This is a genomic window from Paenibacillus sp. FSL P4-0127, from assembly GCF_038007325.1.
GTDB classification, from domain to species: Bacteria; Bacillota; Bacilli; order Paenibacillales; family Paenibacillaceae; genus Fontibacillus; species Fontibacillus macerans.
Genome location: NZ_JBBOWY010000001.1, coordinates 2,740,343 through 2,971,028 on the forward strand (window position 1 = coordinate 2,740,343; position 230,686 = coordinate 2,971,028).

Below are 230,686 nucleotides of genomic sequence, written 5' to 3' on the forward strand. Positions count from 1 at the left end.
AAACGGAGAAGGATTCGCCCTATTCCCCGGAGGAGATATTGAGCCGCCGCTTTTTCGACCGGCATCCGGAGGTGTTTTTTGACTTCTACAAATCGAAAATGATCCATCCCGAAGCCCGGCCGAACCCGGCCCATCTCTTTCTCGCCGACCTGGAGCGCGCGGGGAAGCTGGATGCGGTCATTACGCAAAACATCGACGGTTTGCATCAGCTGGCGGGCAGCCGCAAGGTGCTGGAGCTGCACGGGTCCATTCACCGCAATATGTGCATGACATGCGGCCGCCGCTACACGCTGGATGAGATCATGAGCGGAAAAGAGACGGTTCCCCGCTGCGAATGCGGCGGCATTATCAAACCGGACGTCGTCTTGTACGGTGAAAGTTTGGACAACGAGGTCATCGAGGCGGCGGTGTCCGCCATCGCTGCGGCCGATCTGCTGCTGATCGGGGGAACGTCTTTGACGGTGCAGCCCGCGGCTCATTTGGTCACTTATTTCCGCGGGGACAAAACGGTGCTCGTCAACGCCTCATCCACCGCTTACGACCAGCGGGCCGATCTGCTGATCACGGAACCGATCGGCGCCGTATTCGGCGAAGTGGGCAGACATCTTGGGCTGCGTTAGCGGCAAGCCCCATCTTTTCACGGATGAGAGGATGGGGCTTTTTTGGGTTCGGCCTGGACCGCCCCCGTCACGGCCTTGCGGTATTCGCTCGGCGATTCGTGATGAAAGCGGCGGAACTGCCGGGAGAAATACAGCGGGTCGGTCAGCCCGACGGAGGCGGCGATCTGCTCGATCGACAGCTCCGTCCGCTCCCGCAGCAGCTGGCGGGATTTATCGATGCGCAGCTTCAGCAGATAGGTGACGGGGGTCAAGCCGGTCGCTTTTTTGAAAATACGCGATAAATACGCCCGGTTATAGCCAAGGGAGGAGCACATCTGCTCGATCGATACCGGGTGCGCATATTGGCTCGACATATAATGAATCATTTGTTTGACGATGCGCTGGACCCCGGATTCGCCGGACGGGTGCGGCGATTCCTTCGCCAGGGCTTCCTGGGCCTCGGCCATCAAGAGATGCAGCAGGCCGAGCGACAGCAGGTGCGAGCTTGGCTTTTTCGCCTGGAAAGCCTGCAGCGCGCTTTGCAGAATCCCGGGGATTTTGCTGCCCGCGCCTTGGCGGAGCACCGGAAGCTCGGGCGTCAGGCCGGCCCGGAGGACCAGTTCCGCGGCTTTGTCTCCGGTAAAGGCGATCCAGCGGTAGCGCCACGGCTCGGACAGATCGGAGCCATAGCTGACAAGCTGCTCGGGGTGAATCAGGAAGCAGTCCCCTTCGTTTAAGTCGAAGGCGGCGAATTCCGTGCGGAAGTTTCCTTTGCCGCTCTCGACGAAGTGCAGCAGAAAATAATCGTATACTTTGGGGCCCAGCCGGTGGTCGGCGCGCGTTTGGCTTTCGCCTGCAAACAAGACGTGCAGGTCGCCGGATTCATAAATCTCGGGATTGGCCGCCGCGCTGTAGGTTTCTTGTTTATTTTGCATCATATCGGCTCTTCTCCTTTAACAAGGAAGTTCAAAAAGTCATCTTTTGAAGATATAAGAAAGAATAGACGTTCAAGTATCAGCTTCCTTATATCGCAATATCGCAAGAAAAACTACCGCTAATCGCGGTCTGGCTTCCTAGAAAATACTTCGATAGAAGTTTTTCTTAGAACACGCATTTTACTGTCCCCATTTTAACCGGAAAAGTCACATTTATCTATATAGAACTCGCAAAGATGCATTATCAAAGCGGAGCGTTTTCATTATACTGAGAACAAGAAGTACAGATTCTTTGACGATGGGGTGTACGTTGATGAAGAAACAGGAAATGGAACAATTGTTTATATCCAAATACGGCGAAAGCGCGGAGCCGCTGCGCATCTTCAACGCGCCGGGACGCGTCAACCTGATCGGCGAGCATATCGACTACAACGGAGGATACGTATTTCCCGCGGCGCTGGAGTTCGGCACCACGCTGGCGCTGCGCAAACGCGCCGACCGCAAAGTGTCATTTGCTTCCATGAATTTGCCTTATGCGGCGGAGCTTGATTTGGATCAGCTCGGCAAGGAGAAATCGGGCGAATGGATCGATTACCCGGTCGGCATTATCCTGGAGCTGGAGAAGCTCGGCGCCCGGCTCAGCGGCGGTTACGACCTGCTGTTCCAAGGCGAAATCCCGAACGGTTCGGGCCTGTCCTCCTCTGCTTCGCTTGAAGTGGTGACGGCCTACGCGCTGCTCAGCATGGAAGGAAAAGAAACCGATACGGTGGAAATCGCCCGCTTGTCCCAACGGGTGGAAAACGGCTATGTCGGCGTCAACAGCGGCATCATGGACCAGTTTGCGGTGGCGAACGGGGCGAAGGATCACGCGATCCTGCTGATGTGCGATACGCTGGAATATAAGCTCGTTCCGTTCCGGACGGGGGCCTACAAGCTTATCATCAGCAATACGAAAAAACGGCGCGGGCTGGTCGATTCGAAATACAACGAACGGCGTTCGCAGTGCGACGCGGCGCTGGAGATTTTGCGGAAGCGCGAGCCCGGGCTGGAGTACCTGGCGCATTTGCAGCCGGAGCAGCTCAACGAGTGGCGGGGGGATTTTCCGGACGAGGTGCTGTTCAACCGGGCCAAACACGTGGTGGAAGAAAACGCGCGCGTGCTGAAATCGGTCGACGCTCTGACCGCCAACGATCTGAAAGCCTTCGGCGAGCTGATGAACGCTTCGCACGATTCGCTGCGAGACCTGTATGAAGTCAGCTGCCTGGAGCTGGACGTGATGGTGGAAGAAGCGCGCAAAATCGAGGGAACGCTGGGCGCGCGGATGACCGGAGCCGGGTTTGGCGGCTGCACCGTGTCCCTCGTGCATGAGGACGCGGTGGACCGGTTCCTGGCCGAGGTCGGCAAAGCTTATCTTGAGCGGACCGGTATCGAAGGCGAGTTCTACGTTTGCGGCGTGGGCGACGGTGTGCATGAAATGAAAGGGGAGAACTAATCATGGCGATTTTGGTTACGGGCGGAGCGGGTTATATCGGCTCGCATACGGTGGCGGCGCTGCTGGAGCAAGGCAAGGAGGTTGTCGTCATCGACAATCTGCAGACCGGACACCGCGGAGCTTTGCTGGGCGGCAAGCTGTACGAAGGGGATTTGCGGGACAAGGAGCTGCTGAAACGGCTGTTCTCCGAAAACGACATCGAGGCGGTCATTCATTTTGCCGCCAACTCCCTGGTCGGGGAAAGCATGAAGGACCCGGTCAAATATTTCGACAACAACGTTTACGGCACGCTGTGCCTGCTCGATGCGATGAATCAGGCGAACGTGCGCAAAATCGTCTTTTCTTCCACGGCGGCGACCTACGGTGAACCGGAAAAAGTGCCGATCGAAGAAAGCGACAAAACCGAGCCGACCAACGTGTACGGTGAAACGAAGCTGACGATGGAGCGGATGATGGCCTGGTTCGACCAGGTGCTCGGAATCAAATACGTATCGCTGCGCTACTTTAACGCCGCAGGCGCCCACGAAAGCGGGAAAATCGGCGAAGACCACCGCCCGGAAAGCCACCTGATTCCGCTCATTATTCAGGCGGTTTTGGGGCAGCGCCCGTCGATCCAAGTGTTCGGCGACGATTACAATACGCCGGACGGCACCTGCGTCCGCGACTACATCCATGTCGGCGATCTGGCGGACGCCCATCTGCGGGCGGTCGACTACCTGCAGCGCGGCGGGGACAGCAACGTGTTTAACCTCGGCAACGGGCAGGGATTTTCGGTCAAAGAAGTAATCGAAACGGTTAAAAGCGTGACCGGCCGCGATTTTCCGGTCGTGATCAGCCCGCGCCGCGCCGGCGACCCGGCGGTGTTGATCGCCTCTTCCGACAAGGCCCGCAGCGTGCTTGGCTGGCAGCCTTCGCGGGGCAAGCTGGAGGACATTATCGAGAGCGCCTGGGCTTGGCACAGCAATCATCCGGACGGCTATAACGACAACTAAGGGGTGAGTTAAGCGATGGGAGTAGACGAGAGAAACCGGCTGGACGTTTTGCACGCGCTCGAACGGCTGGTCCATTACGCGCTGGAGCAAGGCATGATCGATTGGTGGGACGTCGATTACTCGCGCAACCGGCTGCTGGAGCTGTTTTCTTTTGACGAGCCGTTCGCCGGAACGGTGGCGGAGGAGCCCCTGTCCGGGCCGCAGGAGCCGCTGGAAATTTTGATCGACTACGGCTTTGCCATCGGGCTGATCCCGGAAAATACCGCGACGTACCGCGATTTGCTGGACGCCAGGATTATGGGCCTGTTGATGCCGCGCCCTTCCGAGACGATCGCCGCTTTCCGCAAAACGCAAAGCGAACAAGGAATCGCCGCCGCGACGAACGCGTTCTACAAGCTGTCGGTGGACAGCAACTACATCCGGATGGACAGGGTGCGGCAAAATATTTATTGGAACCAGCCTACGCCTTACGGCGAGATGGAGATTACGATCAATCTGTCCAAGCCGGAAAAAAATCCGCAAGAGATCGCCATGGCCAAGCTGCTGCCGCCTCCCGTGTATCCGAAATGCCAGCTCTGCCGCGAAAACGTCGGCTATGCGGGACGGCTCAACCACCCGGCCCGGCAAAACCTGCGCGTCATTCCGCTGGAATTGAACGGGGAACCGTGGTTTTTCCAATATTCGCCTTACGTGTATTATAACGAGCACTGCATCGTGTTCCATCACGACCATGTGCCGATGAAGCTAACCCGGGAGACATTTAAACGGCTGCTCGATTTTACGGCCCTGTTCCCGCATTACTTCATCGGCTCCAACGCGGATTTGCCGATCGTCGGCGGTTCGATTTTGACCCATGATCATTTTCAGGGAGGGCGCCATACGTTCCCGCTGGAAAAAGCGCCGATCGAAGCGGCCTTCGCCCATCCGGATTTTTCCGGCGTAACGGCCGGCATGGTGAAATGGCCGATGTCGGTACTGCGTTTGCAAGGCCGCGATCCCGGCGTGCTTCTCGAAGCGATGGACGATCTGTACGAGAAGTGGAAAGCCTACAGCGACCCTGACGCCGCGATCCGGGCGTTTAGCGAACAGGACGGGCAAAGCGTGCCGCACAATACGGTGACCCCGATCGTACGCCGCAGCGCGGACGGCGGTTTTGAAGCCGATATCGTGCTGCGGAACAACCGGACGGACGAACTGCATCCGGAGGGGATCTTCCATCCGCACCGGGAAATGCACCATATCAAAAAAGAAAACATCGGTTTGATCGAGGTCATGGGGCTGGCGATTTTGCCGGGGCGGCTGAAGGAAGAGCTGGCGCAGATCGCCGGCATCCTATGCGGGGACAAGGCCCTGTATGATCAGACCGTAACCGACCCGAACGCCCGTTTGGCGGTGCACGCCGACTGGGTGAAGGAGCTGGTTGACCGGTTTGGAACCTCGCTGACCCGGGATGCGGCCGCTGCGCTGCTGCGTGACGAGGTCGGGCGCAAGTTCTCGGAAATCCTGGGGCATGCCGGCGTGTTTAAGACGACGGAAGCCGGGCGGGCGGCTTTTGAACGTTTCGTCGCCTCGGCGGGTTACCGGAAACAGTAGCATAGGTTTATTCAGAGATGCGTGAGGGGGCGGCCCGGGCAAGCATGTGGCTTGGGCCGGCCCCCATTTTTATTTATTCGCGCGACTTATGCGGTGCGAAAATCGGCGGTGGAGGTAAGCTCAATCTTGAAATCGGCGAAATTGCGAATCTGTAAAGTCGCGAAATTGCAAAGTCTGCAAAAATGCGAGTCTGCAAGTCTGCTAAGTTTGCTAAGTTTGCTAAGTCTGATAAGTCTGCGAAATGTGCAAAGTCCGGGAATGTGCAAAGTCTGTGAAATCTGCAAAGTCTGCGAAATGTGCGAAATCTGCGTTTGCTAGCCGGTTACTGGAATGATCGACCGCCGGCCGTCGTAATAGCGGCAAATTATGTGCTTATTACTCCAAACCCCAGCAAATTCAACCCATTAGCGGCATTTTCTGTACTTATTTTTCTATAAATGTTCCAGAACGCGGGCATTTCCCTGCGGGTGGGGAAAATAGCGGCACAAATTGCCTCTACTTCTCTCAAATGAACGGATATCACCGGAATAACGACATTTTTTGTCCTTATTATTTTCGCAGTGGGTTTCTCAGGCAGCTTGGGCTTTCCCGAGCAGGCGGTTCCTGTTCCTGTTCCTCAAAGTACCGGCTTCCCGCATTGTCTCTCCGTGGCGCCATTCCTAAAGGCACCTTGCCAACGGCTTCCGCGGCTTTCGTTTTCATTGTTTTCTTTTTGCGGTTGGAAGTATAATAAGGTCGTAATTTCTACATAAAACAGGTTGGAGGGATCTTGGCATGGACAATTTTGTGTTTCGTAATCCGACGAAGCTGATTTTCGGCAAAAACCAGCTGGAAGCTTTAAAAACCGAGGTTCCGGCTTACGGCAAAAAAGTGCTGCTGGTGTACGGCGGCGGAAGCATCAAGCGCAGCGGCCTGTATGATAAAGTGTTGGCGGTTTTGGGGGAAATCGGCGCCGAAGTGACGGAGCTGGCCGGCGTGGAGCCGAATCCCCGCCTGTCCACGGTTCGCCGCGGGGTCGAGCTGTGCAAAACGAAGGGCATCGAGCTGGTGCTCGCCGTCGGCGGAGGCAGCGTGCTGGATTGCTCCAAGGCGATTGCGGTGGGCGCCAAATTTGACGGGGACATATGGGATATCGTGGACCGCAAGGCTGCGGCGACGGCGGCGCTTCCGCTCGGGACGGTGCTGACGATGGCCGCCACCGGCTCCGAAATGAACGGCGGATCGGTGATTACGAACGAAGCGACGCAGGAAAAACAAGGATGGGGCAGCCCGTTCGCTTTCCCCGCCTTTTCGATCCTCGATCCGCAAAATACGTTTTCTGTGCCGAAGGATCAGACGGTTTACGGCATGGTCGATATGATGTCCCACGTGCTGGAGCATTATTTCCATAAAGCGACCAATACACCGCTGCAGGACGGTTTTTGCGAGGCACTGCTGCGCACCGTGATCGAAACGGCGCCCAAGCTGATCGCCGATCTCGAAAGCTACGAGCATCGCGAAACGATATTGCTCTGCGGCACGATGGCGCTGAACGGCGTATTGAATATGGGCTATTCGGGCGACTGGGCGACCCACAACATCGAACACGCGGTGTCGGCCGTGTACGACATTCCGCATGGCGGCGGGCTCGCCATCCTGTTCCCCAACTGGATGAAATACAACCTGAAGCATGACGTGTCCCGCTTTAAACGCCTGGCCGTAAACGTGTTTGACGTGGATCCGGAGGGCAAAAGCGACGAGGCCGTGGCGCTGGAGGGCATCGAGGCGCTGCGTTCGTTCTGGAGCTCGATCGGGGCGCCAAGCCGGCTGGCGGATTACGGCATCGACGACAGCAAGCTTGAAATCATGGCCGACAAGGCGGTCAAATTCGGTCCGTTCGGCCGATTCGCCGTGCTGAATAAGCAGGACGTGGTGGAAATTTACCGGATGTCGCTGTAAGCATAAGTTATTGGGCCGTCCCCTTTTTTGGGGGACCGGCCCTTTTTCTTTATTGATGCGGAAAATCACCGGGAAAACCGCGCTCCAACCGCTGGGAGGCTATTTTTGTTGAAACAAATTCCCTGAAATAACGTATGAAATATATAGATTTACATATTTGTTTATCGAAAGGAGGGACGGCATGGAAACGCTGTTTTGGTCCTGCTTTATCGGCGGAGCGCTGTTTGCGGTCGTCAGCGCGCTGATCGGAGACTTGATCGGCAGCTGGATAGACGGGATTTTCGACGCGGTGTCCGCCGATTTCCTCAAACCGGTCATTACGGCTTCGGCGGTAACCAGCTTTGGCGGGGCCGGGATTTTATTGCATCGCTATACCGGACTCGGGAACGCCGCCGTGATCGCGCTTGCGCTCGTCATCGCTTTGGCGCTGGCCGCCGCAGTTTACTTCGCTTACGTCAAGCCGGCGGAAAACAGCGAAAATTCCACCGGTTATTCGACCGCGGAGCTGCCCGGTAAAGTGGGCGAGGTGACCGTGCCGATTCCTTCGGAAGGTTTCGGCGAAGTGATGGTAACGCTGGTGGCCGGCAACACGATTCATATCGCCTCCAGCTTTGACCATCGGGAAATTCCCGCCGGAACGCGCGTTGTCGTCGTGGATGCGAAGGACGGAACCGTTCGAGTATCCGAGCTGTATGAACACCAATCTTGAAGAGGGAGCTGATGTGATTGTTCGAAAGCATTCCTGACATTATTCTGATTCCCGTTGTTGTGATCGCGGTCATCCTTGTGCTGGGCCTGGCCTTTTGGGCCAGATACAAAACCGTAAGTCCGGACGAAGCGATGATCGTGACCGGTTCTTTTCTCGGCAACCGGAATATTTCCGATGACCAGTCCGGCCGCAAAATTAAAATCGTCCGCGGCGGCGGGGCGTTTATCTGGCCGATTTTTCAGAAAGCGGAGTACTTATCGTTATTGTCCCACAAGCTTGACGTAATGACGCCTGAAGTGTATACCGAACAGGGCGTGCCGGTTTCGGCCGACGGCGTGGCGATCATCAAAGTGGGCAGCTCGATCGAGGACGTGGCTACCGCGGCCGAACAGTTTATGGGCAAGCCGATCGAATCGCTGAAAGGCGAAGCCCAGGAAGTGCTCGAAGGGCATCTTCGTTCCATTTTGGGCTCCATGACCGTCGAGGAAGTGTACCGCAATCGCGATAAATTTGCCCAAGAGGTGCAAGGCGTGGCGGCGCGCGACCTCAAAAAGATGGGGCTGCAGATCGTCTCGTTCACGATTAAGGATGTCCGTGACAAGCACGGCTATTTGGAGGCGTTGGGGAAACCGCGGATCGCGGCGGTCAAACGGGACGCCGATATCGCCGAAGCGGAAGCGCTGCGGGATGCGCGGATTCAAAAGGCGCTGGCCGAAGAGTCCGGGCAAAAGGCGGAACTGCTGCGGGACACGAATATCGCCGAAGCGGAGAAGGAAAAAGAGCTGAAGATCGCTTCCTTCAAAAAAGAGCAGGATACCGCCAAGGCCGATGCCGACCAGGCTTATTTCATCCAGGAGGCCCGGGCCAAGCAGATTGCGGTCGAGGAGCAAATGAAGGTCGAGCTCGTGCGCAAGGAACGGGAAATCGATCTGAAGGATAAAGAAATCAACGTACGTCAGAAACAGTATGATGCTGAAGTGAAGAAAAAAGCCGATGCCGACCGTTACGCGGTCGAACAGGCGGCGGAAGCCGAGAAGGCGCGGAAGATGCGGGAAGCCGACGCGCTGCAATACTCCATCGAAACCCAGGCGAAAGCATCGGCCGAACAGAAGCGGCTGGAAGGTTTGGCGATCGCCGAAGCCGAGCGGGCCAAAGGCTCCGCGGAAGCCGAGATCATCCGCCTGCGCGGGTTGGCGGAAGCAGAGGCCAAGGAGAAGCTGGCCGAGGCGTTTTCGAAGTTCGGAGAAGCGGCGATTTTGGATATCGTTGTCAAAATGCTTCCCGACTTGGCCGGACAAATCGCCAGTCCATTGTCCTCCATCGATAAATTGACGGTGGTCGATACGGGCAAAGGCGAAGGGGCGGCCCGCGTCAGCAATTACGTCACGGAATTAATGGCGACGGCTCCGGATATGCTGAAAAGCGTGTCCGGCATCGAACTCGATCGCTTGATTCAAGGCTTGACGAAAGGCAAAGCGGTGGCGTCCGCGCAGCCGGCGGAGGGGACGCCCGCAGCTTCGGCACGAAGCGGCGAGGCCGGCCGGGAGGCGGTTGTGCTGGAAAGCGCGGCATCGCGGGAAGCTAAAGAGTAAGAGATTGGACTTCAGTGGACCCAAAGAGGCCGTCCTAAGCAGTTAGGACGGCCTCTTGTTTTGCGGCTGAAGCGCTTTTTGCGGCGGTCGTCCTATACATTTATTCGCAAACGGCTGACAAGGGCTCGGCCAATCGTTTATAATGGGCGTACATGTTTTCGGAGAATAGACAAGAAGAGGTGCGACCTGTGAACAGTCTACGCGTGGCCAAAGTGTTGAATAACAACGTCATTATCGCCAACCATCCGGATCATGGCGAAGTCGTTGTGATCGGCAAAGGCATCGGATTTAACCGCAAATCGGGCGAGTCCATTCCTCTTGAGGCGGTAGAGAAACTGTTCATTCTTACGAATCAGCAGGAACAGGAACAATACAAACAGCTAATTCCCCAGGTGGACGAACAACTGATTGAGCTCATTGGCGAAATCATCATGTATATTTCCAGCAAAACGCAAGCGACATTGAATGAGCACATCCATATTGCGCTCACGGACCATTTGGCGTTTGCCATCAAGCGGGCGGAGCAGGATCTCGCCTTTCACAATCCGTTTCTGTTTGAGACGAAGGAGCTGTATCCGCTGGAATTCGAGTTGGCCGAATATGCCATCGATTTGATCCGCCGGAAAATGGGCGTCGATCTCGGCCAGGATGAAACCGGATTCGTGGCGCTCCACATCAACAGCGCCATGACGAACCGCCACATCAGCGAGGTGCGGGGGCATGCCCAACTGATCGCCGATTTGGTCGGCATTATTGAGGATGATCTGCAATTTTCCATCCTGCGGAACTCGCTTGACTACTCGCGGCTGCTGACGCACCTGCGGTTTGCCATCGAACGGGTTCGCCGCGGCGAGCGGGTGGCCGAAGTCGATAAGCTGGAAAGCTTGCTTAAGCGCGAGTATCCGACCTTGTATGCGCTCGCTTGGAAATTGACCAAAGTGATGGAGAAACGCCTGAAAATGCCGGTTTATCAGGCGGAAGTCTCCTATTTGACAATGCACTTGCACCGCATCGTTCCGCCCGAGATCAACTAAGCTCTTGCGTAAGCAAAATAGGTCTGCTATAATTTCAAGTGCATTAACAACAATATCAAATCACAATGTGTAACTGATTCGATCAGGCATGAGTTGATAAAAGGTTTTTGAGTGTATCGTTGGATTACGGGGTATTCTATCCCTAACGAAACGATAACCGAAAGTCTTTTTTGACTCATGCTTTTTTGTTGTTATGATCATTTAATATTTCAGGAGGGTGCATTATGTTCAAGCGTTTCTTTGGTGTTTTGCAGCGGGTCGGGAAAGCGCTTATGCTGCCCGTCGCGCTGCTCCCTGCTGCAGGACTGCTCCTGGGGATCGGCAATATGCTGGTCAGCCCGGACTTTCTTGAACGGGTTCCAGCCTTGGACAACCATACGATTCATGCGGTAGCGACCGTCATGATGAACGCCGGGCAGATCGTATTCACGAATTTGGCCCTGCTCTTCGCCGTCGGCGTTGCCGTTGGTCTGGCCGGAGGCGAGGGCGTCGCCGGCTTGGCCGCGATTATCGGCTATCTCGTGATGAACGTGACGATGGGGACGGTCATCGGCGTTACGCCATCGATGATCGGAACCAACGCGGCCTACGCCAATGTGCTGGGGATTCCGACGCTGGCCACCGGCGTGTTTGGCGGGATTATCGTCGGGATATTGGCCGCCGCCATGTATAACCGCTTCTTTAAAATCGAACTGCCGTCTTATCTCGGATTTTTTGCCGGAAAACGGTTTGTTCCGATCATGACGGCGGCCACCTCGGTGCTGCTCGGTTTGCTGATGGTCGTCATCTGGCCGCCGATTCAATCGGGGCTGAACGCCGCTTCCCACTTCATGCTGGACCAGAACCGGACGTTGTCCGCGTTTGTGTTCGGGATTATCGAACGCGCATTGATTCCGTTCGGTCTGCACCACATTTTCTATTCCCCGTTCTGGTTCGAATTCGGGGAATACACCAATGCGGCGGGCCAACTGGTGCGCGGTGACCAGAACATCTTTATGGCTCAGCTTCGCGACGGCGTGCCGTTTACGGCCGGAACGTTCATGACCGGCAAATTCCCGTTCATGATGTTCGGCTTGCCGGCGGCGGCGCTCGCCATTTATCACGAGGCCAGACCCGAGCACAAGAAATATGTGGCGGGGATTATGGGCTCAGCGGCGTTGACCTCGTTTCTGACGGGGATTACCGAACCGCTCGAATTCTCGTTCTTGTTCGTAGCTCCGGTCCTGTTCGCAGTGCACTGTGTTTTTGCCGGTTTGTCGTTTATGACGATGCATCTTTTGGGCGTAAAAGTTGGGATGACTTTCTCCGGCGGTTTGATTGACTACCTGATTTTCGGGGTTATTCCAAACCGCACGCCTTGGTGGTACGTCATCATCGTCGGCTTGATTTTGGCCGTGATCTATTATTTCGGATTCCGGTTCGTCATCCGCAAGTTCAACCTCAGGACGCCGGGACGGGAAGACCCGGCTGATGATAATGAAGATGCGGAAGCCAGCCGGGGAAAAGTTACGCAGGATGAGCTGCCGCACAACATTTTGTCCGCGCTGGGCGGACAGGAAAACATCGTCCACCTGGACGCTTGCATCACGCGGCTGCGGGTTGAAGTTAAGGATAAAGCCAACGTAAGCAAGGACCGGCTGAAAAATCTGGGGGCTTCCGGCGTCCTGGAGGTCGGCAACAATATCCAGGCGATCTTCGGCACGCGCTCCGATACGATCAAGACGCAAATTGCCGATATTATGAACGGCAAGGCGCCGAGAGCCGCCGAGAAGACGGAGGCGGACAAACCTGCCGAAGTGGAGCGGCAGGCGGCCCAGGACGGCGACGCCATCATCAACGAGGATATCGTGATGCCGGTCAACGGCGAACTGATGGATATTTCCAATGTGCCGGACCCGGTGTTCGCGGAAAAAATGACGGGCGACGGCTTTGCGGTTCTGCCGCATGACGGGGTCATCGCTTCTCCGGTCTACGGCAAGGTGTTTAATGTGTTCCCTAGCAAGCATGCCGTCGGCATCATGTCGGACGGCGGCAAGGAAGTGCTGGTGCACATCGGGGTGAACACCGTGAAGCTGAAAGGGCAAGGCTTCAAGGTGCTCGTGAACGAAGGCGACCTGGTTTCGGCCGGACAGCCGATTATGGAGGTCGACCTGGATTACGTGAAGGAGCACGCGCCTTCGATCATTTCGCCGATTGTGTTCTCCAACCTGCCGGAAGGGGCGGCGGTCAAGCTGAACAAAACCGGCAAGCTGGCGAAAGGCGAGCCCGATATCGTTACAATCAAATAAAAGCTGCCGGCGCCCTAGCGTCACGGGCGCCGGCAGAAAATTTGGAATTGTAATCGCGTTCCCTTAAAATAAAAGGGAGCGTTGATATATATTTATACTACATTCACGAGAAAGCGAGAGGATTTTATTATGGAAAGAACCTTTAGAATTACGGATGAAGACGGTATCCACGCACGCCCTGCTACGGCATTGGTAAATACGGCCAACAAGTTTAAAGGAGCTGAATCCTTTGCCGAAGCGAAGGGTAAAAAAGTGACCCTGAAATCGATTCTCGGGGTGTTGTCCCTGGGGCTGGAGCAAGGGGACACCATTACGTTGTCCGTTGAAGGAGAACAAGCTGCAGAAGCTCTTCAAGCGCTCACCGACGTCATGGTTAACGAGGGGTTAGGGGAAGTAAATGCTTAAGATCGACGGCATCGCCGCTTCGGCCGGCGTGGCCATCGCCGAGGCGTTCAGACTGGAGCATCCCGATTTTACGGTAAAACGCCGGGATGCTTCGGATCCCGCCGCCGAGTTGGCACGGCTGGACGAAGCGCTGGCCAAATCGCAGCAGGAGCTTGAAGCGATCAAAGAGCGCACGCTTCAAGAGCTTGGCGAGAAGAAAGCGGAGATTTTCGAATCCCACCTGCTGATCCTGAACGATCCCGAGCTGCTGGATCCGGTGCGCGACAAAATTTCCAGCGAGAAAGTGAACGCGGAATACGCGCTGGACGAGACGGCAAACCAGTTTATCGCCATGTTCGAGAACATGAAAAGCGCGTACCTGCAGGAACGCGCCGCGGACATGCGGGACGTCACCAAACGGGTGCTGACCCATTTGCTGGGCCTCACCTACGTCAATCCGGCGGAGATCGACCGGGAAGTCATCGTTATCGCCGAGGATTTGACACCGTCCGATACAGCTCAGCTTAACCGCAAATACGTCAAAGGCTTTACGACGAATATCGGCGGCAGAACGTCGCACTCCGCGATTATGGCCCGTTCGCTGGAGATTCCGGCCGTCGTCGGGACCAAAGAGGTGCTCGGCAAAGTAAACAACGGCGATCTGGTGATCGTGGACGGTCTGGACGGCCTGGTGATCATCAATCCGTCCGACGATGTGGTGAAGGAATACACGCAAAAACGCGACGACCACCTCAAGCAAATCGAGGAGTGGAAGAAGCTGCGCGAAGTGGCGACCACGTCGAAGGACGGCGTGCACGTCGAACTGGCGGCCAACATCGGCACGCCGAACGACGTTGCCGGGGTGCTCGACAACGGCGGCGAAGCCGTAGGCTTGTACCGCACCGAGTTCTTGTACATGGGCCGCACCGAGCTGCCGTCGGAGGAAGTTCAATTTAATGCTTACAAGACGGTGCTGGAGAAAATGGAGGGCAAGCCGGTCGTTGTCAGAACGCTCGACATCGGCGGAGACAAGGAGCTGCCTTACCTGAATCTGCCGAAGGAGATGAACCCGTTCCTCGGCTTCCGCGCCATCCGTCTTTGCCTGGAGCAAAAGGACCTGTTCCGCACGCAGCTGCGCGCCCTGCTTCGGGCGAGCGTTTACGGCTCACTGCGGATCATGTTCCCGATGATCGCCACGCTGGACGAGTTCCGCGCGGCCAAAGCGGTGCTCCAGGAAGAGAAGGAGAAGCTGACGGCCGAAGGCGTCAAGGTCGCGGACGATATCCAGCTCGGCATTATGGTGGAGATTCCTTCGACTGCCGTTATGGCCGATCAATTCGCCAAAGAAGTGGATTTCTTCAGCATCGGCACCAACGATCTCATTCAATATACGATGGCCGCCGACCGCATGAACGAACGCGTTTCCTACTTGTATCAACCGTATAACCCGGCGATTTTGCGTCTGGTGAAAATGGTGATCGACGCCGCCCACAAGGAAGGCAAATGGGCCGGCATGTGCGGCGAGATGGCGGGCGATAAAGTGGCGATTCCGCTGCTGCTCGGCCTCGGCCTGGATGAGTTCAGCATGAGCGCGACCTCGATTTTACCGGCACGCTCGCAGATTTCCAAGCTTTCCAAAACGGAGATGGAAGCTTTGGCAGCCAAAGCGCTGCAAATGCGGACCGCGGAGGAAGTCGTGGAACTGGTGCGCGGTATCGGCGAGTAAGACGAAGTAGGCGAAATTGCCGAATTAGCCGTATTAGGAAGTTCTATCTATTCTTTTCCAAACTAGTTTTGCGGGTTTCTCTGTTTAAGCCGGCGCCTTCCGAGGCGCCGGTTTTTTCTAGGTGAATTTAAGTATTAGGCATTGCCATTGGATATATCCAATAGAATTGGAAATTTACTAGTAAATGCAGTAGCATGATTGGATTTGACGGGGACCCGAACTGAGGACTGAGGCGGCTGTCTATATGTAGCATTCGTGTCTGGTGTCCTGGTGTCCTGGTGTCCCTGCATGCTGCTTTGCACGATTATCCCTTTCATTCAGTGGATAGGTGTTAGGGGCTAGGATAAGGATTAATAAGGAAAAAATGAGGCGGTTAAGGTGAGATTTTCGGCTTGATAAGGGAACGCATGTTTGGTATAATGAAATTAACGGAACTTATGTTCGTGTATTCTTGATTCGGGAGGTAAGCGGATATGGAAGCCAATGCGAGAACGGAACTTCAACCATTCAGCAGTCGTTATAACAGCGAGCAGGATTGCATGGAAGCGCTGATCGCGATGAAGTGGCCAAACGGCTTCGTCTGCCCGCGCTGCGCTCACAACCGGTGCAGCCGTGTGACTTCCCGGCATATCCCTTTGTTCGAGTGCGGAAAGTGCAAGCATCAAACATCGCCTTTGGTCGACACGATTTTTGAAGGAACGCATCTGCCACTGGTGAAGTGGTTCCAGTCGCTGGAGTTGTTCCTGCTCCCTGACGGCATCTCGGCGACGCGGCTGCGCCAGGTGATCCGGGTCACCTACAAGACCGCGTGGTCGATGCTGAAAAAAATACGTCATGCCGTCGGAGAGTTTGATGCCCGGGAGCTGCTCTCCGGAGATGTGAAGGTGAACAGCGATCAGTATGGGCGTAACCCGTCCCGGTGTCAGCTTTCGCATCCGTATGCCTCGGCGGTCGTAGCCGGCTGCACGGTCACGGAATCGGGCGAGCCGGAGCACGTCAAAATCCGCCTGGTGCCGCATAAGCGGGGAGGCGAAAAAAGGGCAGACCGTCACGATCTAACCGCGTTTATTGGCGAGCATGTGGATGTCCGTACATCGGCGGTGCAGTCGTTCCCTCTGGCCTTTCGGCTGTATGCGCCCTTGCGGAAAGTGGTGAGAGAGGCGTGGGAATCGCTGAAGGGTACGTATGGAGCCTTGGGGGTGAAGCATCTGCAGGCGTACCTAAACGAATACACCGGACGCCGCCGGCTGCGCCTGTCCGGAGGACTGCCTGAAGCGGAAGAAACGATGCGGCAGCAGTTGCTGCGCATGTGTGTGGCGATTCCGGCAATCCCTTACCGCCGGCTGATCGCGCGCCAACCGAACCAGCCCCTTGCGGCTGCGGCCTGATCGTGGCGCTTGAACGGTGCCGGCATTGATGCAGACGGATTCAGGTTGCAGCAATAACCTGTCTAATGATCTCGAACATGACTGCTTCTTACAAATATATTTTCTTCTCCTGAATTTATCTTCTTCTCTGCTTCCCTGATCAAACGGGATAATGGTGCAAAGCGCCCGGACATCAGATATTGATCTGCCGACCAACCCACAACCCATCGGCATCCCCTCCCCTGCCCTGTACGCTTTTAACGCCCTCAAACAAATCCGTACTTGCGAAAAGCTGAAAATGTTGCCGGATTTAACCTCGGTAAGGTTTATTTTTGGACGAATTTGGGATAAAGTGAGGTAAAACTTACTTTTAAGAACCTCTTAAAGGGATGTCAGGAGCAAACTATGAAAAACAGCCATATGACGATCGGAATCATTGACATCGGATCCAACTCTATCCGTCTGGCTATTTATGAAGCAACGCCGCAAGGGGAGTACCGGTTGATTCAGGAAATTAAAGAGTCCGCCCGGCTCAGCGAAAAGATGAATTCGGGCGGCGCCATGGAGCGGAAGGACGTTCTTTCGATCGTGCCGATTCTGGAGCAGTTCAGGGAAATTTGCGCCGTGTACGGCTGCCGGCAAATCCGCGTCGCCGCGACGGCGGCGATCCGGAACGCGGCCAATGCGGGGGAAATTGCCGAACTGCTCACGCGGCATACCGGACTTGAGATCGAAATTCTTACCGGGGAGCAGGAAGCCTATTTCGGCTTTCTCGGCGTCGCCGGCGCCATGGCGGAGGAGGATGGCTTCATCATCGACATCGGGGGAGGGAGCACGGAAATCACGCTGTTTCGGGACCGTAAACTGCTGCACAGCATCTCGCTCCCTTTAGGGGCGGTGAATGCCCAGGTTAAATTCGGGAACGGAAAAGAACCGTGGACGGCCGAAAATGCGGCCAATCTGGCGGCCGAGATCGAGCGGATGCTGTCGGGCCATCCATGGATGGCCGCCCATCCGGGGCTGCCGTTAATCGGTCTCGGCGGCACGATCCGCACGCTCGGCAAGCTCGACCAGCGCCGGCGGAAATATCCGCTGCGGCTCGCCCACTATTACAGGCTGGCTCCGGAAAGCATCCGCCATTATGCCGAAACGCTGCCGTTCATGCCGCTCGAAAAACGCAAGCGCCTCGACGGTTTGTCCAAAGCGCGGGCCGACATTATCGCTCCGGGGCTGATTATTCTGCAGACCGTGTTTGCGCGCATCGGAGCGGACTGCTGCCTGATCAGCGGAGCGGGGCTGCGGGAAGGGCTGCTGCAGGATGCGCTGGGGCTGCAGGCTCCCGCCGCCTCCGAAGTGTTAGCGCTGCAGGCCCGCGGCTTGCTTGCATTTCATAACCAGTCCCCGCTTGCTCATTTTCAGCAGGTCAGCCTGTACGCGGTCCGGCTGCATGATCTTTTGCTGGGAGCCGCCGCAACCGGCGGGGCGAAAACCCGGCAGATCGCGGCCGCGGCGGCCATGCTGTACAAAATCGGCGGCGCCGTGCGCTACCACCAGTACGACAAGCATACGTTATATTGGCTGACGCAAGCCCCGCTTGGCGCTTTAACTCACCGTGAGGCCGTAATATGCGGGTATGCGGCGGATTATCCGGCCAATCACGGAAAAAAAATGAATTTGGAAAATTACCGGGAGCTGCTTGCGGAGGGAGACGAAATCCTGATCCAGAAGCTTGGCGCCATCGTGGAAGCGGCCGTCGCGCTGGATGCCAGCGAAACGCAAAACGTCGAGCTGCTCAAGGCCGAGGCGTCCTCCGGCGCGCTGCTGCTGACGCTAAAATGCCGCAGTCAAGCTTACCTGGAGATCAGGCAGCTTGAAACCGCGGCAAAAAGCTTCAAAAAAGCGTGGGAGCTCAGGTTGGAGTGGGAGGTTCGCTCTTCTTCCACACGCTGATGTCCAGGGCGTCAAATTGGCTGCGGCAGGCCGGCTGAGTGCCGGTGAACGGCTCGTATTTTCCGCTCGGCACAAGCCGCTTCGCTTTGACGTTGTCGGAGAGCGACAGCATCAAAATCTGCACGAGCGTCTCCCGGGTTTCCGGCTTCGTCACGGGGCACATCAGCTCCAGCCGGCGCGTCAGGTTGCGCGTCATCCAATCCGCGCTGGACAGCCAGACTTCCGGCTTCCCGCCATTTTCGAAATAATAAATGCGCGAATGCTCCAAAAAGCGGTCGACGATGCTGCGCACCGTAATCCGTTCGCTCAGGCCTTCCACGCCGGGGCGCAGGCAGCAGACGCCGCGGACGATCAGGTCGATGTAAACCCCGGCCCGGGAAGCGGCGTACAGCTCGTCGATCATCTCCTGGTTGGACAGCGAGTTCATTTTGGCGATGATTTTGGCCGGCCTGCCGGCTGCAGCGTGTTCGGCTTCCCGGCGAATCAGCGCAAACAGCTTGTCCTTCATCCCCGTCGGCGCCAGCGTAAACGCCTGCCACTCGCCGGCGTCCGAGTACCCGGTGATCAGGTTGAACAATTGCGAGGCGTCCTCGCCGATCGCGGTATCGGTCGTAAACAAGCCGATATCGGTATACAGGCGCGCGGTAATGTCGTTGTAATTTCCCGTCCCCACATGCACGTACCGCCTTAAATCACGGCCTTCCTGCCGGACGACGAGCAAAATTTTGGCGTGGGTTTTAAGGCCCACCAAGCCGTACACGACATGGCATCCCGCTTTCTCCAGCGTGCGGGCCCAGGCGATGTTGCGCTCTTCGTCGAACCGCGCCTTAAGTTCCACGACGACGGTAACCTGTTTGCCCGATTCCGCGGCGCGGGCGAGCGCCCGGATGAGCGGCGAATTGCCGCTGACCCGGTACAACGTCATCTTGATCGCCATCACGGCCGGGTCCTCCGAAGCCTGGCTGATGAAATCCGTCACGGCGTCGAAGCTTTCGTAAGGATGATAGACCAGCACGTCCCGTTGCTTAAGCACCTCGAAAAAATCGTCTTCGGCATCGAATTCCCGGGGATACACCGGATCGATCTGCGGGTAGCGGAGCTTCGGATACCCTTTGACCACGCCCGGCAGCTTGCCGAGGAAGCTTAAATCGAGCGGTCCGTCGATTTCAAATACGGCGTCCGTAATCTCAAATTCCTCCTTCAGCACTTCCAGCGCGTAAGGATGGATACCCTTTTGGATCTCCAGCCGAACGGGCGCTCCCCAGCGGCGTTTCCGCAGCTCTTTTTCAATTTCCTCGAGCAGATCCTCGGCCCCTTCTTCGTCAAACGCCAAATCGGCGTTGCGGGTTACTCTGAACTCGTGCACGGCGAGCGGGACATAACCGCTGAATAGCGTTTGAATATGGTGGCGGATCAACTCTTCGATCAGAATGAAGGATTGCTTTTTGCTGTTGGAATGATGCGGCAGCGGAATGATGCGCGACAGATTGGAAGGAATTTGCACGATCGCGAAATAAGGCTCCTTCTCCTCCTCTTCGTCCGGCTTCTGCGCTTCATTTTCCCGCTTCAGCACGACGGATAAATAAACAAACCCTGTATGGACCAGAGGAAACGGCCTGCTTTGGTCGACGGCCATCGGAGTCAGCACCGGGAAAATAATGTCGTGATAGTACGTTTCCATAGATTTGCGCTGCGTCGAGGTCAGCTCATCGTATTTTAGAAATACGATGTTCTCTTTGGCGAGCTGTCTCGACAGATCCCGGAACGTCCGGTACTGTTCGCCGACCATCGCCGAGATTCTAGCAATCAGGCGTTTGTATAGTCCATCGGCCGTATAGCCGGTGAAATCTTTTTTGGTGTAACCCGCGCGGATCTGATCCTGGATCCCGGCCACGCGCACGCTCATGAACTCGTCCAAATTGCTCGACACGATCGAGAGAAATTTGGTTTTTTCCAGCAAAGGCGTCGCCGGATCCTTCGCTTCCTTCAGCACCCGGCGGTTGAATTCCACCCAGCTTAAATCGCGGTTTAAATATCTTGAACCTTGGTTTTTCGTTTCTGCAAGCGCCATCTCTACCATGACCTCCATTGGCCGAAAAGCTGTCTTAAAATCTTCGTTTTAGTATGGTGTTCCATCTTTTATTTTACAATGCCGATATGCCGGCGAAATACCTACTTTTGTAAAATCTATGTAAAAATTATAATTCCGTGTAAAATCGCGCTTCCTAAAATCATCCGATGCTTGTACACTCCCGGCAAAAATGGAGTAAAATAGAAATGCGACGTCTTTTGACGCCTGCCATTGAAGTTTTTATATTTCAAGGAGGTTGTTCAAGATGAATGCAAATCATCACGCGTATTATTTGAATGCCGCACCCCGAACGGAGTTTAACCGTTCGTCGCTGCGCCGGCTGAGACAAGACGGCCGGGTGCCCGCAGTGATCTACGGGGCCGAAACCGAAAATCTGGCGGTTCATGTGGATGTGAAGGAGCTTTTGAGGGTCGTCCGTACCGGAAGAACGGAGTTTTTCGACTTGAAGGTCGAAGGGGGACAGGTTTTTCCGGCGCTGATTAAGGAAATTCAGCAGCATAACGGGAAAATCGTCCATGTCGATTTTCAGCAGGTGACCAAAAACAAGCCGATCCGCGTAAAAATGCCGGTGCACTTGATCGGTACGGCCAAAGGCACGAAGGTTGGCGGAGTTCTGCAAATCCAGGAAACGGAGCTGGAGGTGGAAGGGCTGCCGGATATTTTGCCGGCCAGCTTGGATGTAGATATTTCATCCCTGGATGCGGGCGATAAATTGCTGGCCGGGGACGTACGGCTTCCGGACGGCGTTGTTTTGCATTCGCAAGCGGACGAGCTGCTGGCTTCGATCGTTCTGCCGCGTTCAGCGGAGGCGGATGCGGCCAGGAACGGTGACGAAGAACCCGCGGGGGCCGAAGGAGCCGGCGAATAAAGGACCGACTAAAAACCGGCAAGATCATGGGCCTGGAGTTCAGGCTGCCGTTAGGCGGGCCGCTCCCTGCGCGATCACGCAGGAAGCGGCTCGTTTTTTGAAAAATACCAGAAATTATAAAATTATCAGCGAAGTAGAAGATAAGGCACAGGTAGAGAGGGGAGGAGAAGAGGAAAGCTTGACGAAACCCGCTTTTGTAACTAGAATGGTTGCAGGATAACCGGGATTACATAAGTTAAACTAACGGCTGTCCTATCCGCGCAATCATTAGTTCAACATATATTGCAAGATTTTATTCAGAAAGAAGGGTTCGCATGCCGCCGAAAACGAAAACCAACGCTTTGGCCCAGCGCAAAGCCGAGCAGCTCAAGCAGCAGCAAAAACAAAAAACGAGAAGATTGATCTGGTTCAGCACGGTGGGAGTATTGCTCGTGCTGATTATCGCCGTCCTGGCGATCCAACCGCAACCGAAATCAGAAACGGCATCGTTTGATTATGTGAACCTCCCTGTGCTTGGAAATGCCGAAGCACCGGTGAAGATCGTAGAATTTGGCGATTTCCAGTGTCCGGCTTGCAAAAACGTAAATCAACTGATCAAACCGGAGCTGGTCAAAGACTATGTAGATCAAGGCAAGGCCGCTTTTTATTTTATGAATCTGCCCATTCTCGGGACGGATTCGCATACGGCGGCTTTGGCGGCGCAGTCGGTATTTCATCAAAACCCCGACGCTTACTGGACTTATTTCGATGCGATTTATGAACGCCAAGGCGATGAGAATAGCGGATGGGCTTCGGCGGAGTTTCTCGTCGCGCTGGCCAAAGAGCTGAAGCTGCCGATCGATTACGACCAGCTGCAGAAGGACATAACGGAAGCGACTTATAAAAATGAAGTCGATGAACAATACGCCAAAGGGGACAAGCTGGGCGTAAACAGCACGCCGACGTTTTTCATTAACGGTATTGAGTATGCGGGCAACGTTGGCGATTACGCTGCTCTGAAAAAATACATCGATCAGGAACTCCAGGGCAAATAACGAACGGGGAGGAACGGGCGTGCGGGCTTTTCTAAGGGATTACGGCATTTACCTTGCTTGGCTGGTCGCGCTGGTCGCTACGGCGGGCAGCTTGTATCTCAGCGAGGTGCTGCACTATGAACCGTGCCGGCTCTGCTGGTTCCAGCGGATATTCATGTATCCGCAGGTCATTTTGCTGGGCATCGCGGCCTACCGGAACGACCGGAGCATCATTCCGTACGTGCTGCCGCTTTGCATCATCGGCGGAACGATCTCGCTTTACCATTACGGTGAGCAAAAAATTCCGGGATTGGCGCGGCTGGTTCCCTGCAAAGTGGGGGTTCCTTGCAACGTGGATTATTTGGGCAGCGGCTGGCTTGGTTTTATTACAATACCGTTTATGGCGCTGACCGCTTTCGTTCTGATCGTCCTGTGCTTGCTGGCGGCGCGCCGCAAGGCCGAGGCGGAGGAACCGGAAGGGCGGATATAACCAGTAATTTCTATAATCTTAATAAAAAACCTATCCCTATCACCTTTAGCAGGTTAATAGGGACAGGTTTTTTGACGTTTTACCCGAGCATACGCTGAAACCAATCATTCACCGGTGTATACAGCCAGATGATGAGATAAAGCGGTGGGCAGCGGAATTATCCTTATCGTATATGGCGTACGCCTGGGCCTGGAGACGGCGGCTTTCGCCATACCTCTGGTGCTCATGATCGTTTATTACGTCAGGAAATGGCGGTCCGGTAAAACGCTGGACGTTTAAACGATCGTGTTGCCGATATTGGTGTCATCTTTATTGAGCAACATTTTGCCATTGATCAGCAGGTTGTTTAGAACCTTGGTTCGTTTCGAGCTTTCGGTTACGATGGCGTTGGGTATAGATTTACCGTTATTGGAATAAATCGTGTTTTGAGCGATGATTGCATCCTCGGCGTTATCAGCTAATGAAATACCGTACGCAGCGTCATCTTTTCTTTTGAAGGTGATGCGGTTGCCGACAATCTCGGCGCGCTGCCCCCCCTTGATTTGAATCGCCGAATTGCCTGTGATGTCTGAAATTTCGTTGTCGGCGATTTTAACGATTTTGCCGGCGCTGCTCTCTCCGTAAATGGCGACGGATCGGGAGCCAAATATATAATTCTCTTTGAGCGTAACATCGCTGTTTTTGTCGAAGCTGATCGCGTAATTATTGGTTTGTTTTCCTGTGTAGCTGGCGCAGTCGATATAATTGCCTTCCGCGAAAACCGATGTCCCCTTTGTCCCCCAGTTTTTGATGGATATGCCGCCATTGCACTGGCCAAACGAATTGCCCCGCAGCACGACATTGGTGGACTTGTCCAGTTCGAGGCCGAAGCGTTCCGAATGGAGGGCCTTGTTGTTCAGGAATTGTACGTCATTGCTGTTGTCGACCTTGTAAGGCAGGCCCGCGCAGCGGTGCACGGCATTGTCCGCGACCAATACGTTTTCCGCGTCCCATACGCCGATGCCCGTGCCGCCCGTGTTGCCCAAATGGGACACCGTATTCCCGGTCACGACCACGTCTTTCCCGCGGGCGTCGATGCCGCTGCTGAAGCCTTTAATGATATTGCCGACTATCGTCACGTTGTTTCCGTCATATCCGTTCGATACCTGCTGCGCTGCGATGGCGACTTTGCTACCGTCCGTCCGGACCATTACGTTGTTGCTGATAACCGTATCCGTACCATTACCGTAAGAGAACGTATTGTCTGCGTGATTCCCTTCGATAATTACTCCATAACCGTTAAAGTTCAGCACGGAAACCTCGGCGTTGCCGCGGAACACGTTGCCCCGGACGACAACTCTGCGCGGTTCCTCGTAGTCGATAGCGCCTTCGCCGTATCCTTCGATATCGATACCGGCCCAAGGTTTGGTGCCCTTGACGGTGCCTGCGTTTGTAATTACATTGTTTTCTACAAAGACGCCATCGGCAGCCGTGATCGAAATGTTGTTCCGGCGTGCTCCGTCCAATGAGCAGTTGCGGATGGCTACTTTTTCCGGTTTGTCATAATCGGGGTCTACGCCCAACAGGCCCACCGAGCCGAGAAAGATGCAGTCGCCGATGCATTTGCGAATCTTCATATTTTCGATCGTAATATTCTTACCGCCGTGGACATAAATCCCAAAGCCCCATTCATACGTCGATTTCGGGAGTTTGCTGAAATCGTGCTGGTCCAGATCCCCAGTGATGATCCCGCCTGAAATCGTGACATTTTGCACTTTGCGCAGATAGATACAAGAGTAACCTCTCTCCGCGTTTGGCTGAACCTTCAGTTCCGCCTCGTGATCCAAAGTAAGCTTCATGTGGGACGGCACCACGATGCCGCCGCCTTTTTCCGGAGTGTTTGGAAAGGTGGTCCCGACGCCTTGAATCAAGTACGTCCCTTTCGGAATAAACGCTTCGTTATACCCGGCGCTTTTTGCATGGGCGATCGCCTTGTTCAAGCCCTCCGTCGTTTTTACCGCCTCGGTGCCGTCGGTTTTGATGCCCCACTGCGCCGGATCGATGACGTAGCAGGTGGCGTTTACGGCGGCAGGCTGTGCGGCCATACCGGTCACTGCCCCCTTAACATTTTCCGTGCTGTTTGCTGCCGGTTGCGTTTTGTTTACATGCTGGTTGTTCATTATGATTCCTCCTTGTCTTTTGCCTCTTGATTTTTGACTTGTTTGCCTTAGGGCCGTTTAAGTATTCCGGTGTAAACTTCATCTCCTTTGCGCAAAGTCTTTAAGTACCCGTACGGTGTTTTCACTCGGGCTCCGAAGGGGCAGTTCCCCAAGGTTCCCGTACTACCAAAGTAACAGAACCCGCGAGCGGCGAAGGGCCATGAAGCGGACAAGGCAAGGACAAAAAACGGACAAAGAGCGGCCAGGTAATGGATGGGATAAGGCGGGAGGGACAAGAGCAGGGGCCAGGGGGCGAAAGTTGCAAAACCGGTAAAACCGGCAAAACTGGCAAAACTAGCAAAATTAGCAAAACCTACAGCTTATGTCGGACGATTTGGGTGTCAGCTCATAAAATAGCGGTACTTTATGTTCTTATTATCCGGATATAAGCATGTTCATCACCGTTAGCGGCATTTTTTGTACTTATTTTCCGGCGAATGACCCGGAACGCGGACATTTTCTTACTAGTCAAGAAAATAGAGACATAAATGGCTCCTATTTCTCTCAAATGGGTGCATAGCGCCGGAATAACGGCGTTTTTTGCCTTTATTTCTGGGGATCTGCTGTCCCGTCGCTCCGTCCCCCGTCGCTCCGCCGCCTCGCCGCCCCGCTATACTCGCGTTATTCTAGGAACCGCCTTGGACTTACGAAGTGTACTGTTTGCGGAACTGCCGCGGCGAGCAGCCGTTTTTGAGCGCAAAGCGGTTGGAGAAATACGGCGTGCTGCCAAACCCGACATAAGCGGCGATGACCGAGATCGGCCATTCGGTTTTCAGCAGCAGCAGCTTGGCCTGTTCGAGGCGGTAATGCAGCAGATAATCGTTCGGCGTCATCCCGTATACCTGCTTCATGCAGCGCGTAATGTAGTTGTAGTGGTAGTGCAGCGCCTCGGACATCTGCCCGCTGCTGATTTCCGCGCGGTAATTGTTCTTGATGAACGCTTCGGCTTTTTCCGCCACGGTGACGACCGGTGAAGCGTACGACTCCAGTTGCCTAAGGTCCATCGTACGCAGCAGTTCCCCGAACAGCTGCTGCCCGGTCCAAAAGGCGCTCGACTGGCGTTCCCCCGAATGATGCAGCAGTTGGCGAAACAGGCGGTAGGCCTGCTCGGGGTAGGGCATCGTCCACATTTTGGGCAACTGGATGGAATAAGGCGAGGCCAGGAACCGCCGATAGTGCTCTTCCGCGCCGGGGTACGGGAAATCCGGTTCCTCCCCGGGAATCTGCTGCCAGGAGCTAACCGTGTGAAAATGCAGCCAATAAAAAGCCGTAGGTTCCTCGCACGGCCCCGCCGCATAATGATACTGGTCAGGGAGCAGCAGCAGCGATTGCCCCGCCGTCAAGCTCCACCGCCGCCCGGCTTCGCCGATATGCAGCGTCCCGCTCTCCATAACGAGCAGGTCGAAAATACCGAGATTCCTGCGGCTCGGATGCTCCTCCCCGGGCTCGTAAACGGTATACCCGCATTCGAGAAAATAAGGCAGGGGCGGAGCGGCGATTTGCACGATTTCCGCTGTTTTCAGCATCGGACGATCCCTCCGGGATAAGTGTGAAATATTATAACTTTTAAGTTGCTGACATCCATATTATGAAGCAAATCTATGAGATAGAATAGGGTTGGTTAGTATGATATTTCAAAAAAGAGGAGGATCTCTGGTATGTTCCAAACCGACAAAACGCAGCGGTCCGAAAGAGTGCCGTTAAACCGGGTGCGCATCCGGGACGATTTTTGGAGCTACTATATTGGGCTTGTGCGCGACGTGGTCGTTCCCTATCAATGGGAGGCCTTGAACGACCGGGTGGAGAGCGCCGAACCAAGCGGCGCCGTCCGCAATTTCCGGATCGCGGCCGGGCTTGAGCAAGGGGATTTCTACGGAATGGTGTTTCAGGACAGTGACCTGGCGAAATGGCTGGAAGCGGTGTCTTACTTATTGGAAGCGGATGCAAATCCGCAGCTGGAAGAAACCGCCGACGGGTTAATCGACATTATTGCCCAGGCCCAGCAGGATGACGGGTATTTGAATACGTATTTTACGGTGAAAGAACCGGACGGACGTTGGACCAATCTGACGGAATGCCACGAGCTCTACTGCGCGGGGCATATGATCGAGGCGGGGGTGGCGTATTACCGGGCTACGGGCAAAAGAAAGCTGCTCGACGTCGTCTGCAAGTTTGCGGATTATATCGGCACCGTGTTCGGAAACGAGCCGGGGCAGCTGCCGGGCTACGACGGGCACCAGGAAATCGAGCTGGCGCTGGTCAAACTGTACGAAGTAACGGGCAATGAGCGGTATTTGCGCCTGAGCAAGTATTTTTTGGATCAGCGCGGACAAAAACCGAACTTTTTTGAAGCGGAGCTGCAAAAACGGGGCGGCAAAACGCATTGGCCGGGAAGCGGCAAGCATGTGGACTTGGCCTACCATCAGGCGCATCTGCCGGTGCGGGAGCAGGAGACCGCGGCCGGGCATGCGGTGCGGCTCTTGTACATGCTTACCGGGATGGCCGATGTGGCGGCGCTGACGGGGGACGAGTCCATGCTCGCGGCGTGCCGCAAGCTGTGGGACAACATCGCCGGCAAGCAGATGTATATCACCGGCGGGGTAGGCTCGATGCCGCAGGGCGAGGCGTTCTCCTTCGACTACGATTTGCCGAACGATACGGTATATGCCGAGACATGCGCTTCAATCGGGCTTGTTTTCTTTGCCCAGCGGATGCTGCGGCTCGCGCCCGAATCGAAATACGCGGACGTCATGGAGCGGGCGCTTTACAATACGGTCGTCGGCGGAATGGCGCGGGACGGCAAGCATTTCTTTTACGTCAATCCGCTTGAGGTGGATCCGAAAGCCTGCCATGGCGCCAACCATAAATACGACCATATCAAAACGGTACGCCAGGAATGGTTCGGCTGCGCTTGCTGCCCGCCCAACGTCGCCCGGCTGCTCGCCTCGCTCGGGGAATACATTTATACGGTGCAAGGGGATACGGTGTACGCCCACCTCTACATCGGCGGGGAAGCCGAGCTGCAGGTTGGCGGAAGCCGGGTGAAGCTGGTGCAGGCGACCGATTATCCGTGGGACGGTCTGGTGCGCTTTACGGTCCACCCGCAGGAGGGCGGGGAGTTCGCGCTGGCGTTGCGCTTGCCGGACTGGTGTCCCGAAGCGAGCCTCACCGTCTGCGGTGAAACGGTGCCGCTGAACGGCAGCACGGTCAGGAACGGCTATGCGCGGGTACAGCGGCGCTGGCAGGAGGGCGACGTTGTGGAGCTGCGGCTTTCCATGCCGGTTACGCGCATGTACAGCCATCCGCTTGTCCGCGCAAACGCCGGAAAGGTCGCGCTGCAGCGGGGACCGCTCGTGTACTGCCTGGAGCAGGCGGACAACGGAGCGAACCTGCACGAACTGGCGCTGCCGAAAATGGCGGAGCTTACCGTCCGGAGGGAGGCGGAGCTGCTCGGCGGCGTAGTCACGATCGAGGCTGCGGCTGAGCGCCAGGACGAAGCGGCGTGGACCGGCGGCTTGTACAGTCCGCAGCCGCCTTCGGCCACGCGGCCGGCGGCGCTGAAATTTATTCCGTATTATGCCTGGGCCAATCGCGGGGAAGGCGAAATGACCGTGTGGGTTCGGGAGCAGTGACGATTCCCGCACCGATAGGCGCTTAGCCGCGGATGTCTACGGATTGCCGGACGCATTGCGCGTTTCATGTTGTGCGTTCGTTGTTCCATGTTCAAGAGGCGGATTCGCAAATATACGAGCAGGACGACCCAATAATTTTTTCTCTTTTTTGCCGGATCTTCGGCAGATACGGGGGAAGTCGTCTGTGACGAGTGCCTAAACGTCCGCATATGATACCAGAAGAGACGATCATCTTTTTGGTAAAGGAGCGAGCGGTCCTTGAGAAAAGGCAAAGGCACAAAATCCGGCAGGGCGAGAAAATCCTCACTCTACTATGTGGATAATCCGGATATGAACGAGTTAATGTTGTTGGAAGAAAGGAGAGCGGCACGGCCGGAGGAGCTAAAGGAAATAAAAATTCATCAGAGCGCCTCTTCGCTATTGTCCGCCCCCGAAGAGGAAGAACTGGAACTCCCTTCACCCGAAAAGGAGGCGGTAGAAGACCTTCCGCCCGGGAAGGAGGCGATCGCGGCCCCTCTGCCCAAGAAGGAGGCGGTAGCAGCTCCTCAGCCCGGGAAGGAAGCGATGACATTTCCTCCGCCTTGGCAGGAAGCGCCGGAATACCCTACCGGCGAGCGTGTGCCGCAGGTACAAGACAAACCGGTAGATAAAAACGTCCTGAAACAGGAACTGGGAATTATTTATACGGATGATATTATGGATGCGGCGGTAACCGGGGAAAAAATCGCGCCCCATACGATCGACGCTTCGCGGATTATGCGCGGCAGCATCGGTACCGCCTGGATCGCCGATTATGCAGTGGACACCATCAAATTGGCCGACGGAGCCGTCACTTCGAGCAAGCTTGCCCCTTTGTCCGTAACCGGCAGCCATCTGGTGGACAGCGCGATCGAGGGCAGAGCGATCAAGGATCGCTCCGTCGGCGGGGAAAAGCTGGCGGACGGCAGCATCACCTCGGATAAATTGGCCGACCGGGTCATCGCCGGGGAGAAGCTGGCGGACGGTTCCATCGAAAGCCGGCATTTAAGCGAATGGATCGTCACGACCAATTTGATTCAGAATCAAGCGGTGACAAGCGAAAAAATCCGCAGCGGGGCGATCGAATCGGTCAACCTGGCGAACGGAGCCGTGGATACCTCCAAACTGGGCGATGAATCGGTTACGACGTCCAAGCTGCGCGACGGCGCTGTGACGAGCGCCAAGCTGCGGGAAGGCGCGGTGGAAAGCCGGCATCTGGCGAAAAACACCATAACCGCCAGCCACCTCGCTCCCGGACTGATCGGCGGCGAGATGCTGGCTCCCGCCAGCGTCGGTACCAAGCAGCTGCGGGAGGGAAGCGTCGGCACCGGCCATATCTGCGACCAGGCGGTCGAATCCCGCCATATTCGCTCGGGAAGCGTCGGCACCGCCCATTTGCAGCCCGGCAGCGTCGGAGCGGAGCAACTGGCGGACGGTTCGGTTAAAGGCCGGCATTTGGCCGACAAATCGATCCTGTCCACGAAATTGTCCGATCAATCCATCGGCACCGCGCAAATCGTCGAACAGGCCGTCACTTCGTCCAAAATCGCCGATCAAAGCATTTTGCCGGGGAAAATCGCCGACGAGGCTGTGCAGACCCGCCATCTGGCCAAATCCGCGGTCCATTCGCCGCAGCTGGCGCCATCTTCCGTCACAGGAATGCATTTGGCGCCTGCCTCGGTCCAAGGGGAGCATGTGTTGCCGGAATCTATCCAGGAATGGCATCTGGCGGATGGGGCCGTCACGGGAGAAAAGCTGGCTGTCGGCGAGATTGCCGGACATCACCTGGCGGAGGGGGCGGTTACGGCGGCCCACCTTCAGCCCGGCAGCGTCACCGCCGACAAGCTCACGGAGGACAGCGTGACCAGCCGCAGCCTGGCTCCGGGCGCGGTGACGGGATACGCGATCGGCCCTCGCCAGGTATCGTCGGAGCATCTGGCCCCGGGGGCGATTCAAAACATTCATCTGGCCAAACAGAGCATTGACGGCAGCCTGCTGCAAAACGGGGCTATCCGGGAGGAGCATTTGGGGGCCGGATCGATCTTTTCTCCGCATTTGCAGGATCATGCGGTCACGTCCCTGAAGCTGTCGCCGGAAAGCGTTACGACCGACAAACTGGGCGATCTGGCGGTAACCACCGCCAAAATGGCCGACGGCAACGTGACGGCCGCAAAAATCGCCCCGCAGGCCATCCAGCCCCGGCATCTGGCTCCGGGCGCCGTGCAGTCGGAGTGTCTGGCCCCGGGTGCGGTTTTGCCCTTGCATCTGGCGGATAACGCTGTCTCTTCGGCGCATCTGCAAACGCATGCCGTTGACGAGAATCATCTTGCTTCCGGAGCCGTTTCGCCGCGGGTGCTGCAGGATGGCGCCGTTTCGGCCGGAAAATTGGCCGCCGAAGCGGTCCAGGCGCGGCATCTGGCGGAGGAAAGCGTCGAGGGCCGGCATATCGGCGAGGCGGTGGTCGCATCGCGCCATCTCGCGCCCGAAACGATCGACTTCTGGCATCTGTCGCCCGAACTGCAGCAAAGCGGACTGTTGCCGGAAGACGGTGTCGACGGGGAGGATATCCAGCCGCTGTCGATCGAGCGGTCGCATCTGCAGTCCGGGGCCGTGGATGCCGATGTGCTGGCCGGGGAAGCGGTCGGTTCGGAGCATCTGCAAAAAGGGGCGGTGCAAAGCGGCCACATCGCCAGTGAGGCCGTTCAGAGCGACCACCTGGCGCAAGAGGCCGTGCAAGCGGAGCATCTGGCGGAGGAGAGCGTAGAAGGCCGGCACATCGGTGAAGGGGCGATCGTATCCCGCCATATTGCGGCCGAAGCAATCGACTTCTGGCATTTGTCGGCCGAATTGCAGCAAAGCGGGCTGCTGCCGGAAGACGGAATCGATGGGAAGGATGTAAAACTCTCATCGATAGGCCGGGCGCATCTGCAGTCCGGAGCCGTGGATGCCGATGTGCTGGCCGGGGAGTCGGTTGGCGGCGAGCATTTACAGCGGGGCGTCGTGCAAAGCGGGCATATCGCCGCCGAGGCCGTGCGAAGCGCGCATCTGGCCCCTGAGGCCATACGTTCGCTGCATTTGGCGGAAGCCAGCGTAGAGGGGCGGCATATCGAAGAAGCGGCGATCGCATCGCGCCACCTCGCGCCCGAAGCGATCGAGAGTGAGCACCTGTCGGCCGAACTGCTGCGAAGCGGGCTGCTGCCGGCAGACGGGATCGATGGAAAGGATATTCATCCGTTATCGATATCCCGGGTGCATCTGCAGTCCGGAGCCGTGGACGGCGACGTGCTGGCGGAAGAGTCCGTCGGCGGCGAGCATCTGCGGCGGGGCGCGGTGCAAAGCGGACATCTCGCCGCCGAGGCCGTACAAAGCGATCATTTGGCCTCCGGGACCGTACGTGCGCAGCATCTGGCGGAGGCCAGCGTAGAGGGGCGGCATATCGGCAAAGCGGCGATCGCATCGGGGCATCTCGCACCCGAAGCGGTCGAAGGCTTTCACCTGTCGGCCGAACTGCTGCGAAGCGGGCTGCTGCCGGCAGACGGGATCGGCGGGGAGGATATTCATCCCTTGTCGATAAGCCGGGCACATCTTCAGTCCAGAGCCGTGGATGCCGACGTGCTGGCCGCGGAGTCGGTCGGTGCCGAGCATCTGCAGCGGAGCGCGGTGCAAAGCAGGAATCTCGCCGCGGAGTCGGTGCAGAGCGCCCATTTGGCTCCCGAGATCGTAAGATCGCTGCATCTGGCGAAGGAGAGCATAGAGGGACGGCACATCGAGGATGCAGCGATCGCATCCCGCCACATTGCCGCGAAATCGGTGCAGGGCGCTCATCTGGCTCCTGAAGCCGTAGGGCCGCAGCATTTGGCGGAGGCTAGCATAGAGGGGCGGCATATTGGGGAAGCGGCGATCGCATCGCGCCACATTGCGCGCGAAGCGATCGGGAGTGCGCACCTGTCGGCCGAACTGCAGCGAAGCGGGCTGCTGCCGGCAGAAGGGATCGACGGTGAGGATATTCACCCGCTGTCGATAGGCCGGGCGCATCTGCAGTCTGAAGCCGTGGACGGCGAGGTGCTGGCCGAGGGAGCGGTTGGCGGCGAGCATCTGCGGCGGGGAGCGGTGCAAAGCGGGCATCTCGCCGCAGAGTCGGTGCAGGGCGCTCATCTGGCCGCTGAAGCCGTAGGGCCGCAGCATCTGGCGAAGGGGAGCGTAGAGGGGCGGCATATTGGGAAAGCGGCGATCGCATCGCGTCACATAGCCGCGGAGTCGGTGCAGGGCGCTCATCTGGCTCCTGAAGCCGTAGGGCCGCAGCATTTGGCGGAGGCTAGCATAGAGGGGCGGCATATTGGGGAAGCGGCGATCGCATCGCGCCACATTGCGCGCGAAGCGATCGGGAGTGCGCACCTGTCGGCCGAACTGCAGCGAAGCGGGCTGCTGCCGGCAGAAGGGATCGACGGTGAGGATATTCACCCGCTGTCAATAGGCCGGGCGCATCTGCAGTCTGAAGCCGTGGACGGCGAGGTGCTGGCCGAGGGAGCGGTTGGCGGCGAGCATCTGCGGCGGGGAGCGGTGCAAAGCGGGCATCTCGCCGCGGAGTCGGTGCAGGGCGCTCATCTGGCCGCTGAAGCCGTAGGGCCGCAGCATCTGGCGAAGGGGAGCGTAGAGGGGCGGCATATTGGCGAAGCGGCGATCACTTCCCGCCACATTGCCGCCGAGTCGATCGATGTCCGGCATTTGTCGGCCGAACTGCAGCGAAACGGTCTGCTGCCGGCAGACGGTATCGGAGAAGAGGATATTCATCCGCTGTCGATAGGCCGGGCGCATCTGCAGTCCGAAGCCGTGGACGGCGAAGTGCTGGCCGAGGGAGCGGTTGGCGGTGAGCATCTGCAGCGGGGAGCGGTGCAAAGCGGGCATCTCGCCGCAGAGTCGGTGCAGAGCGCTCATCTGGCCGCTGAAGCCGTAGGGCCGCAGCATCTGGCACAGGGGAGCATAGAGGGACGGCATATTGGCGAAGCGGCAATCGCATCGCGTCACCTAGCCGCAGAGTCGGTGCAGGGCGCTCATTTGGCCCCTGAGTCCGTGCGGGCGCTGCATCTGGCGAAGGAGAGCGTGGAAGGCCGGCATATCGAGGAAGCGGCGATCGCATCCCGCCACATCGGCCCCGAGTCGATCGATGTCTGGCATCTGTCGGCCGAACTGCAGCGAAACGGGCTGCTTCCGGAAGAAGGGATCGACGGTGAGGATATTCATCCGCTGTCGATAGGCCGGGCGCATCTGCAGGCTGAAGCCGTAGACGGCGAGGTGCTGGCCGAGGAGTCGGTCGGCGGCGAGCATCTGCGGCGGGGAGCGGTGCAAAGCGGGCATCTCGCCGCAGAGTCGGTGCAGAGCGCTCATTTGGCTCCTGAGTCCGTGCGGGCACTGCATCTGGCGAAGGAGAGCGTGGAAGGCCGGCATATCGAGGAAGCGGCAATCGCATCGCGTCACATCGGCCCCGAGTCGATCGATGTCTGGCATCTGTCGGCTGAACTGCAGCGAAACGGGCTGCTGCCGGAAAAAGGGATCGGTGGCGAGGACATTCAGCCATTGTCGATAGATCGGGTACACCTTCAGGCCGGTGTTGTGGATGCCGACATTCTGGCCGAGGAGTCGGTCGGCGGCGAGCATCTGCAGCAGGGAGCGGTGCAAAGCGGGCATATTGCAAACGCGGCGGTCGGCAGCGCACAGCTTGCCGATGAAGCGATTGCCTCGCGCCACCTGAAAACCGGCGCGGTCGGCGCGGAGCACCTTGCCTTTACTCCGGTCCAGACGCTGCTGGACCAGCCGGCCAAACAGCTGTTTGGAATGTCGGCGTTTTTGTTGCAGCGCGATGAGGCCGAAACGCAAGTGAAGGTTGAATTTGAAGAGCCGTTTGCTAATCCTAACTTTGTTATCGTTGCAATGACGAACCATTCGGCTTTTTACGCCACGCTAAGCGAACAAACTCAGGAATCGGCCGTCATTACGATTTCCAGGCTGAAGGAAAGCCATGTCCACTACGGCTTCGTCATGTGGATTGCCATCGGAAACGCGCATTAGAGTGTAGGGCCGATAAGATCGTAGCAGGGCCGCCGAGTTTATTCGGCGGCTTTTTGCCGTGCCAGCCGGGCGGGGATTTATTCCTGTCTGTGCCTTATTCGTAGTGGGACTGACGGCATGGGCTGCGTATGCAGCGATGGGCCGTATCCATTGGAAAAATCCAATAGATTGACGGAAATCAAACACAATTTTGAACTCACATTGGAAGTATCCAATAAACTTCGCTTAAATCGCCCATTTTGCACCTTGCCGAGTCTCATCTATTGGAAAGTATCCAATCAAGCCTCCATATTTACGATTGAATTTCCATTTTAATTGGATATATCCAATGAGGTTTCGCCGGGGCTGTTTGTGGCTTCGCTGATCCGCCCTGAATCCGCCCTGAATCCGTCCTGAATCCGTCCTGAAGCTCCTGAAGCTGTCCCTGAAGTTCCTTAAAACTGCCCGGAACTGCGTCGGATTACCTAAGGCCTGGCCGTGATTCCGGCTGGAAAAACGGCTGCATATTTCGCCGGTCAATCGGGCTTTCTCACGGCTCAGACCGGCCGTTTTTAGTATTTACACAGCCTGCTCAGGCGTGTTAGTATGAAACCAACTAAAAAATAGCAAAGACTAGAAGGGCAAACTTGCCGAAAGACAAGGACGCAAAGCCACGGGCCTAAAGTACCAGCAACAGCTACGGCAGCCGGGTTTCTATAGTTGGATAGGCGTCCTCTCTTTCTTCGGGTTCTCTTTCTTCGCTAGAAGGTTCATGAAGAAGGAGTTTTTTTATGTCTGAAATTTGTCGAAAAAGCATCAATAATGTCGAATTATGTAAAACGGGGAGATAGTTTATGGCAGAACGAGAAAATAGCGATCCGTTATTAGAGGTCTATCTTCACGAAAATTCGCAGCTGCTCGAGCAGTTGGAACAGATCATCCTGGAATGCGAAGAGCTTAACGCTTTTCCGTCCGCCGCCATCCACGACATTTTCCGCATTATGCACACGATCAAAGGCTCCTCCACGATGATGAATTTCGATAACATCGCGGCTTTGTCGCACATCATGGAAGATCTGTTTGCGTTTATCCGCGAACATCAGCCCCGCTTGGCCGATTGCACGGCGTTGTCCGAGCTGGTGCTGCAGGGCGGCGATTTCATTAAGCTTGAGCTGTATAAGATCAGGCAGGGCGATTCTCCTGACGGGGACGCATCTTCGCTGAAAAGCAGCATTACCGGATATTTGGAAGAACTAAAAGCCGCACAGCATCCCGGGCCGGCTGTTTCCCCTCTTCGAGGCCCCGAGACCGGCAAACGTCAGGACGGTGAGGATTCCGCTTCCGGGGCTCATTTAAAAGCCGTTCTTTATTTTGATGACGATTACAACATGGAGAATGTTCGGGCATATCAAGTCGTTCACAGCCTGCAGGAAATGACCGAGCAATTCGCCTACTGGCCCGAGGACATTGCCGAAAATCCCGAAACAGCCTCGCTCATAAGAGAGCAGGGCTTCCAAATTCTGTTCCGGAACGGCGAATCCGCGGACACGGTAGCTGCTTACCTGTCGCAGGCGCCATCCTTAAAGCATTTGGAAATGATCAATTTGCCGGAACAAAGCCGGGCAGAGCCTGAGGCTGAGACGGCCGCCGCGGCAGAGACGCTTCAGCCGATACCCGAAGCGGAAGCGCGAACAGGAGAGTCTACGGCGGCACATTCTGCAGCGCACGCTGCAGCACTTTCTACGGACGCTGCACCAGCCTCCCCTTCCGAGCCGGGCGCCGCCGAACCCTCCCAGGTGCCGGGAGCGGCTGCCCGCACTTCGCAGGCGCCGGAGGCCAAAACGCAGGATATTGCCAGAGCTAATGCCTCGCAGCATTCCAGTTTCATCAGCGTGAATTTGGCCAAGCTCGACGAGTTGATGGACCTGGTCGGCGAGCTCGTCATCGCCGAATCGATGGTCACGCAAAACCCGGAATTGGCCGGACTGGAGCTTGAACAGTTTCAGAAGGCCGCTCGGCATCTGCGGAAGATCACCGGCGAAATCCAAGACAAGGTCATGTCGATCCGCATGGTGCCGCTGGTTAATACGTTCCAAAAAATGAACCGCATCGTACGGGATATGTGCAGAAAACAGGATAAGTCAGTCCGGTTGGAACTGCTTGGCGAGGATACGGAAGTGGACAAAAACATCATCGAGCACATCTCCGATCCGATCATGCACCTTGTACGGAACGCGATCGACCACGGCATCGAAACGCCGGAGGAACGCCTGGCAGCGGGCAAGGAAGAATCCGCGACGTTGACCCTTGAAGCGAAAAACGTCGGCAACGAGGTGTTCATTATCGTGCGCGACGACGGCAGGGGGCTGAACAAAGCGAAAATTTTACAGCGCGCCCGCGAGCGGCAAATGCTGTTCAAGGACGAGTCGGAGATGAGCGACCGCGAGATTTACAACTTGATCTTTCTCCCGGGCTTCTCCACGAAAGAGGTCATTACCGAGTATAGCGGGCGCGGGGTCGGCATGGATGTCGTGATGCGCAATATCGAAAGCGTCGGCGGGAATGTGTCGGTGGACAGCGCGGCAGGCGAAGGAACGACGATTACGATCCGCATTCCGCTGACGCTGGCGATTATCGACGGCATGAACGTGAAGGTGGGGAAGGCGAGATATACGATCCCGACGACGGCGATCAAGGAATCGTTCCGCGCCGCCCCCGGCAGCGTGGTCACCGATCCCGACGGCAACGAAATGGTCATGGTGCGCGGGCAGTGCTACGGAGTACTGCGCCTTTACGAACGCTATAAGGTCAAGACCGAGATTACCGCGATGGAAGACGGGATTTTGATCATGGTGGAGCAGGACGGCACGCCGTTTTGCGTTTTTGCCGACGAATTGCTCGGGCAGCAGCAGGTTGTGGTCAAGAGCTTGCCGGCGTATATCCGTAAAATTCGGAACATCGGGGGCTTGGCTGGCTGCACGATGCTCGGGGACGGAAGCATCAGCCTGATCCTCGATGTCGGGGGACTCGTCAAGGCATCGGCATCATAGGACAACCAAGCAAAGGAGAGGGAGACATGGCGAATCAAGAGGCAAGCCTGCCGCTGGAGCAGGACGACGACACGCAGAAAGGAAAGTTCCTCACGTTTATGATCGGGAGCGATGTTTACGGCATCGAAATCAAATTCGTCACCGAAATCATCGGCATCCAGGCGATTACCGAGGTGCCGGAGTTGCCGGAGCATATCCGCGGCATCATCAATTTGCGCGGCAAAATCATTCCGGTCATGGACGTGAGGCTGCGCTTCAAAAAGCCGTTCCGGGAGTATAACGACCGGACCTGCATCATCGTCGTGGATATGAAGGACATTTCGATCGGGCTGATCGTCGACAGTGTCGCCGAGGTCGTCACGATTGCGGAAGAGGATATCGTTCCTCCGCCGGAGATCAAAAGCGGCAGCCAGCAAGGTTTTATCAAAGGGGTCGGAAAAGTCGGCGGCGAAGTCAAGCTGCTGCTGGACGGCGACAAGCTGCTTCATCATGATGAAGCGGAAAATTTAAGTCAACTGTAAACGAAAACCGCAACGGGGGTTATGGAAAATGATGAAGCTAACGATCAAAGCAAGATTAATCCTGTCCTTTAGTCTTTTGGTTCTCTCCCTGGTCGGCCTCGGAGTGTATTCGATCAATTCGTTAAACCAAGTGAATCAGCAGTCCACGGTCATCAGCGATACATGGCTCCCGGCGATGGATGCGGCCCATGTCATGAACACGGCCACTTCCGATTACCGGACCACCGAATTGCGGATTATTTTGGCGGAGAACGACCCGCAGGGATTGAAAGAGATGAAAGAGCGTTTAAATAATAAAGTCCAGGAATTGCAGCAGCTGATGACCGGTTACGAGGGGCGGACCCAAAACGATGAAGAGGCCGCCCGGCTGTATAACGTGTTTAAACAGGAGTGGGCCGGTTATTTGCAGATCAGCGACCAAATCATCGGATTGGTTGATCAGCATAAAGAGGCCGAAGCGCTGGAGCTCATGAGCGGAACCTCCGAGAAGGAATTCGATCAGGCTTCAAACGCTTTGCTCGATTTGGTGAAATACAATCAAACGAATTCGCAAAAAGCGAGCGATGATGGTGATAAAGCTTACGCCGGCACGGTCGCCATCATGACTACGATCATTATCGTTATGACGCTGATCGCCATCGGCCTGGCTTTCCTGATCGTCCTCGGCATCACGAAGCCGATCCGCAAGCTGTCCGAGGCGGCCGAGGAAATGGCGCTGGGCAATGTAAACATCAACGTGGAGACGAAGAGCAAGGACGAGATCGGTCAATTGATGCAGTCGTTTGCCCGCATGATCGCCAGCATCCGCGAGCAGGCTCAGGCGGTAGAGATGGTGGCGAGCGGGGATCTGACCGTGCAGGTGAGAGTAAGATCGGAAAACGACCTCATGGGCAAAAAAATCCAGGAAATGATCGAACGCAACAACGAGATATTGACCAGCATCAATACGGCCGCGGACCAGGTGGCTTCCGGTTCGAAACAGGTGTCCGATTCCAGCATCGCGCTGTCGCAAGGGGCCACCGAGCAAGCCAGCTCGGTCGAGGAACTGACCGCCTCGCTGGAGGAGATCTCCTCGCAGACGAAGCTGAACGCGCAAAACGCGAACGAAGCGAACAAGCTCGCGGCCGATTCGAAAAACAGCGCGCTCCAGGGCAACGAGCAGATGAAGGACATGCTGGCGGCGATGCGCGAAATCAACGACGCTTCCAGCAACATTTCAAAAATCATCAAAGTCATCGACGAAATTGCTTTCCAGACGAACATTTTGGCGCTCAACGCCGCCGTGGAAGCCGCCCGGGCCGGCCAGCACGGCAAAGGCTTCGCCGTCGTGGCGGAGGAGGTCCGCAACCTTGCGGCCCGCTCGGCGAACGCGGCCAAGGAAACGACGGATATGATCGAAGGCTCGATCGACAAAGTGCAGGAAGGCACGAGAATCGCCGACCAGACGGCCGCAGCGCTGCAGTCGATCGTGGGCGATATCGAAAAGGTGGCCAACCTGGTTGGCGATATCGCGATGGCCTCGACGGAGCAGGCGGCCGCGATCACGCAAATCAACCAAGGCATCTCGCAGGTGTCCCAGGTCATCCAAACCAACTCGGCGACCTCGGAGGAAAGCGCCGCCGCCAGCGAGGAGCTGTCCAGCCAGGCGGCTCTCCTGAAGCAGCAGGTTGCGCAGTTTAAGCTGAAGCGCAGCGGGTACGGAGGTTTTGCGGGATATAACGGCAGCCTTGAGGAATTGAATCCCGAAGTGCTTCGCGTCCTGGAAAACATGGGTCCAAAAGAGCGGAATCACGAGCCTTCCGGCGCTTCCGCGGTGCCCAAGATTCTCCTCAGCGACTCGGAATTCGGTAAATATTGAGGTATGATCCGCATTACGAACCAGGAGTTTCGGCAGCTGTCGGATTACATCCGGCTCCATTACGGGATTCATCTCAAGGAAGAGAAGCAGGCGCTGGTGATGGGCAGGCTGAACAACGTATTGATGAGCAAAAACTTCACCAGCTTTAAGGCCTATTTCGAATATATCGTCTCCGACCGAACCGGAGAGGCGGTCATGACGCTGGTGGACAAAATCACCACGAACCACACGTTTTTTATGCGGGAAAACGATCATTTTCAGTTTTTTCGCGACAAGGTGCTCCCTTACCTGGAAGCCACGGTGAAGGATAAGGACCTCCGCGTTTGGAGCGCGGGGTGCTCCTCGGGGGAGGAACCCTATACGCTGGCGATGCTGATGAATGAATATTTTGCCCGGAACAAGCCGCTGTGGGATTCGCAGGTGCTGGCGACCGATATTTCGCGGCAAATTTTGGACAAAGCGCAGAGAGGCGTTTACGCCAATGAAGATATCGCCGTTCTTCCTCCCGCCTGGCGAATGAAATATTTCACCGGGGTGGATCAAATGCACAGCGTCGTATCCGATAAATTAAAAAAAGAGGTTATTTTCCGCAAATTCAATTTGATGGAGCCGGCGTTTCCTTTTAAGCGGAAGTTTCACGTCATTTTTTGCCGGAACGTCATGATCTATTTCGATGCGCCTACCAAGCAGGCTTTGGTGGACAAGTTTTACAGGCATTTGGAGCCGGGCGGCTATTTGTTCATCGGCCATTCCGAATCGCTGCAGCGGGAAACGACGCCGTTCAAATACGTGATGCCCGCAGTTTATCGTAAAGAATAAGATTTGTGAAAATGAGGAGATCGTATGGGAGTACCCAGGAAATTGCGCGTGCTGATCGTTGATGACTCCATGATGTACCGGGAAGTGCTCTCCCTGGGGCTTTCGTCGGATCCGAATATCGAGATTGTCGGAAAAGCGGTTGATCCGTTCGACGCCCGCGACCAAATCGTCAGCCTTCGCCCGGACGTGATGATCTGCGACGTGGAAATGCCGAAGATGAACGGGATCGAATTTATCCGCCGCCTGCTTCCGCAATACGCTTTGCCCGTCATCGTGGTGAGCACGATCAGCGACGCCGTGTTTGAGGCTATGAACGCCGGGGCCGTCGATTTTGTCGGCAAGCCGGATCCCCGGTCGCCCAGGAGCGTGGAGCTGTTTATCCGGGAATTGATTGAGAAGGTGAAGATCGCCGCCGTCACGAATGTTTCGCGGCCCGGGTTCCGACCCGCCGGAACCGGCAACATCCCGGAGCAGACGTTCAACTCCGACCGCATTATAGCCATCGGCGCATCAACCGGGGGGACGGAGGCCATTTCGTATATTTTGAAACAGCTGCCTTCGACGTTTCCGGGCATGGTGATCGTACAGCATATCCCGCCGTTGTTTTCCAAAATGTTTGCCGACCGCTTGAATCACAGCACGAAATTTACGGTCAAGGAGGCGGAATCGGGGGATATCGTGGAACCGGGAAAAGTGCTGATCGCGCCCGGAGACCGGCATATGCGCCTTCGCAAGCTGGGCGGCCGGTTCAAGGTCGAATGCTTCGAAGGCGATAAGATCAACGGGCATTGTCCGGCGATTGACGTGCTGTTCGAATCGGCGGCCAAGGAATGCGGCTCCCGGGCGGTTGGCGTGATTCTGACCGGCATGGGATACGACGGCGCCAAAGGGCTGCTGTCCATGCGCCGCAAGGGCGCCCGCACGCTTGGGCAGGATGAGCCGTCGTCCGTTGTATACGGCATGCCTAAGGTTGCTTATGAGCTGGGCGCGGTCGATAAGCAGGTTTCGCTGGAGCGGATGGCGCGGGCGTTATGTTCGGCGGTGGTCGAGGCGGCGGACCAATAAAGCGCAAGAGCGCGGCCGGGCGGCGTTTTGCCTGCGCCGGACGCATTAAGGCAGAGAGTTCCTCCCGGGTGACGGGAGGGCTCTTTTTTTTGCTCCATGCCGGTTACCCGATCCCGTAGTATAATGGATGTATCATTTGGGGGAGGAATTTGGAAGTGACTTTAATCAAGCAGCTCAAGAACCAGGATGAATTCGTAGGCTTTTATCTGCTCAAGGAGCTGGAAGTGAAGCAGACGAACGCGAATCCGCCTAAGGATTATTTGGATATCGTATTATGCGACGCAACCGGGGAAATGCCGGCGAAATTTTGGGACGCTTCGCAGACGGACAAAGAGACGTTTTTTCCGATGGGGCTCGTGAAGGTACGCGGGGTTGTCCAGACCTACCGGGAAAAGCTGCAGGTCAAAATCATGCAAATCCGGCCGGCCAAAGCGGAGGATGGCGTAACGCTCACGGATTTCATCCGCTCCGCGCCGATTTCGCCGGACGATCTGATTTATACGATTCAATCGGTTATCGCGGACATCGACGACGACGAAATTCGCGAGATCGTCCGGTATTGCGTCGGCAAGGTGAAGGAGAAGCTGTCCCATTACCCGGCGGCGAAAACGCACCATCACGCCTATTTCGGCGGGCTTGCTTACCATATGGTGCGGATGCTGGAAATCGGCGATTTTCTGTGCCGGCAGCGGCCGTTCCTGAACCGCGATCTGCTGAAGGCGGGCATTATACTGCACGACATCGCCAAGCCGGAGGAGATGGTCGCGCAGCTCGGCATCGTGTCCGAATACAGCGTGCAGGGCAAGCTGGTCGGGCATATCGCGATGGCCTCGAGCTGGATCACCGAGGCGGCGATCCGTCTTGGCATCGATCCCGATTCGCCGAAGGTGCTGGGGCTGCAGCATTTGGTGCTCTCGCACCACAACCTGGGCGAATGGGGCAGCCCGGTGCAGCCGCAAATGGCGGAAGCGGTCGCGCTGCACCATATCGATGCGCTGGACGCCAAGCTGCAAATGGTGGAGGACGCGTTGAATACGACGCCGGAAACCGAGGAGTGGACGCCGTTCATCCGCGGTTTGGAGAACAAGGCGATCTACCGCTTGAAGTGGTGACGCCTAAGACCCTGTTATTCCACATCAAAATCGAAATAGGTCGAGGGATAAGGTTCGTTTTTTAACGTGTAATGCCACCATTCCTTGCTGTAAGGTTTAAAACCTTGCTTGACCATCGCGGTCTTCAGAATGTAGCGGTGTTTGCGCTGTTCCTTGGTCAGCCCTTTGGCTCCGTGCGCGGAAACCGCCCCCAGGAAATCGACGCGGCCGCCCATATCGACTTCTTCCCCGGTCCGTTTGTACACCATGGTCAGATCGACCGTGCTGCCACGGGAATGTCCGGATTTGGAAGAGAGATAGCCGAGTTTGAACAGGTTTTTCTTGTCGACGTCGGGGTAAAATTTCTCTTTCATCAGTGTGTCCTGCGGTTTTTTGGACCAGGCGATGAAATGGTCGACCGCTTTTTGCGGGCGGTAGGCGTCGATGATCTTGAGCCGGTACCCCTGCTTCTCCAAATCGTCGTTGACCTTTTTTAAAGCGCGGGCCGCCCTTAAGGTTGATATGGCAAAAGGGGCGTTATATCCGTCGATCCGCTCGCCGATAAAGTTGTCCCCGGTATAATAGCGGATGTCGTAAACCGCATCCGGGATCACTTCATCGAGATAGACGAATCCTTTTCCTTTGGGCAGTTGATTCCGCTTTTCGATAGATTTGGGCGGGGCCGTTTCCGCTTGCGCGGCTGCGGCTTTGTCCGGGCTTGCCGCGGTTATCCCGGTTCCGGCGGTATTCCAGCTGATCAACAGCAGCAGGGCGGACAGGCCAAGCAGGATAGTCCGCCGCAGGCTTCGCCGGGCAAATCGGTACACACTGGCGCGAGGTTGAGGTTGGTCGGAAGTATAGGGATCGGTAGAATTGCGGTTACGGGAAAACATTGTATGGCTCCTTTCGTGTCTGCTTTCAATGGGAAACATAATGACGTAATTTTCTTCATATCGTTTTTGTGAAAACGCTTTATAAAAGTGGCCGCTCCGGTTGTTTTTAGGTGGAGGGTTTCTCCTCAAACCGCAAAGCTTCCCGGAACAGCCGATTCAAATCAAATGAAAGACAGGGGAGTAGCGGTGAGATGATCGTTCCCTGATCGACGTATATAATTCCGTCACTAAAATCTGATGGGCTATTTTGGGCGAGGACAGGAAATCGTAACGTACGCCTCCGATAATTTCGAATCGCTCTTCGATCCAATAGCTGCCTGGAGTTTCTTTGACGAAAGTGCGCTGCTTGTCCTGCTTCTTTTCGCTCATGGCAGACCTCCTTAGGGCGTATTTACTTCTATTTTAATGCATGCGGATAAGGGCGTACAGCCTACTTGAAGTGAGGCGTGGGATGTGAGACTTTGATCACTACCACGAAAGAAAGTTCTATTATATTCTCGTAGGAGGGATTGTCTTGGCAAAGATCAGGATCGGGAAAATCAGCTTTTGGCATGTGCATGCTTGGGATTATGAAAGAGGCCGGGAACCATGCGCGGGCCGTTCCTCAGATAATCGCTGAGGCGCGGTCCGCTCCCATGTTCGCTTACGTTTTCATGCTCATGGTTGTGGCGGTTGTCTCCCAGAAAAGAAGCCAATTCAAAACTCCTTGAAAATGCCATTAATGCAAAATGCGGTAAATTGAAAGAAGATGAGATGATTGGGATTTTTTTGGAAAGGGGTTATCGCGTGTGAATGGTTCTTCTCTGGGAACGGACAAAGAGGCTGTTTTGGTGGAGATGAAGCGGTTGAAGCAGAAGGCGGACCGGCTGCTCGCGATGTCGATCAGGCTGGGCCAGCCCGGGCTGGTCGTGGAAGCGGAGCAGTTGTACCGGGAAATCGACAAGCTGTCGGAATATTCGGGATAAAGCGGATAATGTTATATGTATGTAATGTTAAATAACATATATAAAAATATGTTATTTTTTTTGACATAAATATATTGACAAGTCCTCGGAATCGCCTATAATTAAACATAAGATTCATCGTTTTAAGGATCACACCCGATTAATATGACATATTATCTTACATGAAATGGGGTGTGGGGATGATTACTTCGGCGGGCGAACTGAAGCAGGAAATTTTGAGGATTTACAACGCGATCAATAAGCGGATTTTTAACGTGGGTGTAAAACAGCAAAAGGTGGATTTCGTCGGCAACAAAATAGTGATCGTCTCCTTAAATGGACGAGTCCCGGTGTTGAAGCTTTTGGACGAGGAGTACCGTTTTTCGACAAGACAGCTTGATTATTTGCTGTTTCAGGTCTTTAAGCGGGAAATCAAGGCGGCGCTTGAGCAGCAATTTCAATTGAATATTGTCGCAGTACTCAAAGATTACGATGCCGAGACCGAATTTTCCGGTACGATCGTGGTCTTGGATCGCGACGTGGAGCATTATCTGAAGGAACCGCCGGAACTCCGGTAGCGGAGAGCCGGTTAATCGTCAGTTTGGACTCGTGGGCGCATCGAAGGATGCGCCTGCGGACCTGGGCTGGCGATTTTTCTGTACCCGAATTTGTTATTAAAAAAAGGGCTCAACCTAATAATCAGATCAACATTCGCTGTCCGGACGCTTTGCACGATTATCCCGTTTGATCCGAAAAGCAGAGAGGAAGATAAATTCAGGAGAGGAAAAAAGGTTTGGGAGCAGCAGACATGTTCGAGATTGTTAGTTCGAGATCGTTAAGTTCGAGATTGTTAGACAGGTTTGTGAGAAGGAGGATTAGGAGAAGGAGATTTAGGAGAAGTGAAGCAGACCTAACGGGAGGAATGGGGCAGGACACCGTGAAAAATGAAAGGGCCGTAATCAGCCCCCCCCCCTCTGCCCCCTGAACAAGAGGGATAATCGTGCAAAGCAGCGTGCAGGGATACCAGGACACGAACGCTATCATAATTTATTTTGTCAAGCACTGATCTCGGTTTTGAGCCCAAAAAAGATTTGCACTTTAAGGAGGATGGGGAGCATGCAGCCGAAAATCGAAATTTCCGGGGTCAGCAAATGGTTTCGCCGAAACGGTCAGGAGATTCCCGCCATGCGGGAAACGAGTCTGACGATCGAGGAGGGCCGGTTCGTCAGCATGATCGGTCCGAGCGGATGCGGAAAGTCGACCTTGTTCAACATTATCGCCGGCCTGATTCCGCCCTCGACCGGGCAGGTGATCGCGGACGGGCGCAATATCGTCGGTAAAACGGGTTATGTCGGCTATATGCTGCAAAAAGACATGCTGCTGCCGTGGCGGACAATTCTGGACAACATCATCCTCGGCATGGAGGTGCGCGGCATTCCGCGCAAGGAGGCCGCAGAGCGGGCCTTGCCTTTGATGGAGAAGTACGGGCTGAAGGGGTTTGACAAGCATTATCCGCAGGAGCTGTCGGGAGGCATGCGGCAGCGGGCGGCGCTGCTCAGGACGCTGCTGTACGATCGCGACATCATTTTGCTGGACGAGCCCTTCGGCGCGCTGGACGCGCAAACCCGGCTGACGATGCAAAACTGGCTGCTGCAAATCTGGACGGATTTCGGCAAAACGGTGCTGTTCGTTACGCACGACATCGACGAGGCGATTTATTTGTCCGACGACATTTACGTATTTTCCCCGCGCCCCGGGCGCGTGAAGTCGAAAATTACGGTCACGATGGAGCGGCCGCGCAAAACGGAAGACATGACCTCGCCGGATTTTATGGAGCTCAAGCATCATCTGCTTGATGAGCTTGCGGCGGGGCACGCGGAAGAGGACATCGCTTTATAACCGAGCTTAACACATCACATTTATCCAGGAGATTTAGGAGGCGATTCTACGATGGAAACGGTACGAAAATCGGCTTTTGTGGTTCAGGCGCTGCCGGCGGAGACGGCGGGGGCTGCGGGAAAGGCGGAAAAAGAGGGAAGGGCGGCCAAAGCGGCGAAAGCGGCCAAGGCGCAGGCCGCGTCCCGTTCCGCTCCGCTGATCCACGATGAGGAAGCGGCCGCCCGGAGGCGGGCCCGCGTGATCGGCTGGGGCAGATTTGCTGTAGCGGTCCTGTTGTTTGTCGTATGGGAGGTGTTTACCCGGCTCGGCTGGCTTGATCCTTATTACTGGAGCAGCCCGAGCGTTATTTTGCAAACGACCTGGGTACAGTTGACGGCAGGCACGCTGCTTTCCGACATCGTCTACACGTCCGGCTCCACCGTGCTTGGCTTCGTGTTCGGGACGCTGCTTGGCGCGCTGCTCGGCCTCTCCTTCTGGTGGTCAAAGAGCTATGCCGGCATCAGCGAACCTTACCTGATCGTCCTGAACGCCATGCCGAAGCTGGCGCTGGCTCCGGTGCTCGTCATTTTGCTCGGGATCGGATTTTTTTCCAAAGTGGCGCTCGCTTTTTCGATGACGGTCGTCGTGGCCGCCCTATCGGCTTACAGCGGGGTCAAAAGCGTTGATCCGGACATGGAAAAGCTGATGTATTCGCTGGGCGCCAAACGGATGCAGGTGTTCACCAAAGTGGTGATTCCGTGGTCGATGCCGTGGATCATCAGCAGCCTGCGCATCAACATTGCGCTCGCGCTGGCGGGAGCGATCGTCGGCGAGTTTATCGCCTCCAGCCAGGGCGTCGGCCGGATGATCATGTACGCCGGCACGATTCTCGACATCAATCTCGTGTGGGTCGGCGTGGTCGTCCTGTCGGTGCTGTCCATGGTCATGTATTGGGGCGTGGTGCTGCTGGAAAAAGGACTGTCAAAGGGACTAGGCGTGAGGTAGTGCATCGCACCGTCATCCATTCAACTTGAGGGGGAAACCGTATGAAGAAAAGAATCGCATTGCCGCTGCTGCTGACTTTGGCGCTGGCCGGCGGACTGCTCGCCGGATGCGGGGGCAAGAAGGACGAGCCGACGGCGGAAGCCGCGCCCGGCGGGGAAAAACTCAAAAAGATCGTCATCGCCGAGCCGGTCCATTCCACAGGGTATTTACCGCTTTACCTGGCTCAGCGGGAAGGCTACTTCCAAAAACGCGGGCTCGATGTGGAGGTGATCCAGGCGTCCGGCGGGGCGCACGTGACCGCCGTCGTCAGCGGCGACGCCTGGGGCGTTATCGGCGGCACGGAGTCCAATGCGCTGGCCAACAACAAAAACTCCGACCCGATCGTGTCGGTCGTGAATGTCGTCAACCGGGCCAACGTGTACCTGGTCGCGAAAAAAGGGCTGGCGCCCAAAAGCGGATCGGAAGCCGATCTGAAGGAATTTTTCCAAGGGAAAAAAATCAACGCGGGGCGCCACGGCGGAACCCCGAACCTGCTGATCCGTTATTTGCTGCTGTATTTGGGGCTTGATCCGGAAAAAGACGTCACCCTGCTGGAACCGGCCGACGCGTCGACCGTGGTGACGATGGTGCAGCAGGGCGCGGCCGATATCGGCAACGGCGCCGAACCGCAAATCAGCGACGGGATCTCCAAAGACGTATGGGGCGAGCCGTTTTACAAGTTCCACGATTTCGGCGATTTCTCCTATTCGGTGCTGAGCGTCAAAAAATCGACGATCGCAAACGATCCGGAAACGGTGCAAAAATTCGTCGATGCGATCAAAGAAGCGCTGAACGCCGTCAACAACGACAAGGAGCTGGCGCAAAAAAATATGAAAGCCGAGTTCCCGACGCTGTCGGACGAGGCGATCCAGGCTTCGCTTGACCGGGCGTATGAGGACAGCTTGTGGAGCCGGGACGGGTTTATTACGGAGGCGGCCGTTAAGCAAGATATGGACGTGCTGATCAAAACCGGCATTTTTAAAGGCGATTATGCTTATGACCAATTGGTGGACATGCAGTTTGTGAACAAATCCAAATAAACGATTGCGGGGTGAGGATTCGTGGACAACAATCTGGAACAAAAGCTTCTGCACAGCCGTACGGCCGTTTTAGTCGTCGATGTGCAGAACGATTACTGTCATCCGGAAGGGGCGCTGGCCAAGGTCGGAAGCGACGTCAGCGGCGTGCGCGGGATGATGCCGAACCTGCATCGCCTGCTGGCGGCGGCCAGACGTTATGAAGTTCCGGTCATATTTATCCAGACGTTCCATGAAGAAGCGACCGATTCCGCGGCCTGGAAAGCCCGCTCGAACGGACGGTCGCTGGAGGTGTGCCGGACGGGCACCTGGGGGGCCGGCTTCTATGAAGTCGCCCCCGAGCCGGGCGAAACGGTGGTGAACAAACACCGCTACAGCGCGTTTGTCAATACGCGGCTCGATTCCGTGCTGCGCAGCCAAAAAATCGAAACCCTGATCATGACCGGGGTCAGCACCAACGTTTGCGTGGAATCGACGGCGAGGGACGGGTTTATGCTCGATTACCACATCGTATTGCTCAGCGACGCCTGCGCTTCTTACTCCAAGGAGGCTCATGAAATGACGATGGAAAACATCAGAGGGTATTTTGGCGATGTAACGGAGTCCGGGAGCGTCATTGCTCTCTGGGAGCGGGAACGGAAAGCGCCGGAAATGCTGCTGAAGGTCGCGAAACAACGGTGACGGAAGCAGCGCTGCAAAAAAGCAAGGCCGCCGCAGGCCGCCCTTTGGGGAACCCCCCGCTGAACAGCAGGCGGCGCCTGCTCGTTCAATACATCATTTGCACCGGGGCTTTCTTGTCCAATCTTTCCGCCGGTCTGTTCAATATCGCGTTGGTGGACATCGCTCATGACTTTGGGGTGAACATGGCTGTCGCGCAATGGGTCGTTACGGCATATCTGCTTGTCATCTCGGTGCTGCTGCCGATCATGGGGCGGCTTGGCGATACGTTCGGCAGGCGGACCGTACACAACCTCGGGTACTTCTGTTTTGCCCTTGGGGCGCTCTGCTGCGCCCTGGCCCCGTCGCTCGGCTGGCTGCTCGCCTTCCGGGCCGTGCAGGGCGTGGGCGCTTCGATGTATCAGGCGACGAACATGGCGCTGATCGTCTCGGTGTTTCCCCCGGAGAAGCGGGGCAAAGCGCTGGGCCTGATCAGCACGTTCGTCGCCGCCGGCTCGATGATCGGTCCCAGCCTCGGCGGCGTGCTGATCCAATGGTTCTCCTGGGAGACCAGCTTCTGGCTGCTTGCCGGAGCCGCGCTCCTGGCTTGGGGGCTGGCCCAGCGGTTTATTCCCAAAGATCCGCCTGTGCATGAAGGGCGGATCGATGCGACCGGAGCGTTTTTGTTCGCAGCCGCCTTAGCGGGGCTGGTGACGGCGATCAATCTCGGCTCCGCGTGGGGCTGGTTTTCTCCGGCGGTACTGGCTCTGCTGCTGCTGTTCGCCGCCGGCGCGGCCGGCTTTGCCGCCTGGTGCCTTTCTTCCCGGTGGGAAGCTAGACGTGTGAACGGGTCGGGCGGCGCGGCCGGAGGGAGAATATTTCGCGGGCGCGCAAGCTCTCCGTTCATCGACCTGCGGCTGCTTGCCGACGGGGCGATGAATACGGGCATCTGGATCACCATCGTCACGTATATGGCAGCCTTTTCGGCCCAGCTTGTCCTGCCGGTGTTTCTGCGCAGCGAGCTGGGCATCCCGCCCGCGTTGGCCGGGCTGATCATGATGGGCTATCCGCTCGCGCTGATCGTCGCTTCCCCGGTGTTCGGCAGCTGGTCGGACAAGCTGGGTCCTTTGCCGTTGCTGGCGGCGGGGCTGCTGACGATGGGCGGCGTGCTGGCGGTCCTCGGATTTTTGACGGCGGCGCATCCGCTGCTGCTGCTGATCGCGCTGATCGTCCTGCTCGGCATTTCCATGGGCATGGTCACCTCGCCGAACAACAGCCTTGTCATGGGCCGGGCAGGCGGCGGCCAACTGGGTTTGATCAGCAGCCTGCTCGCTTTGTCCCGGAACCTCGGCATGATGTTCGGGACAGCCGCGGGCGGCGCGCTGCTCACCGGCGGGGCGGGCAATGCGGGAGATTGGGGAAAGGCGGGGACGAATGCGGCCGGCGGCGCCGGAACGCCCGGAATGGCTCAAACGGCCGGGGCGGCGCAGATGCTGGAGCTGGCCGGCTTCCATACGGTTTTTGCCATTTGCCTGGTGCTGGTGCTGTTTTCCCTGCTGCTTCTGCTCTTCACCGTTCGTCAGGGCAGACATCGCCGTAAGGAGACGGTATCATCGAAAATTTAAAATAAACCACGAGAAACCTCGCCGGCGGCGAGGTTTTTTAAGATTTTTGAAGGAATTTGCTGAGTTATGTAGAAATTTCACATCTAGCATCGTATCAGGAAGCGGGGTGAAATGAATTGGATTTTTTCGATAAACTGAAAGCGGGCGTTGCCGAGGCGGGCAGCAAGGCCAAGACGGTGGTGGAAGTCAACCGGCTAAAGATGCAAAACAACACCCTGCAGGGTCAAATCGATCAGCAATATCAGGAGATGGGCAAACGGGTTTTCGAAGCTGCGCAGGGAGGCAATTGGCCTCTCGGAAAAGAAGCGTTCACGCAAAATATGGAACGGATTCTTAAGCTGAAGGCCGAAATCGATGGGAACCTGGCGCAAATCGCCAGCCTGTCTGAATGAAAATATGATGGGGAGCCTGGTGCAAGGTTGTCCACGAACATCCGATTAGGAGGAATTATTTCAAATGCAGCAATTTTCCGTGGTTCTCCGCGAGCTGCGAACCTGGTTTGAGTCATTTAAATGGTATCCGCGGATTCAGGCCTATTCCCTTCATTTGCTGTTCGGCGGGTTAGGCGTCAAGTTTTTGTATGAATTGTTGGCGGCGGTACTTCCATACGGCGGCTACAGTTTTATCCATACGGTATTCTACACCATTCCGCTGGTATCATTGGCCAATTACGCTTTTCTGCTCGGCGCCTGGTTGACCTTAGTCTCGAAAAACGTAAAATACTTGCCTTACGGACTATGGGCCAATGCGGTATTGATGATTTTTCCGTTTACCGCGATTTCGCTTTCACTTCTGATCCCGGTCGCGGTGTATGCGTTTTTGGGATATGCTTTGTTTAAATACACGGCGTCGGTTTATGCTGAACAGTGACGGTTAGTATATGGCTTTAACGATATATGCCCGAGGTTCCGGCCTCGGGCATCTTTATTTCGTTATCCATTCCGTTATCCAAAGTGTCCAGGGTCAGTTCATTTCGTCTCCTGCACTCTTTCCGCTAGTCCGCTTAAATGGGGCTTCAAATCCGGCAGCGAAAGGGAATGCTTGATCGCTTTGGCCACAAGCCTGGCGATATGGCGGGCCCCAGTGTCGGAAAAATGGGTGTCGTCCCGGATGCCGTCCGGATAGTTGGGATGGGCCCCTTCGGGCAAATGCATAAACAGATGGCGGGACCCTTCCTCACCCAGCGCCCGGTACAACTGCTGCGATGCCGCAAAAATATCGAGCAGCGGCGTTCCGGCCTCCGCGGCGGCCTGCCTCATCGCTTCGGGATACGCCCCGACGGCTTCGGGGTCAGGGCTTCCGTCCGCGAGAAAGCGCCTGCGGCTGACCGAAGTCAACAGCACCGGCGTTCCGCCGCGCTGCCTGGCGCTGGCGATAAACCGCTTCAGGTTGCCCGGGTACGCCTCTTCCGGATCGGCGTAACGGGAGGGGTCCTCCTGTTTGCCGTCATTGTGTCCGAATTGGATGAACAGGTAGTCCCCCGGCCGGAGATCCCGCTCAATGTCGGCGAGCCGGCCTTCGTCCAGAAACGATTTGGTGCTGCGCCCGTTGACGGCGCGGTTGTCGACGCGGACGGACGAATCGAAATAATCCTGCAGGTATTCGCCCCAGCCGGTCATCGGCTTCTCGGCGGCGCCTTTCAGCGCAGCCGTGGAATCCCCGGCGATAAATACGGTGATTTTCATGTTTACCTTCCTCCTGCGGGCCCGTTTACAACGTAACCCCGGTTTTGAAAATCGCCAGCTCGCGCACTTCGTTTTGCTCGTTGCGGGTTTTTTGGCCGCTGGCTACCGCGATCACATAAGCGATAAATTCCTCGAGCACTTCTTCCATCGGCTTTTCCAGCAGCGGGCCGGCGTTAAAATCCATCCAGTGCCCTTTGCGGGCAAACAGCTCGTTGTTCGTCGCCACCTTCACCGTCGGGACAAAGCTGCCGAACGGCGTTCCCCGCCCGGTCGTGAACAAGACGAGCTGGCAGTCCGCGGCCGCGAGTGCCGAGCTTGCGACCAGATCGTTGCCCGGCGCCTGGAGCAGGCTGAGGCCTTTTTTGCGCAGCTTTTCGCCGTACTGCAGCACGTCGACGACCGGAGCGGTTCCCGCCTTTTGCGTGCAGCCGAGCGATTTGTCCTCCAGGGTGCTGATGCCGCCGGCCTTGTTGCCCGGGGAGGGATTTTCGTACACCGGCTCGCCGTGAGACAGAAAATACTGCTTGAAGTCATTGATGAGGGCGACGATTTGCGCAAAAACATCCTTATTCGCGGCGCGGGCCATCAGCATGTGTTCGGCACCGAACATTTCCGGTACTTCGGTCAGCACCGTCGAGCCGCCCTGGGAGATGAGAAAATCGGAGAACGCCCCCAGCAGCGGGTTGGCCGTAATCCCGGAAAAGCCGTCGGACCCGCCGCATTTCAGGCCCACGTTCAGCTCGCTGAGCGGCACCGGTTCGCGCCGGTCATGCTTGGCCGCTTCGTACAGCTCCTCCAGCAGCGCCAAACCGGCTTCCGCTTCGTCCTCCACCTCCTGGGCGACAAGGAATTTGACCCGGCTTTCGTCTATATCGCCAAGCAGGCCGCGGAATTCGGCGACCACGTTGTTTTCGCAGCCGAGGCCGAACACGACCACGCCGCCGGCATTGGGATGGCTCACCGCGTCCAGCAGGATGCTGCGAGTCATCCGGTGGTCGTCGCCGAGCTGCGAGCAGCCGTACGGGTGCTTCAGCACGGTCACATTGTCGAAGGGGCCAAGGTCCGGATGCAGCGCCTTGAATTCGGCGATGATCTGCTCGGCGATGCCGTTGACGCAGCCGACCGTCGGCACGATGTACAAATCGTTGCGGATGCCGACTTTGCCGTTTCGGCGGCGATAGCCGTCGAAGGTCAGGTTGCGTTTGGGATAAGTGACCGGATGGAGGTCGGGTCGGTATTCGTACGTTTCTTCCCCGGCCAAACCGGTTTTTAAATTGTGGGTATGCACCCATTCGCCTTGGGCAATATCCGCCGCCGCGCGGCCGATCGGATAACCGTATTTGATCACGGCGGAGCCGGCCGCCAAATCGGCAAGCGCGATTTTATGGCCTTGCGGGATCGCTTCCCGGGCTCTGACGGACAAAGCGTCAAACGCGATTTCTTCCCCGGCTTCAATCGGGCGCAGCGCCACCGCCACGGTGTCCCGGGGGTTCATTTTCATCAGTCGTTGCATGTGATTTCTCCTCCTAAACGCTGCCGCAGGACGGCGCGGCAACCCATTTGGTCAAGCTGCATTAAATCGTCCTTCAGGGCTTCGGCGAGCTGCGGGATGTCCGACAGGTCCAATCCCCATAAGACTTCGCTCTTCAAGATTGTCCGGATGAACAAGTTCGGATCCGGGGTTTGCCAAGCCTCGTCAAAAACGGCCAGCACTTCCGGGCTGTCCTTCCGCTCCAGGCGGTCTCCCCGATAACCGAGCAGCAGGGCGGCGAAGGAGAGGGTAAGGAGCCTCGGCAGCTTCCGGTTTTCCTGAACATGCCGCAGCAGGACGGGCAGCAGACGGGTTGTGAATTTGGAAATGCTGTTCAAATAAATCGACGCCAGCTCATGCCGGACAAACGGGTTCATAAACCGTTCCCGCACGGCCCGGGCGTAAGCTTGCAATTCCGGTTTGGGCAAATGGAGCACCGGCAGCAGCTCGTCGTCCATCAACCGGCGCACGAACGCGGAAAAATCCGCGTCCTTCATAACCTCTTCCACCGTTTGCAGCCCGGCGAGCAGCCCCAGCGAAGCCATCGCTGTGTGCGGGCCGTTCAGCAGATGGACTTTTTGTTCGCGGTAAGGCTTCAGATCCTTGGTGAAAATAACATCTAATCCCGCTTGGGCGAGCGGCAGACGCGCGGGCAGCCAGGACGGGCCTTCGATCACCCAAAGCAGGTACGGCTCGGACGCCACCATCAGCCGGTCCTGATAGCCCAATTCGCGCTCCAGTTCATTTGCCTGCTCCTGCGGAAAACCGGCGACGATCCGGTCGACCAGGGTGCAGCAAAACGTATTTTCCCGGTTCAGCCAGGTTGCAAATGGTTCGCCGAGCCGCCAATCGGCCGCGTAGCGGAGCACGATTTCCCGCAGTCTTTCGCCGTTGCGGTCGATCAGCTCGCAGGGGAGGATGACGAAGCCTTTTTTTCCGAGCCGGAAACGCCGGTAAAGCAGGGCCGTCAGCTTGCCGGGAAAGCTGCTGGGGGGCCGGTCGTTCAGCGTGTCGACGGGATTGTAAGCGATTCCGGATTCGGTCGTGTTGGACGTGATGAACTCCAGATTATCGTCCTCGGCCAAAGCCAAAAAGCCTTCATAGTCGCTGTAAGGGCTGATTAGGCGGCTGACGCTCGTGATGATTTCGCGTTCCCGCACCGTTTTTTGTCCGGCGATGCCGTCGATCGCGACCGTATAAAGGCAGTCCTGCTTTTCGAAATCCTCGCTCACCGGGCCGTTCCGGGGTTTGACCATCACCACGCTGCCTTGAAACAGCCCTTGCTTGTTCATCCGCTGCAGTTGCCATGCCGCAAAAGCGCGCATAAAGTTGCCTTCCCCGAATTGAATCACGCGCTCGGGATAGATAGGCAAGTCCGGGTACATGGTTCTGGAAAGCAATCGTGCCATCCGTCATCGCTCCTTAGCTGAAATGTATGGTTTAATGCACACGTTAACAATTTTGCGTGAATTCTGAGTTGGTTTCAGAACCTTCCCGTCCATTCGGTAAGTTGGTTCGTAGATCTGGTTGGCGAGCGTTTTGGTGAAACCTGAGAGCCTGGGAGCCTGAAAGCTTTCACCTTTGCACTGCTGCCCCCAACTAGCTCTCCCGGAAATCTATCGGTTGCGGTAGCCGCTATTTTCCGAAAAAAGCCTTTTCTAAATCCTAACGGTTGTGAGCGGCGTTATTTGCCTTTTTTCAGTAAAAATAGCCTGATTTAAGTGAAATAAGCGCGGGTGGCATCCGTTAGAATTTGAAACCAGCGTTTTAGGAACAAATAGCGGTTGTGGCATCCGTTAGAGTAGTTTGTGGCCTAACTTTTGCAGGTTTTCACCGTTAAACTTTCGCCACCGTGCCGCGCACCATTAACGACGTGGGAACAAGCAGCTGCTCCGGCGGGGAGTCCGGTTCCTGCATCAGTTCGATCAGTTTGCGCATGCCGAGCTCGCCGATGTCGGCAACCGGCCTGCGGATCGTCGTGAGCGCCGGGTTGGTGTATTTGGCAAACAGGATGTCGTCGAAGCCGATGAGCGAAACCTGGTCCGGTACGGCCACCCGCTGTTCGAAGCAGGCGTTCATCGCGCCGATCGCCATATCGTCGTTGGAGCAGAACACAAGCGACGGCGGCTTCGGCAGGGAAAGCAGCCGGGCCATCATCCGGTGCCCGCTTTCGATGCTGTAATCGCCAAGGACGATATAATCGGGCGAGATCGCGACGCCATGGGCGAGCAGGCTGTCGAGAAAACCTTGCCTCCGCTCCGCCGACGATTTGAAGCCGGGTTTGCCTTCGATGATCGCCAGCCTGCGGTGGCCTTGCGCCAGGGCGTAGTCGATCGCTTCCCGCACCCCGTCGCGGTCGCCTGCCGCCACATTGGGAATGCTGCGGTCCTCCAGCAGCCGGTTTAATACGACCAGCGGAATGCCCATGCTTTTAACGTGATAAATGAAGGCGTTGTCGGCGTCGCTTTGGCTCATGACGAGAATGCCGTCAAACCGGTGCGGAGAAATGCCGTCCAGGTGGCGGATGCTGTCGATCCCGTGCACCGTCAAACTGTAATTTTCGTCCAACGCGGCGTTGATGCCTTTGATGGCGTCGACGAGAAAGCTGGACGAGGTCCCTTGGTCGATGCTGGAAAAAAACAGTCCGATCGTATACGACTTTTTCATGACCAGGCTTTTGGCGTTGACATTCGGAACATAGTTCATCTCTGCGGCGATCTTTTCGATTTTGTCGCGCGTTTCCTTCTTGATCAGCGTACTTCCGTTCAGCGCCCGGGATACGGTGGTGTGCGATACGCCGGCGACGCGTGCGATGTCTTTGATCGTGACCATACAACCTCTTCTTCGTCAATTAAAATTTTCACGTTTTCATTCTAAATCGCGTTTTATTTTAAAGTCAAGAAAAATATCATTTTGCACACGTGAAAATAAATTGTCAGCAAAATCATGTAAGCGCTATAATAAAAATAATCCCTTGGGAGAAGGAGCGCCCGTCGATGCATAAAGGAAGCTTGTTCTATAAAATATTCATCCCGATTCTCGTGCTCGGCATTGGTCTTGTGGCCAGCTTTGCCGGTTACATTTATTTCAGCACGGTCAACTCCGTTAATGAGCGGATCGCCGGCGGCAAACAAAGCTTTATTTTGCAGACGAAAAATAATTTGGAGCAGCAGATCCGGTCGATCGAATATGCGTTTGACACGTACAGCACGACGACATCGTTTAGCGAAATTGTCAAAAACCCGATCACGGAGCAGGATTTCATCGCGTACCGGAACGTGAACAGCCAACTGAACTACATCGCCACCTTGGGGATGGAGCGAACCGAATACGCGCTGATCAGCCTGGAGCAGAACTGGCGGATTTCGAACGGCAGGCTGACGAAACTGAGCGAAGCAGAAAGAAACGACCTTATCGCAGCTTATATACAAAATAAAAACCAAAGCCTGTTCTGGATCAAAACGGACACGGGGATCCGGTTCGTCAACACCTTGCCGGTGTTCTCCAAGAACAAACAGGCGATCGCCATGTCGGACATCTCGCTGGAGACGCTGGACCAGACGATCCAGACGGGTGACGACAGCGGCGTTTATATTTTGAATAAGCAGGGCGAGCTCATGTATTCCGGCGGCCATCCGCAGGACCCCGGGCTCGCTTCCGGACAATTGAAAGAGGTTGTCTCCCGGATTGACGAGAACCATGAACCAACGGGGGTGCTGTCCCTGCAAAAGGCCGGCGGTCATACGTCCGCGCCGAAAATCATTTACGCCGTATCGGAATATAACCATTGGATCTATCTGACCTTGCTGGATCAAAAAGAAGTCGCCGGCGCCCTGAAGCTGGCCAAGTTCGGGATCATCACGATGGGGGCGGTGCTGACGTTACTGATCGTCATTGTGGCTTATATCCTGGCCGTTTACTTTACAAGGCCGATCCGGCAAATCAAACGCAGCCTGTCGCTCGACGATCTGGCCGCCTCCAAAAATGAAATCGAAACGATTATTCATTCCATCGATACGATCATAACCGAAAAGGAAAGCCTGGAGAACTTGATGGAAGCGGAAAAGCCGCAGCTGGAAACGCAGCTCGTCATGAATCTGTTCCGGGGGCGCGTCTCGGCGGACGAACTGGCCGTAAAGCTGCCCAGGCTGGGATATCGGCCGATGGAGGACCGCCTTTACGTAACGATGCTGATCCAATTGGACAATTTGGGCGAACGCGAGGCGTCGGATAAAGATGTGTTGCTGCTGGCGGTCAATAAACTGGTGGAAGAGCAAATTCCGCCGGAGCGGCGGATGCTGCCGATTATTTTGAACGATAAGACCCAAGCCACGATCCTGATGTTTACGGGCCAAACCGAACAGGAAATCCGCAAACCGCTGTTTGAACAGGCGACGGCCTTGATGAAAAGGGCCCGGGAATATTTAAAGGTGTCCATCAGCATCGGCATCAGCGATCCGTACGACAGTTTGCTCGGCAGCAAGGAAGCCTGTGAAATGGGCAAGCAGGCGCTGCATCACCGGCTTAATTTGGGCAAGGAATCGATCATCTTTTATGAGGATATTTCGCAGGGCGTTTCGGGCCCAGTGCTGCTTTATTATCCGGCGGAGCTGGAATCCCGGCTCTTCGACGCGATTCGTCTCGGCGATGAGGAGCAGGTCAGCCGCAGTTTGTATTTGCTGCTCGCGGAGATGATGAAGAAAAACAAACATTCCATGAATTTCGAGGTAGCCCTGGTCCGGTTCGTGAACAATTTGATTGAGCTGGAGCAGCTGCTCGGCATCGAGGTCCTGCTTAAGCAGGACAATTACGCCCTGTATCATGTGCTGCTGGATACGCGGAATCCCGAAGAAATCGAACGGATGCTGGTGGACGAAATTATTTTTCCAATGGTCAGAAGCATGAAGGATAAGACAAACAAGCAATTCCGCAGCTTATCCGAAGAAATCGCCGTCATCGTCAGGGCCGAATACGATCAGGAACTAACCTTGGAGCAAATCGCCGACCGGCTGCATTATAATCCGAACTATTTAAGCAACATTTTTAAAAAGGAACACGGCACGACATTTACCGAATATCTGTTGAACTACAGGCTGGAAATGGCCAAAAAGTGGCTGGTCGAAACCGACATGACCGTCAGGGAGATCGCGGAGCGGCTTCAGTACCATAAACCGCAAAATTTTATCCGCTCGTTCCGCAAAAAAGAGCACGTCACCCCCGGCGAATACCGCAAAGCAAGGCAAGCGGTTTGAGGATAATATAAAGGAGCTTTTCCATGGCGGAAGAGCTCTTTTTTGACAGGTTAGAAAGTGAAAATTGGGGGAATCGGGGCGTGAAGGCCGGCTGCCTGCGTTGATCGACCGTTGGCAGCGGGATCGTCGGCTGCGGGATCGTCGGCTGCGGGATCGTCGGCTGCGGGATCGTCGGCTGTCGGGGCGACCGGCTGTCGGCTGCTGGCAGCGGGACCGATCATCGGCAGCGGGACCGACCGGCTGTCGGCTGCGGGAGCGACCATCGGCAGCGGGACCAATCGGCTGCTGGCTGCGGGAGCGACCATCGGCAGCGGGACCGACCGGCTGTCGGCAGCGGGAGCGACCATCGGCAGCGGGACCAATCGGCTGCTGGCTGCGGGAGCGACCATCGGCAGCGGGACCAATCGGCTGTCGGCTGTGAGACCGACCATCGGCTGCCGCACCGACCGGCTGAGCGTCTGTTGTCGGACCAACTGAGCATCGGCCTTCAAAATAGCGGCATTTTATGTGCTTATTATTAGGAATCCGGCTTGTTCATCCCCATTAGCGGCATTTTATGCCCTTATTTTTCCAGAATGGTTCCGGAACGCGATCATTTCCTTGCGATGAGGGAAAATAGCGACATAAATTGTCTCTATTTCTCTCAAATAGACGGGTATCCCTGGAATAATGACATTTCTTGCCCTTATTTTTTGGCTCAAAACAGAAATTGGTGCTTGATATACGCTGACATCACTAATATCACTAATCGATATGTTGAGGCGGACTAGCAACGGAGCGAAATAACCTTACTTCGTCCTTCGTCAAAATTAAGCGTTCTAAAAGTGTTAACGGACGCCCTCATTTGGCCTTCCAGGCATATTCCAGGCATATTCCAGGCGTATTTTAAGCATATTTTAGGTGTATTTTGGGCTGGTTTTGGGCCGATCTCGAACTATTTCATGCTGATTTCGTTCTGACTTCATGCTGGCTTCATGCTGATTTCGTGCTGATTTCGGGCAAATAGGGTCAGGTCTTTCCGGTCCCTTAGCAAACCCAGGATAAGTTCCCCGTTCCCTCCAATGTTGGAGCCATGGCTATCAATGAACGACGTCAGGCCGTTTTTATCAGGCCGTTTTTAGTCACTTAGCAGGGGAAGTGTTAGCCCTTGACCGAACCGAGCAGGGCCCCTTTCACGAAGTGGCGCTGCACGAAAGGATAGGCGATCAGCATTGGCAGGGTGGCGACGACGATCACGCCCATCTTGATCGCTTGGGCCGGCGGGACGATATCGACGACGCTGTTGTCGCCCTGCATGCCGCTGGACACGATGACGATCTGGCGCAGCAGCACCTGAATCGGCCATTTCAGGGAGTCGTTGAGATACAAAATCGCATTCATGTACGTATTCCAATACGCAACCCCGTAAAAGAGGGAGATGGTTGCGACTGACGGCAGCGACAGGGGCAGCATGATTTTGAAGAAGACGCCGAAGTCGGTGCAGCCGTCGATTTTGGCCGATTCCTCCAGACTGTCCGGCAGCGCCTGAAAGAAGTTGCGCATAATGATCAGATTAAACGCGTTGATGGCGGTCGGAATAATCATGGACCAGTAGGAATCAATCAAATGTACGCTTTTTACGACGAGAAATGTAGGAATCATCCCGCCGCTGAACAGCATGGAGAAGACGACGATAAAATTGATGGTACCGCGGCCGAGCAGATATTTGCGGGACAATCCGTACGCCATCAAAGCGGTAAGGGCCATGCTTACCAGGGTTCCGACCAAGGCGACTCCGACCGATACGCCCAATCCTCTAAAGATCGTTGGCGTTGAAAAAATGTACTTGTAGGCGTCCAGGGAAAACGTGGTTGGAAACAGGATGAATTTCTTTGCTACAATTTCCTGGGTTGAAGCAAAAGAGCTGGCGATGACATTAATGAAAGGCAAAAGACAAGCCAGAGCAATGAGGGCCAATAAAGCGCCGTTGATCATCGTAAAGATCCGATCGCCGATGGAATGTTTTTTCCGCAAAGTTTGTGCCACTTGAGTTTCCTCCTCTTTATCGTTTGACATTTCCACCTTACCAGCGAAAGGAGAATTACGTATATAATCTCCAATTGAGGTCTTGTTCGGACCGGAAAAAGAGGGCCAATAATCCGCATGCTCCTCAGCTTAGCCCGTAATCAGCAACTAAGGTGAAATCACCGAAAAAGCCGGCTCCCGGCCGGTTTTGCAACCGCTGTCATCTGGTGATTATATACGGAACGTCCCCTATCCATTACGCTTAAAAACGTAAAAAGGGTAGTTCCGAGCCCAAGCTTTCGAAGCGAGTTTTGTTCGAAGTCTACTTAGGAAGCAACGCTCACAAAACTAGGCTTATGCTTCCGAAGCGAGTTTTGCTCGAAGCTCATGCAGGAAGCAGCGCTCACAAAACTTTGAGGAGGTTGCTCTAGTGAAAGCCTTAAACCGCAACAAACTTTTATATCTGATGATTTTCCCCGGGCTTGTGTACTTTATTGTTTTTAAGTACTTGCCGATGGGGGGGCTGGTGATCGCCTTTCAGGATTATCAGCCTTTCCTGGGGATTGCCGGAAGTCCCTGGGTGGGGCCAAAGCATTTCCTCCGTTTGTTTACGGAGCCCACGTTTTTTATGCTGCTGAGGAATACGCTGATCCTGTTTGCCATGAACATCGTATTTTTCTTTCCGCTGCCGATCCTTGTGGCGCTGATGCTGAACGAAGTGCGGAACAAATGGTTTAAAAACGCGGTGCAATCGATCATGTATCTTCCCCATTTCATGTCCTGGGTCATCATCGTGTCCATCACGTATGTGTTCCTGAATGTGGACGGCGGGGTATTCAATGAACTGCTGGCCGCGCTCGGCTTTCACAAGATCAGCTTTTTGACTTCTCCGGAGTGGCTGCGGACCGTGTATATTCTGCAGATCATTTGGAAGGAGCTCGGATGGTCGACGATCATTTATCTGGCCGCCATCACGGTCGTGGATACGCAACTATATGAAGCGGCTGAAATGGACGGCGCCGGGCGCTGGAGAAAAACGTGGCACATCACCTTGCCGGCGATCCGCCCCGTGATCATTACGCTGTTGATTCTGAAAATCGGCAGCACGCTGGATCTCGGCTTTGAGCATATGTATTTGATGCTTAATTCCTTGAACCGCGAGGTGGCGGAAATCTTCGATACCTATATTTATACCGCCGGCTTAAAGAACGGACAGCTGAGCTTTAGTACAACGGTCGGATTGTTCAAGGGCCTGGTCGGTTTGATACTGGTGATGCTCTCCAACAAGCTGGCCAAAAAATTCGGGGAAGATGGAGTGTACTAATAAGTGCAATTTTCTATAGATTCATTAAAAGAGAGGGGTATGAAAATGAAAAAGAAAATGAAGCAAATGGCGGTTTTGTCGTTCGCCCTGATCCTCTTGTTGTCCGCCTGCGGCGGCGTGAAAAGCGTAACCACCGGCGCGGGCGAAGGTGGCGGCAGCCCGGGAGGCGAAGAACCGGCGACCATTACCTGGATGAATATGCTGCATACGCCTACTACGCCGACGGGCGATATCCAGAAGCTGATCGAGGAAAAAACGAATACGAAAATCAAATTTTCCTGGGTTCCCGACGCGAGCAAGGAGGAGCGGATCAATACCGCGCTGGCGTCCACCTCGCTGGCCGACATCGTCTCCCTGACGATTCTTGAAAACGCATCCGTACGCAATGCGCTTAAAGCGGGAATGTTCTGGGAAGTCGGGCCTTATCTGGATGAATTCCCGAATCTGGGGGCGATTTCCGAAGAACAGCGGCGGGCCGCTTCGATCGGCGGCAAGCTGTACGGGGTTCCTTTTCTCAAGGACGTGGCCCGCAATGGCGTGGTGATCCGCAAGGACTGGCTCGACAAGCTGGGCCTCGAAGTGCCTAAAACCACCGGCGAATTGATGGCCGTGGCTAAAGCTTTCACCGAGCAGGATCCGGACGGCAACGGGAAAAAGGACACTTATGGATTTATCGACCGCAGCGATTTGATTTACGGAGCATTTAAGACATTGAGCTCTTATTTTGGCACCCCCAACTACTGGGAAGTCAGCGAAGACGGTAAATTTACGCCGGAGTTTGAAACCGAGGGATACCTCAAAACGATGGATTACATGAAGGAATTATACGTTAACGGCTATATTAACCAGGATTTTGCCGTTACGGCTAAGAAGGACCAGCAGGACGGCTTCTCGCAAGGCAAAGCGGGCATTTATGTCGGCGCCTTGTTTGACGGCAAAAACTTGCTTAATAACGCGATCGGCATTCAGGACGGCATGGAAATAGCGCTTGTCAACGATATTACTTCCACCGGCAACGAAAGCGACCGGGCGATCTGGGCGGGGAACGGAGGAATCGGCGGTTTGCTGGCCTTCCCCAAATCGGAAGTCAAAGACGAGGCGGAATTGAAGCGACTTCTAAAATTCGTAAACGATCTGATGGACGAAGAGATCTTCACCTTGATGACCTATGGTATCGAAGGCGTGCACTACACGGTGGACGCGGATATGGCCGTCACGATCCTGAATCAGAATAAATGGGAGCAGGAAGTCCAGCCGTTTTCCTCTTCCCGTCCCAAGGAGCCCGGTTATAAAATTCACGATGCCGATCCGCTGAAGGTCGAAGCCACTGAACTGATTTTGGAAAATGAGAAATACGCGGTTTACAATCCGGCTTATTCGCTGGAATCGGAAACCTATACGACGATGGGGTCGGAATTGCAAAAGATTATTACGGACGCCACCTATAAATACATTCTCGGCTCCCTCGATTTGAACGGGTTTAAGGCGGAGGTCGAGAAATGGAAGCAATCCGGGGGCGGCAAAATTATCAGCGAGTATGAAGCCGCATATAAATAAGCTTTCGACGGGAGGATGCAATGATCGATGAAGCAGATGAAATGGGCGGAAAAAACCGCGTTATCCGTGCTGGAACGAACGCCGAAATTGTACGAGAAGGGGTATAACGGCAAATGGTCCTACGATTACGGCGTGGTGCTAAGAGGGTTTGCGCTATTGTGGAAGCGGACGGGGGAGCGCAAGTATTTTCAGTATATCCGGGATCATATGGATTATTTTATCGGCGAAGACGGAAGCGTGCGGGGATACCGCCAGGATGAATACAATATCGATCACTTGAATAACGGCAAGCTGCTGTTTTTGCTGCACCGGGAAACCGGCCTGGAGAAGTACCGGCAAGCGGCCGCGCTGCTGAGATCGCAGCTGGCTGCGCATCCACGTACGTCGGAAGGGGCTTTTTGGCACAAAAAGATTTACCCTTATCAAATTTGGCTCGACGGTCTTTACATGGGGGCGCCGTTTTATTTGGAGTATTTGCTGACATTCGAAGACGGAAACGGCCTGGACGATGTGACGAAACAGTTTATTTTGTGCGAAAAGCATACGAAGGACGCTGGTACGGGACTGCTTTATCATGCCTGGGATGAAAAAAAAGTCCAGCCCTGGTGCGATCCCGCCACCGGATTGTCCGCGAATTTCTGGGGCCGCTCCCTGGGGTGGTACGTCATGGCCTTGGCGGATGTGCTGGAGCTGCTGCCGCAGGGGCATCGCGATTATGCCGAGCTGGTCCGGATCTTCAAAGGCGTGCTCACGGCTTTGCGAAATTACCAGGACGAGGCCAGCGGCGTTTGGTATCAGATCGTGAATATGGGCGGACGCAAAGGCAATTATTTGGAAGCGTCGGCTTCCAGTATGATCACTTTTGCCATCGCCAAAGGAATCCGGCTTGGAGTGCTGGATGCGGACGATTGGCGGAACACGTTGGATAAGGCTTTCCGGGGGCTGATTACGGAATTTGTGCTGGAAACGAAACAAGGCTGGGTGAATTTGAACAAAAACTGCCAGGTGGCCGGGCTGGGCGGGGAGGATCGCCGGGACGGCACCTACGCTTATTACATCAGCGAGCCGATCATTACGAACGATCTAAAGGGAGTCGGGGCGTTCCTGCAGGCCTGCGCCGAGGTGGAATGGCTCGCGGACATGAAAGAGACCCCTTGAACAGGAGGAAAAAGGGATGCATGTATACAACATCGCCGATTTCGGCGCGGTTCCGGACGGAAAAACATTGGTGACGGCGGCGATTCAAGCTTCCATCGAAACCGCAAGCGCGGCGGGGGGAGGCACGGTGTTCGTGCCGGCGGGCAAATATTTGACCGGTGCGATCGAGATGAGGAGCAATATCGAACTGCATGTAAGCCCCGGCGCCGTGCTGTCGTTCAGTACGGACCCGGAGCATTACCCGGCGGTCGTCTCCAGATGGGAAGGCGTGCTTCAGCAGGTGCATATGTCGTGTATTTTTGGCCAGGACTTGGAAAATGTCGCGCTCACGGGCTACGGGACGCTCGACGGAAACGGCGGGCCGTGGTGGGACAAGAAGCGGTACGCGCCGGAGGAACTGGAGTTTCCCCGGCCGAAGCTGATCAGCTTTGACGGCTGCCGCCGCGTGACGCTAAGGGACCTGAACCTGGTCAATTCCCCGAGCTGGACGGTCAATCCGATCCGTTGCACCGATGTGACGATCGACAATTTGTCGATTCATAATCCCGCTGATTCGCCGAACACGGACGGCATCAATCCCGAATCGTGCCGCAATGTACGGATCACCGGCTGCCATATCGATGTGGGGGACGACTGCATCGCGATTAAGGCCGGCACCGAGGATACGGCGGAACGCGTCCCATGCGAAAATATTACAATTATGAACTGCACGATGGTGCACGGTCATGGCGGCGTGGTGCTGGGCAGCGAGATGAGCGGCGGCATCCGCAACGTCACGATCACGGGTTGCGTATTCCAGCATACCGACCGCGGCATCCGTCTGAAATCCCGGCGGGGACGCGGGGGGATCGTGGAAGATATCCGTATCGGCAATATCGTGATGGAGGACGTCATCTGCCCGTTTATCATGAATCTTTATTATTTCTGCGGTCCGCGCGGCAAAGACAAATACGTTTGGGACAAAAATCCTTACCCCGTGACGGAGGAGACGCCGTGTTTCCGGCGAATTCATTTTTCAAACATTACTGCGCGCCGGGTCCATGCCGCCGCCGGATTCCTTTACGGCCTGGCCGAACAGTACATTTCCGAAATTACGTTCGATCATATCGATATTTCCATGGCGGAGAACGCGGCGCCGGGCGTTCCGGCAATGATGGCGGACTTAAGCGAAATGAACAATCGCGGATTTTTCCTCGGGAATGTAAGACAAATCCGGTTTCACCATGTCACTATCGAAAATCACGAAGGGCCGGCTTTTTATGTGGAGAACGGGGAGCAGGTGACCGTGGAGCATTGCGAGTCCAGAAACACAAAACGCGAGGAACGGCTGCTGGAGCAGATTACGGTTCCGCCGGCGAATTTGGACGCGGAAGAGGATTCGGGTAAGGATTCAGGCGAGGAGGCGCGAGGATCATGGTAGCGGAAGGAACAAAGACAGCTTTTGTCCAAAACCCGATATTGCCGGGATTTAATCCGGACCCTTGTATATTGCGGGCAGGAGATGTTTATTACATCGCGGTTTCTACTTTTGAGTGGCTCCCCGGGGTTAGAGTTTACGAGTCGGCAAACTTGGCTGATTGGGAGCATTGCACGGATATATTGACCCATCAGGCAGATTTGCAGGGAAATCCGAAAAACTGCAGCATTTGGGCTCCGCAGCTTAGCTGCCATGACGGTTTGTTTTATCTCCTGTATACCGATGTAAAAAGCACGAAGCGCCCTTTTAAAGATTGCCATAATTATTTGATCACGGCGCCTTCGGTCCACGGGCCTTGGTCGGAGCCGGTATATCTCAACAGCAGCGGCTTTGATCCGTCCTTGTTCCATGACGACGACGGCCGCAAGTGGCTGCTTAATTGCTTGTGGGATTACCGCATCAGCGAGGGCAATAAATCGAGCGGCATCGTGATTCAGGAATATGATCACCGCCTGGGCAAACTGGCCGGCGAACCGAAGAAATTGTTCGATGGCACGCCGCTGAATAAGACGGAGGCGCCCCATATCTACAAGCGCGGCGGCTACTACTATCTCATTACCGCCGAGGGGGGAACCGGGACCGGGCATGCCGTTACCGTGGCGCGCTCCCGGGAACTGCTCGGCCCCTATGAAGTCGACCCGCTGAATCCGATGCTGACCTCGCGGAACGATCCCGGTCTGGCGCTGCAATGCGCCGGCCACGGCAGCTTGGTGGAGACGCCCGATGGAGACTGGTATATGGCGCATTTATGTACGCGGCCTGTCGAGGGGAAGTATGCCATCCTGGGGAGAGAAACCGCGCTGCAGCAGGTGTATTGGGACGAGGCGGGCTGGCTTCGCCTGGCCGCGGGCGGGAACACGCCGCAGCTTGCCGTGCCGCTGCCTGGCGGGGTTATGCCGCAAGATCGCGTGACGGATTTTGCCGATGATTTTTCCGGCCCGGGGCTGAAGGAAAATTGGAATACGCTGCGCATTATGGCGGATGAAAGCTGGTGCTCGCTGTCCGCAAGAAAAGGCTGGCTGCGCATTCAAGCGGGCGAATCGCCGCAAAGCTTGTTTCGTCATCATATCGTGGCGATCCGCCAGACGGACAAGTCTTTCCGCGCGGAAACGTTGGTGGAATGCGCCCCGGTTTCTTATTTGCAAATGGCCGGGCTGATGCTCTATTTAAACGAGGATAACTATTGGTATGCCTATGTCAGCCATGAAGAAGGCCGAGGCAAGGTGCTCCGGTTGATGTGCTGCGAACGGGGCGAATTCTCGCTCGACCCCGTCCTGATCGATGTGGACCGGTTCGCGGCCATTCAATTGGCGGCGGACGTATCCGGAGTAAACGGGCGGTTCTTTTACCGCCTGAACGAGGAAGAAGAGTGGCAGCCCTTAGGCGAGGCCCGGAATATCGGCTTCCTCTCGGGCGGGTTTACCGGCAATTTTATCGGCATCGCGGCACACGATATGAACCGATTTGGCGGCAGCTATGCCGATTTTGGATATTTCAGGTATACAGGCAGGGATAAGCGCGGCTAAAAGAAGGGAAGCGAGCAACCGCCAGGAGGAAAAGTAGCGCAAGTATGAAGGAGGATGAAACGCAAGCAAAGCAGACGAAACGCAAACAAAGCTGATGAAACGCAAACAAATCGGATGGACAATTTTTAAGGAGGGCGATTGCAAGTGGATTGGAAGCCGGTCGAGGCGCGGGAAAAATTGCACAGTTTGCTGGGGGATCTCCCGGCGGAAGGGCCGATTTCGGCAAAGCTGTTGAAGTCGGAGGAACGTGACGGCTATTTGCTGGAAACGCTGGTGCTGGATCTGAACGGAAATGACCCGGTCCCAGCTTATGTGGCTAAGCCGAAAGAAGGGGAAGGGCCGTTTCCGCTTGTGATTTTTAACCATTCCCATGGCGGCAATTACGGCAATGGCCGCAACGAGCTGATCCGCAGCAGCGCTTATTTGCAGGAGCCGTCGTTTGCCAAGGAGCTTACCGGGATGGGCTGCGTCGTAGCCTGCATCGATATGTGGGGCTTCAACGAGCGGGGCGGGAAGACCGAAAGCGAACTGGTCAAGGAGATGCTGTGGAACGGCCAGGTCATGTGGGGGATGATGCTGCATGACAATCGCCGCTTGCTCGATTATATGTGCGCCCGGGAAGACGTGGACGCTTCGCGGGTCGCCACGATCGGCATGTCGATGGGCGGGCTGATGGCCTGGTGGCTGGCTGCATTGGATGAACGGGTCAAGGTCACGGTTGATATCTGCGGGCAGGTGGACGCCGGGACGCTGATCGCCAAGCGGGGGTTGGACCATCATGGCTTCTACTCCTATGTCCCCGGGCTGCTGAAGCATTTTACGACGCTGGACGTCCAAAAGCTGATCGTGCCGCGACCGCGGATGAGCCTTACCGGCCGCAACGACCGGCTGTGTCCGGTTGCAGGAGTCGAGTTATTGGCTGCCGGTTTGCGGGAAGCTTACGCGGCTGCGGGGCAGCCGGAGCATTGGCGGACGGTCGTCACCGGGGGCGGCCATATGGAAACGGCGGAAATGCGGGCGGCTTGGCGGGAGTTTTTGTTGTTGCATTTGGCGGCCTGACCATTTATCGCGCCCATTCGTGTTCAGTCTGCCTGTTCCGCCCCGCCGCCGCGATCCGCTGAAGGCAGCCGGTGGAACTCGCGCTTGTACAGCCGCGTGAAATAAACCGGCTCCAGGCCGACGTAGGACGCGGCCTGCCTGACGGTCAGTTCGGGGTGATCCTGCAGCAGCAGGCGCGCGGTTCTGAGCCGGATCTGCTGCAGATATTGCAGCGGCGTCAGGCCGATCGACTGGCGGAACAGGCGGGTCAGCTGCTTTTGCGAATAGCCGACATGCTCCGCCAGCCGGGCGATGGTGATCGGCCGGTTCATATGGTCGTGCAGGAAGCGGACGGCCACATCGACAACCGTTTCCCGGTAGGAAGCGGGCGGCGGGGTGTGGAGCGGCGGCTCGGAGTCCGGGGGAGCGGGCCTGCCGGCGGCGGTATCCTTCACGATCGTCAGCAGCAGGGACAGCAGCAACTCCGTCGTTTGCCACGGGTCATTGCCTGCGCCGGAGCGCTCCCAGATTTCCCGGAGCGGGCCGGTGAACAGGGAGACGTCCGACAGCTGCAGCTTTTTAGGAGCATGATGAAACCCCCACCGGCTTAACAGGTCTCCAAAATTCTCCACCATCGTAACGTACCCGACGAACCAGGGCTGTTCTCCATACGGCATATACTCGTGCGCGCAGCCGGTGGGGATGTATAATAGCTGGCCGGGGCCGAGGATGTCCCATTTGTCCTTATTCACCTGCAGCTGGCGAAACCGCCCCGAGCCGGAGAGGGTCAGAAACAGCTGATGGGCGGAGAAACCTTTCATCCGCGTGATCGGCGGCTGGATTTCCGTACCCGCGGTATAAACCGATAACGGCAAAAGCTCGCGCAGGGAATGTGTCAAATTGCTTCTAAGCGGGAGCAGTTCCATGGGACGACACCTCTTTTGTCCATTTTGTACGGTGTTTTGTCCGATTTGTGGCTTCCGTCCGATTATAGCTCACATCTATAATGAGAGCAAACCTGTTAGGAGTGTGAAGCCATGATCGAGTTGGAAAAATACTGGGAAACCTTGTCTACTCTGCACGTAAACCGCCTGCCGGCGAGAGCTTCCTTTATTCCATACGCGGATGCGGAAGCGGCCAGGACTGGAAAACGCGGGCGTTCGCCTTTTTACCAGACCTTGAACGGCGCCTGGAAGTTCCGTTATCACCGCAGCTTGCGTGAAATCGGCGACCGTTTTTTTGAAAAAGACGCGGATCCCGCCGCTTGGGACGACCTGATCGTGCCCTCCTGCTGGCAGACGAACGGCTACGACCAGCTTCATTACACGAACGTCAACTATCCGATTCCTTATGATCCGCCCTTTGTGCCGGACGACAATCCCGCGGGCGTTTATGTAAGGGATTTCAATTTGGCGTCGGCGTGGACGAAGCGGGAAACTTATATCGTGTTTGAAGGGGTTAACGCCTGCTTCTATTTATGGGTGAACGGCCATTTTGCCGGCTACAGCCAAGGCAGCCGCGTTCCGGCCGAGTTCGACCTTTCTCCGTACGTGCAGGCCGGCCGCAACCGCATCGCGGTTCTGGTCCTGAAATGGTGCGACGGCACTTATCTGGAGGATCAGGATGTTTGGCGCTTCTCCGGCATTTACCGCGATGTGTACCTGCTGTCCCGGGACAAGGCGCATGTGCGCGACGTGTTCAACAAACCGCTGTTGTCGGACGATCTGGCTTCGGGCAAGCTGCGTTCGGAAATTGAAACGACCGGCGGCATCACGGTGAAAGCCGAACTGCGCGACCCGGACGGGAAGGTTGTTGCGTCGCAGGAGGCCGAGATTGATGGCCGAGGCGCCATCGAGCTGGACGTACCCCAGCTGCAGCTGTGGAACGCCGAGGCGCCTCGGTTATATGAGCTTTTGTTGTATGCGGGAGCGGAGGTGCTGCGGTTCCGGGCCGGATTTAAAAAGGTGGAGATCGCGGGCGGCGTCTTCCAAATCAACGGCCGCGCCGTCAAGCTCAAAGGCGTCAACCGCCACGATTCGCATCCGGCGCTCGGGCAAACCGTTCCGCTGAACCACATGATCCGGGACCTGAAGCTGATGAAGCGGCACAACATCAATACGATCCGGACTTCGCATTATCCGAACGATCCGCGGTTCCTCGACCTTTGCGACGAGTACGGGTTTTACGTGATCGACGAGGCGGATTTGGAATGCCATGGGGTGACGCAAACCGGGAAAATCGAGGAGGGTTCTTTTCATAAATTGACGGTGGACCCGGCTTGGAAGGAAGCTTTTGTCGAGCGGGCGGTGCGGATGGTTGAACGTGACAAAAACCATGCCTCGGTCATCATCTGGTCGATGGGCAATGAATCCGGCTACGGTCCGAACCATATCGCCATGGCCGAATGGACGAAAGCGCGCGACGCGTCGAGACCGGTCCATTACGAGGGCGCGGCCGCCCGTTATCATGGCGATCCGCATACGGAATGCCTCGACATGGACAGCCGGATGTATGCGTCGGTGCCGGAGATCGAAGCGTACGCCAAGGACGAAAACAACGCGAAACCGCTGTTCCTGTGCGAATACTGCCATGCGATGGGGAACGGCCCGGGCGATTTGCGGGACTACTGGAACGTCATTTATGCCTATCCGAAGCTGATGGGCGGCTGCGTATGGGAATGGTGCGACCACGGCATCGCGGCCAAAACGCCGGACGGCGAAAGCTATTTTGCTTACGGCGGCGACTTTGGCGATAAGCCGAACGACGGCAACTTCTGCATCGACGGTCTCGTGTCGCCGGACCGTAAACCGCACACCGGGCTGCTGGAATTAAAGCAAGTGATCGCGCCGGTGCTGATCGAAGCGGAGGATGCCAAGCAGGGCCGCTTCCGGGTGCTGAACCGCTACGATTTTATCGACCTGTCGCACTTAGCGGTGAACTGGAAGCTGGAGCGGGAAGGCGAAACGCTGCAGCAGGGCCGGACGGGTCCGCTTGCGGCGTTGCCTGGGGAATCGCAGCCGCTGACGATCCCTTTCGTGCTTCCGCAGGAGCTTCCGGGGCCGTTTGTGCTGACCTGCTCAGTGCGGCAGCAGCAGGAAAACCGCTTTGCGGAAGAGGGCTACGAGATCGCCTTCTATCAATTCGAGTTTTCGGGAGCGAAGGCGGCCGTGCCGGAGGTTCAACCGCGGCAAGGCGAGCATTACGCCGAGTTTATGGACGTCAAGGAGCACGGCGGCCTGCTGACGGTAACCGGCTTCGATTTCGAGCATGTTTTCGATTTGCGGACCGGGGTGGTCAGCCGTATGTCGAAGCATGGTGTTCCGCTGCTGTATCAGCCGGCCCGCTTCAACATCTGGCGGGCGCCGATGGACAACGACATGTATATCCGCAAAGCCTGGGAAGCGGCCGGCCTGAACCGCGCCGGCATGAAGGTGTACGGCAGCCGGTGGCAACAACGTTCGGACGCTGCGGTTGAGGTCTGCACCGATTTTTCGCTGGGCGGATATACGTTTAGTCCGTTCCTGCGCGGGCAAGCGGTATGGACGTTTGCGCCGACCGGTGAAGTGAAACTTGCTGTACACGTTGACGTCCGTGAAGACCTTCCGTACTTGCCGCGGTTTGGTCTGGAACTGACGATGCCGAAAGGAACCGAGGAGATTGAGTATTACGGCTACGGTCCGCATGAAAGCTATGTCGACAAGCGGGCCAGCGTCCGCAAAGGCAAATATCTGCTTACCGTGGACGACATGTTCGAAGCTTACGTCATGCCGCAGGAAAACGGATCCCGCTACGGGACGGAATGGGCGACCGCTTCCAGCGAACTGGGCATGGGGCTGGAATTCCGCTCGCCGCAGCCGTTCTCCTTCCAGGCCTTGCACTACACGCCGGAGGACTTGACCCGGGCCCGGCACATCTACGAGCTTACGAGACGGGACGAAACGATCGTGTCGATCGACTACAAAATGAGCGGGGCAGGCTCGGGCTCATGCGGGCCGCAGCTCGCCGAGGCTTACCAGCTTAAAGAGAAATCGTTTGATTTCGAGCTGACGGTGGCGCCGGTGTTTAAGGAGGAATAAGAGTTAAAATTTCTGAATAGGCAGAGGGGGTACGCTGCCTGCATTTTTTGTGGAGGACGAGGAAATAACGGTAAAAATGGAGCTTATTTTCATCGAAAAGGGAGCACAAATGCAATAGAGGAATTTTTTACTGCTATTTTAGAAAAACGAGGTCAAAAGGAGCTTTTTCCAAGGTTGGTTTCCAAATAGGACCCAAAAGTTCCGCTATTTTACGATGTAAGGTGAAAATCTCAAAAATAACGCCTAAAAATGTCGCTATATTTGGCAATAGAAGCTGAACATCAAAAGACCGTCGGAGCAAATTGAAGTGCACCCCATAGAATAGACATTGGAAAAACCCCTTGGTTAATCCGATGAAATTCTAGGGGGTGCATTTTTTATGGCGATAAAAGGACAGAAGTTTAAACATTACCCAGAGTCAGTAAAACGTGAGGCAATGCGGCTTCATGTGGAAGAACATTGGTCTCGTAAGAAGGTGGCAGCTCATTTAGGGATTGCCGAGGATCGAGTTAAAAAGTGGGCACGAATGCTTCGTAGACAAGGGGAAGAGGTATACATTGACCGCAGAGGTAACCCACACAGAACAGAAACAGAGGAAGCGCGTAAGGTTCATCGACTTGAGATGGAGGTAGACGTGCTAAAAAAGTGGTTAGAAATCTTGAACAAGGAGGTGCGCTGATTAAACATAAAGTCGTGGATGCACTTAGAAACCGCTATTCCATTGAGAGCCTGTGTAAGTACCTCAGGATATCCAGAAGCGGTTATTACAAGTACCTACAGCGCAAAGATTCAGACCGCGACCTAGAGTGCAAAGCTCAAATCCAGTGCATCTACTTAGAACGTAACGGTACCTGGGGGTATCGACAAATCCAAATGGAGTTGTATCGACGTTATCATGTTGTTGTTAATCACAAGCGCGTACTAAGACTCATGCAGCTTATGGGACTGAAAGCTGTTATTCGACGTAAGCGGAGTTATGCTTCTAACTACCAAACAGCTGGGTCGGACGGACGTGTGGCAGAAAACCTTCTTCGTCGAAACTTCAAAGCAGATGCACCGAACCAAAAGTGGGTAACGGATGTAACGCAGTATAAGGTTAAAGAGCAAAAGATTTATCTGTCGGCTATAAAAGATTTGTATAACAACGAGATCGTGGCTTACCACCTGAGTCCTCATAACGACAACGAGCTTGTTCTTGAAACATTCCGTAAGGCGTTTGAAATACGAAAAGACGTGACTGGGCTGATCGTTCACAGCGACCAGGGATCCCAATACACGTCTCATGCTTACCACGACATGCTGCCACAGGTTGCCGTCCAGATCAGCATGTCACGCCGAGGTTATTGTATAGACAACGCCTCGATGGAGAGCTTCTTCTCACATCTAAAAACGGAAGGGCTCTATCCTTATGATATTCGAACTTTAGACGAGGCACAAACCAGAATTATTTGCTATATAAACTTTTATAACGAAGAACGACCGCAAAGAAAGCTAAAAAAACTGACGCCTGTTGAGTACAGACGCCAGTTTTCGGCATAGGTGTTTTTTTCAATGTCTACTTAATTGGGGCTTGACCAAATTTCCCCGGCGGTCTTTTTTACCGCTAGCCTACGGTTGCAAGTAATTTTTTAATTCCTCATTTAAAACAAAATCCCCTTGCTCATCCCTCAAAAACGGCAAGACTTTAATGACGGCGCTCAGGTTTAATTCGCCATAGATATGCGGATAAACTTGCCCATAGTTGCCGTTGTCCTCCCATTTTATCGGCGCTTCGACTTTGGCGGTGTCAATGCACAAGAGGAGCAACGGTCCATGAGTATCCTTGAAATTTGGGGCGACCCGCCAAAAAGTTTCAATCGAGGAACAATGGATAAATCCATCGCGCTCAATAGATTGTTTTCCGTAATATAAACGATCCTTGACCTCCTCCCATGTTGTTTGCTGCAAACAATGCAGTATGACCATTTTACGCTCCCCTTTTTATAATGAAATATATGGAAAAAAAGTTTGAATCAAGGTATTATCTTTATATTCTTCCATCAGCTATGGAAATACCCTTCTGCTGAATATTACAAAAAAGGGGCAATATTAAAATGCTTAAAATGCTTAGGAAAATCTTCACCCTGTTTATGCTGTGTATATTATTTACCGGGTGTACTGCAAAAGAAGAGCAAGAGCAAGCCAATGTCACCTTAAAAGTTCTTGCTTGGAATGAAACCGTCTTTAATCGGCAATACGGTAATTTTTTTCTGGCGACGCATCCGAATTACACCTTGGAGGTCATTTCAATCATTGAAAATATGGAACCGATGACCGATATTACGAAAACCATCGAAGAGCTTCTTGTCAAGGAAAACCCGGACGTCATATCCATCCCCATGGAATCCTATGTAGTGTTAAAGGATGAAGGAAAACTGTCCTCATTGACAAAACCGCTTCAAGGAGCAAACTTTGACCTAACCGGTTTTTCCCCGGCAATCATCGATTTTTTACGGGACGAACAAGGGGAATTGTACGGATTGACGCCGGTCTTTACCGGACAAGCGCTTTATTATAATAAAAGTCTTTTTGATCAATATGGGATTGCATACCCTCATGATTTCATGACTTGGGAAGAGATGTTCAAGTTGGCGGAGCAGTTTCCTGCGGTTAATGAAAATCACGAACCTCAATACGGGCTTTATCATAAAGACTCGTCCAATCCTTTTATGATGGCGTTGAAAGTCGGAGAATCCAGCGGTTTGTCTTTTAATAATAGCGAGCATATTACCTTAAACACGGAATCCTGGAAGCAAATTTTCGAAAATGTCACGGATTACTTTAAAGCCAAGGTTTGTTACGACCCTAACCAGGTCCCGAGCAGCGACTCTATGAAAATGAAGGATATTAAAGATATGGAACCTATATCGTATCCTTTTTTACGCGGAAATATAGCCATGGCTTTGGACGAGTCTACCTTCAATATATTTGCGGTGAAAGTTACGCCAAGTTATTGCCGCAAATCGATATGACCGTCCTGCCGACACGGCCTAATCTGGACGCGATGGATGAACCGTTGAAAACCTTTTACAAACTTGAACAGGTTAATGTTACGCTCACTAATCAATTACGCAAGTTTCCCGCTTCTTTTTTGCTCAAAATAGACGAAATCTCGCAGAAGCATATGGAAAAAATCATGTCGGATCAGAGTGCGGTTCGGGAATCGCTTCAATCGATGGAGGAGGAGCTTGAACAGGCGCTTAGGCAATCGGACAACTGAGCGATCGGCGCTTGGCCGCGGGACAAGTTCGATAGCGTAAAAGAGCGCTAAAAAAATCTAATGGTTGTGAGCGACGCTATTTGGGAAAAAACGAGCGGATACAAAATGTAACGGTCGCCAGCGAGCTTAGTTCCTTTTTTTTGGCGGTAATGGGGCGGTTTCGCCTAAATAAGCGCGGGTGGCAACCGTTAGCGTAGAAAAAGTTCCGTATAGCTTGATCATTCGAGATTAACACGTTAGTCAAGCACCGATTTTTTTGGTTAAGCCCCATCTCGAACTTAAATTTTTTAAGTAAAAGTGTTGCATTACAAACGGCTTTGTTTATTTTTTTAACCACGAATGGTAATTGAATTAAATATTTATTGAAATAGTAGGAATATATTTTCATTTTTTATGAGTGAACTATAATTAACTTAAAAAGTGCTGATGAACCAAATTCATTTACTCTGGAATTATACGTCCAAACCCACAATGGGTGCATACCGAATTTTTTCTGCCGCCCTAAAGTTAAACGAGGTAAACTTATGACAAATTTAAATACAGCTCCATCACGAAAGGCTAAGGAGCAGGGGCCGGCGAGTCAATCTCCTGCTTTCCAATTGCTGCAACTGCCCTTTTCTTATCTTCGTTTTTTAATCGGGATGTTTATTTCACGAGTGGGAGATTCGTTGTTTACTTTTGCAATTCCATGGATCTCCTACAAATTAACTCAATCCAGCATCGTAATGGGCTCTATGTATGCGGTGAGTGTTCTCCCCATTGTTCTGTTTGGCCCGGTTGTAGGCAGTATGGTTGACCGCTGGGAACGAAAAAAGTTGATGATCCTTACCGATATTTTAAGAGCGTTGCTTGTCGCTTTGATTCCGGTCTTACATTTTATGGGTCTACTGCAGATTTGGCATCTGTATGCCATTTCATTTGTACTCACGATACTCTCACTGATGTTTGATGTATCGATTGTAGCAATTATTCCATCTTTGGCTCCAAAGCAGTTGACCCGTGCCAATGCTTCTTACCAGTTCATCAATCAAATTGCGGAGTTGACGGGTCCTTTGCTGGCTGGGGTGCTGATCGTGTCCATTGGCGGGTTTAATGTTCTTTGGCTAGACGCCATTTCATTCTCGGGCACATTTATTGTTCTTATGCTGATGCCAAGCTTTAGTAAGCCCGAGTCATTGACAAGTGTTGCGCAAATTTTTAAAGATATCAAAGACGGGTTTTGGTGGCTGATTCGTTCCAGAATAAATTTATCATTTTCTTTACAAGCGATGATCGGAAATTTTGGGTTCAGTGCAGCATTCGGTGTGCTGATGTTCTATTTGCTCAACACACTTCAGTTGAACACGCAGCAAAGCAGCATGAACTATACGTTGCTAGGATTAGGAGGGGTTATCGGCAGTTTATTGGCCGTGCCGTTGGAGAAACGATTTCGCCGGGGGGCGTTAATCCCGGCTCTTCTGGGCATAGGAACATTGGGCTTTGTTTTTGCTTCTATCAGCCAATTCCGGCTGACGCCCGGTATAGCTTTTTTAGCGGTAACCGTGTGTAATGTCGCCTGGAATACGATCGTCACATCAGTCCGTCAAGAAACGATTCCTTCCGAAATGCTTGGCCGCGTGCTGGGATTTTCCTGGGTGCTGACCCGTCTGGCGATGCCTTTAGGTGCAATGATGGGAGCCGCGCTCGCGGAATGGACGGATCCACAAGTGGTATTCGCTGTTGCAGCTGGAGCAAAAGCTCTGAAAGTCGTTATAGCCCTTGTCACACCGATTCGAAAGCTTTAGTTTAAGGAGTTAGGAGGAGCAGAGAATGGATGAAATCGACCTGCAGATTTTGCAAATTTTAAAAGCTAATAGCCGTACTACCAGTTCCGACATCAGCAAAATGATTCATTTGTCCGTTCCTTCCATTGCGGAAAGAATCCGGAAATTGGAGAAAAACGGAGTCATCGATCAATTTACCGTCAAGCTGAACCGGCGGGCGATGGGGCAGCATTGTATCGTGTATATTTTCGTGCAGTTGGACGGTTCGGCGGAAACCCACAAATTTCGCGAAGCCATCGTTCAATCGGAACATGTGCGGGAATGCCATCACACCTCCGGAGAATACGATTATTTGCTAAAAGTGGCGCTTGCGGAAATTTCCGAACTTGAGGGGTTTATCATGCACACTTTAAAAGCTAACCACAATATCGTCAGATCCAACACCGTCTTTATTCTCTCCACATTGAAAGAAGAGTAGGGGGGAGTAGGTGGTATGGCTTGGGAATGGTTGTTCAAAGGCGTATTATTGGGTCTTGCGATTGCTGCGCCGCTCGGTCCGATCGGCATCTACTGCATTCAAAAAACCTTGTCATCGGGATTTAAAAGCGGACTGTTTAGCGGTCTGGGGGCGGCAACGGCAGATGCCGTTTACGGCAGCATCGCCGGGCTTGGCCTATCCTCCTTCATCAGTTATTTGATGGGGTATAAAGCCCTTTTTCAAGGTTTAGGCGGATTGTTTATTTGTTACCTCGGCATCAAATTTTTTATTAATACTCCACAAGTTCATCTCCAAAAACAACCGGTGCAAAAAAGCACACTAAACTCTTATACTGTAACCTTCCTTCTCACCTTATCCAATCCGATGACGATCGTATCTTTTCTGGGGATTTTCGGTGTTTCCGGCGTTGTTTCTTCATCGGCCAGCGGCAAAGGAATTCTTTTGCTGATCGGCGGTGTTTTCCTGGGATCGGTGCTTTGGTGGCTTTTTCTGGTAAGTGCGGTAAGTTTCTTCCGGGCAAAGATTCTAAATGGCCCCAGACTATCTATTTTCAACAAACTGTCAGGCCTCGTTATGTTAGGATTTGGCGTCAGCGCGCTCATCCAATTCATAAAAGGGGCATAAAAAATCGGCTTGACGTACCGTTTCAACAGCGCTATAGTATGTAAATGCTCTAATATTTAAGTTCTAAATTAATTAGTTATTAAATAGTTTTGAACTACCTCTAGAATGAAGGGAGGAGGAATGCATGGTCAAAAAAGAAGAGTTGTTCGAAGTGACCTCGATGTTCCGCACCCTGCTCAAATCGATCTCACAGGAATGGAACAAGCGCGGCGGGGAATATAACCTAAGTTTCCCGCAGTACAAAATGCTCTATATTCTGGATGTATCGGGAACGCAAAAAGTGTCGCAGCTTGCAGAGTGTCTTGGAATCACGCCGGCCGCCATCACCGGGATTACCGACAAACTGCTTACCGAAGGTTACGTTAAACGCGAACGCGCGGAACATGACCGCAGGGTCGTTAATATTACGATTACGGAACCGGGCAAAGAAATCATGCGGAAAGTGAACGAAAACCAAAAGGAGATGATTGACGGGATGTTCAATCAGCTCCAGGAGGAAGATTTGCAGCATTTACGGCGGATATTCGGCCAATTGCTTGCGAGCTTAGAGCAAACCAAAAATTAATGGAGATGAAACAGACAACAATGGAACACCTTTCTATAAAGCGGAAAATCACGATTATGATCGCCATTATGGCGGCGATGTTCTTCGCCGCGATCAACCAGACGATCGTAAGCACGGCGATGCCGCGGATTATTTCGATTCTTGACGGCATGGACTATTATACCTGGACGATCAACATTTACTTGTTAACCTCGACGATCGCCACCGTTCTGGTCGGCAAGCTGTCCGATATTTACGGGCGGAAGCCTTTTTTGTTGATCGGGATATTATTTTTTATGGCCGGGGCCTTCCTGACCGGGACTTCATCCAATGTGTTTCAGTTTATCGCTTACCGGGGGATTCAGGGGATCGGCGCCGGGATCATTCAATCAACGGCCTTTACGGCGGTCGGCGACTTGTTCCCGCCGCGTGAACGCGGTAAATGGATGGGCCTGATGACCGCGGTGTTCGGCTTCTCCAGCGTACTTGGGCCGACGCTTGGCGGATATTTGGTCGATCATATGGATTGGCATTGGCTGTTCTGGATTTTCCTCCCGCTCGGCATTGTGGCTTTCTTCATGATCCTTACTTTGTTTCCAAAAATGGAACGCGGCAAGTCGCAAGCCATCGACTACCTCGGTTCGCTGTTTATGACGACGACGCTCGTGCCGCTGCTGCTCACATTCTCTTGGGGAGGCACGGAATATGCCTGGAATTCGGCGCCGATTATCGGCTTGATCGCAGCCACGGTGATTTCCGCCATCATTTTCATATTCGTTGAATCCAAGGTGAAAAATCCGATCCTGCCGCTTCGCTTATTCAAAAACAGCATCGTCACCATCTCAAATATTATCGGCTTCCTGATGAACTTCGGGATGATGGGCGCGTTGGTTTATCTGTCCTTTTTCGTGCAAGGCGTGCTTGGCATTTCGCCGACCTATGCCGGTTACGTAACGATGCCGATGTCGATCGTGATGGTCGTATCCAGCGCGATTACCGGGCAGTTGATTGCCAGAAAAGGAAAATACAAATCGTTTGCTTTGATTGGGGTTCCGATCATGATTGCCGGCATGGCCATTATGATCTTTATGAACAACGTGCCGCTGGCCGTCCTGAGCATGATCGTGTTCGGCTTCGGGCTTGGCCTGGGGATGCCGGTGTTCTCGCTCGCTGCGCAAAACGCGGTGCCGCATCAGGAGCTTGGGGTCGTCACCGCTTCGACCCAACTGTTCCGTAACCTCGGGGGAACGATCGGGATCGCGGTCATGGGGATGGTGATGTCCAACAACCTGACGAAAAATTTGCAGGTGGCGCTGCAGTCCTCTTCCGCTCCGGATTTGAGCCAGGTGGATCCGAAAATGTCCGAGCAGATTCTGGCCTTTGCCAATCCGCAGACCTTGATGAACAAACCGCTGCTGGAGCAAACGCAGGCCGGCCTGCCCGCCGATGTGCAGCCGCTGTTCGCGCAGATGATTCAAGGGATCCGCGATGCGCTCGGAACGACGTTGTCCACGGTGTTTTTGACCGGGACGCTCGTACTCGTGGCAGCGTTTATTCTGGTGTTTCTCCTGAAGGAGCTGCCGCTGCGGTCCACGAACCAGACGCCAAGCTCATCGGCCGCCGCGAACGGTGGACCGGAAGGCGCAGTTCAAACCGCCGCCCCCAATCAAGCGTAAATAGGTTTTTGCATACGAAAGAGCCACGTCTTTTTGAGACGCGGCTCTTTTTTTCATAGGTATTTTTTCTTAATTTTATTTTGTTGAGAAATTGTCTAGTTCTATTAAATATATGTATACTTGATGTAATATATATCATATACATACTCGAGGAGAATAAGATGAATGTTGTCCTAATCGATGATGAGAACTTGGCTTTGAATTATTTGGAGCATCATTTGCAAAGCATATTCGGGATTCATGTCGCCGGCAAGTTTATCAACCCGGTCGAGGGCAAGGAATTCATTCTGCAAACGGACATCGATGTCGTGTTTTTGGATATTCATCTGCCCGAAATTAGCGGCATTGAACTGGCAGGACAGCTGCTGCAGTTTAAGCCTAGGCTTAATATCGTCTTCGTTACGGCCTATGACGACTATGCCGTTAAAGCTTTTGAGTTAAATGCGCTTGACTATGTCATGAAACCGCTGCGAAAAGAACGTCTGACGATCACCCTGGAACGAATCCGGGAGCGTCTGGAAGGAGTTCCGGCGGCGCCGCCCGCGGCCAAAGAAGAGCTGCACGTAAGCTTGTTTCAGCAGCTGCAAATGACAGCGAAGGGCCGTGCGTTTGCGCCGATCCGGTGGCGAACGTCCCGGGCTCAGGAGCTGTTCCTTTATATGCTGCAGCATCGCGGCCAGCTTGTGCGAAAATCGGCCTTGATCGAATTGCTCTGGCCGGAATACGAGCCGGGCAAAGCGTATTCCCAATTATATACGGCAATTTACCATATCCGGAGAACCATTGAGCCCTTTGGTCCTTATTTTCATATTTCGAATGCAACGGACGGGTACGTGCTGAGCCTGGAGTGTGTACGGCTGGACGTGGAGGTATGGGAACGTTTCATCCTTTCGGGGTATCCGGTGAACGAAGCAACGATCGGCGAATACGAAGGAGTCATGGACTTGTATCAGGGAGATTATATGCAGAATTATGAGTACTGGTGGGCGGAGAGCGAAAGATTCCGGTTAAAGATGCTATGGCTCCGCGCCTCATTCCAAATGGCCGAGTGGTACGATTCCAGCGGATACCGGGACAAAGCGGTCGAAAAATATCTCGAAATTTGCAACCGGTATCCCTTGGCGGAGGAAGCGCATTTTGCGCTGATGAAGATTTACGGCTCGCTGGATAATCACCTTTCCGTCCATCGTCAGTACCGTTTGTTGACCGCGATTCTGGCGGAGGAATTAAATGAACGGCCAAGTCCATACATAATCGAGTGGTACCGGCAGTGGGCCGGCGAAAACAAAAGGGCTCTCCCTGAACAGCTTTAAGCTGGGGGAGAGTCCTTTGAACTATATCGGAATGCAAAAACGCACGGTCGTTCCTTGACCGGGGGCGCTTGCGATTTCCAAACGGCGGCCGTACAGCTGCGTAAGGCGCCGATCGGTGTTGCGGAGGCCAACTCCCATGCCGCGATGATCCGGCGAAGCGAAGATCTGGCGGATTCGTTCTTCGCTCATGCCGAGGCCGTCATCGCTGACGCACACCTCATATTCGCCGGCCAAACGCTTGATGCGAATCATCACTTGGCCGCCGCGGGAACGCTTAAGAATACCGTGATTCACGGCGTTTTCCACCAGCGTTTGGATGGACAGCGGCGGCAGGAAAAAGTGCAGATCCGGGTCCAATTCCCACTGTACCTGAAGCCGTTCGCCAAATCGTTCCTTCTCGATAAACAGATACGAGCGGACCAGGGAAAGCTCGCGGTAGACTGGAACCTCCAAGTCGAAATTGTGAAAATCGAAGCTCGTCCGTAAATAGTTGCTGAATTCCTCCAGCAGCGCCTGCATTTTGGACAGATCCATGGTTGCCAGCGCGGCGATGGAATTGATTGTGTTGTACAGGAAATGCGGTCTGATTTGGGCTTGCAGCCAAGCCGCTTCCAGGCGCAGCCGCTCTTCGATCGACAGCTTCAATTGCGTTAATGCCTGAACCCGCGACTTTAATTCCCAGGAATCCACCGGCTTGGTGACATAATCGTTGGCGCCCGACTGAAAGCCGGTAAAAATATCCTCCGCACGATTCCGCGCCGTAAGAATCAGGATCGGCAACTCGGAGATTGAAAACCGCTTGCGAATCGCCCGCGTCAATTCGTATCCCGACATGCCGGGCATCATGACGTCCGTAATGATGAGATCGAACCGCGCGTTGTCGACAAGGGGCAGCGCTTCGTCGGCGCTTGCGGCCGTAGTGATGTTATATTGGACCGGCCCGAGAATGTCCGCGAGGATTTTCAGATTCAGCAGGTCGTCGTCTACGATAAGTACCTTCGGTTTGTTGCCCGCCTCAAGCGGATGCTCCGCGTCCCCTCCGGACTCATTGCCCTGCGCGCTTCGGTTCCCGGCTTCATCGGCAAGCGCCGCCGCAGTTTTGGCATAAGAATAAAAAGGGACATGGGCGGGAACTGCTTGCTCCGAAGCCTCGCCGTCTTCTCCGGCAGCCGGAAGCGTAAAGGTGAATTCCGATCCTTGGCCGAGAACGGACCGCACCGTAATCGTCCCGCTGTGAAGCTCCACCAGCTGCTTGCAGATGCTAAGGCCCAGTCCGAACCCCCCGCCGGCTCTTGCAGCGGTTGAATCCCCCTGCTCATAAGGCAAAAAGATCCGCTGCAGGGTTGTCTCATCCATACCGATCCCCGTATCCTGGATGCGAATATAAGCCATACCGTCCACGACTTCCGCATCCAGGGAAATTTTCCCGCGGTCCGTGAACTTGATCGCATTGTGCAGCAAATTGAACAAAATTTGAATGAGCCGGTTTTCGTCCGCTTTTACGGCGGGAAACCGGTCCGAGATATTCACCTCAAGTTCGATCGTTTTACCGTTTAACATGAACCTGAGCATTTCAAAAATACCGCCGATAACGGATTGGAGGCGAACCGGTTTGATTTGCAGCCGGACGGTGTTTTGCTTCAGCCGGCCGATGTCCACCAGGTCGTCCAGCAGCAGCGACATGCGTCTGGCAACGGACAGCTGTATTTCCAGCCTTTGGCGATGCTCTTCGCTCGTCTGGTGAACCGGATCGTCCAGCACGCTTTGCGTAATATTCATAATCCCGTGCAGCGGATTTCGCAGTTCATGCGACGTATTGACGAGAAAATCGTCTTTCTGCCGGTTGGCCAGCTGCAGTTTGTCGGCGAGCCGCTTCGTTTGCGCCGTCGCCTTGAAAAACCGCCTGAACCAAAAGGCCGCAAAGGCCAGCATGGTAAAGATCAGGTCAAATGGATAAAACGTCATTTCAACGGAAAGCTTCGCCGCCGCAACGATCCAAACGATATTGTTTCCAAGAATGGTGCAGGCCAGCAGCAGGAAGAAGACATCCTTCTGCTTTCGGGCGGCGGCTTGCAGTATGTAAACGGCGATCGAGACGGACAACAGCAAAATCGGCGCCAAAAAAATTTTTTCCGACGGAATGACGTACTTTGACGGAGCGATCAGCACAAACAGCGCATAACATGAAGTAAAATAGGCAAACCAGCGAACTATTTTCAACTGGCCGTATTCGGGAAACATGTTTTTGATGAACGGCGGGATGAAGGAAACAACCCCGACATAAGACAACAGGACGATTTTAAGGTCGGCTGCATACGGCATGGACGGCAATAATATGAACAAAATCTTATCGTCAACGCCCAAAACGCTGATCACCGCGCACACGATGACCGCCGAAAAGTACAGCAGTCCCTTATTGGCCGCTCCCAAAAAATACAGCATTACGGCGTACAGGCCATGCACCAGAAAAACAACGCTAAGCAAGCCTTGCAGTGCCATGGAAAGCGTGGTTCGCTGATTGATCGCATCCAGCGTGCCGAACCGGATCGATTTGGTAATTCCTCCTTTTCCGGCATGGTTTGCGGCCTGAATCACGATTTCGTAGGAATCGCCGCCTTTGGGAAGGTTTATGGTGTAAGGACGGTGCCCCGGCTTGTACGACTCGCTTTGAGCCGAAGGGTTTCCTTTGCCGCCGGCGGGTTGTCCATTGACATAAACGGCGGAGGCCCGCGTTATTTCGGCGATTCGCAGCGCGAGCGTTTGGGAAGCCGGTTCGTCCAGGAAAATCCGCAGCCGGTATGTTCCGTAAGTATACCTCCCCTGCTGATCGTCCGGAAAATATTGATCCCAAGCGCCAGGCACCGGAATAAAGACTTTCCCGGAGTTAGCGGATACAGGGCTCGTCGGGGCCGAATCCAATGCCGAATCCAATGCCGAATCCGGTACGGATGTCAGCCTTTGATTCGGATAAAATTCCCACTCCCCGTTCAGTGTGATCGTATGGTTTGGGGGAAGCTTCCATCCCCGCAAATCGAGAATGCCGTTCTCGGCCGCCACCGGTTGCTCGATCGTTTGGTGGAAGCTGTTCCAGGTAACCCGGATTCCGTTGATCGCGGCAATAACAAGCAAAATCATGAATATCTGTTTTTTGTACGTTCTCATAATCTATGAAGATTCGACATTTGCGGCGGAAATCCTTTTGTCCCTGCTTGACGGCGGGCGTAAAACCGGGGCTATATGGGATAGTTTTTGAATTTATTGCGCATTTCCGTTTGTTTATACAAGCAAAAGCGGATGATGTCGGAACGAAAGGTGTCTTTGATTTCGACAAACTTCAGGGCAATGCGGTATTTCTGATCGGTATGTCTTGTGCAGCTGATTATTTTACCGGTAAACGGAATATGCTTCTGGTAGATGTTCGTTCTTAAATATACGGACCCTTGAACTTCTTTGCCCGGTTCCAACGGATCCGGACAAAGAAACGAAAGACCGCCTCCGCTGATGTCGAGGGTGGTCAAAACTAGCGGCTCATCCTTGCCGGCGGCGCGGTCAGCCGGTTTCGGCTGCAGCTTTAATTCGATCTCCAGAGCAACGCGAAAAAAATGGCGGTGCTGGTTTTTTTCGCGTTCGGTTTGAAGATGTCTCAAATATGCGAAATCGGCATCATCGCCTTCGCCGATGTTCATTGCGGCCCCTCCTTTTTCGTCTGTTTCATTTGGAAGCTGCAGACTATACTCTAGTAGACCATACGAAACTCGACAATTTCTAAAAAACGATCCGGCGAGCCGGCGTTGCGTGAATGGGGACGTTTTTTTTGATAAAATTACATGTGTCATTCATGTACATTTAAATTTAAAGGAAGTAATGTTAATGAACCATACGAAAGTGGCGGTTATCGGCAGTCTGAATATGGATATCGTCGTGGAGACCCCGCGTCACCCGCGGGTGGGAGAAACGCTGCTTGGCGACCGGGTCCGGTTTGTTCCCGGAGGAAAAGGAGCCAATCAGGCGGTTGCGGCGGCACGCCTCGGGGCGGAAACCGCGATGATCGGAGCCGTGGGAGACGACGCTTTTGGGCTGGAGCTGCTGAACGCTCTAGGGCGGGACGGTGTTGACGTAACCGGCGTAAAACGCCTGAGCGGGACGGCGACGGGCATCGCTTCGATTTATGTGGGCGAGGGCGATAACAGCATCGTGGTGGTCCCCGGGGCAAACGACCGGGTGGGGCCGGAGGACATCGACCGGAACGAGGCGAAGCTGAAGGAGGCGGACATCGTGCTGCTGCAGCTGGAAATTCCGGTCGAAACGGCGCTATACGCCGCCCGGAAAGCGAAGTCGCTCGGGAAAACGGTCGTGCTGAACCCCGCCCCTGCGCAGCCGTTGCCGGAAGAGCTGTTTCGCTGCGCCGACTTTATGACGCCGAACCGGACCGAGCTGAGCGGCTATACCGGCATTGCCGCCGACGGAACTACGCTTGGTGCGGCCATGCGGCGCTTGAAGGAGCTGGGAGCCGCCAACGTCGTTACGACGCTGGGGGCCGGCGGATCGGCTTATTTGGACGAAAGCGGCGAGGTGCGTTTCGTTATGGGCCATCCGGTGCCGGTGATCGATACGACGGGGGCGGGCGATTGCTTTAACGCCGCGCTGGCCGTTTCGATCGCGCGGGGCCGGAGCCTGCGGGAAGCGGTCGAATACGCCGGGCTGGCTTCCGCGCTGGCCGTTACCAAATTCGGCGCCCAGGCGGGGATGCCTACCCAGGAAGAAGTCCGCATGTTTGCGGCCGAGCGGAATGCTGGCGGGTGACTTCCTCCAGGGCTACTGCTCTCTTAGCAGGGCCCCTTAGTAGGGCCCCTTAGTAGGGTTCCTTAACAGGGGCCCTTAGCAGGCCTTGGAGGTAGCCCGTTCCCATGGCCGTCCGAGAAAAAAATCCAACGGTTGTGAGCGTTGTTATCTGCTCAAATCTGAGCCCAAATTGCCGGGTTCAAGCTAAATAAGCGCTATGGCAACCGTTAGAATTTGAAAACGGCGATATTGGAGCAAATAGCGGCTGTGGCAACCGTTAGCGTAGAGAAATTTAGCGTAGAAAGTTAGCGCAGAATTTAACGTAGAAGGTTAGCTTAGAAGTTTAGTGCAAAAAATATGGAAAGGATGCGAATGTCGGATGGATTCAGCAATGGAAAGCCGGATTGCCGTGAAGCGTATTTACGAAGCGCCTGCTTCGGGGGACGGGTACCGCATTTTGGTGGACAGGCTGTGGCCGCGCGGCTTAAAGAAGGAACAGGCCGCGATCGACGAATGGATGAAAGCCATCGCGCCCAGCCCCGAGCTTCGCAAATGGTTTAATCATCAGCCGGAGCGTTTTGCGGCTTTTAGCGATAGCTATGTCCGGGAATTGGAGACGGACCCGGAGCGGGCCGTACTTGCGGCCCGCATCCGCGAGTTGGCGGAGAAGCAGCATGTGACGCTCGTTTATGCCGCCAAGGATCCGGTCTGCAATCATGCGGTTGTACTGCAGAGCTGGTTAACCGGCTAAGCGGGTTATCAGTGTCTCAAATACATATCGGTTGTATGGACCGTCTTTGTGAAGGACGGTTTCATTGCTCTGGGCGGCACGCCTGCACAAATGCTTTAAAAAGCCGAAAGCTGCTGTCGTCGATGTTATAGTTGAATTCCGGATGCCACTGCACGGCCAGGACAAAGCTTTTGTCCGGCATGACGACCGCTTCGATCAGCCCATCCTCGGCAATCGCCACAGGAAGCAGCTGCTCCGACAATTTTTTGATCCCCTGATGATGGTAGCTGTTGACCTTTAAGGACTCGGTCTGCACGATCTCATACAGGACATTTCCTTTTTCGATGTGAACGTCGTGGACGGGGATGGTGTATGGCGGGGTTTGCTTATGTCCGATCCGCACGGCGCTTGCTCGCTGGGTTGGAAGGTCCTGGTACAGCGTCCCGCCGAGCAAAGCGTTAAACAACTGCAGGCCGCGGCAGATGCCGAAGGCGGGCTTATCCTGCTCGATCGCCCGGTTAAACAGCAGCTTTTCCATAACGTCTCTTTCCTCGCACCTTGCCCCGCACACCGGTTCGACCTTCTCCCCGTAAATTTCAGGGTTAACATCATGCCCGCCCGTAAACAAAAAACCGTCAAACGTTTCGGCTATGGCTGCAATGGTTTCCGGGTCCGTCGTTAACGGAAGCATAAACGGAATCCCCCCGGCTTCCTCGATGCCTTTCATGTAACCGGGCAGCATCCAATAGCTATCCTTCTCCTCGTCGTACAACGGCAAAACTCCGATCAGCGGTTTTTTCATATAAATGCCCTCCCCACCCCTCTAAGGGTTGAATCTATGAATTTAGTGATATTATACATGATTAGGATCGATTACTCCTTGCAATAGGCAGGAAGAACTAGAAGATTTGTCGAAGGTCCATTTATAGATAGCTTCATCATCCATTGGAGAGTGCTGAAATAAGCGGCGGACTTTATCCCGCTAGTGTCAAGCTATATACAAATATCGTTGAAAGGTGAGTTTTTATGGAAGATCAGGCCAAATTGCGCAAAAAAGAATATACCGACTGGTTAAGGCGGAAGAAGAAGGCGGATGGGCAGCCCTACTCGGAAAATACGATCACTTCCTATGTTTCTGCCTTAACCACCGCTCCGGCAAAGCTAAACGGAATCGAGCTTACAACTGCCAATGTATTCGAAATCGCAAGTGCGGATCAATATCGGGAAATGAGAATAGCTATGGAGCAGGCGGAAAATTTTGACGAGATAAATATTAAGGCTGGCAATAAGGCATTTCAGTACAGCCTTGAATATTACGAGGAGTTTCTTAGGGCGGCAGAGAACGGATGGAGTTCCGAAGCAGCGGCAACCATGGAGGCTGATCTTGCTGCTAACGGGGCAGAAGGGGCTGCAATCGCTTCGGAACAGCATCGGCTGCTGGACAAAAATATCATTTTATACGGACCTCCGGGAACCGGCAAAACCTATCACACCGTTCTGTATGCAGTTTCGATGATTGAAAATAAGCCTCTTAACGTCGTTCTCGAAGAAGCCGAGACGGATGGATACGACCAAATCAAGGCTCGCTATGAGGCGTATAAAGCAAAAGGGCAGATTGCGTTTACGACTTTTCATCAATCCTACGGTTACGAGGAGTTTATCGAAGGCATCAAACCGCAAATGGCATCCGGCGGAAAAACGGCAACGGATTCGGGGAACGGGGAGGTCGCTTACGATATTGTGCCCGGCGTGTTTAAAAAATTCTGCGAAGAGGCGCAAAAGCCGATCGTGCAGGCCGGCAACGACTACGGAATTGGTGAAGAACCGACGATATGGAAGGTTTCTTTGGGAGGTTCCAGGGAGAATCCGATTAAGCGGGATTGCTTCAATAACAACCGGATCCGTATCGGTTGGGATTCTTATGGCGAGATTTTAAGCGAAGAAACGGATTACCGGCATGGCGGAGAGGCGATACTTTCCCGCTTTATTGACGAAATGAAAAAAGGAGATATTGTTCTCGTTCTTCATGATGAAGAGACGATTGATGCGATCGGCGTCGTCACAGGGGAGTATGAGTGGCTGGAAGACATGGCGGAATACAAGCGTTCCCGCAAGGTGAACTGGTTAGTCAAGGATATCCGGGAGAACATTCTGGAACTCAACGGAAATAAAGTGATGACGCTAGGCTCCGTCTACCGGTTGAACCGAATTACTTTATCGCACGTGCTTGCCATTCTGGGAAAACAGAAAGATAATCACGTCCATTCGGTCGTCCAAAAAAATAACAACAATTATGTCTTTATCATCGATGAGATCAACCGCGGCAACATCTCCAAAATTTTTGGCGAACTGATCACCCTTATCGAACCTTCGAAACGGATCGGGATGCCGGAAGAAATCAGGCTGGATCTTCCGTACTCGCAAGAGCCTTTTGGCATTCCGAATAATGTTTATCTGCTTGCTACCATGAACACGGCGGACCGTTCCATCGCCCGGTTGGATACGGCGTTGCGGCGGCGGTTTTCATTTGCCGAGATGATGCCGGAGCCTGGCCGTCTTGGCTCTATTGAGGTCGATGGAAATCTGTTGAATCTGGCAACGATGCTGGAAACGATGAACTGGAGAATCGAAGCATTGTACGATCGTGAGCATACCATTGGGCATGCATACTTTTTGAGTTTGTACGAGGAGCCTACGCTTGGGAAACTAGGGCATCTTTTCGAGCATACGATTATTCCTCTGCTTCAGGAATATTTCTATGAGAATTACGAGAAAATCCGCCTTGTGTTGGGGGACAACAACAAGCCGAAGCCGGAACAATTTATCGTCGTAAACAAGGTGGATATGAAAGAGCTGTTCGGCAAACTGGACGAAGTAGATCTAGAGGAGTCTATTACTTACGAAATCAATCGCGATGCATTCCGCCAGTTAGGAGCTTATTTAAAAATATACGACTATAACAACCTGGATTAGGTGCGCTATGAGCATGAATCTATTCAGTAACAGCAGGAAGATTAACAAGGTTACGTTAAAAGAGTATGGAACTTTATGCAAAAATCCCGACGGAACTGCACTTGGATATCAGTGTATAGCCGAGCCGGCTTTTGACCGCCTGGAGCGTTTTGTGCTGGAAAGCAGAGGAACACGCACTATGACGGATGCTCTTGAACTGATGACCGTGGGGAGCAGAAGAGGGATCGGCAAAATCATCAGCGCCAAAAACCATGTGGGCGTGATCGCCATGACCGATGGCACTCAAATCGAAATTCTACCCAAAATATACGCTCGGGATGATGAAAGTTCCATAACACAAACGAAGAGCATCTTTATCGATATGTTGAGGTCCGTTAACGATATACCGAATAAACATTTTAATCCGACCGGCCTTAGCGCGGAGAAAAACCATGTGCTGGACATTTTCATTCGCATGTTCATCGAAGAAGCTATAGCCTTAGTCAAACGCGGCTTGAAATCCGCTTATTCGGTGCATCAGGACAACGAGCGCTTCTACAAGGCAAAGCTTCTCTTTTCCCAGCATATAAAGCATAATGCCATCCACAAAGAACGCTTTTATATCGAATATGACGAGTTCAGTCCTAACCGGCCGGAAAATCGGCTGATCAAGACAACGGTGGAACTGCTGCTTAAGGTTAGCGGCCATCCGAATAACCAAAAGGACCTTTTTTCTTTACTGGGGGCGTTCGACAGCGTGGAGAGATCCGTGCATCCGGAGCGGGATTGGGCCAGCGTATCCACGGACCGGAATATGAAAGAATATCAGACGATTTTGGAGTGGTGCCGCCTATTCTTAGCCGGTCAAAGCTTCACGCCATTTAGAGGAGGCAGTGCCGCCTATGCGCTGCTGTTCCCGATGGAAAAAGTATTTGAACGTTACGTGGCCGGACTTTTAAAAAAAGTGCTCGCAGATCCCCGTATCCATGTGAAGACACAGGATCGGTCTTATCGTCTGTTTGACAACCCGCCAAGGTTTCAGTTGAAACCGGACATTGTCGTACAAGGCCCGTCCGGAGTTGTAGTACTGGACACGAAGTGGAAGCTCCTTTCTTCAGGTTCAGACTTCGGCATTTCGCAAGCGGACATGTACCAGGCATATGCTTACGGCAAAAAGTACGGTGCGGGCAAGGTATATTTAGTTTATCCTTGGACGCCTAAACTATCGGGAACCGAGCAGCCTATCAAATTTGATAGCGGTGATGGCGTGGAGGTACGGATTGCTTTTTTGGATTTGAGTTTGGGGAAAGCATGTGTGGATGGGCTGGTAGATGAATTGCTGAATGAGATTGCCGATATGTAGGAGTATGTCATATTAGGTAGTCCGTAGTATAATTGAACAAGAACCTTCGTAAAAGGAGATAGACATGATAACTGGTGAATTAAGACAGAAAGTAGATCGGATTTGGGAGACCTTTTGGACTGGCGGTATTACCAATCCATTAAGCGTAATCGAACAGTTTACATATTTGTTGTTTATTAAGGACTTGGATGAAGCGGAAACCCGCAAGGAAAATGAATCGATGCTACTATCCGTGCCGTTTGCCCGCATGTTTCCGAGTGACAAGCAGCATTTGCGCTGGAATCAATTCAAGAATTTTGACCCGCAGCGGATGTATGATGTCGTTTCGAACGAAGTATTTCCGTTTATTAAATCGCTTCATGGAGATAAGGATTCGGCTTACGCCAAATACATGGGCGATGCGATCTTTATGATCCCAACCCCTAATATGCTTGTTCGTATTGTCGAAGGAATTGATATGATCGATATGAAGGACAGGGATACAAAAGGGGATTTATACGAGTATCTGTTGTCCAAGGTGGCTACCGCCGGGACAAACGGACAATTTCGTACACCAAGACATATTATCCAAATGATGGTCGCTTTGATGAAACCTAAGCCAGAGGATATCATTTGCGATCCGGCGGCCGGTTCGGCAGGTTTTCTTGTCGCTGCTGGTGAATATTTGCGTGAAAATCATGCCGATCTTTTCCTTGTTCAAGGATTAAAAGAGCATTTTAACAATCATATGTTCCACGGCTTCGATATGGACCGCACGATGCTGCGCATCGGTGCAATGAATATGATGCTGCATGGAGTGGATAATCCGAATATCGAATACCGTGATTCCTTGAACGAAAATAATACGGACAAGGATAAATATACATTAATTTTAGCCAATCCGCCGTTTAAAGGTTCGCTTGATGCGGATTCCGTATCCGCCGATCTGCTTCGGGTGACACGCACGAAAAAGACCGAGCTGTTGTTCCTTGCCCTCTTCCTGCGGATGCTCAAGGTGGGCGGACGCTGTGCTTCCATCGTGCCGGACGGCGTCTTATTCGGCAACAGCACGGCGCATAAAGCGATTCGTAAGGAAATTGTGGACAATCACAAATTGGAAGCCATTATTTCGATGCCGAGTGGTGTGTTTAAACCCTATGCAGGGGTTTCAACGGCAATCATGATCTTCACTAAAACCGGCGCAGGTGGAACGGATCATGTTTGGTTCTATGATATGAAAGCTGACGGTTATTCGCTTGATGACAAACGGAGTCCGATTGAAACCAATGATATACCGGATATTATAGAGCGATTTAGCAATGTGGATGCTGAGAAGGATCGTAAACGCACGGAACAATCTTTTTTGGTTCCGGTAGATGAGATTCGTGACAATGCTTATGATCTTAGCATTAATCGTTATAAGGAAACGGAATATGAGGAAGTTCAGTATGAGGATCCGAAGGTGATTCTGGCTTCGATCAAGCAACTGGAGAAAGAGATTACTGAGGGGCTTGAGGAATTGGAGGCGTTGTTTGGGTGAGAAAACAAAGAATTGGCGAGTTATTTTCTATTTCTAAGGGTAAGAAATATGATGAAAATGAAATAAATGACACTAATGAAATGGTTCGGTATATACAGATTGACGACTTGCGTAACGATGAAAATATAAAAATGGTAAGAAAAGCTGCATCTGGCGTATATGTAACACCGAATGATATATTAATCGCATGGGATGGTGCGAATGCAGGTACGGTTGGGTATAACCTTTCTGGAATAATTGGGAGTACGATAGCGGCATTAAGACCAAAAGATAATAAAGACTGTATTTCATATATTGCAATGTTTCTTCAGTCAAAGAGCTCTTATCTTAGAGAAAACTGTACAGGGGCAACTATACCTCATATTCAGAAGAAAGTTTTAGAAAATATAGAAATTCCTTTGCCGACATTTGAGCAACAAAAATTAATCGCTGATGCTTTAGAAAAAGCTCGATCTTTAATTGAAAAACGCAAACAAGCAATAGCTAAACTTGACGAATTAGTTCACGCTGTTTTTTTGGATATGTTTGGTGATCCAGTTGGAAATACAAAGTCTTGGAAGACCGGCAAACTAAGTGATGTCTGCACTTTGATTACCGATGGAACTCACCATTCGCCAGAGCCCAAAACAAATGGAGTACCATATGTTACAGCTAAACATGTTAAACCAAACAGAGTGGACTTTTTTTCTAACCCAACTTACATTTCTGTAAGTGAACATACCGCAATTTATAAACGATGCCCTGTAAAAAAAGGAGATATTTTATATATAAAAGATGGTGCCACGACTGGTATTGCCGCCATTAATCCATATGACTTCGAATTTAGTATGCTGTCTAGTCTAGCTTTGATTAAAATAAATATTGACCTTATAACTGCGCAATTCTTGGTGAGTTATTTAAATGATCCACGAGTGAAACAGGTAGTTACAAATAACATGTCAGGAGCGGCAATTAAACGTATTACTTTAGCAAAAATTAATGAAATAGAGATGCCAATTCCAGATATAGATGTTCAACAAAAATATTCATTGATATTTGAACAATATCAGTCCCAAAAAGAATTACAAATGAAGTCTCTCCAACAACTAGAATCCAACTTTCAAGCACTTCTGCAAAAAGCCTTCAAAGGCGAATTGACAGTGAAGGATGGTGTAATGGTCTAGATGGGCGATATGCAGCTATCGAATTTTGGATTTCTCAGTGGAAATAAAACCTATGCCAGCTTTGCCGGTGCCTGTATTGAGGCGGAAAAGGCATTGGTTGTCAGTCCGGCGACTTGCGCCATCCTCAGCCGTCGGGCTTTGGAGCTTGCCGTCAAGTGGTTGTTTACCTATGATAGCGACTTAAAGGTACCTTATCAGGATAACTTGTCCAGCTTGATCCATGACGTAACTTTTCTTCGCGTTATCGATCAGGCTATGCTGCCTCAACTGAAATACGTTACCAAGCTGGGCAATCTGGCTGTACATTCAAATGCAACGATCAGCCGCGGCGAGGCTGTCCTATCTCTTCGCAACTTGCATAACTTCATCAGTTGGATCGATTATTGCTATTCGGCCGAGTATACGGCAAGAAGCTTTGATGAGCAACTGTTGATGGAAGAAAACAAGTTGCAAGAGAAAGTAAGACCTCAGGAACTACAGGATTTGTATGATCGTTTGGGTTCGAAAGACCGCAAGCTGGAAGACTTGGTGAAAGAAAATGAAGAACTTCGGAAACTCCTTACGGAACGCCGGGCTCAAAATACGCAGGAATATCATTTTGTGCCGGATGAAATCAGCGAATACGAGACTCGTAAACGTTACATCGATATCGAGCTTAAGCTGGCCGGATGGACGTTCCAAAAAAATGTGCTGGAAGAGTTTGAAGTACAGGGGATGCCGAATGGGCAGGGCATCGGTTATGTGGATTACGTGTTGTTTGGTGAGAACGGGAAACCCCTTGCCGTTGTGGAAGCAAAACGTACAAGTGCAGACCCCAATATAGGAAAGCAACAAGCTAAGCTTTATGCGGATAGCCTGGAGCAGCGATACGGTCAGCGACCTGTCATCTACTATACGAACGGCTTTCGCACGAACTTCTGGGACGATCTGCATTATCCCAGCCGAGTGGTCTCCGGTTTTGCCAGTCAGGATGAATTGCAACTGCTGATCAACCGCCGCTTGATTCAGAAGCCGTTGCAGGAAGTCCAAATCAACGACAATATCGTAAATCGCCCTTACCAGCATGAAGCGGTGCTTTCGGTTTGCGACGCGTTAAACAAAGGGCAGCGAACCGCCTTGCTCGTTATGGCGACAGGCAGCGGCAAGACTCGTACCGCCAGTGCGATTGTCGACGTGTTAAGCCGCTACAACTGGGTGAAAAATGTACTGTTTCTTGCGGATCGCACAACGCTGGTACGCCAAGCCAAAAACAGCTTCAGTCAATATTTGCCCGAAATGACACTGTGTAATCTGCTCGATAGCAAGGATAATCCAGAGACAGCCAGAATCGTATTCTCGACCTATCCGACGATGATGAATGCGATCGATGAGGCTAAACGGAAGGACGGCAAAAAGCTGTTCACGGTGGGGCATTTTGACTTGATCATTATTGACGAGTCGCATAGAAGCATATATAAGAAATATCAGGCGATTTTCGACTATTTTGACGCCATACTGTTGGGCCTGACGGCAACGCCTAAAGATGAAGTCGACAAAAATACATACGATGTGTTCCAACTGGAAAATGGGGTCCCAACGTTTGCTTATGAATTGGAGCAAGCTGTTAAGGAAGGATACTTGGTCGATTATCGTACGGTTGAAACAACGACCAAAATTATGGATGATGGCATCCGCTATGATGATCTGTCCGAGGCTGAAAAAGAACAATACGAGGAAGTACTGTTGGAAGATGAAGAAGAAGAACCGCGGGATATTGACAGCGCGGCGATTAATGAGTGGTTGTTTAACGAGGATACGATCGACCGTGTACTTCAATTTGTCATGGAGCGGGGATTAAAGGTCGAAGGCGGCGACAAATTGGGCAAAACGATCGTTTTCGCCAAAAACCATCGTCATGCGGTTGCGATCGTGGAACGATTCGATGCTTTGTACCCGGACTTGAAAGGGCATTTTGCTCGGGTCATAGATATTAAAACGAATTATTATCAAACTCTGATCGATGATTTTTCCATGTGGAGCAAGCTGCCGCAAATTGCAGTTTCCGTTGATATGCTGGATACTGGCGTGGACATTCCTGAGGTCGTCAATTTGGTTTTCTTCAAGAAAGTTCGCTCGAAATCGAAATTTTGGCAAATGGTGGGTCGAGGAACGCGGTTATGTAAAGATCTGCACGGCATTGGCGAAGATAAGAAAGAATTCCTGATCTTTGACTTCTGCCGTAACTTTGAATTTTTCCGGGCAAACCCAAAAGGGAAAGAAGCGGGGATTGTTCAAACCCTATCCGAGAAATTGTTCAATGTTCGTGTGCAGATTGTTCGTGAACTCCAACAACTTCGGTTTCAGGAACCGGAGTATATCTCCTATCGCACGGATATGGTGGAATTGTTAAAGGAAAGCGTGAATGCGCTTAATGAGGAACTTTTCCGCGTCAGACAGCACATTGAATACGTCCATAAATATAAGAATGATGGCGCATGGCGCTCGTTAACCGATACCGATATGGGCGATTTGAAGGAGCATATTGCACCGCTTGTCGTTTCTTCCAGCAATGACGAACTGGCCAAGCGATTTGATCATTTAATGCTGGTCATTGAACTGGCCAAGCTTCAAGGAACGGGGGCTGTCAGACCGATTCGCAAAGTCATCGAGACTGCGGAAAGTCTCTCCAAGTTGGGCACGATCCCACAGATTGTCGCCCAGCGAAGTATCATAGAGAAGGTTAAGACGGCGGAATTCTGGGAAGAAGCGGACATCTTCGAAATGGAGAAGGTACGGGAAGCATTGCGGGAACTCATTAAGTTTCTGGAACGCGAAACGCAGCAAATTTATTATACTAATTTTAAAGATGAGTGGCTCGGTGTGGAAGAAAGCCGCGGATTTTACAACACGAACGACCTGCAAAATTACCGCAAAAAGGTTACCCATTATTTGCATGCCAACAAGGATCAGCTCGCCATTTATAAACTTCGCAACAACAAACCGATCACGAAACAAGACTTAAAGACGCTCGAACAAATTTTATGGAAAGAGTTAGGGACAAAAGAGGATTATGAGCGTGAATATAAAGACTTACCGGTAACCAAGCTTGTACGAAGTATCGTGGGTCTTGATCAGGAGGCCGCGAACGAAGCTTTCATGGAGTTTCTCCAAGAAAATCGGCTGAATGTCAATCAACTGCGGTTTGTAAAGCTCATTATCGAATATGTCGTTAAAAACGGGATGATCGAAAAATCCGTTCTTCAAGAGGAGCCATTCCGTACGGTTGGCAGCATTGCGGAGCTGTTTAGCAATAATATGGACGACGCACGAGCAATTATCGGCATTATTGATGCTATCAATAAAAATGCAGAAGTCACGGGAGCATAAAACAGGTTTTGAGACCAGGCTGTTCAAGACGACGATATTCGTCGTCTCTTCATCATTTTCTGCGTGCTGTACAGGAATTTGAATCCATATGTAGATGAGTTCGGTCAATATTTCAAATTCGGAATCGATATGGTTGACAAAAGCAAATTAAAACCGGGTGATACCTCTCAGATCAATTATTTGTTTGGCAAAGGCGAAAGAATTTGAAATCGTCATACGAGAAATATGTACGGATTCTGCATTGAGGCAGAAAGTTGAAAATAATCTTCAGGTATTTAAAATCGAAGGAGTTATATAATCATCATAAAGATCATGTGCTTGATTCGATTAGAAAAAAGGTCGTTTACTCAGAATCACAAGTTGATGAATTGTATAGTCGGTATAACGGTCTGCTCTTCTCTAGCCGTGAAGATGTGATCCAAATGATTACATCAAACTACGTTGGGTATGAAAATCTAGATAAAAGGGTGTGAGCCAAAATTACACAGGATATTTGCGAAGAGTTGAAACTATATATTTTGTAGTTTTTAATGTAGGAAAGGTGAATAAATGAAAAGTTACACGGCACTTCAAACCATCTGCATCATAGTGTTTATTTTAGCGGTTTGTATTCTGGTTGCCGGATGCTCCGGCTCGAGGGGGGCAAAGGAAAAACAGGTGAAAAAAGAGCTGGCCCAAATGGCTCAAAATTACGTCATGGAAAAGTACGGGATGGACGATGCGAAAGTGGTGGAAGTGAAGTTGTCCTATGCCGGGCTGAACGGGCCGATTCCCGTTTTCAAGCGTGAAGTCCCCAAAAGCGGAACGGTTACGTTGGAGTTTAACGGTACCTCTTTTCGAGTGTTGGCCGGCCCCACATGGAACCGGTACAGCGATGAGTTAAAAAATGTGCTTTCGGACAATTATCAAGCCGAACGGATCAAAGCCGATATTCAAGAGCAGCTGATTGACAAATTTAAAGTAACGGATGAGTATTACGTCCAAAAGTACAGCATCTCCAGCGAACTTGACCATGGAGGTATCGATTATTTTACGCTGAAGCAAAAATATGACGGGGATTTGAAGACATTTTTGCAGAACAGCCATTTCGGCTTGGAACTGGAGATTTTCTTCAAAGGCGGCAAGGCGAATCAGAATCAATATTACGATAACACCATGGAACTGTTTCACCAATTGGCAAGACATTTCAGCAACGGGGAAAGCGAGATTTCCCTATACGTCAACAAGGAAGACAAATATATGGACGCTAGAATGAAGGAAATTCTGGACATCAGAAATCCCCAAGCGCTCGATCCGATTATTTATGGCCCCGCGTATAATTACTGCAGGATCAGCGGTGAAATTCATAACACCAAGTACATAGAACGTATCAAAAAAGAATTTCCCGAAAGCGACATGAAGCCGCTGGAAATGAAAGAAAACCGTTTTGAATATGTAGATGTCGGAGAGGGGATCAGCCTGGCCTCCATGCTGGAGAATGTAGAATTCCAAACCTCCGAAGACGTCGTTTTTTCCGCTCGTCCGCTGACGGAAGACGATTCCTTTACAAAGGCCGATTATAGTGCCCTGGATCCGGACAAAGAAAATCAGTTTGACTACAAGCTGCTGAGCGATAACGTTTACCGCGTGAGCTATCCCAAGCAAGAATATAATGGCAACGAAGTAGACTGGGATGATCCGATTGCCGTAAAAATAAACCGAAGCCAAGTGCCCCAATCGGCCGATCGACTTTTTCTGGTTCACGGTGGAGTATCCGATGAAAACTCCGGGAATTTAATCATCGATCTGGATGATCCGAACTTTCTTACCAGCGCTGATTCCTGGATCGCCCCTGCGAGGACGGACAGCAATTTTGTGATCGTTTACCGGTCGAAGAAGTGAGCGGGGATCGACTAAATTATTGTGAAAGGGTCAGGTGCGCCAAATGAATAGATCCGGTGGAGTTTCAAGTTGCTTTCAATCGCGCAACCGGGGATGAAATTATTTCGATTGCGGCGGATGAAAAGGGGACGATCATGGTCGTGTACGATTATTTGAACGTTACCCGCGATTACGGGAAAAGTTGGGTATCTTACCGGATTCCTACCGATGAAATGTATCGGATTCACTATGTCAACCCTACACGATTGAAAACGTCCAATACATAAACGGACAATACGTTTTGCTCGCTAAGGCATTTAGTGACCGGAGCAAATTGTTCACCTCTTCTAACGGGATGGATTGGTACGAAAAAGCGGAGATTCCTTTAAACATCTACTTCATAACCTGGAATGGAAAGATATATTCCGCTTTCGGCGGCGGGTATACCTTTTATACGAAGTCAAAAACGCATTCCAAAAATCAATTTATTGTGGATGCCGATAAGAAAAGGTATGCGGAAATGATTGTTTACAGTTCAAAGGACCTTCAAAATTGGATCATGCAATCCGCCAACGTTAAGTCAGACTTGAGATACTCCTTCGCAGTCAATGATGTTCCAAGAAATAATTATAGCTATCAGCTTGAGAAACCGGTCACCGACGGCACCGTTACCTTGTTCGACGACTTCGGCAACCGATTGACCTCAAAAAACGGGACAACCTTTACTGTGCAGAACATTAAAAAAACGTTGGACACCAATTATTCCCGTTCCCCAATGCTCAAAATCGGTAAGAATTACATGATTTTTGCACAATATTGGTTTAGCCCGGGGGGTGTACGTTCCAAAATACTGACCTCAACCGACCAAATCCATTGGAAAACGACCAACCTGGATAAGTCTTTACCGAATGCCATGTCGGTTATTCAAGCAGACTCAAAATTAACCGGTTATGGAGATGAAAGTAATGTTGTCATTTCGAATGACGGCTTCCATTGGACGAAAATTCGCTAAATAAATTATGATAGCGTTCGTGTCTTGGTATCCCTGCATGCTGCTTTGCACGATTATCCCTCTTGTTCAGGGGGTAGAGGGGGGCTAATCACGGCCCTTTCCTTTTCCCGGTGCCTTGCCCCCATTCCTCCCGTCAGGTCTGCTTCACTTCTCCTAAACCTCCTGCTCACAAACCTGTCGAACGATCTCGAACATGTCTGCTTCTCCCAAACCTATTTTCTTCTCCTGAATTTATCTTCCTCTTTGCTTCCAGATCAAACGGGATAATCGTGCAAAGCGTCCGGACAGCGGATATTGATCTGCCGATATTTCTTGCTATTTAATATGATTTTTTCAATACGTTTTTGTAGTAACGGAACAGCGCAGCAAGAAAACATCTTCAATGACGAAGAGCGCTTAATGGATTCGGGAGATAGCTACACTTTTGCCGGCAAATCAGGCGATGTTATCGAAGAAGAGGCATATATAAAATTTTCGGGCTTTGCTGGATATTTTATGGCTTCGCGAGGTCAAAAGCCGTGGCATTCTAGTTGGCACTTTATTTCCAATAACCTGGCTGAGACCAAAGATCTGGTCTTACGTCCGATGTTTATTGGAGCGGTTTTTATGCTCTTGTTTGGTTTAATAAAAGACGGTATTCCAGACATCTCCTTGAAACTTGCTTTAATCCTCTTTTGGCTTGGCTCAATAAATGGGGCCTTGGCGCTATATAAAATTAGCCCCTCAGCTAAGAAAAAAGAAAAAGGATGCCGTCACCGGGCAATTAACCTAGTCAAAATTCCCACCGTACAGGCACGGTTGGGCCTCCGCCCACATACAATGAAATGACCCAAAATGAAGCAGGTTTGTTTTCATTGCCATGTGATTCAGCAGGAGGTGTCATCTATGCCAGGATTGTTTACCGCCATAGCGCTGTTCATCAAACAGTTGACGCTGCTCGTCTCTTATGTGAAAAACAACGCGTTTCCTCAGCCGCTCACGGAGGAGGAGGAGACGAAGCATCTTCAGCGGATGGCTGAAGGGGATGCGGTTTCCCGCAACATTTTGATTGAGCACAATTTACGGCTTGTGGCGCATATCGTGAAGAAGTTCGACAACACCGGCGAGGATCTGGAGGATTTGATCTCGATCGGCACGATCGGGCTGATTAAGGCCATCGAAAGCTTCCGTCTGGGAAAAGGCACAAAATTGGCAACGTTTGCGGCGCGGTGTATCGAAAATGAGATTCTGATGCATTTGAGATCGCTGAAAAAAACGCGCAAGGACGTATCTTTGCATGATCCGATCGGGACGGATAAGGAAGGCAATGAAATCACCCTGATCGATATTTTGGGGACGGAAGCGGATGACGTGGTGGATCGGGTACAGCTCAAAATGGAAAAGAGCAAAATATACCGGAACCTCGATATATTGGACGCGCGGGAGCAGGAAGTGATCAAAGGGCGGTTCGGGCTGGAGCATGGGGGAGAAGAACGGACCCAGCGTGAAATCGCCAAGGAACTGGGGATCAGCCGCAGTTACGTGTCGCGGATCGAAAAAAGAGCGCTCATGAAGCTGTATCATGAGTTTTATAAGCAGAAGAAGTGAGGACCTATAAGAATAAGACCACCTAATCTTAAGCCGGTTCCCAGGTTAATCCCGAGTAACCGGCTTTACATTTTTCTAAATAACCCGTTAAAGATATTCGCACTTGAATTTTGTAAACTCAGCCATAGAGCCTTCCCCACAGGCATATAAACCGATGAGCACGCCCGTAAATCCTCCCGCAACTTCAGAGGAAAGATATCTGGTTTGCGCCGTGCCTAAGAGGATGTCCTCGCCGTTTGCATGAAGGAAGAAGCTATAGCGCTCATGGGCTGCCCGTATCATCACAGTAGCATGATTGCTGCTTCCCAGGTCAACTTCATTTTCAATGGATTTAATATCCCCGATATTCAGGCGCTCGATCACTATATATCCGTGCTCATCTTTACGTACAGCTAAATCATAATGATGATGTTCATCCATATACAGCGTGATGCCGGCTTCTCCGCTTGTCAGCTGTACATCGCAAGAGATTTCCGCGTTGAAGTCCCTTTGGCGAAGGCCGATAAATGTCGGGGATTCCGGCATATCCAGCGTCACTCCGGTCCCTTTCAGCGTTACCTTATCGAATTCCAACCGATAGTTCTCCACATCAGGATGACGGAGATAACACCAGTCCAGATTCCACTCCGTGTTCTCGAAAGTAAAGGTATTTTTCTCCTGCTGGATAACATGACTTGCGATCCGATCTGTTTCAAAACTCGTAAGGGTGGTTCCGTTATGTCCTGCCGTAAACCAGCCATCTTCGCCAAAAGTAACCGGCGTGAGGAAAACTTCGCGGCCAAGGTGATGGTAGGTAAGCCATTGGCCGATTTGCCGGAAGCCCAGATGGAACATCCACCAATTTCCGTCATGATCTTGAATCAGATCGCCATGGCCAACCCCCTGCAGCTCGTAACCGCCCAGATTGCGATTGGTTAGTACGGGATTGTGCGGATAAGCCTCGAACGGACCGGAGACGGATTCCCCTCGCGCATAAGTGACCATATGGCCATATTCGGTTCCGCCTTCAGCCGCCATGAGGTAATACCGGCCGTTGATTATATACATATGCGGGCTTTCCAAATAGCGTCCGCCTGTACCTTGCCAAATCGAACGGCTTGGCGACAGCTTGCCGCCCGTTTCAATGTCAATTTCACACTGAACAATGCCGTGGGTCCCGTTATCGTCTTTCCCGTTGCTCATAAAGAAGACTCTTCCGTTTTCAAAATACAAATCGGGATCGATTCCCCCCTGATCCACATAGATCGGTTCGGACCATTCACCGTAAATATCGTCAGTCCAAACATAAAAATTCTGACGAGTGGTGTCGTTGGTCGTGGTCATGTAGAATCTCCCGTTGTTATGCCGGATCGTGGGAGCGAAAACGCCGCCGGAGCTGCTTACCTTGCCGAGCTGAATCTGGCTCTCTCGGGTTAGGCAATGGCCGATTTGCTTCCAGTTAATCAGGTCTTTGCTCGCAAAAATCGGAACGCTAGGGAAGTATTGAAAGGAACTGCATACCAGATAATAGGTATCTCCTACTTTGCATACACTGGGGTCGGGATAAAATCCTTTGATGACCGGGTTATTGTATTTCATCGAACCACCTCTTTCATAAAATCACATATATATAAATCTAATCTGATTAGCAGCTAAGGAAATTAAACACCATGGTTTAATATCAAGCAATGGATTAGGCTTGATGATTCATGTTAAATCTTTTAAATTAATAAATATGTGAATTTAACTGTTGCGGTCAGGAGATTATGATGATCATTAAAGCGAACGGAGAACCGAAATTCATGCCGCTATACGAAGCATTGGCCAGCGAAGTCCGCTGGAAAATGATGAGTCTCCTTGCCGATTGCGAGATGAATGTGAAGGATATTGCGAACCGGTTGGAGCTCAGCCCCTCGATCGTTACCATGCACATCCGAAAACTCGAACAGGCCGGGCTCGTCGGAAGCCGCAGGGTACGGCTGAACGGGGGGACGCACAAAATCTGTTTCCTCAAGCAAAAAAACGTCGAAATTGAGCTGCCGTCTGCCGGTCACACCGCAAAGATCAGGGAGCAGAGTATCTCCGTCGGTCATTACACCGCTTTTGAAGTCCATCCTACTTGCGGGCTCGGTACACGCGAGAAAGAAATCGGTGTTTGGGACGATCCGCGCTATTTTCTCGATCCCGAACGGGTTCACGCCGCCATTCTGTGGTTTGGGTGGGGTTATGTGGAATACAAAATACCTAACTTTTTGCTGGCCGATCAAACCGCGGACGCTATCGAAGTCTCCATGGAGATCGCTTCGGAAGCTCCTGGTTTAAGAGATTATTGGCCTTCGGATATTGAGTTCATCTTCAACGGCATCTCCCTTGGCACATGGACAAGTCCGGCTGATTTCGGAAGGGCTGCACGGGGGAAATTTACACCCGAATGGTGGCATCGCAATGTGAATCAATACGGTTTATTGAAGACGATCCGCATTGATGCGTCGGGTACATTTATCGATGATGAGCGGATGTCGGAGGTGACCCTCGCGGATATCAAGCTGCGGGAACCGTTCTGGACGCTTCGTTTCGCGGTGGATGAGCGGGCAGTTAACGTAGGGGGATTGACGCTGTACGGTTCCGAATTCGGCAATCACGATCAAGATATAGTAATTCGCGCGTATCTTAACGGCCCCAACAATTGCAAGTATGCAGTTGGCACATCATGGTAAAAGTCAGGGCCGGATCGTAACGCCGATAGACGTTTTTCTTGCGATCAACACTCGTTGTCCGGACGCTTTGCATGATTATCCCGTTTGATCAGGCAGCAGAGAAATATTCTCCGACGGCATGGCGTATCAACCCCTGCCCCTGAATGAGAGGGATAATCGTGCAAAGGCAGCATGCGTGGAACCCTATAGGGGGTTACACGGTAAAAGACCTCGCCAGTGGCGGGATTTTTCTTATTGTTGTATTTTCAAAAAAACCGATAGAGGCGCACTCCGTGCGGCGGCACAGCGGCCCGCAGCACGTCTGCCGTAAGCTCGGCCGGCGCTCCGCTCCACAGCTCGGTGCCTGCGGCAATACCTGTCAGGCCGATCCGCTCCAGAGGGAGGTCCAGCGGCAGCGGGTTTTCGCCTATGTTGAATACGGCAGCATAGCGGAAGCCTTCGGGATGCTCGGCTGTCCAAACGATGAGATCTCCTTGGCGCAACGCTTCCTTGGCTCCGCGGCTCTCCCGGTGCATGCGCAGCACCTCGCGGTTGGTCAGCAGCGACAATGTCCAGTCGTCGCAGTCCCGCAATTCGCCGCCAAAGATAAGCGGCGAGCGGAAGATGCTCCAGAGCGACATCATCGTCAGCTGCTCGTCGCGCGTGAACCGGGTCCAGCGGTCCGAACCCCCGCCATCCACTGAGCGAATGCCGATGTGACCGAGCGGCAGCATGTCGCAGTCCGGCCAGGAACCTGCCCCCGGTACGCCCTGCCAAGCCCGGCAACGGTCGAACATATCCAGCAGGAGCGGCCACTGGTCCCAGAAGTCGTCCGTGATTCGCCACATGTTGGCATGCTCGGCAAAAACGGTCGAGTATTCCACCGGAGCGGGTCCGGGTGATAGGCTCAGCACCATGGGCCGGCCGCAGCGTTCGATCGCCTTGGAGATCAGGGCGATCTCCGGCTGATGGGTGTCGTACAGCTTGGAAGCCGCGATGTCGTCCACCTTCACCAAGTCAACGCCCCACGCTGCGTACAGTTCAAAGAGAGAATCGTAATAGGCCTGTGCCCCTTCCTTCGAGGCATCCACGCCGTACATATCCGTGTTCCATGGACAGATCGAGTTCGTATGCGCAATATCGCGCGCCGTCGCGGTTGTACCCAGAATTGGAGCGGCGGCGTGAACAGCCTGGCGCGGAATGCCGCGCATGATATGAATGCCGAATTGCAGTCCCAGGCTGTGTACATAATCGGCTAACGGCTTAAAGCCTTGGCCCGCCGCCGCTGAGGGGAACCGGTTTTCGGCAGGCATGAGCCGGGAATAATCATCCATCACGAGCGGAACAAACGGCCGGTATTGCGAGGAATTCGCATAAGGCTCGTACCATTGAATATCGACGGTAATGTAGCTCCAGCCAAATGGTTTGAGATGCTTCGCCATGTATTCCGCATTGCCCCGAATCTCGTCTTCCGTTACGGCCGCACCGTAGCAATCCCAACTGTTCCAGCCAAGCGGCGGAGTAGGCGCTGCAAGCTTATGATCCATTGTTAAGCTCCTTTACTGATTAATTATTGCTCTTGTCATGTTCATCATAATAAAGGAGATTAGCGATATCTATAGTAATTTTGAAAGCCCGATAGTACAATATTGCGGTTAATCGAAGAACAGCTTGCGATAAGCCAGGCTTTCGCTCCCGTTGCGGAATTCTCCCGGCGTAAGCCCCGTCAAGCTGCGGAACGCTTTGATAAAATAACTTCCGCTGGAGTAGCCGATCCGCTCGGCTATCGCCTCAATGCTGAGGCCGGTTCCCCGCAGCAGCTCCATGGCTTTCTCGGTGCGGACGCGGGTTAAGTAAGCGCCGGGCGTCAGGCCGGTGCTGGCCGAAAAGCGGCGGATCAAATGGTATTTGGACAGGGAGACATGCTCGGAAAGCTGATCGATGCTGATCATCCGCGAATAGTTGAGCTCGATAAATTCGGCCGCGCGCCTTACGTTCTCCGGCCAGTTCTCCCTGTCCCGCAGCGTTGCGACCTGCATTCTGGCCAGTTCCGTCATGAACTGGTAGACACAGGACGATGCGATCAAGGGATCGGTGATTCTACCCGCCGCCGCATCGACCACAATCATTCGCAACAGCCGGACCGGTGCAGAGTCTGTGGGCAGATGCGGAGCCTCCCCTGCTTCACGCAAGAACTTACGCCAATGGGGTAATATCAGATCGGGCCGGAATAGCAGGAATAGAAAATCCCAAGGCTCTTTAGATTCCGGGGGATAATAATAGCGATGGGGTCCTGGAATTTCGGCGAGAAAAGCCTGTCCGGCGGTGACGCGGTAAGTCCGGTCCCCCGACTCATATACGCCTTCTCCGGAGAGGGTGTATTGGAACAGCAGGAGCGGCCCATCGGTCCGCTCCAGTCCGTCCCAGCGATAAGAAGCAGTGGTGATGGAATCACAGCCCGCCGCAAATAATCTGCATAACTGGAGCTCCTTATCTTCCGCGAACCGAAAGCCGTAGGTGCCTTTGGGGATGTCCATAAATGTCCTCCTTATAGTGAAAGTTCAAAAAGTCGGCTTTTCAGCACCGAGAAGTTTGGATGAAGCTAGGGACTGAGTAGCGGAGCGTAGGCGAACCTACGTGAGCAACGGAAGGCCCGGCTGAATTCAAGATTCGACGTCGAGATCACCTTCTAACCTGCTTCGTGATCAAAAGATGACTTTTTGAACTACCTCTTGTAGTGAAGGTTCCTTAGTGGTGAGACCCGTATGTAACTAATCATACGACTTAACCGGTATTCTTGCTAGGAACCTGATGGATTTAAACATAAGCAAAAGCATAAGATTCACAGAAATCTTTGAAGATCGAGGGCTTCAGGACGGGTAAAGGGACGGAGCTGGCTACGTTTGCGGCCCGCTGTATTGAACGGATAAAGAAGGCAATGAAATCACCCTGATCGATATTAGCTGAGAAATCAATCACATATCTGCAGCTGGCCTATAAGGTAGAATTCATTGCAAGCCGTCTTCATGAAGTCGGTATTGCCCAAAATGATCAGGTCATCGTTTATTTGTTTTAATCAGAAGTTGACAGCAAGGTTATGAAGTGAGGTGGGGAAATGCCGTATAAAAAACTAGCGATTCCGGTTTTAATGATATCCTTACCCTTTATCTTTTTTGATGTTTTGTTGCCGCTGTATACTGAGGAACTCGGATATACTACATTTCAATTTACCCTTTTGGTTTCCGTGTTCTCGCTCGTCCAATTGATTATGCGGCTTGTGCTTGGCAAAGTGTCGGATAAATATAGCCGACGCTCCATCTTTATTGCGTCCTTCTTGTTTTTTGTCGCAGCTTATTTTACATTTGCTATGGCTGATCAATTAACGTTTTTGCTGACCGCAAGAGTGTTGAACGGCATCGCAAACATTCTGCTGACCCTTTCCGTCTTCGGGCTTATCGCCGATGCCAATACGAATTTAGCACAACAACTGGGGCGCTTTAACAGCAACCGCAATCTTGGCGGGTTCATCGGCGTCGGATTAAGCTTCTACATATTAAGCAACTACGAATTGCTGCAGGGATGGAAGGTGTTGTTCGCAGCTTGCGGAGCAGCCGCCTTGTTGGCGTTTCTTTATGCACTTACTTTAAGACAGGAAGAGCCAAAGCGAATGATGAATCCGCAAAGTGTTGTTTTATCAACCGAGAAACGCAAAGTCTGGACGGTGAATGTACTGTTCCGGCTGATCTCCAGCATGATTATCGTTTTGTTGATTCCTTACCTGCAAGATGTGTTTGAAGCAGACATTGAAGAGATCGCCATTACCTTCTTGGTCCCCTTGCTGGTATCTTCATTTTCGGGCGCTTATCTGGGCAAACTTGGCGATCGGATGGGTTACCGCAAGGCAATTGTTATATCAACCGTGATGTCCGGCATATCGGTTGCCGCCCTTCTGTTTTCCTCCAGGCTGAGCATATTCGCCTTGTTTTGGACGGTCTTTATCCTTTCATTTTCCATGCTGGAGTTCTCGCTGGATGCAATGTTTATGAAGAGCATTTCCGAGCATAACATTGGCGATGCCTACGGCAAATATTCCACAGGCTCCAATATCGGCATGATTGTCGGACCCGCGCTGGGGGGCTTTTTATTTGATTCCTTTGGCCATGTTGTCCCTTATATCGCGTTCGTGGCAGGGATGACCGCATTGATTCCGTTGGTGCTCGTTGCGCTTCCCAAAGACCCGAATGCTACCCATCAAGACAACTTAATAAAGCCGGGCCATTCCTGAACGGAAGCAAAATCCCCTGCAGAAATACAGGGGATCAATTTCATTTCAGAGTTCTGTATGACGAAGACTATATTAAATCGTAAATTGTACATTGTTCTATGGTATTAGTAAATTCGTTGAGATAAGAACATACCGAGAGTTTATAGGAGCAGTCAAGACTATACTGCTTAAAAAACACGGTGTCCTCCGCTCCATCAATAAATATTTCCTTATAAGAGTTCATGAAAATACTGAACGAATTAAGGGGGATCGATAGCCCCCTTCCAATTGTTTTAATATAACTTTCTTTTAAAGTCCACAAATCGTAAAAATATGATCGTTTTTCATCTATATCAGTCAAAGTTGTTAAGTCGGCAAATTCCCTGGGTGAAAAACATTTTTTGGCAATTTCGAAGTTGATAGGTTTAATTTCTTCTATATCTATTCCAACGTTTTTTTCTCCGAATGCTGCGACAACCCACTCCCCGGAATGTGTTATGTTAAAGTGTATACCCAAAGAAGGATCAATATAGGGTTTGCCATAGCTGTTCAAATCTATCTTCAATTGATGATTGTGAATACCGGTGAATTGTTTGATTTTATGTCTAATTAAAGCATCGCCCAAGAGGGAACGATAAGAATCTTCGATTCTATAAAAACGGTTAATTCTTTCCTTCTTTTTTTCTTCAACGTTACTAAGAAATAAAGAATATGTATCAGGTTCGATGTATTTCGGTACTTTTATTGCAGTAACTAAGACTATATAGAACACCACCATTAGTTAATTTCATGAAGATTATACCATTATTTAGGATAAACCTAAACAAATAATGAGATATCGGGACGGATAAGGAAGGCAATGAAATTACCCTGTTACATTCTTCCTAACAAATCCCGCTGAGCTTAGTATAATAGACTATGAATAAATTTCGAGATGGGGGCGGCAAAAAATGAGGATCGTTAACTTGAACCCGAATCCCGGCAGCGGGGCCAGACTGGTCGGTTATTTGCACGATATCGAAAAAGAAAGCATGGGCAACCGTTTGGAGCGGCCCTGCGTGGTGATCTGCCCCGGCGGCGGCTTTGAGATGCTTTCGCCGCGGGAAGCGGACCCGCCGGCTACGGCTTTTTTTGCCAAAGGGTATCATGTGTTTACGCTGTATTATTCCATTCGCGAGAATGCGAGCGAGCTGCGGCCGGTCATAGACATCTCTCGAGCGATCGGGAAAATCAGGGAAAACGCCGCGGAGTGGGGCATTATCCCCAACAAGATCGCCGTTTGCGGTTTTTCGGCAGGCGGGTATGTGGCGGCTTCGTCGGGGACCTTATGGGACCATGCCAAGCTGCAGGAAGCCACTGGCGGCAAAGGCGAACAAGGCCGGCCGGATGCGATGGTGCTGTGTTATCCGGTTATTACGGCGGGCGAATTTGCGCACCGGGGTTCCATTGAACGTCTGGGTCCCGGATGGAGTGATGCAGAACGGGAAGCGTCGTTTTCGCTGGAGAAATATGTAACCGCCTCAACGCCTCCCGCCTTCTTGTGGCATACAGTGGAGGACGCTGCCGTGCCGGTGGAAAATTCCATGCTGTTCGCTTCAGCGCTGCGGCGAGCCGGCGTGCCTTTCGAATGCCATCTCTACCAAAACGGCAGACACGGGATGTCGATGTGCAGCACGGAGGTAGGCGATCCCGACGACCATCTGGCCACCTGGTTTCCGTTATGCCTGGAGTGGCTGGGCCGGCAGTTTGCATTTGAATATTAAACGGTTATGTTTCCCGGAGGTTGCCATGTGTAAGAACATGGCAGCCTTTTTTTAGTTCGGGACAAGGTATGATGTGGAATTTCTGCATCCCTCTTAATAGCAAATAATAGAAAATTAGAGCAAGATTGTGATAATGCTATAAATATAAAAAGGAGTGCCTTTCTATGAAAAAAGAAAAAAGACAAAGATTAATTAAGCAATTGGTGAGCGAATATGAAATAGAAACCCAAGAGAAGTTGGTAGAATTGTTGGCAGAACAAGATGTGATGGTAACGCAAGCTACGATTTCACGGGATATCCGTGAGCTGAATTTAATCAAAATAGCTTCTCCGAAAGGACTTATGATATATCATGCTTCTTCAGAAATGGCTTTGCAAACGGATTTGAAGTTAAAGAGGAAGTTGCAAGAAGTGGTTATAAGGATTGATTATGTTGATCAATTAACGATTATTAAAACGTTGCCTGGCAATGCGCATGTTATCGGTGTTTTATTGGATGATCTAAATTGGAAAGAAATGGCGGGTTGCATATGCGGGAATGATACCTGTCTTGTCATTTCCCGGAACCGATCGGAGCGAAAGATTTTAGAAGAAAGATTTAATTTGATTTTTAGATAAAATCAGCTGGTAGATGGTCAATTGAGAATACGAGATTGCTTGAAAAGAGCGTAGGCTGCCTGAAGCGGGCATTCCTTCGCTCTTTTTCTTGTTATTCATCATATATGCGCAGTATAAAATAGGTTTCGCAAAAAAATGGAAAAAATCCTTTATAAAAATACAGATTTTTATGATTTTAAAAATAAAATTGTGCAATATTTCACGACAAATATGCTGGCGTTTTCACGAGGCGGAAAGCATGGACCCTTTATGATGTCCTTGTAAACATCAAAGCATACAAAGGAGGTACAGCAAATGGAGCATCCCATGCATGTTGCTTCGGAAATTGGGGAATTACAAACGGTTTTATTAAAACGCCCTGGACAGGAATTGGAAAACTTAACGCCGGATTATTTGCAGCCGTTATTATTTGACGATATCCCCTATTTGCCGGTGATTCAAAAAGAACATGATTATTTTGCCCAAACATTACGCAATCGGGGAATTGAAGTTCTTTATTTGGAAAAACTCGCGGCTGAGGCGTTGGCGGATAAGAAATTGAGAGAAGAATTTGTTGACCGTGTTTTAGAGGAAGCAAGGGCTGAAGGAGATGTTTCACAGCAAATTTTAAAAGAATATTTACTTTCCTTCGCCAATGAAGATTTAGTTCAAAAAATAATGAGCGGGGTAAGGAAAAACGAAATTGAAACGAGCCAGAAAATGCAACTCTATGAATTTATGGAGGATCATTCCCCGTTTTATTTGGTTCCCATGCCGAATTTGTATTTTACCCGTGATCCCGCAGCGGTTATTGGCGACGGATTAACGATTAATAAAATGAGAGAAACCGCACGCAGACGTGAATCATTGTTTATGGAGTACATTATCAATCATCACCCGAGATTTGCCGGTCATCATGTGCCGGTTTGGCTGGACCGCAACTATCAATTTCCCATTGAAGGCGGCGATGAGCTCATTTTGAATGAAGAAACGATTGCCATTGGCGTGTCTGCCCGCACTTCAGCTAAAGCCATCGAACGATTAGCCCTAAATCTATTTAGCCGCCAAGAAAAGTTCAAGCGAGTGCTGGCCATAGAAATCCCAAAATGCCGGGCATTTATGCATTTGGACACCGTATTTACGATGGTTGATTATGATAAATTTACCATTCATCCGGCGATCCAGGGACCGCAAGGGAATATGAATATTTATGTTTTGGAGCAAGGTCCGGATGAAGAAACGCTTAAAATTACCCGCCACACTTCTTTAATAGAATCGCTAAAAGAGGTATTGGGCTTAAAGGATTTGGTTCTCATTCCTTGCGGAGGAGGAGATGAAATCGCCTCGGCTCGCGAACAATGGAATGACGGATCCAATACACTGGCCATTGCGCCGGGGGTAGTTGTTACGTATGACCGCAACTATGTATCAAACGCTTTATTGCGTGAACACGGCATCGAGGTTATTGAAATATTGAGCTCGGAATTATCCCGTGGCCGTGGGGGTCCGCGTTGCATGAGCATGCCAATCGTTCGCAAAGATATTTAAATTTCGGAGAAAGCAGGGATAGATATGAGAACTATAAATTCAAGCTTAAAAGGCAGAAGTTTTCTGGCGGAGATCGATTTTACGGAACAGGAATTGTTGTATCTCCTGGATTTAGCGGCAGATTTAAAGGAAAAGAAGAAAAACGGTATTCCCCATCGTTATTTGGAAGGAAAAAATATAGCTCTTTTATTTGAAAAAACTTCTACTCGCACCCGGTGTGCCTTTACAGTAGCTTGTACGGATTTAGGCGCGCATCCCGAATATTTGGGGAAAGGCGATATCCAGCTCGGTAAAAAAGAATCCGTAGAAGACACGGCGAAAGTGTTAGGCCGGATGTTTGACGGCATCGAGTTCCGCGGCTTTGCCCATAAAACAGTGGAATCATTAGCTCAGCACTCGGGTGTACCGGTATGGAACGGTTTAACGGATCTGTGGCATCCCACCCAAACGCTCGCGGATTTGTTAACCATCCGGGAACATATAGAGCACTTGTGGAATGTGAAGCTCGTTTATGTTGGCGATGGCCGGAACAATGTGGCCAACAGCTTATTGGTCGGCGGTTCAATCGTTGGCATGGAAGTTCGGATTTGTGCGCCAAAATCATTATGGCCGGCACAAGAAGTCGTTTATTTGGCCAAAAAATTCAGCGACCGGGTCATGGTAACCAGCAGCATTGAAGAGGCCGCTTTCGGCGCGGATGTAATCTACACGGATGTTTGGGTATCTATGGGGGAAGAAGATAAATTTGCCGAGCGTATTGAACTGCTTTCCCCTTATCAAGTAAATAGGCAAATGATTAAAGAAACGGGGAATAGCGATGTGATTTTCTTGCATTGTTTGCCTGCCTTTCATGATCTGGAAACCGCGTATGGCAAAGAAATTTACGAAAAACATGGATTAAGAGAAATGGAAGTCACCGATGAGATATTCCGCAGCAAGCATTCCAAAGTATTCGATCAAGCGGAAAACAGAATGCACACCATTAAAGCGGTTTTAGCGGCTACTTTGGGAAGTGAGCGCAATGGGTGAAGATAACAAATTAGGATTATTTACACTAACGGCTCTAGTTGTCGGTTCGATGATCGGCGGCGGAGCGTTTAACCTGGCAAGCGATATGGCCAAAGAAGCCGGCGCCGGAGCGATGATTATCGGATGGATTATCACAGGAATCGGCATGATTGCGCTTGGATTATCCTTTCAGAATTTAACTAACAAAAGACCGGATTTGGATGGCGGTATTTTTAGCTACGCCAAAGCCGGGTTTGGAAACTTTATGGGATTTAACAGCGCATGGGGGTATTGGGTAGCCGCTTGGCTTGGCAATGTAGCTTACGCGACCTTATTATTTAGTGCGTTGGGGTATTTTTTTTCCATTTTTGATGGGGGGCAAAATATAGCCTCGATTATTGGGGCGAGCATATTGCTCTGGTGTGTTCACCTGCTGATTTTACGAGGCGTACAATCGGCGGCGCTTATCAACTTAGTAACCACAATCGCGAAATTAGTACCTGTGTTTGTGTTTATTATTGTGGGAATCTTTGCTTTTCGAATCGATATATTCATAGACGGATTTTGGGGACAAGGCGGTACTTTGGCTTGGGGGGCGGTAGGCAGCCAAGTTAAAAGCACCATGCTTGTAACTCTCTGGGTATTTACTGGTGTTGAAGGGGCTGTTGTCTTATCCGGCCGCGCCAAAAATAAACGTGATGTCGGGAAAGCGACCGTCATTGGATTGATAGGCACACTTATTATTTACGTATTGATTACATTATTATCTCTCGGGCTGATGCAGCAAGCGGATATTGCCCAGTTAAAAAATCCGGCTATGGCCTATTTATTTGAAAGTGTTGTTGGAAAATGGGGCGCTGCATTCATTAACCTGGGTTTGGTTGTTTCCGCCTCAGGCGCTTGGCTAGGCTGGACTTTACTTGCATCTGAAATTCCCTATCTAGCCGCTAAAGATAGTGTATTTCCAAAGTGGTTTGCGAAAGAGAATAAAAACAAAGCTCCTGTAAATTCATTATGGATTACCAATGGTTTAATTCAACTGTTTTTATTAACTTTCATGATTTCGGATCAAGCGTATAATTTTGCGTTTTCTCTAGCATCCTCAGCCATTTTAATTCCCTATGCGTTTTCGGCGTTCTATCAATTGAAGTATAGCTTGCGATCCAAAGAAAAAGACCGAACCATCAATATAATCATTGGTATAGTCGCAAGTATTTATGGAATTTGGTTGGTTTATGCGGCTGGGCTGGATTACTTGTTATTGGCCATGACCTTATATGCACCAGGCATTTTCATCTATTATAAGCTGCAAAAGAAAAGTAAACCAAAGCGGATCTTTACTCGGGCGGAACTGATCTTATCCGTTGCTATTGCCGCTTTAGCAATATTCACCATCTATGAATTAGTTACGGGGAACATTACGATTTGAAGTTTTTGGAAATGAAAAACTATTGGAGGGTTGAAATATGACACGAAGAAAAATTGTAGTGGCACTAGGCGGAAATGCGATACAATCCGGTAATGCTACGGCAAAGGCACAGCAAGAAGCATTGGAAAAAACGGCGGAACAACTTGTAAAAATTATAGAAAATGATGTGGATGTCGTATTTGTCCATGGGAACGGTCCGCAAGTGGGGAATATTTTATTGCAGCAAAAGGCGGCCGAATCGGAAAAAACGCCCGCCATGCCGTTGGATACTTGCGGTGCGATGAGCCAAGGCATGATCGGCTATTGGATGGGCAATGCGATTGCCAAAGTATTGAGAAAACAAAATATAAATAAAGATGTGGTAACCATCGTAACCCGAGTGGTCGTTGATGAAAAAGACGAAGCCTTTAACAATCCCACAAAACCAATCGGGCCTTTTTATACGGAGGACGAAGCAAGAGCGTTAATGAAGGAAACCAAAGTGGTTTTTAAAGAAGATGCAGGAAGAGGATGGAGACGGGTTGTACCGTCGCCAACGCCTGTAAGCATTCTTGAATATAAAGTGATCGATTCCTTGGTAAAGGGTGGGAATATCGTTATTGCTGTTGGCGGTGGCGGAATTCCGGTCATTCATGGTAAAGAAGGATTAACGGGGACTGAAGCGGTGATTGATAAAGACTTCGCCGCTCAGAAATTAGCAGAATTAGTAGAGGCCGATACGCTGGTCATTTTAACGGCAGTGGATTTTGTATATGTGAATTTCAATAAGCCAAATCAAAAAAGGTTAGAGTCTGTAACCGTAGATGAACTGGAAGGATATGTAAAAGAACAGCATTTTGCGGCGGGAAGTATGCTTCCTAAAATTGAAGCTGCCATCCATTTTGTGAATGCAAATTCAGAACGAAAAGCTATTATTACCTCTCTAGACAAGGTCAATGAAGCGTTGGAAGGAAAAACGGGTACGGTTATTTATAAACAAAAGGGACCTGTGCATGCATAAATAAGATCTAAAAATACTACTTTTATCAAAATGGTCGAATTTGGGCTCCTATTTGCTCCCGAATTCGGCCTGCTTGTTTCATTGATGATTTCCGGTTTATGATAAAATTTAAATTAATTCCATTACACAACAAGAGAGGTGTATTTATGAATAAAAGGAATGTGATAGAAAATTTAAAACAGTTTGACTTGTTTGCTGATTTATCAGAAAAAAAATTACAAAGCTTAACGGAGTTTGTCTATTGGCGAACTTATAAGAAGGGTCAATTTTTATTTTTGGAAGGGGATTCAAGGGAACGCATTTACCTGATGTTAGATGGCTTTGTAAAGTTGGAGCGGGTCAATCAAAGTGGAAATTTACTCTATGAGGACTATGTGAAACGATATTCCATTTTTCCTTACGGCGGTATGTTTACGGATAAAAGATATACTTACTCGGCGGAAGCTTTGACGGATGTAGATGTGTATTATATTCCTGCAGCGATTTTTGAAGATATGTTGAAAGCCAATCAAAAACAATTAATCTTTGTGGTTCAGCAGTTTTCTTTGATCTTAAAACTTCATGAACATCGTGTACAATATATTACAACACCCAATGCACAGGATCGGGTAATTCAGTCACTTAATTATTTAAGACAGGATTTAGGGGAACAAAACGGTGAAGAGATTGTCATTTCGTGTCCACTGACAACCATCGAAATCTCCAAAATATCCGGAACGTCGCGAGAAACGGTTAGCTGCGTGTTAAATCAGTTAAAGAAAGATCATATTATCACCGTATCAGGTAAAAAAATTATAATTCATGACCCCGCTTATTTCGAGAAAATCTCGATATGAAAAAAAAGATGAACGTCTTCAAAAAGAAGTCGTTCATCAACAGGCAAATCGATGGCAAACGGCGGCCGTTGCGATACTAAACTTATGCGGAAAGAGGGACTTAAGAATGTTGAAGAAACTACGCAAATCCAGGTTGTATACGGGAAAAATGGGGCTAGCTTGGCTTTTGCTCGCACTGCTCCCGTTGGCTGGCTGCTCGACGGGTGTACCTTCGGCTGAGAAAGGGGGATTACAACTAGAGACTGGGGCTGAGGCACAGACCGAGACAAGCAAGGGGAGCGGGACGCAGAAAAAAAACGCACTTCAGACCGATCAAAACTTTATGCGGTTGGAGCAAAAATTTAACGCCAGGCTGGGCGTGTATGCCATCGATACCGGCACCAATCGCACGGTTGCTTACCGTGCCGATGAGCGGTTTGCTTATGCATCCACATTTAAAGCGTTGGCCGCAGGCGTATTGTTGCAGCAGAATTCGCTTGAAAAACTCGACGAGATCATTACATACACACAAGACGATCTGGTCAGTCATTCGCCAATCACCGAGCAGCATGTAGATACCGGGATGACCCTGGGAGAAATTTGCAAAGCGGCCATTCAATATAGCGACAACACCGCGGCGAATTTGTTGCTCACAAGTTTGGGCGGCCCCGAGGGTTTCGCAACCGCTTTGCAGCGGATCGGCGACGATCAAACCAAGCCGGCGCGATACGAAACTGAGTTGAACGAAGCCGTCCCGGGAGACATTCGTGACACCAGCACGCCGCGAGCCCTTGCCACAAGCCTTAAATCCTTTACGTTGGACGACACGCTCTCGCCCGAGAAGCGTTCAATCCTTACGGATTGGCTGATTGGAAACACCACCGGAGATCATTTGATCCGCGCGGGTGTACCCGTAGGCTGGAAGGTTGGAGATAAGTCCGGGGGCGGCTATTATGGAACGAGAAACGACATCGCTATCGTTTGGCCTCCGGGCAAAGATCCGCTTATCATCGCCATCCTGTCCAGCCGGGACACGCAGGACGCCGGCTATGACGACGCTTTAATTGCCGAGGCCGCCGAGGTCGTTGTTGGTGCCTTCCATGAATGACTTTTCGTATACTGTTGCGGCTAACGGCCGATAGGAGGTTATATGACCCCGCCGCAGCTTAAGCATAAACGTACTTCCCGCGTCCGTACTGCCGGCAAGCGTAAGGTCGCCGCCTTGGGCGCGGGCGAGCAGCCGGCTGTAGGTCAAGCCGAGGCCCAGCCCGCGCACTTTCCGCTTCTTGGCTTGCCCGCGGTAGAACTGCTCGAAGATGTGCGGCTGCTCCTCCGCCGGGATGCCGCCGCCGTTATCGCGGACGAGGATGTCCATGTATCTGTCGTGCGAAATCAGCCGGATACCGATGCGGAGCGGGCGTTCGTCCGCCGAGGCTTGCAGGGCGTTGTTCAGCAGATTCACCACGATTTGCTGAATCCGCAGGGCGTCCCCGAGAGCGACAAGCTCCTCCCCGCCGGGTTCAATCGCAACGGAGACCTGTTCCTCCTCATGGAGCAGCCCCCATTGATAGACGATTTCCTCTACGAGCAGCTTTACATTAAGCGGGCTGCTCTTCACTTCCAGGCTGCCGGAGGAAAGGGCGTTGTAGTTGAGCAGGTCGGCAACCATCCATTCCAGCCGTTCGGACTCCTTTAGGGCGATATCCAAAAATTCCTCGGCTTCCTCCCGGTTCACCACCCCTTCGCGCACCGCCAAAAGCAAACCTTTAATGGAGGTGACCGGGGTTTTCAACTCATGGGTTACTCCGGCCAGCTGCAGCGCCCGCCACGCTTCCAACTGCTTGAGGCGAAAGGCCATGTCCTTAAAGGAGCCGATCAGCTCCTGGATTTCGCGCTCCGGCGTGGCGATATCCAGGTTGACGTCGTATGAGCCGGCGGCGATCTGCCTGGCGCTTAGGGCGACGCGGCGAATCGGCCGCGACAGCTTGCGGGACAAAGCGTAAAGCGTGATCCACCCGCACAAAACGAGCGTCAGCAGCAGCAGAACGACCAAAACGATTTCGTTCGGGCTATAGGTCAGCGAGCGTTTGGATTGAAGCAAGGCGACCTGTCCCTTTTTTTCGCCGCCGCTCATGATCGGAGTCGTCACCGCCATAAACCGGCTGTCGCGCGATTCGGCCAGATCGTCCGTCAGCTTGTGTTTTAGATCTTCATCGCTGATTTTCGGCTTGGAGAACACGAGTTTCCCCTGATTATCGGTAATAATCAGACAAAGCTCGTCCTTGTCCAGATTGAAATAAACAAACCGGCTTTTCAGCAAATGCTCAAAATCGGGCGGAATGGCGATTTCTCCGCTTGGGGAGGTGACCCGTTCGGAAATTTCCTGACCGAGCAGTCCGGTCGTTTTCAGCCGGCTGTCCCTCGCCGTTTCCCGAATCCAATACACGGCGGCCACAGTGATAATGGCCAGACCCAGGCACAAGATGGCAAAATACCGCAGGGTCCAGTAAGACAGGATCGAGGTCTGCTTAGGCGCAGGTTTTATTCTTTGACCCATAATTGATACCCCATTCCCCGCAGCGTGCGGATTTCTCCGTCTTTCGCCGACCAGTGCGACAGCGCCTGGCGCAGCCGTTTAATCGACAGATCGACCGCCCGGTCGCTCCCGTCATAGTCCATCCCCCATACTTGCTCGATCAACTGTTCACGGGTAAAAGTCCGGTTGGGCCGCTCGGCCAGGAAAAGCAGCAAAGCCAACTCGCGGGGATTTAACGCGACCTCGGCTCCGTTGACCTGAATCTGCTTGGCGGCCAAATCGATATGCAGGTTGCCGTAAATTCTTGTACTGCGGTGGTCGTTCCAATGCGGCGGCCGGCGCAGTACGGCGTTGATCCGGGCGATGACCTCCTCCGGAACGAACGGCTTGACCATGTAATCGTCGGCCCCTCCGTTCAGGCCGTCGAGCCGGTCCGATATTCCGTCCCTCGCCGTCAGCATAATGACAGGGCAGGCGCTTTTTTTCCGGATCGCGGACAGCAGATCCATGCCGTCCGAGTCCGGCAGCATGAGATCCAGCAGAATCAAGTCCGGGGCCTTGCGGTCGAATTGCTCCATCGCCTCCGCACCGGTGGCCGCCCTGACGGGGAGGTGACCCGCTTTTTTCACGTATGCGGCGAGCACGCGCGAAATAGCTTCCTCGTCTTCGATAATCAGTATGGTTTTCACGGAACTCTCCTTTTTCTCGAAATCTCGTTGCTTACATCAATACCATATGCCGAGCCCGGCCGCAAGCATCGCCTAATGGGAATTTTCTCAAAAAATCCAATTTACGGAAAAAGGCGGCGTTCTGACATCATCCCGACACATTCGAATGGTAGGTTATGAGATAAATAGGGATAGGAGGTTTTACAATTTATGAGCAAAAAAACGAGAAACTGGATCATAGCGGGCGGGGCCGCTGCGGTGATATTGATAGGAACGGGCGGTTATATGTTTATGGACAACTACCTGGGCAACCGGGTGGAAATTGAGCAAGCTATTCCGGCCAGCGGCGCTGTGGCCGATGCTTCGGCAGACGGTGAAAAAACGGTCGTAACCGCCGAGCGGTTGAACGGGGAATGGAAGATTACCGACGCTTCCAAGGTTTATTTTTCTGTGACGACTTCGCGCGAGACCGTAAACTTTGAAAATGCCGCGGTTAGCGGAACATGGACGATTCAGCTGGACCAGCCCGAAGATATGAAGGCCGAGGGGGCTTTGGAGATGAGCGATGTGAACTCCGGGAACGGGCAGCGGGACGAGCATATCAAAACCGCCGACTTTTTTGATGTAGCGCAGTATCCCCAGGCAACATTTACCGCCGCCTCCTTTGAAGGACTGCCTGGCGAATGGGAGGAAGGGAAGGTTTACGATTTTAAGATGGCCGGAACGATGAACGTCAAAGGGATCGATAAAGAGGTTACATTCGACGGACAAGCGCTTTACCAGGATAATCAGGTGCGATTGTCCGGCACAACGACCGTGACCTTCGCCGATTTCGGCCTGCAAAATCCGCACAACGTCGTTTTGGATACGGAAAACGATATTTCCGTCCGGCTGGAGCTGGTGCTTGAGAAGTAAATTTTGGAATAAGATGAACATATTTGACAGGCGCTTTGAATAGGATCAATTGATTGTGGAAAATGATGCCGTACATTCGGCAGAGGAGTGATTGATCCTTATGGAGAACCGTTTTCCTGGTGAACCTCGTTCCGGAGGCGTGTCCATTCCCGAGCCCATTCGTCCGGACGGCAGCGGGGCGACGGACCCGGGTCCCCGGGATATTTCGCGGGACTTGGAAAATCCGGATATGCTGGTTCCTCCGGTCACGGACCAGGGGTTGATTCCCAATTTGAAATTTTCGTTTTCCGATACGCACATGCAATTGGATCACGGAGGCTGGTCGCGGGAAATCACGATACGCGAGCTTCCCGTCGCGACGACGCTGGCCGGCGTAAACATGAGACTGACGCCGGGCGGGGTGCGGGAGCTCCACTGGCATCAGCAGGCGGAATGGTCGTTTATGATCGACGGGAGAGCCCGGATCACGGCTGTGGATCAAGACGGGAGAAATTTTATCGCCGACGTTGGCGTGGGCGACCTCTGGTATTTTCCGCCCGGCATCCCCCATTCGATTCAAGGGTTGGAAGAGGGATGCGAATTTCTGCTCGTGTTTGACGACGGACATTTCTCCGACATGAATACGCTGTCGATTTCGGATTGGTTTGCGCATACGCCCAAAGAAGTGCTGGCGGCCAATTTCGGGGTTCCCCGCAAAGCGTTCGACCATATCCCGAAAGAGCAGGTATATATTTATCAAGGCCGGGTTCCCGGTCCGCTTGAAAGCCAAAAGATTACTTCACCTTACGGCGAAGTTCCGCTCAGTTTCACGCACCGCATGTTGGCCCAAAAGCCGCTGAAGACCCCGGGCGGAAGCGTCCGCATCGCCGATTCCTCCAACTTCCCCATATCGAAAACAGTTGCCGCCGCCCTGGTTGAAATCAAGCCCGGAGGCATGCGCGAGCTGCACTGGCACCCGAATAACGATGAGTGGCAATATTATTTGTCGGGCCAAGGCCGGATGACCGTTTTTGCCGGCCACGGAGCGGCCCGCACGTTTAACGTCCGGGCGGGAGATGTAGGTTATGTGCCGTTTGCCTTCGGGCATTACATCCAAAATACGGGCGACAAAAGCATCTGGTTTTTGGAAATGTTCAAAAGCGACCGGTTTGCGGACATCTCCTTAAATCAGTGGATGGCTTTAACTCCCAGAGAGCTGGTGCAGAGCAACCTGCATGCCGGCCCCGTGCTGATGGATGCGCTGCGCAAGGAAAAGTGGCCGGTGGTGAAATATTAGCGGTTTCGCTCGTATTTCAATACTTCTTCGACATCGGCCATCTGGACCACCAGTTGCAGGATGTCCTCGGCATTTTCGTGCCTTTCGGCGATGCTGGAGAGAAGGATGCCGATGATTTTGACCGATGCATGATCGGGGTTGTCCGGCGCTTTCCTCTCCTCCGGCGGCACTTTGGGAAGCACTAAATCCTCCAGCAGGACGGACACGCCGGGAAGGTCGCCAAAATCCTCGGGTTCAAACGGTTCAAACGGGCCGGAAACAGGTATGTATATGGTTTGCGTCCAATCGAGCTCCCCGGGCCGGGCTCGGACCACAAGCTGCAGGGGACGGGGCGCGTCATCGTAAAAATCGCAAAAAGCCGCGATCCGCATCCGTTACATTCCCCCATTTCCTTTAATTTGGCGCTCCAGTTGGGAAAGCACCCTTTGGGTTTCGCTCGACCATCCTGGAGCCGCTTGCTTTTGCCGCCGATTCGCGGCCTGGGCCGCCGCAATTAGACTGCCGTGCAGCACCCGCCGCTGGATTTGATCCAGCCGCTGCTCGGCTAGTGTAAGCGGGACCTGAAATTGCTCGGCAATATAGGGAATCGCTTCGCCGCGATGGTCCGGCACGGGCAGCTTGGCGAACATGTAAAACGGCACGGCGGCATACAGCACGAACTGCTCGGCTTCGCTTTCCTGGGCGTTTTTGAACAACGCGGTCATACGGCGCTGATCCCCGGCATGCCGGAGCACATGGCACAACTCATGAAAAAAGATAACCCGGGCTTCCGCCGCATCCTTGTATTTGTTGAGAAAAATCACTTTCTCCTCGTTATCGGAAAAGGATGGGCAAGATTCATACACCAGCGTCACGCCAAAAGCTTCGGCCACCCGCTCAATGTCGAGATCCGCCGGGCTCGCAATCCCATGGTTCAGGCATTTCGTATTAATCCACTGCTCCAGAAGGGTCTCATGATAATAGGCGAATAACATCCAAAAACCACCTCAAATAAGAATATATGTTCGGTTTGGGGTCCAAAATAAGGGCCCCGCAATCAGGGCCGTAACGTGCATTATGTAAAAACCGGATGTTGATCGGCATTCCTCTTGATTACTTCGGTTCATCTCCGCCCAGCAGCTTCTTTTTCTGCTCACGGTATGCTTTTAAGGCAGCTTCCATCATGGCGATTTCATCGGCCGTATACGCTTCGGGACCGCCAAAAAAAGACATATTGCTCCCTTTCTCCCCGGAAGGGGACGGGTCCTGCGTACGGCCCAGCAAATAGTCGGCGTTCGTATCCAGGGCGTCGACGATCTTCCGCAGCGATTCGGGATCGGGCTTGCGGTCGTTCGTCTCGTATCTGGACAGCTGCGCGACCGACATTTCCGCTTTGGCAGCCAGGTCTTTTTGCGTGAGGTTATTTTGTTCTCTTAAGGATTTGATCCGCTCGCCTAGCGTTTGCATACTTACTCCTCATTTGCCGTTTAGTCCAGTATATCATGAATTGACAAATTGGTAAATAAGAAAAGATAAATTTGGATGGATTGATGGTTGACAAAATGAACAACGTCCTGCGTTTTAACTTAAATGTACTTCATGCCCCTTTTACCCTGTTCGACAGCAATTTAAAAGAAACGATGCAAATGGGCCAAATCAGCTTATTTTGGAAGGTATACCTGTAGAAACTTTTTTTGCTATGTGCTCGTCTAATTAATAAATGGAAAAATTAAGGCGATTGCAAAATTGCCGAAGTGGCAATTTAATGTGTTGACATTACCAATATGGTAATTTATAATCAGGATACAACTTACCAAAATGGTAAAAATGAGGAGGGCAATTGAATGGGAAGGAGGAAATTTGAAGGAGACGGCTTGACAGAACAAGGAGAAGTCCCGTAATTCATGCTTGGCATATGAAACCTGTAATGGACAAGCAATGCTGTCTAGTGTTACCGAAATGGCATCAATTTAGAACCCGTTTTTATAGATCCGAGAACCGCGGCATTCATTTTAGCATAATGGACAGGAGGGCTTCTAATGGGAAGAAGACGGATTCATGTATATACTACTTTTTTTAGTGCGCTGCCGGTCAATGAGGCGGCCACCCGGTTGGCGGTGGAAAAACGGTTGGAGGAAGTGAGGCAGTTCCGCCAAATTGGAATGATCCGGCAGGAGGCGATGATTACCCCTGGATACGAACCCCGGTACCATGGCGTCACCAACCAGGTCAGCAAACCGACCGAGCATCTGGCGATCCGCAATGCCGACAAGGAGGCGGAGCTGATCCGGAAATCGGAACTGCTCGACATGGCGATGGAGAAATTGTCGGCGGATCAGCGGGAAGTGATCGAACGCAGCTATCTCAGCCCGGAAGGGGAGTACGATTTCATCAGCTGCGGGGAAATGGGCATCTCCGACCGGACCTACCGCCGCATCAAAGCCAGCGCCATCCGCATCTTGGCGGCGGCGATGAGGCTTGAGGTGTATGAGGAGCAGGAAGAGACAAAAGCGAAAAAAACGAAACACGAGGTCGGCTGACGCCGGCCTTTTTGCATATTGTGGGGAGGGGGAGGGCTCAACCTGGAATCCGGTGCTTGACAGCCGGCTGCCGGATCGGCCGAGCGTGGGCTGACAGTCGGCTGACCGTGGCTGGCTGTGAGCTGGCCGTTGGCTCAACCGTTGGCCTTCAAAAATAACGGCACTTTATGCACTAGCGTTGCAAGAACACTAACATCAATTTTCAGCAAAACCCACATTTGGATTATTGAAACTATAAATGGATTTTTTTACAGTCATTTTTTAAGCTTAAGACCAAAAAGCCAAGGTTACCTAATGCGTAGGTCGCGATGTCCCATTAAATGTATATAATGGATATTATTCCTTGAACTTGCTTGGCTTAATTATCCCAACCATTGTGCGCACCGATAACGCTTTGGGACCTGACCCCGGACGTCTCCCCGGACTACTTCGACTGGGTTTCCGATCCAGTTCGGTTCGAAAGGATCGCCATGAACGGTACAAATACTCGCGGAGAATCCGGAGCACTTGCCAGTTTGTTTTTGCCGTTTGGGTGCTGTGCCGGATGTGCTCCACGAGCAAGGCAGTAATTAAAGCCAAGAATAACTGGTTCCAAATAGCCTGTGGTTTATGACTGTGCAGCTTCTTCAATCGCAAATGTTGCTTCAGCCATTTAAAATACAACTCGATGAGCCAGCGATTTTTGTAGATCTGCGCGATTTCTTCAGCGGTCTTATCCCATACCGATGTAAAAATACGATAAGTCCGTTCCTGCTCGTCATAAAACTCCACCAAACGAACGGAATGTTCCATGGATCGGAAGGAACTGCCCACGCAAACCTTGGCGTCCCGCGTGATGTTCGAGCCTTCCGGAACAGGATACTCCTCAATGACGGTGGCAAGCGCGCGATCTCGCATACGGATCACAAACTGGATGTTGTCCTGGACCCATTGATCCATCCGGGCATAATCATCATAACCGCGATCCATCACATAAATCGCATCCGAGGGGACGACCAGTTCAACGGCCCCCGCACGATCCCCTACATTGAGCGAACTGGGGATCATGGCATCAGGAAATAGCTTGTCGGGAGCTGTAACAACGAGGCGCAGATGCATCTTGACGCCGCTACTCTTATTTGACATCTTGGCCCAACTTCCAAGTTGAAGCGGCAGTCGAATGCTGGAAGAATCAATGATGTGCAATTTCCCGCTCTGGCCCTGGTGGCAAGCACGTTGCTGTGTTTGTGATGCCAGATGCTGAAACATCCACTCCAACAGCTCCGTTGGGATCTGATCGAGTTTTCGGGATAATTGCGAGCCGCTGATACTCTCCAACTGTAGAAGCTGCTGAAGTTTCGGCTCAGCACGAAGTGCAATTTCCATTTCACCGTAAGATGACCATTGTTTCAACTGAGCATTGATGAAGAGCATGATCGCTTTCATCGTGGTAAGTTTCTTGGTGTAATGGTCGAAGAGTAAACGTTGATGCACATCGATGGGCAGTAAGGAAATCAGTTGACGAATGACCGTTTTAGCTTTAACGTTATCCATGGTTGGTCTCCTTTTGTAGAGAGTTATGGACAACGTACCTACCTCTTTACAATAGGAGATTTTTTATGCTTTTTCCATGAAAAATGATCATAATTACCCATATTTAACTAATATTTGATTATTCGCGTTAGGTTTTATGCAACGCTAGTGCACTTTATGTACTTATATTCCGGAACCTAGCACGTTCATCTCCATTAGCGACATTTTATGTACTTATTTTCCTAAGAATGGTTCAGAAGACGGGTATATTGGCAGCGACGAGGGAAAATAACGACCTAAATTGCCTCTATTTCTTTCAAATGGACGGATATCGGAGGAATAGCGGCATTTTATGTACTTATTTTTTTACACAGGCACTAGCGTTGCATTAAATCTACATTTTCTAGCCACACCAATATTCTAACGGTTGCCACAAGCGTTATTTGTGCCAAAAACGTTGATTTCAAATTGTAACGGTTGCCATAGCCCTTATTTCACTGAAATCCGGCTATTTTGGCTTAGATTCAAGCAAATAACGACGCTTACAACCGTTAGAAATTAGAAAAGGTCTTTTTTCGGAAAATAGCCGCTACTACAACCGTTAAATTTCCGGGTAGCTTTTTTTGGGAAGTCTTTAGCAAAAGTTAATGCAACGCTAGTGTTACACAGGAGTTTTTACGTGGAGTTTCTCAGGCGGCCTGATTTTGTAAAGGGTTTTGCCGACACTATACCTTTCCTGTGAACGCTTTTCATACACTTGTCCGTTAGCTGTCCGGTGAATGTCCTCCGGTTGTCCGCCGCTTGTCCGGCACATGTCCGGCACATGTCCGGCACATGTCCGTTCGCTTGGGTTTATCCGTGGTAAATTGGTAGTGTGGAAATCAGGGACACCTGATCTGATCCTACTATAAACTTTGCGAAAGCCGCTGAGCCATCAGCGGTTTTTGTTTTGGAAGGAAGGATGCGTGTGCGGAAAAAGAGCAATAGCCCGCCGGTAAAGGCTTCGGCGCAAGTCTGGGCTCAGCCGGAACGCTGCCGGGGCTGCATTTGGGGACGTTTTGAAGGAACCAGACAGTTTTGCAGCCTTCCGCGCTGCGTGATCAATGAGTTTCACCTGGAAAGGAGGTGAGTATCATTGCTGGAGATGCGATAGGCGTGATTCGCGGCAAACTGCTGGAAGCCGTGCCGGAGTTGAAGGAAGTGTACGATTCGCCGCCACCGGCCCAGGCGGAAAGCGCATTGCCTTTTGCGGTTGTGCGGCCGGTCGGCGGGGACAGCGCGGACAGTGCGAACAGTACAGACAGTACGGACAGTGCTTGGAAAGGGCTCAGGCTCTTAAATGAGGTCGATCTCTATGTATCCGCAGCTGTCCCGGAGGAAATGGACCGGCTGGGCGAACTTGTCGTTAATGCGCTTGATAAGCAGTTGCTTGAGGCGGAAAGCGGAGAGCTTTGGGCCGGTTTGTATTTGGGAATCTTGGGCTCGGAGGGGGACGACCTTGACGAAGAACGCGGGGCGGCAAAGCGCGGGATGCAGATCGCGCTGATATCGCCGCAGCCTGTCTCGCAGTCGGTGCAGATCACCGGCGATTCGTGGCTTACGGCGTTAGCCGACTGGACGAAACGGACGCTTGGCCCGGAGTGGGCAGCGTTTTGCGGCGCTTGGCCGCCTGGCCATGCAAGGCCCGCGGTGCTGTGGCAAATGATCGACATGGACGTGCGGACGCTCAGTCCGTCATCCTTTGAGATCGAAAAGCGGATGACCGCGTTTTTCCGGGCGGAGAATGCCGATCAGGAGCACGCGGGTATGCTGAAGCTTCTTGAAGCGTTAGGCGCTGCGGTGAAAATCCCGCTGGACCGCGCGGAGCGGACGTTCCTGCGCATCGGCGAGCCAAAGGTGAGCGTGCCGACGGCCGGATTGGGGACTGTGGCGGCGGGTCCGCTGACCGTTTCGCTCATCCGGCGTACCGCCAAACCGGTGGAGGAAGCGCCGCTCATGCAATACGTTCATTATCAATCCAATATGAGGTGAGGCAAGTGGCAGGGAAAAAAGGAACGGCGGCCACGAAGGCAACTCAGACGAGGGCAGTTCAGGAAACTGCCGCTGCGAAGGTCGCGGAAGATCCAGCAGCGAAGGCCGCGGAAGATGCAGCAGCGAAGGCCGCGGAAGATGCAGCAACAGAAAAAGCTTATCCGCTTCATGAGCTGATGGCGGTGTCCGAAACGCTGCTGGGGGTTAAGCCGGAGGTGCTGGCCGGTGCTGTGGCAGGGGCCAGAGCCGGGGTCGGAGATGGGGCCGGCAAAGAGATGATGCAAGTAGAGATGCAAGTGGAGGAAGCCAAGCGGCTGGTCAAACAATTTTTGGGGAAGAGGGTGCTTTAAATATGGCAGGAGGAACATGGAGTTTAACGGATCAACCGGTTTTGCCGGGACTGTATATGAATTTTGTGAGCGCGGCGGGGACCGCGATTGGGTCGGGAGCGCGCGGCGTAGTCGTCGCTCCGGTCAAAGCCCACTGGGGGCCGATGGGACAATTCACGGAGGTGGCGAACGAAGCGGCGATCCGGGAGCTGTTCGGGAATGACGACTCCGATGGCGCAACCGCGCTGACGACGCTGTATCTCGCACTGTTGGGCGGGCCGAAAAAGCTGCTCGCCTACCGGATCGCCGCCAGCACGGCGGCAGAGGCATCGCTGACGCTGAACAATGGGGAAGGCGCCGCTTCGCTTTTGCTCAAGGCCAAGTACCCGGGCAAACGCGGCAACAGCTTCAAGGTTACGGTTCAACCGAGCCTGTCGGTTTCCGGCAGTAAGGAATTGAAGCTGTATGAAGGTTCGACGCTGCTGCGGACGTTCCCGCTGGGCAGCGGATCGGCCGAGCTTGCGGCGGCCGCGATCAACGCGGACAAGGCCAACCTCTGGATTACGGCGGAGGCGGCTGGCGAAGGTACGTTGGCCGATGTGTCCGGCGCGGCTTTGACCGGCGGAGAAAGCGGCATTTCCGGCGTCACGAACGCCGATTACGTGGCGGCTATCGCCGCTTTTGAAACCCAGGACTTCCACGTACTGACGCTCGACGGTGTTTCCGACCCGGCACTGCGCACCAGCATCGTGGCTTGGGTGAAACGCGTCCGCGAAGAGGGCAAAGGTATCATCGCGGTGCTGGGCGGTTCGGCGGCCGACGATACCGGAGCCGACGCGGTGAGCAAAGCGATCGCCCGCAGCGCCGTTATCGATTACGAGGGCATCGTCAACGTCGGCACCGGCGCGGTTCTGAACGGCAAAGAGTACAGCTCCGCACAGATCGCCGCTTGGGTTGCCGGGCTGATCGCCGGCCAGTCGCTGAAGGAATCGACGACGTATGCGGCTTCGCCTTTCGACGATGTTACGCGGCGCTGGACCCGCTCTGAGCAAGAGCAGGCGGTGCAGGGCGGCGTCTTCCTGCTCGTCCACGACGGCCGCAGGGTGAAGGTGCTGCGCGGCGTGAACAGCTTGATTTCACCGCGCCAAGGCCAGAACAAAGGCTGGAAAAAAATCCGCAAAATCCGCGTCATCGACCAGATCAACGCCGATTTGCAGCGCACCGCCGAGGATTATTATATCGGCAAGGTGAACAACACCGAGGAAGGCCGGCTGGCCCTGATCGGCGCCGGGAAGCAGTATTTGCAGACGTTGGCCGCAGAGAGCGTCATTGAGGCGACGGGTTTTGACGTCACGCTTGATCCGCGTTTTTACGGCAGCGCGCCGCAATTTGTCCCTGAGGACGATCAGGTTTTCCTGGCGTGGAAAGCGGACGACACCGACGTGATGGAACAAATTTTCGGCACGTTTTACGTGCAATAATTTTTGAGGGGAGAGCTTATCTATGGCACAATTTCTTGATCCCGGCCGCGTGATTATGGGCACGTACGGGCAAATTTTTATCGAAGGCCAATGGCAGTCGAATTTGAATCATCTGGAGGCCAACGTCGAAGCGGAGAAAAAGGAACTGAATCTCGTTGGCACCGACTATACCGTTTACAAGCTGGGGCGCAAAAAAGGGACCGGCACGATGAGCGGCTACAAAGTAACGTCCGATATGATCGCGCGGGGATTTCAGAAGTTTTCGATCATCCATAAGCTGGACGACCCGGAGGCTTACGGCTTCGAGCGGGTTCAGTTGAACAACTGCATGGTGGACAAAATCCAACTGGCCAACTGGACGGCCGGCGAAGAAGTGACTGAGGAAACGCCGTTTACGTTCGAGTCGTACGAGCTGCTGGACCCGATTGTGGCGTCTTAATTTGGGGCTTATTAGACCAGTAACGAAAAAGAAGGAGGAACCAGTTTGAGTCAGGACGGGCTGTTGAATGAGCAGGAAATTTTGGACGGTCTTTTTGAGACGGCGGCGAATTTGCCGGAGGAGACCGTTTTTATCGGGCGGTTGGGTTTAAGGGTCACGCTGCGCGGTCTCACGTCCAGCAAGGTGGACGCGATCCGGGAGCGGTGCACGATCCGCAAGACGACGAAAGGCCAGGTCACGGAAAAAATCGACAGCGAGCTGTTTAACGCCGCATTGATCAAGGAAGCGACCGCCTCGCTGGAAGTGGTTAAGAAGCGGGAGAACGGCGGGGAAGCGCAAAGTTTGAAGTTGAGCGGCTGGGGCGACGACCGCCTGATCAGCCGGCTGAAGCTGTCCGGCGGGGAAGAGGCGGTGCGCCGTCTGCTGCTGGCCGGGGAACTGGACGCCGTCGGCGATAAAGTGCTGGAGATTTCCGGCTTTGGGGTCGACATCGATGATCTAAAAAACTGATCGGCTCCGGCGGCACGACGACGCTGCTGTTCCATTTGTGGACACGGCATCATCTGCGCCCCGGGGAATACTGGTCGCTCCCCAAAGGAGAGCGTCTGCTGCTTAGAGCGTTTGCGGAGCGGGAGCTGGAGCTGGAGATGATGCAATGAGCGTCTCCCGGCTCCCGGTTTTCCCGCTTCCGGGCGGGCAGGCGTAGTACGGAGAAAGGAGGTGACGAATGGCCGACAAAGAGATCTATGAGCTCGAGATCGAGATCGAAAACCGCGACGTAGACAAAACGCAAAAAAAGCTGCGTTCCCTGGACAAGCTGCTGCAGCAAACCCAGCGCCGCGCCGGGCTTTTGGGCAAAACGCGAATCAAACCCGCCGTCACGCTGGACGACCGCTTTTCTTCCGCCGCCCGTAAAATCGGCGACACGCTGACGCGGCTGCACCGCACCACGGTCAAACCGGTCGTCCAGCTCGACGACCGCGCGTCCAAAGCGGCCGTGAAGCTTTACGCCACGCTTGCGGCGCTCAGCGCCCCCCGTTGGCGCGTATCAGTCGCCGGAGTCGACTGGGAGACCGCGGTTGGGGATTCTTTTACGAAATGGATAAGCTCCGACGGCAAAAGCACGATGCAGCGCATCTCCTCGTCGATCGCTAGCGCGCTTGGCGGTGGATTGAAGGATGTTATGATGCAGGCGCTGGGGTTGGGGGATGCGGTAAAGGCAAGCGGGGCAGGCAATCCTGCTGCTGCTGAAAGTCCCGTAGACAAGCCCAATTTGGCGGCAAACCCGGCAGAAGGAAGCAAGGCATCCACAACATCCGGGGCCGATGATAAAAGCGGGAGGATTTTGAAAGCAGCCGGTGAATTTTCTAACAGTGTTGGCTTGCTTTTGGCTAAGGATTTTGCTAAGGAATGGATACAAAAAGGGTATAAAAAAATCACCGGCAAAAAAGACGACCCTAAAAACGGGAAATGTACCTGCATATGTATTTGTAAATGCGGTAGCGGCGGGAGAAATTCCGGTGGAAGGAACACCGGCGGGGGAAGGGGTGCCAATGCCCAAGGAAGTAGAGGAAGAAGAGTCAGAGGCAATAGTCAAACCGGGACCAGATCAAGAGTGAGCTTTGGGAACAGAACGGGTAGAATCGGCGGTTCTGCCGGAAGAAAAACTTTTGGGAAAGGAGCTGCGGCGGGTCTGGGCCTAAGCATGTTAATGAATACGGGCATCGATCTACTCACCGAAAATGGTCCCAGTTTGCTGGAAGGCGCCAAGAACCTGGCTGGAAAAGGGATCTCTTCCATAAAGAAAGGAGCTTCCCGGCTGGGAGAAAACGGCTCAAAGTTCATTAATACGGGAAAAAATTGGATCGTTGAAAAAGGCCCGAAGCTCATGGATAAGGGGAAAAGCTTGATCGGCGGTAAGGTGCCTAAATTGATGGATGTAGGAAAGAGCTTAATTGGCGGGAATGGACTATCATCGCTCATGAAGGGTGCAGGCTGGCTTGGAAAAGGGGCGAAGTTCATCGGCAAAAACTTGCCCGGTCCTTTAGGGCTTGTGGGAGATGCAGCTGCCATTGCAACTGCGGGTTCGAAGAAGAATCGCTTTAAAGCGACGGGTTCGGCAGTCTTATCGACGGCAGGAGGCGTGGTTGGAGGAATGATCGGTTCCGTTATTCCGGGGGCAGGTACGGTTATCGGCGCAACGCTAGGATCGATCGCCGGCGATTATTTGGGGAATAAAGTCGGAGGATTTTTGCACGATACATTTTTCTCCAAGAAAAATAAAGCTTCGTCAAGTACGAGCAAAGCGATGAACACTCCGGCAGCTTCCTTATCACAAATCGCCTCAAATCAGGCTACGTCTCCACAAACTGCTTCAATTCCTGATACTAACGGGCTTAGAGCCTACAGACGTTTCGGAAATGGGCGGAATGAAGGGGTGCAAAAACAAAGCTCCACGCCGTTTCAAATCAACGTCTCCTTATCCCAAGGCGCCCTCAGCCTCACCGTCAACAAAGACGAGATCAATTACGACGAACTTGCCAAGGCGGCGGGCTGGAAAATCGCCAATGAGGTCAGGTTCGCCATGCAAAATCTGAAGTAAGGGGGCGATGAGGAAGATGGAAATCCATTTGAAAGACGGAGCGGGCAATGACTTTTATTTTCCGGTGAATCCGGACGAAATTAGGATTTCCCGGAACAAGGCGCTGGAGACGGTCAATATTTTGTCGCTGGGGGAATACGATTTTCCGGCTGGAGAGAAGGTGAAGGAGATCGCCTTCTCTTCTTTTTTTCCGGCGGTCTATGATCCGGGATACTGCAATTATGAAAAGCTCCCCGACCCGCAAGAGGCGATGAATCAGTTGACCACGATGATGAATAGCAAGTCGCCAGTGCGGCTGATTATTTCCGGTACGGCGGTGAACGTGCTTGTTACGATTGCGGCACATAACAGCAGCTTTAAAGGCGGGGAGCCGGGTGACGTGTACTTCGACCTGACCGCCCGGACTTGGCGGGAAATGAAGGTTCATACGGCAGCTTCGGCGGGGGCTTCGGCCAAAAAGTCGACCCGTCCAGATACGAAAAAGCCGGCGAAAACCTACGTCGTCAAATCCGGCGACACGCTGTCCAAAATCGCTAAACTGGAGCTCGGCGACAGCTCGAAGTGGCAGCAGATTTACAAAGCGAATCAGAAAACGATCGGCAAGGACCCGAACAAAATCAAGCCCGGTCAAAAGCTGGTGATGCCGCAGTGAGTTACGAAGTGGTGCTGCAGAACAAATATTATTTGCGCGAACTGGTGGAAGGGATTTCGCTGAAGGATTCGCTGGACCAGATTTCTTACCAGGGGACGATACAGCTGAAAATTCCTGCGTCTTTTCCCGGCATTGAACCGGGGCAGGAAATCCGCATCAGCGGAGTGCCGTTTAACGGGGACGGCGGCGTTTCAGGTGCTGGCGGCAAAAGCATGGTGCATCTGCTCCACCCCGGCGTCGTTTGGGAATGCTCAAGCTCGATCAAGCAGACAAAGCATATGACGGTGACGGTGTACGATCGAACGATTTATTTGGCGAAATCGGAGGATGAGTGCCTTTTTCCGGCCGGAGGAACGGCCAGTCAACGCCTGCGAAAATACGCTGCGGACTGGAACATCAAGCTCGATTCGGTCCCCGACACGAAAACGAAACTGAAAAAAGCCGTCTACCGGCCGCAGACGCTTTACAGCATGATCATGTCCGATCTTAAAGAGACGGTTAAGGCTGGAGGCAACATGTACATTCCGCGGATGACGCCTGCCGGACTTACGCTTTTTCAAGTCGGCAGCAACAAAACGGTCTGGGTGCTTGAGCAGTTGGAGGAAGCGACGCAAAACCGCACGCTGGAAGGCTCGGTCACAAGGGTGAAGGTTATCGGGACCGAGGATCAGAAGGAAAATGCGCCATCCAAAGTGCTGGCCGTAGCGGATGGGGAGACCGCCAAATACGGCGTGCTGCAGCGGATTGTTCAGGACGAAAACGTCAAAACCGCCAGCGCTGCCAAAAAATTCGCCGAATCCATGCTGATGGGTCTGGGACAGACCTTTAGCGTTACTTGTGTGGATCTGAATACGGTTCGCGCCGGGGATAAGGTGAATTTTAACGGATTGAATCTGATCGTGACGTCGGTCTCCCATGAGTTAGGCGAACCTGGTCATATGACGCTGGAGCTGGCGACGGAGGCCGACGTGAAAAGGAGGTATTTTCTTGACAACTGATCCATATGCGGCATTGGCTGTTTCGCTGCGGGAAAATGCTGCAAGGAAAGCAGCGGAAGCTTTGGCGGGCGTTTCGGCCGAACTGGGGACCATTACGAGGTCGGGGCTGAAGCTGGACAACTTTAAGCATGAAATCCAGGATTATTTGGTCGCGGAATTTCCGGGGACGTTGAAGCTGCCTGAGTTAGCGCTAACCGGGGAGGCTGGCTGGCTGGATGACGAAAGAGAACGCATCGTGGAAGTACAGCAAGGTGAGTTCTCTTTTGAACCCTCGGAAACCGCGGGAGTGGCGTTGACCTTGCGGTACCAGCCAGGCGACCGGGTGCTGGCGCTGCCGATTAACGGCGGGAATGATGCGATCGTCATTTGCAGGGTGGTGAGCGGGAATGGCTAATCTTTTTCCGGAAGCGGTGGTGGATGCGTGGTCCTCTACCGAGGAAGAAACGCCGGAAACGACGAATGATGAGGTGGCTTTTGGGCGAAGCTGGCGATTTGATTTTGAGGCCGGGGAGTTCGTAATGACGCCCACGCGCAAAATAGCCCGGGCCGACGACACCGCCGCCTGGGTGGTGTGGTGTGAAAAAGCGATCCGCACGCCCCGCTACCGGCATCTGATCTACTCGCGGTCGTACGGGCAGGAATTCGAAGAGCTGATCGGTAAAGGCTACAGCCGCGCCGTCCAGGAAAGCGAGATCGAGCGGATCGCGACGGAGACGCTGATGGTGGATCCCCGCACTTTAAGCGTGGGGGATTTTTCTTTTTCGTGGCAGGACGATGGATGCCGGTTTAGCTGCCGGGTGAGAAATGTCCGGGAGGAAGAGATGATCGCGGAAGGGAGTGTGACATGATGGCGGAGCTGCCGCTTTATTTGCAGGATCAAACGGAAGAACAAATTATGCAGCGGATGCTGGCCCGGGTGCCTTCGGATATCGATAAATCCGAGGGTTCTTTTATTTGGGACGCCGAAGCCCCGGCGGCTTTTATGCTGGCGGAGGCGGCGGCTTGGGCCCGTCAGGTGCTGGAGCGCGGGTTTGCAAGCACGACGTACGGAGAGTACCTCGATTTGCGGGCCGCGGAGCATGGGATAACCCGGCGGCCGGCTGTGGCGGCGACGGGCATGGTCAGGTTTACCGGGACGCCCGGGAGAACGGTTCCGGCGGGAACGATCGTGGCGACGCCGGCCGACGAGGTTACGGCGGAAGCGTCGATCGAATACGAGACGACGGCGGCGGTAACCCTGGATGAAAACGGTGGGGGAAGTGCCACGATTCGGGCTGTTGTGGCCGGGCAAGCGGGCAACGTGCCGGCGGGCGTGATCGAGATTATCGCGACTCCGGTGAGCGGCGTCACGGCGGTGACAAACCCGGAAGAGACCCGGGGCGGCGCCGATACCGAATCGGATGAGCTGCTGCTGGAGCGTTTTTATTCCCAGGTGCGAAACCAGGGAACGAGCGGCAACAAAGCGCAGTATATGAAATGGGCCGGAGAGGTGCCCGGTGTCGGCGGGGTGCAGGTGGAGCCGTTGTGGAAGGGGCCCGGAACGGTAGGGATTTATTTGCTGGACACGGAAAAGCGGGCGGCCAATGAGGAAATTGTGGCGGCAGCGCAGGCCTACATCGATCCGACCCAGGATGGACAGGGAGAAGGCATGGCGCCGGCAGGCCCGATCGTCACGGTAATGGCGGCCGAAGAGGTGCCGATCGACATCCGCGTGAAGCTTACGTTAGCGAGCGGGGCGACGCTGGCCGAGGTGCGGAAGCGGATCGAAGACGGCGTGCGCGCGTATTTGAAGCAGCTGGCTTTTGCCGATCCGTTGGTGCGCTTTACCCGGATTGCGGCGATTCTGCTGGATATTCCGCCGATCATCGACTACGCCGAGTTGACGGTGAACGGGAACGCGGACACCAATTTGGAAATTTACCCGGGACAGGTTGCAGTGCTGGGGATGGTGGAAGTGTATGAGTGAGCTTATGCTGACGAACATGAGGAGCATGGGTGAACCTTTGCTGGCGGATAAGAGTGGAGCTTTACCGAGAAGTGCGGGCGAACCTTGGCCGGCAAGTACAAGTAAACTTTTACTTACGAGTTCGCGGGGGCGCGAAATGTTTTCCTATTTGCCGAGTTATTACGAAAACTCCCGGGTCATGCAGGCGGATATGAATGCCAAAGGCGTTGAGCTGGATCGGCTGTTCGAGGCATTAGACGAAACGCTGGAGCAGTTTTTTGTGCGGACAGCCACTTGGGGTCTCGACCGCTGGGAAAGCGAGCTTGGCATCGCAACCGATCCCGGCAAGCCGCTCGACCAGCGCCGGGCCGTTGTTGAGTCCAAGCTGCGTGGTAGCGGGAAATTCTCGGGGCGGCTGGTGAAGAGTGTGGCGGAGGCGTATTACGGCGGGACGGTGGATGTTTTTTTTCAGCCCAGTGAATGGAGCTTTACGGTGAAGTTTGTGGATAGTGCAGGGATTCCGCCGAACCTGAACGATCTTATAGCCGTTATCGGTGAACTTAAACCGGCGCATTTGGCATTGAAGTTTGAATTTTCTTATTTGCTGATTCGCGACATTCACGAGGTGTTGACTCTTAACCAGATGGAGCAAATCTCATTAAACCAATTTGCAGGAGGTGATCCGGTTGGCCAGTAATACACCTAATCTCAACCTACTCAAAAAAGACCCGGCAACCGATGGAAACGATACGTTTAACATCCAAACGATGCTAAATGACAACTGGGATAAAATTGATGCGGCAGTGGGGGAAGTTCGAGAACAACTGCAGGACATCGATATCCCCGATGCTTCCCTCACAGAGAAGGGCATCACCCAGCTCTCCAGCGCCACGGACAGCACGGCAGAGGATCGGGCGGCAACGCCGAAGGCGGTCAAATCAGCGTACGATGCAGCAACAGCGGCGCAGATAACGGCTAATGCTGCGGGTACTGGTCTATCCGCGCACGCCAGCAATACAACCGTACACATTACGGCGGGAGAAAGAGCAGCATGGAATGCGGCAGAGAGTAATGCTAGAAACGCAAGCGTGCCGAGGGCCACTCGCCTTATTGGCGACCTGAACAGCATTACAGAAGATGGCTTCTACGATGGCTCTAGCATGGCTAATGCTCCAAGTACGGAATGGTATTATGTTGAGCACATGTCGCATTCACAAGACCCCGGGAATTGGCGGCTTCAAAGGGCGACGAATTTCTACAATGGCGTTACGTATTGGAGGCAGTTACGGGCCGGAACATGGACAAATTGGCAGATATGGGGTGGTGGAGTGAAAAGAATAACGAGATATGTGACAAATCTTAGAAGCAATACTACGAACGATTATGGTCAAGTCACGGTAACAATCCCGGCAGTAGATGTTAATAAAACATCGATAAATTTGACGGGGTTTTATACAAAAAATCATACAGCAGACGACACATCACCAGACCGGAAGACTCCGGCAGTCTACCTTTCCGATGCAACAACGATCATCGTGAGAACTTCGTCCAAGATAGTAACTGGTACCTACGGTCGTGAAATTGAAGTCTACTTCGAAGTAATCGAATACAACTGACGGGAGGGTTAATACAATGGCATATATCCAAGTCAATACTAATGGTTTCGTTTATGTAATCAGTGACAGCCAAACTGTACCCGATGGCGACAATATTTTTGAAGTTGATAAGTACGACTTCTCGCTATTAGGCAAGCGTCGCCTTGCAGACGGTACATTTGAGGACGTGTCGCGACCCGACAAGCTGCTACAGAAGGGTGGTATACATGATCAGAATGTGTAAGTCGAAAGGATGTATAGAGGTAGTTGAGTTTGCTGATATGGAACAGCCAACGAATTAGGAAATTGTTCGTTTTACCGAATTGCCGGTCATCGTTGTTTATGATTCAGGTGGCAGCGTCTAGGACGGGCTTATCAAAAACGGAACAGGGGCATCCTAGTTAATTTGGGGCAATTCATTTATAAAGACAGATCCGGGAACATCGTTGTTTGTGACCATGAACATCTCATAGAAAAATACGAAGAAAATTACAAAATCAAGCGAACCAGAAAAATAACCAAAAGGGGGAGCGTCGCAAAGGTGCTTTTTAGATTGTTTTAAAAATTTTCAGCGGAGCTACGCAATTCTATAATCGCAATAAAAACTGCTCCATACGCGTTCTATCTGCTTTGAATGTACTTAATAGATGTTTTTCTTAGCCTTCGGAGCCGATCCGAAGGCCATTTTTTTATCGAGAGAGGGTGAGGGTAATGGATATAACAGCAATCACGGCGATTACATCGGTCCTGGCCGCGCTGAGCGGAATTGCTTTAGGGTGGGCGGGGCGCGCAAAGGCGATGCGGCAGGAGGCTGAAGAGGCGGCGGAGCTTGAGGCGGTACAGCGCGCCGATGTGGAATACATCAAGCGTGGCGTGGACGATATGAAAATCGAACAAAAGCTGCAGGGGCAGCGGTTCGAGGCGTTTTCCGAGCGGCTGACGCGGGTCGAGGAATCGACCAAGCAGGCGCACAAGCGGATCGACCGCTTGGAAGAATAGATTGTATCAAGGAGGTGATAGTTTTGGATGTTACTAAATATAATATAGAGCGCCGATACATTGCCAAGCGATCCAACGTAAGACCCGGCACAAGGCTGAAGACGGGGACGCCGGAATTTTTTGTAGCGCATGATACCGGCAATCCCGGGGCGACGGCGGACAATCACTTTAACTATTTTAACTCGCAGACCGACCGCTCGGCCTCGGCCCACGTTTTTATTGATGATACGAAAATTTTGGAGATCATTCCAACCGGCATCGGTTCCGATCCGGCGGAGAAGGCCTGGCATGTGCGGTATGATGTGACCACCGACAACGACGCTTTCGGCTATGACGCCAATGACGCCGCGCTGGGCATTGAACTGTGTTACGGCGGAAAAATCAACTTTACCGAAGCTTACAATAGATACGTTTGGTATTTGGCTTTATGCTGCGACAAGTGGAACAAAAATCCTTACACCTTTATTCCTACTCACAAACAGCTGGATCCGGCGCGGCGAAGCGATTGTGAGCAGGCCTTGGCCAGCGGCGGCAAAACTTTAAAAAACTTGCTGGATGACGTAGCCGCTGAAATCAAGTCCACCCGATCCGCTGGTTCGAATCCGAACACCAATACGAACGGAAGTTTCACCCCATTGCCGGCCTCGATTGCGCAAGCGCTGATCGACAACTACGTATCCCCGGCATGGTTTGCGTCCCAACGGAAAAACGACGAAGCCGGCAAAACCCATTTTCATAACCTGGCGAACAATCTGCGTTTCGCTGCCGGAATCCCGCTTGCCAACGATGCGGCCGCCAAACCGCTCACCCGGCTTCCCAAAAGCAACGCCCAGGAAATCATTTTTCGCTGGCTCTCCCCCGCTTGGTTTAAAGCGAAAGCCGAAGGAAACGACCCGCGGGCTCAGCATTTTCACAATTTGGCGAATTACCTGCGGCGGGCGGCGGGAATTCCCGAGGAATAAGAAAGGAGGCGATAAGGGATGCAAAATGAAATTTTGACCAATGTGCTGGCTTTTGCTTCGGTCTTATCGGTATTTGTTTTAGCTGTCGTACAGCTCGTGAAAACAACGATAAACCTGCCGAAAAATTGGGTGCCGTTCATCGGCGTGATCATCGGTGTGTTGATTGGTGCGGCGGCGTATCCTTTTACGGACATGGACCTGGTGTTGCGGTTGTGGGCCGGCGGCTTGGCCGGCTTATCGGCAACCGGGTTGTTTGAGCTTGGCAATAACCGGCCGGGAACGACGAAGGATTAATAAACCGCTGTAGCTAACGTTTCCGCCGAAATAGACCGTCACCTTCCTTGGGGCGGTCTATTTTTTTAATAATGTATAATATTACTGCGTTTATCTTTGCACCAAGGATTCATCGAAAACAAGGTCTACGGAGCCAATTTTTTGTTCGGTATCCGTCTCCACATCAAATTCCCCGTTATGATCCTCGTCCAGATAAAAGCTTATGGTGGCGTTAGCGTTGGACGGAGTTTTGACCTCTGCCACCAAATCGAAGCGCCCTTCCCGATCGACGGTCAACTTCCCTTCTCCGATAAAAGAATGCCCGTCTTCGATTTGATAGAAGAAATAAGTTTCCCTGAGATTCGAGACTTTTCCGAAAATTTGAATTTGCCGGGTGTCCAGAACCGTTCCCGGACGGGGGTTATCCAATTGCAGCTTAACTTCATTTCCTCCGCAGGCTGTCAGCATTAAAATGAGGGCGATCAGCGGCAAAACAAGGCCATTTCTCATCATTTTCCTCCTGAGGGTTGTTTTTTTAGCTTCTAAGATCACTTTAATGGATAGATTGGCGCCAATCAATAAACAACGAGGTGAAACGCCGGCGTTACGGTTGTAATGACAAGAAATAGCGATAAGAAAGTAGAAATTAATGATCGGTGGAAAAAGGGCCAAGATGAAAAAGTTGATGCGGTCATCAGCATTCATTGGAACGGCGGGAGCACAACGGCCAGCGGGACCGAAACCTATTACGCCCAGACAAGATCCGGCGATAAGCCGTTCGCTCAAGCGCTTCAAAACGGCGTTGTCAGTTACTTGGGGACGAAAGACAGAGGGGTGCTGGACGATACCAAAGCTGCGGTCGGTTCACTCGGCATTCTGCGATACCCGAGCGGCTCATCCTATAAATATCCGCGGGCGCTGATCGAGGTGGAGTATATCACGAATCCGACCGCGTTGGCTAATCTGGACTACCCTATCTATGAGGCCTCTCTCGATTTTGCGGCGGGGGTTCTCAAAGGGTTAAAGGAATATTTTGGAGGTTGACCGTTAATAGAAGCCCCGGGTCACCGGTAAGGTGATGCCAGGGTTTCTTTTTTTGGCGATAAACACGCAGGAACCGGCCAAGCAGGCGCACAAGCGGGTTCTATGAAGCAGTCATACAATATATCAGGAAAGTGATAGATTTGGATAACGGGAACCGTCAATTTTGAAAATAACGGAGGGGAAATTATGCTGGCGAAGCCGCTGCAAAGAGAATTTCAGAGCTACTGCGCGCGTCATAAACCTATTTTTGAAAACCGGGTCATACAGAGTTTTTTTCGCGATGAGTCAAACATCATTCTTTTGTTGAAATCCCAAGCAGGACAAGCGGACCACCAAATGGCGTTAGAAACCGGATTCCGCAAGCACTATTTTCAAATTCGCTTTACCCGCTACCTCTCCTCTACCATAAAATATGCCGCCCTTGAACGGCTTCGTTTCTACCGGAAAATCGACCGCCGCAATCCGCTTATTTTCGATGTACCTTTGTCCGATGGCCGGGGAGGCCGATCCTTGGGAGAAGCGCTTACCGGTTCCGTAGATTTGTTTCCGTCCGACCCCGCTGTTGCCTCTCCTGAACAATTTCAGGAGACCTTCACCAATCCTTGTTTGTTCAACGCTTTTTCCAAGCTGTCCGCCAAACAACAAATCATCGTCACCATGAGCTATGCGCTTTGCTATAAAGATCATGAAATCGCCGCCCAATTAAACATATCTCCCCAAGCTGTCAATAAAACAAGGAATCTGGCACTGAAGAAGCTGCGGCAAATGCTGACGAAAAGCGATTAAAGCGATGGAAATGGAAAACGATTTATTCGACCTGGTCGCGCGAGCTCAAAATGGCGACAAAGACGCGTTGACCCGGATTATTGTCCGGTTTTTGCCGGCCATTCGAGCCTATCGTTATAAGGCTAAGGCCGATCGCCAAGACGATCTTGAACAGTATATCATCGAGACGCTTATTAAGAGAATTATGAGTTATGATCTTGCAAAATCCCCTGATTTTACGGATTTTTGCCGGAAACTGGTTGAAGATGAGCATAAAGATTGATACGACCGGAAACTGGGTCGTATTTTTTTATTTTTATATGGAAACTTTTAGAAAATAATTTCGTTTATTAATATTGAGGAAAATAAAGGAGGTAGCGCGAACTTGTTTAAGAATACGGAATTTCACAGGTTTCCCATTGTTTTTTTATTGATTTTTGTCATCTTGGCCGGCTGCAGTTCAGCCTCGGACACAACGAGGAACAGATCGGCCGAAGGTGATTTTCCGCCGCCCGTGGCAGCGGCCATCCGAGATTCCTTGGGGGATCCCCAAAGCAATCTGGCCAAGGAAGATCTGGAGAAGGTGGAAGGCATCCAATTGGAAGGGATAACCGAACCGATCGACTTATCTTCCTTAAAAAAACTTGTCAATCTAAAAAGCCTTACATTATCTTATACCAATGCTGAAAATTTAGATTTTTTGGGTGAAATTCCTCATTTGGAGTATTTGCAGTTGGAGGGGGTTGGTTTGGAGCAGTTGCCCGATTTTGGCAAGCTCCGCCTTAAATCGGTAAATATCAATGACAGCGATATCGAATCATTGGATTTTATTAAAAATTGGGATGCGCTTGAATATCTTTCTTTATCCAATGCGAGGTTAAGCAGTCTTGAAGGTATACAGCAAGCTAAGAATCTCGAAGGATTGCTTATCTCCAATAACCCGGTTAATGATATCAGTTTATTGAAAGAGCTTGATGTCCTGGAGCGTTTAGAACTGCGGAGCACCCGGGTAACCGATCTTTCGCCGCTGGCCGCTCTCGAAGATCTTAAGCTTTTGGACATTCGCGATACCGACGTTCGCAGAGTAGCTCCTGTTGCCAATCTGCCGAAGCTCAAAATATTGCTGGTTACGAAGAAAAACATAGACGATTTGCCAAAAGTTCCGGACACCGTCGATGTATCGGAAACCAATGTCCTCGCTTATTAGGGAAAAGGGATGGCGAAATCGCCATCCCTTATTAGCAGTTGCAATTACTCTGTGTAATAGGTAATATAGTCCTCTTTGCCTTTTTGAGTGATTACATCCTGCAAGGTCGTGTTTTTGCTGCTTCCCGGGTCGTTTACTTTGAACATGGAAGCAGTGATTTCCGTGTAATAAGGATATCCGTCAATATCGACGGTAAGGGTGCCCGAAAAGCCTTTAACGACGACCAAATGATTAGGCACATGCACCATCACCGGGATTCGGCTGTTTACAATCAGTTCGAAAAGATCATCGCGAATATTGTCAAAAGAGCCGTTGGTTTTATTGTGCCAGGTGTGGGAATAAGCCTTAGCGGCGGTATCCCAGGCGAACGGACAATCGGCCCCTTTGTAATCCGATTTAAGTTTGTCCGTTAGCGTTCCGGGGTCTACATTATCGCCGAAGCCCTTAAAGATCATGGCGGCCGAAGTCAAAAAGCAGCCTTCTTCACCAATCGTTCCGCCACAGCTCGTTTTTTTGCTGTACCACTTGTTTGTTCCGTCATTAAATTGTTTAAAACTAGGTGTTTTTAAATCGACATTATACGTTTTTTTGGCCATCATAACTCCACCTTCATGTTGAATTCGGAATGAAATAAATTCCGTATACTATTAAAGTGGAGTGAAGCTACTAAAAAACAACCGGAATTAGAGGATTCGGGGTATAGAAAAAATCAGGACCTCATTTTTTTACCCAATCGATAGTCTTGTATAGTATTGTCAATACCTTTTTTACTATGTTAGAATGAAATCAAATGAAACTGCATAAAATAAAGAGTGAAGATGCGCACATCTTCACTCTGGCAACAGCCGCTTTGAAGAGCGGTCGGCTGTAGTCAAGGTCAGAGAAATAGACCATCTCCTACCACGGGCGGTCTATTTCTTTTTGTTTTGGTTTAACGTAGTGACTATCGTAATGACCAAACCGATCAGCGTTATTAAAAACGCTCCGAATTGAATCATTAAAGACAGCACGTCCTTAACCTCCACAGGCATCACCTCCCTTCAAGGGAGACTAGCCGACCACCCATCTCAGCCCTTCTGTTGTTAGGGGTATTATACCACAGACGATACTGCGGATCCTCGGGAACTATCTTTTCAGCCGGACATAAAATGCCGTTGTAAAGCTGTTCTATAAGACTTTTTGGATTTATTATCCCGTTGTCTACAACAACAATCCACGGAGGTATACTCTACAAAATGATATTTTTTATGTTATAGAGTCTTATAAAGAAACCGCTACTTTAAAGCGGTTTTTTCTATTTTAATTTGAGGATCAGTCCGCATGGAATGGTTAAATATAAGAGGATTAACATTTGATTTAATAAAAACGGCACTAAGCCGAGATCAGTGCTTGACGAAATAAATTATGACTCTAGCTCTATTGATTCGAGGATGCCGGACGAGGACTGAGGTGGCTGTCTATATATAGCATTCGTATCTTGGTTTCCCTGCAGGCTGCTTTGCACGATTATCCCTTTCGTTCAGAGGGCAGGGGGTGGGGGCTAGGATGTGAGGGATTAATAAGGAAAAAATATCTGCTTCTTACAAACCTATCTTCTTCTCCTGAATTTATCATCTTCTCTGATTAAACGGGATAATCGTGCAAAGCGTCCGGACAGCGGATGTAGATCTGCCGACCTGCCCACCGGCCTTCCCTGTCCTCAAGCTTTCAACGCCTTTCCAGCTTTTCTTTCCATGACCGGTTGCCGACATCACTGTCAAGCACTGATTATTAGACTGAGTCAAAAAAACATTATTTCCCTGTTGTATAAAGAACGTGTGTTTGCATATACTACAAACAAACGTTCTTATTTGGAGATGGTACTGGTGAAAAAATACATTGGCCGGACCGTTGAGATCATTTACATGGACCGCTTGGGAAAAATCACCCAGCGAAAGATCAAGATTCATGACGTCCGTGAAGGTCTGGTGCGGGCAACTTGCCTTGCTTCCGGCGAACCCCGGGCTTTTCGGCTGGATCGGATTTTGGCCTGTGTTCCGGTTGAACACCGGGGCCATGATGCTTCTTAACCTAGATTAGTAAATTTTTCTTATCAATACGTCCGGGGCGGCTCCAAGCCGTTTCGGACTTTTTGTTCATTTATATAGGTGAAACGGATCAATTGTGGGATATTATCCCAACTAAGGAATTGTGAGGCCAGCGGTGGGTTGATAGAATGTATTGAAGTGTCTTTTCCATAAAATATCTAAATGTCCAGGAGTACGGAATGAATAGGACAAACTATGTGCTGTCGCAAGATGAATGGTTTTACCTGTGCTTGCTTTCCGGTGCCACTACCTTGTTCGGTTTGGAAAATGTGCCAGATGGCCTTGATTTGCAGGATGCTCGCCAACGATGGGAGAAGGTGTCCGGCCGGCTGAAGAGCAAACATATTTTGACGGAGGAAGATGAGGATCAACTATACATAGAGCGTGATTATGCCGCGATTGCGGAAATTTTGTCTTTCCCGGACCAGGTGTTTGCTTGCTTGGTGGAAAAAAACGGGGCAGTCTCCATGGAATTTATCCATTGCCGGGCGGGGATGTTCACGCGCTTAACTGGGGAAGAGACTTGCGAGGTCCAGCTTTGCACCGGGCGGGAAGAAGCGATTGCCATGCTCCGGAAGCAGTTTTTGCTTAGCGATTGTGAGCAGGAGGCATTTTACCCTCTACCCGCGGCGGAGGCCAATTATGCTCTGGCGCTTGCAGGTGCGGGAGAACAAGGAGCGGCAACGGTTCTTTGGCAAAAGCTTGGGATAGATCGTCAGACCTCGGAAGACTTAGCGGAAGCCTCCCTTTGGGCCACAGTCCGATTGCCGGGTCATTGCCGGATACCACTTGGCTTCTGGAGAGGAGGCCGAAGCGCTGTTTACCTGTGCGCGAACAGAAAAAGGAACCTGGATGCTGGGGATGATGCCGGAGCGAAGTCAGGCCCTTTTGTTTCGGCGCAAACCGCTTTCCGCCCTTGAACAACTTTTTGCGTTTCCAAGCATGTTGGGGAAAGGAGGGGAACGCCTTGGAACTGAAGGTCGATCCGGCCCGCATTAACGGACTTGCAGACGAAGTACGCCGGTTGGAGCAACAGTTCGGAGATCAAGTCACAGTTACGCTAAAAAGGGTATCGGAGTTAGCCAGTAGAACAAGTTCGGCTTATTCCGAGCCGGGAGTCCGCTCCGCAATATCTGAAGTGGAGCGGCGGATGGAGCGGATTAGGCAGCTGTCCCGGGAGATCGGCGACGAATTGCGCACGAAAGAGAAAACGCTGCGCTGGGCGGCGAACGAGTATACTCGCCAAGAGCAGGAGTCCTTTTTGAAGGCGAAGCAGTTAAAACTTCCGGTTACCTTAAACCCATTTGACGCGTTCCCCACGACTTCAGGGAATAAAACGAGCGTCTTTCCTTTGCCGTTTTCGGCGTTTTCCTTATTCTCCCGGGCAGCGGTTTATATCCCTATCACTGTGGAGCCGCTTACGAAAGAACTGACTCTGGATCCGGAGCATAAAAGCGATGAAGTGCTAAAACTGCAGGAAAGATTGCAGGAACTGGGGTACGAACTGGAAGCGAACGGGTGTTTTGACTCGGCCACGTTGAAAGCAGTTAATCGGTACAAAGAAAAATACGGCCTGGACAATACCGGAGATCGGCAAGGAATCGTGGATGAAAATGTGTGGCGGACTCTGTTCGGGAAGCTGAGCGGGCTGCTGACGGTGCAAATGCACGGTCAGGCCTATTCCGAGCCGTTGAAAATGGCGCAGCTACGGTTACAAGAGCTGGGGTTTGAGGTCGAGGCGAACGGCTATTTTGATGAAGCTACCGTACGCGCGTTGGAAGGGTTCCGGGAGGTTTACGAGAAGGATCAAGACGGGCTCCAGGGTGTAATCGGGCCGGCAACCTGGCAGGCGCTGTTTAACATGCCGAAAGTGGAACCGGTTGAGGATTCCAAGAGCGAGCCGCAATACTATATCACGTCGGTAGATCCGCGAAGCTATTCGCTGGACGATGTGCTAAACCGCGATGATCCGGAAGTTCAGGAGCGGCTGAAGCAGACCTATTGGGCAGATTTGACCAAGGAAGAACAAGACAGGATCTATAACGAGCTGAAAGAACTTGAGAAAAAAGAAGAAAACGAGATGCGGCAAAAACAAAGCGGCATCGGCAATCCTTTTTTTGCGAACTTGATGGTTGGCGGGTCGAATGCTGTGGTGAACGCAATCAACACGGCCTCGGCAGGATTGCCGGAGCTGCTTGCCGAATGGATTATGGGACCGGAACCGGAAGGTTACGTAAATCCGCTGGATGATCCGTACGGCAAAGGAGTTGGCGAAGCTGCCGGAAATGTAGTCGGGTTCTTTTTGCCCTTTAAATATTTAAAAGCTGTGAAAACCCCGGCGGCTCTCTCCAAGCTATCGCCGACGGTGGTCAGATCCATGACGGCGGGAGCGGTCTTCGGCACGGCTACCGAAGCATCTGACGCGGTAACCGACTTCAAGCATGACGGCGACCAAGACCTCGCAGGCCGCGCCCAAAATATCGCTCTGGATACCGCTATGGCCGGAGCCGGGGACGTGACCTTCACCTATGCGTTTAAGCTCATTTCCAGCGCGCTCAAGAGTACAGCGGGACAAAAGCTGACCGGGTGGCTGAAGCGTTCGGAAGTGGAGGAGGCTCCCACCGTGAAAGAAGTGAAGCCATCAGGCACGAGTGTAGTGGCTGAGGGGACGGGGAATGATGCTTGGTATGCAAAAAAACCTCTTAATCCCTCTGATTTTGTTGGTACATTTGACGAAAGTTTTGCAGGGTTGAGCAATACAAAAAAAGTAGATTTAGCATTTATGGAAATTGAAAAGGCGTTTGGTAAGAAGTATGCTGATGAGATAAGGAAATTATATGAATCCACTAATCGTAGTTTTACTCAAACTGGAGATACTTTAGGACTATTTAAGTTTAATGCAAAAGGCGAACCGGTTTTAGAATTAAATAAGAGTTTCGGTAACGCAAAAATGATGGCTAATACGATCTTGCATGAAATTAAGCATTATAGACAAGCTCTTAAGTTGGGTAGAAAAGAATTTATGGCGTTACCCGATGAACAAGCTGAGAGGTACGCAACATCGACAAATATCTGGCAAGGGAAAAGGATGGGGCTTTCTGACGAAGACCTTCAGTGGTTTCAACAGTATTATGACTTTTTTAGGGGGCTGTAATTATGGATTTAGTAATACATTTACTAGAAGGATTCGAATACAGAGCATTGAACAAATCAATCCCTATAGTATTAAAGATAACATCTGATAAACAAGAAGATATTTCTGACAAAATTGACATGAAAGAAATCATGTTATATAAGAATGGAAAAGAAGCTTTCGGTTCATTTATAGTCTCAACGTTAAGTCTTCCTAAATATACTTTTACAATATCGGAACATACTCCAAAATATATGATTATAGATGTGGCCGACCATGATGAATCGGAGTTACTGTCAGGGGAATATGAAGTTAGAGTTTCTGTTATGGTTTACGTACCGCTTGAGGATGGGAGATACTCTAGAAAAGAGTTAACGGCTGTAAAACAGATAATAATTCAATAACGCTCATAACCCATGTAAACCATTAAGCTCATTTCTTATGAGTCAAGGTGTAAAAGGTTTTGTTGTCACATTAACATCAGTAGCATCATCTTTCTAACGGTTGCGACCGCCGCTATTTCGGCAAAATCAAGGTCAAATAAATCGTAACGGTTGCAGGAGAGCTTATTTTGCATTTTTTAGGCTGCGGGGCTATTTTTATGCGAAATAAGCGCCACTACAACCGTTAGAAATCAAACCGCCCGTTTTTACGCCAAATAAGCGCGTCCGCAACCGTTAGAAATCGCCGCTAGAGCAAACATTTGCCACGGCCCCATTAGTATCCAAACATTCAGGCTTACTCCCCCTTCGGAATAAGCCTTTTACGTTTGCTTCGTCTGACTACCATCCGCCGTCACATAAACCCATCCAAGCCTATCCTCCCAAGTCTTTATACCTAACTCCAAGGATGTATCAAGTAGGAAGGGTATATATTTTTAACATTGGATTTATAGTAAAATTAATCCAAACTACCGCAATTTTATTTCCTGAATTTTCCTAAGGTTAAGGTTGGTGCATAGGATGACTGCGCTTCGCATATCAAGAATCGTGGAAAAAACAAAAGTCGAAGGGCCCGGGCTGCGTTATGCGATCTGGGTGCAGGGTTGTCCGATTCGCTGCGAGGGATGTTTTAATCCGCATACGTGGGAGATGGACGGCGGGAAGATCCGCGAAATCGACGAGATCGTTTCAGATATACAGATTGTCCGAAATGCCTCTCCTGAACTGGAAGGTGTAACTTTCCTGGGGGGCGAGCCGTTTAGCCAGGCGTATGAGCTTAGCGTGTTGGCCAGGAAGGTCAAGGAGATGAACCTGTCGGTCGTCACTTTCTCGGGTTATGACTATGACACCATCCGCAGATCCGGCCATCGTGGTTGGCAGCAATTGCTGAAGGAAACCGACCTGCTGATCGATGGCCCGTATATCCAAAGCCAACATGATTTAAGCCGCCCCTGGATCGGTTCGCGAAACCAGCAGTACCGTTTTCTCACGGATCGGTATAAAGAACTGGAGGCCCGTTTACCGAACATCGCGAATAAAATAGAAATACGGCTGCATGCCGATGGCACCATCACCGCTAATGGCATGGCTCAATTGGAGAATTTGGAGCTTTTGCTGGGGCTGGGTTACGAACGTAAGGAGGTTAAGGAATGAGTTTGGAAATTGTGCTGATCCCCGTTGCCATTGCATTAACCAAGGAAATTGCCGAAGGGATCTCCCGGAAACTGGAGAACCGAGAGAACAACCTTTTGATCCTGGAAACGCGCATGAAGGATGAAGCTTTGCTGAAGCAAGCGCTCGAGGATTGGGATTGTTCGTTCCGTACCGCGGAGGGGGTAGAGGCCGTGAAGTTTGCTTCCACCGTTACGAACGAGGTTATTTTTACGATCAATGAAACGGGCTGCTACACGCTGATTCTGCCCGAAACGGCGGACCAGGGCGCTTATGAAGAGTGGATTGCCAGCGTGGAGCAATCTTATACCCGGCTCCTTCAGCAAAAGGTCTATCAGAATCTGGTGGAGAAGGCGAGAAGCCAGGGATTGATCCTGGAACAGGAGGAGCGGCTTAGAGATCGTTCGATCCAACTGACGTACATATTGAATAGATAAGGAGACAGGCATGTTTAGAACGTATACCGAGCGCGGGAAAGCCTGGGAAATCGCCAACAGCTGGTGGATTCTTCTGACTTTGGTTCCGTTCGCGATGACAAGTTTTATCGCTTTTTTGTACATAGGGCTCCGGGTAAAGCTTTGGCGCTGGAAAATCTGGGGAATTGTTTATTTGGCGGGCACAATCGTCGCTTTTTCTACGACGGCTATTGGGATCGGTGCGGCTATCGCGTTGTCCGTGTGGGTTGCGAGCATTATACATGCTTTTAACGTAAGGCCGGTTTTTCTGATTCAGTTGGATGTGTATAAGGCTAATGAGAAAGTAAGGAGCCAGCAAAAAATCACCCAAATGAGACAAGAGGCGGAAGCGAAGTTCCAAGCGGCGGGGAGTACGACCCAGTTTAAGCCTCCGGCGCCGAAAAAGAAGACGGAAGCGGATCAGCCGGAACGTGCGTGGAACGAGGAGCACAAGGCCGAACATCGCGAAAAGACGGATACGCCCGCAACAGATGCACCCGCAGCAGATACGCCCGCAACAAACCTGAACCAAACCGGCAGCGGACGCCGGATCGATTACTAATGAGATGGGGTTGAAAATGTGACTACCGCGAACCCAACCAATAAAACGAAAAAACATCTGGCCAATTTGTTCCGGGCGCGCTTTCCGTACCTTTACATTCAGACCTGGGAGGAGAACCGGATTTTATCCTTGATTCGCGAGGTCGCCCAGGACGCCGAACTTATCAAAACGCCGCGGGAAGTGATGATGTGGCGGGTAACGACCGGCATCATCGACGGGAAAGGCCAAGCGAAGGGGGATACGAAACCGCCCCTGAAGGCGCTGGAATTCATCGAAAAATACGATAAACCGTGCATTTTTGTGCTGCAGGATTTTCATGTGTTTTTTGGCGGGGAATGGCGGGCGCCGGATTATCAGCTCATCCGCAAGCTCAGGGATATGCTGACCAATATCAAGCAAAGCGAGCATCCGATCAACGTTATTTTTACGTCTCCGTTTTTGATGCTTCCGGACGATTTGCAAAAGGACGTCACGATCGTCGATTTCGAGCTGCCTTCCTTTGAAGAGATCAAGGCCGTGCTTGAGGAAATGATTCAAATCAATGAGCAGAGCGGGCGGATTCAGATCGATCTGGATGATGAAGGCAAGGAGCGTTTAGCCAAGGCGGCGCTTGGCCTGACGCTTTCGGAGGCGGAAAACGCCTTTGCCCGGGCCATGGTTGAGGACGGAAAGCTGAATGTCCACGATGTCGAAGTCGTCCTGCAAGAAAAAGAACAAATCATCAAGAAAACCGAAATCTTGGAGTTTGTACGCAGCGATTTGAAAATGGCGGATGTCGGCGGGCTGGAAAACTTGAAGCGCTGGCTGTCCAAACGCAACAAATCCTGGCTGGATTCGGCCCGCAAATACGGGCTGCCGTCTCCTAAAGGGGTGCTGATTACCGGCGTTCCGGGCTGCGGCAAAAGCTTGATCAGCAAATCGATCAGCTCGATGTGGCAGCTGCCGCTGCTGCGGCTGGACATGGGCAAAATTTTCAGGGGAATCGTCGGAAGCAGCGAGGAGAATATGCGCAAAGCGATCAAAACGGCGGAGGCGATTTCCCCGTCGATTCTGTGGATCGATGAAATCGAAAAAGGCTTTAGCGGATACTCCGGGGGCGCTGACAGCGGCACTTCGGCTCGGGTGTTCGGGCAGTTTCTGACCTGGATGCAGGAGAAAACAAGCCCCGTGTTTGTGATTGCGACGGCGAACAACATTTCCGCGCTGCCCGCCGAATTGATGCGCAAAGGAAGGTTTGACGAAATTTTCTTTGTGGACCTGCCGACCAAGCGGGAAAGAAAGGATATTTTGAAGGTCCATATATCAAAACGGTTGACGGACCCGGAAGTTTCCGGCGAGTTTGAGCTGACGGATGAAATTCTGGAGCATTTGTCCTCCAAATGCGAAGGTTTCGTCGGCGCCGAGATCGAGCAGTTGGTGATCGATGCTTTATTTGAGGCGTATGCGGAAAGTTCGGCGGTTCGCCTGGAGTTTTTTGAACGGGCCATCGCCAACACCGTGCCGCTTTCGGTGACGTTGGCCGAACAAATTCGCGGGATCCGGGATTGGGCGAACGTTCGGGCGGTGGCGGCAACTCCGAGAGAGGACCGGGAAGAGTACGCGAATGAAGGCCTCGCCAACCCCTACGGGGGAATTCTGGCGGGCACGGGCGAGTTTGATGACGTCCGTTTCAAACGCGGCGGGAGAACGGTTGATTTTTAAGGGGGAAACATGATGGATGAAAAAATACAAATCCGGATATGTCCCGATGGCCGGATCGAAGCGGAGACGCTGGGCATCACAGGAGAGAAATGTAAGGATGTGATCGGGCTGCTTGAAGAACTGCTGGATGCCGAAGTGGTGGAGACCACTTTGAAGCCGGAGTTTTACGAAACGGATGGGTTAAAGATACGCGAAACGTTAAGGCGGGAGGAATAAAGCGGTGTATTCAACGAGTGAAATCCGTTCGGCCGCGAGAAGAACGGCCCAAGGAGAAGCGGACTTGAGAAAGACCGAGAAACAGCTGGGCTCCCATGTGCAGGAGACGTCTTCCTGGTGGAAAGGCAAGGCCGGGACTGCGTTCAAGGAGGATTATACAGGAAAAACCAGGAATGAAATCAACCGGTTGTGTGCGGAGATCCGCGATATAGAGTCGGGGCTGGAACGGCTGGCCCGAGAAGTCCAGATCGCCGATGACCGGCGCAGGGCCGAGGCGGCCAAAAAAGCGTTTAAGAGATAATCCGAGATACGGAGTGCGATTGAATGATATTGAATGAACAACATTACCTATGGTTATGTGAATTGACGGGCACCGGGCTGCTGACTTCGCAGCATTCCGGCAGCGTGATGGAAATCGTTCGCGGCCTGCAGCCTTCCCTTGCGGGCCGGGGGCAGGGAGATTTGGCCGAGGCCATGCTGAAGTCCGCCCATTTAGCGGATTGGGAACTGCTTGGACGAGGGGGCGAGCGCGGCTCGGAATGGTTTCTTTTTGCGGATCAAACGCATCGTCAAGGCGCAATCGCCGTCTCGGAACCACGGGCATCGGAGGATTACGATACATATTCGTTCCCGTTGGACGAAGCGATATATAAACTTCGGGAAATGCTGGTACCCGGGGGAAAGCATGTGTTTACCGGCCTTGGGCCAGGGGGCTGGCATGCCGCGCTGCTCGCGGAAGCGCTGGGTGCGGAAGCCGTCGTTTTTGGCGCGCCGACCATGGAAGAGCTTCCGGGGAAGGCCGTCAACTTTGTGGGCGAGGATGATCCGGTAGGGGACCATACCGGGAAGGTCGTTTTTGTGAAACAAGCGGAAGACCTTGGCGAAGCGGACGAAGCCTTTTTGTATAGAAAGCTGGTTTTTGAAGAAAGCGGGAAGGCGGTTGTATCGGCACAAAGCGAATTTTCCCGGTTTGTGAGCTGGTTCTATAATACGGCCGGGACCGTGGAACCCGAGGTATGGAAGATCTTTTTTCCCGGATCAGAAGAAGAGGAAGCGGTGATTCTCGCGGATCTGGGCGTTTACTCCGTTTTCATGAAGGTCGGTGAACTGAATAAAGAGAAGCTTCTTCACGCCATTGACGCAGCAGTGCGATATGCCGCCGGACAATTGGAAACGGGCCGCGATCAGCTGGCAGCCGAACTGGATAAACTGCCTGATGAAAACTATGAAACCTTAGTATCGGAAAAGGCGGAAAAATATGCGATGAAGGCAACGGATTTCGTGATGCGCATCTTTGAAAGCGTCCAGACGGTGCTGATGGGAGTCGCTTTGTTTACGCTGGAGCAGGAAACGTTCGATATGAATACCCCGATTGACAGTTTCCGGACGCAAATCTATGACTTGCTGGATCAGGAATTGGAGCGGGTGAAGGCTTGCCTCGATCAAGCGATCGCCCGCCGGCTGGAAGCCTCCTTCCAGGTTCCCGATTTCGGCTTTGAATGGTAAGGGTAAGACGGATGAGTCAGCGGGCGGTACGCATTTTGCTGGTTGTGCTGGCAGGAATAATCATTACTTTAGAAGTGAGCGGGTGTAAAGGTAAGCAGGAGCCGGGCGCAATCAAGGAAAAAATGTTGGCTTATTTTGAAGAAAAATACGGGGAGGAATTTTTACCCCTTTCTTTTGAATCCAGCGGTTTTGCCTACAGCCATAATACTTTGTGGGCTTACCCCAAAAAGGGACCGAATCCGACAGATTTGAAGTCTGGGGGGCACGTATGGAGGACGGTTCGTACGAGATGAGTGACGGATATTTTGGGATATATATTAAGCCGAAATATGAAGAAATTTTGTCCGGTTTTGTGAGTGAGATATACAAAGATTTCAAGTTGTTCACTGGCTTTAATGAAGGGGTTTGGTCGGACGAACTGAATAAAGACACGAAGATAGAGGATATATATTTGAAGGACAAACTGTTCGGTTCAAATACGGTGATTTTTGTAAAAGAGGATTCTGCCAAGGGGATTGATGATAAACAAGGGATAAGAAAAATCGCTGAAAAAATGAAGGAACATAAAATGGTAGGCAATATTCGTATATATGCTGTTTATAATGAGAAATTCGATTCAGTTGATCTGAATGCTTTGAATGCAACACCGAGCGAAGAGAAAGAGTTATTTTTAAGAGATTACGAAATCATTAAAGTGACTCAAGAGCTTGAAGTGAAAATATATGGGGAGGGGAGCTAAATGGCGGAATTAAGAGAAAGCCAATCAATGCTCCTTTCCGAATTCGGCTTTGAATGGTAAGGGGGAAACGGATGAGTCAATGGGTACGAATTTTGCTGGTTATGTTGGCAGGAATGATCATTACTTTAGGAGTGAGCGGATGTATGAGTAAGAAGCAGGATCCGGACGCGATCAAGGATAAGATGTTGGCTTATCTTGAAGAAAAATACGGGGAAGAATTCTCACCCCTTTCTTTTGAATCCAGCGGTTTTGCCTATAGTTACGATACACTGTGGGCTTACCCTAAAAATGGTACAAAAGAAGATAGGTTTGAAGTATGGGGTTCACGTACAGAAGATGGCTCTTACGGGATGAGTGACGGATATTTTGGAATCTATATCAAGCCAAAATATGAAGAGGTCCTATCCGGTTTCGTGAGTGAAATTTACAAGGATTTTAAGCTGTTCACTGGTTTTGAGGAAGGGGTTATGGCGGATCGTCTGAATAAGAACACGAAAATAGAAGAGATTTATGCTCCCGATGAGTTGTTTTTTTCGGATACCGTCATCTTTGTCAACGAAGATTCAACCAAAGGGATTAGCGATGAAGAAGGAATCAGGAGAATAGCGGAGAAAATGAAAGAACATAAAATGGTTGGATCCGTCCGTTTGTATGTCGTATTTAACGATAAGTTTGATTCCATAGGACTTGACGTATTAGATGCAACATCGGCGGAACGAAAGGAACTTTTTCCTCGGCCCCGTCAAATTATTAAAGTGACGCATGATCTTGAAGTTAAAAAATATGGGGAGGGGAACTAATGGCGGAATTAAGCGAAAGCCAATTAATACTCCTCGATAACCTAATTTATTTAAAAGGTGTTGCAAATAGCAGGGACAAAACAGTAGGCGAAATTGTTGATGATTTGCTGAATAATAACAAATTATCTTTAAGCAAGGATCCAAGGACGGGAAAATATCCCGGCTCGATGTCCAGAGATGAATGGATTGGCATTCTTAAAAATATTGAACGGGATCCACAGCTAAAGGGGTTAACTGTCTTGCATGGGGACCCCGGCTTTGTTTATGACGAAAACGGAAAGATCGTTCAGCATAAGCAGACTCCACTGGAAGTGGGGGCACGCATGGCAACCTTTGTTGATTTGGAGACAGACGAAGCTGTTGTCGTCTTCCGCGGCACCTCAGGAGACGCCGAGTGGCATGACAACGGTACGGGCGGATATTTAACCGATACCGAGATGCAGCAGCGCGCTTTGGCATATATTGAACAATTGCCCTATAACAACATCACGGTAACCGGCCACTCCAAGGGAGGCAATAAGGCCCAGTATGTAGGGATTCTTTCAGATAAGGTGAAACGAGTCGTATCCTTGGATGGCCAAGGGTTTTCCAAAGATTTTATTGAGAAATACAAAGATTTAATAGAAGCAAATAAGCATAAGATTACTTCAATTTCTGCTAGTGATGATCCTGTAAACAGCTTGCTTATTCCGGTTGCCGGGACGATTAAGTACATTCAAACGAGCGATCCCGACAATCCACTCGACATATTTTACTACCATAAGCCAAACATTGTTTTGAATGAAAAAGGCGAGTTAAATGATGAAACGGAACAAGGAGCAGTTTCGAAATTTTTAAATGATTTTACGATTTATGCCAGTACAACTATGCAAGAACCGTTCCGCAGTTATGTGCTCGACGGTTTGCTGGCATTAAAGGAGAGCGGTCAGGAGGGAACGCCCAAGGAAAGTTTAACGCAATCGATTATTAGCGCAGTTATAGCTTTAAGTCACTTGGATGATTTTGCTCTTTCCAAAGTATCGGACAAATACGGAAATTTTGCCGAACTCGTTGCCGCAGCTCTCGGCACAGCTGTTTTTCCATACATTTTTATTGATGACTTGCTGCATTCAGTTTGGAAAAATTTGAATGACTTAAAAGATTATGTGGTTGCAAAGGTCAAGCAATTTGGAGATTGGCTTAATGATACGATGGATGCTGCATCCAAAAAATTCAAGGAGTTTGGGGAGCATATCGGTGCTGCGTTCTTGACTTTTGCCCAGCAAATTAAAAATGGTTGGGGCGCTATGGTCCAAGGTATTAATAACTTTTTCGCGGATCTCAGACAAGCCGGGGAAGCCGTAATGCAGAAGTTAAACCGGTTTATGGACAAATTCTCTCAGGGAGTCCAAAATTTCTGCAACTGGATTGCCGAAGGCACCAGGAAGGCGATCGAAGCCGCCAAAAATGCCTGGAACAGTTCCGTCGATAAGGTAAAAAGCTGGTTCGGGGACGTGAAAGAGAGCATTTCCAATAAAGTGGGCGAACTGAAAGACGGGATAAAGCATGTAGCCGAAATGACCCGGGAAGGCTTCCGTAAATTTATTGACGCGTCGGTAACCAAAGCGAAGGAGATCGGGAATTGGCTCGTTACCAAATTGGATCAGGCCCGGAAGACGGCGATTGAGATCGGCGCCAAAGTCAGCGCCGCCTTTACGGCGATGGCGGATAAACTGAAGGCGGGTTGGGAGAGCGTCAAAACCGGCATGGCAAATTTGGCCGGGAACATCAAAGAAACCGCCGTTCGGGTTGCCGAGGCGATGGCGCGTTTTGCCCAAACGTTGAGCCGGGCGGTTAAAAGCTTCTGCGATAAAATGGTTGCCGCCTATAAACGGATGATGGAAGGCCTGAAACAAGGCTGGGATAACCTCGTCGGCAATATCACTACGCTTTTCAGCAAAGCGACAAATTTGATCCGTCAGGAAGTTGATGAATTTAAAGACAACGTGAATTCGGCGGTAAGCATGGCCAGGGACAAAGTGACGGATTTGGGGAAACAGACCATTAAGAGAATCAAGGGATTTACGGGCAAAGTCGTAAAGGGATTGTCCAAAATTTCCGGCGGGCTTCTCATGGTCAGCGTAAATCGGCTTACCGACCTGCAGACCAAATTTAAAAGAACGGACGACGATGTTGTTTCCACAACCAGCCGAATCGTCAACGATGCGGAACGGATCGCGTCGAACGTCTCGCGCGCTTATAGCGAGTCTAACGTGCAGAGTCAAGTTCGCCAGCTGCAAAGGGCGATCGACGATGTAAGGAACCGCCGCAATCAAGTCGCTGCCGAAATGCAGCGGAAAATCCGTTCCCTCGCCATGGCGCGGGATCAATACGTGAGGATCGAACGAATGTTGAAGAGTAATATGGGGAATCTGACGTAATCTAAAGCAATTTGCAAGAAGGCTTAGCACCCTGGGGAACCAAGGAGGGCTAAGCTTTTTTTGACTATATGAATATTCAAAAATATATAACTAAAATCATTGACAAAATATAGTGCATAAGGCAAATTATAATCGTAGAATTGCCTGCATTTTACATAATAAAAAATAACTTGATAGTTTGCCAGGCGATTATACGATAGTTTGACGGAAAGGGAGGAGATAGCGAATTCATCAAAGATTGCTTTACGTTCGCAAATGAGAAAGGAGGAATACTATGACAAAAAAATGGCTTCAGTGCAGCTCCGTTTTGTTCATCGCTTTTCTTTTATCCTTTACTATGAATACCTCTTCTATGAACGTCTCGGCAGCGGAGGATTTTACTCGGGGTGTTGACGTATCCGGCAACAACGTGACTTTATGGTTCAAGTCAAAGGTCGATACGACGTGGGTGGATGTCCATTATAAGGTGAATTCGGGCGTTCAGCAAAATCTCAGAATGACTTACAACGCCGGAGCCGGAAGATACGAGCAATTCGTCGATTCGGCCGCCGGAGCCGTGATTGAATATTTCTTCACTTATAATAACGGCACTCCGGCTTATGACACAACGACCTTCACCTATCGAGGCGCGGGGCAAACGGACCCAACGAACCCAACGGACCCAACGGACCCAACGGACCCAACAGGCGACTCGATCTACTCGATCCCGGCTTCTTCGATTCCCAATCCTACAGGCGGCGGGGTTAGCCTCAAAGTCATGAACGGCACCGGCGGGGCCTATGCCGACGATCAAATTTATTGGGGAGTTATCGGCAAAAATCCGGCCAACGGCCAATGGAGTTACTTGAATTTGTCCGGACAGCTCGTGCCCATTTCCACCGCTTTAAACGATGCCCCAGGCCACTTAACGAAAAATGGCGCCAATTATGCCAACATCTATCACAAGGTCAGCAGCGCTTCCTGGGTTAATCTTCCCAAGATCACTTCAGGCAGATTGTTCCTTAGCGTAGGTTCTCCTTTGTATATTAGAACCTTTGACGACGGCTTCGCCGGTCCGGATCTCAACAATCCTACCGATCCCAACCTCGATGTCTATTTTGACTTCGCCGAATTTACGGTGGATGATGCCGGATATCACGGGAACACAACAAGGGTCGATCAGTTCGGCTTCCCGATTCAGCACCGCTTGGTCAACAAGGCGGGAAATTACGACCGGACCGTAGGCGAGTTTGAAGCGGAAACCCGTTCCGGCCTGTTTGCAAAATATCGGAATGAAGTGCCTGCCGAGTTCAAATCGCTGGGAACCTTGCAGGCGCCCTACCGGATCGTCAGCCCTATGATCGGGCCGTTTAAGCCCGGTGGAGCCTATGAAAACTATTTTGCCGGCTACTCTAGCATCTCCACCCGCGACATCCTGCTCGGCATCGGCGGCGCCAGCGATCCTCAAGTTTGCGCGGCGCTCAACCGGCATGTATTTACGGCTTCCGATTGGAACGATGTCAGCCAATATTATAAGGCTGCACCGGCCAACTATTATGCAAAATTTTGGCATGATCACAGCATCGACGGGCTGGCCTACGGCTTTGCCTACGATGACGTAAACGGGCAAGCCGCTTACCTGGAAGTCAGCGATCCCAAAGGTGTGATCGTTAGAGTAGGCTGGTAGACGGCGGCCTATTTTAATTTAGTAGATTGATAAGAGGAAGGACTGAACATATGAGGAATCATAAGAAGAAATTCTCTTTTTTAGTCGTGTTGGCATTATTGATTTCACTTTTCACTCCACTAGGGTTTAACGCGCAGGTATCCCAAGCGGCAGCCGATCAAGCTGCGGCCGCGGCCGATAGCGGCCGGGTTTTGCTGGCCAGTGCCTATCCGGCATGGGACAGCGGCAAAGTTTATCTCGCCGGAGACATCGTCTCCTATAACGGTCAGGATTACAAGGCCAAATGGTGGACTCAAGGCGACACCCCCGGTGCATCGGAGGTGTGGGAGCTGATTACCCCATCGGATGGCACCTATCCGGCATGGAACAGCAGTACGGCCTATGTTGGCGGAAATATCGTTTCTTACAACGGTCAACTGTACAAAGCCAAATGGTGGACGCAAGGGGAGACCCCCGGCGCCTCGGACGTTTGGGAACTGATCGGGGGCAATCCCGATCCGACGGACCCCACGGATCCAACCGATCCGACCGATCCTACCAACCCAACCGACCCGACGGATCCGCCTCTTCCAGGCGGCTTTAAAGTTGTGGGGTACTACCCGAGTTGGGAACCCGGCAAGATCAATACGATTCAATACCATAACCTGACGCATATCAATTATGCGTTTGCTATTCCGACCAGTGAAGGCGGGCTTCTGCCGCTGGAGAATGCCGGTGCCGCCAGCCAAATTATTGAGACGGCTCATGCCAACGATGTGAAGGTTTTGCTTGCGATAGGCGGCTGGTCTTACAACGGAACCCCGCTGGAGAACACCTTCATGGCGGCGACCAATACGCCGGAGAAGATTAAAAAGTTCGGCGACGCCATCGTCGCGATGGCCAAGCAATACGGCTTTGACGGCGTGGATATGGACTGGGAGCACCCGCGAACGGACGGTTCAAGCAAGCAGCAGTATGAAGATTTGATGGTGTACTTAAGCAAGGAGCTTAAAAAACAAAATATGCTTCTCACTTCCGCCGTCCTCAGCGGCGTGACTCCGGAAGGCGTAGTATACTGGGATGCGGCGGCTCACACCGACAAGGTTATCAATGCGGTGGACTGGTTTAATGTCATGGCTTATGACGGGGGCGACGGCATCAGACATTCCACCTATGAATTTGCCGTGCTTAGCGGAAAGTATTGGAAGGAAACGAGAAAAATGCCCGCGGAAAAAGTCGTTTTGGGCGTTCCTTTCTACGGCAGACCTTCGTGGGCTTCCTATGCCGCTATTTTGCAAGCCAACCCCAAAGCCTATAATACAGACGTTTCTATGATCAACGGGATGGAAGCTTACTATAATGGAATTCCGACCATTAAGAAGAAGACCCAATTTGCCCTGGAGCAGCTTGGCGGCATTATGGCCTGGGAGCTGACCCAGGACACCACCGATACCAGCAAAAGTTTGCTGCAGGCCATCGGCGATACCGTAAGAGCCTATAATAAATAGTCATTAAAAACGCGAGCAGCAAGGGACTAATCCCTTGCTGCTCGCGTGCTTTTTTTTGTACGGAACCCTTAATTGATCTCCAATTTAAACCCGTTCTGAATGTAATACAGATCAGGATGGGCAATCTTGCGGGTAACCAGGTTGTTGAATGTGGCGGAACCGTTGTTGGTGTAGGCAAAGATCGCCGCTCCCGGATGCGGTCCCGAGAAGCGCGAGGTGGTTACCCCGTCCAAGCCGGTGCCGTCGATCGTAACGTTGTTGAACACGATGTTTTGGAAGCCGCCGGGGTACCCGAGCTGAATGGCGTCACGTTGACTGTTGATAATGTCGATGTTGTTAAACGTGACGTTCCGGATAGCGTCGTTCGAGGCTTCCAGATCGATCGCCCCGCGTTCCCCGTTATATAGGTCTTTGCTAGTCCCGCTGTTGATGATCGTGGTATCCGAGAACTCAATGCCGGTGTTGTTTTGGAAATGATAGCCCGGGAACACGGTGTTCATGCGGATGCCGGAACCGCCGACGGCGTCGATGATCAGGTTATGGGTAGCCTTGTGTCCGCTGCCGCCAAAAATGCCGATGCCCCCGGCGCGCCAGTTGTTTTCGATCGTATTGTGCGAGAACGTATTATTTACACCGGCGGGAGCGCCGTTTACGTTACTAGTCCAGATTGCCAACGCGTCGTCGCCGTTATTGCGCAGGCTGCTGTTGCGTACCGTCGAATGGCTGGTGCCCTGGGCGAAATTGACCCCATCGGCAAGGTTGTTGCGGATGCGGCTGTTTTCGATGACCAGCCCCGTTGCGATCATCGCCGGCGTATGGGCGTAGTCCCCGACCCAAAATCCGCATTCAAAATGCTCCACCCACACGTTGTGGATCTTCGAGTTGGTGCCGAAATTGTCCATGAACCCTTTATAAACGGCTTCTTGGTTGTACCGCGACCGCAAATTCGAGTTCATGTATACATTGCTGAAGTCAAGCTGGCCCGAAATGCGGAGCGAGATGCCGCCGGACGCCCGATCGGGATTGGTGAACTGCAGGTTCGTATGCCAAATCCCCGCGCCCATGACCTTGAGATCATCGATCATCTTGCTTGCCGAGCCGATTTCCCACATGCCGCCGAGGTGGAAGGTGCCCTTCGGAATATACAGGGTTTTGCCTTCCGCCACCGCCGCATTTACGGCTGCTTTAAAAGCGTTGAGATCATCCTTGCCATCATTCGCCACAGCGCCGTAATCGGTGACGGAAACCGCATTGGCCGGACGGGCGATAGGATCGGGAACCTGCTCAACTTCGATGAAGTCTACTCCGTATTCAATGTTGTCGTTGCCTTTCTGAATGCGGATCGTATCGCCCGGCTTAAGCGGCGTATCCAGCTTCCAGTGCACTTCGTCAAAACGGAAAAGCGGGCGTCCCACACCGGGCGTATCGCCCGGCTGATCGCTCGAGAAGTATTGCCAGCTGTAGTAGGAGGTTAACGGTACGGCCTTCACCTTGGCGCCATTGACGTAAACGTCAAGCGAGCCGCTTTGCCCCATGCCGTCGGAGGAATCGGGCATCGTGAAGCGCATCGTCACGCCGTCCCCGCCTTGCCCCGGTTTAACCTTCCATTCCAGATAGGAGCCGCTTGAAGGCAGCGCGACGTATTTTTGACCGGAAGCCTCGGACGCGGTAAGCGCCTGATCGAAGGTCGGAGCGCTCTTCAGTACGGCGCCGCCGCCGCGGACCGCCTCATCGGTGTCGTAGCGGAAATACGGCATGCTTGCCCCGCGCTGAGCGTACACGGCCAGGCTGGCCGAACTGGTGTTGTTTTCCCGTTTCCCCGCGGTTTCATTCTTGTCCGGGGCCACGGTGAGCTGGATCGTGTAGTTTCCGTCCGCTGCCGTCCACGTTCCCGGAATCGCGATATCAGCGTCCGCGCCGGCCGCCAAAATGCCTTGATAAGCTCCATTTAGCGTTTGCAGCGTGGCGCCTGCGGCATTTTTAAGCGTCAGCGTGACTTCATGAGCGCCATCGGCCGTAGCGATAGTGCCTTGATTTTTCAGATTCACGTGAAATGATACCGCATTTCCGGAAGCCGGGGTGCTCGGCGTCCAGGAGACCGTGCCGACCAGGTCGGAGCTGGCGACGGGCGTAATGACGAGCGCCGTTGGATTCGTATACTCGTTGTTCGTCTCATCCAGCTCAATCACCGAATTGCGCGGGTCGGCCTTGGCGCTGACCGAATAAGAAGCGGCGGTTTTCGCGCCGGCAATCAGCGATACCTTCGCCACCGCGCCGGCGTCCAGCGCTTTGACAGGGGAAGTGCCGGCCAGCGTTCCGTTCAGGTAGAAGCCGACATCCGTCGCCGGGGAGGGACCTGTGCCGATATTTTTCACGGTTGCGGTCAAAGTGACGGCATCCGTTTCCCGCGGATTGCTCGGAGTCCAGGACAAATCGGTCACGGTCAAATCCGGATTGGCCGCCGGAACGCCGAAAACCTGAAACTCGGCGACCTGTCCGCCAGGGGCTCCGGAGTTTGCGGTGAAGCGCAGCTGTACGCTGCTCGCCGTTCCGCTGACGGGAATCTTAACAGTGTTTTTCGTAGCCGGGTTAAAGGTGTACTTGGCCTCGGAAACCAGGTTCGTGAAGGTCGGGGAGCCTTGCTCGCGGCCCAGCACCTGGATCGTTTGCGCGCGCGTTCCCCATATGCTCGACGGATTCAGTTTGATCACTACCGAGGAAAGGTTGGCGTTGGCTCCCAAGTCTACGGTTAATGTGCTTGGATGGCCGTTTCCTTCCCAATACGTGTTTATGTTGTCATCATTGGCATTGGCGGCCACATAATTAAAGGTGGCAGAGGAGGCCTCAATCGGTTTGCCGGCCGCCAGATTCGTCCCGTCGCCGGGCTCTTCACCAGGATCGGGATCGCCGCCCCCGTTCTCGCTCCCGTATACCTCCACTTCGGAAAATTGCGCCGCCGGCCAGCCGGTATTGGCCGTCACATGGATTCGGACGTAACGGGTGGTCACGGCTGCGAAATCAATCTCCACCGTATTGGCGGCCGCCGGATCAAACGTATACTTGGCGGAATCGACGATAGACGAGAAGCTTGCGCCGTCATCGCTTCCCTGAACCGATAACGTCTGCGTGCGCGGCTCCCAGCCCGCCGGCAGCTTCAAAACAACCCGGTCGATGCTCGTTTTGCTGCCCAGATCGGTTTGAATCCATTGCGGGAACGCATTGTTCGTACTCTCCCAATAGGTGTTCTGATCATTATCGAAAGCATTTGCAGCAACATAAACGTCGTTATGTCCGCTTGCCGCATTGGCTTTTCCCAGTGCCAGATTCGCCCCTTCGGCGGCCTGAACCGCAGATGAACCGAGGGGGAGCAGAGCGGCCCCTACCAACAATGCCACGATACTTAACCATACCCAATATTTTTTCATCAGCAGCCTCCCATTTTCTTAGAATTCAACAATTTCAGACCGTTAAAATATACGATATATTCACTCCTTTTCTATAATTATAAAATAGTAGCACTTAATGTAAGTTATCATAATCGTTAATTCTACTAAAGGAAAGTAGTTCCTCTACGGAAATGATGTGTAATTTTACGAAAAAACGGTAATTTTTCTAACCGGACGTTCTCGACATTTTTTTCAAAGAACCCTTGACTATCTAGTCTATCGGACTTATTCTAAAACTAGATTGGTAGATTTTATGAAAGTTAAATAGTTTAGCGATTGATAAAGGCAAATCCATCGAAAGGTGGAGACGCAAAACTATAGGGGTTAAGGCGGCATGTTCGCTATACCAGCCAGTTACCGATCAAGAGGCCAGCGTTTTTTAAGCGTTGCACTACAGGACCTTCTTATTTCGGTAAGAAGGTCTTTTTTGTTGGCTTTAGACGACATTTCATATTGATAAAGGCAAATCCATCGAAAGATGGGGACGCAAAGCTATAGGGGCTACCACGGAAATCCGTAACGCCAGCCAGTTGCCGATATGGAAGCCAAACGCAAATACGCGGTATTTCGTTTCTTCCTGATTCGGTTGAATACGCATCGTATTCGGTGCGCTTTTGGGAGGAACACGGGATGAAACGAATCGTTTATTTGGCGTTTGCATTTATTTTTGCTACGAATCTAGCGGCAATTCCGGCTTATGCGGATGATAGCCAAAGTTTGGTGAATGATATCGTCGTGCTCCCCAAGGACGACTTCAACAAAAGCGACGCAGGCAAAATGATAAGCCGGCTCTCCGAAATTCCGGCTTCTCTTCTGGAAGGCTTAAAGGACAACGGCGTCAAAATCAAACTGGTCAACGGCAAAATTACGGATGAACCGGAGCTCGCCCAGTACAAGGGCATTACTCCGAGAGGCTGGGAGAAGACCGGGCTGACCTGGGACGATGTGCCGGGCGTCAGCATGAACGTGGTGATCGTAAGAATCGGGTACAGCAACAAGGGGAAGGGCCATAACGGACAAAACCTGGAGCTTCATGAAACTTTCCATGCGATTGACCGGGTTGTGCTGAATAACATCAGCTCTTCGCTCGAATTTACTGAAATTTGGAAAAAGGAAGCCAACAACGATTACAGCGGTGACGGTTATCTCTCGGCGTATTCGAACGAGTATTTTGCGGAAACGTCAACTTTGTATTTTTACAGCGAGGAAACGAAGAAACATCTGAAAGAGCATATGCCTTTGACTTATGAGTTTTTGGACAAGCTGTACGCAAACTGGAAATAGTAAACATAAAAGGCCCCCTTCCGGTTGGTTCACCGAAAGGGAGCCTGCTTGCTTTAAGGATAGACGCGGCTAGCTTTTATTTCACTCCAAACCTCGACTCCGGATTCGCTTCTGGAGTATTCATGATGATTTGTGGCTTCAAGAATATCGTAGTAGTACCACATGCTGGAGATATTGTCCGGCCACTGTTTCGTATCCTTATGAATTCCGTCCTTATCGACTTTTCTGTTCAGTACGCTGTTGATGAATTTGGCGGCTTCAGCCCGGGTAATGTATTGGTCCGGTTTGAAGGTTCCGTCCGTGTAGCCTTTGATCCAGCCTTTGTTGGCTGCGGAGGCGATATATTTTTCCGCCCAGTGCCCCGTAATGTCCGTGAACGTATCGTTTTGCCGTTCGTCCAGCTTGTCGAAGCGGGAAGCGATCGCCGCAAATTCGGCTCGGGTAATATATTGCCCCGGCTTAAAGATGCCGTCCGGATATCCCGTAATAATTCCGGCATTCTCCATCGTCGAAATATGTTTATTGGACCAGCGCGTATTTCCAACGTCAGAGAAGGAATTTCCGGTTTTCAGGTAGGCGGAGCGGCTTTCATCATCGAGCAATCGGTAGAAAATCGCCGCGACTTCTTCACGGGTAATATTGTTCAACGGCTTAACCGTGCCGTCCGGATACCCGTTAATGTAGTCGTAATGATTTTCCGTTTCCAGTTTTGGCGGAACGGCAGGCAGCGGCGGCAACGGCGGAAGCGGATCTACTTCCGGTGTGCTTGGGCTTGGATTCGGGTTTGAACTTCCCGAATTATCCGATCCGCTGGAGCCGGATGAATCCGACGATTTTTTAGTGTAGTAGAACGCGTACTCTTGGCCTTCCTGATCACTAAACGTGTAGGAAGCGGTCGCTTTCACTGGATTGTACCCGGATACCGATACGGCCGTCAGCGTTTTCGTCTCTCCCGGTTTGCCGGATACTGTGGTCTGACTCGCCAATTGCCGGTTTGTGCCGTTTTCCAAATACTTGACGGTCAATTGCCGATCCGCCGGTGCGTTTTTCGTGTAATAGAAGACATAAGTCTGATTCGGATCGTCGGTCCAAGTATGCGTGTGGTTTGCAACTTCCGGAGTATATCCTTCTACCTGTTTAGCGGAGAACTCTATTCCGGCCCCAATGCGGCCTTTGTAGATCTCCTGTGCGGCCAACTCGTTACCTGTTTCTCGATCTCGATAAGAGACGGTGACCTGTGCCAGTTCATCCGGTTCGCCTTTAACGTAGTAGATGGTATATTCCTGTCCAGCGTCTAGTGTAATTTTAATGTCGTATTTGGTTTGTTCCGGGAAATAAACGACATCGGTCACTGAAATTGGTTCAGGATAAAAGACCAAATTCGTTCCGGCGATACCTTTGGAAGCCGTTGGCTCGATAAGCTCTTCATCGGTCTCTCGGTCCACATGGTGGATCGTTACAATACGCTCCTGACCGGTATTGCCTTGGGCATACTTGAATACGAATTGCTGCACCTGATCTTCTGTGAAGGTGTACGGCACTTCATAAGCGTGCGGTTTGTAAACCGCCCCCGTAACGGTGTCTGTGTAATTTTCGGCCGTCAGGGTAATTTTTTCGCCTACTTTGCCCGAACGCTCAGTTGGATTGAGCAAGTCTTTACCTGTCTGTTGATCCACGTATCTGACGGTCAGAGTCCTGCTGTCATCCGGTTCGGTGGCATTGGCTGTGTAGTAGAAGATATGCGGAGCATTCTCCACGCCAAGCTCATAGTTGAAGCTTGGCTCCACCGGGGTGTAGCCCGGGATGCCGATCGCTTTGAGCTCGAGCGTTTGCCCGGTCACGCCTTCAACCGTAGTTGGGTCAGCGAGTTTCTTGTTGGTGCCTTGCTCGAGGTACTGCACTTCTACGCTTTGCTTATGGGCGACGTAGTAGAAGGTGTACTCGTTACTGCCTTCGGCTTTAACCACGTACTCGGCAGTTTTGTTTTCCGGAGTGTAGCCCGGAATTTCGGCTGCTTCGAGAGTTACGGTTTTGCCGGTGTGTCCCGTCACAGTGCGAGGTTCGATCAGTTCATTCCCCAATTCCTTATCCACGAACTTCACTGTAACGGTTTGTTCGCTCGGTGTGTAGTAGAAGATATGCGGAGCATTCTCCACGCCAAGCTTATAGTTGAAGCTTGGCTCCACCGGGGTGTAGCCCGGGATGCCGATCGCTTTGAGCTCGAGTGTTTGCCCGGTCACGCCTTCAACCGTAGTTGGGTCAGCGAGTTTCTTGTTGGTGCCTTGCTCGAGGTACTGTACTTCTACGCTTTGCTTATTAGCGACGTAGTAGAAGGTGTACTCGTTACTGCCTTCGGCTTTAACCACGTACTCGGCAGTTTTGTTTTCCGGAGTGTAGCCCGGAATTTCGACAGCCGTTAGAGTTACTTTTTGCCCAGCGACACCTTTTACCGTAGTTGATTGAGCGAGTTCCTTTTCTGTTCCCTGCTCCAAATAATGAACGGTAACTGTCCGTTCAACCGCTTCCTCATAACCAAACCAAACTGTCGGTGTCGGATTGGTAGCGGTAAGCCGGATGCTAACAGGATTTTCTCCTACCTTCAACTGATACCCGGCAATGTTTTTGGCCGATACGGAATATTCCGCAGCCCCGATCGGCAAAGCCTCATTCCCGTTTTGATCCTTGTAATACTCGCTATAAAGCAATTCCGCGAATTCCGGTCCTTCCACTTCAACGCCTTCGGCATTGACAGGCTTGCCGCTCGCATTGACTTTATAGCCCTTCATGAGGATGGAACCGTTGCCGATGCTTACTTTCGGCACCTCAAAATCCTTCGAAACTTTCTCGCCCGTAACATTCGTATATTCGATTGTCGTTTTGCCGTTCGTAGGATAGAGGACATTAGAAACGGGGTTTTTGGATTGGTCCAAGACCACTTTGTAAGTTAATGAAGCAGGTTCACCTTCGGCGATATTGCCGACGTCCCAAGTAAATGTCTCGGTTGCAGCGTTCCAAGTTACCGTACCTTGCGATGCGGAATAATCCTGAGGACTGACTTGTGCGCCTTGTTTCTTGAGATTGAACATGTCTCCCATCGGATCAACGACTTTGGCATTTTGAGCCGCATAGGAAATCTTTCCGGCCATTTCGCGGAAAATCGTGTTCAATTCATCGCTGTTGGCAGGGAAGTAGCCTTCGCTTTGAATGTCTTTTAACACATTTATCGCGTTGCTGTTGTTTGAAACTTCCAAGCCTACCGAAAAGATCTTGAGCCCTGCATCTTTGGCGATTTTTGCTTCGGAAATGGTACCGATGCCGTTATCCTTGACTTGATAATTGTTGATGTTGTAGGTGTCGTTTTTACAGTTAAAACCAAAGATATTACAATCATAGTTTTTAAAAGTAAAATCTGCACCTGTCCCAAGGGTTTTTCCGTAATCAAAACTCGTAATCGAAAAGTTGTTGCTGCTGTTAGGCCAGTTGAATCCTTCAGCATGTGTTCCCTTGAAGCTGAATGTTGGTTCACCGTCGCTTAACAACACGATTATTTTGTTTTGCGCGATACTGTTCGCCAACAGGTCGCTAGCTTTCTTCAAGCCCGCCTGGATATTCGTTCCGCCGGTCGGTTCAATACCTTCTATGGCATTTTTCAAAGCGTTCTTATTGCCAGCACCTTTAAAACCTGAGATAAGGGTAGAGGATTTATTAAATGAGACCACAGCGATTTGGGTGGAAGAGTTTGGTAACAGCAAATTATCCACAAATTTCTTTGCGGCATCTTTAGCGTTATCCATCTTCGATGGTGTAAACCATCCACTTCGCTGGTCCATGCTCCCCGACTTATCGATGACCAGCACGATGTCCGAGCTGGTCCGGACGTTTTTTCCTTCAGCCTTGAGCGTAATTTCCCACTCGCCAGGGCTCCCTGTAGGTTGGGCGGTTTTGCTCAATTGAATGGCTCCGGGATTCGGCCAGACGGGGTCCCCCGAACTTGCGCCGAAGACGGACAGGGGACTGGCAAAAAGCGAAAACATGCAAATCCAGGACAATATTATTTTTAACCCGCGTTTCATTGGTTCCTCCTCATTTTTTCATAGAATTCCTCCCTTTCAGGCACTAATTTTCTACCCTCCTTGCTTTGGGTATTTTATATATCTCACGGAAAAATCCGTTGAGAACGAGGGGAAAATAAAAAAGGCTGCATAAACAATAGTATTCATTGTTATGCAGCCGGACGGTCATTAATTCGCTTTTCGAATTGTTAGACTCCAAGGCTTTGCGACCTAATCTTTCGATTAGTGTGCCGAATATTCGATTATAGTTAAAAAGACCTGGATGTAGTAAAATATTACTAATATCCTATCAAACAATTTCAATATATTTCAAAAAAAAGCACTTGTCAACAATGTAATAGATAAAAAAGTCACAGTATAGATGATCCGAGCTTCCATACTATATTTTTTCGGATATTATCGTTTAAAAAGACAAAAGTACTCCTCTTTTCCAATTGTTAAATAATTTCAAACATTAAATAGCAGAAATGACACAGAATTAGTGCAATATTGTTATACAATAAAAGAAGCGCATGAAATTTTGGTTAAAGGAGCTCAAATGTATTGAACAAAAAGGCACTCCAGTTTGTAATAGGTTTCATGATTTGTTCGGTGATTCTATCGGCTTGCGGGAATATAACAAGCGCGCCTGCTTCCACGGAAAAAACAAAAACAGAAGTTACTCAAACGAAAAATGAAACCAGCCCTGCAACTGATAATAGTAAGGGATCTCAAAAAACAATCAGTCTTGATGTCGATGGCGAGATTTATAAGGTGGCAGTAAAAGACGAAAATGCGGAGAAATATACCTTTGCCGTTAAAACACCCAAAGGAATGGTTTGGATTCCTGCGCCAACGCTAGAGCAGCGTCCTGAAACGGAAAGTTATCCAGAGTACTATCCTACCGAGCCTTTTAGTATATATCTAAGTAATGCAAAAGATAATACGCTGGATATCAACACATCGACGAAACTTCTAACCCTACCCCTTAAAGATGGCGAAGCCGATGTCGTAGTTGATGACTTATTTGCCGTAAACGATACGATTTTATATCATACCGTTTCCGATTTTCGTGGTGGTTCGCAGCCTCTAAGACAACAATTATGGGCAATGAATGTTAATGATCCAAGCAGCAACAAGGTCATCGAAGAATTTCATGCCTCTGGAGGCAGATTTTATCATTATACAGTAGATAATTCGGAAGGTTTGTACGTGGGCGTTTACACTACGCCAGGCAATCCGGATGGGAGTTACACCAATGAAGCATTTGTCTATAACACCAAAACCGGTCAGAAAGAGATACTTAGGGATTTCGAATTCGATAGCGGGGAAATTCAATTTACTTATGAAGGAAAAAAACATTTATACGAACTGACAATAAAGTAAAAATAGAAAGTGCGTCGTGAATATTCACGACGCACTTTCTAATGAACATATCGATTCGCCATTAAACATTATAACGTTTATCTAAAAGAGGCGAGTAAAGTGAAAGAAAGATTCGTTCTCCGCCATCTTAAACGGGGGACCGGAGAAAAGATCGACGTCGTGGACGGAAAAATAGAATAGGGACGGGAGACGCTTTCGCCAGCGGGATCATCCACGGCGAGCTGGAGGGCTTCGCCAGCAGGATCATCCACGAGGGCTTCGTCCCTGAGCAAACCATCCGGTTTTCGGCCGCAGCGGGGATGCTGGCGCATACCGTGCCGGGCGACACCCCGATGGCGGCGGAGGCGGAAATCCACCGGGGGATAGAGCAATCCTCCCCGGGGATGTGGAAAGGTAGGGAAACAGGGGCGTGAGTTTGCCCGTAAAGATAGACCGTTATATTTGCAAATTAAAAACATCATCAAGGAGCGGATTCTCCACGGCGTTTACCTGCTGGGGACGAAATCCCCTCCGAGTAGCAGCTTGAGCAGGAGTTTGCAGTAAGCAAGATTACTGTCCGCGGGGCGATTCAGGAGCTCGTTCAGGAGTTTTACGATGCATAAGAAACGCCTGCGCGCCAGTGTACGGCGTTCACTTATTCCAATAAAGGCTGTCCTGGCAGGGGTTCCAATCCGCTTCTGGAGAGCCGGGGGACATTACTTTTGTCGGCTCGCGCTTTTTTGCTGGCACCGTGCGAACGGAGGGGACCAAATGCAAAAATGCATTTGATTTTTCCGCAAATCGCCATTTTCGAGCAAGCGAAATGCAAAAATGCATTTGATTTACAGCCGTTCGATAAAAAAGTCTCTTCTGACCGGATATGAACTGCACATTTGCATTTGAACCCCCCGTTTCGAGGAGTTTCGACGAAAATCGCCTGCACTTTTGCAGTTCGTAGCAGTTCGCAGCAGTTCGTATACCGCTCTAGTCTCTTCTTTATCCCCGTCTATCCCCTGCCAAACGTAAGAGAACAACTTTTCTTCGGCTTATCCTGCGCCCCCACTTGATGGTTTAGCGGACAAATCCGTCGCTACGGTTTAGTGGACTACTCCGATTCTGCGTTTTACCGCACACTTCCGCTGCTCAACGCTCGGAACGCTCATCGCGCTTTTACTTTTCCGGTGCTCAACACCCGTCCCGTTTTTGCTTTTTCGCGTCCCGGTAGGCGCTGGGCGATTGGCCGGTCACTTTTTTGAACAGCATGGAAAAATACTTGTCATTCCCATACCCGACGCGGGAAGCGATTTCATGGATTGGCGCGTCGCTATTCGACAGCAGGCGTTTGGCCTCTTCGATGCGGCGGGTGATCAGGTAGTTGACGGGCGAATCGCCCAGTTCCTTTTTGAACAGGTGGGATAAATAATGCTGGCTGACGTACAGCGTGTCGGCGATTTCTTTTAACGTGATGCTGCGGGTGTAGTTTTTATCGATAAATTGCTTGGTCCGGACCGTGATTTCGTTTTTGTCTTTGAGCGGGTCAAACGGATGTTTGACGTCGACGATCCGGTATAAGAGCGTAATGAGCGACATCAGCAGGTTGTTGCTGAGCGTTTCGTAGCCCAGTACCTGCGAATCGCACTCCTGCAGCATTTCCGACAAGCAGCTTTCCACCTTGTAGGCGTATTTTTCGCATGGAATGACCGGCTCCACGTACGCGGGAAGCAGCTGCCCTTGCGGGACGCCTTCGATATGCACGTTACTTACGCCGCAGTAAATCAATTTGAACGGTTCCGGGCTCAGCGAGCGTTCTTCGTGCGGTACGCCGGCGTTGTATACGGCCACGTCCCCGGGGCGAACCTCGTACGTTTTGCCCGCGATCCGGAATTCTCCGGCACCTTCCACAATATAAATAATTTCGCAAAAATCATGGATCTGCGGCGGGGCGTAAAATCGTCGCTCATCGACGACTTGGCCGGCGAACAGCAGCTCGGGCGTTTTTTTGAAACGGAAACGGTCGCTTTTGCGATGCGGAATTTCGATTTTTGGCACGCTAGGGTTCCTCCCCACGATCGGATGGATATCCCTATTATATCCCAAGCGGGTGAGGTTGGAAAAAAGCTGGACCGTAGGCTTCACATTTCAACAAGCCGATATGATCGGGAGGCGGTTTCAGGTTTTCGCGGCCTGCCTGGCCGGGCGTTCTGATTGGAAATCTCCAATGGAATCAGAAATGAAGTGGGGATGCAGCAGTTTGATTGGATTTTTCCAATAGATGAATCCCAGCATGGCGCAATACAGACGATTAGAGCGGAATCTATTGGATATTTCCAATGAGAGGTCAAAAAGTCGTTGGATATCTGGCAATCTATTGGATTTTTCCAATGAAGGATGGGGTAGCGACGGGCTGAGAGGATCACTAGTGTACGGAACGTGAAATTCTCGCTTGTGGCAGGCCGTATATTTTCAATGGATGCGCTATTTGGAAGCTACGCCGGGGCGGATGAACGGGGCTTGCGGGAGAGGTTCACTTTTTTGCGGTTTTGTGCTGCGAATAAGGCAATATAGTAGGTTCACGAAGCCGGTTAGCTCATTTTAAAATGAGACCATATTCCAAGGCCAAGGAGGCAGGACAGGTATGGTTGAAAACGATTACAGATGGAGAAACGGATTTCCGAAAATCGGCATTCGCCCGACGATTGACGGCAGACGGCGAGGAGTCCGCGAATCGCTTGAGGAACAGACGATGAACCTGGCCAAGGCGGTTGCGCGCCTGCTCAGCGCCGAGCTGCGTTATCCGAACGGCCGGCCGGTGGAATGCGTCATTGCCGACACATGTATCGGCGGGGTAGCGGAAGCGGCGGCCGCGGCAAAAAAATTCAAGCAAGCCGAAGTCGGCCTGTCAATCACGGTGCCCCCTTGCTGGTGTTATGGCACGGAAACGATGGATACCGACCCGCTGATTCCGAAAGCGGTGTGGGGCTTTAACGGCACCGGGCGGCCGGGGGCGGTCTATCTGGCGGCGGTCTTGTCCGCGCACGCGCAAAAAGGGCTGCCGGCGTTCGGCATTTACGGGGAAGACGTGCAGGACGAAGGCGACGACCGGATTCCGGACGATGTGCAGGAGAAGCTGCTGCGTTTTGCCCGCAGCGGGTTGGCGGCGGCGATGATGCGTGATCAGGCCTATCTCTCGATGGGATCGGTATCGATGGGCATCGCGGGTTCGATGGTGAACGACTCCTTTTTCCAGGAATATCTGGGCATGCGGAACGAATACGTTGACATGAGCGAATTTACGCGCCGGATCGAAGAGGAGATTTTTGACCCCGAGGAATACAAGCGGGCGCTGGACTGGGTGAAAAACAACTGCCAGGAAGGGCCGGACAACAACCCGGAGCATCTGCAAACGTCCCGCGAGCGCAAGGATCGGGAATGGGAAACGGTCGTCAAAATGACGCTGATCGCGCGCGATCTGATGATCGGCAATCCGCGCCTGGCCGAGCTGGGCTTTGAGGAGGAAGCGCAGGGTCATCATGCGATCGCCTCCGGATTCCAGGGGCAGCGCCAGTGGACGGATCATTTTCCGAACGGGGATTTTATGGAGACGCTGCTGAATTCGTCGTTTGATTGGAACGGAACGCGTTCTCCTTATGTAGTGGCCACGGAAAACGACAGCTTAAACGGCGTCGGCATGCTGTTCGGGTACCTGCTGACCAATACGGCGCAGATTTTTGCCGACGTGCGCACGTACTGGAGCCCTTCCTCCGTGGAACGGGTGACCGGCTATAAGCTGGAAGGCCGCGCGGCGGGCGGTATTTTGCATTTGATCAATTCGGGCTCGGCAGCGCTGGACGGCACCGGCGAACAGACGAAAAACGGTGCGCCCGCGATCAAACCGTACTGGGAAATCAGCGCGGAAGAAGTCGAACGCATGCTCAAAGCAACGCAGTGGCGCCCGGCTTCGGTGGAATATTTTCGCGGCGGCGGGTTCTCGACCGATTATTTGACCCGCGGCGGCATACCGATGACGATGGCGCGGCTCAATCTGGTGAAGGGGCTCGGCCCGGTGCTGCAAATCGCCGAAGGTTACTCGGTCGATCTGCCGGAACACGTACACGATACGCTGGACCAGCGGACCGACCCGACTTGGCCGTCGACCTGGTTCGCCCCGATCCTGACCGGCAGCGGCGCGTTTACGAGCGTTTACGACGTCATGGACCATTGGGGCGCCAATCACGGCGTGATCAGCTACGGGCACATCGGCGCCGACTTGATCACACTGGCGTCGATCCTGCGCATCCCGGTCAGCATGCACAACGTGCCGAAGGAGAAAATCTTCCGCCCGCGCGCCTGGGGCCTGTTCGGCACCGAAGACGCGGAAAGCGCCGATTTCCGCGCCTGCACGGCGTTCGGACCGCTATACAAGTAGCTCCGAGAATAAGTCTGAGGCTCTGTTGTCCGTCGCTTACCCTGGTGCTCGCGCAACGGGTAGCGCACTCCCAAAGGATCCCCAGCCGCAAGATAAAGGCAGGGCGCCAAGCTTCAGTATCTCGCTTGGCGGAAACCCGGTTTCCGCTGAGGAACCGGGGCCCAATGCTTTCGCACAAGTCAAAGAAGGATTCGGAGTTGACAGTCTCCCTCTTTTGCGGGAGCTGGGGTGAAAACCGCTGTGGATGTCCTCAATGGGCGGGAGGGGCCAATACTGTATTCTTACAGAGGACAAAATGCAAAACTGTCTTTTCAGAAGAGGACATAAGGTATATAGGGAATGGTAAGGCAGAAGTGTCCATATTTGGTGAGCAGGGACAGACTTGTTTCTATATATAGTAGACAGATTGGTTTGAGGACATTACTTTTCTGATTTCAAAGTGTCCACCTTATGAAAGACATTTTCGCCAAAAGTACACACCAAAAGGACGAAAAGCCAACTCGACCGATAAAATCAACATATTAAGCCCAAAAGGAGAATTGCAAAAATGGATCAGGATAACGCCGGAGAAATCCGGCAGGAACTTTGCAAATACGCCCGCAAAATCGTGGAAAACGGGCTGGTCGTAGGGCCGGGGGGCAATATCAGCGCCCGGGCGGGAGATAAAATGTACTTGTCGCCGAGCGGTTTCGCCCTTGAGGAGATCGAGCCGGAGCAGTGGATCGAAGTGGACATTCCGACGGGGCAGGTGACGGATATCGGGCTGCGCCCGTCATCGGAAGTGCTTATGCATTTGTACGGATACCGGCAAAAGCCCGATATCGGCGCCATGGTGCACACTCACCCGCCGAATTGCATCGCTTTTACGCTGATCGAGCGGGAGCTGCCGATCATGTTTCCGGATCAAGCCGCACTGGTCGGACGGACGGCGTATATTCCGTACCTGATTCCGACGACCGACCTGCTTGCTGACGCCGTGGCGGCCAAAGTTGGCGAGGCAAGCTCGATTTTGCTGGGCAACCATGGGCTTGTAACGACCGGCCGGAATCTTCGCGAGGCGTACTATCGGACCCAGGTCGTCGAGGAGAGCGCGAAGATTTATTTAAGCGCCCGGGCGGCGGGAACGCCGGTGCCGCTCACCGATCGGGAAGTGGCGGATATCGCCGCGCTGGAGAGCGAGGATTACCGGATTCAGCTGCTGCAAAAAATGAAATAACGGAAGGTGCGTTAAGCATGTCCATGTCTATGAACGTGAGCGAACGGCGACTTCCATTTCCTTGCGTTTTGGCGTTTGATTTGGGAGCGGGCAGCGGCCGCGCCATTATAGGCGAGTTTGTTGCGGAGGGCGCACAAGGCCAAGGCAAGCTCAAAATTACGGAAGTCCACCGTTTTCCGAACGTTCCGGTCCAAATCGGCAGCCATTTGCATTGGGATACGCCGAGGCTGCTGCAGGAAATCAAAAACGGGATTCGCAAAGCTTTTCAGGCCGGCTTCCAACCGGAAAGCTGCGGCATCGATACCTGGGGCGTCGATTTCGGACTCCTTGACCAAAACGGCGAGCTGCTGGGCATCCCGTACCATTACCGGGACCGGCAGACCGAAGGATTGGTGGAGGAAGTATCCGCCCTGGCCGGTCCGGAGCGGCTGTTTCGCGAGAGCGGGCTGCAGTTTATGCCCTTTAATACGATATATCAGCTTTACGCGATGAAGAAAGCCGCTTCCCCCAAGCTGGACAACGCTGCAACTCTGCTGCTCACGCCTGATTTGCTGAACTATTTTCTCACCGGAAAACAGTCCTGCGAATTTTCGATGGCGACCACTACGGGGCTCTATGACCCGGGACGGGGCGCTTGGAACCGGAAGCTGATGGAGGAGCTTGGTTTGCCTGGGGACATTTTTCCGGAACCGGTGCCGCCGGGGACGGTGATCGGCGAGCTTACGGCCGAGGTTTGCGCTGAGCTGGGCGTGCCGCCGATCCAAGTGGTCGCCGTCGCTTCGCACGATACGGAATCGGCCGCGGCGGCCGTGCCGGCAGCGTCCTCGTCCTTCGCGTACCTGGTCAGCGGCACTTGGTCGCTGCTCGGCACGCAGATGCCTGGGCCATTGCTCACGCCCGCGGTGTTCGAGCAGCAATTTTCCAATGAAGGCGGCGTGGACGGAAGCTTCCATTTGCTGAAAAACATCATGGGGCTGTGGATTTTCCAGGAATGCAAGCGCAAATGGGAGCAGGGAAGCGGCGACAGCTTCACGTTTGCCGAACTCGTCAGGCTGGCGGAGGAGGCCAAGCCGCTGCGCTCCTTGATCGATCCGGACGACCTGCGCTTCATGAATCCGGCGGACATGCCGGAGGAAATCCGCGGCTACTGCCGGGAGACCGGGCAGCCGGAGCCGGATTCGGTCGGCGGCACGGTCCGCTGCATCCTGGAAAGCCTGGCGCTGCGCTACCGGCAGGTGCTGGAGCAGGCCGAGGCGCTGACCGGCTCGCGTTTTGCCGGCCTGCATATGGTCGGCGGCGGCGTTCAGAACGAGCTGCTGTGCGGCTTTACGGCCGACGCCATCGGACGCCCGGTCTGGGCCGGACCGGTGGAGGCGAGCGCGATCGGCAATCTGCTTGTACAGTTCAGAGCCGCCGGCCGGATCAAAGATATGCGGGAGGGGCGGGAACTGGTGAAGTCGTCGTTCCCGCTCCGAGCTTTCGAGCCGGGCAGCCCGGAGCGCCGGGCGGAATGGGCGAGAGCCTATGAGCGGTATCTGCGGCTTGCCGCTTCCCCGACCGGCGGCCGTTCCCGTTCCGGCAGCTAGGTGGGCGGTTCGTTTACTCGCTATAAGAAATTTGGGAGGCCGGTGTATGCTAAAAGGAATTTCCGGCTTGATCACGCCGGATTTGATCAAAATTTTGATGGAGATGGGACATTCGGACGAAATCGTCATCGCCGACGGCAATTTTCCGGCGGCCAGCCATGCCCGGCGTTTGGTGCGCTGCGACGGACACGGGATTCCCGAACTGCTGGAGGCGATCCTGCCGCTGTTTCCCCTCGATGTTTATGTCGACCGGCCCGTGTCCTTAATGGCGGTGACACCGGGGGACGCGGTGGAAACGCCGATCTGGAACAAATACCGGGAAATTGTAAGCCGGTACCATCCGGTGGACGACAATGACCCTTTCGAGGAGGTGGAGCGGTTCGCTTTTTACGAAAGGGCCAAACAGGCTTACGCTATCGTATCCACCGGGGAAAAAGCGCTGTATGCCAACGTGATTTTAAAAAAGGGCGTCGTCATTCAGGCCCCGTAGAGGCTGCTCTAGCAAGATAGCTGATTCCCGCAATCCCGGGGTCAACGCAATGTTCTAATTGGAAATACCCAATAGAATTGAAAAAATACCGGCAAATCCCCACGGCTATATTCAACCGTTAGAATATTGGTGAGCCCAGAAAATGTATCTTGCCAGATTTAAATGCAACGCCAGTGCTAGAATCGGCTTGGCACGGTGAAAAACGGGCGCTTTGAGCGAAATCTATTGGATATTTTTCAATTAGAGATCAAAATTGCCTCCGATTTTCGTCAATCTATTGGATTTTTTCCAATCAGGCGGTAGGGCAACTGAACTTTGTTACGGTTATCGGCAGGCCGATTCGAAAATCTTCCGTTAAGGGAACGGAGGATTTTTTTATTTTTTTATTGAAAGCGCTATATCCAAAACAAAACAAATGGTTTAAAATTAAAACAAACAAAAATAAAGAAAAAAACAAACATTCAAAAATGGAGGTAAAGAAAAAACATGGTTCAGAACTTATGGGATTCATCCAAAGCAGCGGCATTAACTCCCGGACTTGATGAGCTGGTGTACCGCTCCAACCTGCTGGGCGTGGACCGCCGGGTATGCAACTGGGGCGGAGGCAACACGTCGAGCAAAACGATCGAAAAAGATTTTCGCGGGCGCGACGTCGAGGTGATGTGGGTAAAAGGCAGCGGATCGGACCTGGCGACGATGAAGGCGGGAAATTTCACCGGCTTGCGTATGGACGATATCCGGCCGCTGTTCGAGCGGGAGGAGATGTCCGATGAGGAGATGGTCGCTTACCTGGCGAACTGCATGATCGATGCTAAACATCCGCGCGCGTCAATCGAGACGCTGCTGCACGCTTTTTTGCCGTTCAAGCATGTGGATCACACCCACCCGGACGCGATCATCAGTTTGTGCTGCGCCGATAACGGCAAAGAGATTGCCCGGGAAATTTACGGCAGCCGTTTCGTCTGGGTTCCTTATATCCGGCCGGGCTTCACGTTGTCCAAAATGATCGCCGAAGGCGTGCTGGCCAACCCTGAAGCGGAGCTGGTGCTGATGGAAAAGCACGGGCTCGTGACCTGGGGCGATACGCCGGAAGCCTGCTACGCCAAAACGGTCGCGATCATCAATGAAGCGGAACGATACATTGAAGCGCAGGTTCAGGCGCAGGCCGCGGAAGGCCGCGTGTTCGGCGGAGCTAAGGCCGAGCCGCTTCCGGCGGAGCAGCGCAAACGGATCGCGGCGGCGGTGATGCCGCTGGTCAGGGGGCTGGCGAGCGGCGACAAGCCGGTGATCGTCACGTTTGACGACGAAGCCGATGTGCTGGAATTCACCGGCAGCCGGAACGCCGCGCAGTTGTCGCAAATCGGCGCCGCCTGCCCGGATCACCTGGTGCATACCAAGGTGGTGCCGCTGTTTGTCGACTGGACGCCGGACGCGGACGATATCGATGGCCTGAAAAACAAATTAAAGGACGGTATCGCGGCCTATAAAGAGCAGTATCAGGCTTATTTTGAGCGCAACAAGCAGGCGGATGACGTGATGTCGGGCGCGGCTCCCCGCGTGATCCTGATCCCCGGCCTCGGGATGCTGAACACCGGCAAAAGCTGGACCAACTCCAAGCTGAGCGGCGCTTTGTACCACCGGGCGATCGCCGTGATGAAAGGAGCGACCGCGCTCGGCCGCTTCGTGTCGCTTAGCGAAAACGAGTCTTATAACGTAGAGTACTGGCCGCTGGAGCTGTACAAATTGTCGCTTGCCCCCGCAGAAGCAGAATTCTCCCGCAAGGTCGCTTTTATTACCGGAGGGGCCGGCGGCATCGGCAGCGAAACGGCACGGCGTTTGGTAGAAGAAGGCGCTCATGTTGTGCTCGCGGACCTCAACCTGGAAGGCGCGCAAAAAGTGGCCGCCGAAATCAACGCCAAATTCGGGGAAAACCGGGCGCTGGCGGTCAAAATGGACGTAACCCAGGAAGACCAGGTGGCGGCGGCCTATGCGGAAACGGCGCTTGCCTACGGGGGCGTGGACATCATCGTCAACAACGCCGGACTTGCCACCTCCAGCCCGTTCACGGAAACGTCGCTAAAGGAATGGAATTTGAATATTTCCGTGCTTGGCACGGGATATTTTCTCGTGGCCCGCGAAGCGTTCAAACAGATGAAGGAGCAAAATACCGGCGGCAGCATGGTGTTCATCGGCTCGAAAAACTCGGTGTATGCGGGGAAAAACGTCACCGCCTACAGCTCCGCCAAAGCGCTGGAAGCCCATTTGGCCCGCTGCATCGCCGCCGAGGGCGGGGAAATCGGCATCCGCGTCAATACGATTTTGCCGGATGCAATTTTGCAGGGTTCGGCGATATGGAACTCTAACTGGCGCAACGAGCGGGCCGCCGCCTACGGCATCGAACCGGATCAATTGGAGGAGTACTACCGCAAGCGGACGACGCTGCTCGTCAACATTTATCCGCGCGACATCGCCGAAGGCGTGGCGTTCTTCGCTTCGTCGAAAGCGGCCAAAACGACCGGCTGCATGCTGACGATCGACGGCGGGGTTCCGGCGGCTTTTGTCCGCTAATTTGTTTGCTAATATGAAGACTAGTTTTATGAGGGGGTTCACGGAGGGGCTCAGGCAGCACCTCACGTTATTTTCAAAACGTTCAACTAGAAAGGATAGGGCAGGAGGATGCAGATGTTAGCTGCGGAGAGATATGAAAAAATCGTCCGCCTCGTCAACGAACGCGGCAGCATGCGCGTGTCGGAACTGAGCGAGCTGTGCCAGGTGACCGAGGAGACGATCCGGCGGGACCTGGACCGGCTGGAAAGCGCGGGGCGGCTGCTCCGCTCCCACGGCGGCGCGGTCAGTGTGCAGGGCCACCAGCCGGAGACGCCTTACTTCGAACGCGAGGTCATGCAGGCGGAGGAGAAAAAAAGAATCGCCCGCGAAGCGGTGAAGCGGATTCAGCCCCGGGAGCGGATTTTGCTTGATGCAAGCACGACGGCCTGGTACATGGCGGCCGATTTGCCGGATATGCCGCTGACCGTGCTGACCAATTCGCTGAAGGTGGCCGCCGAGCTCGGGAACAAGGAGCAGATCGAGGTCATTTCCACGGGCGGCCAGCTGGCGCGGCGTTCGATGTCCTGGGTGGGGCCGCTCGCCGAGCGCTCTTTGGACGCGTACCACGTCGACAAGCTGTTTTTATCATGCAAAGGGTTCCACCTCGAGCGCGGGATCAGCGAGTCGAACGAACTGCAGGCGATGGTCAAGCGGAAAATGATCGACATCGCGGACGAGGTCGTGCTGCTGGCCGATGCCAGCAAATTCGGGCAGCAGTCTTTTGCCCATGTGGCTCCGACCGAGCGGCTGCATACGATCATCACCGATTACCGGCCGGATGAAGCGGTTTTGGGCGAGCTGGGCAAGCGGTCGATCGAGTTGGTTTCGGTTTAAGCTGATCTCGGTTTGAGCGGATGAGCGGATTGACCGGATGAGCGGATTGACCGGAGTATCCGCTACGCTGCGAACACCGGCAGGCAAGAAAAACGCATGGGAGGTGCTTAAGATGGACAAACAAACGGACGATGGAGTGCGTACGGAAATAGGGAAGATCGTAACAAATTCAGCGGAAAAGACAGATTCGGCCGCCGCTCCGGACATCAAGGTGTCGATGTTTATCACCTGCATCAGCGACGCGGTGTACCCGCGCATCGGCGAGGCGATGGCCCGGCTGCTTGCAAGGCTGGGCGTCAAGCTGGAGTTCCCTGCGAAGCAGACGTGCTGCGGACAACCGGCGTTCAACAGCGGGTACTGGGATGAGGCGCGGAAGTCGGCGGCCACGCTGCTGGAGGCTTTTGCGGACAGCGACTTTGTCATTGCGCCCTCGGGGTCGTGCATCGGGATGATCCACCATTACCCCAAGCTGTTCGAAAACGATCCCGTTCGGCTGGCGATGGCGCGGGAGCTGCAAAACAAATCGTACGAGTTTACGCAGTTTCTCGTGCAGGTGCTGGGCGTTGCCGACCTGGGCGCCGTGTTCCCGCATAAGGTCACTTACCATCCTTCCTGTCACGGCATCCGGCTGCTGGGCATCAAGGACGAACCGATGGCGCTGCTGCAAAACGTCAGGGAACTGGATCTGGTTCCGCTTCCGTTCGCGGAGGATTGCTGCGGCTTCGGCGGAACGTTTGCAGTGAAGATGGCCGGCATCTCCGGGGCGATGGTGACGGAAAAAGCCGACCACGTGCTGGAGACGGAGGCGGAGGTGCTGACCGGGCTGGATATGGCCTGCCTGATGAACATCGCCGGCAATTTACGCTACCGCAAGCAGCCGGTGCGCGTCATGCATCTGGCGGAACTGCTGTACGAGGGGGTGAGCGGAGCATGAACCAGGGAAGCACGACAGCTTCGCAAGCCCAAGCTCAAACTCAAACTCTAGTCCAAATCCAAACCCAAACCCGGCCCCAGCCTGCCACGGTCAAAAAGCGCGCGGAGCTGGCGCTGAACAACGATTTTTTGCGCAAAGCGGTGCGTTTTACGACGGAACGGCTGCGGGACGGGAAAAAGAAAGCGTCCGCAGATCACGGCCATTGGGAGGAATGGCGGGAGCGCGGGCGGCAAATCCGCCTGCATACGATCGCCCATCTCGACTACTACTTGAACCGTTTTGCCGAGCAGGCCCGGGCCAACGGTGCGCACGTCCATTTTGCCGCGACCGGCGAGGGGGCGGTCCGCATTGCCCTGGAGATCGCCGAGCGCAAGCACGCCGGCTCTGTGGTCAAATCGAAGTCGATGGTCAGCGAGGAGCTGCATATCAACAAAGCGCTGGAAAACATCGGCGTGGAGACGGTGGAAACCGACCTGGGCGAATACATCATCCAGCTCGCCGGGGAGGCCCCGTCCCATATCATAATCCCGGCGATTCATAAAAACCGCTACCAGATCGCCGAACTGCTGTCGCGCGAGGCGGGGGCGGAGCTGCCGCCCGATACGGCCGTGCTGGCCGGTTTCGTCCGGCGGAAGCTGCGCGCCAAATTTCTGGAGGCGGACATCGGCATGACCGGCTGCAATTTTGCCATCGCCGAGACCGGCTCGATCGTGCTGTTCGAAAACGAAGGCAACGCGCGGATGGTGTCCACCGTGCCGAAAACGCAGATCACCTTTATGGGCATGGAACGGATCATTCCGTCCTGGACCGATCTCGAAGTGATGGCGACGCTACTGCCGCGTTCGGCGACGGGACAAAAGCTGACCGTCTACATGTCCGGCATTACCGGCCCGCGGCGAACCGGCGATGGCGACGGTCCGGAAGAAATGCACATCATCATCCTCGACAACGGGCGCTCCGAACAGCTCGGCGATCCGGAGTTCCAGGAGCTGCTGAACTGCATCCGCTGCGGCGCCTGCCTGAACGCCTGCCCGGTGTACCGCCACATCGGCGGCCACGCCTACGGCGGGACGTACAGCGGCCCGATCGGGGCGGTGCTGACGCCGGCGCTCAACCGCAATGTGGCCGAATGGGACGACATCGCTTCGGCCTCCAGCCTGTGCGGGGCTTGTTACGAAGCTTGCCCGGTCAAAATCCCGCTGCATGACATGCTTGTCTACTTGCGCAGACGCAAGGTCGAGCAGGGCTACGGGAACAAGCTGGAGAACGCCGGGATGAAGGGCTTCGCCGCCGTGATGGCGAACTCCAAGCGGTTTCACCAGGCGCTGAAGCTCGGGCGCATTGCGCAAAAGCTCGTCGTGCGCGGCGGCGAAATCCCGGCGCGGATCGGCCCGTTGAAGGGCTGGAACAGCTACCGCGTCGCTCCGAGCTTGGACCGGCAGCCGTTCCGCGAGCGCTGGGGCGGGCTGGAGCGGGAGCTGAACGCGGCGGCCCAAGCGGCGCAGCCGGCGGCGCGCCGGAACACGCAGGAGCGGCTGCAGGCCGCGCTGAAGAAACGTCCGGCCGGCGGGCAGCAGCCTTCAGGCTGGCAACCGGCCGGTCAGGCATCCGTAATGAAAGAAGGTCATACGTATGATGGATAAGGACTACGGCCGTTGGCTCAAGGAAATGGAAGCGGATTCGCGCGCCAAGCAGGAGCAGTTTATGAACCGGATCGCCGGGCGTCTGAAGCGGCCGAGACTTCAGGAAGCTCCGCAGCGCGCTTTTAAGGGAGCGCCGGATTACTGGCGGGAGTTTGAGTGGAGTCCGGAGGAGAAGCTTAACCGGTTTGCGGAAAGCTTCACGAGCGCCGGGGGGCATGTGGTGCGGCTGGCGGATATGGAAGCGGCCAAGACGTTTATGCTCGGTAAAGCGGAGGAAATGAAGGCGCGGTATATTTTGCGCCAAAACGATCCCGCGCTGGCGGAACTCGGGCTGGAAAGGGCGCTCGCCGCTTCCGGCGCCCGGCTGTCGGTGTGGAACGGAGGCGCCGAAGAGCCGTGGATCGCCCGCGCCGCGGAGGCGGACTTCGGCATCGTGATGGCCGATTGCGCCGTGGCTTACACCGGCTCCCTGGTCGTTAAATCGTCCCCGGAAAAAGGCCGCTCGGTCAGCCTGCTGCCGACGGTGCTGATCGCCGTCGTTCCCGTCGGGCGGATGAAGACACGGCTCGGCGAGGTGCTGGACGAATTTGACGAAGCGGGACGCTCCGCCCTGCCGGCCGGCATCCATTTCATCTCCGGGCCGAGCCGCTCCGCGGACATCGAAAACGACCTGACGATCGGCGTGCACGGCCCCGGCGTCGTGTTTGCCCTGCTGGTCGGTTAGTACAGCACCTCGATATTTTTGTCCCGCAGCAGCTTTAGCCAGGTTTCGGATGGACGGCGATCGGTGATCAAATAATCGATCTGCTCCCAATCGGCCAGCTTGACGAAGGCGGTTTTGTCGAATTTGGTGTGGTCGGCGAGCAGGATCACTTTGCCGGCATGGCGCAGCATATGCTTCTTGAGCTCGCATTCCGGCTCGTTGGAATCGGAGACGCCTTTGGCGAGCGACATGCCTTTGCAGCTGATGATGGCGGTGTCGGCGTTGTATTTTTGCACCGTCTGTTCGGCGGTCGGCCCGACCAGCGACAGCGAGCGGCCGCGCAGCGTACCGCCGGTCGAGATGACCTGCAGCCCGGCGCCGGCGAATTCCTGCAGCACGCTGACGGAATTGGTGATGACGGTGACGTTGTTTTTCGGCGGCAAAGTTTTCAAAAACTCAAAACAAGTCGAGCTCGGGTCAACCATCAGCGTATCGCCGTCATGGATCAGGTCCATCGCTTTCAGGGCGATTTGCCGCTTGACCTCCACGTTCAGCGTATTGCGGGTCGTATACGGAAGATCCTCGTTCGTGTGCAGGACCAGCATGGCGCCGCCGTAGGTGCGGTTGACGATCCCCTCCTTTTCCAGCTTTTCGAGATCGCGGCGGATCGTCTCTTCCGTCACCTCGAACATCCGGCTTAATTCCGACACCAGCACGCGTTTGTCCTGGTGCAGCAGGTCGATGATTTTTTGCTTTCGTTCAGCCGCCAGCATGGCGTTCACCTCGGGATTTCTTTTTATAAGGCCCCAAATTGGCCTAGTCTTCCATTTCATCATAGCGGTAATCCTTAACCTTTTGAACCTCTCGTGGCTAAAGCCGCGAGATTCTTGGGTAGTCCGTTCTGCTGAACAGAATTGGCACATAATGTGCCGCCAAGCTATCCCCGAAGTTCCTGCGGTTCCTGCATTTACGCAGATAGGAGCCTCTTGCCTTCGGCAAGGATGTTTTTGCTTGCATTGATATCCCGATCATGGCGGGTTTGGCAGGCCGGACATATCCACTCCCGAATATGAAGGTCTTTAAGTTCTTTATTTTGGTAACCACAACACGAACAGAGTTGAGAAGAGGCGAAGGTTTGGCCTACAGCAACAACGATACGTCCGTACCACATTGCCTTATATTCAAGTATCGTTCTAAATTGATACCAGGACACTTCACCAATCGCTTTGGCCAGATTGTGGTTTTTCATCAGGTTAGACACCTGCAAATCTTCAATCGCAATCATGTCGTGGTTTTTGACAATATGTGTTGATAGCTTTTGCAGGTAGTCTGTTCGGCAGTTAGCAATGCATTCATGGATTCGGGCGACCTTCACTCGTTGTTTATTCCAGCCCGAGGAACCTTTCACCGGTCTGGAAAGAATCCGCTGTTCCCGAATGAGTTTTTGTTCCATCTTCCGTAGGAATTTTGGATTCTCAAACATTTCACCGCTGGATAGAGTGGCGAAATCTTTTAGCCCCAAGTCAATTCCGACTTCTTGGTTTGTTTTTGGCAGGGGGTGTACATCGGTTTCCACTAACAGCGAAACAAAGTATTTGCCGGAAGGATTACGCCTAATCGTCGTATGCAATATACGACCTTCTACTTCTTTTGACTTGGCAAACCTTACTAACCCTATTTTAGGGAGTTTCATCTTGTTGCCTATGATCGAAATATTGCCATTGGTATAGTTGGTTTGATACGACTGTACAGGATTCTTTTTACTCTTAAATCTCGGTGCGTCAGTTTGTTTCTTAAAAAACCGGTTAAACGAATCCGCCAGATTTTTCAAGGCATTTTGCAAAGAAAACTTGTCCGGTTCTTTTAACCATTCGAGTTCTTGCTTCAATTTCGTTAGTTCAGCAGAACATGCAGCATACGACAATCCTTTTCCTGTGCTGCGGTAAGCTTCATTCCATACTCCCAAAAAGTGGTTAAATACAAAACGGGAACAGCCGATCGTCTTGTTGATGAGAACAGCCTGATCCTTGCTCGGATAAATGCGAAATTTATAGGCTTTATGGATAAGCATGCTCTCACTTCACTTTCTGATTCTTGAATATACTTTCGGATTGGTTTGTTCGCTCACCATAGTAACAAAACAGGATGATTCATCGCCATAATAATTTTACCATACGTAACAACCATGTCGATTCATTGACATGTCAAATGACATGCCTGAACCGAAGTTTTCTTACTCATGACTAAAGTCGCGAGTTTGCGAAAGCTCGTGATCAATGTCATAAATCAGACAAAAACAAAAATAAAACAACACGAACAATCTTTATTTCGTTGACAACACAGAAAAACGGGCGTAGGATGGGATTGAAGAAAGCAAGTTTTAAAAATCGGCAACATTTCAAAGCGAGGAGCGCTGAAGGGATGAATCATCATATCGCTGTCGATATCGGCGCCTCCAGCGGGAGGCTGGTTGCGGGAGAACTGCGGGACGGTTTAATAACGCTGCGGGAAATCCATCGGTTCGACAACGGCTTTGCGGAGAAAAACGGGCATTTTTACTGGGATCTCGATCATTTGTTCCGGGAAATTTTGCGGGGACTGACGGAGGCCAAACGGCTCGGCATTGCAAAATGCACGCTTGGCATCGACACCTGGGCCGTGGACTATGCGCTTCTGGACAGCCAAGGCGAACGGATCGGGGACGTGTTCTCTTACCGCGATCCCCGCACGAATGAGGCCGTGGACGAGGTCCACCGGCAGATGCCGTTTGCCGAAATCTACGCCAAAACCGGAATTCAACACCTCTCCTTTAATACGCTGTATCAATTGTACGCTCATGACCGCCGCGAGCTGGCGGCCGCCGAGCAGATCCTGCTCGTTCCGGACTATTTGTATTATTTGCTGTCGGGGCGGCGGATTCATGAAACGACAAACGCTTCGACGACGGCTATGCTGAACCTGCAAACCCGGGATTACGATCCGGAATTGCTGGCCCTGCTCGGGTTGCCGCGGGCGAAGTTTCCCGCTTTGACCGAACCGGGAACGCCGCTTGGTCCGCTGAAGCCGGAGCTGATGCAGGCGCACGATCTTCCCGAATGCGAGCTGATCTGCGCCGCAACGCACGACACGGCTTCCGCCGTGCTTGGCGTACCGGCCAGCGGAGCATCCTGGGGGTACCTCAGCAGCGGAACATGGTCGCTGATCGGTGTGGAGCGGGACGCGCCGCTGGCTACGCAGGAGGCGATGGAGCGGAATTATACGAACGAATGGGGCGCCTACGGGACGTACCGCTTTTTGAAAAACATCATGGGTATGTGGCTGATCCAGGAGGTCCGCAAGGATTACGGAAAACAGTACAGCTTTGCCGAACTCGTTACGCTGGCCGAGGAAGTTTCGCCTTTCCGTTCGCTGATTTCCTGCAACGACGACCGCTTTCTCAACCCCCGGCAAATGACGGAGGAAATCCGGCGTTACTGCGCGGAAACCGGTCAACCCGTTCCGGATACGCCGGGCGAGGTGGCGAGGTGCATTTTTGACAGCCTGGCCTTATCTTATGATTTTTACATTAAAGAGCTGGAACGTTTGACCGGGGAAAAAATCAACACCCTGCATATCGTCGGCGGCGGGGCCAACAACGAACTGTTATGCCAGCTGACGGCGGACGTGCTGGGGATCGCGGTGGAAGCGGGGCCGACGGAGTCGACCGCTTTGGGCAATCTGGCCGTGCAGATGGTGAGCTGCGGCGTTATCTCGAATATCGGCGAGGCCAGGGAAATCATCCGGCGCTCTTTTGCGGTTCGCAGCTATGCCCCGCAGCCGGTCGATCCGGAAGCGATCGCTGAGGCACGCAGCCGGTTCGCGGCGCTGACGGCGCCGACGGTCCATCCATAAATGAAAAAAAGAGGAGGAGAACACGATGGAGCAAAGCATTGCAAACAGCTACAACGAAGCCAAAAAGCTGTACGAACAGCATGGGATTGACGTTGAAGGCGCGCTTAAGCAGCTCGCCCGGATCAAAGTATCCGTACACTGCTGGCAGGGGGACGACGTCCGGGGATTTTTAAGCAAAGACAAGGAACTGAGCGGCGGCATCGCGGTCACCGGCAGCTATCCCGGCCGGGCGCGGACGCCGGAAGAGCTGCGAAAAGATTTGGAGCAGGCGTTCGCTCTGATTCCGGGAAAACATAAGGTGAACCTGCATGCCATTTACGCCGACACGGACGAAACCGTGGATTTGGATGTCTTGGAGCCAAGGCATTTTACCGGATGGGTTGACTGGGCGAAGGAGCAGGGGCTTGGCCTCGATTTCAACCCGACATGTTTTTCGCATGATAAAGCCAAAGACGGGTTTACGCTCAGCCATCCCGACCCGGAAATCCGCCGGTTCTGGATCGACCACTGCAAAGCCTCGCGCAAAATCGCCGAATCGTTCGGCAAAGCGCTTGGCCAGCCGTGCGTGACAAATGTCTGGATTCCCGACGGTTTCAAGGATTCCCCGGTCGACCGCCTGTCGCCGCGGGTGCGGCTGAAGGAAGCGCTTGACGAGGTTTTCGCCGAGGAGATCAGCGAGGAATACAACATCGACGCCGTCGAAAGCAAGCTGTTTGGCATCGGCTCGGAAAGCTACGTCGTCGGATCGCATGAATTTTATATGGGCTACGCGCTGACTAGAGGCAAAGCGGTGTGCTTCGATTCCGGCCATTTCCATCCGACCGAAACGATTTCGAATAAGCTGTCTTCCTGGCTGCTGTTCGGCGATCAATTGCTGCTGCACGTCAGCCGTCCGGTCCGCTGGGATAGCGACCATGTCGTCACGATGGACGATGAGCTGCTGGATATCGCGCGGGAACTCGTTCGCGGCAATTTGCTGGACCGCACGCATATCGGACTCGACTTCTTCGACGGCAGCATCAACCATATCGCGGCTTGGGTGATCGGCACCCGGAACACGCTCAAAGCGCTGCTGCGCGCGATGCTGGAACCGGTCGAGCGGTTGAAGGAGCTGGAGTTGGCCGGCGATTACACGTCCCGGCTGGCGCTGGTCGAAGAATTCAAATCGTATCCGTACGGGGCGATCTGGGATTATTTCTGCGCTGCGCAGGGCGTTCCGGTGAGAGAAGCGTGGCTGGCGGACGTGAAAAAATACGAAGAGAACGTCCTGGCGGTTCGCGGGTAAAGTAAAGCGGCGTTTACGGATTTTTTTCAAAATATATAAGAGGTTGTTCAAAAAGTCATCTTTTGATCACGAAGCAGGTCAAGAAGCGGAATCGACGTCGAATCTTGAATTCAGCCGGGCCTTCCGGTGCTCACGTACCCAAAACGTACGCTCCGCTCCTGACGTCCCTAACTTCATCCAACCTTCTCGGTGCTGAAAAGCCGACTTTTTGAACACGAACTAAAAGGAGAGAACCTGCTGTGAATACGATAACGGAGATGGAGAAAAGCCGGGTTTCGCGGGACTTGGAAATTCCTTTTGTCCGGGAAATGGCGGAGATTACGTACCATATGTGGCGGCTGGGCTGGGACGAACGCAACGGCGGCAATATCAGTTATTTGCTGGACGAGGCGGAGGTGCTTAAATATCTTGGCGCCGGGCAAGGGGAGAAGACGAGAAGCATTCCGCTTTCTTTTCCGGTGAAGGAGCTGGCGGGCAAATATTTTGTCGTGACAGGGTCGGGCAAATATTTCCGGAACGTGATCTCCGATCCGGCAGCGAACCTGGGCATCGTGCGGGTCGCCGCAGACGGGGAGCGGGTCGACGTGCTGTGGGGACTGCGCGACGGCGCGGTTCCGACCAGCGAGCTGGCCTCGCATTTCATGAGCCACATCGAACGGTTGAAGGCCGATCCTGAGCACCGGATCGTCATGCACTGCCATGCCACTAACGCGCTGGCGATGACGTTCATCCATGATCTGGACGAGAAAAAGCTGACGAAAACGCTGTGGGAAATGTGCACGGAGTGCCTGGTTGTGTTTCCGGACGGCGTCGGCATCGTGCCGTGGATGGTTCCGGGCAGCCCGGAAATCGGGCGGGCCACCGCCGCCAAAATGCGCGATCATCGCGTCGTGATTTGGCCGCAGCACGGGATATTCGGCAGCGGCCGCACGATGGACGAAACGTTTGGGCTGATTGAGACGGTGGAGAAGGCGGCGCAGATTTACATGCTGGTCGCGCACCATCCGATCAAGCAAAGAATCACCGATGCGCAGCTGCTTGATTTGGCTAAAGCGTTTGGGGTCACGCCGGCCGCGGGGATATTGGAATAAAGGATGTGCACCGAAAAACGGGCTCCGATTTGGGGGTCCGTTTTTTTGACATTATGGTGTCTTTCATTACGATAGACCATCAGCCCGACCTAAATCAACTGCCAAACGAATTAAAGTTTTCTTTTCAGGCTCAACCTTATAAACCGTACTTGAAGTTAGCCCCCGGCAACCGATCGTGGCAAGAAACGCGGAAGGGCTTTGAAAGCTTGAGGACAAGGAAGGCCGGTGGGTGGGCGGCAGATCAACACTCGTTGTCCGGGTGCTTTGCATGATTATCCCGTTTTATCAGGTAGCAAGGAAATGGACAAGCTCTATAAAAGTAAATATTTGGTGGAGAATCAGATCGATTCGAGAAAATGAGACAGTCTTGGGAGAGGGAAGCAGGTTTATAGGAGAAGAAACAGACCGGACAGGAGATCAATACAGGAGACCAAGAGTTGAGATTCAAGGACAAGACGCGGTGGAAACGAAAAGACCGTGATTTTACTTCAGCCTGAACCCTTCCGTCTGCAACAACGCCCGACTGTTCATGCTAACCCCCATACCGTTCATGCTAACTACCAGCTATCAAGTTGATCCGCATCAAACTCCCCCTCCACCGTTCCAACGTCTCGATCAGGCTGCAGCCGCAAGGGGCGGATTCGTTTGACGCCCGATCAGCCGGCGGTAGGGAAGCACCGGTATCGCCACACACATCTGCAGCAACTTCTGCCCCCTGAACGAAGGGATAATCGTGCAAAGGCAGCGGGCAGGGACTCCAAGGTAGAGCCACCAAGACACGAACCCTTTAGACCGCCCCCTCACCTGGCGTTGATTTCGGACACTGCTCGGAGCGGCTACGGTGCAAAAGGTACATCAAGGCTTGTCTGCCGATTTCTTGCTGTGAAAGTTGAGTTTAGGGCAGCGTCTACAGATTGGAAAGAGCCTCCCCCTGCGCCCAGCGTTGAAGTCAGATCCAGACAAAGACGCTGTCAGACGTTTTTCTTAATTAACGAAAACGCTATTGCCTTTTTGAACGGACGACTTTAAAATAAAAGTATCAAAATTTGTACGTACAACATTTTATCTCAAGTTTTTTATAATCCGATGTATGTACAAGTTGGCGATCAAGAAACAATACTTTTTTGGGAGGCGTTTTATATTATGATGCAATTGAAACCGCATTCTTTTTGGTTTGTGACCGGCAGCCAGCATTTGTACGGTCCGGAGACCCTGGAACAGGTTGCCGAGCATTCCCGGATCATCGTCGAACAGTTTGGCAAAGATCCGGTGTTTGGTTTTCCGGTGGTGTTTAAACCGATTGTTAAGAGCTCTGATGAAATATACAAATTGATTTTGGAAGCGAACGGCGATGAGACGTGCGCGGGGATCATCACCTGGATGCACACGTTCTCCCCGGCCAAGATGTGGATTGCGGGGCTGTCTCAGCTGCAGAAGCCGCTGCTTCATTTCCATACGCAATTTAACCGCGATATTCCGTGGGAAACGATCGATATGGACTTCATGAACCTGAACCAGTCGGCGCACGGTGACCGCGAATACGGCCACATCGGCGCCCGCTTGGGGATCGCCCGCAAAATCGTCGTCGGCCACTGGGAGGACGCGGAGGTGCGCGCCAGCATCGCCGGCTGGATGCGGACGGCCGCAGCTTACGCCGAAAGCCGCCAGCTGAAGGTAGCCCGGTTCGGCGACAACATGCGCGAGGTGGCCGTGACCGAAGGCGACAAGGTGGAAGCTCAAATCAAGTTCGGCTGGTCGGTGAACGGCTACGGCGTAGGCGACTTGGTGCAGGTGCTGAACGAGGTGAGCGACGCCGAAGTGAAGGCGCTGCTGGAAGAATACGCGGAAACGTACACGATCACGCAAGCCGGCTTAAGCGAAGGACCGGTCCGCGATTCGATCGCTTATCAGGCCAAGCTGGAAATCGCCATGAAACGCTTCCTCGAGGCCGGCGGGTTCGGCGCGTTTACGACGACGTTCGAAGACCTGCACGGACTGAAGCAGCTTCCGGGCCTGGCGGTGCAGCGCCTGATGGAAGCGGGCTATGGCTTCGGCGGCGAAGGCGACTGGAAAACCTCGGCCCTGACGCGCGTGCTGAAGGTGCTGGCGAACAACAAAAGCACGTCCTTTATGGAGGACTACACGTATCATTTCGAGCCGGGCAACAACATGATTCTGGGCGCGCACATGCTTGAGGTATGCCCGACGGTCGCGGCGACGAAGCCGACGATCGAGGTGCATCCGCTCGGCATCGGCGGCAAGGCGGATCCGGCGCGGATCGTGTTCGACGGCCAGGACGGACCGGCGGTGAACGCCTCGCTCGTCGACCTGGGACACCGGTTCCGGCTGCTCGTCAACGTCGTGGACGGCGTGAAGGTCGACAAACCGATGCCGAAGCTGCCGGTGGCCCGCGTGTTGTGGAAGCCGCAGCCGTCGCTGCGCGAGTCGGCGGAAGCGTGGATTTTGGCCGGCGGGGCGCATCATACCGTCCTGTCCTACGCCATCACGGCGGAAAATCTGGCGGACTGGGCGGAAATGGCCGGCATCGAAGCGGTGTTCATCGACAAGGACACGTCCGTACAGCGCTTCAAAAACGAGCTGCGCTGGAGCGACGCCGCATACCGCTTGCGTTAATCGCAGCCAGGCCGGACCGGCGGGTGGATATTGCTTGCGCTAACCGCAGCCGCTTCACGGCTCCGGCGGTTGCATTGGTTTCGTATTTTGCTTAACCTATGCGTTCACCCGGCATGTGATACAATAGCGGGTATATAGGTGATTGTGAGGGTGGACGAGAAATGAACGATAAAAAAATTCCAAAATATTTGCAGTTGAAACGCGAACTGCTGTCGTGGCTGGAGTCCGGAAAATTGCAGCCCGGCGATCAGTTTCCTTCGGAAAACGAAATTGCCGAGCAGTTTGGCTTAAGCCGTCAGACTGTGCGGCAAACGTTCGGGGAGCTGGAGAAAGACGGCTGGCTGGAGCGGATCCAGGGCAAGGGGACGTTCGCCCGCAATCCGGAGCGCCGGGAAGGCGAAGCCGTCAAAACGATCGGCATCATTACGACGTATATTTCCGATTATATTTTTCCCCATATCGTCAGGGGGGCGGAAGCGGAGCTGCGCAGCCGGGGGTACCGCCTGCTGCTGTCGAGCACGGACAACACGAAGGAGAAGGAAATGGACAGCCTGCAGCTGATGACGAGCCAGCCGCTCAGCGGCCTGATCATCGAGCCGACGAAAAGCGCGGAGGGAAATCCGAACCTCGGGTATTTTTTGGACCTGCAGGAAAAGGGGATTCCGTATTTGATGATCAACGAGAAATACCGCGAGCTGGAATGCCCCTGCCTGAAGGTGGACGATGAGGCGGGGGGCCGCAAGGCGGCGCGTTATCTGCTGGAGAACGGGCACCGGCAGGTCGCCGGATTTTTCAAAAGGGACGACCTGCAGGGCGTTAACCGTTTGAAGGGTTTTTTGTCGGCGCATCGGGAATACGGAATTTCCGTCTCGCCGCAGCACGTCGTTACTTATACAACGGAGCAGAAGGCCGACTTTACGTATATGCGGACCATCGAGCTGTTGCAAGGGCCGCCCGAGCAGCGGCCGACCGCTTTCGTCTGCTACAACGACGAACTGGCGGTCATCCTGATGGACGCTGCCGCGGCCTGTGGTTTGCAGGTTCCGGAGGACATTTCCGTCATCGGGTTCGACGACTCCAGCCTGGCGGCCGCCTCGGGAACAAAGCTGACGACGCTGACCCATCCGAAAACCGTCATGGGCGAGCTGGCGGCGAGGCAGCTGATCGGCATGATCGAACAGGGCGATAGATATGAGGATACGGTGTTTGAACCGGAGCTGATCGTGCGGGATTCCGTGCGGCATCTAAGCGGCAACTAGAGCACGGATTCCGTGCGGCATCTAAGCGGCAACTAGAGCGGGATTCCGTGCGGCAGCCAGAACGGGAACCCCGCGCGGCAGCTGAACGCTAATTCGAGCGGGAATCCCTCCGCCTGCGGCGGGAGTATTTTTGGGAATGTGAAATTTTGGGTTAACTTTGAAATGGGTTCGGAAAGGAGCTGGACGAACGATGCTGGAAACGTTAAAACAGCAGGTGCTGGAAGCGAATCTGGACCTGCCGAAACACGGGCTAGTCACTTTTACCTGGGGGAACGTAAGCGGAATCGACCGGGACAGCGGTTTGTTTGTCATTAAACCGAGCGGTGTGCCTTATGAGGAATTGAAGGCGGAGCATATGGTCGTCGTTGACCTTGAGGGCAACGTGGTGGAGGGCGATCTGCGCCCATCCTCCGATACGCCGACGCATATGGTGCTTTACCGTTCGTTCCCGGATATCGGCGGCGTCGTGCACACGCACTCGCCTTGGGGCACAAGCTGGGCCCAGGCCGGGCGGGCGCTGCCGGCGTACGGGACGACGCATGCGGATTATTTTTACGGGGAAATTCCTGTGACACGGCCGATGACCAAGGCGGAGATTGATGGGGCTTACGAGTTGGAGACAGGCAATGTGATTGTGGAGCGCTTTAAAGGGCTCGATCCAAATCAGGTGCCGGGGGTGCTGGTGCATTCCCATGCGCCGTTCGTGTGGGGCAAGGATGCCCACAACGCCGTGCATAACGCGGTGGTGCTGGAGGAGGTAGCGAAAATCGCCGCCCGCATGCTGCAGATTAATCCGGACACGCCGCCGATGGACCAGACGCTGCTGGACCGCCATTTCTTGCGCAAGCACGGGGCAAACGCGTATTACGGGCAGAAGTAACCAAGGCAAGTTGTGCGAAAGTCAAGGCAAATGAAGTGAACGTCCAAGCTAACGTCCATGGGGAAACAGCAAGTTTTGCCGCTAGCTGGCCGCTAGCAGGTGTTCGCTATTTTTGGGGGAGGGTATGAACATGGGCAAAAAGTACACGATTGGCGTCGACTACGGGACCCAGTCCGGACGCGCCGTGCTGGTCGATCTGGCGGACGGCCGCGAGGTGGCCGATCACGTTACGCCTTATCCGCATCATGTGATCGATGAGCGTCTTCCCGGATCCGGGATCAAGCTGGAACATGACTGGGCGCTGCAGCATCCCGGCGATTACCTGGAAGTGCTGCGGCGTTCCGTACCGGCGGTGCTGAAGGAGTCGGGGATCGATCCGGCCGACGTGATCGGCATCGGGATCGATTTTACCGCCTGCACGATGCTGCCGGTCGACGCCAAGGGGCAGCCGCTCAGCTTCGACCCGGAGCTGACGGACAATCCGCACAGTTGGGTGAAGCTGTGGAAGCATCATGCCGCACAGCCGGAAGCCGATAAAATCAACGAGATCGCCGCCGCGCGGGGAGAAGCCTTTTTGCCGCGGTACGGCGGGAAAATCTCGTCCGAGTGGATGATCGCGAAGGTATGGCAAATTCTCGACGAAGCGCCGGAAATCTACGAAAAAGCCGACATGTTCCTGGAGGCGACGGATTGGGTCATCGCGCAAATGACCGGCAACATCGTACGCAACAGCTGCACGGCCGGCTACAAGGCGATCTGGCACAAGCAGGACGGCTATCCGGGCAAGGAGTATTTCAAAGCGCTTGATCCGCGGCTGGAAAACTTGACGGACACGAAGCTGCGCGGCGCGGTGATTCCGCTCGGAACGAGCGCGGGCGGGCTGCTGCCGGAGATGGCTGAGATGATGGGCCTTGCGTCAGGCATCGCCGTCGCGGTCGGCAACGTTGACGCGCATGCGGCCGTGCCGGCCGTTGGCGTTGTAACGCCGGGGAAACTGGTGATGGCGATGGGGACGTCGATCTGCCATATGCTGCTGGGCACCGAGGAGAAGCAGGTGGAAGGCATGTGCGGTGTCGTCGAGGACGGCATCATTCCGGGCTATTACGGTTATGAGGCCGGGCAATCGGCGGTAGGCGACATTTTTGAATGGTACGTCGAGGAAGCGCTTCCCGCCTACGTCAAAGAAGCGGCCGACAAAGAGGGCCTGAACGCGCATCAATGGCTGGAGCGGGAAGCGGCCGCCTACAAGCCGGGGCAAACCGGTCTGCTGGCGCTCGACTGGTGGAACGGCAACCGTTCCGTGCTCGTCGATACCGATTTGACCGGGATGATCCTCGGCATGACGCTGCTGACCAAGCCGCAGGAAATTTACCGGGCGCTGCTGGAGGCGACCGCTTTTGGCACCCGCAAAATCGTCGACGCGTTCCATGAGAACGGCGTCAGCGTCGATGCGCTGTATGCCTGCGGCGGCCTGCCGCAAAAAAACCGCCTGCTGATGCAAATCTACGCGGACGTGACGAACCGTGAGATTTTCGTGGCGGATTCCAAGCAGACGCCGGCGCTGGGCGCGGCGATGTTTGCGGCCGTGGCGGCCGGCGCGGCGGCGGGAGGTTACGACACGATCCTCGACGCGGCGGGGAAGATGGCCCGGGTCAAGGAGGAAACGTTCAAGCCGATTCCGGAGCACGTGAAAGTGTACGACCGTCTGTATCAGGAATACAGCAAGCTGCACGACTACTTCGGCCGCGGCGAAAACGACGTGATGAAGCGGCTGAAGCGGATTAAGAAATCGGCGGAGTAAGGATGTTCTGATTGGAATTTTCCAATAGAATGGAAAGTAAGTGGAAAATGCAGCGAATTGATTGGATATATCCAATAGATTAAGCTCGGTAGGCTCGAAATGGGCGATTTGAGCGAAAACTATTGGATATTTCCAATGAGCGCACGAAACGGCGTTCGAAATTCCGACAATCTGTTGGATTTTTCCAATGAGAGGTGGAGGGCGTCAGGTTGCGGAGAAATGTTTCATTGGATTACCGGCGTATGGTATGCGACAATATGGGCAGGCAGTGCGTTCTTGTGAATAGTAGGTAAGTTTATGTGATAGTAGGCAGGTTTATGAGAATAGGAAGGAGAGGGACCATGCTGGAGATGGATGGTTGGCAATTGCAGCATCTGGAGCGGATTGAGCTGGAGCGGGGAGTGCTTCGGGAGGTCGCACCTTTTCTGCGGGAGCGGGAATATCAGCGCTCTATTTTGGTGGCGGACGAGAACACGTATAAAGCGGCGGGCGAAAGGCTGGCCCGCGAGCTTGAGGGCGCCGGACTCGCCGCCAAGCTATGCTTGATCCAGCCGAACGACATGGGCGACGTCGTGGCCGACGAGGCGTCGCTGGTCCAATTGCTGCTGGAGGTGGGTCCGGAGGAGACGGATGCGCTGATCGCCGTCGGGTCGGGCACGATCCACGATATCGTTCGCTTTGCCGCCCATAAGAGCGGCAAGCCGTTTGTTTCCGTCCCGACGGCGCCTTCCGTGGACGGCTTCACCTCCGCCGGCGCGCCGCTCATCATCCGCGGCGTCAAAAAGACCGTCCCGGCCGTGCCGCCGGTCGCCATTTTCGCCGACCTCGAGATCCTGATGTCGGCGCCTCAGCGCCTGGTCGCCGCCGGCTTCGGCGACATGCTGGGCAAATACACCTCCCTGTTCGACTGGAAGTTCTCCAGCCTGACGGCGGGGGAACCGTATGACGAACAGGCGGCGCTCATTACCGAACGGGCGCTGCGTTCGTGCGTGGAGCATGCCGGAGAGATCGGCGCCCGCTCGGAGGAGGGCATCCGCGCCCTGATGACGGCGCTGATCGAGTCCGGCATCGCCATGCTGCTGTTCGGGCAGTCGCATCCGGCCTCGGGCGCGGAGCACCATCTCTCCCACTATTGGGAGATGGAATTTTTGCGCCGGGGGGAGCGGGCGGTGCTGCACGGCGCAAAAGTGGGCGCGGCCTGCGCCGAGATCGCCCGCGTTTACCATGACGCGGGCGAGCGGGGGATCTGCCCGGGCGCCGAGCCGGAGGCGCTCCGGCGGCACGGCGCGCAGGTCCGCGAATGGCTGAAGGATGTGCCCGAGGAGGGGCAAATTCGCGATTTGTTGCGCCAGGCGGGCGGACCGGCGAGCCGCACGGAGCTGGGCATCGACGATGATTTGTTCGCGCGCAGCCTGCGCGAAGCCCATCGGGTCCGGGACCGCCATACTTTGCTGCGGGCGCTTAACGAAGCGGGCGAGTGATCACGGAACGGAAGCGTTGTGGGGACCTATCGCAAGGTAGCGGTGAGGAACTCCGAGGCTTTTAAACGATTCGAACAAAAACGAGCCGAAGGCGGCATAAACCGCGGGTCGGCTCGTTTTTTTAGCAATCGTTTGCTTTAATATTCGCTCGCTTTGTTCATGAAGAGATCCTTTCCGCTTCTCCGATGTTCAGCATGGCCATAAGGGCGAGCAGGGCGCTGGTGGGATGCGAGTTTTTCCGCACGACCAGTTCGGTTTTCGTTTGCCGGAATGACTCAGGAACCTGGTGAACGTAAAGATTGCCGGCGTTCGCTTCTTTCTCGACGACAACCCGCGGCAGCAGCGAGATGCCTAGCCCTGCGGATACGCCGCCAATTATCGCCTCCAGCGTGCCGAACTCCATCGTGTGCGGGTAGTTCTGGCCGCGGGTGTGCTGCCAACTCTCCAGCAATTCCCGGTACGCACAGCCCCTGCTGTACACGAGATTCGGTTTGGCGAGCGCTTCGTCGAGCTCCGTGATGTCCGGCGGGGAAATCAGCACCACTTCTTCCTCAAAGACGGGATAGGCCTCCAGGTCAGGGTGGTTGCAGTGGCTGCTGATGAAGGCGACGTCCAGGTCGTATTGCAGCATTTTTTCCATCAAACGATCCGACAAGTCGGTGATCAGCGAAATTTCCACTTTCGGGTACCGTTTGTAATATTGGCTCAGCAGCTTGGGCAGGCGTACGGCCGCCGTCGTCTGCGAAGCGCCGATCAGAAGCGGGCCGCCCGGTTCGCCGGATGAGGTAAGGGCCGCGGCGGCTTCATCCAGCAGGCCGATGATTTTGTCGGCGTAATCCAGAAGCATTTTGCCGCTGGAGGATAACGTCATCCCCCGGTTATGGCGATGAAACAGCGCGGTTCCGAGTTCGGATTCCAGCTGCCGAATGCGCGAGGTCACGTTGGACTGCACGTAGCCAAGCCGCAGCGCCGCTTTCGTAATGGAACCTTCTCTGGCCACCGCCTGAAAGATGCGCAAATCCGCGCTCTCCATGGTCGTTCTCCTCCGTTTCTTTTTGATATCAAAAAACATGATATCAGATATCTGTATCAATCATTATACATAATTGCAGGCCTCCGGTACAATACAAACATGATTCGCGAAAGGGAGGCTGCAACATGAAAATGAACGGGTTCAAATATACCGGCCTGCTCCTGTTGACCACGTTTTTGATGGGAATTGCTTTTCCGGTCGGCAAGCTTGGGTTAAATTATGCTCCGCCTTTCTTACTGATGGGGATGCGGTTCGTTTTGGCCGGAGGTTTGCTCGCGCTGTTGACGATGAAAAAGCGGCAGCCTCGCGGGTTAAAGCAATGGCTGCAAGCCGCAGCCCTCGGCTTGTTCCAGTCGGCCGGCGTCATGGGCTGCGCCTACTACAGCATGCATTGGATCACTTCGGGGGAATCGGCGATCATCACCAGCACGAGCCCGCTGATGCTGCTCGTCATCGGGGCGGTCATGAACCGCGGCGCTTACCGCGTATGGCAATGGCTTGGGGTAGCGATCGGGTTTGCCGGCGTGATATTAACGTTTGGACTGCATATGAAAATCGAGCCCGGCACCTTTGTTTCCTTCGCGGGTGCGGTTTGTTTCACCATCGCCACGCTGATCATCAACCGTATTGGCCCGGCATTTGATTTAAAGGTCCTCGCCGCTTATCAGATGATGGCCGGAGGGACAACGCTGCTCGTGTTAAGCTGGCTGACGGAAAAGCCGTTTTTCTCCGTGACCTTGACATCGGTGCTGGTGCTGCTCTGGCTGGTGGTTATGTGCTCGATCGTGCAATTTTCGGTCTGGTTTTATTTGCTTCAAAACAGCGATCCGGCCAAAACGAGCGCATTCCTGTTTTTGGTGCCGCTGTTCGGCGTGCTTACGAGCCGGCTGCTGTTGGGCGAGCAGGTGAACTGGTATGTCTACGCGGGCGGAGCGCTGATTTGCGCCGGTATTTTCATGGTGAATTGGCAGGGGAAAAGGGAGCACGGCAGCGTCAAAGAAAAAGAGGCCGGAGCAAACGTCAAGGCGAAGTCGAAGTCGAAGGAGAAAGGTCAGAGGGGCCGTACCTTAACGGACATATAAAGAGGAGGAGCAGATATGAGCTTTCACAACAAAGTAGTTTTAGTCACCGGCGGAGGCACGGGAATTGGCCGGGCCACCAGCCTGCTGCTGGGCGAAAGAGGAGCGGCCGTCGCCGTCAATTACTCGCGGTCCGCCGAGGAGGCGGAGGAGACCGTGCGGGAAATCAAACAGGCCGGGGGCCGGGCGCTGGCCATCCGCGCGGACGTGTCGCGGGACGACGAGGTCCGGAACATGGTAGCTCAGGTGGTACGCCAATTCGGCACGATTGATTATCTCGTCAACAACGCCAGCATCACCCGATATATCGCGATGCAGGATCTGGATGCCGTAACCGAGGAGATATGGGACGATCTGCTTGGAGTGAACGTCAAGGGGATGTTCAACTGCGCGCGCGCCGCGGCGCCCTATTTGAGAGAGGGAAAGCAAGGGGCGATCGTCAACGTCGGAAGCGTCGCGGGAACGACGGGAAAAGGCTCGTCCCTTCCCTACGCCGTTTCGAAGGCAGCCGTGCACGGTTTGACCAAATCGCTGGCGCACGCCCTGGCGCCGGAGATCCGCGTATGCGGCATCGCTCCGGGAGCGGTTGCGACGAGATGGTGGGAAGGTAAAGAAGAGCAAATGCGGTCGCTCATCACCCAACTGCCCCTGGAGCGAATATCCCCGCCGGAAGAGATCGCCCAGCTTATTTGCGCCGTTCTGGAGCAGCCTTCGCTTACCGGGCAGATCATTACGGTGGATAACGGGCAGACGATGTAGCCGGGCAGCGTGGAACAAATTGTGAAACTCCGGCTCTAACGGACCTGAGCGACCTTATTCGCTCGAAAAGACAGAGTTTCTTTTTCTAACGGGCCTGCTTGCGGGACCACCCTCATAGAAAATAGCGGAACTTTATGGCCTTATTTTCCGGAACCCGACATGTTCATCCCCATTAGCGACAATTTTTGTCTTTATTTTTCAATGAACGGTGCGAAAAGTGGTCATCTCCCTGTGATTCACTAGAATAGCGACATAAATTTCCCCTATTCCTCTCCAACTGGGTGATCCCGCCGAATTAGCGACATTTTTTGTTCTTATTTCCTGGCTTGTGTTTAGCCCAAAGCGCAAGTCTGCCAGAAGTTCAATAAACGATCTCCCGGGCAGACTTTTTGTTATGCCGCCGTTCGGCTATCGTCTTCGGCTATCGTCTTCGGCTATCGTCTTCGGCTATCGTCTTCGGCTATCGTCTTCAGTTATTGTCTTCGGCTATCGTCTTCAGTTATTGTCTTCGGCTATCGTCTTCGGCTATCGTTTCCGGCTATCGTTTTCGCACGTTGTTTTCCCGCTCTCCTTTTCTTGCAAACGGCCATTGCCGCATCGCTTATGAGACGGCAAAGGCGACGCGCCTAGTGGACCTGGTGCACCAGGACAACAAACTCGTGTCCTGCCCACCGCTTGCCTCACTCCTCATGCACGTCGTACAGCACGCGGGCGAGCAGGTCCTGGCTGTAGTTGCCGAAGTTTTTGCCGTAGATCGTCAGCCCCCGCTTGTTGACGGCTTTGTCGGTGACGGCGATGCGCAGCGTCAGCTCGGATTTGTAGTCCAGTCCGATTTCAGCCAGCGTAACGTCCGAAATCCGGCAGCCGTCGATAAAGCTGCCGTCATGGTTGATGCGGATCAGCTTGAGCATGCCGTACTGGTTCAAATGCGGCGGCCACCAGTCCGGGTTGAAGGTTCCGCGGGCGTCCCCAAAATCCCCTGGACTCGTCCAGAAGCCAAGCTCCACGCCGTTCAGATAAAAATAAATGTCCGACGGATAATTGTCGTTAAAACCCGGGGCTTCCGAACCAAGCTCCAGGGAAAACTGGATCTCGCGGAACGTCTGATTCGGCTTGAGGTAGTTCGGAATCCGGTATTCCAGGTAACCTTCGGACAGCCAGATGATCTCCGAGTCGATCCGCTGCGGATCGGCGAAATAACGGGGATCGTCGAAATCCCCGATGATGCTGTCCTTGGTGGCCAGCCCGCAGGTAGGGGCCACTTGATAATTGCTGTAGTGCCCGACCTGAATTTCCACTTCGTATAAATTGTCCACTTCCTTGCTGCGCAGATCGACCATCAACTTATCCTTGTTCAAATAGCAAATTTTCTGAATCCCGTGTTTGCCGACGGAGGTGTTGATTTCGATCAGTCCGCTCTCTTCCAGCTTCTTGATATGCATCGTAATCGCGCCGTTGCTGAGGCCCAGCTTGGTGGCCAGGTCGTTTAAATTCAGCGCCTGATTTTTGGCGAGCAATTCGAGGATTTGAATTCTGATCTCCGAACTCAACGCTTTAAAAATATCAATCCCGCTCATCAAATCCTTAATGTAGATCATCGTCATGAACCTTCTTCCGCTAGAGATAATAGAGTTCTAATTTTCATTTATTTTAGATAATTATAAACTAACAGCACTATTTAATAAATAGTTAAATGAAAAAATGTAAATTCAACTTCAAAATTACTTAAAATTTGCAGAAAAAATGCACTTCAATTCACTTGATTATAAAACAAAATGCCAAAGTAATGCGGATTAAATGCTGATTTCGCCGTGAAACCACGGTTTTACAGCTTGTTTTAAATTGATTTCATAAAAACATAAAAAGATTTAGAAAAATATATTTACAACGATATTCTCATGTGCTATTTTATACCTGTAAGCGGATTCATTCAAGTTAATTCAAATCAGTTTATAAATTTATAAAACGGAGGGTGATACATTTGTCGTCAACCGCACCAAGAGCAAGCATGGTCGTAGACAAAGCATTCAAGATAGCCGAAGTAGATAAACGTATATACGGCTCATTTATCGAGCATCTGGGCAGAGCGGTATACGGGGGGATTTACGAGCCTTCGCATCCTACGGCGGACAGCTTAGGCTTCCGCAGCGACGTAAAGCGGTTGATTCAGGAATTAAACGTACCTATTATCCGCTATCCGGGCGGCAACTTTGTTTCCGGTTATAACTGGGAGGACGGAGTCGGCCCGGTGGAAGCCCGCCCCAAACGGCTGGAGCTGGCCTGGAGAACGGTGGAACCGAACCATGTGGGAACGAACGAGTTTGCGGCCTGGGCGAAGGAAATCGGCTCGGAGGTCATGATGGCCGTAAACTTGGGCACCCGCGGCGTGGACGCCGCCAGAAACCTGATCGAATACTGCAACCATCCCGGCGGCAGCTACTGGAGCGATTTGCGCCGGAGCCACGGCTACGAACAGCCGCATCGCATCAAAACCTGGTGCCTGGGCAACGAGATGGACGGGCCGTGGCAAATCGGGCAGAAGACGCCTCAGGAATACGGCCGGATCGCTTATGAGACGGCCAAGGCGATGCGCCTGGTGGACCCGGACATCGAGCTCGTATCCTGCGGAAGCTCCAGTTCTTCGATGCCGACGTTCCCGGAATGGGAAGCGATTACGCTCGATCACACCTACGAGGTGGCCGATTACATATCCCTGCATCAATATTACGGCAACCGGGACAACGATCCGGCCAACTACTTGGCCAGATCGATGGATATGGACCATTTCATCCGCACGGTGATCGCGACATGCGACTATATCAAGGCGAAGAAGCGCAGCAAAAAAACGATGAATCTCAGCTTTGACGAATGGAACGTCTGGTACCACTCCAATCAGGCGGACGCGCAAATCGCGCCGTGGAGCATCGCTCCGCCGCAGCTCGAGGACATCTACAACTTCGAGGACGCGCTGCTCGTCGGCAGCATGCTGATTACGTTCCTGCGCCACGCCGACCGGGTCAAAATGGCCTGCATGGCCCAACTGGTCAACGTCATCGCCCCGATTATGACCGAAAACGGCGGCCGGGCCTGGAAGCAGACGATTTTTTATCCATATATGCATGTGTCCAAATACGGACGCGGCACGTCGCTGCTGCCGATCGTCGACTCGCCGGTTTATGACGCCCGGGATTTCACCGATGTTCCTTACCTGGACAGCGCCGTCGTCTACAACGAGGCGGAAGAGGAGCTCACGATTTTTGCCGTCAACCGTCATCTGCAGGAAGCGCTGGAGCTTACCTGCGATATTCGCGGCTTTGAGGGTTACCGCCTGACCCAGCATCTGGTGCTGGAACATGAAGATTTGCAGGCCGTCAACACGGCGGATCGGGAGAACGTAAAACCTCATGCCGGGGGCGATGCGGTGTGCCGTGACGGCATGGTGAGCGCCCGTCTTGCCAAAGCTTCGTGGAACGTAATTCGCCTAAGCAAGCGGGCAACCGAATAGTATAGAGCGTGCCTAGAAATTCAAATTCCAAGGAGGGTCAAGTATGAAAAAAGGAATCGCCATGCTTTTGATTTTAACGATGGCCACGTTTTTGTGGGGCTGCAACAAGTCCTCGTCGACGGCCGGAGGGGAAACCTCCGTGCTCGATGGGGGGGCCGGCGAAAGCGCGACGGAGCTGTCCTACTGGACGTTTGTGGAGCTGCATGGACAGCATTTCGAGAAGATGCTGGAGAAGTGGAATGCCGAAAATCCGGACCGGCAGATTAAGTTGAACGTGACGGTTATGCCTTATGACGATATGCACAATAAATTGTCCATCGCCGTGCAGACAGGCGTCGGCGCGCCGGACATCGCCGATATCGAGCTGGGGAAATATCCCGACTTCATGCAAGGGACCCCGCAACTGGAATCATTGAACGACGTGGTAGAGCCTTACAAGGATACGGTCGTTCAGTCGCAATTGGATCTTTACAGCAAAGACGGAACGGTATACGGCCTTTCCACGCATGTCGGGGCTACCGTAGCTTTTTACAACACGGAAATTTTAAATGAAGCGGGCGTTGATTATAAATCGATCGTCACCTGGGACGATTTCAAAAAAGCCGGGATGCAGGTATATGAAAAAACCGGCAAATACATGGGGACCGCGGATACGAGCGCAACCTGGCAAGCCTCGATGCTGCTGGCCCAGCAAGGGGCCGATTTTACCGATGATGCCGGCAATCCCAAGGTGAACTCCGAAGAATTGGTCAAAGGGCTGTCGATCCTTAAAGATCTGCAGGACAACAACGTCATCGCCACGATCGCCGGCGGTCAACCCGATACGGAAGAAGCTTATGGCGAATTTAATGCCGGCAACTATGCGACCGCTTTCATGCCGCTCTGGCAAATGTCGAGATATACGAACTATATGAAGGATCTCTCCGGCAAGATCGCCATCGCTCCTTTGCCCGTGATCGAGAAAGGGATGCCTCGTTCATACGGCGGCGGCGGTACGGCAACCGTTGTCACCAAAACGGCCAAGGACGTTCAGCTGGCCAAGGAGTTCATCGCTTACGCCAAGCTTTCGCTCGATGCCAATATCGAAATTTGGAATACGCTGGGCTTTGATCCGATCAACATGGATGTCTGGAATATGAAAGACGTGACGCACAATCCGGAAAACCAGTTCGTGAAATACTTCGTCAACAACCCGTTTGACGTGCTGAACGAAATTAAAGACGAAATCCAGCTGATCAAATCGACTTCGGCTTCACCGACGATCAACAACGTGTTGTGCACGGTTACGTTAAACGAAATTTTCGAGGACGGCAAAGACATCAAGCAGGCGCTGGACGATGCCCAGGCGCAAATCGAACAAGAACTGAAATAGAATGATAAAGTTACGGAGCTGCTCTTTTCCGCAAAGAGTAGCTCCGTTTAAAAAGGAGTAGAGTGATGATAAAAAAATTCCTATACTCGCAAAAAGTTGCTCCTTACGTTTTTGTGTTGCCGTTTGTGCTGGTGTTTCTGATGTTTTGGGTGTACCCGCTGGCGAACTCGGTCGGAATGAGCTTCCAAAAGGTCACGTTGGGACAGGAACCGGCCTGGATCGGCTTTGACAACTACGGCAAATTGATGGGCGACGGCGTGTTTCTTAAAGCGGTGATAAACAGCGCCGTCTATATGGTGCTGACCTTGGTGATCCTCATCCCGTTTCCGATGCTGTTTGCGGTGCTGATCAACACCAAATTCATGTGGGGAAGGGAATTTTTCAAATCCTCGTTTTTCTTTCCCGCACTGACTTCCGTCGTCGTGGCCGGGACGATCTTCCGGCTGATGTTCGGCGAAATGGAAGGCTCGCTCATCAACAGCTTTTTGGGCTGGTTCGGCGTGGATCCGGTCAAGTTCCTGAAGGGACAGGCGACCGGGATGATCGCTTTGGTGGCATTGGCGACGTGGCGGTGGACGGGGGTTAATATGCTTTATTTTTTATCCGGACTCAAAAGCATCCCCGAAGAATACTACGAAGCCGCGTCGATTGACGGAGCTTCCCGTTTTCAGCGCTTTACGAAAATCACTATGCCGCTGCTGAAGCCCACGACCATTTATGTGCTGACGATCAGCATTTACGCGGGGCTGGCGATGTTTATCGAGAGCATGATGTTGTGGAACGGCAACAATTCTCCGAAAAATATCGGGCTCACGATCGTCGGTTACTTGTACCGGCAGGGCATCGAGAAGAACAATTTGGGATACGCGGCGGCGGTGGGCATCGTGCTGCTTGTCATTACGATGGCGATTAATTTAACGCAGCTGGCCTTCACCGGCATGTTCAAAAAGGAGGAGGAAGCATGAAAAAAGAACTGCCGCTTAAAATCGTCCTTTTTGCTTTTTTCGCCGTGCTGTGCGTGCTGATCCTCATTCCGTTTTACGCGGTGACGATCGCCTCCTTCAAACCGGGGGAAGATTTGATCCGTTATGGGCTGAATTTGCGGTTTGACCTGTCCGCCATGAGCCTCGACAACTTCATTTATTTGTTTACCGGGGATCATTCCTATTTTCTATGGTTTTTCAATTCACTGCTGCTGACGGTTGTGCAGGTCGTTCTGACGCTGCTGGTCAGCGCAACGGTCGCATACGGCTTCTCGGCTTATGAATTTAAAGGAAAAAACACTTTGTTTGTTTGCGTTCTGCTCATCATGATGGTTCCGTTTGAAATTTTGCTGCTGCCGCTTTATACGCTGACCTACAACATCGGGTTGATGAACTCGTATTCGGCGATCATTTTGCCGGGCATCGCCAGCGCGGCGACGATTTTCTTCTTCCGCCAATATTTGCGCGGGATTCCGAAGGAGATCATCGCGGCCGGCCGGGTGGACGGAGCTAGCGAATACGGCATTTACGTCCGGCTGATCCTTCCGGTGATGAAGCCTTCTTTTGCGGCGATGGCGATTTTGAACGGGATGAATAGCTGGAACAATTTCCTGTGGCCGTTTATGGTGCTGAGCAACGCCGATAAATATACGCTGCCGATCGGGCTCAAAACGCTGCTGACGCCTTACGGCAACAACTACGACTTGCTGATCGTCGGCTCCTTTTTTTCCATCATTCCGATCTTCATCTTGTTCGTCGCTTTTCAAAAGTACTTTATCGACGGGATGACGGCGGGAGCGGTGAAAGGCTGAGCGGGTAAAAGAGCATTTGGGAATTGGGGAGCTGTATTAAAATTAGGGCGAGGCTCTGGGCATAAGCAAGCTATAAAAACTCGGGCGAATCGTGCGAAAAAATAACGGAAAAAAACGGCGCTAATTCGGCAAGATCGCCCACTTTGGGAGAAATAGAGGAAATTTATGGCGCTACTTTCTTGAATCGCAGGGAGATGACCGCTTTTTGCACCGTTCGTTGGAAAATAAGTACAATAAATTCCGCTAATGGCGATGAACAGATTCAATCCCCGAAAATAAGACCAGAAAATTCCGTAATTTTCCGAACACATATATAAAGGAGAGAGAACCGATGGACAAAAATAGAGAATTTGTAAATCCGATCGTGGAGCAGCGGGCCGACCCGTGGGTATACAAGCATAGCGACGGATATTACTACTTTACCGCTTCGGTCCCCGAGTACGACCGGATCGAAATCCGCAGATCGGCGACCATTCAGGGATTGGGGGAGGCTGAGGCGGTCGTGGCTTGGCGCAAATACGACTCCGGCCCGCTGAGCGCCAACATCTGGGCGCCGGAAATTCATTATATCGACGGCAAATGGTACATTTACTTTGCCGCCGCCCGTACGACGGAGACGAGGGAAGGTCTGTTCGACCACCGGATGTACGTGCTGGAGAATGAAGCGGCCAATCCGCTGGAAGGACGGTGGGAAGAAAAGGGGCAGATCCGCACCCGCTGGGAAACGTTCTGCCTCGACGCAACGACGTTCGAGCACCGCGGGGTACGGTATTATGTCTGGGCCCAGAAGGACCCGGACATCGAGGGCAACTCCAATCTGTACATTTCGAAAATGAGCAACCCGTGGACGCTGACCGGGGAACAAGTGATGATTGCGACGCCGGAGTATCCGTGGGAAACGATCGGCTTTAAAGTGAATGAAGGTCCGGCGGTGTTAAAGCGGAACGGGCGTATTTTTATCGCTTATTCGGCCAGCGCCACCGACCACCACTACTCTATGGGGCTGCTGACGGCCAGTGAGGAAGCCGACCCGCTTGATCCCGCAGCCTGGACGAAATCGCCGGTTCCCGTGTTCCAAACGAACGAGGAGACAGGGCAATACGGGCCGGGGCATAACAGCTTTACCGTGGCCGAAGACGGGCGGGACGTTCTGATTTACCACGCCCGCAATTACAAGGAGATCGCCGGTGATCCGCTGTACGATCCAAACCGCCACACGCGGGCCCAGTATTTTGGCTGGAACCCTGACGGAACCCCGAATTTCGGCATTCCCGTGAAAGACGGAGTCCGCTCTTGAGACGAGTAAAGACGGGTTAGACCCGGAGAAAAAAAGCAACCAACCGCTGCCGGATGGCCGCGGGGAGGCTGCTTTTTTTCACATATAGCAGAATATTATAAAATTTCCGGCGGAGTAGAGTACGGTGCGCAGGTAGAGAAGGGAGGGGAAGAGGGAACTGGAGGCCAAAGGACATCAGAGGCGTTATCTGCGGAAAAACGAAGGTTTGTAAAATGTAACGGACAGAGATGCCGCTATTTCCCTCGAATCGGCCAGGGTGAACTCGTTTAGAGCAAAATAGCGACATTTGGGTCCGTTAGGTTGGGAAATACCCGGGAAATGGATGGATAAGGTCGCTGGAGTCCGTTAGAGCAGCATCCCCAGCTTAGAAAGGGCCGAAGTACCCGGAACTGCGGATCTTGTAAGAAGGGGAAGGGTACTCGTAGTAGAACAGAAGAGGGAATGGGTATGGGGGGGAAAGTTTACGGCCCGCCTTTAAAGTCGTTCTGACCTTATAATCCATTGAATAAGAACACGACTTTAACGGCGGGTTGAACCCCATACCCATCCTCTGATCGCTCTAACGTAGAAGTCAGAGTCATAAAAGGACGCCGTTAGGCGTTTTTCTTATGGTTTGCGCCGCCGGAGGATCAAAATAGTGCTATAACGAAGCAGGATAATGTTTGTTCCTCTTTTTGCGAATAACTTATAATTATTGTAAACGTTTCATCAGACCATTCGCTGGAAGGTTGGTGCATGTGAAACATTTTCCGGCTGGAGGAATGCAACATGATTAAAGTGCTAATTGTCGATGATGAACCGAAGCTGCGCGAAGGACTTCGTACGTTTATCGATTGGAATGCGCTCGGGTACGATGTGGTTGACACGGCCGCAAACGGCAACGAGGCGTTGGATAAATATAGGCGGCATCATCCCGGCTTGGTTGTGGCCGATATCCGGATGCCCGGGATGGACGGTTTGCAGCTGATCGAAAAGCTGCGGAGCGAGGATCCGCAGCTTCATATCTTGATCCTCAGCGGTTATGCGGACTTCAGCTACGCCAAACAAGCGATAACGCAGCGGGCCGACGGCTATTTGCTGAAGCCGGTCGACGAGGATGAGCTTAAGGAATATCTGGCGAAAATCAAAAAGGCGGTCGAGGAAGAGACCGCTTCCGAGGAATGGCGGCATGTTACGGCGGAGTGGACCCGCGAATCGCTGATCCAGTCCGTATTGGCGGGTACGGATGAGCAGCAGACGGCGCCGCTGTATGAGCGGGCCGGAGAAGTGGGGATCACGGGCAAGGCGTATCAGGTTTTGCTGGTGGCCGTACATGCCGAGGATGACGCCGATATGAGCGCAGGGGACCCGGTGAGAAAAAAACTGGCCCACCTGTTTGAGGATACCGGGCGGGGGTGGGTGTTCGGCATTCAAGCCAAGCTCGGCGTGCTGTTAAGGGAACCGCTGCTCGCTGTGGAATACGAAAGCGTATACAGAGAGATCCGGGAAGAGCTAAACGGCGCCGGAGCGGAATTTACCGCGGCGCTGGGGAACAAGGTCGGCTGTCTGCCGGACATCCGCAGCTCTTACCTTGAGGCGTGCGAACTTATTAAGCTGCATTTCTTTTTGGATCAGGGCGCCATACTTTCCCCCGAAGCGCTGCGGAGCGGGGCGCCTGCGGAATTGCCGGACTCCTCGATCGAAGAGATCGGCGAGCAGCTGTATTATGCCCTGGATATCGGGAATCGGGAGGCGGTGAAGTCGCTCGTTCGTAAAGCCGGGCGGACCCTTGCCGCCGGCGGGTATCCGGAGAAGGAAATCAAGCGCCGTTTTGTGGAAGTGTTGACGTCGATTCTCGGCAGGGCCTTGAAGCAGTCTTCCGCTTTGCAGGACCGCAGCAAAGAATTTTCCGATTATATATCGGAAATACACAAAATGCGGACGATCGAGGGGCTGTACGAGAAAACGGAATTCCTGCTGCAGCAAATCATGCATCAGCTGGGCGAAGGCGGCAAACACCGCGAAGTGAAGATCATGCTGGATTTGATTCACCGCAATTTCAACGAAAATTTGAAGCTGGAGACGTTGTCGGGCATTTTTAACTATAACAGCGCTTACCTGGGCAAATTGTTCAAAAACGCCACCGGGGAATATTTTAATACTTACTTGGACAAAGTGCGGATCGAAAAGGCCAAGGCATATCTGGAGGAAGGGCTGAAGGTGTACCAGGTGGCCGAGAGGGTCGGTTATACCAACGTCGATTATTTCCACAGCAAGTTCAGAAAATACGTCGGGACTTCCCCGTCCGCATACCGCAAAACAGCGAGCAATGTGTAAGGAAAATGGCGCAGGATTGGATGAAGTGCCTGAAGCCAAAGCAGCGAATGTTGGTTGAACAACGAACATCGCTGCTTTTTGCGGTTAAGCCGGGGAGAAGGGACAAGCGCGGCTTTCTGATACATCCAATTGTACGTACAAGATAATTTATTGAATGCGTTGTATAGAGGGCGTTTAATAGTTTTAGACTTTTTATTTTAAACAAATCCATAATAAATACGGCATAAAATCGCTAAATCCACATTTTTAACATCATTTAATAGGTACGTACATAGATTCGGAAAAACAAATAAAATATTGACATGTACGGACAATAGGATTAGTATTTTAACCATAAGCATGAAGATTATGGGTTTGAGAGGAGGCTGGTTCCAAAGTCAATGTTTTTGTAAGGGGTTACAAACGGGGTTGTTAAAGCATGATTTTGACCTGCATGTATGTACATTACACGACTGCACAGAAAAACAAAGCTGGAGGGGAATAGGTTGAGAAAAAAATGGACGGTTACGTGTATCCTTGTTTTTGTGGTAAGCGCTTTATTGGCGGCTTGCGGCAGCGGTGCCGATAAAAACACGATCAGCTTTTGGACGCCGCTGACCGGGGATGACGGGGCTTACATGGATCAGCTCGTCAAAGATTACAACGCCACCAATCCGGAGTTTAAAGTCAAACATATCGTAACGGCGGACATGTATACAAAGATTTCCACCGTGCTGAATACGGGAAAAGGCGTGCCGGACTTGGCCATTATCCATGCCGACCGCGTGCCCGGCTACGTCAAGCAGGGAATGCTCGAGCCGATGACGGCCGTCCTGGGGGCGCAGCCTGAAATCAAAGAAGCCAATTATTTGCCGCAGGCGTGGGCGACCGGCAATATCGGCGGAACGCAATATACGGTGCCGCTGGACATCCACAGCAACGCGATGTATTACAACAAAGATCTGCTGAAGAAATACAATGCGGAATCGTTCCTGGACGATAACGTCGTCACGATCGATGAGATGCTGTCGCTTCAAGGAAAGCTGGACGAAGGCGATTATGTCGTAAACGACGCTTTGCTCGGCTGGGTGATTCTGGCGCAGGTGCAGAACCTTGGCGGGGACATTCAGCAGGACGGAAAACCGGCCGTAAATACGGAGGTGATGAAGCAGGCGTTCGAAAACGTCAAAAAAATCGCCGACGCGGGGCTGATGACGCCGTTTGGCGAAGACGGCTACCTGATGTTCCAATCCGGGAACGTGCTGTTCTCCACGGACGGAACCTGGAGCTCGACGGCGCATGCCGCGGTGGAAGGCCTGAACTTCGGCGTGACCAACATTTACTCCCCAACGCCCGAGAAATTTACGAACCGGGCTTCTTCCCACCTGTTTGCCATGCTGAAAAACGATGACCGCAGCGACGAGAAAGAAGCGGGCATCGGCGCCTTCCTGGAGTTCATTCGCCAAAATTCCATGGAATGGGCGAAAGCCGGCCAAATCGTCGCCAGCAAGCAGGTGATCGAAAGCCCGGAGTATCAAACCTACATCCAATCCTTCTTCACGTCCAACGAGGAGGAGATTAAATCCCTTTACATTTACACCTATGAATATTATCCGTATGTGGCCGAGGCGGTGGATACGTACGCGGCCGATATCGTCCGCGGCAACGTCGGCATCGACGAAACGCTGCAAACGATGCAGAAATACGTGGAGGATAAAATCGCGGAAAGCAGCAAAGCGGCGGAGTAGCACGCGATGAAAAACAAAAACAAACTTGCGCCCGTTTTTTTTGTTGGTCCGCACTTCATTTTGTTTGTCATTTTTGTTTTCGTGCCGACGATTTACGGAATTTATGCTTCGTTTACCCAGTGGAATCTGATGAACGATCCGGTATGGGTCGGGCTGCAAAACTATAAAACGATCCTGTTTGACGGAGATTCGACGTTCTACAACCAATTCCGCAACGGGCTGAAAAACACGTTTATTTTCGTCGGACTTAGCGTTCCGATTTTGATCGTGCTTCCTTTGCTGATCGCCGCCGCGCTGGAGCACAAAAAAGTGAAGCTGAAGGGCGTCATCCAGTCCATCCTGTATGTCCCCGGCCTGATCTCGATTTCGGCGGCGGCGCTGATCTGGCTGCTCATCTTCAACAAGCAGCTCGGGATCGCCGGGAACGTGTTCGGCTCGGACGTGGCCTGGGCGGCCAATCAGCCTTATGCCTGGATCATCATTATCGTCATTACGGTATGGGGCGGCGTCGGCGGGAACATGATCATTTACCGCGCCTCCATTAACGGGGTGGCCAAAGATTTGTACGAAGCCGCCGACATCGACGGCGCGGGAGCGGTCCGCAAATTTTTCAGCATCACCCTGCCGTCGATCCGCTTTCCGGTCATTTATACGTTTGTGATGACGACGGCCGGCGCTTTTAACGTATTCGGCCAACCGCTGATGATGACGGACGGGGGGCCGCGGCAAAGCACGCACGTCCTGATGATGTATATCCGCCAGCTCGCCTTCGGCAACGGGGAATCGATCGCCGGGATGGCGTCCGCGATGGCGGTGCTGCTGGGGCTCGTTATTTTGGTCATATCGGCGCTGCAGTACTATGTGATGAACCGGAACGCTGCATAATCCGGGAGCAACGAATGGAAGAAAAGAACAGGGGGTGTCAACTCGCATGGAGAACCGCGCGCCAAGCGAATTAAGCCGGCTTCCGGGTCCGGGGATCGGAACGGGCTCCAAACGCATATCCTTCACCGTTTCCGTTTCCCAGCTTATCGCTTATCTGTTTTTAATCGCGCTGTGCGTCATTTGGGTCGTTCCGGTAATCTTCGGCGTCACCACATCGTTCCGCTCCCAATCGGAGGTCGTGTCCACCGGGTTCAGGCTGCTGCCTGCCGAGTGGATTGTCGATAACTACGTGACGATTCTGGAAAATACGTCAACGGCGCCCATTTTGCGCTGGCTGATCAACTCTTTATATATTGCGGCGTTTCATACCTTTTTGGTGATCGTCGTCATTTCGCTGACGGGATACGGTTATTCCCGCATGAACTTCAAAGGCAGAGACACGCTGTTTTTCACGCTGCTGGGCATCTCTTTTTTTCCGGCTGTCGTGAACCTGATCCCATCCTATAAAATCATCGACGCGTTAGGCTGGGTCAATACGTCCTGGGCGATGATCGTTCCGGGGCTGGCGGGCATGGGCAACATCTTTTTGGTACGGCAGTTTATGAAAGGAATTCCCCATGAGCTGGACGAATCCGCCCGCGTCGACGGGGCCGGCGATTTGCGGATTTATTTTTCCGTGATTCTGCCCTTAATCAAACCGGTGCTGATCGTGTGCGGCTTATTTTCGTTCGTCGGGTCCTGGAACGATTTCCTTTGGCCGGTCATCGTGTACACCGATGTGGTGAAGATGCCGGTGACGGCGGGGCTGCTGCTGCTGCAGGACATTTACGGCAACTACCGGATGATCGGGCAGCTCATGGGGTCGGCGATTCTGGCGATCATTCCGACGTTCCTGCTGTTTGTGTTCGCGCAAAAATATTTTTTGCAATCGATCAATCTGAATTCGGGGATTAAGGGCTGACGGTTCGATAATCCATTCGATTGCAGGGGGAGGACTATTCATGGAAATAAGAGCGTTTGGCAGGTGCCTGATTATGGTTTTGGCGTTCGCGATGCTGATGCCGGCCGCGGCTTCCGCCGGCAGTTTGCCGGCGAAAAAGCCGGGAAAACCCCCGGCGTTTACGAACGTCTCCGTGCACGATCCTTCAATCGTAAAGGACGGCGGGACGTATTACGTGTTCGGTTCGCATATCGAAGCGGCCAAATCCGCCGATTTGCTGAATTGGGCGACGTTCACGAACGGGTATGAAACGCCGGGCAACGCGCTGTACGGGGATTTATCGGAAAATTTGGCCGGTTCGTTCGCCTGGGCCGGGGAAAACGATTCGGACAGCAAAGGCGGCTTTGCCGTCTGGGCGCCGGGCATTATCCGGAACGAGCATTTCGTCAATGAGGACGGCACGACCGGGGCTTACATGATGTATTACAGCGCGTCCTCCACCTATATCCGTTCGGCGATCGGGCTGGCGGTATCGAAAAATATCGAAGGACCTTACAAGTACGTCGATACCGTCGTATATTCGGGTTTTACGAAGGATGAAGCGTACGATGCGGACAGCAAGGTGAACAAAAAATGGACGAATACGAATATCGGAAGGCTGATCGAAGACGGAGATCTCGCGGGCGTGAACACGAGCTGGTTCAAGACCGACGGCTCCTATAATAACGCACTTTATCCAAACGCGATCGATGCCGCACCGTTTTTTGACCGGGACGGGAAGCTGTGGATGGCTTACGGCTCCTGGTCGGGCGGCATCTTCCTGCTGGAGCTTGATCCGGCGACAGGCCGGCCGGTTTATCCCGGGAAGGACGGGACGACGGCGGACGGCCGGATAGTCGACCGCTATTTCGGCACGAAAATCGCCGGCGGGCACACGAAGTCCGGGGAAGGCCCGTACATCGTTTATGATCGGGAGGCCGGCTACTATTATTTGAACGTGTCGTACGGATGGCTCGGAGCAAACGGCGGATACAACATCAGGCAGTTCCGCGCTTCGCGCCCGGACGGCCCTTACGTGGATGCGGCGGGCCAAAATGCGGTACTGCCGCCAAATACGGAAAACTCCGCTTACGGCATCAAAATGATGGGCAACTTCCTGTTCCCGCGGGAAATCGGAGAAAGCGGCACGGGGATCGGCTACGGTTATGCGTCCCCAGGGCATAATTCGGTGCTGTATGATGAGCGGACCGGCAAATATTTTCTTGTGTTCCATACGCGTTTTCCGCAAAAAGGAGAGCTGCACGAGCTTCGGGTTCACCAGATGTTCCTGAACCGGGACGGTTGGTTTGTCGTCGCTCCGGAGCGTTATGCCGGGGAAAATCTGCAAACGGTGAAGGCATCCCAGGTGGCCGGCGATTATAAATTCGTCAACCACGGGTTGGCCTACTCCGGGGATATCGTTAAATCGGTGAACATCCGTCTGAACAAGGACAACACGATTAGCGGCGATGTGACGGGGAAGTGGCAGCTGTCCGGCAAATACGAGGCGACCCTTGACTTGGGCGGTCAGGTCTTTCGCGGCGTATTCGTCCGCGGCTGGGACGCCGATTTGGGCGGCGAAACGCTGACTTTTACGGCCATTTCCGGCAAAGGGGAGTCCGTATGGGGAATTCGGCAGCCGGATATGTCCGACCGGCAGGTCATCAAAGCGGTGGTTGAAGACTTGGATTTGGGGGATACGAGCCGGGTGATGGCCAATTTGAACCTGCCGGGGCGGGGGACCCGCGGCGCTGCGATCGCATGGAAATCTTCGGACCCGGGCGTCATTTCCGATACCGGGGTGATTTATCCGCCGGAGGTTGGGGAAGCCGCCGCGACGGCCAAGCTGACGGCGACGATAACGAAAGGAAAAGCTACCGCCAGCAAAACGTTCGCGGTTGTGGTGGCTCCGATCGATCCGGAGTACGGTTTGCAGGCGCGGTTTTCTTTTGAGGACAATTTAAGCGATTCCTTTGGCCAGTTTGGCGAAGGGGTGGCGACCGGCGACCGGATTGACCGTACAGGCGGTACGATCGCTTATGCGGACGGCGTTGACGGCAAGGCGGCGGTGTTCGATGGAAATTCCGGGATCAAGCTGCCCGGCGGACTCATTTCCGGAAACCGTTATTCGGTCTCATTCTGGGTCAACCCGCAGCAGTATACGCAGTTTACGACGACGTTTTTCGGCGCGAATTCCACATCAAGCTGGATCAGTCTGGTGCCGGAATCGTGGGACAACAACACGATGCTGTGGTCGGGCGAAGCCTGGTACGACGGGGCGACCGGCGCCAAGCTCCCGTTGAACGAGTGGCACCATGTCGCCTTCACGGTCGATGAGGGTACGGTGAAGGTCTACATCGACGGGGAGCCGAAGTTTGCCGGCACCGGATTCCCCGACGTATTCACGACGGAAGCCGGCACATTCAGCTTGGGCGTAAACTGGTGGGACCCGCCGTTCAAAGGCCTGCTGGATGAAGTGCGGGTGTATAACATTCCGGTCACGGAGGCCGTGATCAAGAAGCTCGCGCAAGCGAAAGGATGATATATAGAAAGCCCAGTTGGACGTTGGCAGCGGCCGTTTTCCGAGTGCGGAAAGCGGCCGTTTTGGTATTGGGCGGCGGCTGGCGATTCCTAACGTTTTGGGGATATTTCTCTGCTTCTTTTCCCAACCCAGTGTCCAAATATGCTAAAGGAATAAAGGACCAGTGTATTTATGATAACCATGGTTGGTTTATACTCATAGATATACTCTACAACGCCGTCGCGTCTCATTCCAGTAATTTCGCTCACATTAACCCAAACGCCTAGGTCTTCATTGAGATCCCTGTCGTTAAGGATGCTGTTAACCGAGCCTTGCACGATTATCCCTTTTGTTCAGGGAGAAGAGGAGGAGGCTAATCACGGTCCTTTCATTTTTCCCCGGTGTCTTGTCCCATTCCTCCCGTCAAGTCTGCCTCACTTCCTCAAAACCTCCTTCTCCTAAATCTCTTCTCCTAAACCTCCTTCTCACAAACCTGTCTAACGATCACGAACATATCTGCTCCTTCCAAACCTATTTTCTTTTCCTGAATGTAACTTCCTCTCTGCTTCCGGATCAAACGGGATAATCGTGCAAAGCGTCCGGACAGCGGATGTTGATCTGCCGACCAGCCCTCATTTGCTTGATCCTTAAAATCGTCCTTTAATTTCTTGTTGATTAAATTCTTGGATTTGAGAAAGCGGCTCCTTAAGCGGATAATCTAGATTTTTACATGAAAACATGACTAATTATCGTTGTATAAAGCGCTTTCGGACCATTGTATGATGGGGGGGATGAAACGGAAGCGGTTTTGGAACGCGTGATTTGTGCAGCGCTTACAAACCGGAAATTCAAAATGAGATGGGGTCGTGACATGAGTTATCCTTATCAAAACCCGGATCTTCCGCTAATGGAACGGGTGAACGATTTAATATCGCGTTTTACGCTCGAAGAGAAAATCGAACTGATGTGCCAATATCAAACGGATATTCCGCGCCTTGGGGTGAACAAATACAAGCATGGCACGGAGGGGGCGCATGGCGTGGCCTGGCTTGGCGAAGCGACGGTGTTCCCGCAAAATACGGGGCTGGCCTGTACCTGGAACCCCGAACTGCTGCAAAAAATCGGCTCCGTCATCGGGGACGAGGCCAGGGTTTACTACCAGCGCGATCCGGCCGTTAACGGGCTGACGATTTGGGCGCCGACGGTCGATATGGAACGGGACCCGCGCTGGGGGCGCACCGAAGAGGCGTACGGGGAGGATCCGCATTTGACCGGTGCCTTGACGACCGGGCTGGTCAAAGGTATGCAGGGCGATCATCCTTTTTATTACAAAGCTGTGGCAACCTTAAAGCATTTTTACGGCAACAATAATGAGGTGGACCGCGGAAGCGCATCGGTCAGCATTGACCCGCGGAACAAGCGGGAATATTACTTGAAGGCGTTTGAGCCGGCTTTTCGCGACGGGCGCGCAGGTTCGATGATGACGGCGTACAACGGCATCAACGGCACGCCGTGCAACTTTAATCATGAGGTGAACGAAATCGTCAAAGGCGAATGGGGCATGGACGGCTTCGTCGTGGGCGACGCCGGGGATGTGCTCGGCACCGTGATGGATCACCATTACGTGGACTCTTACGCCGAAGCGGTCGCCGGCTCGATTAAGGCCGGCATCGACAGCATTACGGATGATCAGCCGATCTCGCAGCAGGCGCTGCGCGATGCGTTGGAGCGGGGACTGCTGACGGAGGCCGATTTGGACCATGCGCTGCGCAATACGTTCCGCGTCCGCTTTCGGCTTGGCGAATTCGATCCCGCGGAGCGGAATCCGTACAGCCATGTGCCGGAATCGAAGCTGTGCGCGCCTGAGCATGCCGCGCTGGCGCTGGAAGCGGCCCGCGAATCGGTCGTGCTGCTGAAGAACGACGGGCTGCTGCCGCTGGGCAAGGACGCGGCTTCGGTGGCGGTGATCGGCCCGCTGGCGGACGAGGCGTTCACCGACTGGTACAGCGGCACGCCGCCGTACCGCGTAACTCCGCTGCAGGGCGTAACGGAGAAAATGAACGGCCGTTCGGTGCATTTTACGACGGGGCTGGATCGGATTCGCTTGCGTTCGGCGGCTACCGGCAAATACGTCGGTATCGCCGCCGGCGAAGAGGGCGGAGCTGCTCTGGCGGCAAACTGCGAAGACGCGGAACAGGCCGAAGTGTTCGAGCGGAACGATTGGGGCTGGGGACAAATTACGCTGCGGGCGCTCAGCAACGGGAAGTTCGTAACCGAAAGCGAATCGGGCCGGCTCGAGGCGACGGCGGACGAGGCGCGCGGCTGGTTCGTGAAGGAAGCGTTCGGGTTCGAGACGCAGGAAGGCGGCTCCGTGCGGATACTGTCGTGGGAAGGCAAGCCGGTGTCGGTAGACGTCCGGGGATACATGAACGTCGAAGCGGACCAGGAAAAGGGCCCCGGTGAAACTGAAGAAGCCGTAATGGTTGGCGCTGGTGCAACAGTTGATGCGGAAGCCGCGGTAAGCGAGGGAGCCAACTTCGCCAATAGAGGAGCCGCTGCCGGCATATATGACGGATTTATCGTTGAAGTGGTGCAGAGCGGTTTGCAGCAAGCCGCCGCAGCGGCGAAAAACGCGGAAACGGCGATCGTGTTCGTCGGCAACAGCCCGTTCATCAACGGAAAGGAAACAATCGACCGGCCGGACATTACACTGCCGCCATCCCAGCAGGCGCTGATTCAGGCTGTTAAAGCGGTTAACCCGCGAACGGTTGCCGTCATTGTCGGCGGGTATCCGTTTGCGGTGAACTGGGAGCAGGAGCATGTCCCGTCGATCATGTTTACATCCCATGCAGGACAAGAGCTGGGGCATGCCGTGGCTGACGTGCTGTTCGGCGGCTACAACCCGGCGGGCCGGCTCAATATGACCTGGTACAAGTCGGCCGATCAGCTTCCGGATATTATGGATTACGACATTATCAAAGGAAAGCGGACCTATCAATATTTTGACGGAGAAGTGCTGTATCCTTTCGGACATGGGCTGAGTTACACGACGTTTAGATATGAAGGATTGTCATTGAGCCCTGCTGAAATCGGACAGGACGGTACCGTCACCGTGTCGGTGAACGTCCGGAATACCGGTGAGCTGGACGGGGACGAGGTTGTTCAATTGTATGTCCGGGCCGAAGCTTCCCGCGTCCCCCGGCCGCTTAAGACATTAAAAGGCTTTAAACGGATTCATTTGGCGGCCGGCGAGTCCAAGACGGTAATACTTGAATTAAAAGCATCCGAGCTCGCTTTCTGGGATGTGACCCGCGAACGGTACTGTGTGGAAACCGGCGCCTACACGATTATGGTCGGCCCGTCCTCGGGGAAAATCGCGGCAGCGGCAACGCTTCGGGTCAACGGGGAGACGGTTCCGCCGCGTTTGCTCCGCGAATCGGTCAAAGCGGTGAATTACGATAATTATGACCGGGTCTTTATCGACGAATGCCGTGAGGGCGGGGAGAGCATCCGCACCGTTCAAGACAGCGGCGGCTGGATCGCGTTCCATGATGTGGATTTCGGCACAGGGGCGTCAGAGTTCGAGGCGAGAGTTTCGGGGCATCTCAAAGGCGGGGAGATCGTTGTTACGCTCGGTTCGCCGGATGGGGAAACCGCCGGAACGTGCCGGGTGCTGCCGACCGGCGGCCGCCAGGCCTGGACGACGGTGACCGCGCCGGTAACGGGGGCGGCGGGCCGCCGCGACGTATACCTTCACCTCAAAGGTGAGGTGCAGATCAGCCGGTTCCGTATCCGCTAGGGTAGCAGGGGACGATAAGGGCTGAGAAATTGGCAACTATGAAAAAGAAACGACTGCCCCGCCGCCATACGGGCCAAGCGCGCTGCTCCGCCGCCATCATACAAGCGTGCCGCCCCCTGCCCTAAGCCTCGACCGGCTCCTGCAGCTTTTTGCGGAACTCCGAAGGCGAGCAGTTCATCGTCTTGCGGAACACCCGGATGAAGTAGCTGATGTTGTCGTAGCCGACCTCCAGCGCGATGTCGGAGATTTTCCGCTCCGGCTCGCGCAGGAGCTCGGTGGCCTGGCGGATGCGGTACGAGTTGATGTAATCGATCGGCGTCTGCCGGGTCATCGACTTGAAGAAGCGGCAAAACTGCCCTTCGCTCATCGGAATCAGCGCGGCGAGTTCGCCGAGGCGGATCGGATGGCCGTAGTTTTGCTGGATGTGCAAAATGACCGTTTTCAGCCGCTCGATTTTGGACGATTCGCTGCGGCTGCTGGCTATGCGGCTGACGGCACGGCCTTCGGCGGCGATTTCGGCCAGCATCAAATACAGATGGCCTTTCACCGCGCCTTCGTACCCGGGCGTTTCGTTGCTGCAGCTCCGCATCATCGCGAGAATATGCTCGAGCAGCGCGATTTCATAAGGCTGCTCCCGCCGGATATGGCGGGGGAACGTCGCTTTCCGTTCCTGGAGAGGGAGGACGAGATTTTCCTGGACCGCGTCATAATGGGCGCTGGCCAGCAGCTGCGTATCGAACACGAGGGAGAAAAAAGTGCAGCCTTGCTCCCCAAGCGCATGCGCGGCGTGAATGTCGCCCCCGTCGATAAACACCGCTTCCCCGGCGCGAACCGGAAAATAATCGGTGTCGACCTGGAACAGCGTTTCCCCTTCAAGACAGTAAAAAAACTCGGCTTCCTCGTGCCAGTGGCAGTCGATGACATGCTCGCCCGGCCCGAAGCGGTACCAGTATGTGCCGAACGGCAGGCGCTCGGTGCCGTGGCTTTTGTTCTCGTGCAAAGAGCGGCGCAGCGCTTGGTCCATGTTCGTTCACCTCATCAATATAGTGTTATATTATCGTCGAATTATGTTAGTTTATTATAATGCGTATCAGTATAATGCAAGTATAGAACGTTTTTCATTTTAAAACAATGCGCTAGAGGAAGGACGGTAATGGAAAAATGAAATTTACCGATGGCAACTGGCTGATTCGCGATGGCATTACATTGTCTCCCGCGGTACAAGCATACGATTTCCGAGCCCAAAACAACACGCTGATCGCTTCCGCTTCAACGACGCCGCTGCGCGGCCGGGGCGATATGATCAATACAACGCTGCTGACGATGCAGTTCCATTCCCCGCTTCCCGGCGTGATCGGCGTCAAGCTGTTCCATTTCGCCGGGGTTGTTGACCATGGCCCGCACTTTGAATTGAACGAAGGCGGCGCCCATGTTGAAATCACCGAAAACGAGCAATATGCCGAACTGAAAAGCGGCAGCCTGAGCGTCCGCATCAACAAAGGCCCGCAGTGGTCGGTCGATTTCTACCGCGAAGGCGAGCGGATCACCGGCAGCGGCTTCAAATCGATGGCGCATGTGACGGATTCCAACGGCGACGCGTATATGCGCGAGGAGCTCGACCTGCGCGTCGGAGAATGGGTTTACGGCCTGGGCGAACGTTTTACATCGTTCCTGAAAAACGGTCAGGTTGTCGATATCTGGAATAAAGACGGCGGCACCAGCTCCGAGCAGGCTTACAAGAACATTCCTTTTTACGTCACCAACAAGGGGTATGGCGTACTTGTCAACGATCCGGGAGCGGTTTCGTTTGAAGTCGCTTCGGAAAAAGTGAAAAAAGTGCAATTCAGCGTTCCCGGGGAATCGCTGGAATATTTTGTGATCGACGGTCCCGAGCCGAAGGACGTGCTGAACAAATACACCGATTTGACGGGCAAACCTTCGCTTCCCCCGGCCTGGTCCTTCGGCCTTTGGCTGACGACCTCGTTTACGACCGATTACGATGAAGCGACGGTAAACTCCTTCGTCGACGGCATGGCGGAGCGCGATCTTCCGCTGCACGTTTTCCATTTCGACTGCTTCTGGATGCGGGAATTCCATTGGACGGACTTTAAATGGGACGAACGCGTTTTCCCGGACCCGCAAGGTATGCTGAAGCGCCTCAAAGAAAAAGGGTTGAAAATTTGCGTGTGGATCAACCCGTATATCGGCCAGCGCTCCCGCCTGTTTGAAGAAGGCATGAAAAACGGCTACTTGGTCAAAAAAGCCAACGGCGACGTTTGGCAATGGAACCTGTGGCAGCCCGGCATGGCGCTCGTCGACTTCACGAACCCGGCCGCTTGCGAATGGTTTGCCGGCTACCTGCGCGAGCTGGTCGACATGGGCGTCGATTCTTTCAAAACCGACTTCGGCGAGCGGATTCCGACGGACGTCGTTTATTCCGACGGATCCGATCCGGTGAAAATGCACAACTATTACACGTACCTGTACAATAAAGTCGTATTTGAAGTATTGGAAGAAAAATTGGGCAAAAACGAAGCCGCGCTGTTCGCCCGTTCCGCAACGGTCGGCGGCCAGAAATTCCCGGTTCACTGGGGCGGCGACTGCTACGCCGATTATGAATCGATGGCGGAAAGCCTGCGCGGCGGCCTGTCGCTCGGACTCGCCGGCTTCGGCTTCTGGAGCCACGACATCGGCGGATTCGAAAACACGGCCCCGGCCCACGTATTTAAACGCTGGCTCGCCTTCGGCCTCCTGTCCAGCCACAGCCGCCTGCACGGCAGCAGTTCGTACCGGGTGCCGTGGGCGTACGACGATGAAGCGGTGGATGTGACGCGATTCTTCACGAAGCTGAAATGCCGCCTGATGCCTTACATGTTCGATACGGCGGTGCAAGCCACGCAGCAGGGCGTGCCGACGATGCGGGCGATGTTCCTGGAATTCCCGGACGATCCGGCCTGCGACACGCTGGACCGCCAGTACATGCTCGGCGACTCGCTGCTGGTGGCCCCGGTATTTAGCGAAAAAGGCGATGTAACGTATTATTTGCCGGAAGGCAAGTGGACGCATCTGCTGACCGGGGAAACGGTCGAAGGCGGAAAATGGCGTAAAGAGAACCATAATTTCTTCAGCCTGCCGCTGTTCGTTCGCCCGAACTCGATCCTGGTCACCGGAGCGAATGATACTCGTCCGGATTACGATTATGCGGACGGCGCAGAAATCGGTTTGTACCAGCTTGCCGACGGAGCCGCGGTATCCCGCACGGTGCGCAATGTCAAAGGGGCCGCGGAGCTGAACGTGACGGCAGCCAAGAGCGGCAACGTTGTGACGCTGAGCGCCGAAGGCGCAGGCAAGCCGTTCCGCGTAGCGCTGCACGGCATGGGCGAAATCGCTTCCGTCCAAGGCGGAACCCTGGCCGCGGACGGAACGATCGAAGTAGCCGCGTTCACCGGCAAGGCGGAGCTGCAAATCGCCTTGAAATAATGCTCGATTGCCTGCCGCGGCGATGGCGCGCAGGTGTACAATTAAACACGGACAGGCGGACCGTGCGAACGGCCGCCTGAAAATATCCCCTTTTCCCCTTGGCAAGAGGGGATATTTTCCTTTTAAGGAGACTAAGGAGGAATCGCTTATTCCAATGTTCAGTAAAATCGTGCAGTTCACGAACAATTTGAAACTTAAGCACAAGCTGCTTATCTCCTACATCGTTGTCGTGATGATTCCCGTGTTGATTGTCGGCGCTGTCGTAACCGCTTATTTCCGCAATCAGGCGATGGACCGGGCGATCGCCCAGACCGTCAACAACGTCGAAAGGGTGAAATCGCGCGCGGCGTCGATGCTTCGCGTGCCTAGCGACATCTCGGATATTTTTATGCTGGATAAAAAACTCGAAGCCCTCGTCACTACCCGGTATCCGTCGGTGCTTGAGCTGACCAAAGCTTACTTGGAATATGACGATTTTCGCGCATACGTAAGGCTATACCGGGAAATTTCGGGGATCCGGTTCTATTTTGACAATCCGACGTTAATCAACAATCTGGAGTTTATACCGGTCGATGAACGGACCGCTTCGGCGAACTGGTACCAAAAGGCGATGGCGGAAAAAAGGATCGGCTGGTTTTACATTAACGACAAAGAGGATGAGGAGCTTCCAGTCCACAGGCTCAGCCTCATCCGCCGGATTTCGTTTGAAGGCACGCGGAAAAGCGGAGTGCTTATGGTCATCCTGAATCAGGACGAATTGAACCGGATGCTGCAGCAGGAGCCTTTTGAAACGTTTATCGCCGATGAGCAGGGTTATGTCGTGGCTGCGAAAAACCCGGCGTTGGTCGGGACAACGCTGGAATCGCTCGATTTCGGCACCGATTTGCGGAACCTGCAAAAAGGGACGTTCAAGGCGGATGTCG

Annotated in this window: 186 protein-coding genes, 3 pseudogenes and 4 riboswitches (2 of these 193 cut by a window edge); of the genes and pseudogenes, 152 read left to right on the forward strand and 37 right to left on the reverse strand. The window is 52.9% G+C overall.

Going from position 1 to position 230,686, the window contains the following annotated elements; all coding sequences use genetic code 11:
• On the forward strand, nt 1–620 hold the 3' portion of the coding sequence (locus NYE74_RS12350) for an NAD-dependent protein deacylase (RefSeq protein ID WP_124332585.1). 133 nt of this gene lie to the left of the window's left edge; only the last 620 of its 753 coding nucleotides appear in the window; its start codon lies off the left edge, out of view; its stop codon occupies nt 618–620.
• A 17-nt stretch (nt 621–637) separates the two neighbouring features.
• Here NYE74_RS12350 and NYE74_RS12355 read toward each other — a convergent pair whose 3' ends face one another.
• On the reverse strand, nt 638–1,534 hold the full coding sequence (locus NYE74_RS12355; RefSeq protein ID WP_051985833.1) for an AraC family transcriptional regulator: 897 nt from the start codon (nt 1,532–1,534) through the stop codon (nt 638–640).
• A 313-nt stretch (nt 1,535–1,847) separates the two neighbouring features.
• On the opposite strand from NYE74_RS12355, the gene NYE74_RS12360 reads away from it, so the two are divergent.
• The 12 genes from NYE74_RS12360 (at nt 1,848) to NYE74_RS12415 (ending at nt 18,599) form a co-directional block, all read left to right on the forward strand.
• Nucleotides 1,848–3,026: a galactokinase gene (locus NYE74_RS12360; RefSeq protein WP_036620712.1), complete on the forward strand. Its 1,179-nt coding sequence runs from the start codon at nt 1,848–1,850 to the stop codon at nt 3,024–3,026.
• Between the two features lie 2 nt (nt 3,027–3,028).
• Nucleotides 3,029–4,018 carry a UDP-glucose 4-epimerase GalE gene (galE, locus tag NYE74_RS12365; RefSeq protein WP_240752010.1) on the forward strand — a complete coding sequence of 330 codons (990 nt, stop codon included), beginning with the start codon at nt 3,029–3,031 and terminating at the stop codon, nt 4,016–4,018.
• A gap of 15 nt (nt 4,019–4,033) precedes the next feature.
• Entirely contained in the window at nt 4,034–5,611 is a 1,578-nt protein-coding gene (locus NYE74_RS12370; protein ID WP_316560988.1) for a UDP-glucose--hexose-1-phosphate uridylyltransferase, read from the forward strand.
• Between the two features lie 774 nt (nt 5,612–6,385).
• Nucleotides 6,386–7,549, forward strand: a complete 1,164-nt coding sequence (locus tag NYE74_RS12375) for an iron-containing alcohol dehydrogenase (RefSeq protein ID WP_036620718.1) — start codon at nt 6,386–6,388, stop codon at nt 7,547–7,549.
• Between the two features lie 181 nt (nt 7,550–7,730).
• Nucleotides 7,731–8,258 carry an NfeD family protein gene (locus NYE74_RS12380; protein WP_124332583.1) on the forward strand — a complete coding sequence of 176 codons (528 nt, stop codon included), beginning with the start codon at nt 7,731–7,733 and terminating at the stop codon, nt 8,256–8,258.
• A gap of 17 nt (nt 8,259–8,275) precedes the next feature.
• The gene (locus NYE74_RS12385; RefSeq protein ID WP_445323399.1) at nt 8,276–9,850 is read left to right on the forward strand and encodes an SPFH domain-containing protein; all 1,575 of its coding nucleotides are present in this window, start codon (nt 8,276–8,278) and stop codon (nt 9,848–9,850) included.
• Nucleotides 9,851–10,038: 188 nt separating this feature from the next.
• Nucleotides 10,039–10,884 carry a glucose PTS transporter transcription antiterminator GlcT gene (gene glcT, locus NYE74_RS12390; RefSeq protein WP_036620721.1) on the forward strand — a complete coding sequence of 282 codons (846 nt, stop codon included), beginning with the start codon at nt 10,039–10,041 and terminating at the stop codon, nt 10,882–10,884.
• A 224-nt stretch (nt 10,885–11,108) separates the two neighbouring features.
• Nucleotides 11,109–13,172, forward strand: coding sequence for a glucose-specific PTS transporter subunit IIBC (gene ptsG / locus NYE74_RS12395; protein WP_326045206.1), 2,064 nt, complete (start codon nt 11,109–11,111; stop codon nt 13,170–13,172).
• Between the two features lie 129 nt (nt 13,173–13,301).
• Entirely contained in the window at nt 13,302–13,577 is a 276-nt protein-coding gene (locus tag NYE74_RS12400; RefSeq protein WP_036620725.1) for an HPr family phosphocarrier protein, read from the forward strand.
• On the forward strand, nt 13,570–15,282 hold the full coding sequence (gene ptsP / locus NYE74_RS12405; RefSeq protein ID WP_328272436.1) for a phosphoenolpyruvate--protein phosphotransferase: 1,713 nt from the start codon (nt 13,570–13,572) through the stop codon (nt 15,280–15,282). Before NYE74_RS12400 ends, ptsP begins: the two co-directional genes overlap by 8 nt.
• 473 nt (nt 15,283–15,755) lie before the next feature.
• Nucleotides 15,756–16,670 carry an IS1595 family transposase gene (locus tag NYE74_RS12410; protein WP_341004810.1) on the forward strand — a complete coding sequence of 305 codons (915 nt, stop codon included), beginning with the start codon at nt 15,756–15,758 and terminating at the stop codon, nt 16,668–16,670.
• Nucleotides 16,671–17,054: 384 nt separating this feature from the next.
• Nucleotides 17,055–18,599, forward strand: a complete 1,545-nt coding sequence (locus NYE74_RS12415) for a Ppx/GppA phosphatase family protein (protein WP_326043834.1) — start codon at nt 17,055–17,057, stop codon at nt 18,597–18,599.
• On the opposite strand, the gene ppk1 is transcribed toward NYE74_RS12415, so the two are convergent.
• The gene (ppk1, locus tag NYE74_RS12420) at nt 18,559–20,670 is read right to left on the reverse strand and encodes a polyphosphate kinase 1 (protein ID WP_326043835.1); all 2,112 of its coding nucleotides are present in this window, start codon (nt 20,668–20,670) and stop codon (nt 18,559–18,561) included. The two genes, NYE74_RS12415 and ppk1, sit on opposite strands and share 41 nt — an antisense overlap.
• A gap of 265 nt (nt 20,671–20,935) precedes the next feature.
• Between ppk1 and NYE74_RS12425 the strand changes: the two genes are divergently transcribed.
• From NYE74_RS12425 to NYE74_RS12445, 5 genes are all read left to right on the forward strand, one after another.
• Nucleotides 20,936–21,559, forward strand: coding sequence for a 50S ribosomal protein L25 (locus NYE74_RS12425; RefSeq protein WP_036620734.1), 624 nt, complete (start codon nt 20,936–20,938; stop codon nt 21,557–21,559).
• Nucleotides 21,560–21,656: 97 nt separating this feature from the next.
• On the forward strand, nt 21,657–21,779 hold the full coding sequence (locus tag NYE74_RS12430) for a hypothetical protein (RefSeq protein ID WP_255310261.1): 123 nt from the start codon (nt 21,657–21,659) through the stop codon (nt 21,777–21,779).
• Between the two features lie 94 nt (nt 21,780–21,873).
• Nucleotides 21,874–22,593 carry a DsbA family protein gene (locus NYE74_RS12435; protein WP_341004811.1) on the forward strand — a complete coding sequence of 240 codons (720 nt, stop codon included), beginning with the start codon at nt 21,874–21,876 and terminating at the stop codon, nt 22,591–22,593.
• Between the two features lie 19 nt (nt 22,594–22,612).
• Nucleotides 22,613–23,062 (forward strand): disulfide oxidoreductase, encoded by a 450-nt coding sequence (locus NYE74_RS12440; RefSeq protein WP_036620739.1) that lies wholly within the window; start codon nt 22,613–22,615, stop codon nt 23,060–23,062.
• A gap of 144 nt (nt 23,063–23,206) precedes the next feature.
• Nucleotides 23,207–23,341 (forward strand): hypothetical protein, encoded by a 135-nt coding sequence (locus NYE74_RS12445; RefSeq protein ID WP_255310260.1) that lies wholly within the window; start codon nt 23,207–23,209, stop codon nt 23,339–23,341.
• Here the strand turns inward: NYE74_RS12445 and NYE74_RS12450 are convergent.
• On the reverse strand, nt 23,338–25,221 hold the full coding sequence (locus NYE74_RS12450) for a right-handed parallel beta-helix repeat-containing protein (RefSeq protein WP_051985324.1): 1,884 nt from the start codon (nt 25,219–25,221) through the stop codon (nt 23,338–23,340). The genes NYE74_RS12445 and NYE74_RS12450 overlap by 4 nt on opposite strands.
• Nucleotides 25,222–25,904: 683 nt before the next feature.
• On the reverse strand, nt 25,905–26,786 hold the full coding sequence (locus NYE74_RS12455; RefSeq protein ID WP_341004812.1) for an AraC family transcriptional regulator: 882 nt from the start codon (nt 26,784–26,786) through the stop codon (nt 25,905–25,907).
• 132 nt (nt 26,787–26,918) lie between these two features.
• Here NYE74_RS12455 and NYE74_RS12460 point away from each other — a divergent pair, with 132 nt between their 5' ends.
• From NYE74_RS12460 to NYE74_RS12495, 8 genes are all read left to right on the forward strand, one after another.
• A complete protein-coding gene (locus NYE74_RS12460; protein WP_316561256.1) occupies nt 26,919–28,892 on the forward strand; it encodes a glycoside hydrolase family 127 protein in 1,974 nt (657 codons plus the stop codon).
• Between the two features lie 258 nt (nt 28,893–29,150).
• The gene (locus tag NYE74_RS12465; protein WP_340928796.1) at nt 29,151–34,976 is read left to right on the forward strand and encodes a WIAG-tail domain; all 5,826 of its coding nucleotides are present in this window, start codon (nt 29,151–29,153) and stop codon (nt 34,974–34,976) included.
• Nucleotides 34,977–35,585: 609 nt separating this feature from the next.
• A riboswitch (cyclic di-GMP riboswitch) is annotated at nt 35,586–35,674 on the forward strand.
• Between the two features lie 135 nt (nt 35,675–35,809).
• Nucleotides 35,810–38,005, forward strand: coding sequence for a chemotaxis protein CheA (locus tag NYE74_RS12470; protein ID WP_316561254.1), 2,196 nt, complete (start codon nt 35,810–35,812; stop codon nt 38,003–38,005).
• Nucleotides 38,006–38,031: 26 nt separating this feature from the next.
• Nucleotides 38,032–38,526, forward strand: a complete 495-nt coding sequence (locus NYE74_RS12475; RefSeq protein ID WP_051985326.1) for a chemotaxis protein CheW — start codon at nt 38,032–38,034, stop codon at nt 38,524–38,526.
• Nucleotides 38,527–38,554: 28 nt separating this feature from the next.
• Complete coding sequence (locus NYE74_RS12480; RefSeq protein WP_341004813.1) at nt 38,555–40,384, forward strand: methyl-accepting chemotaxis protein; 1,830 nt, start codon at nt 38,555–38,557, stop codon at nt 40,382–40,384.
• A 3-nt stretch (nt 40,385–40,387) separates the two neighbouring features.
• Complete coding sequence (locus tag NYE74_RS12485; protein WP_341004814.1) at nt 40,388–41,203, forward strand: CheR family methyltransferase; 816 nt, start codon at nt 40,388–40,390, stop codon at nt 41,201–41,203.
• Between the two features lie 24 nt (nt 41,204–41,227).
• The gene (locus tag NYE74_RS12490; protein ID WP_341004815.1) at nt 41,228–42,268 is read left to right on the forward strand and encodes a protein-glutamate methylesterase/protein-glutamine glutaminase; all 1,041 of its coding nucleotides are present in this window, start codon (nt 41,228–41,230) and stop codon (nt 42,266–42,268) included.
• A 155-nt stretch (nt 42,269–42,423) separates the two neighbouring features.
• Nucleotides 42,424–43,380 (forward strand): 3'-5' exoribonuclease YhaM family protein, encoded by a 957-nt coding sequence (locus NYE74_RS12495; RefSeq protein WP_036620750.1) that lies wholly within the window; start codon nt 42,424–42,426, stop codon nt 43,378–43,380.
• Between the two features lie 14 nt (nt 43,381–43,394).
• On the opposite strand, the gene NYE74_RS12500 is transcribed toward NYE74_RS12495, so the two are convergent.
• Both NYE74_RS12500 and NYE74_RS12505 read right to left on the reverse strand, forming a co-directional pair.
• On the reverse strand, nt 43,395–44,252 hold the full coding sequence (locus NYE74_RS12500) for a M15 family metallopeptidase (RefSeq protein WP_316561250.1): 858 nt from the start codon (nt 44,250–44,252) through the stop codon (nt 43,395–43,397).
• 156 nt (nt 44,253–44,408) lie between these two features.
• Complete coding sequence (locus NYE74_RS12505) at nt 44,409–44,621, reverse strand: hypothetical protein (RefSeq protein ID WP_340928786.1); 213 nt, start codon at nt 44,619–44,621, stop codon at nt 44,409–44,411.
• 419 nt (nt 44,622–45,040) lie between these two features.
• Between NYE74_RS12505 and NYE74_RS12510 the strand changes: the two genes are divergently transcribed.
• From NYE74_RS12510 to NYE74_RS12550, 9 genes are all read left to right on the forward strand, one after another.
• Complete coding sequence (locus NYE74_RS12510; RefSeq protein ID WP_155621114.1) at nt 45,041–45,217, forward strand: hypothetical protein; 177 nt, start codon at nt 45,041–45,043, stop codon at nt 45,215–45,217.
• Between the two features lie 179 nt (nt 45,218–45,396).
• Complete coding sequence (locus NYE74_RS12515) at nt 45,397–45,774, forward strand: Na-translocating system protein MpsC family protein (protein WP_155621113.1); 378 nt, start codon at nt 45,397–45,399, stop codon at nt 45,772–45,774.
• A 538-nt stretch (nt 45,775–46,312) separates the two neighbouring features.
• The gene (locus NYE74_RS12520) at nt 46,313–47,095 is read left to right on the forward strand and encodes an ABC transporter ATP-binding protein (protein WP_328272276.1); all 783 of its coding nucleotides are present in this window, start codon (nt 46,313–46,315) and stop codon (nt 47,093–47,095) included.
• 51 nt (nt 47,096–47,146) lie between these two features.
• Complete coding sequence (locus NYE74_RS12525) at nt 47,147–48,079, forward strand: ABC transporter permease (protein ID WP_278739115.1); 933 nt, start codon at nt 47,147–47,149, stop codon at nt 48,077–48,079.
• Between the two features lie 41 nt (nt 48,080–48,120).
• Nucleotides 48,121–49,158, forward strand: coding sequence for an ABC transporter substrate-binding protein (locus tag NYE74_RS12530; RefSeq protein WP_278739117.1), 1,038 nt, complete (start codon nt 48,121–48,123; stop codon nt 49,156–49,158).
• Nucleotides 49,159–49,179: 21 nt separating this feature from the next.
• Nucleotides 49,180–49,836 carry a cysteine hydrolase family protein gene (locus NYE74_RS12535; protein ID WP_036620756.1) on the forward strand — a complete coding sequence of 219 codons (657 nt, stop codon included), beginning with the start codon at nt 49,180–49,182 and terminating at the stop codon, nt 49,834–49,836.
• The gene (locus NYE74_RS12540) at nt 49,833–51,437 is read left to right on the forward strand and encodes an MFS transporter (protein WP_326043846.1); all 1,605 of its coding nucleotides are present in this window, start codon (nt 49,833–49,835) and stop codon (nt 51,435–51,437) included. Before NYE74_RS12535 ends, NYE74_RS12540 begins: the two co-directional genes overlap by 4 nt.
• A 116-nt stretch (nt 51,438–51,553) precedes the next feature.
• A complete protein-coding gene (locus NYE74_RS12545) occupies nt 51,554–51,829 on the forward strand; it encodes a hypothetical protein (RefSeq protein ID WP_051985327.1) in 276 nt (91 codons plus the stop codon).
• Nucleotides 51,830–51,893: 64 nt separating this feature from the next.
• Complete coding sequence (locus NYE74_RS12550; RefSeq protein ID WP_036620758.1) at nt 51,894–52,307, forward strand: hypothetical protein; 414 nt, start codon at nt 51,894–51,896, stop codon at nt 52,305–52,307.
• A gap of 98 nt (nt 52,308–52,405) precedes the next feature.
• On the opposite strand, the gene NYE74_RS12555 is transcribed toward NYE74_RS12550, so the two are convergent.
• From NYE74_RS12555 to NYE74_RS12570, 4 genes are all read right to left on the reverse strand, one after another.
• Nucleotides 52,406–53,122, reverse strand: a complete 717-nt coding sequence (locus NYE74_RS12555; RefSeq protein ID WP_036620761.1) for a rhamnogalacturonan acetylesterase — start codon at nt 53,120–53,122, stop codon at nt 52,406–52,408.
• A 25-nt stretch (nt 53,123–53,147) separates the two neighbouring features.
• Nucleotides 53,148–54,635: a UxaA family hydrolase gene (locus NYE74_RS12560; protein WP_278739124.1), complete on the reverse strand. Its 1,488-nt coding sequence runs from the start codon at nt 54,633–54,635 to the stop codon at nt 53,148–53,150.
• Complete coding sequence (locus tag NYE74_RS12565; RefSeq protein WP_278739126.1) at nt 54,623–56,062, reverse strand: tagaturonate reductase; 1,440 nt, start codon at nt 56,060–56,062, stop codon at nt 54,623–54,625. The genes NYE74_RS12560 and NYE74_RS12565 overlap by 13 nt, the downstream gene beginning before the upstream one ends.
• Nucleotides 56,063–56,489: 427 nt before the next feature.
• The gene (locus NYE74_RS12570; protein ID WP_036620770.1) at nt 56,490–57,485 is read right to left on the reverse strand and encodes a LacI family DNA-binding transcriptional regulator; all 996 of its coding nucleotides are present in this window, start codon (nt 57,483–57,485) and stop codon (nt 56,490–56,492) included.
• 164 nt (nt 57,486–57,649) lie between these two features.
• Here NYE74_RS12570 and NYE74_RS12575 point away from each other — a divergent pair, with 164 nt between their 5' ends.
• Nucleotides 57,650–59,905: a helix-turn-helix domain-containing protein gene (locus tag NYE74_RS12575; RefSeq protein WP_326043847.1), complete on the forward strand. Its 2,256-nt coding sequence runs from the start codon at nt 57,650–57,652 to the stop codon at nt 59,903–59,905.
• A gap of 1,140 nt (nt 59,906–61,045) precedes the next feature.
• Here NYE74_RS12575 and NYE74_RS12580 read toward each other — a convergent pair.
• Complete coding sequence (locus NYE74_RS12580) at nt 61,046–61,960, reverse strand: carbohydrate ABC transporter permease (RefSeq protein ID WP_051985328.1); 915 nt, start codon at nt 61,958–61,960, stop codon at nt 61,046–61,048.
• A 415-nt stretch (nt 61,961–62,375) separates the two neighbouring features.
• Here NYE74_RS12580 and NYE74_RS12585 point away from each other — a divergent pair, with 415 nt between their 5' ends.
• The 6 genes from NYE74_RS12585 (at nt 62,376) to NYE74_RS12610 (ending at nt 70,010) form a co-directional block, all read left to right on the forward strand.
• Nucleotides 62,376–63,233 (forward strand): ABC transporter permease, encoded by an 858-nt coding sequence (locus tag NYE74_RS12585; protein ID WP_051985836.1) that lies wholly within the window; start codon nt 62,376–62,378, stop codon nt 63,231–63,233.
• A 45-nt stretch (nt 63,234–63,278) separates the two neighbouring features.
• A complete protein-coding gene (locus NYE74_RS12590) occupies nt 63,279–64,790 on the forward strand; it encodes an extracellular solute-binding protein (protein WP_341004816.1) in 1,512 nt (503 codons plus the stop codon).
• Nucleotides 64,791–64,817: 27 nt separating this feature from the next.
• Complete coding sequence (locus tag NYE74_RS12595) at nt 64,818–65,948, forward strand: glycoside hydrolase family 88/105 protein (protein ID WP_341004817.1); 1,131 nt, start codon at nt 64,818–64,820, stop codon at nt 65,946–65,948.
• Nucleotides 65,949–65,964: 16 nt separating this feature from the next.
• Nucleotides 65,965–67,368 (forward strand): glycoside hydrolase family 28 protein, encoded by a 1,404-nt coding sequence (locus NYE74_RS12600; protein ID WP_036620780.1) that lies wholly within the window; start codon nt 65,965–65,967, stop codon nt 67,366–67,368.
• Entirely contained in the window at nt 67,362–68,951 is a 1,590-nt protein-coding gene (locus tag NYE74_RS12605) for a glycoside hydrolase family 43 protein (protein WP_341004818.1), read from the forward strand. The genes NYE74_RS12600 and NYE74_RS12605 overlap by 7 nt, the downstream gene beginning before the upstream one ends.
• A 144-nt stretch (nt 68,952–69,095) precedes the next feature.
• On the forward strand, nt 69,096–70,010 hold the full coding sequence (locus NYE74_RS12610; protein WP_341004819.1) for a dienelactone hydrolase family protein: 915 nt from the start codon (nt 69,096–69,098) through the stop codon (nt 70,008–70,010).
• A 23-nt stretch (nt 70,011–70,033) separates the two neighbouring features.
• Here NYE74_RS12610 and NYE74_RS12615 read toward each other — a convergent pair whose 3' ends face one another.
• Complete coding sequence (locus NYE74_RS12615; protein ID WP_341004820.1) at nt 70,034–70,915, reverse strand: AraC family transcriptional regulator; 882 nt, start codon at nt 70,913–70,915, stop codon at nt 70,034–70,036.
• Between the two features lie 111 nt (nt 70,916–71,026).
• Here NYE74_RS12615 and NYE74_RS12620 point away from each other — a divergent pair, with 111 nt between their 5' ends.
• The 3 genes from NYE74_RS12620 to NYE74_RS12630 all read left to right on the forward strand — a co-directional run bounded on the left by NYE74_RS12620 (nt 71,027) and on the right by NYE74_RS12630 (nt 75,604).
• A complete protein-coding gene (locus NYE74_RS12620) occupies nt 71,027–74,065 on the forward strand; it encodes a glycoside hydrolase family 2 TIM barrel-domain containing protein (RefSeq protein ID WP_341004821.1) in 3,039 nt (1,012 codons plus the stop codon).
• A 379-nt stretch (nt 74,066–74,444) separates the two neighbouring features.
• On the forward strand, nt 74,445–74,744 hold the full coding sequence (locus NYE74_RS12625; RefSeq protein WP_340928767.1) for a helix-turn-helix domain-containing protein: 300 nt from the start codon (nt 74,445–74,447) through the stop codon (nt 74,742–74,744).
• A gap of 14 nt (nt 74,745–74,758) precedes the next feature.
• The gene (locus tag NYE74_RS12630; protein ID WP_341005311.1) at nt 74,759–75,604 is read left to right on the forward strand and encodes an IS3 family transposase; all 846 of its coding nucleotides are present in this window, start codon (nt 74,759–74,761) and stop codon (nt 75,602–75,604) included.
• A gap of 69 nt (nt 75,605–75,673) precedes the next feature.
• Here the strand turns inward: NYE74_RS12630 and NYE74_RS12635 are convergent, their stop codons facing one another.
• Nucleotides 75,674–76,030, reverse strand: coding sequence for a DUF952 domain-containing protein (locus NYE74_RS12635; protein WP_340928764.1), 357 nt, complete (start codon nt 76,028–76,030; stop codon nt 75,674–75,676).
• Between the two features lie 128 nt (nt 76,031–76,158).
• Between NYE74_RS12635 and NYE74_RS12640 the strand changes: the two genes are divergently transcribed.
• The 8 genes from NYE74_RS12640 (at nt 76,159) to NYE74_RS12675 (ending at nt 83,743) form a co-directional block, all read left to right on the forward strand.
• Nucleotides 76,159–77,076 (forward strand): ABC transporter substrate-binding protein, encoded by a 918-nt coding sequence (locus NYE74_RS12640; RefSeq protein ID WP_341004822.1) that lies wholly within the window; start codon nt 76,159–76,161, stop codon nt 77,074–77,076.
• Nucleotides 77,058–77,324, forward strand: coding sequence for a hypothetical protein (locus tag NYE74_RS12645; RefSeq protein ID WP_340928761.1), 267 nt, complete (start codon nt 77,058–77,060; stop codon nt 77,322–77,324). Before NYE74_RS12640 ends, NYE74_RS12645 begins: the two co-directional genes overlap by 19 nt.
• A 524-nt stretch (nt 77,325–77,848) precedes the next feature.
• Nucleotides 77,849–79,108 carry an MFS transporter gene (locus NYE74_RS12650; protein WP_340928759.1) on the forward strand — a complete coding sequence of 420 codons (1,260 nt, stop codon included), beginning with the start codon at nt 77,849–77,851 and terminating at the stop codon, nt 79,106–79,108.
• A gap of 25 nt (nt 79,109–79,133) precedes the next feature.
• The gene (locus tag NYE74_RS12655; RefSeq protein WP_340928757.1) at nt 79,134–79,565 is read left to right on the forward strand and encodes an Lrp/AsnC family transcriptional regulator; all 432 of its coding nucleotides are present in this window, start codon (nt 79,134–79,136) and stop codon (nt 79,563–79,565) included.
• A gap of 15 nt (nt 79,566–79,580) precedes the next feature.
• Complete coding sequence (locus NYE74_RS12660) at nt 79,581–80,210, forward strand: LysE family translocator (protein ID WP_340928755.1); 630 nt, start codon at nt 79,581–79,583, stop codon at nt 80,208–80,210.
• A 124-nt stretch (nt 80,211–80,334) separates the two neighbouring features.
• Nucleotides 80,335–80,775, forward strand: coding sequence for a MarR family winged helix-turn-helix transcriptional regulator (locus NYE74_RS12665; protein ID WP_326044331.1), 441 nt, complete (start codon nt 80,335–80,337; stop codon nt 80,773–80,775).
• A gap of 20 nt (nt 80,776–80,795) precedes the next feature.
• Complete coding sequence (locus NYE74_RS12670; RefSeq protein WP_340928752.1) at nt 80,796–82,430, forward strand: MDR family MFS transporter; 1,635 nt, start codon at nt 80,796–80,798, stop codon at nt 82,428–82,430.
• 161 nt (nt 82,431–82,591) lie between these two features.
• A complete protein-coding gene (locus NYE74_RS12675; protein ID WP_341004823.1) occupies nt 82,592–83,743 on the forward strand; it encodes a response regulator in 1,152 nt (383 codons plus the stop codon).
• 21 nt (nt 83,744–83,764) lie between these two features.
• Here the strand turns inward: NYE74_RS12675 and NYE74_RS12680 are convergent, their stop codons facing one another.
• Nucleotides 83,765–86,878: a hybrid sensor histidine kinase/response regulator gene (locus NYE74_RS12680; protein WP_341004824.1), complete on the reverse strand. Its 3,114-nt coding sequence runs from the start codon at nt 86,876–86,878 to the stop codon at nt 83,765–83,767.
• 98 nt (nt 86,879–86,976) lie between these two features.
• On the reverse strand, nt 86,977–87,429 hold the full coding sequence (locus NYE74_RS12685; protein WP_196427554.1) for a flagellar brake protein: 453 nt from the start codon (nt 87,427–87,429) through the stop codon (nt 86,977–86,979).
• A gap of 184 nt (nt 87,430–87,613) precedes the next feature.
• Here NYE74_RS12685 and rbsK point away from each other — a divergent pair, with 184 nt between their 5' ends.
• Both rbsK and NYE74_RS12695 read left to right on the forward strand, forming a co-directional pair.
• The gene (rbsK, locus tag NYE74_RS12690; protein WP_036620817.1) at nt 87,614–88,546 is read left to right on the forward strand and encodes a ribokinase; all 933 of its coding nucleotides are present in this window, start codon (nt 87,614–87,616) and stop codon (nt 88,544–88,546) included.
• A gap of 358 nt (nt 88,547–88,904) precedes the next feature.
• Nucleotides 88,905–89,276: a DUF488 domain-containing protein gene (locus tag NYE74_RS12695; RefSeq protein ID WP_341004825.1), complete on the forward strand. Its 372-nt coding sequence runs from the start codon at nt 88,905–88,907 to the stop codon at nt 89,274–89,276.
• 61 nt (nt 89,277–89,337) lie between these two features.
• Here the strand turns inward: NYE74_RS12695 and NYE74_RS12700 are convergent, their stop codons facing one another.
• Nucleotides 89,338–90,057, reverse strand: coding sequence for a gamma-glutamyl-gamma-aminobutyrate hydrolase family protein (locus NYE74_RS12700; RefSeq protein WP_341004826.1), 720 nt, complete (start codon nt 90,055–90,057; stop codon nt 89,338–89,340).
• Between the two features lie 224 nt (nt 90,058–90,281).
• Here NYE74_RS12700 and NYE74_RS12705 point away from each other — a divergent pair, with 224 nt between their 5' ends.
• The 10 genes from NYE74_RS12705 (at nt 90,282) to sigK (ending at nt 104,077) form a co-directional block, all read left to right on the forward strand.
• Complete coding sequence (locus NYE74_RS12705) at nt 90,282–92,228, forward strand: AAA family ATPase (RefSeq protein WP_341004828.1); 1,947 nt, start codon at nt 90,282–90,284, stop codon at nt 92,226–92,228.
• A 199-nt stretch (nt 92,229–92,427) separates the two neighbouring features.
• Nucleotides 92,428–93,570, forward strand: a complete 1,143-nt coding sequence (locus NYE74_RS12710; RefSeq protein ID WP_341005312.1) for an McrC family protein — start codon at nt 92,428–92,430, stop codon at nt 93,568–93,570.
• Between the two features lie 64 nt (nt 93,571–93,634).
• Nucleotides 93,635–95,089: a type I restriction-modification system subunit M gene (locus tag NYE74_RS12715; RefSeq protein WP_341004829.1), complete on the forward strand. Its 1,455-nt coding sequence runs from the start codon at nt 93,635–93,637 to the stop codon at nt 95,087–95,089.
• The gene (locus NYE74_RS12720) at nt 95,086–96,252 is read left to right on the forward strand and encodes a restriction endonuclease subunit S (protein WP_341004830.1); all 1,167 of its coding nucleotides are present in this window, start codon (nt 95,086–95,088) and stop codon (nt 96,250–96,252) included. The genes NYE74_RS12715 and NYE74_RS12720 overlap by 4 nt, the downstream gene beginning before the upstream one ends.
• 9 nt (nt 96,253–96,261) lie before the next feature.
• On the forward strand, nt 96,262–99,618 hold the full coding sequence (locus NYE74_RS12725; protein WP_328270170.1) for a DEAD/DEAH box helicase family protein: 3,357 nt from the start codon (nt 96,262–96,264) through the stop codon (nt 99,616–99,618).
• Between the two features lie 549 nt (nt 99,619–100,167).
• Nucleotides 100,168–101,499 (forward strand): hypothetical protein, encoded by a 1,332-nt coding sequence (locus NYE74_RS12730; RefSeq protein WP_341004832.1) that lies wholly within the window; start codon nt 100,168–100,170, stop codon nt 101,497–101,499.
• Nucleotides 101,500–101,555: 56 nt separating this feature from the next.
• Entirely contained in the window at nt 101,556–101,765 is a 210-nt protein-coding gene (locus tag NYE74_RS12735) for a hypothetical protein (protein WP_036620823.1), read from the forward strand.
• 14 nt (nt 101,766–101,779) lie between these two features.
• Nucleotides 101,780–102,490: a hypothetical protein gene (locus tag NYE74_RS12740; RefSeq protein ID WP_124332547.1), complete on the forward strand. Its 711-nt coding sequence runs from the start codon at nt 101,780–101,782 to the stop codon at nt 102,488–102,490.
• A 399-nt stretch (nt 102,491–102,889) separates the two neighbouring features.
• On the forward strand, nt 102,890–103,318 hold the full coding sequence (locus tag NYE74_RS12745) for a hypothetical protein (protein WP_341004833.1): 429 nt from the start codon (nt 102,890–102,892) through the stop codon (nt 103,316–103,318).
• A gap of 57 nt (nt 103,319–103,375) precedes the next feature.
• Nucleotides 103,376–104,077, forward strand: coding sequence for an RNA polymerase sporulation sigma factor SigK (gene sigK, locus NYE74_RS12750; protein WP_124332545.1), 702 nt, complete (start codon nt 103,376–103,378; stop codon nt 104,075–104,077).
• A gap of 87 nt (nt 104,078–104,164) precedes the next feature.
• Here sigK and NYE74_RS12755 read toward each other — a convergent pair whose 3' ends face one another.
• A complete protein-coding gene (locus tag NYE74_RS12755; protein WP_341004834.1) occupies nt 104,165–105,655 on the reverse strand; it encodes a glycoside hydrolase family 43 protein in 1,491 nt (496 codons plus the stop codon).
• Between the two features lie 173 nt (nt 105,656–105,828).
• On the opposite strand from NYE74_RS12755, the gene NYE74_RS12760 reads away from it, so the two are divergent.
• The gene (locus NYE74_RS12760) at nt 105,829–106,773 is read left to right on the forward strand and encodes an ArsR/SmtB family transcription factor (RefSeq protein ID WP_170180009.1); all 945 of its coding nucleotides are present in this window, start codon (nt 105,829–105,831) and stop codon (nt 106,771–106,773) included.
• 245 nt (nt 106,774–107,018) lie between these two features.
• Here NYE74_RS12760 and NYE74_RS12765 read toward each other — a convergent pair whose 3' ends face one another.
• Nucleotides 107,019–108,299, reverse strand: coding sequence for a glycoside hydrolase family 27 protein (locus tag NYE74_RS12765; RefSeq protein WP_155620911.1), 1,281 nt, complete (start codon nt 108,297–108,299; stop codon nt 107,019–107,021).
• A gap of 108 nt (nt 108,300–108,407) precedes the next feature.
• Nucleotides 108,408–109,289, reverse strand: coding sequence for an AraC family transcriptional regulator (locus tag NYE74_RS12770; protein ID WP_341004835.1), 882 nt, complete (start codon nt 109,287–109,289; stop codon nt 108,408–108,410).
• 578 nt (nt 109,290–109,867) lie between these two features.
• Between NYE74_RS12770 and NYE74_RS12775 the strand changes: the two genes are divergently transcribed.
• Nucleotides 109,868–111,037: an MFS transporter gene (locus tag NYE74_RS12775; RefSeq protein ID WP_341004836.1), complete on the forward strand. Its 1,170-nt coding sequence runs from the start codon at nt 109,868–109,870 to the stop codon at nt 111,035–111,037.
• Between the two features lie 67 nt (nt 111,038–111,104).
• Here the strand turns inward: NYE74_RS12775 and NYE74_RS12780 are convergent, their stop codons facing one another.
• Nucleotides 111,105–111,794: a 4'-phosphopantetheinyl transferase family protein gene (locus NYE74_RS12780; protein WP_155620914.1), complete on the reverse strand. Its 690-nt coding sequence runs from the start codon at nt 111,792–111,794 to the stop codon at nt 111,105–111,107.
• A 172-nt stretch (nt 111,795–111,966) separates the two neighbouring features.
• On the opposite strand from NYE74_RS12780, the gene NYE74_RS12785 reads away from it, so the two are divergent.
• The 8 genes from NYE74_RS12785 (at nt 111,967) to bla (ending at nt 120,283) form a co-directional block, all read left to right on the forward strand.
• Entirely contained in the window at nt 111,967–112,779 is an 813-nt protein-coding gene (locus NYE74_RS12785; RefSeq protein ID WP_196427561.1) for an alpha/beta hydrolase, read from the forward strand.
• 164 nt (nt 112,780–112,943) lie between these two features.
• Nucleotides 112,944–113,396 carry an arginine repressor gene (gene argR / locus NYE74_RS12790; RefSeq protein WP_124332538.1) on the forward strand — a complete coding sequence of 151 codons (453 nt, stop codon included), beginning with the start codon at nt 112,944–112,946 and terminating at the stop codon, nt 113,394–113,396.
• A gap of 294 nt (nt 113,397–113,690) precedes the next feature.
• Complete coding sequence (gene arcA, locus NYE74_RS12795) at nt 113,691–114,923, forward strand: arginine deiminase (RefSeq protein ID WP_213510432.1); 1,233 nt, start codon at nt 113,691–113,693, stop codon at nt 114,921–114,923.
• 24 nt (nt 114,924–114,947) lie between these two features.
• Complete coding sequence (argF, locus tag NYE74_RS12800) at nt 114,948–115,952, forward strand: ornithine carbamoyltransferase (RefSeq protein ID WP_341004837.1); 1,005 nt, start codon at nt 114,948–114,950, stop codon at nt 115,950–115,952.
• Complete coding sequence (gene arcD, locus NYE74_RS12805) at nt 115,945–117,360, forward strand: arginine-ornithine antiporter (protein WP_341004838.1); 1,416 nt, start codon at nt 115,945–115,947, stop codon at nt 117,358–117,360. The genes argF and arcD overlap by 8 nt, the downstream gene beginning before the upstream one ends.
• Nucleotides 117,361–117,397: 37 nt before the next feature.
• Nucleotides 117,398–118,360, forward strand: coding sequence for a carbamate kinase (arcC, locus tag NYE74_RS12810; protein ID WP_341004840.1), 963 nt, complete (start codon nt 117,398–117,400; stop codon nt 118,358–118,360).
• A 146-nt stretch (nt 118,361–118,506) separates the two neighbouring features.
• A complete protein-coding gene (locus tag NYE74_RS12815; protein WP_036620885.1) occupies nt 118,507–119,196 on the forward strand; it encodes a Crp/Fnr family transcriptional regulator in 690 nt (229 codons plus the stop codon).
• Between the two features lie 109 nt (nt 119,197–119,305).
• Complete coding sequence (gene bla, locus NYE74_RS12820; RefSeq protein WP_412761720.1) at nt 119,306–120,283, forward strand: class A beta-lactamase; 978 nt, start codon at nt 119,306–119,308, stop codon at nt 120,281–120,283.
• Here bla and NYE74_RS12825 read toward each other — a convergent pair.
• The gene (locus tag NYE74_RS12825) at nt 120,236–121,732 is read right to left on the reverse strand and encodes a HAMP domain-containing sensor histidine kinase (RefSeq protein ID WP_326044310.1); all 1,497 of its coding nucleotides are present in this window, start codon (nt 121,730–121,732) and stop codon (nt 120,236–120,238) included. The genes bla and NYE74_RS12825 overlap by 48 nt on opposite strands.
• A complete protein-coding gene (locus NYE74_RS12830; RefSeq protein ID WP_326044309.1) occupies nt 121,717–122,400 on the reverse strand; it encodes a response regulator transcription factor in 684 nt (227 codons plus the stop codon). Before NYE74_RS12830 ends, NYE74_RS12825 begins: the two co-directional genes overlap by 16 nt.
• A 189-nt stretch (nt 122,401–122,589) precedes the next feature.
• Here NYE74_RS12830 and NYE74_RS12835 point away from each other — a divergent pair, with 189 nt between their 5' ends.
• Both NYE74_RS12835 and NYE74_RS12840 read left to right on the forward strand, forming a co-directional pair.
• The gene (locus NYE74_RS12835) at nt 122,590–123,294 is read left to right on the forward strand and encodes a YceI family protein (RefSeq protein ID WP_326044308.1); all 705 of its coding nucleotides are present in this window, start codon (nt 122,590–122,592) and stop codon (nt 123,292–123,294) included.
• A gap of 100 nt (nt 123,295–123,394) precedes the next feature.
• Nucleotides 123,395–124,570 carry an oxalate decarboxylase family bicupin gene (locus tag NYE74_RS12840; RefSeq protein WP_124332536.1) on the forward strand — a complete coding sequence of 392 codons (1,176 nt, stop codon included), beginning with the start codon at nt 123,395–123,397 and terminating at the stop codon, nt 124,568–124,570.
• On the opposite strand, the gene NYE74_RS12845 is transcribed toward NYE74_RS12840, so the two are convergent.
• The 3 genes from NYE74_RS12845 to NYE74_RS12855 form a co-directional block, all read right to left on the reverse strand.
• Nucleotides 124,567–124,941 (reverse strand): hypothetical protein, encoded by a 375-nt coding sequence (locus NYE74_RS12845; RefSeq protein WP_326044307.1) that lies wholly within the window; start codon nt 124,939–124,941, stop codon nt 124,567–124,569. The genes NYE74_RS12840 and NYE74_RS12845 overlap by 4 nt on opposite strands.
• A 3-nt stretch (nt 124,942–124,944) precedes the next feature.
• Complete coding sequence (locus NYE74_RS12850) at nt 124,945–125,544, reverse strand: ImmA/IrrE family metallo-endopeptidase (protein ID WP_155620920.1); 600 nt, start codon at nt 125,542–125,544, stop codon at nt 124,945–124,947.
• 118 nt (nt 125,545–125,662) lie between these two features.
• Nucleotides 125,663–126,016: a helix-turn-helix domain-containing protein gene (locus NYE74_RS12855; RefSeq protein WP_036620908.1), complete on the reverse strand. Its 354-nt coding sequence runs from the start codon at nt 126,014–126,016 to the stop codon at nt 125,663–125,665.
• A gap of 572 nt (nt 126,017–126,588) precedes the next feature.
• Here NYE74_RS12855 and NYE74_RS12860 point away from each other — a divergent pair.
• A complete protein-coding gene (locus NYE74_RS12860; RefSeq protein WP_341004841.1) occupies nt 126,589–127,089 on the forward strand; it encodes an ArpU family phage packaging/lysis transcriptional regulator in 501 nt (166 codons plus the stop codon).
• A gap of 336 nt (nt 127,090–127,425) precedes the next feature.
• Here the strand turns inward: NYE74_RS12860 and NYE74_RS12865 are convergent, their stop codons facing one another.
• Nucleotides 127,426–128,622, reverse strand: coding sequence for an IS4 family transposase (locus NYE74_RS12865; protein ID WP_115311341.1), 1,197 nt, complete (start codon nt 128,620–128,622; stop codon nt 127,426–127,428).
• A 1,134-nt stretch (nt 128,623–129,756) separates the two neighbouring features.
• On the opposite strand from NYE74_RS12865, the gene NYE74_RS12870 reads away from it, so the two are divergent.
• The 17 genes from NYE74_RS12870 to NYE74_RS12950 all read left to right on the forward strand — a co-directional run bounded on the left by NYE74_RS12870 (nt 129,757) and on the right by NYE74_RS12950 (nt 142,928).
• On the forward strand, nt 129,757–130,632 hold the full coding sequence (locus NYE74_RS12870; RefSeq protein ID WP_051985336.1) for a hypothetical protein: 876 nt from the start codon (nt 129,757–129,759) through the stop codon (nt 130,630–130,632).
• A gap of 5 nt (nt 130,633–130,637) precedes the next feature.
• Complete coding sequence (locus NYE74_RS12875; protein ID WP_124332534.1) at nt 130,638–130,982, forward strand: hypothetical protein; 345 nt, start codon at nt 130,638–130,640, stop codon at nt 130,980–130,982.
• A 2-nt stretch (nt 130,983–130,984) separates the two neighbouring features.
• Entirely contained in the window at nt 130,985–132,442 is a 1,458-nt protein-coding gene (locus tag NYE74_RS12880; protein WP_036620915.1) for a phage tail sheath family protein, read from the forward strand.
• Nucleotides 132,443–132,464: 22 nt separating this feature from the next.
• Nucleotides 132,465–132,881, forward strand: a complete 417-nt coding sequence (locus tag NYE74_RS12885) for a phage tail tube protein (protein ID WP_251595850.1) — start codon at nt 132,465–132,467, stop codon at nt 132,879–132,881.
• Between the two features lie 45 nt (nt 132,882–132,926).
• Nucleotides 132,927–133,391, forward strand: a complete 465-nt coding sequence (locus NYE74_RS12890) for a phage tail assembly chaperone (protein ID WP_036620919.1) — start codon at nt 132,927–132,929, stop codon at nt 133,389–133,391.
• Nucleotides 133,392–133,608: 217 nt separating this feature from the next.
• Complete coding sequence (locus NYE74_RS12895; RefSeq protein WP_326044392.1) at nt 133,609–135,483, forward strand: hypothetical protein; 1,875 nt, start codon at nt 133,609–133,611, stop codon at nt 135,481–135,483.
• Nucleotides 135,484–135,499: 16 nt separating this feature from the next.
• The gene (locus NYE74_RS12900; protein ID WP_326044391.1) at nt 135,500–136,135 is read left to right on the forward strand and encodes a LysM peptidoglycan-binding domain-containing protein; all 636 of its coding nucleotides are present in this window, start codon (nt 135,500–135,502) and stop codon (nt 136,133–136,135) included.
• Nucleotides 136,132–137,133 carry an XkdQ/YqbQ family protein gene (locus NYE74_RS12905; RefSeq protein WP_326044390.1) on the forward strand — a complete coding sequence of 334 codons (1,002 nt, stop codon included), beginning with the start codon at nt 136,132–136,134 and terminating at the stop codon, nt 137,131–137,133. Before NYE74_RS12900 ends, NYE74_RS12905 begins: the two co-directional genes overlap by 4 nt.
• Nucleotides 137,123–137,527 (forward strand): hypothetical protein, encoded by a 405-nt coding sequence (locus NYE74_RS12910; protein ID WP_251595846.1) that lies wholly within the window; start codon nt 137,123–137,125, stop codon nt 137,525–137,527. The genes NYE74_RS12905 and NYE74_RS12910 overlap by 11 nt, the downstream gene beginning before the upstream one ends.
• Complete coding sequence (locus tag NYE74_RS12915; RefSeq protein ID WP_326044389.1) at nt 137,520–137,981, forward strand: DUF2634 domain-containing protein; 462 nt, start codon at nt 137,520–137,522, stop codon at nt 137,979–137,981. The genes NYE74_RS12910 and NYE74_RS12915 overlap by 8 nt, the downstream gene beginning before the upstream one ends.
• A complete protein-coding gene (locus NYE74_RS12920) occupies nt 137,981–139,099 on the forward strand; it encodes a baseplate J/gp47 family protein (RefSeq protein WP_326044388.1) in 1,119 nt (372 codons plus the stop codon). Before NYE74_RS12915 ends, NYE74_RS12920 begins: the two co-directional genes overlap by 1 nt.
• A gap of 136 nt (nt 139,100–139,235) precedes the next feature.
• Nucleotides 139,236–139,775, forward strand: coding sequence for a YmfQ family protein (locus tag NYE74_RS12925; protein WP_326044396.1), 540 nt, complete (start codon nt 139,236–139,238; stop codon nt 139,773–139,775).
• Nucleotides 139,765–140,694 (forward strand): pyocin knob domain-containing protein, encoded by a 930-nt coding sequence (locus tag NYE74_RS12930; RefSeq protein ID WP_326044387.1) that lies wholly within the window; start codon nt 139,765–139,767, stop codon nt 140,692–140,694. The genes NYE74_RS12925 and NYE74_RS12930 overlap by 11 nt, the downstream gene beginning before the upstream one ends.
• 16 nt (nt 140,695–140,710) lie before the next feature.
• Nucleotides 140,711–140,917, forward strand: a complete 207-nt coding sequence (locus NYE74_RS12935; protein ID WP_326044386.1) for a hypothetical protein — start codon at nt 140,711–140,713, stop codon at nt 140,915–140,917.
• 467 nt (nt 140,918–141,384) lie between these two features.
• Nucleotides 141,385–141,672, forward strand: coding sequence for a hypothetical protein (locus NYE74_RS12940; RefSeq protein ID WP_128634718.1), 288 nt, complete (start codon nt 141,385–141,387; stop codon nt 141,670–141,672).
• Between the two features lie 14 nt (nt 141,673–141,686).
• A complete protein-coding gene (locus tag NYE74_RS12945) occupies nt 141,687–142,634 on the forward strand; it encodes a peptidoglycan recognition protein family protein (RefSeq protein WP_326044385.1) in 948 nt (315 codons plus the stop codon).
• Nucleotides 142,635–142,652: 18 nt separating this feature from the next.
• Nucleotides 142,653–142,928: a holin gene (locus tag NYE74_RS12950; protein WP_036620937.1), complete on the forward strand. Its 276-nt coding sequence runs from the start codon at nt 142,653–142,655 to the stop codon at nt 142,926–142,928.
• Nucleotides 142,929–143,018: 90 nt separating this feature from the next.
• Here the strand turns inward: NYE74_RS12950 and NYE74_RS12955 are convergent, their stop codons facing one another.
• On the reverse strand, nt 143,019–143,417 hold the full coding sequence (locus NYE74_RS12955) for a hypothetical protein (RefSeq protein WP_326044384.1): 399 nt from the start codon (nt 143,415–143,417) through the stop codon (nt 143,019–143,021).
• 99 nt (nt 143,418–143,516) lie between these two features.
• On the opposite strand from NYE74_RS12955, the pseudogene NYE74_RS12960 reads away from it, so the two are divergent.
• The 4 genes and pseudogenes from NYE74_RS12960 to NYE74_RS12975 all read left to right on the forward strand — a co-directional run.
• Nucleotides 143,517–143,951, forward strand: a pseudogene (locus NYE74_RS12960) (N-acetylmuramoyl-L-alanine amidase family protein); the annotation flags it as partial.
• Nucleotides 143,952–144,137: 186 nt separating this feature from the next.
• Nucleotides 144,138–144,737 carry a sigma-70 family RNA polymerase sigma factor gene (locus NYE74_RS12965; protein WP_326044382.1) on the forward strand — a complete coding sequence of 200 codons (600 nt, stop codon included), beginning with the start codon at nt 144,138–144,140 and terminating at the stop codon, nt 144,735–144,737.
• Between the two features lie 4 nt (nt 144,738–144,741).
• Nucleotides 144,742–144,999, forward strand: a complete 258-nt coding sequence (locus NYE74_RS12970) for a helix-turn-helix domain-containing protein (protein WP_326044381.1) — start codon at nt 144,742–144,744, stop codon at nt 144,997–144,999.
• A gap of 102 nt (nt 145,000–145,101) precedes the next feature.
• The gene (locus NYE74_RS12975; protein ID WP_036620945.1) at nt 145,102–145,923 is read left to right on the forward strand and encodes a leucine-rich repeat domain-containing protein; all 822 of its coding nucleotides are present in this window, start codon (nt 145,102–145,104) and stop codon (nt 145,921–145,923) included.
• Between the two features lie 44 nt (nt 145,924–145,967).
• Here the strand turns inward: NYE74_RS12975 and NYE74_RS12980 are convergent, their stop codons facing one another.
• On the reverse strand, nt 145,968–146,519 hold the full coding sequence (locus tag NYE74_RS12980) for a C39 family peptidase (protein WP_326044380.1): 552 nt from the start codon (nt 146,517–146,519) through the stop codon (nt 145,968–145,970).
• A 315-nt stretch (nt 146,520–146,834) separates the two neighbouring features.
• On the reverse strand, nt 146,835–146,954 hold the full coding sequence (locus NYE74_RS12985) for a putative holin-like toxin (protein ID WP_230877209.1): 120 nt from the start codon (nt 146,952–146,954) through the stop codon (nt 146,835–146,837).
• An 825-nt stretch (nt 146,955–147,779) separates the two neighbouring features.
• Between NYE74_RS12985 and NYE74_RS12990 the strand changes: the two genes are divergently transcribed.
• The 17 genes from NYE74_RS12990 to NYE74_RS13070 all read left to right on the forward strand — a co-directional run bounded on the left by NYE74_RS12990 (nt 147,780) and on the right by NYE74_RS13070 (nt 164,308).
• Nucleotides 147,780–147,992 (forward strand): hypothetical protein, encoded by a 213-nt coding sequence (locus NYE74_RS12990; RefSeq protein WP_371861056.1) that lies wholly within the window; start codon nt 147,780–147,782, stop codon nt 147,990–147,992.
• A 197-nt stretch (nt 147,993–148,189) separates the two neighbouring features.
• Nucleotides 148,190–148,930, forward strand: a complete 741-nt coding sequence (locus NYE74_RS12995; RefSeq protein ID WP_326044379.1) for a hypothetical protein — start codon at nt 148,190–148,192, stop codon at nt 148,928–148,930.
• Nucleotides 148,931–148,977: 47 nt separating this feature from the next.
• On the forward strand, nt 148,978–151,164 hold the full coding sequence (locus NYE74_RS13000) for a peptidoglycan-binding domain-containing protein (RefSeq protein ID WP_326044378.1): 2,187 nt from the start codon (nt 148,978–148,980) through the stop codon (nt 151,162–151,164).
• 2 nt (nt 151,165–151,166) lie between these two features.
• Nucleotides 151,167–151,547: a hypothetical protein gene (locus NYE74_RS13005; protein WP_036620950.1), complete on the forward strand. Its 381-nt coding sequence runs from the start codon at nt 151,167–151,169 to the stop codon at nt 151,545–151,547.
• A 558-nt stretch (nt 151,548–152,105) separates the two neighbouring features.
• The gene (locus tag NYE74_RS13010; protein WP_036620952.1) at nt 152,106–152,738 is read left to right on the forward strand and encodes a 4Fe-4S single cluster domain-containing protein; all 633 of its coding nucleotides are present in this window, start codon (nt 152,106–152,108) and stop codon (nt 152,736–152,738) included.
• Nucleotides 152,735–153,193, forward strand: coding sequence for a hypothetical protein (locus NYE74_RS13015; RefSeq protein ID WP_341004843.1), 459 nt, complete (start codon nt 152,735–152,737; stop codon nt 153,191–153,193). Before NYE74_RS13010 ends, NYE74_RS13015 begins: the two co-directional genes overlap by 4 nt.
• Nucleotides 153,194–153,203: 10 nt before the next feature.
• Nucleotides 153,204–153,773, forward strand: coding sequence for a hypothetical protein (locus tag NYE74_RS13020; RefSeq protein WP_051985338.1), 570 nt, complete (start codon nt 153,204–153,206; stop codon nt 153,771–153,773).
• 18 nt (nt 153,774–153,791) lie between these two features.
• Nucleotides 153,792–155,474, forward strand: coding sequence for an AAA family ATPase (locus NYE74_RS13025; protein WP_036620957.1), 1,683 nt, complete (start codon nt 153,792–153,794; stop codon nt 155,472–155,474).
• Between the two features lie 12 nt (nt 155,475–155,486).
• A complete protein-coding gene (locus NYE74_RS13030; RefSeq protein WP_036620958.1) occupies nt 155,487–155,690 on the forward strand; it encodes a DUF2997 domain-containing protein in 204 nt (67 codons plus the stop codon).
• A 4-nt stretch (nt 155,691–155,694) separates the two neighbouring features.
• A complete protein-coding gene (locus NYE74_RS13035) occupies nt 155,695–155,991 on the forward strand; it encodes a WXG100 family type VII secretion target (protein ID WP_036620960.1) in 297 nt (98 codons plus the stop codon).
• Between the two features lie 23 nt (nt 155,992–156,014).
• The gene (locus tag NYE74_RS13040) at nt 156,015–157,196 is read left to right on the forward strand and encodes a hypothetical protein (protein ID WP_036620961.1); all 1,182 of its coding nucleotides are present in this window, start codon (nt 156,015–156,017) and stop codon (nt 157,194–157,196) included.
• An 11-nt stretch (nt 157,197–157,207) separates the two neighbouring features.
• Nucleotides 157,208–157,489 carry a hypothetical protein gene (locus NYE74_RS13045; RefSeq protein ID WP_341004844.1) on the forward strand — a complete coding sequence of 94 codons (282 nt, stop codon included), beginning with the start codon at nt 157,208–157,210 and terminating at the stop codon, nt 157,487–157,489.
• Nucleotides 157,486–157,935, forward strand: a complete 450-nt coding sequence (locus NYE74_RS13050; RefSeq protein ID WP_341004845.1) for a hypothetical protein — start codon at nt 157,486–157,488, stop codon at nt 157,933–157,935. The genes NYE74_RS13045 and NYE74_RS13050 overlap by 4 nt, the downstream gene beginning before the upstream one ends.
• A gap of 71 nt (nt 157,936–158,006) precedes the next feature.
• A complete protein-coding gene (locus NYE74_RS13055; RefSeq protein ID WP_036620965.1) occupies nt 158,007–158,735 on the forward strand; it encodes a hypothetical protein in 729 nt (242 codons plus the stop codon).
• Nucleotides 158,735–161,155 carry an Mbeg1-like protein gene (locus NYE74_RS13060; RefSeq protein ID WP_124332523.1) on the forward strand — a complete coding sequence of 807 codons (2,421 nt, stop codon included), beginning with the start codon at nt 158,735–158,737 and terminating at the stop codon, nt 161,153–161,155. The genes NYE74_RS13055 and NYE74_RS13060 overlap by 1 nt, the downstream gene beginning before the upstream one ends.
• A 274-nt stretch (nt 161,156–161,429) precedes the next feature.
• Complete coding sequence (locus NYE74_RS13065) at nt 161,430–162,821, forward strand: glycoside hydrolase family 64 protein (RefSeq protein ID WP_326044376.1); 1,392 nt, start codon at nt 161,430–161,432, stop codon at nt 162,819–162,821.
• 50 nt (nt 162,822–162,871) lie between these two features.
• On the forward strand, nt 162,872–164,308 hold the full coding sequence (locus NYE74_RS13070) for a glycosyl hydrolase family 18 protein (RefSeq protein WP_036620968.1): 1,437 nt from the start codon (nt 162,872–162,874) through the stop codon (nt 164,306–164,308).
• A 68-nt stretch (nt 164,309–164,376) separates the two neighbouring features.
• On the opposite strand, the gene NYE74_RS13075 is transcribed toward NYE74_RS13070, so the two are convergent.
• The gene (locus NYE74_RS13075) at nt 164,377–167,733 is read right to left on the reverse strand and encodes a discoidin domain-containing protein (protein WP_341004846.1); all 3,357 of its coding nucleotides are present in this window, start codon (nt 167,731–167,733) and stop codon (nt 164,377–164,379) included.
• A 295-nt stretch (nt 167,734–168,028) separates the two neighbouring features.
• A riboswitch (cyclic di-GMP riboswitch) is annotated at nt 168,029–168,116 on the forward strand.
• An 89-nt stretch (nt 168,117–168,205) separates the two neighbouring features.
• Nucleotides 168,206–168,292: riboswitch (cyclic di-GMP riboswitch) on the forward strand.
• Between the two features lie 92 nt (nt 168,293–168,384).
• Here NYE74_RS13075 and NYE74_RS13080 point away from each other — a divergent pair.
• Complete coding sequence (locus tag NYE74_RS13080) at nt 168,385–169,038, forward strand: anthrax toxin lethal factor-related metalloendopeptidase (protein ID WP_341004847.1); 654 nt, start codon at nt 168,385–168,387, stop codon at nt 169,036–169,038.
• Between the two features lie 53 nt (nt 169,039–169,091).
• On the opposite strand, the gene NYE74_RS13085 is transcribed toward NYE74_RS13080, so the two are convergent.
• Entirely contained in the window at nt 169,092–172,988 is a 3,897-nt protein-coding gene (locus NYE74_RS13085) for an S-layer homology domain-containing protein (RefSeq protein ID WP_341004848.1), read from the reverse strand.
• A 272-nt stretch (nt 172,989–173,260) separates the two neighbouring features.
• A riboswitch (cyclic di-GMP riboswitch) is annotated at nt 173,261–173,353 on the reverse strand.
• 301 nt (nt 173,354–173,654) lie between these two features.
• Between NYE74_RS13085 and NYE74_RS13090 the strand changes: the two genes are divergently transcribed.
• From NYE74_RS13090 to NYE74_RS13100, 3 genes and pseudogenes are all read left to right on the forward strand, one after another.
• Nucleotides 173,655–174,476, forward strand: coding sequence for a hypothetical protein (locus tag NYE74_RS13090; RefSeq protein ID WP_036620979.1), 822 nt, complete (start codon nt 173,655–173,657; stop codon nt 174,474–174,476).
• Between the two features lie 170 nt (nt 174,477–174,646).
• Nucleotides 174,647–174,873: pseudogene (locus tag NYE74_RS13095) on the forward strand (hypothetical protein); the annotation flags it as partial.
• Nucleotides 174,874–174,917: 44 nt separating this feature from the next.
• A pseudogene (locus NYE74_RS13100) lies at nt 174,918–175,069 on the forward strand (GntR family transcriptional regulator); the annotation flags it as partial.
• Between the two features lie 571 nt (nt 175,070–175,640).
• Here the strand turns inward: NYE74_RS13100 and NYE74_RS13105 are convergent.
• The gene (locus NYE74_RS13105; protein WP_341004849.1) at nt 175,641–176,504 is read right to left on the reverse strand and encodes an AraC family transcriptional regulator; all 864 of its coding nucleotides are present in this window, start codon (nt 176,502–176,504) and stop codon (nt 175,641–175,643) included.
• A 586-nt stretch (nt 176,505–177,090) separates the two neighbouring features.
• Between NYE74_RS13105 and NYE74_RS13110 the strand changes: the two genes are divergently transcribed.
• From NYE74_RS13110 to NYE74_RS13150, 9 genes are all read left to right on the forward strand, one after another.
• A complete protein-coding gene (locus NYE74_RS13110) occupies nt 177,091–178,881 on the forward strand; it encodes an L-fucose isomerase (protein WP_341004850.1) in 1,791 nt (596 codons plus the stop codon).
• 547 nt (nt 178,882–179,428) lie between these two features.
• Nucleotides 179,429–180,097 carry a class II aldolase/adducin family protein gene (locus NYE74_RS13115; protein WP_326044373.1) on the forward strand — a complete coding sequence of 223 codons (669 nt, stop codon included), beginning with the start codon at nt 179,429–179,431 and terminating at the stop codon, nt 180,095–180,097.
• Nucleotides 180,098–180,114: 17 nt separating this feature from the next.
• On the forward strand, nt 180,115–181,683 hold the full coding sequence (locus NYE74_RS13120; RefSeq protein ID WP_340928520.1) for a rhamnulokinase: 1,569 nt from the start codon (nt 180,115–180,117) through the stop codon (nt 181,681–181,683).
• A gap of 46 nt (nt 181,684–181,729) precedes the next feature.
• Complete coding sequence (gene fucU / locus NYE74_RS13125) at nt 181,730–182,173, forward strand: L-fucose mutarotase (protein WP_340928518.1); 444 nt, start codon at nt 181,730–181,732, stop codon at nt 182,171–182,173.
• 486 nt (nt 182,174–182,659) lie between these two features.
• A complete protein-coding gene (locus tag NYE74_RS13130) occupies nt 182,660–184,741 on the forward strand; it encodes a bifunctional aldolase/short-chain dehydrogenase (RefSeq protein ID WP_340928517.1) in 2,082 nt (693 codons plus the stop codon).
• A gap of 114 nt (nt 184,742–184,855) precedes the next feature.
• A complete protein-coding gene (locus NYE74_RS13135; protein ID WP_340928516.1) occupies nt 184,856–185,614 on the forward strand; it encodes a DeoR/GlpR family DNA-binding transcription regulator in 759 nt (252 codons plus the stop codon).
• A gap of 205 nt (nt 185,615–185,819) precedes the next feature.
• Nucleotides 185,820–186,548 (forward strand): (Fe-S)-binding protein, encoded by a 729-nt coding sequence (locus NYE74_RS13140; protein ID WP_328273783.1) that lies wholly within the window; start codon nt 185,820–185,822, stop codon nt 186,546–186,548.
• Nucleotides 186,545–188,191 carry a LutB/LldF family L-lactate oxidation iron-sulfur protein gene (locus NYE74_RS13145; protein WP_340928514.1) on the forward strand — a complete coding sequence of 549 codons (1,647 nt, stop codon included), beginning with the start codon at nt 186,545–186,547 and terminating at the stop codon, nt 188,189–188,191. Before NYE74_RS13140 ends, NYE74_RS13145 begins: the two co-directional genes overlap by 4 nt.
• Nucleotides 188,184–188,915 (forward strand): LutC/YkgG family protein, encoded by a 732-nt coding sequence (locus NYE74_RS13150; RefSeq protein WP_341005313.1) that lies wholly within the window; start codon nt 188,184–188,186, stop codon nt 188,913–188,915. The genes NYE74_RS13145 and NYE74_RS13150 overlap by 8 nt, the downstream gene beginning before the upstream one ends.
• Here NYE74_RS13150 and NYE74_RS13155 read toward each other — a convergent pair.
• Nucleotides 188,912–189,667 (reverse strand): DeoR/GlpR family DNA-binding transcription regulator, encoded by a 756-nt coding sequence (locus NYE74_RS13155; RefSeq protein WP_328272666.1) that lies wholly within the window; start codon nt 189,665–189,667, stop codon nt 188,912–188,914. The two genes, NYE74_RS13150 and NYE74_RS13155, sit on opposite strands and share 4 nt — an antisense overlap.
• A 194-nt stretch (nt 189,668–189,861) precedes the next feature.
• Nucleotides 189,862–190,965: an IS200/IS605 family element RNA-guided endonuclease TnpB gene (tnpB, locus tag NYE74_RS13160; protein ID WP_328272665.1), complete on the reverse strand. Its 1,104-nt coding sequence runs from the start codon at nt 190,963–190,965 to the stop codon at nt 189,862–189,864.
• A 350-nt stretch (nt 190,966–191,315) separates the two neighbouring features.
• On the opposite strand from tnpB, the gene rhaB reads away from it, so the two are divergent.
• The 8 genes from rhaB to NYE74_RS13200 all read left to right on the forward strand — a co-directional run bounded on the left by rhaB (nt 191,316) and on the right by NYE74_RS13200 (nt 203,216).
• Nucleotides 191,316–192,785, forward strand: a complete 1,470-nt coding sequence (gene rhaB, locus NYE74_RS13165) for a rhamnulokinase (protein WP_328272664.1) — start codon at nt 191,316–191,318, stop codon at nt 192,783–192,785.
• A gap of 25 nt (nt 192,786–192,810) precedes the next feature.
• Nucleotides 192,811–194,070 (forward strand): L-rhamnose isomerase, encoded by a 1,260-nt coding sequence (gene rhaA / locus NYE74_RS13170; RefSeq protein WP_328272663.1) that lies wholly within the window; start codon nt 192,811–192,813, stop codon nt 194,068–194,070.
• A gap of 257 nt (nt 194,071–194,327) precedes the next feature.
• Nucleotides 194,328–195,161 (forward strand): rhamnulose-1-phosphate aldolase, encoded by an 834-nt coding sequence (gene rhaD / locus NYE74_RS13175; RefSeq protein ID WP_445323421.1) that lies wholly within the window; start codon nt 194,328–194,330, stop codon nt 195,159–195,161.
• Nucleotides 195,162–196,304: 1,143 nt separating this feature from the next.
• Nucleotides 196,305–197,795, forward strand: coding sequence for an L-arabinose isomerase (araA, locus tag NYE74_RS13180; protein WP_340928510.1), 1,491 nt, complete (start codon nt 196,305–196,307; stop codon nt 197,793–197,795).
• 161 nt (nt 197,796–197,956) lie between these two features.
• Nucleotides 197,957–199,054 carry a GntR family transcriptional regulator gene (locus tag NYE74_RS13185; RefSeq protein WP_328273934.1) on the forward strand — a complete coding sequence of 366 codons (1,098 nt, stop codon included), beginning with the start codon at nt 197,957–197,959 and terminating at the stop codon, nt 199,052–199,054.
• Nucleotides 199,055–199,244: 190 nt separating this feature from the next.
• Nucleotides 199,245–199,934: an L-ribulose-5-phosphate 4-epimerase gene (gene araD, locus NYE74_RS13190; RefSeq protein ID WP_036620998.1), complete on the forward strand. Its 690-nt coding sequence runs from the start codon at nt 199,245–199,247 to the stop codon at nt 199,932–199,934.
• Nucleotides 199,935–200,064: 130 nt separating this feature from the next.
• Nucleotides 200,065–201,735 carry a ribulokinase gene (locus tag NYE74_RS13195; RefSeq protein WP_340928508.1) on the forward strand — a complete coding sequence of 557 codons (1,671 nt, stop codon included), beginning with the start codon at nt 200,065–200,067 and terminating at the stop codon, nt 201,733–201,735.
• 341 nt (nt 201,736–202,076) lie between these two features.
• Nucleotides 202,077–203,216 (forward strand): sn-glycerol-1-phosphate dehydrogenase, encoded by a 1,140-nt coding sequence (locus tag NYE74_RS13200; protein WP_341004851.1) that lies wholly within the window; start codon nt 202,077–202,079, stop codon nt 203,214–203,216.
• Between the two features lie 157 nt (nt 203,217–203,373).
• Here NYE74_RS13200 and NYE74_RS13205 read toward each other — a convergent pair whose 3' ends face one another.
• Nucleotides 203,374–204,249 carry a LysR family transcriptional regulator gene (locus NYE74_RS13205; protein ID WP_340928506.1) on the reverse strand — a complete coding sequence of 292 codons (876 nt, stop codon included), beginning with the start codon at nt 204,247–204,249 and terminating at the stop codon, nt 203,374–203,376.
• 125 nt (nt 204,250–204,374) lie between these two features.
• On the opposite strand from NYE74_RS13205, the gene NYE74_RS13210 reads away from it, so the two are divergent.
• Together NYE74_RS13210 and NYE74_RS13215 are read left to right on the forward strand one after the other, a co-directional pair.
• Nucleotides 204,375–205,331 carry a DMT family transporter gene (locus NYE74_RS13210; protein WP_340928504.1) on the forward strand — a complete coding sequence of 319 codons (957 nt, stop codon included), beginning with the start codon at nt 204,375–204,377 and terminating at the stop codon, nt 205,329–205,331.
• A 15-nt stretch (nt 205,332–205,346) separates the two neighbouring features.
• Nucleotides 205,347–206,087 carry an SDR family NAD(P)-dependent oxidoreductase gene (locus tag NYE74_RS13215; RefSeq protein WP_340928501.1) on the forward strand — a complete coding sequence of 247 codons (741 nt, stop codon included), beginning with the start codon at nt 205,347–205,349 and terminating at the stop codon, nt 206,085–206,087.
• A 680-nt stretch (nt 206,088–206,767) separates the two neighbouring features.
• On the opposite strand, the gene NYE74_RS13220 is transcribed toward NYE74_RS13215, so the two are convergent.
• A complete protein-coding gene (locus NYE74_RS13220; RefSeq protein ID WP_326045472.1) occupies nt 206,768–207,685 on the reverse strand; it encodes an ArsR/SmtB family transcription factor in 918 nt (305 codons plus the stop codon).
• A 410-nt stretch (nt 207,686–208,095) separates the two neighbouring features.
• On the opposite strand from NYE74_RS13220, the gene arfA reads away from it, so the two are divergent.
• The 11 genes from arfA to NYE74_RS13275 all read left to right on the forward strand — a co-directional run bounded on the left by arfA (nt 208,096) and on the right by NYE74_RS13275 (nt 226,283).
• Nucleotides 208,096–209,592, forward strand: coding sequence for an arabinosylfuranosidase ArfA (gene arfA, locus NYE74_RS13225; protein WP_340930533.1), 1,497 nt, complete (start codon nt 208,096–208,098; stop codon nt 209,590–209,592).
• Between the two features lie 43 nt (nt 209,593–209,635).
• On the forward strand, nt 209,636–210,964 hold the full coding sequence (locus tag NYE74_RS13230) for an ABC transporter substrate-binding protein (protein ID WP_316561608.1): 1,329 nt from the start codon (nt 209,636–209,638) through the stop codon (nt 210,962–210,964).
• Nucleotides 210,965–211,029: 65 nt separating this feature from the next.
• A complete protein-coding gene (locus NYE74_RS13235) occupies nt 211,030–211,929 on the forward strand; it encodes a carbohydrate ABC transporter permease (RefSeq protein ID WP_036621013.1) in 900 nt (299 codons plus the stop codon).
• Nucleotides 211,926–212,759 (forward strand): carbohydrate ABC transporter permease, encoded by an 834-nt coding sequence (locus NYE74_RS13240; protein ID WP_213510412.1) that lies wholly within the window; start codon nt 211,926–211,928, stop codon nt 212,757–212,759. Before NYE74_RS13235 ends, NYE74_RS13240 begins: the two co-directional genes overlap by 4 nt.
• A 331-nt stretch (nt 212,760–213,090) precedes the next feature.
• A complete protein-coding gene (locus tag NYE74_RS13245) occupies nt 213,091–214,056 on the forward strand; it encodes a glycoside hydrolase family 43 protein (protein WP_340928497.1) in 966 nt (321 codons plus the stop codon).
• A gap of 768 nt (nt 214,057–214,824) precedes the next feature.
• Nucleotides 214,825–216,372 (forward strand): response regulator transcription factor, encoded by a 1,548-nt coding sequence (locus tag NYE74_RS13250; RefSeq protein ID WP_340928496.1) that lies wholly within the window; start codon nt 214,825–214,827, stop codon nt 216,370–216,372.
• Nucleotides 216,373–216,809: 437 nt separating this feature from the next.
• Entirely contained in the window at nt 216,810–218,099 is a 1,290-nt protein-coding gene (locus NYE74_RS13255) for an extracellular solute-binding protein (RefSeq protein ID WP_445323400.1), read from the forward strand.
• Between the two features lie 6 nt (nt 218,100–218,105).
• A complete protein-coding gene (locus tag NYE74_RS13260) occupies nt 218,106–218,984 on the forward strand; it encodes a carbohydrate ABC transporter permease (RefSeq protein WP_278739012.1) in 879 nt (292 codons plus the stop codon).
• Nucleotides 218,985–219,030: 46 nt separating this feature from the next.
• Nucleotides 219,031–219,945 carry a carbohydrate ABC transporter permease gene (locus NYE74_RS13265; RefSeq protein ID WP_340928494.1) on the forward strand — a complete coding sequence of 305 codons (915 nt, stop codon included), beginning with the start codon at nt 219,031–219,033 and terminating at the stop codon, nt 219,943–219,945.
• A gap of 91 nt (nt 219,946–220,036) precedes the next feature.
• Nucleotides 220,037–222,505, forward strand: a complete 2,469-nt coding sequence (locus tag NYE74_RS13270; protein ID WP_340930532.1) for a LamG-like jellyroll fold domain-containing protein — start codon at nt 220,037–220,039, stop codon at nt 222,503–222,505.
• An 850-nt stretch (nt 222,506–223,355) separates the two neighbouring features.
• Nucleotides 223,356–226,283, forward strand: a complete 2,928-nt coding sequence (locus tag NYE74_RS13275; RefSeq protein WP_341004852.1) for a glycoside hydrolase family 3 C-terminal domain-containing protein — start codon at nt 223,356–223,358, stop codon at nt 226,281–226,283.
• Between the two features lie 121 nt (nt 226,284–226,404).
• On the opposite strand, the gene NYE74_RS13280 is transcribed toward NYE74_RS13275, so the two are convergent.
• Nucleotides 226,405–227,307, reverse strand: a complete 903-nt coding sequence (locus NYE74_RS13280) for an AraC family transcriptional regulator (RefSeq protein WP_270619349.1) — start codon at nt 227,305–227,307, stop codon at nt 226,405–226,407.
• A 137-nt stretch (nt 227,308–227,444) separates the two neighbouring features.
• Here NYE74_RS13280 and yicI point away from each other — a divergent pair, with 137 nt between their 5' ends.
• Nucleotides 227,445–229,763, forward strand: a complete 2,319-nt coding sequence (gene yicI, locus NYE74_RS13285; RefSeq protein WP_270619348.1) for an alpha-xylosidase — start codon at nt 227,445–227,447, stop codon at nt 229,761–229,763.
• A gap of 154 nt (nt 229,764–229,917) precedes the next feature.
• On the forward strand, nt 229,918–230,686 hold the 5' portion of the coding sequence (locus NYE74_RS13290; RefSeq protein WP_270619347.1) for a sensor histidine kinase. The gene runs 1,010 nt beyond the window's last position; only the first 769 of its 1,779 coding nucleotides appear in the window; the start codon lies at nt 229,918–229,920; its stop codon lies off the right edge, out of view.

Excerpts from the sequence above, each read along its gene's own strand:
- arcA (WP_213510432.1), top strand. The coding sequence starts at position 113,691 with ATGGAGCATCCCATGCATGTTGCTTCGGAAATTGGGGAATTACAAACG.
- NYE74_RS13015 (WP_341004843.1), top strand. The coding sequence starts at position 152,735 with ATGAGTTTGGAAATTGTGCTGATCCCCGTTGCCATTGCATTAACCAAG.
- NYE74_RS13135 (WP_340928516.1), top strand. The coding sequence starts at position 184,856 with ATGTTAGCTGCGGAGAGATATGAAAAAATCGTCCGCCTCGTCAACGAA.
- NYE74_RS12695 (WP_341004825.1), top strand. The coding sequence starts at position 88,905 with ATGGATTCAGCAATGGAAAGCCGGATTGCCGTGAAGCGTATTTACGAA.
- NYE74_RS12515 (WP_155621113.1), top strand. The coding sequence starts at position 45,397 with ATGATTACTTCGGCGGGCGAACTGAAGCAGGAAATTTTGAGGATTTAC.
- NYE74_RS12935 (WP_326044386.1), top strand. The coding sequence starts at position 140,711 with ATGGCATATATCCAAGTCAATACTAATGGTTTCGTTTATGTAATCAGT.
- NYE74_RS12355 (WP_051985833.1), bottom strand. The coding sequence starts at position 1,534 with ATGCAAAATAAACAAGAAACCTACAGCGCGGCGGCCAATCCCGAGATT.
- NYE74_RS12895 (WP_326044392.1), top strand. The coding sequence starts at position 133,609 with ATGGCCGACAAAGAGATCTATGAGCTCGAGATCGAGATCGAAAACCGC.
- NYE74_RS12380 (WP_124332583.1), top strand. The coding sequence starts at position 7,731 with ATGGAAACGCTGTTTTGGTCCTGCTTTATCGGCGGAGCGCTGTTTGCG.
- NYE74_RS13150 (WP_341005313.1), top strand. The coding sequence starts at position 188,184 with ATGGATAAGGACTACGGCCGTTGGCTCAAGGAAATGGAAGCGGATTCG.
- rhaB (WP_328272664.1), top strand. The coding sequence starts at position 191,316 with ATGAATCATCATATCGCTGTCGATATCGGCGCCTCCAGCGGGAGGCTG.
- NYE74_RS12745 (WP_341004833.1), top strand. The coding sequence starts at position 102,890 with ATGGATTCGGGAGATAGCTACACTTTTGCCGGCAAATCAGGCGATGTT.
- NYE74_RS12605 (WP_341004818.1), top strand. The coding sequence starts at position 67,362 with ATGGTAGCGGAAGGAACAAAGACAGCTTTTGTCCAAAACCCGATATTG.
- NYE74_RS12500 (WP_316561250.1), bottom strand. The coding sequence starts at position 44,252 with ATGTTTTCCCGTAACCGCAATTCTACCGATCCCTATACTTCCGACCAA.
- NYE74_RS12700 (WP_341004826.1), bottom strand. The coding sequence starts at position 90,057 with ATGAAAAAACCGCTGATCGGAGTTTTGCCGTTGTACGACGAGGAGAAG.
- NYE74_RS12940 (WP_128634718.1), top strand. The coding sequence starts at position 141,385 with ATGGATATAACAGCAATCACGGCGATTACATCGGTCCTGGCCGCGCTG.
- arcC (WP_341004840.1), top strand. The coding sequence starts at position 117,398 with ATGACACGAAGAAAAATTGTAGTGGCACTAGGCGGAAATGCGATACAA.
- NYE74_RS13230 (WP_316561608.1), top strand. The coding sequence starts at position 209,636 with ATGAAAAAAGGAATCGCCATGCTTTTGATTTTAACGATGGCCACGTTT.
- arfA (WP_340930533.1), top strand. The coding sequence starts at position 208,096 with ATGGTCGTAGACAAAGCATTCAAGATAGCCGAAGTAGATAAACGTATA.
- argF (WP_341004837.1), top strand. The coding sequence starts at position 114,948 with ATGAGAACTATAAATTCAAGCTTAAAAGGCAGAAGTTTTCTGGCGGAG.
- NYE74_RS13195 (WP_340928508.1), top strand. The coding sequence starts at position 200,065 with ATGGGCAAAAAGTACACGATTGGCGTCGACTACGGGACCCAGTCCGGA.
- NYE74_RS12425 (WP_036620734.1), top strand. The coding sequence starts at position 20,936 with ATGAATGCAAATCATCACGCGTATTATTTGAATGCCGCACCCCGAACG.
- NYE74_RS13115 (WP_326044373.1), top strand. The coding sequence starts at position 179,429 with ATGGATCAGGATAACGCCGGAGAAATCCGGCAGGAACTTTGCAAATAC.
- NYE74_RS12775 (WP_341004836.1), top strand. The coding sequence starts at position 109,868 with ATGCCGTATAAAAAACTAGCGATTCCGGTTTTAATGATATCCTTACCC.
- NYE74_RS12550 (WP_036620758.1), top strand. The coding sequence starts at position 51,894 with ATGCAGCAATTTTCCGTGGTTCTCCGCGAGCTGCGAACCTGGTTTGAG.
- NYE74_RS12410 (WP_341004810.1), top strand. The coding sequence starts at position 15,756 with ATGGAAGCCAATGCGAGAACGGAACTTCAACCATTCAGCAGTCGTTAT.
- NYE74_RS12600 (WP_036620780.1), top strand. The coding sequence starts at position 65,965 with ATGCATGTATACAACATCGCCGATTTCGGCGCGGTTCCGGACGGAAAA.
- NYE74_RS13235 (WP_036621013.1), top strand. The coding sequence starts at position 211,030 with ATGATAAAAAAATTCCTATACTCGCAAAAAGTTGCTCCTTACGTTTTT.
- NYE74_RS12855 (WP_036620908.1), bottom strand. The coding sequence starts at position 126,016 with ATGCAAACGCTAGGCGAGCGGATCAAATCCTTAAGAGAACAAAATAAC.
- NYE74_RS12615 (WP_341004820.1), bottom strand. The coding sequence starts at position 70,915 with ATGGAACTGCTCCCGCTTAGAAGCAATTTGACACATTCCCTGCGCGAG.
- NYE74_RS12655 (WP_340928757.1), top strand. The coding sequence starts at position 79,134 with ATGGATGAAATCGACCTGCAGATTTTGCAAATTTTAAAAGCTAATAGC.
- NYE74_RS12470 (WP_316561254.1), top strand. The coding sequence starts at position 35,810 with ATGGCAGAACGAGAAAATAGCGATCCGTTATTAGAGGTCTATCTTCAC.
- NYE74_RS13065 (WP_326044376.1), top strand. The coding sequence starts at position 161,430 with ATGACAAAAAAATGGCTTCAGTGCAGCTCCGTTTTGTTCATCGCTTTT.
- NYE74_RS12455 (WP_341004812.1), bottom strand. The coding sequence starts at position 26,786 with ATGCTGAAAACAGCGGAAATCGTGCAAATCGCCGCTCCGCCCCTGCCT.
- araD (WP_036620998.1), top strand. The coding sequence starts at position 199,245 with ATGCTGGAAACGTTAAAACAGCAGGTGCTGGAAGCGAATCTGGACCTG.
- NYE74_RS12625 (WP_340928767.1), top strand. The coding sequence starts at position 74,445 with ATGGCGATAAAAGGACAGAAGTTTAAACATTACCCAGAGTCAGTAAAA.
- NYE74_RS12915 (WP_326044389.1), top strand. The coding sequence starts at position 137,520 with ATGGCTAATCTTTTTCCGGAAGCGGTGGTGGATGCGTGGTCCTCTACC.
- NYE74_RS12520 (WP_328272276.1), top strand. The coding sequence starts at position 46,313 with ATGCAGCCGAAAATCGAAATTTCCGGGGTCAGCAAATGGTTTCGCCGA.
- NYE74_RS12780 (WP_155620914.1), bottom strand. The coding sequence starts at position 111,794 with ATGGTGGTGTTCTATATAGTCTTAGTTACTGCAATAAAAGTACCGAAA.
- NYE74_RS12560 (WP_278739124.1), bottom strand. The coding sequence starts at position 54,635 with ATGCAACGACTGATGAAAATGAACCCCCGGGACACCGTGGCGGTGGCG.
- NYE74_RS12670 (WP_340928752.1), top strand. The coding sequence starts at position 80,796 with ATGGAACACCTTTCTATAAAGCGGAAAATCACGATTATGATCGCCATT.
- arcD (WP_341004838.1), top strand. The coding sequence starts at position 115,945 with ATGGGTGAAGATAACAAATTAGGATTATTTACACTAACGGCTCTAGTT.
- tnpB (WP_328272665.1), bottom strand. The coding sequence starts at position 190,965 with ATGCTTATCCATAAAGCCTATAAATTTCGCATTTATCCGAGCAAGGAT.
- NYE74_RS13280 (WP_270619349.1), bottom strand. The coding sequence starts at position 227,307 with ATGGACCAAGCGCTGCGCCGCTCTTTGCACGAGAACAAAAGCCACGGC.
- NYE74_RS12955 (WP_326044384.1), bottom strand. The coding sequence starts at position 143,417 with ATGAGAAATGGCCTTGTTTTGCCGCTGATCGCCCTCATTTTAATGCTG.
- NYE74_RS12590 (WP_341004816.1), top strand. The coding sequence starts at position 63,279 with ATGAAAAAGAAAATGAAGCAAATGGCGGTTTTGTCGTTCGCCCTGATC.
- NYE74_RS12705 (WP_341004828.1), top strand. The coding sequence starts at position 90,282 with ATGGAAGATCAGGCCAAATTGCGCAAAAAAGAATATACCGACTGGTTA.
- NYE74_RS12370 (WP_316560988.1), top strand. The coding sequence starts at position 4,034 with ATGGGAGTAGACGAGAGAAACCGGCTGGACGTTTTGCACGCGCTCGAA.
- NYE74_RS12715 (WP_341004829.1), top strand. The coding sequence starts at position 93,635 with ATGATAACTGGTGAATTAAGACAGAAAGTAGATCGGATTTGGGAGACC.
- NYE74_RS12640 (WP_341004822.1), top strand. The coding sequence starts at position 76,159 with ATGCTTAAAATGCTTAGGAAAATCTTCACCCTGTTTATGCTGTGTATA.
- yicI (WP_270619348.1), top strand. The coding sequence starts at position 227,445 with ATGAAATTTACCGATGGCAACTGGCTGATTCGCGATGGCATTACATTG.
- ptsG (WP_326045206.1), top strand. The coding sequence starts at position 11,109 with ATGTTCAAGCGTTTCTTTGGTGTTTTGCAGCGGGTCGGGAAAGCGCTT.
- NYE74_RS12475 (WP_051985326.1), top strand. The coding sequence starts at position 38,032 with ATGGCGAATCAAGAGGCAAGCCTGCCGCTGGAGCAGGACGACGACACG.
- NYE74_RS12980 (WP_326044380.1), bottom strand. The coding sequence starts at position 146,519 with ATGGCCAAAAAAACGTATAATGTCGATTTAAAAACACCTAGTTTTAAA.
- NYE74_RS12490 (WP_341004815.1), top strand. The coding sequence starts at position 41,228 with ATGGGAGTACCCAGGAAATTGCGCGTGCTGATCGTTGATGACTCCATG.
- NYE74_RS13220 (WP_326045472.1), bottom strand. The coding sequence starts at position 207,685 with ATGATCTACATTAAGGATTTGATGAGCGGGATTGATATTTTTAAAGCG.
- NYE74_RS12575 (WP_326043847.1), top strand. The coding sequence starts at position 57,650 with ATGCATAAAGGAAGCTTGTTCTATAAAATATTCATCCCGATTCTCGTG.
- NYE74_RS12400 (WP_036620725.1), top strand. The coding sequence starts at position 13,302 with ATGGAAAGAACCTTTAGAATTACGGATGAAGACGGTATCCACGCACGC.
- NYE74_RS12950 (WP_036620937.1), top strand. The coding sequence starts at position 142,653 with ATGCAAAATGAAATTTTGACCAATGTGCTGGCTTTTGCTTCGGTCTTA.
- NYE74_RS13215 (WP_340928501.1), top strand. The coding sequence starts at position 205,347 with ATGAGCTTTCACAACAAAGTAGTTTTAGTCACCGGCGGAGGCACGGGA.
- NYE74_RS12835 (WP_326044308.1), top strand. The coding sequence starts at position 122,590 with ATGAGCAAAAAAACGAGAAACTGGATCATAGCGGGCGGGGCCGCTGCG.
- NYE74_RS12970 (WP_326044381.1), top strand. The coding sequence starts at position 144,742 with ATGGAAATGGAAAACGATTTATTCGACCTGGTCGCGCGAGCTCAAAAT.
- sigK (WP_124332545.1), top strand. The coding sequence starts at position 103,376 with ATGCCAGGATTGTTTACCGCCATAGCGCTGTTCATCAAACAGTTGACG.
- NYE74_RS13120 (WP_340928520.1), top strand. The coding sequence starts at position 180,115 with ATGTCCATGTCTATGAACGTGAGCGAACGGCGACTTCCATTTCCTTGC.
- NYE74_RS12785 (WP_196427561.1), top strand. The coding sequence starts at position 111,967 with ATGAGGATCGTTAACTTGAACCCGAATCCCGGCAGCGGGGCCAGACTG.
- NYE74_RS13030 (WP_036620958.1), top strand. The coding sequence starts at position 155,487 with ATGGATGAAAAAATACAAATCCGGATATGTCCCGATGGCCGGATCGAA.
- NYE74_RS12585 (WP_051985836.1), top strand. The coding sequence starts at position 62,376 with ATGATTTTCCCCGGGCTTGTGTACTTTATTGTTTTTAAGTACTTGCCG.
- NYE74_RS13210 (WP_340928504.1), top strand. The coding sequence starts at position 204,375 with ATGAAAATGAACGGGTTCAAATATACCGGCCTGCTCCTGTTGACCACG.
- NYE74_RS13260 (WP_278739012.1), top strand. The coding sequence starts at position 218,106 with ATGAAAAACAAAAACAAACTTGCGCCCGTTTTTTTTGTTGGTCCGCAC.
- NYE74_RS12885 (WP_251595850.1), top strand. The coding sequence starts at position 132,465 with ATGGCACAATTTCTTGATCCCGGCCGCGTGATTATGGGCACGTACGGG.
- NYE74_RS12845 (WP_326044307.1), bottom strand. The coding sequence starts at position 124,941 with ATGCGGATCGCGGCTTTTTGCGATTTTTACGATGACGCGCCCCGTCCC.
- NYE74_RS12995 (WP_326044379.1), top strand. The coding sequence starts at position 148,190 with ATGAATAGGACAAACTATGTGCTGTCGCAAGATGAATGGTTTTACCTG.
- NYE74_RS12685 (WP_196427554.1), bottom strand. The coding sequence starts at position 87,429 with ATGAACATCGGCGAAGGCGATGATGCCGATTTCGCATATTTGAGACAT.
- rhaA (WP_328272663.1), top strand. The coding sequence starts at position 192,811 with ATGGAGCAAAGCATTGCAAACAGCTACAACGAAGCCAAAAAGCTGTAC.
- NYE74_RS12765 (WP_155620911.1), bottom strand. The coding sequence starts at position 108,299 with ATGGATCATAAGCTTGCAGCGCCTACTCCGCCGCTTGGCTGGAACAGT.
- NYE74_RS12755 (WP_341004834.1), bottom strand. The coding sequence starts at position 105,655 with ATGAAATACAATAACCCGGTCATCAAAGGATTTTATCCCGACCCCAGT.
- NYE74_RS12965 (WP_326044382.1), top strand. The coding sequence starts at position 144,138 with ATGCTGGCGAAGCCGCTGCAAAGAGAATTTCAGAGCTACTGCGCGCGT.
- NYE74_RS12660 (WP_340928755.1), top strand. The coding sequence starts at position 79,581 with ATGGCTTGGGAATGGTTGTTCAAAGGCGTATTATTGGGTCTTGCGATT.
- NYE74_RS13145 (WP_340928514.1), top strand. The coding sequence starts at position 186,545 with ATGAACCAGGGAAGCACGACAGCTTCGCAAGCCCAAGCTCAAACTCAA.
- NYE74_RS13130 (WP_340928517.1), top strand. The coding sequence starts at position 182,660 with ATGGTTCAGAACTTATGGGATTCATCCAAAGCAGCGGCATTAACTCCC.
- NYE74_RS12860 (WP_341004841.1), top strand. The coding sequence starts at position 126,589 with ATGGGAAGAAGACGGATTCATGTATATACTACTTTTTTTAGTGCGCTG.
- NYE74_RS13275 (WP_341004852.1), top strand. The coding sequence starts at position 223,356 with ATGAGTTATCCTTATCAAAACCCGGATCTTCCGCTAATGGAACGGGTG.
- NYE74_RS13240 (WP_213510412.1), top strand. The coding sequence starts at position 211,926 with ATGAAAAAAGAACTGCCGCTTAAAATCGTCCTTTTTGCTTTTTTCGCC.
- NYE74_RS12840 (WP_124332536.1), top strand. The coding sequence starts at position 123,395 with ATGGAGAACCGTTTTCCTGGTGAACCTCGTTCCGGAGGCGTGTCCATT.
- NYE74_RS12480 (WP_341004813.1), top strand. The coding sequence starts at position 38,555 with ATGATGAAGCTAACGATCAAAGCAAGATTAATCCTGTCCTTTAGTCTT.
- NYE74_RS12565 (WP_278739126.1), bottom strand. The coding sequence starts at position 56,062 with ATGGCACGATTGCTTTCCAGAACCATGTACCCGGACTTGCCTATCTAT.
- NYE74_RS12530 (WP_278739117.1), top strand. The coding sequence starts at position 48,121 with ATGAAGAAAAGAATCGCATTGCCGCTGCTGCTGACTTTGGCGCTGGCC.
- NYE74_RS13005 (WP_036620950.1), top strand. The coding sequence starts at position 151,167 with ATGGATTTAGTAATACATTTACTAGAAGGATTCGAATACAGAGCATTG.
- NYE74_RS12595 (WP_341004817.1), top strand. The coding sequence starts at position 64,818 with ATGAAGCAGATGAAATGGGCGGAAAAAACCGCGTTATCCGTGCTGGAA.
- NYE74_RS12850 (WP_155620920.1), bottom strand. The coding sequence starts at position 125,544 with ATGTTATTCGCCTATTATCATGAGACCCTTCTGGAGCAGTGGATTAAT.
- NYE74_RS12730 (WP_341004832.1), top strand. The coding sequence starts at position 100,168 with ATGAAAAGTTACACGGCACTTCAAACCATCTGCATCATAGTGTTTATT.
- NYE74_RS13155 (WP_328272666.1), bottom strand. The coding sequence starts at position 189,667 with ATGCTGGCGGCTGAACGAAAGCAAAAAATCATCGACCTGCTGCACCAG.
- NYE74_RS12675 (WP_341004823.1), top strand. The coding sequence starts at position 82,592 with ATGAATGTTGTCCTAATCGATGATGAGAACTTGGCTTTGAATTATTTG.
- araA (WP_340928510.1), top strand. The coding sequence starts at position 196,305 with ATGATGCAATTGAAACCGCATTCTTTTTGGTTTGTGACCGGCAGCCAG.
- NYE74_RS13050 (WP_341004845.1), top strand. The coding sequence starts at position 157,486 with ATGAGTGACGGATATTTTGGGATATATATTAAGCCGAAATATGAAGAA.
- NYE74_RS12900 (WP_326044391.1), top strand. The coding sequence starts at position 135,500 with ATGGAAATCCATTTGAAAGACGGAGCGGGCAATGACTTTTATTTTCCG.
- NYE74_RS12580 (WP_051985328.1), bottom strand. The coding sequence starts at position 61,960 with ATGTCAAACGATAAAGAGGAGGAAACTCAAGTGGCACAAACTTTGCGG.
- NYE74_RS12880 (WP_036620915.1), top strand. The coding sequence starts at position 130,985 with ATGGCAGGAGGAACATGGAGTTTAACGGATCAACCGGTTTTGCCGGGA.
- NYE74_RS12525 (WP_278739115.1), top strand. The coding sequence starts at position 47,147 with ATGGAAACGGTACGAAAATCGGCTTTTGTGGTTCAGGCGCTGCCGGCG.
- NYE74_RS13270 (WP_340930532.1), top strand. The coding sequence starts at position 220,037 with ATGCTGATGCCGGCCGCGGCTTCCGCCGGCAGTTTGCCGGCGAAAAAG.
- NYE74_RS12990 (WP_371861056.1), top strand. The coding sequence starts at position 147,780 with ATGGTACTGGTGAAAAAATACATTGGCCGGACCGTTGAGATCATTTAC.
- NYE74_RS12460 (WP_316561256.1), top strand. The coding sequence starts at position 26,919 with ATGTTCCAAACCGACAAAACGCAGCGGTCCGAAAGAGTGCCGTTAAAC.
- NYE74_RS13265 (WP_340928494.1), top strand. The coding sequence starts at position 219,031 with ATGGAGAACCGCGCGCCAAGCGAATTAAGCCGGCTTCCGGGTCCGGGG.
- galE (WP_240752010.1), top strand. The coding sequence starts at position 3,029 with ATGGCGATTTTGGTTACGGGCGGAGCGGGTTATATCGGCTCGCATACG.
- NYE74_RS12360 (WP_036620712.1), top strand. The coding sequence starts at position 1,848 with ATGAAGAAACAGGAAATGGAACAATTGTTTATATCCAAATACGGCGAA.
- argR (WP_124332538.1), top strand. The coding sequence starts at position 112,944 with ATGAAAAAAGAAAAAAGACAAAGATTAATTAAGCAATTGGTGAGCGAA.
- NYE74_RS13245 (WP_340928497.1), top strand. The coding sequence starts at position 213,091 with ATGGACAAAAATAGAGAATTTGTAAATCCGATCGTGGAGCAGCGGGCC.
- NYE74_RS13185 (WP_328273934.1), top strand. The coding sequence starts at position 197,957 with ATGAACGATAAAAAAATTCCAAAATATTTGCAGTTGAAACGCGAACTG.
- NYE74_RS12825 (WP_326044310.1), bottom strand. The coding sequence starts at position 121,732 with ATGGGTCAAAGAATAAAACCTGCGCCTAAGCAGACCTCGATCCTGTCT.
- NYE74_RS12920 (WP_326044388.1), top strand. The coding sequence starts at position 137,981 with ATGGCGGAGCTGCCGCTTTATTTGCAGGATCAAACGGAAGAACAAATT.
- NYE74_RS13060 (WP_124332523.1), top strand. The coding sequence starts at position 158,735 with ATGGCGGAATTAAGCGAAAGCCAATTAATACTCCTCGATAACCTAATT.
- NYE74_RS12710 (WP_341005312.1), top strand. The coding sequence starts at position 92,428 with ATGACCGTGGGGAGCAGAAGAGGGATCGGCAAAATCATCAGCGCCAAA.
- NYE74_RS12725 (WP_328270170.1), top strand. The coding sequence starts at position 96,262 with ATGCAGCTATCGAATTTTGGATTTCTCAGTGGAAATAAAACCTATGCC.
- NYE74_RS12450 (WP_051985324.1), bottom strand. The coding sequence starts at position 25,221 with ATGAACAACCAGCATGTAAACAAAACGCAACCGGCAGCAAACAGCACG.
- NYE74_RS12505 (WP_340928786.1), bottom strand. The coding sequence starts at position 44,621 with ATGAGCGAAAAGAAGCAGGACAAGCAGCGCACTTTCGTCAAAGAAACT.
- NYE74_RS12555 (WP_036620761.1), bottom strand. The coding sequence starts at position 53,122 with ATGAAAATCACCGTATTTATCGCCGGGGATTCCACGGCTGCGCTGAAA.
- NYE74_RS13250 (WP_340928496.1), top strand. The coding sequence starts at position 214,825 with ATGATTAAAGTGCTAATTGTCGATGATGAACCGAAGCTGCGCGAAGGA.
- NYE74_RS13110 (WP_341004850.1), top strand. The coding sequence starts at position 177,091 with ATGGTTGAAAACGATTACAGATGGAGAAACGGATTTCCGAAAATCGGC.
- NYE74_RS12570 (WP_036620770.1), bottom strand. The coding sequence starts at position 57,485 with ATGGTCACGATCAAAGACATCGCACGCGTCGCCGGCGTATCGCACACC.
- NYE74_RS13080 (WP_341004847.1), top strand. The coding sequence starts at position 168,385 with ATGAAACGAATCGTTTATTTGGCGTTTGCATTTATTTTTGCTACGAAT.
- NYE74_RS12620 (WP_341004821.1), top strand. The coding sequence starts at position 71,027 with ATGATCGAGTTGGAAAAATACTGGGAAACCTTGTCTACTCTGCACGTA.
- NYE74_RS13205 (WP_340928506.1), bottom strand. The coding sequence starts at position 204,249 with ATGGAGAGCGCGGATTTGCGCATCTTTCAGGCGGTGGCCAGAGAAGGT.
- NYE74_RS12865 (WP_115311341.1), bottom strand. The coding sequence starts at position 128,622 with ATGGATAACGTTAAAGCTAAAACGGTCATTCGTCAACTGATTTCCTTA.
- NYE74_RS13020 (WP_051985338.1), top strand. The coding sequence starts at position 153,204 with ATGTTTAGAACGTATACCGAGCGCGGGAAAGCCTGGGAAATCGCCAAC.
- rhaD (WP_445323421.1), top strand. The coding sequence starts at position 194,328 with ATGGAGAAAAGCCGGGTTTCGCGGGACTTGGAAATTCCTTTTGTCCGG.
- ppk1 (WP_326043835.1), bottom strand. The coding sequence starts at position 20,670 with ATGGCGCTTGCAGAAACGAAAAACCAAGGTTCAAGATATTTAAACCGC.
- NYE74_RS12415 (WP_326043834.1), top strand. The coding sequence starts at position 17,055 with ATGAAAAACAGCCATATGACGATCGGAATCATTGACATCGGATCCAAC.
- NYE74_RS12680 (WP_341004824.1), bottom strand. The coding sequence starts at position 86,878 with ATGATTTTGCTTGTTATTGCCGCGATCAACGGAATCCGGGTTACCTGG.
- NYE74_RS13255 (WP_445323400.1), top strand. The coding sequence starts at position 216,810 with ATGTACATTACACGACTGCACAGAAAAACAAAGCTGGAGGGGAATAGG.
- NYE74_RS13070 (WP_036620968.1), top strand. The coding sequence starts at position 162,872 with ATGAGGAATCATAAGAAGAAATTCTCTTTTTTAGTCGTGTTGGCATTA.
- NYE74_RS13045 (WP_341004844.1), top strand. The coding sequence starts at position 157,208 with ATGAGTCAGCGGGCGGTACGCATTTTGCTGGTTGTGCTGGCAGGAATA.
- NYE74_RS13200 (WP_341004851.1), top strand. The coding sequence starts at position 202,077 with ATGCTGGAGATGGATGGTTGGCAATTGCAGCATCTGGAGCGGATTGAG.
- rbsK (WP_036620817.1), top strand. The coding sequence starts at position 87,614 with ATGAACCATACGAAAGTGGCGGTTATCGGCAGTCTGAATATGGATATC.
- NYE74_RS13075 (WP_341004846.1), bottom strand. The coding sequence starts at position 167,733 with ATGAAAAAATATTGGGTATGGTTAAGTATCGTGGCATTGTTGGTAGGG.
- NYE74_RS12375 (WP_036620718.1), top strand. The coding sequence starts at position 6,386 with ATGGACAATTTTGTGTTTCGTAATCCGACGAAGCTGATTTTCGGCAAA.
- NYE74_RS13040 (WP_036620961.1), top strand. The coding sequence starts at position 156,015 with ATGATATTGAATGAACAACATTACCTATGGTTATGTGAATTGACGGGC.
- NYE74_RS12485 (WP_341004814.1), top strand. The coding sequence starts at position 40,388 with ATGATCCGCATTACGAACCAGGAGTTTCGGCAGCTGTCGGATTACATC.
- NYE74_RS12635 (WP_340928764.1), bottom strand. The coding sequence starts at position 76,030 with ATGGTCATACTGCATTGTTTGCAGCAAACAACATGGGAGGAGGTCAAG.
- NYE74_RS12985 (WP_230877209.1), bottom strand. The coding sequence starts at position 146,954 with ATGCCTGTGGAGGTTAAGGACGTGCTGTCTTTAATGATTCAATTCGGA.
- ptsP (WP_328272436.1), top strand. The coding sequence starts at position 13,570 with ATGCTTAAGATCGACGGCATCGCCGCTTCGGCCGGCGTGGCCATCGCC.
- NYE74_RS12925 (WP_326044396.1), top strand. The coding sequence starts at position 139,236 with ATGTTTTCCTATTTGCCGAGTTATTACGAAAACTCCCGGGTCATGCAG.
- NYE74_RS12815 (WP_036620885.1), top strand. The coding sequence starts at position 118,507 with ATGAATAAAAGGAATGTGATAGAAAATTTAAAACAGTTTGACTTGTTT.
- NYE74_RS13055 (WP_036620965.1), top strand. The coding sequence starts at position 158,007 with ATGAGTCAATGGGTACGAATTTTGCTGGTTATGTTGGCAGGAATGATC.
- fucU (WP_340928518.1), top strand. The coding sequence starts at position 181,730 with ATGCTAAAAGGAATTTCCGGCTTGATCACGCCGGATTTGATCAAAATT.
- NYE74_RS12770 (WP_341004835.1), bottom strand. The coding sequence starts at position 109,289 with ATGGACATCCCCAAAGGCACCTACGGCTTTCGGTTCGCGGAAGATAAG.
- NYE74_RS12435 (WP_341004811.1), top strand. The coding sequence starts at position 21,874 with ATGCCGCCGAAAACGAAAACCAACGCTTTGGCCCAGCGCAAAGCCGAG.
- NYE74_RS12665 (WP_326044331.1), top strand. The coding sequence starts at position 80,335 with ATGGTCAAAAAAGAAGAGTTGTTCGAAGTGACCTCGATGTTCCGCACC.
- NYE74_RS13010 (WP_036620952.1), top strand. The coding sequence starts at position 152,106 with ATGACTGCGCTTCGCATATCAAGAATCGTGGAAAAAACAAAAGTCGAA.
- NYE74_RS12650 (WP_340928759.1), top strand. The coding sequence starts at position 77,849 with ATGACAAATTTAAATACAGCTCCATCACGAAAGGCTAAGGAGCAGGGG.